Source organism: Streptomyces cavernae (assembly GCF_004023625.1).
GTDB classification, from domain to species: Bacteria; Actinomycetota; Actinomycetes; order Streptomycetales; family Streptomycetaceae; genus Streptomyces; species Streptomyces cavernae.
The window spans coordinates 57,672-275,254 of the sequence record NZ_RPDJ01000017.1 but is presented as its reverse complement, the minus strand read 5'-3'; the positions used below and the strand labels follow the sequence as shown (position 1 = coordinate 275,254).

Genomic DNA, 217,583 nt, shown 5'->3' with positions numbered 1-217,583 from the left:
GGTACCGAGTCCGCTTCGCCGGTACCGAGTCCGTCTTGCCGGTACCGAGTCCGCTTCGCCGGTACCGAGTCCGTCTTGCCGGTACCGAGTCCGCTTCGCCGGCACCGAGTCCGTCTTGCCGGTACCGAGTCCCCTCCCGGTAGCGAGCCCCCTGAGTACCGAATCTGAGTACCTGTACGGATGCCAGGCCCCGGCGGTGGTCGGCAGGCTGTGACGTATGACGACACACCGTGCCCCCAGGACCGCCGCCGACACCGCCCCGCCCGTCGAGCGCGCCGTCATGATCGGCCTCGTGCTCGGCGTGCTCGCCGGGTTCGCCTGGATAGGCGGGATGCTCTACACGGTCTTCGGGTGACGGTCTTTCGCCTGACCCTCAGGCCCCGGCCACGACCCGGAAGGTGATCCCCGCCCGGCGCAGCCGTTCGATCAGCGCGTCGCCCATGGCGACCGCCGTCGTGAGCTGACCGGCCCGTGCCGGAAGGTCGTCGAAGGCCAGGGACAACGCGGACTCGGCGAGCATCTTGGCCGTCTCGCCGTACCCGGGGTCGCCGCCCGTGACCTCCGTGAAGACCCTGCGGCCACCGCCCTCACCCACGAATCGCACCGTGAACCAGCTCTTGGCGCGCTTGGCCGCGTCCGGCCCCTCACCAGGCTTGAGCCGGTTGGAGAGCAGGCGCCGGGTTGCCGGCAACTGGGCCGCGGCGAAGACCGTACCCGCGAAGGCCACCCCGCCGAGGACGAACGGCAGCCGTTTGACGGCCGCGTAGTGGCGGTAGCGGAAGTCGGGCCCGTACCGGTCGAGAGCGCGGGCCGAGCGAGCCACGATCTGCGGGTCGATGGTGGGCAGCGGCACCACCCACGCACCCACCTCCTTGGCGAACCGCGGCACACCGGGTCCGGCGGAGGCACGCCGCCCCAGCAGTCGCGGCTCGTGCCTTCTGCGCTCCCGCCCCGCGGCCGCCATCTGCGGACCGCGCGAGAACTGGTTGAGCGCGGAGGCGAACGTCCCGCCGGAGAACATCCCCTGGACTCGCACGAATCCCTCCACGGTGAGGGGCACTCCCTCGGGGAGCTGCCGGACCGTGAAGTACGCCCCCAGGTCGTGCGGAACGGAGTCGAAGCCGCAGGCGTGCACCAGCCGTGCTCCGGTCTCACGCGCGCGTGCGTCGTACCGCACGTACATCAGGTCGACGAACTCCGGCTCTCCGGTCAGGTCCACGTAGTCGGTCCCCGCCTCCGCGCAGGCGGCGACCAGTTCCTCGCCGTGGTGCACGTACGGGCCGACGGTGGTGGCCACCACGCGCGCGTGCCCGGCCAGTTCGCGCATCGACTCCGCGTCGCCCGCGTCGGCGCGCAGCAGACCCAGGGTCGCGCACGCCGGGTCGATCTCCGCCAGCCGGTTCCTCAGCCGCTCCAGCTTGCCTGCGTCGCGCCCCGCGACCGCCCAGCGCAGCCCGTCCGGCGCATGCCGGGCGAGGTACTCCGCGGTGAGTTCGCCGACGAATCCCGTGGCTCCGAAGAGCACGATGTCGTACGTGCGCTCGGTGTCGTTCCGCCTGCCCATACCACCCCTTTGTCGTCTGCCAGGTCTGCGTCTTCCGGCCGCCTGCCGCCGACCTCCGCCAGTCTGCCGACCGTCCGTCCAACCGCCGGCTTCCGTCCGTCTGCCGGCCGTCGTCCGGCCGTCCGTCGACCGCCTTCGGTCCGTCTGCCGTCCACCGACCGCCGTCCGTCCCGCGCCGTTGTCGGTGGCTGAGGCTAGCGTGGGGAGCAGGCGATCAAGAAGGCACCCCGCACTTGACTGAGCGCTTGCTTGCTGAGAGCTTGTGAGGACTGGAAGGTGTTCTTGGCGTCGCCGGTGTCGCATCTGGTGTTCGACAGCGCTGGGGGCTGGATGACAGTGGCAGGGCACGGACCGCTCAGCGGGGTCCGCGTGGTCGAGCTGGCCGGCATCGGCCCCGGCCCGTTCGCGGCCATGCTCCTCGCCGACCTGGGCGCCGACGTGGTCCGCGTGGACCGGCCGGGTGTCCCGGGCCTGGTCGTCGACCCCGAGTACGACATCACCAACCGCAACAAGCGCTCGGTCCTGATCGACCTGAAGTCCGCGGACGGGCCGGACCGCGTACTCCGGCTGGCCGAACGGGCCGACGTCCTCATCGAGGGCTACCGGCCGGGCGTCGCCGAGCGTCTCGGGGTGGGCCCCGAGGTGTGTCTCGCCCGCAACCCGAAGCTGGTGTACGGGCGGATGACCGGCTGGGGCCAGGAGGGCCCGCTGGCCCACCGCGCCGGGCACGACATCGCGTACATCGCCCTCACCGGCACCCTCGGCATGATCGGCAGCCCGGACCAGCCACCCGCGGTCCCGGCGAACCTCGTCGGGGACTACGCAGGCGGCTCCCTCTACCTGGTCGTCGGCGTACTCGCCGCGCTGCACCACGCGCGCGCCACGGGCACCGGACAGGTGGTGGACGCCGCGATCGTCGACGGCACCGCGCACCTGTCCTCGATGATCCACGGCATGCTCGCGGCCGGCGGCTGGCAGGACCGGCGCGGGGCCAATCTCCTCGACGGCGGCTGCCCGTTCTACGGCACGTACGAGACCGCCGACGGCCGGTACATGGCGGTGGGCGCCCTCGAGCAGCAGTTCTACGAGGAGTTCGTGAGAATCTTCGGCATCGAGGAGGAGGCCCCGGCCCGCAAGGACAGGTCCCGCTGGGCGGAACTGCGTGAGACGGTCGCGGCCCGCTTCAAGACCCGCACCCGGGACGAGTGGGCGGCCGTCTTCGAGGGCTCCGACGCCTGCGTGGCGCCCGTGCTCTCACTGCGCGAGGCGCCCCACCACCCGCATCTGGCCGCCCGCGGCACCTTCACCGACCACGGCGGCATCACCCAGCCCGCTCCGGCCCCGCGCTTCTCGGTCACCCACACGTCCGTACGCGGCGGCCCCGCACAACCCGGCGCCGACGCGGCGGAGGTGGCCCGGGACTGGGACATACCGGACCTGACGGCCGAGCCGACGCTCCCTCGCGACGGGGCCGGTCCACCTGACAGGTCCGGGACGGCCGTCGATCCCACCGGCGGCACCGGCGGCACCGGCGGCTCCGGACGATGACCGGGCCTTCGGCGGCCGCCCGAGTCGCCCCGGTCCCTCCGCCCCTCCACCCCGCACGGCCCCGGCCGCGGCACAACGGAAAGGCTCTTCACCCGTGAGCACCGAAGCGTACGTGTACGACGCGATCCGCACCCCGCGCGGACGCGGCAAGGCGAACGGCGCCCTGCACGGCACCAAGCCCATCGACCTGGTCGTCGGGCTCATCCACGAGATGCGGGCCCGCTTCCCGGGCCTCGACCCGGCCGCGATCGACGACGTCGTGCTCGGTGTCGTCGGCCCGGTCGGCGACCAGGGCTCCGACATCGCCCGGATCGCCGCCATCGCCGCCGGCCTCCCCGACACGGTGGCCGGCGTCCAGGAGAACCGCTTCTGTGCCTCCGGCCTGGAAGCGGTCAACATGGCCGCCGTCAAGGTCCGTTCGGGCTGGGAGGACCTGGTGCTCGCGGGCGGCGTGGAGTCGATGTCCAGGGTGCCGATGGCCTCCGACGGCGGTGCCTGGTTCGCCGACCCGATGACCAACATCGCCACCAACTTCGTCCCCCAGGGCATCGGCGCCGACCTGATCGCCACGATCGAGGGATTCTCCCGGCGCGACGTCGACGAATACGCGGCGCTGTCCCAGGAGCGAGCCGCGACGGCCTGGAAGGAGGGCCGGTTCGATCGGTCCGTGGTCCCCGTGAAGGACCGCAGCGGGCTGGTGATCCTGGACCACGACGAGCACATGCGGCCGGGCACCACGGCCGATTCGCTGGCCAAGCTGAAGCCGTCGTTCGCGGACATCGGCGAACTCGGCGGGTTCGACGCGGTGGCGCTGCAGACGTACCACTGGGTGGAGAAGATCGACCACGTCCACCACGCGGGCAACTCCTCCGGCATCGTCGACGGCGCCTCCCTCGTCGCCATCGGCTCCAAGGAGGTCGGCGAGCGCCACGGCCTCAGGCCCCGCGCGCGGATCGTCTCCGCCGCGGTCTCCGGCTCCGAGCCCACCATCATGCTCACCGGCCCGGCACCCGCCACCCGCAAGGCGCTCGCCAAGGCCGGGCTGACCATCGACGACATCGACCTCGTCGAGATCAACGAGGCGTTCGCCGCGGTCGTGCTGCGCTTCGTGAAGGACATGGGCCTCACCCTGGACAAGGTCAACGTCAACGGCGGGGCGATCGCCCTCGGCCACCCGCTGGGCGCCACCGGCGCGATGATCCTGGGCTCGCTGATCGACGAACTCGAGCGGCAGGACAAGCGCTACGGACTCGCCACCCTCTGCGTCGGCGGCGGCATGGGCATCGCCACCGTCGTCGAACGCCTCTGAACGTCCCGTCCCCTACGGAGAAGCAGCCATGACCGAAAGCACGACCATCCGCTGGGAACAGGACGAGACCGGTGTCGTCACCCTCGTCCTCGACGACCCCGACCAGTCCGCCAACACCATGAACCAGGCCTTCCGGGCCTCCATCGCCGCGATCGCCGACCGCGCGGTGGCCGAGCGGGACTCCATCCGCGGCATCATCTACACCTCCGCCAAGAAGACGTTCTTCGCGGGCGGCGACCTCAAGGACATGATGAGGGTCGGCCCCGAGGACGCCCAGCTGGCCTTCGACACCTGCGCCGACATCAAGGACTCCCTGCGCCGCATCGAGACCCTCGGCAAGCCGGTCGTCGCCGCCATCAACGGCGCCGCGCTCGGCGGCGGTTACGAGATCTGCCTCGCCAGCCACCACCGCATCGCCCTCGACACCCCCGACTCCAAGATCGGCCTGCCCGAGGTCACCCTCGGTCTGCTCCCGGCCGGCGGCGGCGTCACCCGCACCGTACGCCTGATGGGCATCGCCGACGCGCTGCTGAAGGTGCTGCTCCAGGGCACCCAGTACAACCCGCGGCGCGCCCTCGAGAACGGCCTCGTGCACGACGTGGCCACCACCCGCGAGGAGATGCTCGCCAAGGCCCGCGCCTTCATCGACGCCACTCCCGAGTCCCACCAGCCCTGGGACAAGCCCGGCTACAAGATCCCCGGCGGCACACCCTCGAACCCCAGGTTCGCCGCCAACCTGCCCGCCTTCCCGGCCAATCTGCGCAAGCAGCTGAACGGCGCGCCCTATCCGGCCCCGCGCAACATCATGGCCGCGGCCGTCGAGGGCTCCCAGGTCGACTTCGAGACCGCGCTGACCATCGAGGGCCGGTACTTCACGGAGCTGGTCACCGGACAGACCGCCAAGAACATGATCCAGGCGTTCTTCTTCGACCTCCAGGCCGTCAACGCGGGCAGAAACCGCCCCCAGGGCATCGAGCCCCGCCAGGTCCGCAAGGTCGCCGTCCTCGGCGCCGGGATGATGGGCGCCGGCATCGCCTACTCCTGTGCCCGCGCCGGTATCGAGGTGATCCTCAAGGACGTCTCCTTCGAGGCCGCGGTCAAGGGCAAGGCCTACTCCGAGAAGCTCTGCGCCAAAGCCGTGGCCAGGGGACGCAGCACCCAGGAGAAGGCGGACGCGCTGCTGGCCCGCATCAAGCCCACCGCCGACCCGGCCGACGCCGCGGGCTGCGACGCCGTGATCGAGGCCGTGTTCGAGGACCCGGCGCTCAAGCACAAGGTGTTCCAGGAGATCGAGCAGGTCGTCGCGCCCGACGCGCTGCTGTGCTCCAACACCTCCACCCTGCCGATCACCGCGCTCGCCGAGGGCGTCGAGCGACAGGCAGACTTCGTCGGACTGCACTTCTTCTCGCCCGTCGACAAGATGCCGCTGGTCGAGATCATCAAGGGCGGACGAACCGGCGAGGAGGCCCTGGCCCGCGCCTTCGACCTGGTCCGCCAGATCAGGAAGACCCCGATCATCGTCAACGACTCGCGGGGGTTCTTCACCTCCCGCGTGATCGGGCACTTCATCAACGAGGGCGTGGCCATGGTCGGCGAGGGCATCGAGCCCGCCTCCGTGGAGCAGGCGGCGGCCCAGGCGGGCTACCCCGCGAAGGTCCTCTCCCTCATGGACGAACTGACCCTCACCCTGCCCCGCAAGATCCGTCAGGAGACGAAGCGGGCGGTCGAGGAGGCCGGCGGCACCTGGGCCGCCCACCCGGCCGAAGCGGTCATCGACCGCATGGTGGACGAGTTCGGCCGCACGGGGCGCAGTGCGGGCGCGGGCTTCTACGACTACGTGGACGGCAAGCGGGACAAGCTCTGGCCGGGCCTGCGCGAGCACTTCACCCGCCCGGGCACCGAGATCCCGTTCAAGGACATGCAGGAGCGCATGCTGTTCGCCGAGGCGCTGGACACCGTCCGGCTCCTCGAGGAGGGCGTGCTGACGTCCGTCGCGGACGCCAACATCGGCTCCATTTTCGGCATCGGTTTCCCCGGCTGGACCGGCGGCGTGCTGCAGTACATCAACGGCTACGAGGGCGGGTTGACCGGGTTCGTGACCCGCGCGCGCGAACTGGCCGACCGCTACGGCGATCGGTTCACGCCTCCGGCGCTGCTGGTCGCGAAGGCGGAGAAGGGGGAACGGTTCACGGACACGCCGTGAGGCGCAGACCCAAGGCGCAGACCTCGAGGAGCAGACCTCGAGGCGCTGAGCGGTACGCCTGACACATGCCGCTCCTGACGGGTTTTCGCCCCGCCGCCCCTACCCGATACGGTTTCCGGGCGCTCCGCCCCCGGGGACCGTATCGGCCTGCGGTCTCGTCCTCGAACTCGCTCAAGGCCTCAGCTCCGCTCCAGCAGGGCGTGAGCTTGTGTGAGCCAGGTCACATGGCAGGGGTGCATAGCAGGGCAGGGGCCAGTGTCTTATCTGAAGGTGTAGGGGCGTGCCGAGGTAAGGGACGACGCTGATGGGGCAGTTGCGGGCCGTTGAGTTCGACCGGTTCGTGGCGGCTCGGTGGGCCGCGTTGCTTCACCTGGCGCGGCTGCTCACCGGCGGAGACCGGCACCGGGCCGAGGATCTGCTGCAAGAGGCGCTCGTCAAGCTGTGGTTCGCCTGGCCGAAGGTGGCCGAGCAGGCGCCCGAGGCATACGTGCGCAGGGTCCTGGTCCGTGCCGCGGCTCGCTCGGCACGGCGTCGCTGGTGGGGCGAGCACCCTGTGGACCAGCTGCCCGAGCCGCCCGAGGCGGGAGACGAGACCGCCGCCGTGGATGAGCGGACCCGGTTGGAGGCCACGCTGGCGTTGCTGCCGGCGCGGCAACGGGCCGCGGTGGTGCTGCGCTACTACCAGGACCTGCCCGAGCGGCACGTCGCGGAAGTGCTGGGGTGTCCGGTGGGTACCGCCCGTTCACTCACGGCACGCGGCGTCGCGCGGTTACGGCTGCTTCTGGCTGAGGCAGTCGAGCCGGCCGAGTGAAGAAGGAGCCATGGATCACTTCGAGCAGGAGCTGGCACGGATGATGCGTGACAGCCGGGAGGACACGCCCTACGAGGACCGGCACCGGCACCGACTGCAAGCCGGTGTCCGCGCCCGACAGCGGGCCCGGACCGCCTGGATGGCCACCGGATCCGTGCTGACCGTCGCCGGACTCGGAGTCGGACTGATGGTCCTGCCGAACTCTTTCGCGCAGAGCGGGCCCACCGGCCCTCAGCCCCGCCCCGTCACCTCCGCCGAGTCGGCCCCGATGCCGTCGACGGCCCGCCCCGCCTCCACCGCGAAGGAGGCGCCGATGCCGACCTGCACGTCAACCACCGGGCCCGAGCCGATGCCGTCGACGGACGGCCCCGCCTCCCCTGTCAAGCCGATGTCGTCGACGGACGGCCCCGCCTCCCCTGCCGAGCGGATGCCGATGCAGGCCTGCACGACAGCAACCAGGCCGGTGCCGATGCCGTACCGCCCCTCGACCTCCGAGCCGGTCCCGATGCCGACACGGACCGCGACCACCAGGTAGCGCCTTGGCCGGGTTCAAGCGGCCCCGACGGGTGAGGGGAACCCGAACCGGCGTGACCACCACCACCCGCCGGGCAGCTGATCCCCGCTCGCCCTGCTCTCCACGAGTGAAAAGCAGACCACGTGATCCACGAGAACGCGCCCGCGTCGGTCGATGTACCGCGGAACGCGGCGAACAGCCGGCCGACCTCCTGGGAGCGGCGGCTGCGCCGCTTCGGGCACGTCGAGCGACCCCGTACGTCCACGCGCGACCGCCTGATGGCGCCGTTTCCCGAACCCGGGTCACGACTGTGGCGCACACTCGGGCTGTCCCCGGTAGCGGCCGACCGGCTGGTGCGCTGGTCGGGATGGGGCGGGCCGCTGCTGGTGGCGCTCCTTGCCGGGCTGACGCGCTTCTGGCGTCTGGGCAGCCCGCGAGCGGTCGTCTTCGACGAGACGTACTACGCGAAGGACGCCTGGTCCTTGCTGCGGCTCGGCTACGAGGGGACCTGGCCGGACCGCAAGGTCACCGACCCGCAGATCCTGGCCGACCCCCAGGTGATCCCGCTCTCCGACGCCGGGTCCTTCGTCGCGCACCCACCGGCGGGCAAGTGGGTGATCGCCCTCGGCGAGTGGTTGTTCGGCCTCACGCCCTTCGGCTGGCGCTTCATGACGGCGCTCCTGGGCACGCTGTCGGTGCTGATGCTGTGCCGAATCGGGCGCCGCCTGTTCCGTTCGACTGTGCTGGGCTGCACAGCCGGGGCACTGATGGCGGTGGACGGCCTGCATTACGTGATGAGCCGCACCGCTCTGCTCGACCTCGTCGTCATGTTCTTCGTCCTGGCGGCGTTCGGATGCCTGCTCATCGACCGGGACAGCGCGCGGGCCCGGCTCGCGGCAGCCTTACCCGCGGACGACGACGGCCACGTGCGACCGGACCAGGACACCGGGGCCCGCGCCGGGACGGGAGTTCGTCCGTGGCGGCTCGCGGCCGGCTTCTTCCTGGGCCTGGCGGCCTCGACCAAATGGAACGGCCTGTATTTCCTGGCCTCCTTCATCGTCCTGACCGTGCTGTGGGACGTCGGTGCCCGCCGCGTCGCGGGGGCACGCCACCCGTACCGTGCTGTGCTGCGCAGGGATGCCGGCTGGTCGGTGGTGTCCCTCGTTCCGGTTGCCGGGGTGACCTATCTGGCGACCTGGACCGGCTGGTTCCTCTCCGACAACGGTTACGGGCGGCACTGGGCGGACGGCCGCGGCGGCGCATGGTCGTGGATCCCGGCCCCGCTCCGCAGCCTGTGGCACTACGAGTACGGGGTCTACCAGTTCAATGTGGGCCTGGACGCGTTCCACAAGTACGAGTCCAACCCGTGGAGCTGGCTGGTCCTCGGCCGTCCCGTGCTGTTCTCCTACGAGTCGCCGGGGGCCGGCAAGGACGGCTGCCACGCGGCGTCCGGCTGCTCGCAGGCGGTCCTCGCACTGGGCACGCCGTTGTTGTGGTGGTCGGCATGCTGCGCGCTGGTGTATCTGCTCTATCGCTGGGCGCTGCGCCGCGACTGGCGCGCGGGAGCCGTCCTGTGCGCGGTGGGTGCCGGTTATCTTCCCTGGTTCCTGTACCAGGACCGAACGATCTTCTCCTTCTACGCCGTCGTCTTCGTGCCGTACCTGTGCCTGGCCGTGGCGATGACGCTGGGTGCGCTGCTGGGGCCGCCGGGGGCGGATGAAAAGCGCCGGATGCGGGGTGCGGTGGCGACGGGCGCGCTGGTGGTGCTCATCGCCTGGAACTTCATCTACTTCTTCCCGATCTACACGGGTCTGACGATTCCGTATCCCGGCTGGCGCACCCGCATGTGGCTCGATACCTGGATCTGAAAGCTCACACCGAGCCCGGACGGCGAGGACGTGGCGCACCGGCCCGGAAGGGCCACCCGGCCAGGGCCAGCCCCTGTCCGGGCCCCTCTCCCTTTCCGGGTCCCTCCCCGGTCAGTGCTCGTGGACGGAGTTCGTCGCAGCGATCTTCCGCCAGGACTTCGGCGGAGAGATCGCGCCACCCTTCGTGCCCAGGGCCCGCACCGCGATCGACGCCTCCCGCGCAGCCGGAGCCCCCGGCTTCGACGGCTGGTACAGCCAGGTGTCGAGCAGGGAGCCGAGCGGCTTCCCGGAGATCCGCTCCGCGTACTCCCGGAAGTCGCCGACCGTGGCGTTCCCGTGCGCGTACTCCTGCGGCCAGCCCTTCAGGACGGCGAAGAACGCCTCGTCGCCGATCTCGTTGCGCAGCGCCTGGAGGGCGAGCGCGCCCCGGTCGTAGACCGCGATGTCGAACTGGTGCTCAGGACCGGGGTCGCCGGGCTTGACGGTCCAGAAGGCGTCGTCGGCCGGGCGGGAGGCGTACACGTAGTCGGCGATCTCCTGTGCCGTGCCCTCGCCCTCGTGCTCGGACCACAGCCACTGCGCGTACCGCGCGAAGCCCTCGTTGATCCAGATGTCCTTCCAGCCGGCGACGGACACCAGGTCCCCGTACCACTGGTGGGCCAGCTCATGGACCACGACGGACACGTTGGACCCGCTCGCGAACTGCCGGGGGCTGTAGAACGGCCGCGTCTGGGTCTCCAGCGCGTACCCGGTGGTGGTGTTGGGGACGTACCCGCCGAGCGCGTTGAAGGGGTACGGCCCGAAGTGGCCGGCGAGCCAGTCGGCGACCTCCCCGGTCCGTTCGATGCTGGCCCGCGCCGCCCCGTAGTTGTCGCCCAGGTCCTTGCTGTAGGCGTTGAGGATCGGGATGCCGTCGTCGGAGGTGCTCCTGGTGATGTCGAACTTCCCGACCGCCAGCGTCGCGAGGTACGTGGCCTGCGGCTTGTTGGACCGCCAGGCGTAACGGGTCCAGCCGGTCCGTGAAGTAGTCGACTGGAGCGTGCCGTTGGAGATCGCCTGGGTGCCGTCCGGAACGGCGACCGACACGTCGTAGGTGGCCTTGTCCAGCGGGTGGTCGTTGCTGGGGAACCACCACCACGCGGCCTCGGGCTCGTTCGCGGCGACGCCGCCGTCCGGTGTGCGGTGCCAGCTCGTGAAGCCGTACGCCTTCTTCGACGAGGGCACACCGCTGTAGCGCACGACGACGGTGAGGGGCGTGCCCTTCGGCAGCGGGTTCCGCGGGGTGATCTCCAACTCGTGCTCGCCGGAGGCGGTGAAGGACGCCGCGGCGCCGTTGACCCGTACCTCGCTGACGTCCAGCAGAAAGTCCAGGTTGAAGCGGGAGAGGTCCTCGGTCGTGGTGGCCAGCAGCATCGCCGTGCCCGCCAGTTCGTCGGTCGTCGGCTGGTACTTCAGCCGCAGGTCGTAGTGGGAGACGTCGTATCCGCCGTTGCCGTACGCCGGGTAGTAGGGGTCGCCGATGCCCGGCGCCCCGGGTTCGTAGTCCGCCGCCGATGCCGGAACGGACAGCAGCAACGAGGTCGCGAGCGCGCCCGGGACGATGAGTCTGCGGTGCACGAGAATGCTCCAAGTCGTGGGGGACGGAGTTCCGTTCGGAGCCTATTCAGCCTCTCCGTTTCCGGTGATGTCCACGGCCCCGCGTGTCACACGATCGCCATTCGGCCGACATGAACCGCACCGGCACCGAACACCTCGGCAGCCACGAAAGGCCCTCTGTCGCACGGGAGTTGACCGGGGTACCTTCCGCGCATGCCGAAAGCCACGCGCTTCACGACCTGGAGAACGCTCGCGACGGCGGCCACCGCCGCCCTGCTGGCGACCGCGCTCACCCCGGCAGCCGCACAAGGCGCCCCGGCCGCCCCGGCGGCCCCCAGGGAGAGCAGACCCGTCTACTCCTACGACGACGCCGTCCGCGAATCCGTGTGGGTGGACATCGGACTCGACGGCGACTCCGACGGCCGCACCGACCGGGTCGCGGTCGACATCGTCCGCCCCCGCGAACCCGCACAACAGGGCCGCAGGATCCCGGTCATCATGGACGCCAGCCCGTACTACTCGTGCTGCGGACGCGGCAACGAGGGCCAGAAGAAGACGTACGACGCGAACGGCGACGTCGTCCAGATGCCGCTCTACTACGACAACTACTTCGTGCCGCGCGGCTACGCGTTCGTCGGCGTCGACCTGGCCGGAACCAATCGCTCCGACGGCTGTGTGGACGTCGGCGGGCGCTCCGACGTCCAGTCCGCGAAGGCCGTCGTCGACTGGCTGAACGGCCGCGCCAAGGGCTACACCACGCGTACCGGGACCGTACGGGCGAAAGCCGGCTGGACCAACGGCAAGACGGGCATGATCGGCAAGAGTTACGACGGCACCATCGCCAACGGCGTGGCCGCCACCGGCGTCGAGGGCCTGAAGACCATCGTGCCGATCGCCGCCATCTCCTCCTGGTACGACTACTACTTCGCCAAGGGCGCCCCGCTGTACGACTCCGGCCCCGACTGGCTGTCCAACTACGTCGAGAGCCCCGACGCCCGCGCCAAGTGCGCCGCCGTGCAGCGCAAGCTCGTCGACGGGGCACCGCGCAGCGGCGACTGGACCCCGCTGTGGACCGAACGCGACTACGTCAAGGACGCGCGCAAGATCAAGGCGAGCGTCTTCGCGATCCACGGCATGCAGGACCTCAACGTCCGTCCGAAGCACTTCGGCCAGTGGTGGGACGCCCTCGCGAAGAACGGTGTCGAGCGGAAGGTCTGGCTCTCCCAGACCGGCCACGTCGACCCGTTCGACTTCCGGCGCGCCACCTGGGCCGACACCCTGCACCGCTGGTTCGACCACGAACTCCTCGGCTACGACAACGGCATCGACGACGAACCGATGGCCGACATCGAGCGTGCACCGGACCAGTGGGTGACCTCCAGGCTCTGGCCGCCCCGGGGCACCGCCGCGACGACCCTGCGCCCGGGCAAGGGGGACCGGCCCGGAGTCGGCACCCTCGGTCTCCGCAAGGGCTCCGGCACCGCGACGTTCACGGACGATCCGGGGCTCGGCGAGACCGACTGGGCGGCGCGGATCGACACCTCCACGCCCGACAAGGCTGGCTTCGTCACCGGGCCGCTCACCCGCGACCTCGGGCTGTCCGGCTCCTCCGCGGTGACCGTCACCGCCACCCCGACCACCTCGACGGCCCACCTCTCCGCCGTCCTCGTCGACCTCGGCCCGGACACCATCCGCGACTACGCCGACGCCGCCGAGGGCATCACCACCCTCACCGACCGCACCTGCTGGGGCCCGAGCACCACCGGTGACAGCTCCTGCTTCAAGGAGACCAGGGCCAAGACCACCGCCGTCGACTACACCGTGGTCAGCCGAGGCTGGGCCGATCTGGGCAATCACGCCTCCGACGGGAAGGGTGCCCCGCTCACCCCGGGCAAGAAGTACACGATCACCCTCGACCTGCACGCCACCGACCACGTCGTCCCGGCCGGCCACCGGCTCGCCCTGATCGTCGCGGGCACCGACAAGGACCTCATCGACCCGCCGTCGAGCAAGCCCACGGTGACGCTGGACCTGTCGCGCACCTCGGCCCGCGTACCGCTGGTCGGCGGCGCCACCGCGTTCGCCCGCGCCACCTCGGGCTCCGCCGCGGCCAACCCCGGGGCCGCGACGCTCGACGGCGTCGCCCCGCCGCGCACCGCCGACCGTATCCCTGGAGGCAGCCTGTGATCCGCGCCCTGACCCTGACCGTGACGACGGGCGCGTTACTGGCGGGCGCGTTACTCACGGCACCGGCGCACGCGACCACCACGTCCGGCTCGGCAGCCGTGGCCGGACTGCCCCGTACCGGCTTCGAACGGTCGGGTGGCGCCCGCTGGACCGCACAGACCGAGGAGCAGGACTTCCTGGCCGCCGTCGACCGCGGCAGCGACCGGGTGTCCATCGCCCGGATCGGCACCACCAAGCAGGGCCGCCCCCTGCAACTCGTCCGGGTCGGAGGGCCGCGCCCCACCGCCAACACCGTGCTCCTCGTGTGCAGTCAGCACGGTGACGAGCCGTCCGGCCGGGAGGCATGCCTGACGACGGTCCGCGACCTGGCCCACGCCGAGGACCGGCGGACCAGGCGGTTCCTGAAGAGCACCACCGTGCTCGTCGTCCCGACCGCCAATCCCGACGGCCGGGCCGCCGACACCCGCGGCAACGGCGACGGCGTCGACATCAACCGCGACCACCTCGCCCTGGCGACCGCCGAGGCCCGCGCCATGGCCGCGGTGATCCGCGACCGAAAGCCCGACATCGTCTACGACCTCCACGAGTACGGCGCCACACCCCCGTACTACGACAAGGACCTGTTCGACCTCTGGCCGCGCAACCTCAACACCGTCGCGGCCGTGCACGACGAGGCCGAGACCCTGTCGGGCGCGTACGTAAGGCTCGCCGCCCGGGCGTCCGGGTACACGACGGGCACCTACGGCATCTGGACCGACCCCGTGACCGGCGACCCGATCAAGCAGACGGCCGGCGACGGACAGGAACGCATCCTGCGGAACATGTCCGGCGTCAAGCACTCCGTCGGACTGCTCATGGAAAGCCGCGTCGAGCCGCTGACCGCGGGCACCGACGAGGCGGCCAACAACCGGCGCCGGGTCGCCTCCCAGCGGTCGGCGCTGGGCGGCCTGTTCGACTTCGCGGCCGAACGCCGCACCCGGATCGAGACGGCCACCGGGTCCGCACGGCTCGCCGGCCTGCTCGACAGGGGCCCCGTCTATGTCGGCGGCGCGGACAACGATCCGGCCGAACCGTCCGAAATGATCCAGGACCCGCCCTGCGGCTACCGGCTGACGGACGACCAGTACGCGTCGCTGCGCGATGAACTGGCCCTGCACGGCGTCCGGGTGGAACGGGACGCCGAAGGGGTCCTCGTACCGCTGCGGCAGTCGCTGCGCGCACTGGTCCCGCTGCTGCTCGACGAGCGGGCGCCATATCACCTCGCGATCGGGGTACCGGAAACCAACTGCTGAGACGAATGAGCCGGTGGCGGCTGTGGAGGGCAGATCTGGGCAGCAGCCCCATGTGCCCTCCAGGAAAGGAGCTGCCATGACGGCTGCCATGACACATGGCGAACAACGGACGGACAGGGTGGTGTTCGGCGTATCCGCCGCACTCACCCTGGCGTTCGTGGTGTGGGGCTGGACCGCCACCGACTCACTCGAGAGCGTTTCCGACAGACTGCTCCAGGGACTGATCCACAACTTCGGCTGGGCGTTCATGCTCGCCGCGTCCGGTTTCGTGGTCTTCGCGCTGTGGCTCGCGAGCAGCCGCTACGGGAGGATCCGGCTCGGCGCGGAAGGCGAGGAACCGGAGTTCAAGACCGTGTCGTGGGTCGCGATGATGTTCAGCGCGGGCATGGGGATCGGTCTGATGTTCTACGGCGTCAGCGAGCCGCTGTCGCACTACACCTCGCCGCCGCCCGGCACCAGCCCCGCCGACTCCGCCGAGCGGATGGAGACGTCGATGGCCACCACGCTGTTCCACTGGACCCTGCATCCCTGGGCGATCTACGCGGTGGTCGGCCTGGCCATCGCCTACAGCACGTTCCGGCGCCGCAGGCCGCAGACCATCAGCGCCGTCTTCACCCCGCTGATCGGTGAGAAGCACGCGAACGGCGGACCGGGCCGGGTCATCGATATCCTCGCCATCTTCGCCACGCTGTTCGGCTCCGCCGCCTCGCTCGGCCTCGGCGCCCTGCAGATCGGGTCCGGGATCACCGTCCTGAACTGGATGGACTCGGTCGGCACCGGCCTCCTCGTCACCGTCATCGCCGTGCTGACCTTGGCGTTCGTCGCCTCGGCCGTCTCGGGAATCGAGCGGGGCATCCAGTGGCTGTCCAACATCAACATGGTGCTGGCGCTGGTCCTCGCCCTGTTCGTGTTCGTCGCAGGCCCCACGATCATCGTCCTGGACCTCCTGCCCACCTCGTTCTTCTCCTACCTGGGGGACCTGTCGCAGATGGCCGGGCGCACCGAGGCGACCGGCGGCGCCGACGTGGCGACCTGGCTGGGCGACTGGACCGTCTTCTACTGGGCGTGGTGGATCTCCTGGACGCCGTTCGTCGGCATGTTCATCGCGCGCATCAGCCGGGGTCGCACGATCCGTCAGTTCATCGGCGGGGTCATCCTGGTGCCCAGCACGGTCAGCCTGGTCTGGTTCGCCGTCTTCGGCGGCACGGCCATGAAGATGAAGCAGACCGGGCAGTTGGGCGACCTGCCGACACCGGAGGCCCAGCTCTTCGGCGTACTGCGGGAGTTCCCGATCGCCTCCGTCACCAGTCTGCTGGTCATGATCCTGGTCGGGATCTTCTTCGTGTCGGGTGCCGACGCCGCGTCCATCGTCATGGGTTCGATGTCGCAGCGTGGAACCCTCGAACCGGGCCGGTTCGTGGTGGTGTTCTGGGGCGTGGTGACCGGCGCCGTCGCGGCGGTGATGCTCCTCATCGGCAACGGCAAGGGCGACGCACTGGCCGGCCTGCAGAACCTCACCATTCTCGCCGCCGCACCCTTCGTGCTGGTGATGATCGGGATGTGCGTGGCCCTGGTACGGGACCTGCGGGCGGACCCCCTCATCGTGCGCGGCCGCATGGGTCACGAGGCGGTCGGCCAGGCGGTCATCGAGGGCCACAAGAAGTACGACGGCGAGTTCGCGATCCGCGTCGGGCCGGGCCCGGGAACGGAGACGGAGGGCGACCCGATAGGAGCCCACGCGATTGCCGCTCCTCCCGAGGAACCGGCTCCGGACGGTGAGTCGGCTCCAGACGGGGAGTCTGCGCAGCAACGCCGTCCGTCGGGCGTCTGACGCGGGCCGGGGGAGGGGCGGAGGGGCGGTGAACCACCCTCGGCCCCACCCCCGTCGGCGGGGGACCATGGAGGTAGTAGGGGTGGGGCACGGCGGAGACATCAGCGAATGTGCCAAGCCGTGGTAGCCATCACTCCCATTCAGGGAATACTCGGGGCATGTCTGCCGAGTACGCGACCTTCGGCCTGGCTCCGGCCATGCGTGCCGGTGGGGTCCTTGCCAACGGTGAGTACCAGGTGCACCGGGAATTCATGGACTTCATCGTCAACGGACGGCCGCTGCTGTTCCAGCTCTCCGACCTCGATGCCGTCTCCCCGCTCGCCTCCGACGTTCCGCCCGCCATCTTCACCGCGCAGGTGCGCAGCCTCCTTCTGGAAGCGGACGCACCCCTGGCGGGCGGCCGCTATGTGATCTACGGCTGTCCCGAGTGCGAGGGCCTCGAATGCGGGGCCGTCACCGCCGTCATCGAGAAGGCCACTACCGGTGGATCCGCCGGGGACGGCGACGGTGACGACTACGTGTGGCGCGACTTCGCCTGGCAGACGGATGAACACGCCGACCTCCAGATGAACGGCTACCACGGAATAGGCCCGTTCCGTTTCCGCGGCCGCGAGTACCGCGAAGCACTGCACGCGCTGCTGGACCAGGCGGCCGAACCACGCCGCAGGGTGCTGCTGATCGGCGCCCGGGTCGCCGTACTCGCCAAACTGGCCGCCGCGCTGCGCACCATCGGCATCGGTGCGGAGATCACCGCCGACGCCGCGGCCGTCCCGCCCGAGGAACTGCGCACCTATGGGGCCGTCGCCTTCGGACGCGCGGTCGCGGAGGACGAGCGCACCGCCGTACGGCAGGCCTTCGAACGCGCCGGAGTCGAGGTCGCCTACGTCGACGGGCTGGCGCCGATCATTCCGCTGCTCGTCGCGCAGATCGAGCACGCGCTTGACCGCAGTCCCCTGCAACAGCGCCGGCTGACCCGGCTGGTCGCCGTCGACGGGGAGGCGGGCGTGGAGGTCACCTCCACCTGCCGGGTCCGGCTCGTCGCCTATCGCCTCGACCGGCTCTACCGCACCCATACGCACGAACTCTTCGACGGGATCCTCGAGACCGGCAGCCATCGCATCCCCTTGGACGCCAAGGCGACGAAGGGCGAGTCGTTCATTGTGGCGCGGACGACGGACGGAGTGCTGGTGGAACCGATGGCGCACGGGTAGAGCGGGGACGGCACCACCCACGGGCGGTCGCTGGTGCCCCGACAGGCAACGTTTGCCCCGTCGCGACGCCCGGCACTCCGCCAAGCTCTTCGAGCAGGGGGTACCCCCACTCGCCGCACCGGCCGAAAGCCCAAGTACGTCCAGTACGAGGACTTCCGGCCGGCACTCCCCCAAGGTCTTCGAGCAGGGGGTACCCCCAGAGCACGCTCCCCCAAGCTCGCGGCTTCTCCCCCACTCTCGGCTGCGCTCGAAGCGGGGGGACCCCCATGAGCAGGGGGGACCCCCATGACGCCGCTCCTTGACGGGCAAACGTTGCCTGCCGGGGCACTAGGATCGGCGTCCTGATGACTGCCACCCTCGTCGCCAAGGACCTCGCCGCCGGCCACGGCGACCGCACGCTCTTCTCCGGGCTCGACCTCGTCGTCGCGCCCGGCGATGTCATCGGGCTCGTCGGTGCCAACGGCGCGGGCAAGTCCACCCTGCTGCGGCTGCTCGCCGGCCTGGACACCCCCGAAGAGGGCGACCTGCGGCTGTCCCCGCCCACCGCCACCGTCGGCCATCTGCCGCAGGAACCCGAGCGGCGACCGGGCGAGACCGTGGGTGAGTTCCTGGCGCGCCGCACGGGCGTGGCCGCCGCCCAGCGCGCCATGGACGAGGCCACGCAGGCGCTCGTCGACGGCGCGCCGGGAGCGGACGACGCGTACGCGGTGAGCCTGGACCGGTGGCTCGGCCTCGGCGGCGCGGACCTCGAGGACCGGGCCGGGGAGGTGGCCGACTCCCTCGGACTGGGCGTCGGCCTCGACCAGCCGATGACATCGCTCTCCGGCGGCCAGGCCGCCCGCGCCGGCCTCGCCTCCCTGCTCCTCGCCCGTTACGACGTGTTCCTCCTGGACGAGCCCACGAACGACCTCGACCTGGACGGGCTGGAACGGCTGGAGCGCTTCGTGGGCGGACTGCGCGCCGGCGTGGTGGTCGTCAGTCACGACCGGGAGTTCCTGACCCGGACGGCGACCAAGGTCCTCGAACTCGACCTGGCCCAGCGGCAGATCAATCTGTACGGCGGAGGCTACGCGGCCTATCTGGAGGAGCGGGAGGTGGCCCGGCGCCACGCCCGCGACGACTACGAGGAGTACGCCGACAAGAAGGCGGCCCTTCAGGAACGCGCCCAGATGCAGCGCTCCTGGATGGACAAAGGGGTCAAGAACGCCCGGCGCAAGGCGGGCAACGACAACGACAAGATCGGCCGCAAGTTCCGCAGCGAGGCGAGCGAGAAGCAGGCGGCGAAGGCACGGCAGACACAACGCATGATCGAACGCCTCGAAGTCGTCGAGGAGCCGCGCAAGGAGTGGGAGCTCCAGATGCGGATCGCCTCCGCGCCACGCTCCGGCGCGGTGGTCGCAACGCTCCGGGACGCCGAGGTGCGCCACGGCGACTTCGTCCTCGGACCCGTCTCGCTGCAGATCGACTGGGCGGACCGGGTCGCGGTCACCGGAGCGAACGGCGCGGGCAAGTCGACGTTGCTGGGTGCGCTGCTGGGACGGGTCCCGTTGTCCGCCGGGACCGCGGCGTTGGGCTCGGGTGTGCTGGTCGGCGAGGTCGACCAGGCCAGGGGGCTCTTCCACGGCTCCGAGTCGCTGCTGGACGCGTTCCGCGCTGCGGTTCCTCCGGAGACGGAACCGGTCGAAGTCCGCACACTCCTGGCCAAGTTCGGCCTGAAGTCCGACCACGTCCTGCGCTCGGCGACGAGCCTGTCACCGGGCGAACGCACCAGGGCCGCCCTGGCGTTGCTCCAGGGCAGAGGCGTCAACCTGCTGGTCCTGGACGAGCCGACCAACCACCTCGACCTCCCCGCGATCGAACAACTGGAGTCGGCGCTGGATGCGTATGAGGGGACGTTGTTGCTGGTCACACATGACCGCCGGATGCTGGACGCGGTACGGACGACCAGGATGCTCGAGGTGGCGTCGGGGAAGGTGACGGAGCGCACTTGAGTCTTTCGGTCCCGGCTCGGGGTGATGTCATGACGGCGCCGTGATCGGTCCGGTCCGGGCGGTGAGCGATGAACCCGTCGAGCAGTTCTTTCGGCCGGTAGTACGTTCGTTCGAGGCGAATGCGGGTCGGCCCCGGACGCGCCGCCGGAAGCGGACACCCACGCAGTCACCCGGCGCGCGGCGCGTGGTCGAGCGTGCCGTCTCGATGCCGGAGCGAGATGCCCGGCCTACCGGCCGGCTCATGCGCCGTGGGCCGCGAGTTCGCTCTCCGGTTCCGGGACGGCGGAGGTCCCGGACGGCACGAGCAGGAGCTCGTCCAGGGCGCTGCCCGCCAGGAGCAGGTCCTGGAGGCGGCGCAGGGCGGCTATCACCGTGTCCTGTCTGATCTCGACGTCCCGCGCAGACGTCGGATGCCTCGCCTTGCGAAAACGCCCCATGAGGGCACCGTGCGCGGACGGTGCCGGATCCGGTGCTGTGGCGCGTCAGCGCAGTTCGGCCACGAGTGCCTCGGCCAGTGCGGAGTCGCAGACGAGGGCGTCGAGGTAGTGACCGCGCAGGGCGCCCAGCACACCACGCGCCTTCTCCACTCCCGCGGCCAGCCCGACCACGGTCCTGATCCGGCGCAGGTCGTCGAGCGACACCGCGAGCACCCGGTCCTCGACGGCGCCGTGCACCGGGTTGCCGTCCTCGTCGAAGTAGCGGGCGCAGATGTCACCCACCGGCCTGGCCCGCTCGAACGCCGCTCGGTCGCGGCGACCGAGCCGCAGTGAGTCGATGAGTGCCGCGGAGGAGCCGACGCCCGCCGCTCCGACACCCACGAACGCCAGCGAGGCCTTGCGGCCCGCCCCCAGTACGGAGCTGATGGCGGGTTCGGTCAGCAGGGTGTCCCGGGAGGCCTTGGTCTCCAGCAGGGCGGGGGCGTGCAGCCGCCGGAACGTGGCGCCCAGCCGGTCCGCGAGGTCCCGTACCAGTTCCTCGCCCATGATCTCCGAGGCCACCGAGGACAGCCCGCCGACCAGCGGGAGCACCTCGGCGGGCAGTGGCCGCTCGGCGTGGACGGCCCGCACCATCGCCTGCAGGGTACGGCCCCAGGACAGCGCGATGCCGTCACCGGGACGTGCCATGTCCAGCAGCCAGTCCGCGGCCAGTTCACCGACCTTGGGCAGCACCTCGTCCTCCGAGCGGACGGCGGCCACCCGGCAGGCGGTGAGCCCGAAGGCGCGGCTCACCTCCTCCTCCAGATCCAGATCGCGTCCCGCGGGATCGTTGATCCGGATCTCGACGATGCCCTGCTCGCGGGCGGCGGCCAGGATGCGCGAGACGTTGGACCGGCTCACGCCGAGCGCGCTGGCGACCTCCTGCTGCGAGCAGTTGTCCTGGTAGTAGAGCCGTGCGGCCTTCACCAGCAGGTCGCGCTCACGGGACGCCGGCATTCGCCCACCCTCTCGCATCGCGGCTTCGTCACATCTGCCCAAATCCTTGCACAGCCGACCGATGAGCAGGGGTGGTCAGCCGGACGGCTTACGGGAGTTGCTCGAGCCCCGCCGTGACGAGCTCGGCAAGGCGGTCCAGGGCGGGCCCGGCGTCGTCGGCCGGCGAGGCGAGGACGATCTCCTCCCCGCCCTGCACTCCCAGGCTCAGCACGGCCAGCATGGAGGCCGCGTTGACGGGGGCGCCGCCGTCCTTGGCGACGGTGACCGGAACTCCCAGGGACGCCGTGGCGCGGACGAACAGGGAGGCCGGGCGGGCGTGCAGCCCCTCGGGCCAGCCGACGGTGACTCGGCGCTCAACCATGGTGGTGCCTTTCGACGATGTTTGTGACAACTCGTGCGACCGCTCGCCCCATCAGCTCGCACCCGCTCCTCGTGCGTCAAGCGTCTGGACAGAGCCGCGAGAAGCATGCAAGCATCATCACGTAGGTGAATAGGTGTGCACATTTGTGCAAAGGGATCGGAGGGGTTCGGGACATGCCGCTCGCTTTCCGACGCACGCACGGGGGCAGGGCCACCGCATCGCCAGGGGTGCTGTTCGACCGGGAACCGCTCGGCGCCGAACGGCTCACCGCTCCCGTCGTCCCTCCCCAGGTGGTGGTCACCATCGGTGAGATCGCCGCGCGGGCCGTCGTGTCCGGTGGCGGTGTCCACATCCGGACGGGCTGCACCGCCCGACTCACCGTCGATCACCGGATCGCCGATCACCGCGCGGCGGCCCGGCTGCGGCCCGGTGGCCGGGATCGCCGACGGCCCCGCTCTGCGACCACGAACGGCTGCTGCTCCGCTCGCCCCCGCCTCACGAGTCCCCGACCCCAAGGACCCGCCCATGATCGACAAGGAAACCGGGCAGGCCTTTCTGGACTGCTCGTGCGGCGGGGAGCAGCCCCATCGCCTGACCTATGTTCACGGCTGTCTGCTGACCATCACCTGTGAACACTGCGGCAGGACCACACACACCCGCGGGAACTGGTCCTCGGACAATACGCCCGGGACTTCCGGAGCCGGCTGGGGAACCTGCCCGCCAAGGTGTGCTCCGAAGTGACCGACCGGCCGGTGTGTTTTCTGCTCGGCCTGCCCGCGAAGGCGGTTCACAAGGTCGACCAGATACTGCGCGAGGTCAGGCTCATCGCCCGCTCCTGACCTCCTCGGCAGCCGACTCCTCGGCCCCTCCGGCCTTCGGGGACAAGGCCGTTCAGGCCGAAGCGGCAGGAGCGGTAGGAGCGGCGGGGCGGTGGGGGGTGAGGGCGAGAGAACCCACCCAAACCCCCCTGTCAGCCGGAACTCAACGCTGCTTCGGGTCCAGCAACCCCGCCTTCCGCAACGCATCCGCCATGGCACTGTTCGCCGGCGGGGGCGGCGCCTGCCGCGACCCGCCGCCCCCGCGGTTCTGCCGCTGCTGGGGAGGCCGCCCGCCGCCCCGCTGCTGCTGGCGCCCCCCGGCTGCCTGCCCCCGCGGTGCGGCCTCGTCGTCCAGCCGCAGCGTCAGCGAGATCCGCTTGCGCGGGATGTCGACGTCCAGCACCTTCACCTTCACGATGTCCCCGGGCTTGACCACGTCCCGCGGATCCTTGACGAACGTCTTCGACATGGCCGACACATGCACCAGCCCGTCCTGGTGCACCCCGACGTCCACGAACGCGCCGAACGCCGCGACGTTGGTGACGACGCCCTCCAGGACCATCCCTGACGCGAGGTCGGAGATCTTCTCGACGCCCTCCTTGAAGGTGGCCGTCTTGAAGGCCGGCCGCGGGTCACGACCCGGCTTCTCCAGCTCCTTCAGGATGTCCGACACGGTCGGCAGACCGAACGACTCGTCCACGAAGTCACCCGGCTTCAGCGACCGCAGCACCGAGGTGTTGCCGATGAGCGACGCCACCTCCTGGCCGGAGGTCTTCACCATCCGCCGCACCACCGGATATGCCTCCGGGTGCACACTGGACGCGTCCAGCGGGTCGTCCCCGCCACGGATCCGCAGGAAGCCCGCGCACTGCTCGTACGCCTTCGGCCCGAGCCGGGCCACCCCCTTCAACTCGGAGCGCGACCTGAACGGCCCGTTGGCGTCCCGGTGCGCCACGATGTTCTCCGCCAGGCCCGAGGTGATGCCGGAGACCCGGGCGAGCAGCGGCGCGGAGGCGGTGTTGACGTCGACCCCGACGCCGTTCACACAGTCCTCGACCACCGCGTCCAGCGACCGCGACAGCTTCACCTCGGACAGGTCGTGCTGGTACTGCCCGACGCCGATCGACTTCGGGTCGATCTTCACCAGTTCGGCCAGCGGATCCTGCAGTCGGCGCGCGATCGACACGGCGCCACGCAGCGAGACGTCCATGTCCGGCAGCTCCTGCGAGGCGAACGCCGACGCGGAGTACACCGAGGCGCCCGCCTCCGACACCATCACCTTGGTGAGCTTCAACTCGGGGTGCTTGGTGATGAGTTCACCGGCGAGCTTGTCCGTCTCCCGGGACGCCGTGCCGTTGCCGATGGCGATGAGCTCGACCGCGTGCTCCTTGGCGAGGCGTGCGAGCTTGGCGATCGCCTCGTCCCACCTGTTGGCCGGTACGTGCGGGTAGATCACGTCCGTGGCGACGACCTTGCCCGTCGCGTCGATCACGGCGACCTTCACACCCGTACGGAATCCGGGGTCGAGCCCGAGCGTCGCGCGCGTGCCCGCCGGGGCGGCGAGCAGCAGGTCACGAAGGTTCGCCGCGAAGACGTTCACCGCCTCGTCCTCGGCGGCCGTGCGCAGCCGCAGCCTGATGTCGATGCCGAGGTGCACCAGGATGCGGGTGCGCCAGGCCCAGCGGACCGTGTCCGTCAGCCACTTGTCGGCGGGGCGGCCGCGGTCGGCGATCCCGAAACGGTTCGCGACGATCCCCTCGTACGAGGACGGCCCCTCCGTGGGCTCCTCCGGCTCCAGGACGAGGTCCAGGACCTCCTCCTTCTCGCCGCGCAGCATGGCGAGGATGCGGTGCGAGGGCAACTCGGTGAAGGGCTCCGCGAAGTCGAAGTAGTCGGCGAACTTGGCGCCCGCCTCCTCCTTGCCCTCCCGCACCTTGGCCGCCAGCCGCCCGCGCACCCACATGCGTTCGCGCAGCTCACCGATCAGGTCGGCGTCCTCGGAGAACCGCTCGGTGAGGATCGCCCGCGCGCCGTCGAGGGCGGCCTGCGGGTCGGCCACGCCCCGGTCGGCGTCGACGAAGGCCGCGGCGGCCGCGAGCGGCTCCACCGACGGGTCGCCGAGCAGGCCCTCCGCCAGCGGCTCCAGGCCCGCCTCACGGGCGATCTGCGCCTTCGTGCGCCGCTTCGGTTTGTACGGCAGATAGATGTCCTCGAGGCGCGCCTTCGTCTCCGCGCCGCGGATCCGCGCCTCGAGCTCCTCGGTGAGCTTGCCCTGCTCGCGCACGGACTCCAGGATCGCCGTGCGCCGCTCCTCCAGCTCCCGCAGATAGCGCAGCCGCTCCTCGATCGTGCGCAGCTGCGCGTCGTCGAGCATCTCGGTCGCTTCCTTGCGGTAGCGGGCGATGAAGGGCACCGTCGAACCGCCGTCGAGCAGCTCCACCGCGGCCTTCACCTGCCGCTCCCGTACGCCGAGCTCCTCGGCGATCCTGCCTTCGATGGACCCTACTTCGATGGATCCGGGTGTCTTCACGATCCCGTACCGCCTTATCAGCTGAGGTTGCGCGGCAATTGTGGCAGGTGACACCGACAACCGTGGCCCAGGGCACCGACGTGTGGCGCGTTCGCCACCCATGGCAGAAAAGGTGGGGAGCTCGTCATTGCGGCCATCATGGGGGCGCCCAAGAATCGAAGCCATGCGAAACGTTCTGGTCGTCCTCTTCGACGGCGTGCAGAGCCTCGACGTCACCGGACCGGTCGAGGTCTTCGGGGGCGCCGAGCTCGGCCGACCCGGGACCTACGCCCTGCGCACCGCCTCGCTGGACGGCACCCCCGTGCGCACCTCCAGCGGCCTCACCCTGGTCCCCGACCACTCCCTCGCCGACGCGCCCGAACCGCACACCCTGCTCGTCCCTGGCGGCGCGGGCACCCGCCGCAGTGATCCCCGGCTGGTCGACTGGCTGCGGGTCCACGGCCCGCACGCCGAGCGGCTGGTGTCCGTGTGCACCGGCGCGATCCTGCTCGCCGAGGCGGGCCTGCTGGACGGCCGCCGGGCCACGACCCACTGGGCGTACTGCGACAAGCTCGCCCGCGACCACCCGGCGGTCGAGGTGGACCCCGACCCCATCTACATCCGCGACGGGCACGTGGCCACCTCCGCCGGCGTCACCTCCGGCATCGACCTCGCGCTCGCGATCGTGGAGGAGGACCTGGGCCGGGAGGTCGCACTGACCATCGCCCGCCACCTCGTCGTCTTCCTGCGACGGCCGGGCAACCAGGCCCAGTTCAGCGCGCAGCTCGCCGCCCAGACCGCACACCGCGAACCGCTGCGCGAGGTCCAGCAGTGGATCACCGAGCACCCCGACGGCGATCTGTCCGTCGAGTCGCTCGCCGCCCGCGCCCGCCTCTCACCCCGGCACTTCGCCCGCGCCTTCCACGCCGAGACCGGCATGACTCCCGGCCGGTACGTGGACCGCGTCCGCCTCGAACACGCCCGGCGCCTGCTGGAGGACACCACCGACGGCGTCGAGGAGATATCCCGCAGCAGCGGCTACGGCACTCCCGAGGCGATGCGCCGCGCCTTCGTCAGGGCGCTGGGCGCGGCCCCGGCCGAGTACCGCCGCCGTTTCCGTCCCGCATCCACCGCCTGAAGGGAAGACCGATGCAGATCGCGATCGTCCTCTACGACCGCTTCACCGCACTCGACGCCGTGGGACCCTACGAGACCCTCGGCCGTCTCCCGGACGCGGAGACCGTGTTCGTGGCCGAGTCGACCGGTCCCGTCCGCTCCGACACCGGAGCGCTCGCGCTGGTCGCCGACAAGACCCTCGCCGAGGTGCCGGACCCCGACATCGTGGTGGTGCCGGGCGGCCCCGGTCAGTTCGACCAGATGGACAACGAGACCCTCCTCGGCTGGCTGCGCACCGCCGACCGCACGAGCGCATGGACGACCTCCGTGTGCACCGGCTCCCTGCTCCTGGCCGCCGCCGGCCTCCTGGACGGCCGCCGCGCCACCTCGCACTGGCTGGCCCTCGACTTCCTGAAGCAGTACGGGGCCGAGCCGACGGGGGAACGGGTCGTGACCGACGGAAAGTACGTCACCGCGGCCGGGGTCTCCTCAGGGATCGACATGGGCCTCACCCTGCTCGGCAGGATCGCCGGCGACGAACACGCCCAGGCCGTCCAACTGCTCACCGAGTACGACCCGCAGCCGCCGTACGACGCGGGCTCCCCGCAGAAGGCGCCTCAGCACCTGGTCGACGAGTTCCGCACCGACAGCCGCTTCACTCTGGCGTAGGAACGCTCCACGAGAACCTCGGCGCCCTGCGTTCCAGGAAGGCGGCGACCCCCTCGGCGGTGTCGCCGCTGCCGCGCGCCTGCTCGGCCCAGTACCCGTCCCGGTCCGTACGCCCGTTCGCGAACTCCTTCGCGGCGGCCTGCGTGAGCTGGGAACGCGTGACCAGGATCCGGGTGAACTCCGCCACGCGCTTGCCGAGTTCGCCGTCGGGCAGCACCTCGTCGACCAGCCCGGTCCGCAGTGCCCGCGCGCTGTCGATCAACTCGCCGGAGAACAGCAGGTACTTGGTGGTGGCCGGACCCACCAGGGACACCAGCCGCCGGGTGGCGGACGCCGGGTAGACGATCCCCAGCTTCGCCGGAGTCACGCCGAACAGTGCCCCTTCCTCGGCGAACCGCAGATCGCACGCCACCGCGAGCTGGGCCCCGCCGCCGACGCAGTGCCCGCGCACCGCCGCCAGCGTCGGCTTGGGGAACGCCGCGAGCGCCTCCTCCGCGCGTACGGCGAGCTCTTGCGCCTCGGCCGCCGTCCTGCGCAGGGTGGAGATGTCGGCCCCCGCCGAGAAGGTGCCGCCCTCACCCGTGAGCACCAGCGCCCGTACGGCGGAGTCGGCGGCCAGGGCGTCCAGCAGCGCCGGCAGTGCCCGCCACATGCCGGCCGTCATGGCGTTGCGCTTGGCCGGATGGTGGATGACGACGGTGGCGACCCCGTCGGCGACGCCGTGCAGCAGCTCCATACGGCGGATGCTATCCGCACGCGCCGAACATACGATCAACCAGTCCACCGCGTACGCCCACCACGTACGCACCACCGGGGGGCTTCCGCGAGGAGGCGCTGATGACCAGGCTCAAGGAGAAGAGGCCGCACGACGAGCCGGCCAGGCTACGCCGGGGCTTCGGCGGGCTCGCGGTGCTGGGGGTGATCCTGGTGATCGCCGGGCTCGTCGGCCTGATCTACACCGCCGCCGCCACCCTGACCACGATGGTCCTGTTCGGCTGGCTGCTGCTGATCGGCGGTGTCGTGGGACTGCTGCACGCGGTCCTTTCCCGCGGCGACAACTTCTTCTGGCTCGCCGTCGTGGTGGCCGCCCTCAATATCGCCGCCGGAGTGGTGATCCTGCGTACCCCCGATGCCGCCGCCGAGGCGCTGACCATGTTCGCCGCGCTGCTCTTCCTGACCGGCGGGATCTTCCGGCTGGTGGGCAGCGTCGTGGTGCGCGGGCCGCAGTTCGGCTGGACGCTGGTGCAGGGCGCCTTCGGTCTGCTGCTCGGCGCACTGGTCCTGGCAACCTGGCCGAGCAGCAGCAAGTACGTGATCGGCTGCTTCGTCTCGCTCGCGCTGCTGTTCGACGGGCTCGGCCTGATCGCCACCGGCTACGGCGGGCGGCGCATCGTGCGCATGGTGTCGGAACAGCTCGCGGAGGAGGAATACCCACCGCCCGGTACCAAACCCGTACAACCCGAATAGTGTCCCGAGTCGGCACCAGAGAGGCAGGAGCTGTCGCACGGCCGACGTCGGAGTACGCCGTCGGTCAGAAGCTGTCGATAGTCGCTGACTTGTGTTCAGTCGTCCGGTATGGACCAGCTCGGAGCCAACACTCAATGTGTGGTGACAATCGAGCGCAGAGGTGGCGACCGGACGATGGACGACGAAGGGCGGGGGGCTGGCCCACGCCCTGAGAGCGGCGGAAGCGTGCCGCTCGACCCCGGACCGCCGGGTCCACTGCCGTACGAAGGGGTGTGGCGCTTCACCGCCCCCGCCGTCGACTCCTCGGTGCCGCAGGCGCGGCACACCGTTCGGGACCTGCTGGCCCGGCAGGGCGTGCCCGCCTGCGACGAGGTGGTCCACGCCCTCCTGCTGATCGTCTCGGAACTGGTCACCAACGCGGTCCGCCATGCGGCGCTGCTCTCACCGACGCTCGCCGTGGAGGTCGCCGTCGCCGCCGACTGGGTGCGCGTCTCCGTCGAGGACAACCACCCCTACCGCCCCACCGCCCTGCAGACGGACCACGGCCGGACCGGTGGCCGGGGCCTGCTGCTGGTGCACCAGGTCACTCAGGAGGCGAGCGGTGTCTGCGATGTCGAGCACACCGCGAGCGGGGGCAAGGTGATCTGGGCCGCCCTGCCGCTCAAGGGGGGCATCCCCCGGTTCCCCTGACACCGGACCCGCCCGGTCTCACCAGTCGGCCGACGGGCCCGTCAGCTCCCTGATCGCCGGCCGGGCCGCGTCCAGCACGGTCATGAACCAGGACGAGAAGCTGTCCCGTGCGTGCCGCTCCGCCAGCTCCCGCGCGGTCACGAAAACCGTATGCCCGACCTCCCCCGGGTCCGGGCTGAGCGACGCCTGCACCATCCCGACGAACAGGTGGTTGAACTCCTGCTCGACCAGACCCGAGTCCGGGTCCGGGTGGTTGTAGCGGACCGTGCCCGCCTCGGCGAGCAGCGAAGGGGAGACCCCGAGCTCCTCGTAGGTGCGCCGGGCGGCGGCGGCGAAGGGGGACTCGCCCGGGTAGGGATGACCACAGCAGGTGTTGGACCAGACACCGGGGGAGTGGTACTTGCCGAGGGCGCGCTGCTGCAGCAGCAGCCGGCCCCGCTCGTCGAAGAGGAACACCGAGAAGGCGCGGTGCAGCCGCCCGGGCGGCTGATGCGCCGAGAGCTTCTCCGCGGTGCCGATGGTGGTGCCGTCCTCGTCGACCAGTTCCAGCAGGATCGCTTCGGTGGTGCCGTTCGACGAACTGAGCGCCGAACCGTGCGTCGCGGTGGTAGGTGTGATCGGCATACCAGTCCTTCGCCTCGGTCCTCGAACCTCAAGTCTGCCGCACGAAACCGGCACTCCCGGCACTTCGCGGACCCGCATGTCCTACCCGGCCACGGGCTCGGCGCACGTTCCGAGCGCCGACGCGCCCCCCGGGTCTCAGTGACACAACCCCGCCTCGTGCACCGCGTGCCCGCTCGGCTCCAACTGGAAGGTGCAGTGCGCGACGTCGAAGTGGTCGTCCAGGCACTCCCGCAACTCGTGCAGCATCCGCTCGTACTCCGCGGTGTCCAGCGAGTCGGCGGCCACGACGACATGAGCGGAGAGGACCGGCATCCCGGAGGTGATCGTCCAGGCGTGCAGATCGTGGACGTCCTCAACGCCGGGCAGGGCCAGGATGTGCGCCCTCACCTCCGCCATGTCGACGCCCTTCGGTGCCGCCTCCAGCAGGACGTCCAGCGTCTCGCGCAGCAGCTTCCAGGCACGCGGGACGATCATGAGGCCGATGACCAGCGAGGCGATCGGGTCCGCGGCCTGCCAACCCGTGGTCAGCACGAGCAGGGCGGCCACGATCACCGCCACCGAGCCGAGCGCGTCCGCGAGCACCTCCAGAAATGCGCCGCGCACATTGAGGCTGTCCTGCTGACCGCGCGTCAGCAGGGCCAGAGAGATCACGTTCGCGAGCAGGGCCACGGCGCCGAAGGCGAGAGTGAGGCCACCCTCGGTCTCGGCGGGCGTGACGAAGCGCTGCACCGCCTCGTACAGGACGTACCCGCCGACACCGAACAGCAGCAGACAGTTGGCGAGTGCGGCGAGGATCTCGGCCCGCGCGTAACCGAAGGTGCGGTTGCCGCCGGCCGGGCGGCCCGCGAAGTGGATCGCCAGCAGCGCCATGCCCAGGCCCAGCGCGTCGGTCGCCATGTGCGCGGCGTCCGCCACCAGCGCGAGGGAGTCGGCGACGAGCGCGCCGACGATCTCGACGACCATGACCGTCACCGTGATCGTGAGCGCGATCCGCAGCCTGCCGCGATACGCGGCGGTCGCGGTGCCCCCACCCGTGGCCCCGTGCCCGTGCCCGCCGTGGTTGTGACCGGCACCCATGGAAGCCCCCTTCTGTTGCCCTCCGGCTCCGTGCCGGAGTCACAGTGAACTACGGGTGGGGGGTATGTGCAACGCGACGCTGAACACCGTTGTCATATCGCCTGACCTGCGGAAACGATGAGCAGGTCAGCCCTGGTGAAGCAGCCAGCCCTGCCACGCCGACGCGACCATGTCCCGCACCCCGCGCCGCGCCGTCCAGCCCAGTTCCCGGGCGGCCGGCTCGGCCGACGCGACCGCGCGGGGGGCGTCGCCGGGGCGGCGGGGTGCCACGACCGGCGGCCGGGTGTCGCCCGTCACCTTCGCGATGAGCGCGACGAGCTCTCGAACGGACACCCCCTCGCCCCGGCCGATGTTCACGGTCAGATCGCCCGCCGCGCCGGGCGCGCCCGACGACAGCCGGCGGGCCGCGGCGAGGTGCGCGTCCGCGAGGTCGGCGACGTGGATGTAATCACGGACACACGTCCCGTCCGGCGTCGGGTAGTCGTCGCCGAAGATGCGCGGCGCCTCGCCGCGGGTGAGGCGGTCGAAGACCATCGGGACGACGTTGAAGATCCCGGTGTCGGCGAGTTCGGCATCCGCCGCGCCGGCCACGTTGAAGTACCGCAGACAGACGGTGGAGATTCCGTGTGCCCGCCCCGCGGCCCGCACCAGCCATTCTCCGGCCAGCTTGGTCTCGCCGTAGGGGCTCATCGGGGCACAGGGGGTGTCCTCGGTGATGAGGTCGACATCCGGGTTGCCGTACACCGCCGCCGAGGAGGAGAACAGGAACCGGGTGATGCCCGCTCCGGCGACCGCGTCGAGCAGCGTCGCGAGTCCCCCGACGTTCTCCTGGTAGTAGCGCGTCGGCTGGGCCACCGACTCGCCGACCTGCTTGCGGGCGGCGAGATGCACCACACCGGTCACCCGGTGCTCGGCGAACGTGCGCTTGAGCAGTTCCCCGTCGAGTGAAGTGCCCTGGACGAGCGGGATGTGCGAGGGCAGCCGCGCGGGCACCCCGGCGGAGAGATCGTCGAGCGCGACCACGCTCTCACCCGCGGCGGACATCGCGCGCGCCACATGCGCACCGATGTATCCGGCCCCACCTGTTATCAGCCACGTCATGGACGTTCACCCTAAGCGGGGCCGTGACCGCGACGACCGGCCCGGGCGTGGCGACCGGGACCGCTGTCGTGAATGCCCCGGTCTGGGGTCGCGGTTTGTGGGGCGAAGCCCGATCCACGATGATGATCGCGTCGGTCGGACGCGGGCAGACCCCGTTGATCGGTGCGTGAACGGGCGGTGAACGTCCGCTTCTCTTCATCCGATAACCTCTGCCGACATGCCGCCCGGCCGCCCACGGACCGGTGCGCCCCCATCACGCACGTCCCCGGCGCAAGGATGCGCGCCGGTACCCAAGGAGTGAGTTCGTCTGCCGACCGCCATCCTCACCGGCCAGCCGGCCCCCGGATCGTCGATCGAGGACGATCTGCGGTCGCTGGGCTTCGACGTGCGGGTCGCCTCCGACGCCGACGAGGCCGAGACGCTCGTCGCCGCGGTGCCCTCCGAGGAGCGCGTCGCCATCGTCGACGCCCGCTTCGTGGGGCATCGGCACGCGCTCCGGCTCGGGCTCACCGACCCCCGCTTCCCGGTGGCGGCGCTGCCCGGAGCCGTCTCGGTCCAGCACGCCGCCCGCCAGGCCCTGACCCGTGCCATGGCACGCGAGGGCTCCGGACCGTTCGGCGACGGCGCGGTGCTCACGGACGGCCCCGTCGGGCTTCCGGGCGGGAACGCCGGGGCGGAGGGCTCCGCCCCGGCCGCCCGCGCGGAGACCGCCGCCCGCACGCACGACGATGGCCTGCCGGAGCGCCTGGCCACCGCCCTCGCCGCCGACGGCGTCCCGGTCCACCGCCCCGAACTCGGCACCCTGGTAGCCGCCGTCCCGGCCGACGCCCCGACCCGCGACGAGGCGCTGCGAGCCGTCGCCGCCGTGGACGACGAGGCCGTACGGCTGCGCACCGCGGTCAAGTCCCGCGACGGCTTCTTCACCACCCACTTCATCAGCCCCTACTCCCGCTACCTGGCCCGCTGGTGCGCCCGCCGCGGGCTGACCCCCAACCAGGTCACCACCGCCTCGCTCCTCACCGCCCTGATCGCCGCGGGCTGCGCGGCCACCGGCACCCGCGGCGGTTTCGTCGCGGCCGGCGTGCTGCTGCTGTTCTCCTTCGTCCTCGACTGCACCGACGGCCAGCTCGCCCGCTACTCCCTGCAGTACTCCACACTCGGCGCCTGGCTCGACGCCACCTTCGACCGGGCCAAGGAGTACGCCTACTACGCGGGCCTCGCGCTCGGAGCGGCCCGCGGCGGCGACGACGTGTGGGCGCTGGCGCTCGGCGCCATGGTGCTGCAGACCTGTCGGCACGTCGTCGACTTCGCCTTCAACGAGGCGAACGCCGGGGATCCCGCCGCGACCGCCAACACCAGCCCCACCGCGGCACTTTCGGACCGGCTCGACAGCGTCGGCTGGACGGTGTGGGTACGCCGCATGATCGTGCTGCCCATCGGCGAACGCTGGGCGATGATCGCCGTCCTGACGGCCGTCACCACGCCACGCATCACCTTCTACGCGTTGCTGATCGGCTGCGCGTTCGCGGCGACTTACACGACGGCGGGGCGGGTGCTGCGCTCGCTGAACCGCAAGGCGCCGCGCAGCGACCGCGGGGCGTGGGCGCTGCTCGCCCTCACGGACTCCGGGCCGCTCGCGGAGCTGGTGTCCAAGGCGCGCGACCCACGCGGGAGGGTCCGCCAGTACACCGCGCTCTTCCTCGCCGTTTACGGGGTGGCCTGCCTGGCCGTCGCGGTGTTGGCGTTCGGTGGGACGCGTGCGGTCGTCGGCGCCTCGCTCTACGTGGTGTTCGCCGGGTGCGTCCTGATGATGCCCTTGAAGGGCCCGTTGGACTGGCTGATTCCGCCGCTGTTCCGCTTCGCGGAGTACGGCACGGTCCTGCTGCTCGCCGCCAAATCCGATGTGAACGGAGCCCTTCCAGCGGCTTTCGGGCTGGTGGCCGCAGTCGCCTACCATCACTACGACACGGTGTACCGCATCCGCGGCGACGCCGGCGCGCCACCGCCGTGGCTGGTGCGGGCGATCGGGGGGCACGAAGGCCGGACGCTGTTGGTCACCGTGCTGGCCGCACTGTTCACCGGAACTGAGTTCAAGGTCGCGCTCACGGCTCTCGCCGTGACCGTGGCACTCGTGGTGCTCGTCGAGAGCATCCGCTTCTGGGTGACCGCCCACCGACGCGGCGCACCCGCCGTACACGATGAAGGAGAACCCGCATGATCGGCCTCGTGCTGGCGGCCGGCGCCGGACGGCGTCTGCGCCCCTACACCGACACCCTGCCGAAGGCATTGGTGCCGGTCGGCCCCGAAGGGAACGAGGAGAGCCTCACGGTCCTGGACCTCACCCTCGGCAACTTCGCCGAGATCGGTCTGACCGAGGTCGCGATCATCGTCGGGTACCGCAAGGAGGCCGTCTACGAGCGCCGCGAGGCCCTCGAGCGGAAGTACGGCCTGAAGATCACCCTCATCGACAACGACAAGGCCGAGGAGTGGAACAACGCCTACTCCCTGTGGTGCGGCCGTGACGCCATCAAGCACTCGGTGATCCTCGCCAACGGCGACACCGTGCACCCGGTCTCCGTGGAGAAGACCCTGCTCGCCGCCCGCGGCGACGGCAAGAAGATCATCCTCGCCCTCGACACGGTGAAGTCCCTCGCCGACGAGGAGATGAAGGTCGTCGTCGGCCCCGACGGCGGCATGACGAAGATCACCAAGCTGATGGACCCCGCCGAGGCCACCGGCGAGTACATCGGCGTCACCCTCATCGAGGGCGAGGCGGCGGACGAGCTCGCCGACGCGCTGAAGACCGTCTTCGAGACGGACCCGCAGCAGTTCTACGAGCACGGCTACCAGGAGCTCGTCAACCGGGGCTTCCGCATCGACGTCGCGCCGATCGGCGACGTGAAGTGGGTCGAGATCGACAACCACGACGACCTGGCCAAGGGGCGTGAGATCGCGTGCCAGTACTGACGAGGCTCATCCCGTCGCCCGTCGTCGTCGACATCAACGCCGGAGCACTGGACGATCTGGCGGGCCTGCTGGCCGACCAGCGGATCTCCAACTCCGGCAAGCTGGCCATCGCCATAAGCAGTGGTTCGGGCCAGGCACTGCGCGAGCGGCTCGCGCCGGTGCTGCCCGGCGCCGACTGGTACCCGGTCTCCGACGGCACCATCGACTCCGCGGTGAAGCTGGCCGACGACATCAAGGGCAAGCAGCGCTACGACGCGGTGGTCGGCCTCGGCGGCGGCAAGATCATCGACGTGGCGAAGTACGCCGCGGCGCGGGTCGGCCTGCCCATGGTCGCCGTGGCGACCAACCTCTCCCACGACGGACTGTGCTCGCCGGTGTCGATCCTGGACAACGACAACGGCCGCGGCTCCTACGGAGTGCCCACGCCGATCGCGATGGTCATCGACCTCGACGTGATCCGTGAGGCCCCGATCCGCTTCGTCCGCTCCGGCGTCGGCGACGCCATCTCCAACATCTCCGCCATCGCCGACTGGGAGCTGTCGCACAAGATCCACGGGGAGCCCGTGGACGGCCTCGCGGCGGCGATGGCGCGGACCGCGGGCGAGTCGGTGCTGCGGCACCCGGGCGGCGCGGGCGACGACGAGTTCCTCACGGTGCTCGCGGAGGCCCTGGTGCTCTCCGGTATCGCCATGTCGATCAGCGGCGACACCCGGCCCTCCTCCGGCGCCTGCCACGAGATCAGCCACGCCTTCGACCTGCTCTTCCCCAAGCGGGCCGCGAGCCACGGCGAGCAGGTCGGCCTCGGCGCTGCCTTCGCCATGTACCTGCGCGGTGCCCACGAGCAGTCCGGCTACTTCGCGGAGGTGCTGCGCAGGCACGGCCTGCCGGTGCTGCCGGAGGAGATCGGCTTCAGCGTGGACGAGTTCGTCAAGGCCGTCGACTACGCGCCGCAGACCCGGCCGGGCCGCTTCACGATCCTCGAGCACCTCGCCCTGTCCACCGACGAGATCAAGGACGCCTACTCCGACTATGCCAAGGCCATCGGTAGCTGAACTCCGCCCGGTCGTTCATCCTCCGGGTGTGAAGGACCGGCGGAGCGGCGAGCACTGGGGCGGCCGGCTCTACATGCGAGAGCTGTCGCTGCGCGTGGACCGGTACCTGGTGAACACGCGGGTCACGCCCAACCAGCTGACCTATCTGATGACCGTCTTCGGTGTCCTCGCCCTCCCGGCGCTGCTGGTGCCGGGGATCCCGGGTGCCGTGCTGGGTGTGCTGATGGTCCAGCTGTACCTGCTGCTGGACTGCGTCGACGGCGAGATCGCCCGCTGGAAGAAGCAGTTCTCGCTCAGTGGCGTCTACCTGGACCGGGTCGGCGCCTACCTCTGCGACGCCGCCGTGCTGGTCGGCTTCGGTCTGCGCGCCGCCGACCTGTGGGGCGAGGGACGGATCGACTGGCTGTGGGCGTTCCTCGGCACCCTCGCCGCCCTCGGCGCCGTCCTCATCAAGGCCGAGACCGACCTCGTCGGGGTCGCCCGGCACCAGGGCGGACTGCCGCCCGTGAAGGAGGCGGCGTCCGAGCCGCGCTCGTCCGGTATGGCGCTGGCCCGCAAGGCCGCCGGGGCGCTGAAGTTCCACCGGCTCATCCTGGGCATCGAGGCGTCCCTGCTGATCCTGGTCCTGGCGATCGTGGACGAGACCCGCGGCGACCTGTTCTTCGAGCGGCTCGGCGTCGCCGTGCTGGCCGGCATCGCGGTCCTGCAGACCCTGCTCCACCTCGTCTCGATCCTTGCCTCCAGCAGGCTCAAATGACCGGGACCGGCATGAAGGTCGGGGCGGTCATCATCACCATGGGCAACCGCCCCGCCGAGCTCCGCGCCCTCCTCGACTCGGTCGCCAAGCAGGACGGCGACCCGGTCGAGGTGGTCGTGGTCGGCAACGGCTCCCCGGTACCGGAGCTGCCCGAGGGCGTCCGCACCGTCGAGCTGCCCGAGAACCTCGGCATCCCCGGCGGCCGCAACATCGGCATCGAGGCCTTCGGCCCCGGCGGCCGCGACGTCGACATCCTGCTCTTCCTCGACGACGACGGTCTGCTCGCGAACAACGACACCGCGGAACTGTGCCGGCAGGCCTTCGAGGCCGACCCGCGGCTCGGCATCATCAGCTTCCGCATCGCCGATCCCGAGACCGGTGTCACCCAGCGCCGCCACGTCCCCCGGCTGAACGCCTCCGACCCGCTGCGCTCCTCCCGGGTCACCACCTTCCTGGGCGGCGCCAACGCCGTGCGCACCGAGGTCCTGGCCGAGGTCGGCGTACTGCCCGAGGCGTTCTTCTACGCCCATGAGGAGACGGATCTCGCCTGGCGGGCCCTGGACGCCGGCTGGATGATCGACTACCGCGCCGACATGGTGCTGTACCACCCCACCACCACTCCCTCGCGGCACGCGGTCTTCCACCGCATGGTGGCGCGCAACCGTGTCTGGCTCGCCCGCCGGAATCTGCCCGCGCTCCTGGTGCCCGTCTACCTCGGCGCCTGGATGCTGCTGACGCTGGTCAGACGGCCCTCGCGGCAGGCTCTGCGAGCCTGGTTCGGAGGCTTCCGCGAGGGCTGGACCACCTCCTGCGGACCACGCCGGCCCATGAAGTGGCGTACGGTGTGGCGGCTGACCCGGCTGGGCCGACCACCGGTCATCTGACAAGCTCGGTATCTGAGAGCATCGGGTCCGTACCCCGGTCCCTGGCTCGACGCCTACGCCCGACCAGGCTGCGCACTTTGAGGACGAAAGCTTTCCACTTGTGAGTGAGACAACGCACGATGGCCGAGTCGCGTTGAGCGACCGACCGTCCCCCGATGACGGGCTCTCCGCGGCGGAACTGGCCGCCAAGTACGGGCTCGCCGTGAGCGGTGCCCGGCCCGGACTCGTCGAGTACGTCCGTCAGCTCTGGGGACGGCGGCACTTCATCCTCGCCTTCTCCCAGGCCAAGCTCACCGCCCAGTACAGCCAGGCCAAGCTCGGCCAGCTGTGGCAGGTGGCGACTCCGCTGCTCAACGCGGCCGTGTACTTCCTGATCTTCGGCCTGATCCTGGAGGCGGACCGCGGGATGTCCCGCGAGGTGTACATCCCGTTCCTGGTGACGGGTGTGTTCGTCTTCACATTCACCCAGAGCTCGGTGATGGCCGGGGTCCGGGCGATCTCGAGCAATCTCGGCCTCGTCCGCGCCCTGCACTTCCCGCGTGCCTCGCTGCCGATCTCGTTCTCGTTGCAGCAGCTCCAGCAGCTGCTCTTCTCGATGATCGTGCTGTTCGCGGTGACGCTCGCCTTCGGCAGCTACCCGAAGCTGTCCTGGGTGCTGATCCTCCCGGTGCTGGTACTGCAGTTCCTCTTCAACACCGGCCTCGCGCTGATCATGGCCAGAATGGGCGCCAAGACGCCGGACCTCGCCCAGCTGATGCCGTTCGTGATGCGGACCTGGATGTACGCGTCCGGCGTGATGTTCTCGATCCCGGTGATGCTGGCGGATCACCCGAAGTGGATCGCCGACATCCTGCAGTGGAACCCGGCCGCGATCTACATGGACCTCATGCGCTTCGCACTCATCGACGGATACGGCTCGGAGAACCTGCCGCCGCACGTGTGGGCGGTGGCCGGCGGCTGGGCCGCGCTGCTGATGATCGGCGGCTTCGTCTACTTCTGGAAGGCGGAGGAGAGGTACGGCCGTGGCTGACCAGGACGACCGGCTCACCAAGCACGTGGAGGACACGGCGGACGCCGCGGACGGCGGCTCCCGCATCCCCACCGTCATCGCGGACGACCTGCACATCGTCTACCGCGTCAACGGCGCCAAGACCGGCAAGGGCAGCGCCACCGCCGCCCTCAGTCGCATCCTCAGGCGAGGCTCCGACGACTCGGCACGCGGGGTGCGCAAGGTGCACGCGGTGCGCGGTGTCTCCTTCGTCGCCTACCGCGGCGAGGCCATCGGCCTGATCGGCTCCAACGGCTCCGGCAAGTCCACCCTGCTGCGCGCCATCGCCGGACTGCTGCCCGCCGAGGAGGGCCACGTCTACACCGACGGCCAGCCCTCACTGCTCGGTGTGAACGCGGCCCTGATGAACGATCTGACGGGCGAACGCAACGTCATATTGGGCGGGCTCGCGATGGGCATGTCCCGGGAGCAGATCAGGGAGCGCTACCAGGAGATCGTCGACTTCTCCGGCATCAACGAGAAGGGCGACTTCATCACCCTGCCGATGCGGACCTACTCCTCCGGCATGGCGGCCCGGCTCCGCTTCTCCATCGCCGCCGCCAAGGACCACGACGTCCTGATGATCGACGAGGCGCTCGCCACCGGCGACCGCTCGTTCCAGCAGCGTTCCGAGGCCCGCATCCGCGAGCTGCGCAAGCACGCCGGCACGGTGTTCCTGGTCAGTCACAACAACAAGTCGATCCGGGACACCTGCGACCGGGTGCTGTGGCTGGAGCGCGGGGAACTGCGCATGGACGGCCCCACCGCGGAGGTACTCAAGGAGTACGAGAAGTTCACCGGCAGGTAGAGCACCGCGACGGGGCCCCGCCGGAACCGTTCGGCGGGGCTCCGCGTGTGCAAAGGGAAGACCAACTCTGGTCGGGCGCAGGAATCTTGTGACCAATCGGTGTGTTGTTGTGATGTCCAGGACACCTCGACGAACCCTCATGCGCTGTACAACGTAAGCTGTACCGGTGCCGATTCACGGCAAGTGGGGCGATAATCCGCGCATCGGCACACGGTGTACCAGGTCGCCGGGCCCTCCGACGGCGGCCGCGCGCCGCCGACGCCCGGGCGGCGTGTCCGAAATGGGATGTGTTGGGTCGGCAGTGTAGAACGGGAGACGTGACGGCAATGGCTACGGATACTCTCCAGCTCCCCGACGCTTCAGCCGTCCCCGCGCCGGGCAGCGAGCGGTGACGGGAGCCGGGACGCGCGCCGGCGACCCGGAGCGCGCCACGCTCGGCAAGGCCGCGGACGAGAACTTTCCGGTGGCGCCGTTCTTCCTGCCCAGGGCGTGGCGCGCCGACCTCATGGCCGTCTACGGCTTCGCCCGTCTCGTCGACGACATCGGTGACGGCGATCTCGCACCCGGTGGCGCCGACGCTCGTCTCCTCGGTGTCGCCCCCCACGAGGCCGAGGACCGGCTGGTCCTTCTGGACGCCTTCGAAACCGACCTCCGCAGGGTGTTCGAGCCGGCCGGTCCGACACCTCGTCACCCGCTGCTGCGCAGACTGGGATCCACCGTCCGCCGCGCCGGCCTCACCCCCGAGCCCTTCCTCGCCCTGATCGCGGCGAACCGTCAGGACCAGCTGGTGCGGCGGTACGAGACCTACGACGACCTGCTCGCCTACTGCGAACTGTCCGCCAACCCCGTCGGCCGGCTGGTCCTCGCCGTCACCGGCACCTCGACGCCCGAGCGTGTCCGCCGCTCCGACGCCGTCTGTACCGCGCTGCAGATCGTCGAACACCTCCAGGACGTCGCCGAGGACCTCGGCCGCGACCGCATCTATCTGCCCGCCGCGGACATGAAGCGCTTCCATGTCCAAGAGGCGGATCTCGCCACCTCCTCGGCAGGCGCATCGGTGCGCGCGCTGGTTGCATACGAAGCAGAACGCGCCCGTGACCTGCTGAATGAAGGCACCCCCCTGGTGGGTAGCGTCCACGGCAGGCTGAGGCTGCTTCTTGCGGGGTTCGTGGCGGGGGGAAGGGCGGCGATCCAGGCGATCGCCGCCGCCGAATACGACGTACTTCCCGGCCCGCCCAAGCCCGGCAAGCTCCGATTGCTGCGCGAGGCGGGCGTGACTCTGCGAGGAGAGGGGTGATCCGGACCGTGGACTCTCCATCACACGTGTCCGCACCGGTACTCGCCGCGTACAGCTATTGCGAGGCCGTCACCGGACAGCAGGCACGGAACTTCGCGTACGGCATCAGGCTGCTGCCGACGCCCAAGCGCCGCGCGATGTCGGCGCTCTACGCGTTCTCGCGGCGCGTCGACGACATCGGTGACGGCGCGCTCGACGCGGACGTCAAGGCGGCCAGGCTCGAGAGCACCCGGGCCCTGCTCGACCGGGTCCGCGCCCGTTCGGTCGACGAGGACGACACCGACCCGGTCGCGGTCGCCCTGACGCACGCCGCCGCGCACTTCCCCATCCCGCTCGACGGGCTCGACGAACTCATCGACGGCGTCCTGATGGACGTGCGCGGCGAGGCCTACGAGACCTGGGACGACCTGAAGGTGTACTGCCGGTGCGTGGCCGGCGCGATCGGCCGGCTCTCCCTCGGAGTGTTCGGTACCGAACCGGGCGCGCGCGGCGCGGAACGCGCCCCCGAGTACGCCGACACCCTGGGGATCGCCCTGCAACTCACCAACATCCTCAGAGACATCCGTGAGGACGCGCAGGGCGGGCGGACCTATCTCCCCGCCGACGACCTCGCAAAATTCGGCTGCTCGGCCGGTTTCGGAGGACCGGAACCACCCGAGGGCTCCGACTTCGCGGGCCTCGTGCACTTCGAAGTGCGACGGGCCCGCGCTCTTTTCGCCGAGGGCTACCGGCTGTTGCCCATGCTGGACCGGCGCAGCGGCGCCTGTGTCGCGGCCATGGCCGGCATCTACCGCCGGCTCCTCGACCGCATCGAACGCGAGCCCGAGGCGGTGTTGCGCGGCCGGGTCTCGCTCCCCGGACGCGAGAAGGCGTACGTCGCCGTGCGTGGCCTCTCCGGCGTCGACGCCCGGCATGTGTCCCGGCGGGTCGTCAGGAGGCGTGCCTGATGGAGGAATCGGTCAATCCGTTCCAAGGTGAACCCCTCGGTGGAAAGTGGCACGCAACCCTCCGCTCCCGGGCTGCGTCCCTGACTTCAACGGCCTGCCGCGCATCGATCACGCTCCTCGGCAAGGCCGCAGGGGAGGGCGTATGAACACCGACGCCACACAGCCGGACGGGGACGCACCGGGCGATCCGGGACGGGCCACCGCCGTGGTCGTCGGCGGGGGGCTCGCCGGTGTCACCGCCGCGCTGGCGCTCGCCGACGCCGGGGTGCGCGTCACCCTGCTCGAAGGCCGGCCCAGGCTCGGCGGGCTCGCCTTCTCCTTCCAGCGCGGCACGCTCACCGTCGACAACGGCCAGCATGTGTACCTGCGCTGCTGCACCGCCTACCGGTGGTTCCTCGACCGCATCGACGCGGCCGCGCTCGCCCCGCTGCAGGATCGTCTCGACGTGCCGGTCCTCGACGCCGCGGGCCGGCCCGGGCGCAGACTCGGCAGACTCCGGCGCGACCGACTGCCCGTGCCCCTGCATCTCGGGCGAAGCCTCGCCACCTATCCGCATCTCTCGCTCGTCGAGCGTGCCAAGGTGGGGCGTGCCGCACTGGCGCTCCAGGCCCTCGACCTCGACGATCCGGCTCTCGACACACAGGACTTCGGCAGCTGGCTGGCCGCACACGGTCAGTCGGCGCGTGCCGTCGAGGCACTGTGGGACCTCGTCGGGGTCGCCACCCTCAACGCGGTGGCCGGCGACGCCTCGCTCGGGCTCGCCGCGATGGTGTTCAAGACGGGGCTGCTCTCCGACCCGGGCGCGGCCGACATCGGGTGGGCCCGGGTACCCCTGGGCGAACTGCACGACCGGATGGCCCGCAAGGCGCTCGACTCCGCGGGTGTGCGCACCGAAGTCCGTACCCGCGTCACCTCCGTCTCCCTCCACGACAACGGGCGTTGGTCGGTCCAACTGCCCGGCGGGAGCGTCGACGCGGACGCGGTCGTCCTCGCCGTACCGCAGCGTGAGGCGTACGACCTGCTGCCCGCGGGCGCCCTCGACACCCCCGAGCGGCTCCTCGAGATCGGCACCGCACCGATCCTCAACGTCCATGTGGTCTACGACCGCACGGTGCTCAGGCGCCCGTTCTTCGCTGCGCTCGGCTCTCCCGTGCAGTGGGTCTTCGACCGCACCGAGGCCTCCGGGCTGAGCGACGGCCAGTACCTGGCCCTGTCCCAGTCGGCCGCGGGGGCCGAGATCGACAAGCCCGTCGCCGAACTGCGCGAGCGCTATCTGCCCGAGCTGGAAAGGCTGCTGCCCGCCACCCGCGGGGCGCGGGTGAAGGACTTCTTCGTGACCCGGGAGCGCACGGCGACGTTCGCTCCCGCCCCCGGCGTCGGGCGGCTGCGGCCCGGCGCGCGCACCAAGGCACCCGGCCTCTACCTGGCCGGATCGTGGACCGCCACCGGGTGGCCCGCGACCATGGAGAGTGCGGTCCGCAGCGGAGTCGGTGCGGCGGACGCCGCGCTGAGCACGCTCGGCCGGTCCCGCGACCACCTCCGCGGAGCCTTCGAGGGTTTCGCCGGTTCCGAGGCTCTCGAGGAGGCGGCATGAGGATCGATGCGCCCGGATCGGGCCCCCGCACTCCCGGTACCGCAACAAGAGGAGAGAAAGTGCCCACTGTGCCCCCGGCCTCGACGGCCGCTCGAGAGACCGCGGTGGACGTGACCGCGCTTCTGGAGCGCGGCCGGACCCTGGCCACCCCGGTGCTTAGGGCCGCCATCGACCGTCTGGCGCCGCCCATGGACACCGTCGCCGCCTATCACTTCGGCTGGATCGACGCCCAGGGCAACCCCGCGGAGGGCGACGGCGGCAAGGCCGTGCGGCCCGCGCTCGCCCTGCTGTCCGCCGAGGCCGCCGGCCGCGCCCCCGAGGTGGGCGTACCCGGCGCGGTCGCCGTGGAACTGGTGCACAACTTCTCGCTCCTGCACGACGACCTCATGGACGGCGACGAACAGCGCCGCCACCGCGACACCGTCTGGAAGGTGCACGGCCCCGCGCAGGCCATCCTCGTCGGCGACGCCCTCTTCGCGCTGGCCAACGAAATCCTGCTGGAGCTCGGCACCGTCGAGGCGGGCCGCGCCACCCGGCGCCTGACCACCGCCACCCGCGCCCTCATCGACGGCCAGGCGCAGGACATCTCCTACGAGCACCGCGACCGGGTCAGCGTCGAGGAGTGCCTGGAGATGGAGGGCAACAAGACGGGCGCCCTGCTCGCCTGCGCCTCCTCCATCGGCGCGGTGCTCGGCGGCGCCGAAGACCACACCGCGGACACCCTGGAGAAGTACGGCTACCACCTCGGCCTCGCCTTCCAGGCCGTGGACGACCTGCTGGGCATCTGGGGCGACCCGGTGGCCACCGGCAAGCAGACCTGGAGCGATCTGCGCCAGCGCAAGAAGTCGCTGCCGGTGGTGGCCGCGCTCGCGGCGGGCGGAACCGCCTCCGAGCGGCTCGGCGAACTGCTCGCCGCGGACGCCAAGGCCAGCGACTTCGAGAACTTCTCCGAAGCGGAGTTCGCCGCCCGGGCGGCGCTCATCGAGGAGGCGGGCGGCCGCGAGTGGACCGCTCAGGAGGCCCGTCGTCAGCACACGATCGCTCTCGGGGCACTGGACGCCGTTCCCATGCCGGCCCAGGTCAGAGAACGGTTCGTGGCACTCGCCGACTTCGTCGTCGTACGAAAGAGATGACCTTCATCGGGCGGACGAACCTCGCTTAGTCGCCGGCCGGTGCTTCCCCAGCTCTCGACTCCGTTCGAGCAGGGGCTACCCCCACGGTGGAACGGCACCGGCCGACGGCGGACCCACAGCAGATGACATGCCACTGCACGAAGGGGAAGCCATGACAGCGACGACCGACGGAAGCACCGGGGCACTGCCGCCCCGCGCTGCCTCGGCCAGCGAACCGAGTGAGAACACCGATCCGACTCCCCGGGCGGCGGGGACGGTCGAGACCCGAGACGCCGCCGCGCGCGCGATACAGCGCGCCACCGACTTCCTGCTCGCGCGGCAGGATGCCCAGGGCTGGTGGAAGGGCGACCTGGAGACCAACGTCACCATGGACGCCGAGGACCTGCTGCTCCGTCAGTTCCTGGGGATCCGCGACGAGAAGACCACCCGCGCCGCCGCCCTGTTCATCCGCGGCGAGCAGCGCGAGGACGGCACCTGGGTCACCTTCCACGGCGGACCCGGTGAACTCTCCACCACCGTCGAGGCGTACGTCGCCCTGCGGCTCGCCGGTGACGCGCCGGACGAGCCGCACATGGCGAAGGCGTCCGCGTGGATCCGCGAACAGGGCGGCATCGCCGCGGCGCGGGTCTTCACCCGGATCTGGCTCTCCCTGTTCGGCTGGTGGAAATGGGAGGACCTGCCCGAACTCCCGCCTGAGCTCATCTACTTCCCGCCGTGGGTGCCGCTCAACATCTACGACTTCGGATGCTGGGCCCGGCAGACCATCGTGCCGCTGACCATCGTCTCCGCGAAGCGCCCGGTGCGCCCCGCACCGTTCCCGCTCGACGAGCTGCACACCGACCCGGACGACCCGAACCCCGTGAAGCCCCTTGCCCCGGCCACGAGTTGGGACGGGGTCTTCCAGCGCCTGGACAAGGCGCTGCACCTGTACCGCAGGGTCGCGCCGCGTCGGCTGCGCAAGGCGGCGATGAACAGCGCCGCCCGCTGGATCATCGAGCGGCAGGAGAACGACGGCTGCTGGGGCGGCATCCAGCCGCCCGCGGTGTACTCGCTGATCGCGCTGCACCTGCTCGGCTACGACCTCGAGCACCCGGTGATGCGGGAGGGGCTGGCGTCGCTCGACCGGTACGCGGTGTGGCGTGCGGACGGCGCCCGGATGATCGAGGCCTGCCAGTCCCCGGTGTGGGACACCTGCCTCGCCACCATCGCGCTCGCCGACGCGGGCCTGCCCGCGGACCATCCGCAACTGGTGAAGGCCGCCGACTGGATGCTCGGCGAACAGATCGTGCGGCCCGGCGACTGGAGCGTGCGCAGACCACAACTGCCGCCGGGTGGCTGGGCGTTCGAGTTCCACAACGACAACTACCCCGACATCGACGACACCGCCGAGGTCGTCCTCGCGCTGCGCCGTGTCAAGCACCACGACCCACGGCGGGTGGACCACGCGGTCGGGCGCGGGGTGCGCTGGAACCTCGGCATGCAGTCGAAGAACGGCGCCTGGGGCGCCTTCGACGTCGACAACACCAGCCCGTTCCCCAACCGGCTGCCGTTCTGCGACTTCGGGGAGGTGATCGACCCGCCGTCCGCCGATGTCACCGCGCATGTCGTGGAGATGCTCGCCGTCGAGGGGCTGGCCCACGACCCGCGCACCCGGCGGGGCATCGAATGGCTGCTGGCCGAACAGGAGCCGGACGGCTGCTGGTTCGGCCGCTGGGGCGTCAACTACGTCTACGGAACCGGGTCGGTGGTCCCCGCACTGGTCGCCGCCGGACTCCCGGCCGCGCACCCCGCGATCCGCCGGGCGGTGGCCTGGCTGGAGCGTGTGCAGAACGACGACGGCGGCTGGGGCGAGGATCTGCGCTCCTACCGCTACGCCGGCGAGTGGAGCGGCCGGGGCGCCTCCACGGCCTCCCAGACGGCATGGGCGCTGCTCGCGCTCCTCGCGGCGGACGAGGGCGACGCCAAGTCCGTCGAGCGCGGTATCACCTGGCTGGCCCGCACCCAGCGGGAGGACGGTTCCTGGGACGAGCCGTACTTCACCGGTACGGGCTTCCCGTGGGACTTCTCGATCAACTACCACCTCTACCGACAGGTGTTCCCGCTCACCGCGCTGGGCCGGTACGTCAACGGCGAACCTGCCCTCTTCAAGAGGCATTGATGACCGCCCCGCCCGCCGCGGCCCCGCTGCTGATCGCCTGTGCGCTGGGCATCGAGCACCTCGCCCTGCGTACCGGTGGCCGCGCCGACGGGGCCGGCGGGCCGGTCACCCTGCTGCGGACCGGCATGGGGCCCAAGGCGGCCGAGCAAGCGGTCACCCGTGGGCTCGGCGTCCCGGAGCTGCGTCAGGCGGCCGTGATGGCCACCGGCTTCTGCGCCGGGCTCGCCCCCGGGATGCGCCCCGGTGACCTCGTCGTCGCGGAGGAGGCCCGGGACCCGCGCGGGAGCACGCCGTGCGACGGCACCGACGTCCTGGCCGAGGCACTGACCCGGGCGGTGCCCAGGCGCACCGTCCACGTCGGTCCGCTCATCGGCTCCGACCACATCGTGCGTGGGGCCGAACGCGCGGAACTGCTCGCGACCGGCGCGATCGCGACCGACATGGAGTCAGCCGCCACGCTCCACAGCGCCGTCCGGTCGGGTCCGCGCCCGGTTGCGGCCGTGCGGGTGATCGTGGACGCTCCAGAACATGAACTGGTCCGTATCGGCACGGTGCGCGGTGGAATATCTGCTTTCCGTGTCCTTCGTTCCGCCCTTCCCGCTTTCTTCGATTGGCACCGTTCTTTGCTGCTCCCCCGGAGGTGAGCCAGATGGCCATGCCGCTGCGCCAGTCCATCAAGGTGGCGACGTATCTCTTCGAACAGAAGCTGCGCCGGCGGGACAAGTTTCCGCTCATCGTTGAACTCGAACCGTTGTTCGCGTGCAATCTGAAGTGTGAGGGATGCGGCAAGATCCAGCACCCGGCGGGAGTGCTGAAGCAGCGCATGCCGGTGGCGCAGGCGGTGGGGGCGGTGCTGGAGTCCGGTGCGCCGATGGTCTCCATCGCGGGCGGCGAACCCCTGATGCACCCTCAGATCCACGAGATCGTGCGGCAGCTGGTGGCTCGGAAGAAGTACGTCTTCCTGTGCACCAACGCCATGCTGCTGCGCAAGAAGATGGATCAGTTCAGGCCCTCGCCGTATTTCGCGTTCGCGGTGCACATCGACGGGCTGCGCGAGCGGCACGACGAGTCCGTGGCCAAGGAGGGCGTGTTCGACGAGGCCGTGGAGGCCATCAAGGAGGCCAAGCGGCGCGGCTTCCGGGTCACCACCAACTCGACCTTCTTCAACACCGACACCCCGCAGACCGTCATCGAGGTCCTCAACTACCTCAATGACGACCTGAAGGTCGACGAGATGATGATCTCGCCCGCCTACGCCTACGAGAAGGCGCCCGACCAGGAGCACTTCCTCGGCGTCGAGCAGACCCGGGAACTGTTCAAGAAGGCCTTCTCGGGCGGCAACCGGCGCCGCTGGCGGCTCAACCACTCGCCGCTGTTCCTCGACTTCCTCGAGGGCAAGGTCGACTTCCCGTGCACCGCGTGGGCGATCCCCAACTACTCGCTCTTCGGCTGGCAGAAGCCGTGCTACCTGATGAGCGACGGGTACGTCCCGACATACCGGGAACTGATCGAGGACACCGACTGGGACGCCTACGGCCGCGGCAAGGACCCGCGCTGCGCCAACTGCATGGCGCACTGCGGTTACGAACCGACCGCCGTGCTGGCCACCATGGGCTCCCTCAAGGAGTCCCTGCGGGCGATGCGCGAGACCGTCTCCGGAAACAACGGGTGATGTCATGACCGCCGTATCCCTGGGCGTCCCCGAGGCGCCCGCGCGGCCGATCGCCGAGCGGCGCGTGTCGCGGCGGATCCAGGTCGGGCCGGTGCCCGTCGGGGGCGGGGCACCCGTATCGGTGCAGTCGATGACGACGACCCGTACCTCGGACATCGGCGCGACGCTGCAGCAGATCGCGGAACTCACCGCGTCCGGCTGCCAGATCGTCCGGGTCGCCTGCCCCACGCAGGACGACGCGGACGCGCTCGCCACGATCGCGCGCAAGTCACAGATCCCGGTCATCGCGGACATCCACTTCCAGCCCAAGTACGTCTTCGCGGCCATCGACGCGGGCTGCGCTGCCGTCCGGGTGAACCCCGGCAACATCAAGCAGTTCGACGACAAGGTCAAGGAGATCGCGCGCGCCGCCTCCGACGCGGGCACCCCGATCCGTATCGGGGTGAACGCCGGCTCGCTCGACAAGCGGCTGCTGAAGAAGTACGGGAAGGCGACGCCCGAGGCACTCGTCGAGTCGGCGCTGTGGGAGGCGTCCCTCTTCGAGGAACACGGCTTCCGGGACATCAAGATCTCGGTCAAGCACAACGACCCGGTGGTGATGATCGAGGCGTACCGGCAGCTGGCGGCGCAGTGCGACTACCCGCTGCACCTCGGTGTCACCGAGGCCGGACCGGCGTTCCAGGGCACCATCAAGTCCGCCGTCGCCTTCGGGGCGCTGCTCGCCGAGGGCATCGGCGACACCATCCGCGTCTCGCTGTCCGCGCCTCCAGTGGAGGAGGTCAAGGTCGGCATCCAGATCCTCCAGGCCCTCGGTCTGCGGCAGCGCCGACTGGAGATCGTCTCCTGTCCCTCCTGCGGACGGGCCCAGGTCGACGTCTACAAGCTGGCCGACGAGGTCACGGCCGGCCTCGAAGGCATGGAAGTGCCACTGCGCGTCGCGGTCATGGGCTGTGTCGTCAACGGGCCGGGGGAGGCGCGGGAGGCGGACCTGGGGGTCGCCTCCGGCAACGGCAAGGGGCAGATCTTCGTGAAGGGCGAGGTCATCAAGACCGTCGCTGAATCGAAGATCGTCGAGACCCTCATCGAAGAGGCCATGAAGATCGCCGAACAGATGCAGAACGACGGCGTCGGGCCGGGGGAGCCGGCCGTCACCGTGAGCTGAACAGCACGGAACGAGAGGGGGCCCGAGCGTGACGATTCTGGAGAGTATCCGGGGACCACGCGACCTGAAGGCGCTGTCCGAGGCGGAGCTCGGTGAACTGTCCGAGGAGATACGCGAGTTCCTGGTCCACGCGGTCGCCCGCACCGGCGGCCACCTGGGGCCCAACCTGGGGGTGGTGGAACTGACCGTCGCACTCCACCGGGTCTTCGAGTCACCCGTCGACCGCATCCTGTGGGACACCGGTCACCAGAGCTATGTGCACAAGCTCCTGACAGGCCGTCAGGATTTTTCCAAGCTGCGCGGCAAGGGCGGTCTGTCCGGGTACCCGTCGCGCGAGGAGTCCGAGCACGACGTCATCGAGAACAGTCACGCCTCCACCGCACTCGGCTGGGCGGACGGTCTCGCCAAGGCCCGGCAGGTGCAGGGCGAGAAGGGGCACGTCGTCGCGGTCATCGGCGACGGCGCGCTCACCGGCGGCATGGCGTGGGAGGCGCTCAACAACATCGCCGCGGCCAAGGGCCGCCCGCTGATCATCGTCGTCAACGACAACGAGCGCTCCTACGCACCTACCATCGGCGGCCTCGCCAACCACCTCGCCACCCTGCGCACGACCGACAGCTACGAGAAGGTCCTGGCCTGGGGCAAGGACGTCCTGCTGCGCACCCCGGTCGTCGGGACCACCCTGTACGAGTCCCTGCACGGCGCGAAGAAGGGCTTCAAGGACGCCTTCGCACCGCAGGGCATGTTCGAGGACCTGGGCCTCAAGTACGTCGGCCCGATCGACGGCCACGACGTGGGCGCGGTGGAGTCCGCGCTGCGGCGCGCCAAACGCTTCCACGGACCGGTGCTCGTCCACTGCCTGACGGAGAAGGGCCGCGGTTACGAACCCGCGCTCGCCCACGAGGAGGACCACTTCCACACCGTCGGCGTGATGGACCCGCTCACCTGCGAGCCGCTCGCGCCCGCCACCCGCCCCTCCTGGACCTCCGTGTTCGGCGACGAGATCGTCGCGATCGCCGAGGAGCGCGAGGACGTCGTGGCGATCACGGCCGCCATGCTGCACCCGGTCGGGCTCGGCAGGTTCGCCGAGCGGTTCCCCGACCGGGTGTGGGACGTGGGGATCGCCGAACAGCACGCGGCGGTGTCCGCAGCAGGCCTGGCCACCGGCGGCCTCCACCCCGTCGTCGCCGTGTACGCGACCTTCCTCAACCGGGCCTTCGACCAGCTGCTGATGGACGTCGCCCTGCACCGCTGCGGGGTCACGTTCGTACTGGACCGGGCCGGTGTCACCGGGGTGGACGGGCCCTCGCACAACGGCATGTGGGACATGTCGATACTCCAGGTCGTACCCGGCCTCAGGATCGCCGCACCGCGCGACGCCGACCAGCTGAAGGCGCAGCTGCGGGAGGCGGTCGCGGTCGACGACGCGCCCACCCTGATCCGCTTCCCGAAGGAGTCGGTGGGGGAGCCGGTTCCGGCGGTGGACCGTGTCGGCGGCCTGGACGTACTGCACCGCCACCCGCGCACCCCGCAGGCCCTGCTGGTGGCCGTCGGCGTCATGGCCCCGGTCTGCCTCCAAGCCGCCGAACTGCTCGAGGCGCGCGGCATCGGCTGCACGGTCGTCGACCCCCGCTGGGTCAAACCCGTCGACGCCGCGCTGCCCGGGCTCGCCGCCGAGCACCTGCTCGTCGCGGTGGTCGAGGACAACAGCCGGTCCGCAGGGGTCGGTTCGGCGGTCGAGCTGGCCCTCGGGGACGCCGACGTCGACGTGCCCGTGCGCCGGTTCGGTATTCCGGAGCAGTTCCTCCCGCACGCCAAACGCGGGGAGGTGCTCGCCGACATAGGCCTGACGCCCGTCGAGATCGCCGGGCGCGTCAGCGCGTGCCTGGCCGCCAAGGACGAGCGGTCCAAGGAACAGTCCGACGACCGGTCCAAGGCGAAACCCAAGGTGAAATCCAGGGAGAAAAAGGAATGACCACCGCGGAACCGTCGCCCCAGTCCGCTTCCTCGTCCCCCGCCGAGGGGTTCGACCTCCGCGCGCTGCTGGCCGAGCGCGGAGCCGAGCGCTATGAGCTGCACACCAAGTACCTCAACCACCAGCTCCCGCGGATGCTGCACACCATCGGCTTCGACAAGGTCTACGAGCGGGCCGAGGGCGCGCACTTCTGGGACGCGGACGGCAACGACCACCTGGACATGCTCGCCGGGTTCGGGGTGATGGGGCTGGGCCGCCACCACCCCGTCGTCCGCCAGGCACTGCACGACGTCCTCGACGCCTCGCTCGCCGACCTCACCCGTTTCGACTGCCAGCCGCTGCCCGGACTGCTGGCCGAGAAACTGCTGACCCACAGCCCGCACCTGGACCGGGTGTTCTTCGGCAACAGCGGTACCGAGGCGGTCGAGACGGCGCTGAAGTTCGCCCGGTACGCCACGGGCAGACCGCGGATCCTGTACTGCGCGCACGCCTTCCACGGCCTGACGACGGGCTCGCTCTCCGTGAACGGCGAGACCGGCTTCCGGGACGGCTTCGCGCCGCTGCTGCCCGACACCGCCGTTACGCTCGGTGATCTCGACGCTCTCGCACGGGAGGTGAGGAAGGGCGATGTGGCCGCCCTGATCGTGGAGCCCATCCAGGGCAAGGGCGTGCACGAGGCGCCGCCCGGATATCTGCGCGCGGCGCAGGAACTGCTGCACCGGCACAAGGCACTGCTGATCGCGGACGAGGTGCAGACCGGACTCGGCCGCACCGGCGACTTCTACGCCTACCAGCACGAGGACGGGGTGGAACCGGACCTGGTGTGCGTGGCGAAGGCGCTGTCGGGCGGCTATGTCCCGGTGGGCGCGACGCTCGGCAAGGAATGGATCTTCAAGAAGGTCTACTCGTCCATGGACCGGGTTCTGGTCCACTCGGCGAGCTTCGGCTCGAACGCCCAGGCGATGGCGGCCGGGCTCGCCGTGCTGTCGGTCATGGAGAACGAACAGATCGTCGCCGGCGTCCGGGCCACGGGCGAGCGGCTGAAGTCCGGGCTCTCGGCACTGATCGACAAGTACGAGCTGCTGAGTGACGTCCGCGGCCGGGGCCTGATGATCGGCATCGAGTTCGGCAAGCCGAAGTCGCTGAAGCTGCGGAGCCGCTGGACCATGCTGCAGGCGGCCCGCAAGGGCCTCTTCGCACAGATGGTCGTCGTACCGCTGCTGCAACGGCACCGGATCCTCACGCAGGTCTCCGGCGACCATCTCGAAGTGATCAAACTCATTCCGCCCCTGATCATCGACGATCAGGACGTGGACCGTTTCGTGGCGGCGTTCACCGCGGTGATGGACGACGCGCATGAGGGCGGGCTGATGTGGGACTTCGGCAAGACGCTGGTGAGGCAGGCGGTGGCGAATCGGTAGGCGTTTTGGCGTTTTGCCTCTGAGGCAAGGAATTTGCCTCTCAGGTAAGGCTCTGGCTGAATCGAGGCATGAGCCCCAGTGAGCCGGCGGCGGCCGGAGAGCCCTCCGCCGAGGTTTCCGCCGTTGCCCCTCGCCTGCGCGAACTGCGCCGCCGAGTCGGTCTCACCCTGGAGGCCGCGGCCCGAGCAGCCGCGCTCTCACCCGCACACCTCTCCCGGCTGGAGACGGGACAGCGCCAGCCCTCCCTGCCGATGCTGCTCGCGCTCGCTCGCACCTACGGTACGACGGTCTCGGAACTGCTCGGCGAGACGGTCGCCGACCGGGACGCGATCGTCCGTGCCGCGGACATGGAACCGACCCGGGCCGGCGGCTGGACCTACTGGCAGGCCGGAGCGCAGGGCCGCGGCATGCAGGCGCTGCGGGTGCACGTGCCGTACGGCGCCCAGGGCGACATCGTGCGCGTCCATCCCGGGGAGGAGTGGCTGCACGTCCTGAAGGGCCGGCTGCGGCTGCGCCTCGGCGACACCACGCACCTCCTCGCGCCGGGAGACAGCGCGCACTTCGACTCGCTGACCCCGCACCGCATCGCCGCCGCCGACCAGGACGGCGCCGATCTGCTGTTCGTCCACACCTTGCTGCAGAGCCCCGCCACCGCGCTCTGCCTGGGCCCGGTCACCGGGCACCCGACCACAGGAGAGCCGTCATGAGCGACATGGAAGAGAAGTTCCCGCGCGCCCTGTGGGTGCGGCTGATCATCTACATCGCGGTGGGCCACGTCTTCGCGGCCTTCATCTACTTCCTGTTCGAGGCGGGTGCCAAGTAGGCAAAGAGGGTGCAGCAGGACAAGTAGGGGAGTAGGGCAAGCAGGGCAAATAGGGGGAGTAGGGGGTCAGCCCTCGAGAAGCCGATCGCGCAGCGTCTCCCGTGCCTCCGGCGTGAGCCCCAGGCCCCGCTCCAGATAGGTGTCGACGCCGCCCCAGGTCTCCTCGATGGTGTCGAAGGCCGCCGAGAGGTACTCCGCGCGGGCGTCGAAGAGCGGGTCGAGGAGTTCCATCACCTCGGGGCTGTACGCCTTGGCCGCGCTGCCGTTGCGGCGGACCCGGTAGCGGCGGTGCAGGGCCGCCGACTCCAGGTAGTCGGCCAGAATCGCGTCGCGCTCCACGCCCACGGCGAGCAGCGTGATCGCTATCGACAGGCCCGCCCGGTCCTTGCCGGCCGCGCAGTGCATCAGTGCGGGCACACTGTCCTCGGTCAGCTCCCTGAGTACCTGCGCATGCTCCGCGGTGCGCTCCGTGATGATCTTGCGGTACGAGCCGATCATCCGGTTGGCCGCCTTGCCGTCGGCCAGCAGGCGGCGCAGTTGGTCCAGATCGCCGTCCCGGACCATCGTCCAGAACTCCGCGCCGTGCGCCGGGTCCGTCAGCGGAAGGTTCAGATTGCGCACGCCGGGCAGCTCGACGTCCGGCCCTTCGAGCTTGATGTCCGCCGCGTTGCGGAAATCGAAGATCGTGTGCAGGCCGAGCGAGGCGAGGAACTTCGCGTCGCTGTCCGTCGCATGGGCGAGATGGCCGCTGCGGAACAGCCGTCCGTGTCCGACCCGCCGGCCGTCCTCGGTCGGCAGACCGCCCACGTCACGGAAGTTTCGCACCCCGGACAGCTCGGGCTCGGTCGACGGGACCTGCTCCGTCACGGGCACTCCTCCCACTCGGCCGCGGACGCTGTTGTCGGCGGGCGCGAATCCGACGATACGACACGGCTTCACGGGCCAACGACTTGTCCACAGGCGGCCGGTAGCCGGGCCTCGAGGTTGTCCACAGACCGTCGGCGCTGCTTCGGCTTGTTGTCCACAGGCGTTGCGGAGGAGGCCTGTGGACCTTGATGATGTTGGGGCTTGGGCGTGGCTGTTCGACTCTGTGGGGGCGTGATGGTGGACATCGGCAAGGACGGTCGGACCTGGTTGCTGACCGGTCCCACCAGCGGTTACGCCCTGCGACTGACCGAGCGCGACGAGCTGCTCCAGCTGCACTGGGGTCCGCGCGTCACGCTCGCCGACGCCGAGGCGCTCGCCGCCCGGCCCGAGCCGCAGTACTGGCCCTTCGAGTCCGAGCTGGACGGACGCGAGGAGTACCCGGTCGAGGGCGGCCCCCGCTTCGTGCGGCCCGCGCTGTCGGTGCGTACTCAGGAGCGGCGCGGCACCGAGTGGCGGTTCGAGGAGTACGAGACGGACGGGGAGGAACTGCGGCTGCGGTTCACCGACGCCGGACTCGCCATCACCCTGCACTACCGGATGCGGCCCGCCACGGACGTCGTCGAGCGCTGGGTGACCCTCGGCAACCAGGGAGACCGGTCGCTGGAGCTGCTGCGCGCGGACTCCGCGACCTGGACGCTGCCCGAGCGCGACGGCTGGCGGCTGTCCCAGCTGCACGGCCGGTGGGCGGCCGAGTCCCAACTGGTGCGCACGGACCTGACCTACGGCGAGAAGATCATCGGCAGTCGGCGCGGCCACACCGGGCACCAGCATTTGCCCTGGGTCGCGCTGGACGCCGAAGGTGCCACCGAGGAGCGCGGGGAGGTGTACGGCTGCGCGCTCGGCTGGTCGGGCTCGTGGCGCATCAGCGTGGCCCAACTCCCCGACGGCCGGGTGCAGATCACCGGAGGCGCCGGGTACGACGACTCGGGCCTGCTGCGGCTGGAGCCCGGTGAGTCCTTCACCACACCGGTCTTCGCGGGACTGTGGAGCGACGGCGGCTTCGGCGGCGCCAGCCGGGCCTGGCACGCCTACCAGCGCGCGTATGTGATCCCCGGCGCGGAGCAGGACCGTCCCGTGCTCTTCAACTCCTGGGAAGCCACCACCTTTGACATCTCCGAGGATCAGCAGCGTGCGCTGGCGCGGCGGGCCGCGGCGATGGGCGTCGAACTCTTCGTGGTGGACGACGGCTGGTTCGGCACCCGCACCAGCGACCGTTCCGGGCTCGGCGACTGGACGCCCAACCCGGACCGCTTCCCGGCCGGGCTCAAGCCGCTGGCCGACGACGTGCACGCGCTGGGCATGCAGTTCGGGATCTGGGTCGAGCCGGAAATGGTCAATCCGGACAGTGAGTTGTATCGCGCCCATCCCGATTGGATTCAGTATCAACCGGGACGAAAGCGGACGGAATTCCGCAATCAGCTTGTGCTCAACCTGGCACGTGACGATGTCCAGCAGTATCTGTGGGAGCAACTCGACAATCTGCTCTCCAGCGCCCCGATCGACTATGTGAAGTGGGACTTCAACCGCTGCTTCACCGACGCCGGCTGGCCGGGGGAGGCGTATCCGCAACGCCTGTGGGTCGACCACGTCCATGCCCTGTACGCCCTGCTGGACCGGCTGCGGGCCGCCCATCCGCACGTCGCCTTCGAATCCTGCTCCGGCGGCGGGGGCCGGATCGACCTCGGGATCCTCGGCCGCACGGACCAGGTGTGGACCTCGGACAACACCGATCCGCTGGACCGGCTCTCCATCCAGCACGGCTTCAGTCAGCTCCATCCGGCGCGGGTCATGGCCGCGTGGGTCACCGACAGCCCCAACACCCAGCTCAACGGGCGGGTCAGTTCCCTCAGGTTCCGCTTTGTGAGCGCCATGGCCGGGGTGCTCGGAATCGGCGGCGACCTCACCGAGTGGACGGACGAGGAACTGGCCGAGGCGCACGAGTGGGTCACGCTCTACAAGGAGATACGCCCCGTCGTGCAGCGCGGGGACCTGTACCGCTTGCGGGCGCCGGAGGGCGGGCTGAGCGCGGTCCAGTACACCTACGGCGACGAGACCGTGGTCCTCGCGTGGCTCCAGGCCCAGCGGTTCGGTGAGCCGGTGGCGCCGGTGCGCCTGCGCGGCCTCGACCGGGGGGCGGCGTACCGGAACGTGGAGACGGGTGAAGTGCACCGGGGGGCGGTGCTGGAGCACCACGGGCTGCACACCGGACTGCGCGGCGACCTCGACGCGACCGTGCTGCGACTGCGCCGGATCTGATCGATCTGTCCTAATTCGTAGCACGGTAAGGCTTAAGGGTGTTTCGGTTTAATTCGCCCCAACTGGCCCTGGAGTAAAAGCTCATCGGCCGACCGCGCGTGAGCAGCGTCATATCCGTGACGGTCCGTCGCCGTCATGTTCATGTAATTCGGCCGTGTTTTAAGGGTGTTAAGGGGGATCTCATGTTCCGAGTTAACGGAGCGTAATCGGCATTCCTGGTATTGATCAAGAGAAAGTGACGAAAGCTCAGCCCTTGGCTTGTCGCGGCGCGTAACCGTCGCTTACGTTCCCCATCAATCCAGTCGGAACGCCGAATCCTGCCGCCGACCGGAGACCGCAACTCACCCGTGTTCGGCAGGAGCGGGGGACCCACAGGTAAAACGCCTGGTCCGGTCTCCGGAACAGGCTTGGGGTTAAGCCGTGCATTGCCGCGGCCGGGCATCTCCAGTCCGCACCCGACAGCTCACCTCGTAGGCGCCGGAGAGGAATTCGTCATGCCCGCGAAGGGTAAGCACCGTCGTGTCAAAACCCGTCGTTTCAGTCGCTCGATCGCCATTGCCGGCACCGGTGGTGCCGCGATCGCACTGCCTTTGACGGTCGCCGCGGGGGCGCATGCCGCGACCCCGTCGTCGGCAACTCAGAGTGTTTCGGAGAAGACCGTCCAGGCCGCTCCGGTCGCCGTGCAGAAGACCGCCGCGAAGACCTACACCGTTGAGCCCGGGGACTTTCTTGCGAAGATCGCCGACGAGCAGCACGTCTCCGGCGGCTGGAAGAAGCTCTACGAGGACAACCGCGCCGCCGTCGGCAGTGACCCGTCCCTGATCCACCCCGGTCTGAAGCTGACGATCGGCGCCAAGGCGGCGTCAGGCGGCGGCAAGTCGTCAGCGGCTCCCAAGCCTTCCACGGCGCCCAAGTCCTCCGCGGCGCCGAAGTCGTCGACGGCTTCCAAGTCCTCGTCGGCGCCCAAGTCCTCCGCGGCGAAGAAGGCCGACACGGGCACCGAGGCCGTCGCGAGCAACGTCGCCGGCTTCACCCTGCCGATCCAGGGTGCCTCGGTCGGTACCCCGTACCGCATGTCCGGCAGCATGTGGTCCAGCGGCTACCACACCGGTGTGGACTTCGCGGCCCCGACCGGCACCTCCCTCGAGGCGGTCGGCGCCGGCACCGTCGTCTCCGCCGGCTGGGGCGGCGCCTACGGCAACCAGGTCGTCATCCAGCTCGACGACGGCAAGTACGCGCAGTACGCCCACCTGTCCTCGCTCTCGGTCTCGGCCGGGCAGCGCGTGGCGGCGGGCCAGCAGGTCGGTCTCTCCGGCGCCACCGGTAATGTGACCGGACCGCACCTGCACTTCGAGATCCGCACGGGCCCCGACTACGGCTCGGACATCGACCCGCTGGCGTACCTGCGCTCGAAGGGCGTGTCCATCTGATCGAAGGGTGCCTCCCCTCGCCGGGTGACCCCCAACACCGAGGACCGGACTCCGCTGCGCGGATCCGGTCCTCCGCGTTGGGTGGCAGCGGGTCTCGACATGGGGCGGGGGTGACTGCAGAGTGATCCCCAGCAAGCGCTTTCCGTGGTGGATGGACGTGCGATGCGGCGTGACCATCACCGTCACTTCGGAGGGGAACTCTCATGGCGACGACCACCCGTAGAGCCTTCGGCGCCCTCGCCGCCGGTGCCGCGTCAGCCGCTCTCGCCCCGGCGGCCGTCGCGAAGGCCGACAGCGGGACGAACAGTGCAAGTGCCGCAAACCGCACGAAGGGTGCGGCCACCGTGGGCGGACGCCCGGGGCGCGGTCGTCGTCGGCTCCTCGCCGCCGACGACTTCCGTCTCGGTCTCGGCCAGTGGGCCACCGAACTCCAGGACGGCGGAAGCGTCACCGCATCACGCGGCGTGCTGGACATCGATGTGCCGAGCGGGGCCACCGTCTGGTTCCGGCGGCGGCTCGCCGGGCCGTACGTCATCGCGTACACGGCCACGCCCGTCTCCGCGGGTGGCGCCAACGACCGGGTCTCGGACCTGAACAACTTCTGGAACGCCACCGACGTGCGTTCCCCGGACGACATCTTCGCCACCCCGCGCGGTGGCGCGCTCGCCGAGTACGACCACCTCACGACGTACTACGCGGGCCACGGCGCCAACAGCAACACGACCATCCGGCTGCGCCGCCATGTGGGCCAGGCCGGGGTGCGCCCGCTGATCGTCGACCACACCGAGCCGCTCCTCGTGCCCAACGAGCCGAACCGGGTGCGGATCGTGTCGAACGGCTCGACCGTCCAGTGGTGGGACAACGGACGGCTCGTCTTCGACTGCACCGACCCCGAGCCGTACACAGGTGGGCACTTCGCCTTCCGTACGGTGTGGAGCCACTTCCACATCAGCGGCTTCCGGGTCTGGCGGCTCTGACCGGGGCAGTCCCGGGCCCCGAGGCGGCCGTCCCCGGAGGCCCCAGGGCGGTCGTTCGGCGGCCCGCCCGTCCGAGCCGTCAGGCGTGGTGCCGTCCCGTCAGGGAGGCGAACCCGTCTTCGAGGCCGCGGCGGAACGCGGACCGTCGCTCTGGAGGCATGTCGAGCATCAGCCGGTCCTCGAGCCTCTGCACCTCCGGTGCGCACGCCGCCAGCAGTTCCTCCCCGTCCCGGGTCAGCCGCGCCTCCATGATCCGCCGGTTGCCCGGGGCGTGGGCGCGTTCGATCAGCCCGCGCTCCTCCAGCGAGCGCACGATCTCGTGCATCGTCTGCGGCCTGACGAAGGAGCGGCGGGCCAGCTGGGCGGAGGAGAGAACTCCTCGGTGCTGAAGCACGGTCAGGGCCGTGTACTGGAACGTCGTGAGCCCGTACGGCCGGAGTGCCTCGTCCATGAAGGAGCGGATGGCCAGTTCGAGTTGTTTGATGAGGTAGATCGTCAGCGGACCTTTGCCGCCCTGCGGGTTCGGACCGGAATCCGGACCTGGAACTGGATCGGAATCCGGCCCCGGACAGGAATCCGGCCCCGGACAGGAATCCGGACCCGGATCCCATTCGGCTGCCTCCGCCATCGTGCGCACCTTTTTGCTCGGTCAGTCGGAGGTCGGGCGAGACCGTCAGCGAGTCAGGCGACGGGGTGTTCTCACTCGATAGCCGACAGGCAGTAGTTCCAGGTCACGTCGGCGTGCCACGGTGCCCCACAGTCCGAGGGGCATCCAGAGCGTCATCCCGATGGCCAGGGCGCCGAGCCCGATCAGATACCAGGTGCCTCCGTTGTCGCCGAACCAGTCCTGCACCAGGAAGAAGACGATCGCTCCGATGATCGGTCCCTCGAAGGTGCCGAGACCACCGATGACCACCATGAAGATCATGTACGCGGACCAGTGGACCCCGAAGATGGAATCCGGCTGCACCCGCAGAGTGTTCGCCAGGGTGAGGCCGCCGGCCGCCGCGCAGCCCACCGCCGCGAGGACGAAGACCAGCCGCTTAGCCGAGGTGACCCGTACCCCGACGGAGGCGGCGCCCACCGGGTCGTCGCGGATCGCCTCCAGCGAAGCACCGGTCCGGCTGCGCAGCAGGACGAACACGGCGAGCAGCAGCAGGCTCATCAGCGCCAGGGCGAGCCAGTACACCTGGGCCTGCCGCACCGCCGGATCGGTGCCCGACAGATCGGTCAGCGAGCGGCCGGAACCGCCTCCCAGCGAAGGGGTGTTCACCACGACCAGCCGGAAGAACTCGGCGATCGCCCACATGCCGATGGCGAACTGACCGCCAGTCAGCCGAAACGCGAGCAGTGAAGTGGGTACGGCGACGGCTCCGGCCAGCAGGGCCGCCAGGACGACCGCGGGAAAGGGGCTCATGCCCCGGTCGACGAGCAGGAAGACACCGTACGCGCCGAGGCCGATGAAGCCCTGCTGGCCGACGGAGACCAGCCCGGCGTAGCCCGCCAGCGCGTTCCACATGGCCGCGACGATGACGAGGACGAACAGTACCGTCAGCTTCGCGGTCACCTCGGGCGCGAAGACGAAGGGCGCGAACGCCAGGGCGAGCAGCAGGGCGGCCAGGGCACCCGACGCCGTACGGGAGACGGGAGTCCACCGGTGGATGGTGGCGGTGCTGGGGGCGGCCGGTGATGCGGTGGTCATGTACGGCTCCTTCTCATACCGAGCAGTCCCTGCGGGCGGAAGGCCAGGACCGCGAGGAAGACCGCGTGTCCGGCCACGATGGAGAAGCGCGGATCCACCTGCGCGCCCACCGTCTGGGCGACACCGAGGACCATGCCGCCGGCGAGCGTCCCCCACAGCGAACCGAGCCCCCCGATCACGACGACCTCGAAGGCGAACAGCAGTTGGGTCGGCCCCATGGACGGGCTGAACGACGACCGCATGGCGAAGAACGCGCCCGCCAGACCAGCGGTGGCGACGGCGATGGCGGCTGCCCAGGCGTACACCCTGCGGCTGTCGATCCCGACCAGCTCGGCGGTGTCCGCGTCGGCGGCGGTGGCGCGGATCGCCCGGCCGATACCCGTACGGGCGAGCAGCAACTGCAGGCCGCCGAGCAGCGCCACCGCCACTGCCACGGTCAGTGCGCCGAGGTACGGGATGCTCACCGACGGCCCGAGCTGGAAGCCGGCCGTGGCCAGCGAACCGACGTCCAGGGAGCGGCTGTCGGCGCTGAAGATCTCCAGCAGCACGTTCTGCAGCACGATGGCGAGACCGAAGGTGGCCAGCATCGACGACATCTCGCCGGTGCGCAGCGCGGTGCTGAGAATGCCCCGCTGCAACGCCACTCCGACCAGGCCCATCACCGGCAGGACCAGCAGCACTGCGAAGAAGGGGCTGATGCCCACGGCGGCGGCCAGCACCGCGACGAGGAACGCACCGAGAACCGCGAGATCGCCGTGGCTCAGGTTGACGGTCCGCATGACTCCGAACATCAGGGAGAGGCCGCAGGCGAAGAGCGCGTACACGCCGCCGAGCATGACGCCCTGCACGATGGCGTTGATCCAGTTCATGCCGGCTCCCTTTCGGATTCCTCTGGTACGGCCGTGGCCGGGTTCGCGGCTCCGCCGCCCTTGGCGCGGCTCAGTCCGAAGTACGCATCGACGACCTGTTCGCGGGTGACGGCGTCGGCGGACTCGTCGAGGACGACGCGGCCTTCGAGCATGCACAGCACGCGCCGGGAGACCCCCAGGGCGCGGCCGAGGTCCTGCTCCACCAGCAGCACCGTCGTGCCGCCGGACAGGATCGTGCCGAGCGATTGGTAGAGGGTGTCGACCACGATGGGCGCGAGGCCCAGCGACACCTCGTCGAGCAGCAGCAGCCGGGGGTTGGTCATCAGCGCCCTGCCGATGGCCACGGCCTGCTGCTCACCGCCCGAGAGGTTTCCGGCGCGCCGTTTCAGCAGTCCGTCCAGGAGGGGGAAGGCGGCCAGGACGGCGGCCAGATCCCATGGTCCCGATCGCTTCACGCGGGAGGCGACCAGCAGGTTCTCCTCCACGGTGAGATCGGCGAAGAGCCGTCGCCCCTCGGGGACCAGCGCGATCCCGGCGGCGACGCGGTCGTGGGCCCGTCGGGCCGTCACATCCACCCCGTCGAGCCGGATACGGCCGTCGGCCGGCCGGTGTGCTCCGGCGACGGCCCGCATGAGGGTGGACTTGCCGGCGCCGTTGGCTCCGACCATCGCCACGACCTCGCCCTCGTCCACGGTGAACGACACCTCGCGGACCGCGCGCAGCAGACCGTGTCTCACCTCGAGACTCTCTATCGACAGCAGACTCATGCCGCGCTCCCGAGATACGCCTCGACGACCCGGGGATCGGACATGACGGCGTCCGGTTCACCCTCCGCCAGGACCCGCCCCTGCGCCAGGCAGACCAGCCGGTCGATCACCCGCAGCAGCGCGTGGATGACGTGCTCGATCCAGACGATGGCGATGCCGTCGGCACGCAACTGCTCAATGGTGGCGATCAGTTCGTCCGTCTCGGCATCGGTGAGACCACCGGCGATCTCGTCCAGCAGCAGCACCTGCGGATCGGTCGCCAGCGCCCGCGCCATTTCCAGCCGTTTGCGCTCCAGCAGGGTGAGTGCGGCCGCGGGCCGGTTTGCCTGCGCGAGCATGCCGCAGCGCTCGAGTACGCCGAGAGCGTGACGCTCGGCCGCCCCGCGGCGGTGCGAGCCGCCCTGCACCGATGCGACCAGCACGTTCTCGTAGGTCGTCATGCCCGTGAAGGGACGCGGCACCTGATGGGAGCGCCCGATGCCCCTGCGACAACGACGGTCCGCCTTCCAGCGGGTCACGTCCTGGCCCTGGAACGTGACGCTGCCCTCGGAGGGCGCCTGGGCCCCGGAGAGGATGTCGAGCAGGGTCGTCTTTCCGGCGCCGTTCGGGCCGACGATGCCCAGGGCCTCACCGGGGGCGAGGGCGATGTCGATGCCTTCGAGGACGACCAGGCTGCCGAAGCGGCGGTGTACACCGCGCGCCGAGAGGACCGGTGGCGTGGCCGGGTCGGCCCTCCTCGCCCCGCCCGCCCGCGCGGTCAGCGGCTCAGTCGAGGGGCTCAAGGCTGCCTCCGAGCGGGATGTCGCGGAAGGAGTTCTTGTCGACGATGACGGGCTCGAGGGGGAAGCTGCTGCCCTTGGCGGCCTTGCGCCACTGCGCCATCACCAGCGGCTCCGTGGACACGTTCTTCACCGGCCCGGACGTCCAGTCCAGCGGCCCGACGACCGTGGTGAGCTTGGCTTTGCCCAGGGCGGCCGCGAGCTCCCCCCGGTCCTTCGGATCGGAGGTCTCCTTCAGCGCGTGCACCGCGACTTCGAAGAGCGCCATGTTGGACCCGAGGATCTGGGTCCACTGCCTGCCCGTCGACTTCTCGTACTCCTCGGCCAGTTCGAAGCCGTACTGGCGGGTGAGAGTTGACGTGAACGGGAACTTCGGCGTCCACCAGAAGCCGGCGCTGAGACCGTAGCCGAGTGGACCGAGCGCCTCGACCTGGGAGGGCAGCAGACCGGTCTTGGCGATGGACGCGATACGCGGCCGGTAACCCTGCTGCCGGGCCTGCTTCCAGAACGTGGCGAAGTCCGGCGGCAGGGGGAAGGTGTTGAAGATCTCCGCGTCCGCCTTCTTGAACGCCGCGATCTGCGCCGAGTAGTCGTTCGTCCCGTCCTCGTACGCGCCCGGGTCGACGATGGTGAACCCGCTCTTCTTCAGCTGCGGACCGAGTCCGTCCCGGATCGCCTTGCCGTCCGGGTCGTTGGGCCACATGACACCGACCCGCTTGTTGGTCTTCACCCCGCCCTCCGTCCACAGCGAGGTGTACGCGGCATGGATCTCCGCGACGCCGATGAAGAAGTGGTACGTGTACGTGAACGGCTTCTCCGGAGTGGCGCCCCGGCCGAAGTACCAGGCCTCCCAGGGCACGGCGGTCGACAGGCACGGGATCTTGGCCGCCTCGCACGCGTCGGCGACGGGGTTGACCGTCTCGGGCGTGGAGGTGACCAGCATCAGGTCGATCTTCTCGCCGTTGATCAGGTCGGTCGCCACCTGCGCGGCGTTCTGCGGATTGGACTGACTGTCACGGTCGATGATCTCGACGGAGTACTTCTTGCCGCCGATCTTCAACCCGCCCTTGAAGGCGGCGCGCATCTTCTTCATGAGATAGGCGTTCGGCTCGCCGAAGCCTGCGGCCGGGCCCGTGGTGGGCGAGACGTAACCGATCCGGAGCACCGCGTCGCTCTGCGCGGAGGACTCCTTGATGCCGCCGCAGGCGGTCAGCAGACCACCCGTGGAGAGCAGCCCAGCGGCTCCGGCCGTGCCGCGGAGAACGGATCTCCGGGACAAATTACCTGTCATGGGTGCACTCATGGATGCCTCCGGCACGTCAAGGGGGCGGAAGTGGGGGTGGTGACCTGCTGGGCAAGACGGACCGGCAGCAGGGAGCGGCGGACGGGTCCCGTTGCGCACCGGTGGGGCGGGGCGGCGTCCCAATATCAGGAACCCTGATGATGGCCACGATGATGCAGATGCCGGCGTCGGATGACAAGGGTGTTACCGAGACGTGTTCTGCATGCCGCCCGAGCGTCAACCCTCAGTGGAGAAGTTGCGGCGAAGGGCTTGACGTGACCCGCTCGACGGACGTAAATCTTCTCAGGATTCCTGACATTCGAGGCATGTGCCGCCCGGTCGACCACCGCGGCAAAGCCGAGGCACTCGGTGGGAAGTTCTAGTGCCGCGGCAGGCAACGTTTGCCCGTCAAGGAGCGGCGTCCGGTGCGTGCTCTGGGGGTACCCCCTGCACGAAGAGCTTGGGGGAGTGCCCGCCGGAAGTCCTCGTACTGGACATACTTGGGCTTCGGCCGGTGCGGCGAGTGGGGGCCCCTGCTCGAAGAGCTTGGGGGAGCGTGCCGGGCGTCGCGACGGGGCGAACGTTGCCTGTCGGGGCACCAGCGACCCTCGACGCCGATCGCGCCCTCGGTCGAAGCCCGTTGCGTGACGCCGCACGCACGGGGAATCGCCAACGACCGCCGAAACGCCGGACGTTCGCCCGCGAGCGCGGACCAACCGCGGAAATGTCCGACCGCCCGATGTGCGACGACACCTATTCCCGCTTTGGCCAAATCTTGATCGGTGGCTTATCTCACCTACCGTCAACCCTTTATTACGGTCGCGTAGGTCACATTCGAAGGTGAATCATGAGTCGCTGTGGCAGACGATTCGAAGAGTGACAACGCAGCAGTGATCGGGTCGTACGTTGCGGTGGGGGACAGCTTCACCGAGGGCGTGGGCGACCCCGGCCCGGACGGGGCCTTCGTCGGCTGGGCCGACCGGTTCGCCGTGCTGCTCGCCGACCGCAGGCCCGAGGGCGACTTCAACTACACCAATCTCGCCGTGCGCGGGAAACTGCTCGACCAGATCGTCGAGGACCAGCTGCCGAAAGCCCGGAAGCTGGCGCCGGACCTGGTCTCCTTCTGTGCGGGCGGCAACGACATCATCCGGCCCGGCACCGATCCCGACGAGGTCGCCGAGCGCTTCGAACTGGCCGTCGCGCAGCTCACGTCCGCGGTCGGCACCGTCATGGTCACCACCGGGTTCGACACCCGGGGAGTGCCCGTGCTGAAGCACTTGCGCGGCAAGATCGCCACCTACAACGGGCATGTACGGGCGATCGCCGACCGTTACGGCTGCCCGGTCCTGGACCTGTGGTCCCTCAAGACCGTCCAGGACCGCCGTGCCTGGGACGACGACCGTCTGCACCTCTCGCCCGAGGGGCACACCCGGGTCGCGCTCCGGGCAGGCCAGGTCCTCGGCCTCACGGTGCCGGCCGACCCCGACCAGCCCTGGCCGCCCCTGCCGCCACGCGGCACGTTCGAGGTACGCCGGGACGACATCCACTGGGCCCGCGAGTACCTGGTCCCGTGGATCGGCCGCCGGCTGCGCGGGGAGTCGTCGGGCGACCACGTGGCGGCGAAGGGCACCCTGTCCCCGGACGACATCAAGATGCGGATCGCGCAGGCGGTCTGACGGACGGGCGTTCGCGGACCGCTCGGGGCCGCCGAGGGTGCACGCGCACCGTCGGCAGTCGCCCGCGTTGACATCCTCGCCTGCGTGAACGCAGGCGATTCCGGGCAGCACCGCTACGCGGTGCTCCCTTGGGTTCCTGCTTCATCGGCCCCTGCCACCCGAGGGTGGTCTGACAAGGTCTCCACAGGCTTGACGTCCCGCCAGTCCGGCGGTAGGTCCGCCAACTACGTTGTCGGGCAAGGCGCATTCAGCAGTGTCGCTGCGGGCCCTCCAAGCCGCTGGGCTCAGGATGCCCTGCACCTCCACCCTGAAGGATGGAGCCCTGGGCAAGTGTTCGGTAGCACACCGCGCCATCCCGTCCAGGCCCGCGCACGAGGGCCCCGCTGCCGTCAGGAGCGGGGCCCAGCCCGGCGTGCGTCGGCCGGGGACCGTGAAAGAATGCCGAGCTCACGCTGGGGGAGTACGTCGGCCGAGCCGGGCGAGGTGACTTCCGCAGCCGCGTCGGCATGACTCCCTCGCCACACGACACGGCCGGACGACCGGCCCGGGGCGGGGCAGCGTCGGAATGTCCGTGTCGCGACCTCAGCGCACCGCCGCCGTCAAGGCCTCGCGGTCCAGCCCCAGTTCACACGCGAGCGCGTCGTCCATCCACTGCTGGGCGCGCGCACGCGAGACGCCGCCCGAGTACGCCGTCATCTGGACCGCCAAGCCGTCGAGCAGGGCCGTGAGGCGCAGCGCGGTGCCCGCCGGATCGGCGCACCGGAACTCGCCCGCGGCCACGCCCTCCGCTATCACCTCGGTGATGGCGGCCTTCCACTGCCGGTCGAGGTCACGCGTGACCTCCCGCAGCGCCGGCTCGCGCAGGGCCGCCGCCCAGCCCTCGATCCACAGCCGCCACCCCTTGGCCTGCCCGGTCGGCGCGTACCAGCGCACGGCCGCGCGCAGCCGACGCAACGCCGTCGTCCGACGGCCCAGCAGCTTGCGCAGACGCGTCAGGTCACCCTCGGCGGCATAGGCGAACGCTGCGGCGACCAACTTCTCCTTCGTCGAGAAGTGGTAGAGCACCAGCGCGTTGCTCACCCCGAGTGCGGCCGCCACATCGGCGATCCGCACGGCCACCACACCCCGCTCCTCGATCTGTCCCACGGCGGCCCGCAGCAACTCCTCCCGCCGCTCCGCCACACTCAACCGCACCCTGGTCACCCGGCAACACTACACAGCGACCGCACAGTGCCCCGGGGTTCCCCGCGGTCAGCGATACCAGCCGAATCGTTCCGTGATCAGCGGCAGGCGTTCGGCGGCCAGGGCGTGGGCCGCGGTGCGTGGGGTCGTCCCGTCGGAGTCGGCGCGTGCCAGCATCCGGTCGACCAGGGTGCGCATCGAGCGGCGCGTGTACGCGAAGGCCTCCTCCGGGTCCGGCCCGACGTCTCCGAACAGGGTCCACCACCACCAGGCGTTCGTACCGGAGTTGACGACGACGTCCGGCAGTACGGTCACCCCGCGGGCGGCGAGCAGGGTCTCCGCCTCGGGAAGCACGGGCATGTTGGCGGCCTCCACGATCCAGCGGGCCGTGATCCGGGCCTGGTTCTCGGCGTCGATCGCGTACGAGACCGCCGCCGGGACCAGTACGTCCGCGTCCACGAACAGCCAGGCGTCACCCGGCAGTTCACGGTCGCCGTCGCCGAGCGCAGAGCGGTCCACGGTGCCGTGGGCGTCCCGAGCGGTGAGCAGGGCTTCGATGTTCAGCCCAGCGGGGTTCAGCATCGTCCCCTTGACATCCGCGACCGCGACCACGCGGAGGCCGGCGCGGGTCAGGAACCGGGCCGTGGCGCCGCCCATGGTGCCCAGCCCCTGCACCGCGACGCGCGTGCCCGCGTGCGGCACGCGGGCCCTGTCCAGGGCGGCGAGGACGGACTCGGCGACCCCGCAGCCGCCGACGAGTTCGTCGAGCCCGATGCCGTCCACGTCGACCGCGAACGCGTCCGCGAGCCGCCGGCGGGCCGCCGCCTCGTCGTCGAGGAGCGGGTAGACGGCCTGTATGGAGGAGACGAGCCCGGCTTCGGCCGCGGCGCGGTCGACCAGGTCCTGGCTGAGGCCCAGATCCTCGCCGGTGGTCCAGAAACTCTCGATGTACGGCCGCATGGCGCGCAGATAGCGCACCAGGACGCCGTACGCCTCCGGCTCCCGGGGGTCGCAGTCGATGCCGCCCTTGGCCCCGCCCAGCGGGACGTAGCGGCCGTCCGGGTTGTAGTGCAGGGCCTCCTTCATCGTCATCCCACGGGCGAGAGAGGCCACTTCGTCGAGAGTGCAGCCCGCCCGCATCCGCAGCCCTCCGCTGGAGACGCCGCGCACGAGCCGGTCGACCACGAGGAAGCCGCGGCGGCCGGTGACGTGGTCGGTCCAGGTCAGGTTTATCAGCGGGGCGGGGGAGAGGGCGGTCTTGGAGGTGGTCATGCGGCTCCTCGGCCGGAGGCGTGGGTGCTGGACGAATACTGAATGGTAGGTCAGTAGTTCGCGCGGCGCAGGCGATCTGCCGGGTGACGGCCCCGAACTTCGGCGCAGCCGGCCGGTAATGATCGGGCCTTCCCGGACGTTGAGCCTCACAGACATCGAACCGTCACGGCTCGACCCGGCACTGTCAGAGGGGGCGCACACAATGGAATGGCTGACCGCAAACACCTGGAGGTCCCCGTGAGCGGCTTCCGCTCTCCCCAGTCCGGGCTGCGCGCCCTGCAACCCGCCGGCTTCGGCGCGGATCCGGCGGGTGAGCGCCTGGAACGCATCCGCAGATCACCGAACTTCGCAGACGGCGTCTTCGTGAACCCCGAAGGCACCCGCACCCGCCCCTCCGGCGGCGTCGCGCTCGAGCTGGCGAAGAGCTTCTTCCGCAAGGAGGCGCGCGCCCGCCGCACCCCGTCCGGCACCATACCCGTGCATCCCACGACCCTCGCCGACCTCGCCAAGCCCCCGTCCACCGGGCTGCGCCTGACGTGGATGGGCCACTCCAGCGTGCTCACGGAGATCGACGGTCACCGTGTGCTGTTCGACCCGGTGTGGGGCCGGCGCTGCTCCCCGTTCGACTTCGTGGGTCCCCAGCGGCTGCACCCCGTACCGCTCCCGCTCGCCGCGCTCGGCCAGGTCGACGTCGTGGTGATCTCGCACGACCACTACGACCACCTCGACCTCCCCACGATCAAGGCACTGGCCGACACGGACACGGTGTTCGCGGTACCGCTCGGCGTCGGCGCCCACCTGGAGCACTGGGGAGTCCCCGCCGACCGGCTGCGCGAGCTGGACTGGGGCGAGTCGACCAAGGTCGGCGGCCTCACCCTGACCGCCACCCCCGCCCGTCATTTCTGCGGCCGGGGCCTGCGGAACACACAGCACACCCTGTGGGCCTCCTGGGTGGTGGCCGGTGGGGAACACCGCGTCTACCACAGCGGCGACACCGGATACTTCCCCGGCTTCAGGGACATCGGCGCGGAGTACGGCCCGTTCGACGCCACGATGATCCAGATCGGTGCCTACAGCGAGTTCTGGCCCGACATCCACATGACTCCCGAAGAGGGCCTCCGGGCACATGTGGACCTGCAGGGCGGGGACGCGGCCGTGGGGGGCGTACTGCTGCCGATCCACTGGGGCACCTTCAACCTCGCCCCGCATCCGTGGGCCGAGCCCGGCGAGTGGACGAAGGACGCCGCCGAAGCGGCCGGCCGAGCGGTCGCGTTCCCGCGCCCCGGCGAACCCTTCGAACCGGGCGGGGAACTTCCGGCGGAGCCCTGGTGGCGGGCGGTGTCCGCGCCGATCCCGCGCCCGTGGCGCCGGACCGTGGTCCCGGACGCCGCACCCCCCGCCGCCGGCGATCTCGACCTCGCCGCCGAACGGTGACATGCGCGCTCTCCCGTCCCCGGTCAGCGCCCCTGGGGCGGTCCGGTGCGGTGTGCCGGTGTCCGTCGGGAACGGACACCGGCACCTCCCCCCGCACGGTGGTTCGCTGAGCCGCGGAAGACGGTTCACCAGGCGCAGTCGGGCACTCCCGCGATCTTCTCGCCGCCACGTATGTAGATGTTGTTGACCCAGCCGACCTTCCCGTCGGACAACTCGACCAGCGTCCACCAGCGGTTGGAGTAGCCGCCGTCGTGGATGGTCTCGCCCTCCCGCTGGCAGTGGGCGGACGCCGTCGTACGCGAGACCGTGGCGACGACGGTCGGGCAGGATCCGCGGGAGGGATAGAAGACACAGTCCGCGTCCTGACCGTCATGGCGGACGTTCACGTTGGCCGCCCAGATGTAGACCGACGGGAGCGCCGCCGGGGCAGCGGTCGAGGCCGACGGAGTGGCGCTCGCGCCATCCGCCTGAGCGACCGTGGAAGCGATCGCTGCGGTACCGGGCCGAGCGGACGATGCCGAGGCCGCCGGGGCCACGGCCAGGACTCCGGCCGACACGGCGACAGCGGTCACGGCCTTGATCAGACGTCGTGTGTTCACGGCTCCTCGGTTTTCCGCGCCCGGTCTCTGCGCCGGGGGCACTCGTGGGACGGTTGCGCGGACAGACGGTCGCCCTCGCGGGCGGGACGGCGGGTGCCGCGCTGTCCACCCTGGTGACGGGTGGCGGCCGCCCGCCGTATGAGTGCCGGGACGAGAAATTCTTCTCCGGGCATCGCGACCTCCGGATCGGGCCACCGTCGCCTCGGGCCACGAGGGCTCAGGGGCGGGCCCGCCGCGGTCGCTGCCGGCGGTCGGTGATGTCGGCGAGATAGCCGCGCAGCATGATCTTGGCCTCGTCGAGAAGGGCGCTGTCGCCGTCGGCGTCGCGACGGAAGGCCTCCTGGGCGAGCGCGTCCGCGGCGAGGACCGCGGCGTGGCAGGCCCGGCCGAGCCCCTCGTCGTCGTGACCGAAGCCGAGCGCGAGCAGCACGCGGCGCACTCCGTCGGCCATGCGGCGCTTGTGCTCGCGGTCCGCGGCGCGGGTCCGTTCGGTCAGGCCGCTGCCGAACCACAGGGCGCGAAAGCCGTGTTCGGTGCGGTAGATCCCCGCGTAGGCGTCGATGAGGAGGCCGACGGGATCCTCCCAGCGCTGTGTCGCCGCGTCCCGGGCCAAGTCGTCCATGACTGCCTCGAGCCGGGCGAAGTAGCCGGCGGCGAGGGCGTCGATGATCGCGCCGCGGTCGGGAAGGTACTGGTACAGCGAGCCCACCGACACCCGCGCCTCGGCCGCGACCCGCGTGGTGGTCAGTGCCTCGACCCCCTCGGCGATCAGGACGCGCTCCGCCGCCTGAAGGACGCGGGCCAACCTGGCTCTGCTGCGCGCCTGCTGGGGCGTTCGGCGCAGGGGAGCGCTTTCCGCTCCGGCTGGCCGGGACCCGCCCTCCGCTCCGGCGGGCTGCGGCCCGGTGTCCGCTCCGGCGGGCTGTGGCCCGCCTTCGGCTCCGGTGGGTTGTGGCACGGTGTCCGCTCTGCCGGGCTGCGGCCCGCCCTCCGCTCCGGCGAGCCGGGACCCGTTGTCCCTCTCGCCGGTCGGGCGAGCGTCTTCCGTCCCGCCGCTGTCCGCGGTCGGCTCGCCCAAGTAACAACTCCCAAACGTGAACGTGACTTTGTTTCACGTTTAGGTTACCGTCGCGTACATGACCGACTCAAGCTCCGTGCTGGGTCAGGATCGGGCCGCCGTGGCGGACGCCTGTCGCCGGCTGGGGGCCGCGGGCCTGCTCATCGGCACGGCCGGAAACGTCAGCGTGCGCGTGGGGGAGCGGGTTGCGATCACCGCGACCGGCGCGGTCCTCGCCGAACTGACCGCGGACCAGGTGACGGTGGTCGACCTCGACGGCGACATGGTGGCCGGGACCCTGCGGCCGACCTCGGAACTGGAGCTGCATCTCGGCGTCTACCAGCGCTACGACGCCGGCGCGGTCGTCCACACCCATGCGCCCATGGCCACCGCACTCTCCTGCGTCCTCGACGAACTGCCGTGTATCCATTACCAGTTGCTCGCCCTGGGTGGCACCGTGCGAGTGGCGCCGTACGCCACCTTCGGCACTCCGGCGCTCGCCGAGTCCGTACTGAACGCGCTCGAGGGCCGCAGCGCCGCACTGATGGCGAACCACGGTGCGCTCACCCACGCGCCGACCCTCGACAAGGCGGTCGAGCACGCCCTGCTGCTCGAGTGGGCGTGCGGTGTCTACCAGCGCGCGGCCGCCCTCGGTGAGCCCCGTGTCCTGGACGAACAACAGCAGCTCGCGGTGATCGAGGCCGCGATCGCGCGCAACTACGGCACCACCCAACCCGTGCCACCCGTGCAGGAGGAGAGCCGATGAAGGTCGTCACGATGGGCGTGCACGTGCTGGACGTGCTGGTGCGGCCGGTGGAGGCCATACCCGAGGGCCAGGGCGCGACGCTGGTGGAGGACATCAGGATGACCGCCGCCGGAACGGCCGGCGGGACCGCGCTCACCCTGGCCAAGCTGGGTGCCGAGGTGCGCAGCGCCGGGGCGATCGGTACCGACCCCACCGGCGACATGCTGGTCCAACTGCTGGGCAAGGCCGGCATCGACACCGGGTTCCTCGTCCGCCGCGCCGACACCCCCACCTCCGCGAGCGTGCTGCCCATCCGGCCCAACGGCGACCGGCCCTCACTGCACCTGCTCGGCGCCAACATCACCTACGGGCTCGACGACGTGCCCTGGGACGCCATCGCGGAAGCCACGCACCTCCACCTCGGCGGCCCGGAACTGATCGGAGTCGACGTCGCCGCGCGCATCCTGTCGTACGCCAAGGAACACGGCGTGGTCACCTCCGTGGACCTGCTCGCGCCCGGGGTGCTCGGCAGTTTCGAGCAGATCGCGGCCGCGCTGCCGTACGTCGACCACCTGCTGCCCAACGACGATCAGGTCCTCGGCTTCACCGGTGAGGACGACCTGGTGGCGGGCGCGAAGAAGCTGCTCGGTGCCGGGGCCGGTGTCGTGGCGGTCACATGCGGTGGTGACGGCGCGGTCGTGGTGACCGCGGAAGGCACCGAACCCGTGCCCGCCTTCGCGATCGACGTGGTGGACACCACAGGATGCGGCGACGCGTTCTCGGCCGGATTCCTGCGCGGCGTGGGGCTGGGCCGCAGTCCGCGCGAGGCCGCGGTACTCGGCTGTGCCGCGGCGGCACTGGTGGCGCAAGGCCTCGGCAGCGACCACGGCGACTTCGACCTCGAGGCCGCCGACGAGTTCGCCGCGACGCACAAGTCCCGCGCGTGAGCTGTGGCGGGAGGGGATGACACCCACGTCGGCGGTCCGACCCGCACCTCGACAGCCCCTCCGGACGGCACCTCGACAGCCCCCTCCGGACAGCACACCCAGATCACCTCTGCGCGGCCCCCGTCGATCCGGTGAACGGAACGGCGGGGGTCTTTGTATGACCACGGCTTGACCACCGCTTGTGTCCGAGCGTGTGCGGTACGGGACCGGTCCGGCGATCCGCTACCGGAGATGGCGGCAGCCCGACCTCCAGGTTTCCGTATCGTCACCAGTTCCGCTCCTTCTAGTGACAGGTCCCCTATAGGATCTGCACACGATCTGATCAGATGCAGTGATCGTTTGATCATTTCAACCTCATGACCATCTGTTTCCTCCCGAGGAGCTTCCGTGGCGTCTGCACGTCGTCGCCCTCCCCGACGTCGGGTATGGCCCAAGATCAAATTGTTGCTCGTCATCGGAGCGGTCGGCGCCGGCGGGACGGCGCTCTATCCGGTGTGGCGTGCGGCGAACCCGGACCCGGCGGAGCTCACGATCCGCTACCGGACGCAGACTTCCGCCAAGGCCACGGTGGCGAAGCCGGCGCTGGAGATCTTCAACGAGACGAAGAAGGCGCTGCCGCTCAGCGATGTGTCGCTGCGCTACTACTTCACCGCGGACGGTGCCGGCTCGTACGCCTTCAACTGTGTGCAGGCCGAGATCGGCTGCTCGAACATCGCCGGCACCGTCGTCGCCATGGACGACGCCACCGACACCGCGGACCACTATCTCGAGATCCGGTTCACCGACGACGCCGGCACCCTGAAGCCCAGCGCCAACAGCCGTGGTATCGATCTGCAGCTCTTCCGGACCGACCACAAGGAGATGAAGCAGTCCAACGACCGCTCCTTCGACGGCGAGATGACGAGCTTCAAACAGTCGAAGAAGGTGACCGCGTACAAGCGGGGACTGCTCGCCTGGGGCGAGGAACCGGATGGCACCACCAAGGACAGTGAGAAGAAGGCCCCGAAGGCCTCCACCGCGCCCACCGAGGTGCCGACCGCTCCGGCGGGAGTCGTCTTCGACAACTTCAACTACGTGGGTGCCAAGGACCCGGCCCTGTTCAAGCATGGCTGGCTGGTCCGCAGCAGCAAGGGCGGCCCGGGGATCGAGGACACCTGGACTCCCGACGGCGTGAGCTTCCCCGCCGAGGAGGACGCCGAGGGCGACGGCCAGGTGCTCCAGCTGCGCGCCAGCACGGACGGCACCGAGGCCGGTACGAAACAGGCCAGTCTGGGCAGTTCCTCGGACAAGTTCCGCGAAGGCACCTACGCCGCCCGGGTCCTGTTCAGCGACAAGCCGACGACGGGTGAGAAGGGCGACCACGTCAACCAGACCTTCTACACGATCGGCGGCAAGGGCAAGACCTACAGCGAGCTCGACAACGAGTACATGCCCAACGGCGGTTGGGGACGGCTCGGACCCAAGCTCGACACCGTCACCTGGTACGACCACGAGACCAACGACCGTGTCTACAACACGACGAACAAGAGTCTCGCCGGCTGGCACACCGTGATGATCACCGTCGAGGACGATGTCGTCACCTACTGGCTGGACGGAAAGAAACTGTTCAGCAGCAACGGCAAGTACGCTCCCCGAGCGGGAATGTCGATCAACTTCAATCACTGGTTCATAGACCTGCCCTTCAAGGGTGACCGAACCTGGGACATGAAAGTTGACTGGCTGTACTACAACGAGAACAAAGCCTTGTCGGAAAACGCAGTCGACACCGCAGTCAAGGGCTTCACCGACAACGGCATGAACTACTTCGACACGGTTCAGGAGTAAGGGTGAGCAAGAGGGGGACCCGCGCCCGCAGCCGCGCTGCTGCGGCGGAGCGCGAGAAAGCAGTGGTGAGCCGGCGTTCCGCGCTGTTCCTTGGCGGGGCCGGCGGCCTCGCCATGGCGGCCGGTGGCGCCTGGGCGGGCAATCTGGCCACAAAGGCCCAGGCCGCCCCCGCCGCCGCAGGGGGAATCGGAGGGCTCGCCACGCCTCCGCTGTACGCGCCGTCCGGGCGGCGCCCCAAGCAGCGCCGAGCCACCTGGAGCCAGCAGTTCCAGGCGGGGCACGGCTGGACCGCCGGAGGCGCCGGCACCGCCTCGTCCGAGGCGAACGACAAGACCGTCTTCGTCCGCGGTACGCAGGCGGTCCGGGTGACCACGAACGGTACGGGCAAGCAGTCGTACATACGCAAGACCGGTATGACGGCGATGAACCTGACCGGCAAGATGCTCAGGCTGATCTTCCGGGTCGATGACGTGGCCAACCTGTCGAAGCTGGTCTTCTACCTGGGCAGCGGTTCCCTCGCGAACAACTTCTCCTGGACGTTCCACGCCCACTCCGCGACGGCGGCCAACTACGTCCAGTCGGGAGAATGGGTGACGGTCCACCTGCAGTGGGCCGACGTCACCAGCGCCGCCGGCACGTACTCGATCTCGGCCGCCGGCAACCCCTCCACCAAGACCGGCTTCACCGACATGTCGTTCGCCGTGTACGACAACGCGGGCGGCGCGGTGACCTACCGGCTGCAGGCGGTCGAGGCGATACCCGACACCTCCTCCGTCTTCCCCAAGGGCGTCGTCTCGATCACCTTCGACGACTCCCACAAGTCCATCCACGACATCGGCCGGCCGGTGATGGACGCCTTCGGCTTCCCCGGTACGGTCTACAACATCGCCGACGCGATCGGGACCGGGAACTTCCTGACGATCGACCAGATGCGTTCGATGCAGGACTTCTCCGGCTGGGAGATGGCGGGGCACTCCTACGCGAACGCCACCCACACGGCCAGCTATCCCAAACTCACCGCGGAGCAGGCGGACACCGACTTCCGCAAGCTGCGCGAGTGGCTGGTGTCCAACGGCTTCAAGAGTGAGCACTTCGCCTATCCGCACGGTGCGTTCCAGAAGACCACCGACGGTGTCCCGGTGGACCTGATCGCGAGCCGCCACTTCACCACGGCCAGGTCGATCATCTCCGAGACGATCGAGTCCTTCGCCCCGGCGATGCCCTACCGCCTGAAGGCGCTGACCGGCATCAACGACGGTACGGGAATCGGCGGTACGGCGCTGTCGAAGGTGACGGGCGCGGGCGGCAGACTCGACCGCTGCGCCAACAGCGGTGACTGGCTCATCCTCTGTCTGCACAAGGTCGTCGACGGGACTCCCGCGACCAGCACGGAGATCGGCAAGGCCGGCCTGTCAACGCTGATGCAGGCGATCAAGGACCGGGACATGCCCGTCGTGACGGTCGAGGAAGCCATGGCCTACTACACCTGACAGGGCACGGCGGCCCGTACCCGTGTGCGGGCCGCAAGAATTCGTGAAGAGGCCGTCTGGAGAAGCCGGGAAGCCGGTGCAGACGGAGACCCGAACACGAAGGGGGCGGGCCGCACGGACATGATCCGTGCGGCCCGCCCCCTTCCGTCGTACCTGCGGCCGTCAATCCTGGCGGCCGTCGGGGCGGTCGCCGGCGGTCACTGCCGCCAGCCGCCTTGCCCGTTGCCCGGATGCAGGTGGGGATCCACGTACTCGGCCTGACGGGTGTCGACGCCCGTCTGGTACGGGTCGTGCTGGCCGGCCTGCCATTGCTGCTGCCCGGGTCCCTGCCAGCCGGGGTGCTGCCCTTGGCCCGGGTGCTGGCCCTGGCCGGGGTGCTGTCCCTGGCCCGGGTACTGCCCCTGGCCCTGGCCCTGGCCCTGGCCGGGGTGCTGGCCCTGGCCGGGGTGCTGGCCCTGGCCCGGGTACTGCCCCTGGCCCTGGCCAGGGTACTGGCCCTGGCCGGGATGCTGCCCCTGCCCCGGGTACTGTCCCTGGCCCGGGTACTGCCCCTGGCCCTGGCCGGGGTGCTGGCCCTGGCCCGGGTACTGCCCCTGGCCGGGGTACTGGCCCTGGCCGGGATGCTGCCCCTGCCCCGGGTACTGTCCCTGGCCCGCCGGGTACTGACCCTGCCCGGGGTATTGGCCCTGACCGGGCCCGGGGCCGGGCCCCTGCCCATGGCCGGGGCGAGGCGCTCCGCCCTGCTGCCACTGCCCGTTGGGGGGCTGTCCGGCGGCCGCCTGGGCCGGGGCTCCCCAAGTCACCGGCTGCTGAGGAGCCGTACGGCCGTACTCCCGCACATGGCCGACGGTCGCCATGCCGGGCGGGAGCGGCTGTTCGTTGATGACGGCCGACCGCGGAGGCGTCGTCCGCCGCAGCGCCAGGCCCTCGAGACGCATGAGCTGGAGCGTCTCGCCGACCTTCGGGTCGGAGTACGGGTCCTCTTCCTCCCAGACCGCGGATACTTCGTCCTCGTGCCCGGCGACGGACACCTCGACACCGCCCTGACGGGTGCCCCAACTGCCCTTGCTCAGGGTGACCAGGGCGTAGAAGCGGAGCGGCGTGAGCAGGGTCAGCTGGATCACGCCGTAGAGCGGGGCGAGCAGGAACATGCCGAAGCGCTTGATGAAGCCCATGCCCCGGCGGGGGAAGTCGAGGTACCGCACATTGCGGAGGTACCCCATGAGCACCATGAAGACGAGGTAGTCCCCGATGTGGTTGAGGAACCGGTCGGGGTGCATGATCGGCAGGATGACCATCGAGTAGAACATCGCCGAGCCGAAGACCAGCCACAGCGCCAGTTCCATGCAGGTCAGCCAGAAGGCCGGCCGCAGCTTCTTCTGGTTGCGGAAGGCCCACAGGGACTCGCGGAAGAACGACTTGTTCCAGCGGACCTGCTGGCGCAGGAAGTGCGGCAGCTTCTCCGGCACGGCCGTGTAGCCGACGGCGGTCTCCTGGAAGACGACCTGGCCCTCCATGAGGCAGTAGTTCGTCATCCGGCGGTCGTCGCCGAAGACGGCCGGCTTGCCCAGGAACTGCTGGTTGAGGAAGTCCGGGAGGTACTTGCGGACCAGCGATCCCCGGTAGGCGGAGAGCGCGCCGCAACAGCACAGCACCGACTTCAGACGCGAGTACGCGGCCCGCTCGAACAGGAACGAGTTCCCGTACCGCAGGTCCTGCAGACGCGTGAAGATGTTGCTGTCGTGGTTGAGCGCCAGCACCATGCCGGTGGAGGCCATGACGCGCTCGTCGGCCAGTGGCAGCAGCAGCTCACGGACCGTGTCCCGGGACAGGATCGTGTCGGAGTCGACACAGAGGAAGATGTCGGAGTACGGCGCCGCCTCGAAGCCCAGCGCGAGCGCCTCGCGCTTGCCCTTGTTCTCGGGCTGCACACTGACCGTGTACTTCACGCCCTTGGCCTCGAACTCGCGGCGCATCTTCTTCGCCGCCCGGATGCCCCCTGAGTCGGCGCTGGCGTCGTCGATGATGTGGATCTCGTTCGGCAGCCGGCTCTGCGCGAGGAGGCTGCGCAGGCCCTGCTCGAACATCACCGGGTCCTCGTTGTAGATCGGGATGACCGCGGTGACCCAGGACTGCTCGAGGTACTCCAGCTCCTCCCGCCCCGCCTTGGCCGGACGGTAGAAGAGGGCGCCGAACATCTTCAGGGTCAGCAGACCCATGGCACCGAAGGAGTACAGATGCAGGGAGCCCGCATCGAGCCGGGTGGCGATCAGTGCCGCGAGGGCCAGGAAGACGAAGTACGAGACCTTCAGCTGCCTGCGCCTGCGGTGCCCGCTGCGTCCGCCGTCGACGGCGCCGGGTATGTACTCATCCTCGGAACTCACAGCTTGACCACCCGCGGATGGTCGGCCGATTTTCCTCGGGTGTCGAACAGCAGCTGGGTCCGGTCGGCCAGCTGGGCCAGGTCGATCTCCCGGTGCGGCTGGAGCAGGATGGTCAGGTCCGCGGACTCGGCCGCCGCCAGGTAGTCGTCCACCCGCTCGACGGGCACTCCGCCGACCGTCCAGTTCTCGACCCGCGGGTCGAAGTAGACGAGTTCGGCGCCGCGTGCGCGAAGGTTCTCGGCCACCGTGAGGGCCGGGCTCTCCCGCTGGTCGGAGATGTCGGGCTTGTACGTCACGCCGAGCAGCAGGATCCGGGAGCCCCGGATCGCCTTGCTGTGGTCGTTCAGCAGGTCGGCGGCCCGGTTGACCACGTGCACGGGCATGCGCTGGTTGATCTCCTGCGCCAGCTCCACGAAGCGGAACGGAATGCCGAGCGAGCGGACCTTGTACGACAGGTAGTTGGGGTCGATGGGTATGCAGTGGCCGCCGACGCCCGGGCCGGGGTAGAACGGGGCGAAACCGAACGGCTTGGTGGAGGCGCAGCGGATCGCGTCCCACAGGTCGACACCGATCTCGCGGCAGAACATCGACATCTCGTTGACGAGGGCGATGTTCACATGCCGGTAGGTGTTCTCCAGGAGCTTGGCCATCTCGGCCTCGCGGGTGCCCTTCGCCTCGACGACGCGCCCCACGAAGCGCTCGTAGAGGGCGCGCGCGGCCTTGGTGCAGTCCGCCGTGACGCCGCCGACCACCTTGGGTGTGTTCTCCAGGCCGAACTCGGGGTTGCCCGGGTCGATGCGCTCGGGGGAGAAGGCGAGGTGGAAGTCCTCGCCGACCTTGAGGCCGCCGGCCTCCAGCCGGGGCCGGACGACTTCTTCGGTGGTGCCCGGGTACGTGGTCGACTCGAGGACGACGAGCGTTCCGGGAGTGAGGTGGGTGGCGATGTCCTCGACCGCGGAGTGCACCGCCCCGAGGTCGGGGGCGCCGTGCTCGGTCAGGGGCGTGGGTACACAGATGACGACCGCGGCGGCGCTGGAGATGACGTCGGCCCGGTCGACCGCCTTGAAGCCCTGCTCGAGCATCGTGCGGACCTCGGCGTCGGTGATGTCGTCCACGTGCGAGCGGCCGGCGTTCAGGCCGTCGACGACCCGACGGCTGCGGTCGAGACCGGCCACCTTGAGCCCGGCGGCAGCAGCGGAACGGGCCAAGGGCAGCCCCACGTAGCCGAGCCCGACAACGACAAGATCCACCGTGGTGGCTCTGTTCACGAGACCTTCCCCACCCCAGTCCGGACCCCGGCCCGACAGCCTCGGCCGCCTGCGGGTCCGAACTTGAGTTCTCAAAAACTGGACAAGAGTGAGGATGCTAACAAGAACTTCACAGGAGTGATACCAGTTCCGGGAAGTGCCTCTCGTCACCCACAAGGCGTACAACCATTGGTGGGCCTTCTGTGTCTCAATCAATCCCCCCTTCCCCGCGCCTCGGTGCTCTACGCATCGACTGCGAAACCGAAGGTGACGTCATCCGAAGAACGACGGAGAACCGGAGCGAAATGAGCCACGCTCACTCCCCTGTCGGCGGGCGCCGGGCCCGCAGGCAGCAGCGTCGGAAGGCCCCTTCCCGTGGGCGGCGGATGCGCCGGGGCATCCTGTTGGGGCTGGTGGCGGCGGTGCTGGCCGGTGGTGGGACGGCCTGGTGGCTGTACGAGGGCCTCGACTCCAACCTGGAGGACCGCGCGGTCGACCTGGACCGGGCGCTGGGCGACGAGAAGAACCGGCCAAAGCGGGAGGAGGCGGCCGGGGACGCCATGAACCTGCTCGTCCTCGGCTCGGACACCCGGGCCGGCGACAACGCGGCCCTCGACGGGGCCGCGGTGAGCGGCGCGCGTTCCGACACCACGTTGCTGGTGCACATAACCGGGGGGCGGACCGAGGCGGTCGCGGTGAGCATCCCGCGCGACACGCTCGTCACCCGCCCCGAGTGCACGCGGGACGACGGGACGGTGGCCCCCGGCCGGGAACGGACGATGTTCAACTCGGTCTACGCCGAGTTCGGGCCGGCCTGTACGGCGAAGACCGTCGAGCAGATGAGCGATGTCCGGGTCGACCATCTGATCGAGGTGGACTTCGCCGGTTTCAAGGACATCGTCGACGCGATCGGCGGAGTGACGGTCACCGTCGACGAGCCCGTCCGGGACTCGTCGGCCGGACTCGATCTCCAGGCGGGCCCCAACCGGCTGAACGGCACCGAGTCGCTCGCCTTCGTCCGGGCCCGCAAGGGCATCGGCGACGGAAGCGACCTCGGCCGCATCGGCCGCCAGCAGCAGTTCCTGGTCGCCCTGCTCTCCGAGATCAAGAAGCAGGACCTGCTCGGCAGCCCCACGAAGACCTACCGGATCGCCGACGAGCTCACCGAGGCGCTCACCACCGACTCCACTCTCGCCTCGCTCACGGCTCTGGCCGAGTTCGGGCAGAGCATGCAAGGCATCGACCCGTCGAGCATGGACACGATCATGCTCCCGGTCGAGTACGACAAGACCGACCCGAACCGGGTCGTGGCCGCCGAGCCGCAGGCGGCCGACTTGTGGGAGGCGATCCGCACCGACTCCGAGATCCCGGAATCGGTGCGCAAGCCCCCGGCGACCGGCTGATCCGGGGACGGGCTGATCCGGCGACCGGCCGACCAGGCCCGGCGGCACGCAGCCGGGGCGGACCGGTGGGTCCGCCCCGGTGGGTGGCTGAGCGGGTGGTTCAGCCGGTGGCGCGGAAGGAGCGCAGCCGCAGGGAGTTGCCGACGACGAAGACCGAGGAGAAGGCCATGGCCGCTCCCGCGATCATCGGGTTGAGCAGCCCGGCCGCGGCGAGCGGCAGGGCGGCCACGTTGTAGGCGAACGCCCAGAACAGGTTGGACCGGATGGTGCCGAGGGTCTTGCGGGCGAGGCGGATGGCGTCCGCCGCGGCCCTCAGGTCGCCCCGTACGAGCGTCAGGTCGCCGGCCTCGATGGCGGCGTCGGTGCCGGTGCCCATGGCGAGGCCGAGGTCGGCCTGGGCCAGGGCGGCGGCGTCGTTGACCCCGTCCCCGACCATGGCGACGGAACGCCCCTCGTCCTGGAGCCGCTTGACCACGTCGACCTTGTCCTGCGGGAGGACTTCGGCGATGACGTCCGAGGCGTCGATGCCGACCTCGCGGGCGACCGCCTCGGCCACCGCCTTGTTGTCGCCGGTCAGCAGGATCGGCGTCAGACCCAGCGCCCGCAGCCGGGTGATCGCCTCCGCGCTGGTGTCCTTCACCGCGTCGGCGACCTCGAGGACGGCCCGCGCCTCGCCGTCCCAGGCGACCGCGATGGCGGTACGGCCGGCGGTCTCGGCTTCGGCCTTGGCCCGCCGAAGGCCCTCCGGCAGATCCATGGCCCACTCGGCCAGCAGCCGCTCCCGGCCGACGAGCACGGCGTGACCGTCGACGATGCCCTGCACACCGAGGCCGGGAACGTTGGCGAAGTCCTCGGGCGTGGGCAGTGCCCCGAGCTTCCTGAGTGCCCCGTCGGCGACGGCGCGGGCGATGGGGTGCTCGGAGGAGTGCTCCAGCGCCCCCGCCAACCGGAGGACTTCGGGCTCGTCGGTGTTCTCGGCGGTGTGCACGGCCAGCAAGGTCATCCGGCCGGTCGTCACGGTGCCGGTCTTGTCGAGGACGATGGTGTCGACCTTGCGGGTGGACTCCAGGACCTCCGGGCCCTTGATGAGGATGCCGAGCTGGGCGCCGCGGCCGGTGCCGACCATCAGGGCGGTGGGGGTGGCCAGCCCGAGGGCGCAGGGGCAGGCGATGATCAGTACGGCGACGGCGGCGGTGAACGCGGCCGTCAGCCCGGAGCCGTTGCCGAGCCAGAAGCCCAGGGTGCCCAGCGCGAGGGCGATCACGACGGGTACGAAGACGGCGGAGATCCTGTCCGCGAGGCGTTGTGCGGCGGCCTTGCCGTTCTGCGCGTCCTCGACCAGCTTGGCCATCCGCGCGAGTTGGGTGTCGGCGCCGACCCGGGTCGCCTCGACGACCAGACGGCCGCCCGCGTTGATCGTCGCCCCGGTGACCGAGTCGCCGGCTGCCACCTCCACGGGGACGGACTCACCGGTCAGCATCGAGGCGTCCACGGCGGAGGTTCCCTCGACGACCGTCCCGTCCGTGGCGATCTTCTCGCCGGGACGTACGAGGAAGCGGTCGCCGACCTGCAACTCGGCTGTGGGGATGGTCTGTTCGCGCCCGTCGCCGCGCAGCACGGTGACGTCCTTGGCGCCCAGTTCCAGCAAAGCCTTGAGGGCCGCGCCCGCCTTGCGCTTGGAGCGGGCCTCGAAGTACCGGCCGGCCAGGATGAAGGCGGTGACACCGGCGGCGGCCTCCAGGTAGATGTTCCCGGCGCCGTCACTTCTGGCGATCGTGAGCTCGAACGGGTGGGTCATGCCGGGTGTGCCCGCGGTGCCGAAGAACAGCGCCCACAGCGACCACAGGAAGGCGGCCGAGGTGCCCACCGAGATGAGGGTGTCCATGGTGGCCGCGCCGTGCCGGGCGTTGGTGAACGCCGCCTTGTGGAAGGGCCAGGCGGCGTACGTCACGACGGGCGCCGCCAGCGTCAGCGACAGCCACTGCCAGTACTCGAACTGCCATGCCGGAACCATGGCCATGGCGATGACGGGCAGGGCCAGCGCCACGGCGGTGATCAACCGCTGCCGCAGCGGCCGCAGTTCGTCGTCGGCCTCCGCCGCCTTGGCGCCGCCCTCCGACTCGTCGCGCGGGGGCGCGGGTTCGTGCGCGGTGTACCCGGTCGCCTCGACGGTGGCGATCAGGTCCTGGACGGAGACGTCATCGGCGAAGCTGACCTTGGCCTTCTCGGTGGCGTAGTTGACGGTGGCGGTGACACCGTCCATGCGGTTGAGCTTCTTCTCGATGCGGGCCGCGCACGAGGCGCAGGTCATGCCGCCGATGGCGAGCTCTACCTCGGTGGCGGCGGTGCCGTTCGTGGTGGTGGTCATGGCTGCTCCTCGTACGAGGTGGGTGGCCGGGACCCGGGCGGCGGGGCCCGGGTCCCGGCGGTTCGGGGGGTGCGGGTCAGGCCCGTCCGGTCAGCTCGTAACCGGCCTCGTCGACGACGTGGGCGACCGTCGCGTCGTCCGGCTCGGTGGCGCTGGTGACGGTGACCCGGCCGGTGGCGAGGTCGACGTCGACCTCGGTCACGCCGTCCAGCTCGCCGATGACCTTGCTGAGCGTGCTCTTGCAGTGGCCGCAGGTCATGCCGGAGACGGCGTAGGTCGTGGTGACGCTCCCGGTGGCCGCGGCCTCGGCAGTGGTGGAGGCGGTGGTGCCGGACGAGCAGGTGCCGTCGGTGGAGCAGCAAGACGAAGACACGGGTTCCTCCTGGAGAGTCCGTCTGGACGGTCGTGGTAATCCGCCGGGTACCGAGTGGGGGTATCCGGCTCGGGTCCCATGTATACCCCCTGGGGGTACAAGATGCAAGCCGGTCGATGCCTTGACTCCATACCCCCTGGGGGTATGGTGAACAGCATTGAGGTCCTGAATCCAGACCTGAGGGCCCCGCGTCAAGGGAGAAGGCCATGAAAACCGCACTGAAGATCACCGCATTCGCCGCCACGCTCGCCGCGACGTTCGGTACCGCGTACGGCGTGGGGCAGGGCATCGACCCCGTCGTCGCGGACAGCGCGTCCCCGCGCCACACCGGTCACGGCGAGGCGTCCCGCACACCGGCGCCGGAGGGAGGAGGAGGCCACGCCGAGCACGAGTCGGCCGCCCCGGCCGCCGGCGGACTGCAGATCTCCGAGCAGGGCTACACCCTCGACCTCAGGACACCCCGTGTCACGGCCGGACAGCGCGCCGACCTCCGCTTCGCCATCCGGGACGCGGACGGCCGCGCCGTCACCGCGTACCAGCGCGAACACGACAAGGAACTCCACCTCATCCTCGCCTCACGCGATCTGACGACCTATCGCCATCTGCACCCCACCCGTGCCGCCGACGGCACCTGGAGCACCCCTGTCGACCTGCCCCGCGCCGGCGGCTACCGCGTCTTCGCCGACTTCACCCCGGCGCGGAAGGGGGCCGAGAACCTCACCCTCGGCGCCGACCTGGCGGTCTCCGGCGACTACGAGCCGAGGGACGTCCCCGCGCCGAACAGCACCGCCACCGTCGACGGCTATCAGGTCCGGCTGACCGGCGGCCTGCGCCCGGGCAGGGCCGGCGAACTGAAGCTCACCGTCTCCCGGGACGGCAAGCCCGTCACCGACCTCCAGCCCTACCTCGGCGCCTACGGCCACCTCGTCGCACTGCGCTCCGGCGACCTCGCCTACCTCCACGTCCACCCGGGCGGCGAACCCGGCGACGGGAAGACCGAGCCCGGCCCCGGCATCTCCTTCACCGCGACCGCGCCCAGCAGCGGCACGTACCGCCTGTTCCTCGACTTCAAGCACGAAGGGACCGTCCGCACCGCGGCCTTCACCGTCCGGTCCGGGGCCGGGGTCCGCACTCGGGTGAGAACACAGCAAACTGTCTGCGCCGGTGTCACCGGTGGGGCAGGTGTTATGCATCTGCCCTGTGTTCTTCAAACACCCTGTCTACGGGGGAAAGGTGTGCGGGTCGTATGAGACGTCGTTGGTGGGGAGCCGCCGCGGTGGTGGCCGCGGGGGTCTCCGGAGTCCTGGTCGTGCAGGGGGTGACCGGAGAGACCGCGACCGGAGCGCGGGCCGACGGAAAGCCCGGACCGGTCCGGAGCAAGGCCCGGACGGCCCCGTTGAAGACGGCCGGTGACGGCTCGTCAGCCCGGCTCGGCAAACGCGACACCCGGCGGTTCAGTCTGCTCGGTGTCACCTGGGCGGACCCGTCCGCCCAGGTGGCCGGCACGGTGGAGGTCCGCACCCGGGACGCCGGGACCGGCGAGTGGTCCGGCTGGCTGGAGTTGGACGGCGACAGCGGACGGGGCGAACAGGGCGCGGCGCGCGGCGGCACGGAACCCGCGTGGGTGGGCCCGTCCGACGGGGTGGAGGTCCGGGTGGACGGCAGGAAGTCCGCACGGCTGCCCGAGGGACTGCGGCTGGACATGATCGATCCGGGCGCCGGCGGGGGATCGGACATGGACCCCGCGGCGTACGCGTCCGACGCCCCGACCTCGACCCAGTCACCGGCCTCCTCCGCACCGGCGGCCTCCACGACCCCCTCGGCGCCTGTCGAGCCGTCCGACTCCGCGTCTGCCTCCCTGTCGTCGTCCGGGAGTGCCACGCCCAGCACGCCGCCCTCGTCCTCGGCTTCGCCGTCCTCCTCGGCGGGTGTGCCGTCGGCCCAGCGGTCCATGGCACCGCGGCCGCCGATCACCTCGCGGGCGGGCTGGGGCGCGGACGAGTCGATCAGCCCCGAGGAGCCCGGTTACCTGCCCGGCGGGAAGATCAAGGCGGCGTTCGTCCACCACACGGCGGCGTCCAACGACTACACCTGTGAGCAGGCACCGGCCGTCATCCGTGGCATTTACGCCTACCACGTGCAGCAGTTGGGCTGGAAGGACATCGGCTACAACTTCCTCGTCGACAAGTGCGGCACCGTCTACGAGGGACGCAAGGGCGGCGTGGACCTGCCGGTGATGGGCGCCCACACCTACGGCTTCAACGCCGAGTCCACCGGAATCTCCGTCCTGGGCAACTACACCACCACCGCCCCGTCGACACCGGCGATGACCTCGGTGGCCCGGATCGCCGCATGGAAACTGGGGCAGTACGGGGTCGACCCGGGGGGCTCCGCCACCCTCACCGCCGGCGCGGACGCGAAGAACTACTTCGGCAAGTCCTGGACCAAGGGCACGAAGCTGAGCTTCCAGGCCGTCTCGGGCCACCGCGACGGATTCAACACCCAGTGCCCGGGTGACGCCCTCTACGACCGGCTGCCAACGATCCGCAGCTGGGCGGGCGGCCCGGTCACCGGCCTCACCCTGAAGTCCGTCACCGGCGCGGGCCGGTCCGGTTCGACCTACTACACGAAGGCCGGCATCACCGTGAACTGGTCGGCCACGACCCCGGCCCCGCTCGTCGCGCGCTACGAGGTGCTGGTCGACGGGCAGCCGACGGCCACCGCCGCGGGCACCGCAACCTCCGCCAAGGCGACGCTCAAGCCGGGCACGCACCAGGTGGCCGTGCGGGCCGTGCACCAGTCCGGGAAGACCGTGACCTCGTCCGCCGCCACCGTCGTGGCCGACACCACCGCGCCCACCTTCACCACCAGGCCGAACCTCGCCCTGCGCACCGGCACGGTGAACACCACGGCCGTCCCGCTCACCCTGAAGTGGAAGGCGTCGGACAACGCCGCGCTCAAGGAGGTACGGCTCACCGCGCCCACCGCCGCGGCGTACGGACCCACCGTCACCAGCGCCAACCACACAGCCAAGCCCGGCGCCGCGACGACCTGGGCGATGACCGCCCACGACCTGGCGGGCAACACCGGCACGGCCTCCGTCGCGGGCACTCCGGTGATCCTCCAGGAGACCTCCGCCACCAGGTCGGGCACCTGGACCGCCAAGTCCTCCAGCAGCTACCTGGGCGGCAAGTCGTACACCAGCACCACCAGGAACGCCGCGCTCACCTGGACGTTCACCGGCCGCTCGGCCGCATTGGTGGTCTCGCGCGCCACGACGTCCGGCCAGGCGCACATCTACGTGGACGGCACGAAGGTCACCACCGTGGACCTGAAGTCGACCACGACCAAGTACCGCGACGCGATCTGGACCAGGACCTGGACCGGCAGCGCGAAGCACACCGTCAAGATCGTGGTCGTGGGCACCAGCGGCCGCCCCACGGTCACCGCCGACGGCCTGGTCTACCTGAGGTAGGCCGCGTTCGCGACGGGCGGGCGCGGAATCGAGTCTTCCGTGGTGCAGTCGTGGTGTGGACCGGCCGACGGGAATGCGTGAGGGCGATGGTGGGCGCCACGGCGATGAGGGCTCGTCCGGGGACGAGCCCTCATCCGTGGACGAAGCCTTGTCCGCCGATGAGTCCTTGTCCGTGGACGAGGCCCTGTCCGTGGATGAGTCCTTGTCCGTGGACGAAGCCCTGTCCGCGGATGAGTCCTTACAAGCGGAGGCGGACGAGGCCGACTCCGCGGACCGGAGGCCCTCCCGCCTGGCCGACGTGGCGCTCGCGTTGCTGCTCGCCGTGGCCGATGCGCTCGCCCTGGCGGGCGTGGCCCTGGTGATGTTCCTGATTGGGATGTCACGCTCGGAGCCGCCCGGGTCGTCGCCCCTGCGGGAAGGCGACGCCTCCGCCTTCCTGTTGCAGGCGCTCGTCTGGCTCGTTCCCCTGGCGCTGGGGGTGTCGGCGTTCGTGCACGCGCGCCTGCGCATGCCGGTCACCGCGGTCGTGCAGGGGCTGTTCTTCGTCGCCGGCACGGTGCTGGCCGTCGGACAGGCGCGCATGCTGTTGTCCCTCGGGTGAACCGAGCGCCGCACGCGTGACCGGATCGGACAAGCGGACACGCGCATGCCGGACAGACCTCGGACCGCGTCGCCCTTCCGTGCACCGGCCAGCCCTTCGAACTCACGACTGATATCTCCCCGGCGGAGTCGCGCCGCACGGTACCCGTTCTCGCCACGCCGCGTGACGTTGCGGAGGGGTCTGGGGAGTCCTGGGGCCGTACTGCTCATGTGATCAAAAGCAGGCAAAAGGGTGAGTCCTTGAGGGCCGTGATGGCCCGCTTCCCGGCCGCCTGGATGTCGTCGCCTGCCCGATTGTGACCGCCTCTGATCAGTTCGGATGGTCACGGGAACATGCGCCCGAAGGGTTTATCGGTCTGTCGTACGAGTGCTCATACCAGAGCGGGACGCCGTCGGCCCGAGTTTGGCAACTGCCCATCGCACATGATGCTCTGGCGACTACGGTGAGTGGCCGACGGACTACCCAGGACCGAGTGCTTCGGTCCGCCGTCCGGCGACGCGCTGCCGCACGCCCAGCCGCGCCAAGGCGCGCGCACGGCGGGCGCCCCCACGCCTACGACGCACACCCGTATCCGAGGACCCGATGTCTCACCTTCGCGCACCGGCCGCCCGAGCAGACCGCCGGGAGGGCGGCCGCCACGGTCGACCGGTCGTCCGCACCACCTCCGCGCTCCCCGAGACGCACATACGTCCGCAACTGCTGCGCATCGCTGTCCTGCCGCCCGTCGCGGTCGCCCTCAGCGCCTGCGCCGCCGTCCTCTTCATCGTGCGCTCGACCACGCCGGACCGGCCGAGCCCGACCCTGTGGGCCGTCCTCTCCGGAGCGCTCGGCGTCACCCTCGCGGGCATCCTCATCGCCGCGTTCGCCGCCGACCGGGCCGCGAGGTCCGTACGCGACCGCGTCGGCGAGCTGCGCCGCACCACCAGCCGCGGTCAGGCCGACCTGCTGGCCCTGGTGGAGGCGCTGCGCCACGGCGAGGGACCCCCGGTACGCGCACCGCGCGCCGCACCCGGTCCCCATGCCGACGAGTTCGACCTGCTCGCCGACGACCTGGCGCGCGCCCACGACACCGCCGTCAGCGCCGTCGTCCAGGCCGCGCAGCTGTCCAGCCGGGTGGGCAACGAACAGAAGGTCGAGGTCTTCGTCAATCTCGCCCGGCGACTGCAGTCGCTCGTGCACCGCGAGATCCTGATCCTCGACGAGCTGGAGAACGGGATCGAGGACCCCGATCTGCTCAAGGGCCTCTTCCACGTGGACCACCTGGCCACCCGCACCCGGCGCCACGCCGAGAACCTCGCCGTGCTCGGCGGCGCCGTCTCACGTCGGCAGTGGAGCAACCCGGTCTCCATGACGGAGGTCCTGCGTGCGGCCACCGCCGAGGTCGAGCAGTACTCGCGCGTCAAACTCGTACCACCGATCGAGGGCACCCTGCGCGGGCACGCGGTCGCCGACGTCATCCACCTGCTCGCCGAACTCGTCGAGAACGCCACGGTGTTCTCCGCCCCGCACACGCACGTCCTGCTGCGCACCAACCTGGTCACCTCGGGGCTGGCCGTCGAGGTCGAGGACCGCGGGCTCGGCATGCCGGTCGACGAGCAGCACCGGATGAACGCCTTGCTCGCCGACCCCGACCAGGTCAACGTCGCCAGTCTGCTGCAGGACGGACGGATCGGGCTTTTCGTGGTGTCGCAACTGGCACGCCGGCACGGGATCGCGGTGCGGCTGCAGTCCAACATCTACGGCGGCATCCAGGCCGTCCTGGTCCTGCCCCAGGAACTCCTCGGCGCCGCGTCGTGGGAGGGCCCGGAGCCGGGGAATCATCCGGAGCCACAGCAGCGGCCCGATCCACAGCAGCGGCCCGAGGCCCGGCAGCGGCCCGAGCCCGGGAAACGGCCCGAGGCGGAGCGGCGGCTCGAATCCGGGCAGCGGGCCGAGCCCCGGAAACGTGCCGAAGCCGGGCAGTGGGCGGAAGCCGGGCAGCGAACCGAAGCCGGGCAGAGGGCCGAGGCAGGGCATCGTGCCGAGCCCGGGCAGCGGCCCCAGGCCGAGACGCGTACCCGCACCGTCAGGGCCGCCCCCCTCACTGGTCAAGCTCACAAGCCCCTGGCGGGGCGCGTCGTGACGCGGGATACCCACGGCGACGCACCCGGTCCCCGGCGGGCCGTACCGTCGCAGGCGGACGGGTCCCGCCCCGCACCGCTGCCCCGACGCGGAGCGGGGCAGCCGCGGCCCAATCCGGCGGCGGCCACCCCCGGCGTCCGCCCCGAGGACCGGCGGGTCGCGGCCGAGAACGCGGGCATGCTCCTGCTGCCGCGCAACACAGCGGTGCACGACGCCACGGACAAGCCCCCGCTGCCGAGGCGGCGCGCCCAGGAACACCTGGCGCCCCAGTTGCGCAGCGGCCCCCTGTCGCGCCCGGAGGACGACGCCCTCGTCGTCCACGACCCGGGCCTGATGGCGGCGTTCCAGCGCGGCATCGGCCTCGCCGAGGCACAGCCGGCAGCCTCCCCGCACGACCTCACGGGCCGGCACGACCACGACCTGACGGGCAGGCACGACCTCACGGGCCCGCACGACCTCACGGGCCGGCACGACCACGACCCGACGGGCCCGCACGACCTCACAGGCCGGCACGACCACGACCTGACGGGCAGGCACGACCTCACGCCAGGGCACGGCCTCACCGCCCCGCACGACGAAACCGGCCCGGCCCGATGACCCTCCACTCCGCCCCCGCAGACCCCGCAGACCACGCGGACCTTCGTATCCCAAGGAGTCGATCCACCATGGCGAGCGATGCGCCGACCGCTCAGGTATCAGATCTCGACTGGCTGATGAGCGGCCTCGTCCAGCGGGTGCCGCACACCCACAGTGCCGTCCTGCTCTCCTGCGACGGGCTGGTGAAGTCGGTGCACGGCCTCGACCCCGACAGCGCCGACCACATGGCGGCCCTCGCCTCCGGGCTCTACTCCCTCGGCCGCAGCGCCGGCATCCGCTTCGGTGACGGGGGAGAGGTGCGCCAGGTCGTGGTCGAACTGGACTCCACCCTGCTGTTCGTCACCACCGCGGGCTCCGGTACCTGCCTCGCCGTGCTCGCCGGCCGCGAGGCCGACGCCGCGGTGCTCGGCTATGAGATGGCCATGCTGGTCAAGAGCGTCCGGCCGTATCTGACGACCGCACCCCGGCAGCCCACCGAATCCTCGGCGACCAGGCCTTGAGCGCGACCGCGACCGGCGACGAGCCCTGGCTCGACGCCGCCGCCGGCCGGCTGGTACGCCCCTACACGGTCAGCAACGGCCGCACCCGGCCGACGAGCGCCCTCGACCTCATGTCGCAGGTGATGTCGACCGGCGCGGCACCCATGGACTACCTCGGCCCCGAACACGCGCATGCCCTCGATCTGTGCCATGTGCCCGTCTCGGTGGCCGAGGTCGCCGCCCAGCTGAGGCTGCCCGCCGCGGTCACCAAGGTGTTGCTGTCCGACCTGCTCGACTGCGGCGCCCTCAGCACCAAGCCGCCCGCCTATCACGACATCCCCACTGACCGGTCTCTGCTGGAGGCAGTGCTCGATGGACTACGACGACAGCTCTGACCCCTTCCCCACGGCGCTCAAGATCCTGGTGGCGGGAGGGTTCGGGGTCGGCAAGACGACCTTCGTCGGAGCGGTGAGCGAGATCGCGCCGCTGAGCACGGAGGAGTTGCTCACCACGGCGAGCGCCGCCACCGACAGCCTGGACGGGGTCGAGAACAAGGTCGAGACGACCGTCGCCATGGACTTCGGCCGAATCACCCTCGATCAGCGACACGTCCTGTATCTGTTCGGGACGCCCGGCCAGCAGCGGTTCTGGTTCATGTGGGACGAACTGTCCGAGGGGGCCCTCGGCGCGGTGGTCCTCGTCGACACCCGCCGTCTCGAGGACTGTTTCGCGGCCGTCGACTTCTTCGAACAACGCGGTCTCGGCTTCATCGTCGCGATCAACGAGTTCGACGGCTCCTTCCGCTACGACCCGGAGGAGGTGCGTGCGGCCATCGACCTGGACCCCGCGATCCCCATCGTGCGCTGCGACGCCCGGATCTCCAGCTCCGGCGTACAGACCCTGCTGACCCTGGTACGACACCTCATCGCCTACGCGCCCGCCCCCGCCCCGAGCCATGGAGCCCACACATGAGCTACGGCCCGCCGCGCCCGGCAGGTCGTCTGCTGCTGACCCCGGAAGACACCCAGGCGCCCGCCCGGGTAAGGAGACTGCGCGTGCTGGGGCTGGGGGAGCGGCCCGAACCCGTCCTCGACGCCTTCGCCGACCGGCTCGCCGAGGTCTCCGCCACCCCGTACGCGATGGTCAACTTCCTCGACGAGGAGGGGCAGTTCTTCGCCGGCCTGCACACCCCCGCCACGGACGGCGCCCGCACGGCACCGGGCCGCCGGCTCGCCCGCGACCACGGCTTCTGCCCCCATGTGGTGGTCCGCGGCAAGGCCCTGGTCCTGGAGGACGTCCGTGACTACCCGCGGTTCGCCGGAAACCCGATTGTCGACGGCCTCGGCGTCCGCTCCTATCTGGGCGCCCCGCTCATCGACCGCACCGGAGTCGTACTCGGCACGGTCTGCGCCCTGGACGTCGAACCGCGTCCCTGGGGCCTGGCGGGTCTGGAGACCATCAAGGCGATGGCGGCGGAGCTGATGGAGCGGATCCAACGGCGGGAGGAAGAGGGGCTTTTCTAGTAGGACTCCGTGAGGTTCGGGGCTGTTGCCGTCGGCCTTGCCGACCGGCAGCCCGGCCCGCGGCACCGAGCTGCGGGAACTGGTCCGGCGGGGCACTGGGCCACCTGCCGCGAGATCACTATCGTCGCAGGTCAGTGCGACCTCACGGAGTCCTACTAGTGCCCCGACAGGCAACGTTCGCCCCGTCGCGACGCCCGGCACGCTCCCCCAAGCTCTTCGAGCAGGGGGTACCCCCACTCGCCGCACCGGCCGAAAGCCCAAGTACGTCCAGTACGAGGACTTCCGCCCGGCACTCCCCCCAGCCTCCGGCCGGGGGTACCCCCAGAGCACGCTCCCCCAAGCTCTCGACTTCTCCCCCATTCTCGGCTGCGCTCGAGCGGGGGGACCCCCATGAGCAGGGGGACCCCATGACGTCGCTCCTTACCGGGCAAACGTTGCCTGCCGGGCCACTAGGGCGCGCCGGCTGCCGGCCGGTTCCGGTGCGTCCACCGTACGAAGCCACCGTTTCCGCCGTCCCCGTCGGTCCCGCGATCCGCTCGTACGGTGACCGACTCGCCGTCCGGGAAGGCGATGTGGACGTCGTCGCCCACCGTCGAGCAGACCACGGACTCACGCAGCGCCCGCGGATTGACGGCGTCCCGGGTCAGGGCGACCAGCGACACGTACACCCCGGCGGGGTGACCGGCGGCGCACCGCAGATACGGTGTGGCCGAGTGCGCGCCGAAGGCGCTGGCGTCGGTCTCGTGGGCCATGCCCGTCTCCTCGTCCCAGCCGTGCAGCCCTACGACCACGCTCGTCAGCCCGTCGCCCGTGCGGACCAGTGCCCAGCCGGGGCCCTGGCCGGCCGCGACCGGACGGTCGTCGGCGACCGCGTAACCACCCTCGCGCAGACCCACTCCCGCGGGGACGCACACCCGGTGCACCCGGATCTCCCACGGCCCGTGCAGCACGCTCGTCGTGAGGACCGGTAACTCCTCGCCCGTCTCCATGAGTTGAGCGTCATGACGGGAGGTCGCCGTGCGGCCGGAGCACGCCAGCGGACGGATCCCCGTCCGGCGCGAGGCGGTGCCGTCCCACGAGAGCAGCGCCAGATGGCCGTCGATCCCGGGCGCCCGGCCATGGCCCGCGGCATCGGGCGCGGTCGCCGTGGAATAGCCGAACTTGGCGTAGTGCGGGTCGTCGAGGAAGGGCATGGCCCCGGCCGTGGCCTCGGCCGGATCACCCTGGCCGCCGCCGGTGCCGCCGCTCCCGCGTTCGCTGCCGTGGTTGACCAGGCGCACGATGCCGTCGTCCCGCGTGCCGTGCAGCAGCCAGCCGGGCGCCGGCAGGGCCATGTACTGGTCCGACTCCTCGACGGGGAGCGGCAGTTCACGCTCGGTCCACACCGGATGCTCCGCCGGAAGTAACAGGCCGAGGAACGCCTTGCCCGCCGTGTACGGCGCGGCCGGGCCCATCTCCGGCCGGATCGTCGGCAGGAACGTGCCGTACCAGCCGAGCGGTAGCAGCCCCCGCTCGTCCGGCACCCCGCGCTCCACGAAGTGCCGGGCCGTCCCGGAGGCGAGCCGCCGGGTGAGCCCCGGCGCGAGCGGTGTGCAGTCCATCAGCGCGCCCAGCCAGACCGGTGCCACCACGGCCATCCGGTACGTCAGGCCGTGCCCGAAGTGCACGGGTGCCCCGTCGGAGCCGAAGAACCGCGCGTACGAGCCGAGGAACCGGGCCAGCCGCTCGCGGTAGCGGGCGGACCGCGCGCCGGCCGCGGCGGCACCCGCCATCCGGGACCACAGCAACGGGTAGAGGTGGAAGGCCCAGGCGTTGGTGTGGTCGAAGGCACGGGTGTCGCCGTCGCGGTACCAGCCGTCGCCGGCGTACCAGTCCTCGATACGGTCGAGCCCGCCGTCGATGTCCTCCTGGCGGTGGGGGCCGCCCACGGAGGCGAGGAACTGCTCCGCCACCACCTGGCACAGCCGGGTGCCGTCGTCGTGGGCGCGGCGGCCCACGAAGCCCCACAGCCAGTCCACGACCCGTTCCCGGACCTCGCCGTCCAGCGCGTTCCAGATCCACGGCCGGGTTTCGTGCAGCGCGAGCGCGATCGAGGCGGCGTGCTCCATCTGCGGGGACCGGTCGGTGAGTTGGGGCCACGCCTCCCCGCTGTCCCGGTCGGTGCCGGCCGCCAGGCCCCGCGCGTAACGCTCCACCAGACGGGGATCGACGTCCCCGCCCGCCCCGGCGATCCGGAAGGCGGCCAGCAGGAAGGAATGGGCGTAGCCCTCCAGCCCGTCCGTCGCCACTCCCGCGAGGGAGCCGCGGCCGGGAAGCCGGTACTGCGCCAGGCCTGGCGTCGCATAAGGCTCCAACGCGTCGAGCAGTCGGTCGGCGAGTACCTCCCAGTGGGCGCGGGTCCAGCCGGTGCGCGGTGACAGGACCCGGTCGGTGGCGGGCAGGTCCAGGTGGGGGGTGGGCATGAGGCAGTTCTTCCGTTTCCGTTCGTTCGCTGTACGTGGCCGCGGCATGTGTACGTCGAACACGGCTCGATCGCTCACTCACCCGTCCGCGGAGGACCCGGCGTGAAGGAAAGCTGCGGGTCCGCTTAAGAAATCCTCGATGGCGGACGGCGTCGTCGTAGGGCAGATTTCTGTCCGCCGCACGGCATTTCTCCGTACGGCATCTCACCCCTCCCCACGGCACGGGTAACTTCGGCGTGCCCGGACGCAATTGGAGCCGTAGCGTTGAAGGCACTTCTCAAGCGGCAGGCGGAGCCGGGACTCTGGCTCGCGGACGTCCCGGAGCCGGCCGTCGGCCCCGGCGATGTACTGATCAAGGTCTTGAGAACCGGCATCTGCGGAACCGATCTGCACATCCGGTCCTGGGACGGCTGGGCGCGGCAGACGATCAGCACCCCGCTGGTGCTCGGGCACGAGTTCGTCGGCGAGGTCGTGGAGACCGGCCGTGACGTCACGGACATCGGCGTCGGCGACCGGGTCAGCGGCGAGGGCCATCTGGTCTGCGGCAAGTGCCGCAACTGTCTGGCAGGCCGCCGCCACCTGTGCCGCGCGACGGTCGGGCTGGGCGTGGGCCGCGACGGGGCGTTCGCCGAGTACGTCGCGCTGCCCGCGTCCAACGTGTGGGTGCACCGCGTCCCCGTCGACCTGGACGTGGCCGCGATCTTCGACCCGTTCGGCAACGCGGTGCACACCGCACTGTCGTTCCCGCTGGTCGGCGAGGACGTACTGATCACCGGAGCCGGCCCGATCGGCCTCATGGCGGCGGCGGTGGCCCGGCACGCGGGTGCGCGCAACGTCGTGATCACCGATGTGAGCGAGGAACGGCTCGCGCTGGCCCGCAAGGTCGGGGTGAGCCTGGCCCTCAACGTCTCGGAGGGCGCGATCGCCGAAGGCCAACGGGAGTTGGGGCTCCGGGAGGGCTTCGACATCGGACTGGAGATGTCCGGCCGCCCCGAGGCACTGCGCGAGATGATCGCCAACATGACGCACGGCGGCCGGATCGCCATGCTCGGCCTGCCCGCCGAGGAGTTCCCGGTCGACTGGGCCCGGATCGTCACCTCGATGATCACCGTCAAGGGCATCTACGGCCGGGAGATGTTCGAGACCTGGTACGCGATGTCGGTCCTGCTCGAAGGCGGACTCGACCTCTCACCGGTGATCACCGCACGCTACGACCACCGCGACTTCGAGGCGGCGTTCGAGGACGCCGCGAGCGGACGCGGCGGCAAGGTCATCCTCGACTGGACCGCGTGACTCCCTCACCGCCCAAGCCCACCGCTCACCGCCCAAGCCTTCCTGGAGACCTCACATGTTCGACTCCGTGCGCGACGACCTCCGCGTCACCCTCGACGAGATCCGCGCCGCCGGACTGCACAAGCCCGAACGCGTCATCGGCACCCCGCAGTCCGCGACCGTGAACGTCACCGCGGGCGGCCGGCCCGGCGAGGTCCTCAACTTCTGCGCCAACAACTACCTCGGCCTCGCCGACCACCCCGAGGTGATCGCCGCCGCTCACACTGCGCTCGACCGCTGGGGCTACGGCATGGCGTCCGTGCGCTTCATCTGCGGCACGCAGGAGGTGCACAAGGACCTGGAGCGGCGGCTGTCCTCGTTCCTCGGCCAGGAGGACACGATCCTGTACTCCTCCTGCTTCGACGCCAACGGCGGTGTCTTCGAGACCCTGCTCGGCGCCGAGGACGCGGTCATCTCCGACGCCCTGAACCACGCCTCGATCATCGACGGCATCCGGCTGTCGAAGGCCCGCCGCTTCCGATACGACAACCGTGATCTCGCCGACCTGGAGCGGCAGTTGAAGGAGGCTTCGGGCGCCCGGCGCAAGCTGGTCGTCACCGACGGCGTCTTCTCCATGGACGGCTATGTGGCGCCGCTGCGCGAGATCTGCGACCTCGCCGACCGCTACGACGCCATGGTCATGGTCGACGACTCGCACGCCGTCGGCTTCGTCGGCCCCGGCGGCCGCGGCACCCCCGAACTGCACGGCGTCATGGACCGTGTGGACATCGTCACCGGCACGCTGGGCAAGGCGCTCGGCGGCGCATCCGGAGGCTACGTCGCCGCCCGCGCGGAGATCGTCGCCCTGCTGCGCCAGCGCTCGCGCCCCTACCTCTTCTCCAACACGCTCGCCCCGGTGATCGCCGCGGCCTCCCTGAAGGTCCTCGACCTGCTGGAAGAGGCGGACGGCCTGCGCGTCCGGCTCGCCGGGAACACCGCCCTGTTCCGCTCCCGGATGGCCGAGGAGGGCTTCGACGTCCTGCCCGGCGACCACCCCATCGCGCCCGTGATGATCGGCGACGCGGCCGTGGCCGGACGCATGGCCGAACTGTTGCTGGAACGCGGGGTGTACGTGATCGGCTTCTCGTACCCCGTGGTGCCGCAGGGGCAGGCACGCATCCGGGTGCAACTCTCCGCGGCCCACACCACGGACGACGTACACCGGGCGGTCGACGCCTTCGTGGCGGCCCGGGCGGAACTGGGCGGCTGAGTTCCGGGTTCGGGGGAGGGGGCACGGTCGCACCGCGGAGGGGCACGGTCACTTCGGTTGCCGGAGAGGGTGCGGCTTCCCGGTGAGGCCGCCGGTTTGTCCGACCTGAGAGAATCGGCCACATGATCGAAGCACGGCGGCTGCACATTCTCCGTGCCGTGGCCGACCACCGTACGGTGACGGCGGCTGCCGCCGCCCTCTACCTCACCCCCTCCGCCGTCTCCCAGCAGCTGACCGCACTGGAACAGGAGACCGGCCACCGGCTGGTGGAGCGCGGCGCCCGCGGGGTACGGCTCACCGCCGCGGGCGAGATCCTGCTGAGCCACGCCAACGCCGTCCTGGCACAGCTGGAGCGGGCCGAGGCGGAACTCGCCGCGTACGGTGCGGGCGCGGCCGGCACGGTCACGGTGGCCTCCTTCGCGACCGGTATCACGCTGGTGGTGGCGCCCGCGCTGGCCCGCCTCGCCGAGCGGGCACCCGGCATCCGGCTCCACGTCCAGGACGCCGAGGGCGACGCCAGTCTGCCGATGGTGCTGGACCGCCAGGTCGACATCGCGGTGGCCGTCGAGTACCGGGGCGCACCGGACCCCGACGACCCGCGCCTCGCCCATGTCCCGCTCTACGCCGAGCCGTTCGACGCCGTCGTGCCGGTCGCACACCGCCTCGCGGACGTCGGCGAGGTACCGCTGGCCGAGCTGGCCAAGGACTCCTGGATCGGCCCCTACCCCGGCAATCCCTGCCATGACGTGGTGGTTCTGGCCTGCGAACACGCCGGGTTCCAGCCCCGGCTCGAACACTCCTCCGACGACTTCCGTGCGGTGGTGGCCCTGGCCTCGGCCGGCGCGGGCGTGGCGCTGGTACCGCGCTCCGCGCTGCGCGGGATGGACCTCACGGGTGTCGTCGTACGCCCCGTGGACGGGGCCGCGCCCACACGCCGAGTGTTCGCGGCCGTGCGCCGGGGCGCTGAGAAGCATCCGCTGATCCGGCCGGTGCTGGACGCGCTGCGGGAGTCGGCGACAGCGATCTAGTCAGGGCCAAGGCCGTCCACATGGGAGCGATCCGGGGCCGGGGCGGTCCAGAGCCCCGGGAGGCTGAGGAGGCTCCCGATTTCCCGTATCCGGGATAGCATCCCTGATATGGGAAATGATGTACTGGGTCCGGTGGACACCCGGCTTGCCGCCCGCCTGGCCGAACTGCGTGCCGAGCACGGCTGGTCGCTCGGCGAGCTGGCGGAACGGAGCCGTATCAGCCGTTCCACGCTTTCTCGGGCCGAGCGCGCCGAGATCAGCCCCACCGCCTCGCTGCTGAACCGGCTGTGCGGTGTCTACGGCCGGACGATGTCCCAACTGCTCAGCGAGGTCGAGGCGGAACCGGTGGACCTGGTCCGCGCCGCCGACCAGGCCGAATGGCACGACCAGGCCTCGGGCTTCCACCGCAGGTCGGTGTCGCCGCCGCAGACCGGTATGCGCGGGGAACTGGTGGAGGGACGGCTGACGGCGGGCGCGGACATCGCCTACGACAGGCCGTCCGTGCCCGGCCTGGAACAGCACATCTGGGTCCTCGACGGCCGACTGGAGGTAACCGCGCAGGGGACCCACCACGTCCTGGACGCCGGGGACTGCCTGCGGCTGCGGGTGTGGGGGCCGACGCGCTTCCGCTGCCCCGGACCGCAGGACGTGCGCTACGCGCTGGTGGTGGTGCTGCCATGACCGCCGTCGCCGTCGCCAGGCTGAACGGGGCGGAAGTGCTCGCCCGCGCCGATGAGTTGGCCGACCTGCTGACCGACACCGTGGCGGGCGGGGCGTCCGTCGGATTCCTCGCGTCGCTCGACCGGGCGGAGGCGGCCGCCTGGTGGAAGGAGCGGGCGGGCGGCGGCCGTCGAAGCGGGCGGCCTCGCCGTGTGGGCGGCGCGCACGACGGACGGCAGGGTGATCGGCACGGTCAGCCTGGCCTTCTCCGACAAGCCCAACAGCCGCCACCGCGCCGAGCTGGTCAAGCTGATGGTGCACCGCGACGGACGCGGCCGAGTGGGCCTGGGCCGTACGCTTCTCACCACCGCGGGGCGGGTCAGGAAGCGTCGCATCGCCGCCAGGGCGATTCGACGCCCCCGCACGCAAGCGATTAGGTCGCTGCGGAGCCGGGCGACAACCAAGCGGGCGCCGAGCTGAACACTGTTCATGTCGCGGCGGGACACGCCGGAGGGGTGACAACCCGTGAGGGTTCGAGTGCCCGTCGGCCGCCCGGCCGGAGGGCGATTGTCAGTGGCATTGGCTACGGTGCGTGTCATGCCGGACGCCGAAGACGTACGCCGTATCGCCCTGTCTCTCCCCGACACCACGGAGAAGATCGCCTGGGGCATGCCCACGTTCCGGGTGGCGGGGAAGATGTTCGCCACGCTGCCCGAGGACGAGACCTCCACCGCCGTGCGCTGCCCCAAGGTCGAGCGCGACGAACTGGTCCTCGCGGAGCCCGGGAAGTTCTGGATCGCGGAACACGAGGCGGGCTTCGCCTGGGTCCGCGTCCGCTTGGCGGCCCTGGAGGACGAGGCCGAACTCAGTGACATCCTCGCCGACTCCTGGCGCCAGGCCGCGCCCACCCGGCTGCTGGAGTCGCATCCGGGCCTGGGCATACCGGCGGTCGAGTGAGGGTAAGCGGGACGGGCGCCGAGGACGGACCGGGCGAGCGGGGACGGGCCGAGGTCCGGTCCGTCTCACCGTCACGGAAGCCGCCCCCCGACAAACGGGTGCGCGGCCACCGCCCCGAGTGCGGTATGGTTTCCATGCGCGTTCGGCCAGGGGAAACCCCAGGTCACACGGGCAACGGGACGTGGCGCAGCTTGGTAGCGCACTTGACTGGGGGTCAAGGGGTCGCAGGTTCAAATCCTGTCGTCCCGACAGCGAGTCGGACATTTGTGCAAGTGAGGGGCGCTCTTCGGGGCGCCCCTCACGCATGAATGGGAGCACGGGGAGCCCTCTGCCGCTCCCCGTGCTCGCATCGCTCCGGCCGTGGCGGTCTTCGCCGACACCATGCGATCACGGCGGCCCAGGTCGTTCGCCGGCATCCCGGCAGCAGGCGTCGTGGTGCGCCGCCCCGCCCCGCACGCCGTCATGCGCCGGGGCCTACGGACCACGGCCGCCCAACCGCACACGGCCGGTTCCGTCCGCGGGCTCCCGCTGCCTTCATGTCTGCGGATCCCGGCAGGTCGTCACCTGATCGCGTCGAGTGCTTCGAGCAGCCCGGGGCTGGCGGGCGAGCCCTCGTCAGGCGCGCCCGCTGTGCGATGGAGTTCGCCGTCGATGATCTCGTAGTGACCGATGGCCCGCAGTGGCGGCGAGTAGACGTGAATGGTCACGGCACCGGCGTCGTGGTCCATCCGGTGCACGCCCGATCCGGGGAACGAGAACGACTCGCCGGGGCCGTACCGGCGGGCGCGGCGCGGACCGCCCACCGGCAATCCCTCCTGCGAGGCGGTGCCTTCGAGGACGTGCACGCCGACACAGGAGCCCTGGTGGTCGTGGTAGCCGGTGTCGCGCGCCTCCCACCAGGTGTTCAGCCAGGCCTCGGAATGCTCGTTCCGCCACAGCAGCAGGTACGAGCCGGGGCCGGAGCGGTCGAGCGCGGTGGTGTCGACGAATGCCGCCGCCCGCCGGGCCCGCTCCGCGCATTCCTCGGGCGAGAACGGGCGGTCGGACATGCCGAGAGCGGTGAGGGCGGTGGTGTCGACCGGAGTCGGGTTCTCGGAATTCACGATCATCCCCTGTGCGGTGTCGTTGGATGTCACATCGTGGTGTGCGGGTGCGTGGCGGACTTCCCGGTCGGCGCTAGGGGAGGCCGTCGCCTGCGAGCCACTCCTCCAGCGCGTCGAGGTCGCCGTCCGGTGCCTCGCCCACGCCGACGAAGGGGACTGACCGCCGAGTCGCCGCGTAGGCGCGTCGCGTCCCTTGGCCCAGGTCGTCGGCGTGTCCGCGCAGGTCGACGGCCTGAGCGCCGCAGGTGAGCTCGACAGCGGCCAGCCGCAGCGCCAGGCCCGCCATCTCGTGGAGGCGGCGGGCTGCGGTGGGTGCCATCGTGATCCGGTCCTCGATACCGGCCGCGATCGCGCTGGTGGGCTGTTCAAGAGTGACGGGTTGCGCGATCAGGCGCGCTTCGCCGGCGATGCTCGCCGCGCCGTTGGCGACGATCGCCAGGCCGTCATCGGGCGCGGAGGGATCGGCGCGGAGCCCGGTCGTCAGCCCGGTGAAGGCCGAGTCCAGCAGCTTCTGTACCCGCTCGCCCGCGATCGTGACCGCCTGTGCGAGGCCGAGCCGCGCGTAGTCGAGCGCGATGGCGACGGGGGCGATGTCGTGGTTTCCGGTGGAGATCGCCCGGTCTTCCGCGACGAGCATGATCGGGCTGTCGCCGGAGGAGGCGAGCTCGACTTCGAGAGCGTCATGGCAGTGCGCCAGCGCCTGGCGTGCCGCACCGTGTGTCTGCGGCACCACCTTGAACGCCAGCGGATCCTGCAGAGCGCGGGCCGGCCGCGCGCCGGTCAGCAATGCGCCGCCGGACAGCAGCGCACGCAGCCGGTCGATCGTCTCCCGGGCGCCGGCGTACGGGCGTACTTCGGCGACGGCCGGATGGATGGCGTCGACGTTCCCCGTCAGAGCCTCCAGCGACAGCGCCGCCGACACGTCCAGTGCCCGGACGGCCCGGTTCGCCCGCTCCAGGGCGAGACAGGCGCTCCCGACCGAGAATGCGTTGCTGTTGACGATGGCGTGCGCCTCGCGCGGGCCGAGTTCGATCGGGGTGAGGCCGCGCGCCGCCAGTGCGGCGCCGTCGTCTCCGTGGCCGATGAGGGCCAGCCCGATCTCGGCCAGTTGACTCAGGTCGGCCTGCCCGATGGAGCCGAGCAGGTGGACGCGAGGCGTCACGTCGGCGTTGAGGGCCCGGCAGAACGCGTCGGCGAGTTCGGCCCGTACGCCGGCGACGCCGACGGCGAGGCCGGCCGCCCGTACGACCATCGCCGCCCGGACGAATTCCGGGGGCGCGGGCCGTCCGTGCCCCACCCGGTGCGCGCGCAGCAACAAGGGCTGGAAGGCGGCCTGCCGGTCAGCCTCGATCGCCGCGGTCTTGTTCGCGCCGACCCCGGTGGTGAGTCCGTACACGACATCGCCACGGGCCAGCGCGCCCTCGAGCGCGGCGCGCGAGGCGCGCATCCGCTCGCGGGCCGCGTCGCCCACAACGACGCGGCGGCCCCGCGCCACCGCCACCACGTCGGCCGGTCGCAGGGGCTCATCGCCCAGGACGAGTGCGCCGCCGGTGGGCTCGGCTCCGGCCGCCACGAGGTCCGTGAGGGACGTCATGCCCCGGCCCCCCGCCCGGCTCCGGCCAGCAGGGCGAGCAGCGCGTCCCTTCGCGCGGCGACCTCCTGCGCGGCGCCGGGCGGGTAGTCGCCCAGCAGGCCACGACCGCCCTTCATCCCCGTCGCACCGCTGCGGCGGACCCGACGAAGCAGCGCCGGCACCTCGGTCGAGCGGGAGAGCTGAGGGAACAGCTGCTCGGCGACGGCTTCATGGACATCGAGTCCCGCCGCGTCCATGGCCGCGAACGGACCGATCGCGGCCCAGCGCGCGCCGAGACCACTGACGACGGCCCGGTCGACGTCCTCCACGCCGCAGACGCCCTCCTCGACCAGCGCGTAGGCCTCGCGCAGCAGCGCGTACTGCAGCCGGTTGGCCACGAAGCCCGTGTGGTCGCGACGGAGCGTGATCGGCTGCTTGCCGATAGCCCGCGAGAGCGAGGCAAGCCGCTCCAGGGTGTCCGGCGCCGTGAGCGGCCCGCCTGTCACCTCGACGAGCGGCACGAGTTCGGCCGGGTTGAACCAGTGCCAGCCGGCGAAGCGTTCAGGACGCGCCAGGCCGTCGGCGAGATCCGCGAGCCGGAGTGACGATGTGTTGGTCGCCACGATTCCGTCGTCGGCGACCAGCGCCTCGGCCCATGCCAGGGCGACGCGCTTCGCCTCCACGTCCTCGGCTATCGACTCCACGGCCAGCGCGAACGGCCCCGGTGCCTCACCGACCAGAACCGTCGCGCATATCCCCGACCGTTCTGCGGGTGAGGGTGAGGGTGAGGGTGAGGGTGCCGATGTCGGTGCCGGTCCTGGTGCCGATGTCGGTGCCGGTCCCGGGGATGCCTCGCCGATTGCGACGAGCCTTCCGACCCGCCGGGCGATCTCGTCCCGGGTCGCCGCGGCCGCCTCCGCGCGCCGGACGAGCACGACGGTCTCGATCCCCGCGGCGGCGAGGCGGGCGGCGATGCCGGTGGCCATGGCGCCGCCGCCGACGACCAGCACCCGGCCGGTGGGGGCGCTCATCCCCAGAACTTCTGGTCGTCGAGGTGAGCGAGCAGGATCTCACCGGCGGCGCGGACGTGGTCGCGCATCGCCGTACGCGCGGCGTCCGGTGTGCGGGCGCGGAGTGCGGCGGCGATGGCCTGGTGCTCCCGCACGTTCATGGTCGTCAGAGCCGTCTCGTCGTGCGCGATGACCCGCCAGACCGAGTCGCGGGGGAAGACATGCTGCAGAGCTTCGATGGACTCGGCCAGGCGCCTGTTGCACGCGGCCTCGTGGATCAGACCGTGGAAGGCGTTGTTCGCGTCCGTCACGGCCGCGTCGAGCTCCGCGTCTTCCATTCGCCCGGCCGTGGCGACGGCTTCGGTGAGCCGTTCCTGCGTCCGCTCCAATTCGTCCAGATCCTCGGCGGAGGCGCGGTCGCACGCGAGCGCGCACGCGAAGCCCTCGAGTTCGGCGCGGAGTTCGTAGACCTCGACGAGTTCCGCCCGGGACGGGGCGCGCACCGTCGCGCCACGGTTGGGTGTCAGCTCGACGAGGTTGAGGGCCTGCAACTTGCGCAGCGCCTCGCGGATGGGCGTCCGGCTGACCCCGAAGCGAGCCGCCAGCTCCTCGTGCTGGAGGCGGGCGCCGAACGGCAGCCGCCCGTCGAGGATGTCGGCGCGCAGCCGGTAGGCGATCTCGTCGGCGAGGCTCGCGACCGCGAGCGTCTCACCCCGGGCGGATGGTGGTGACGGGCACATGCTCGGATACTAGATTGGATACATGGATCCAATCAACGCCTCAACCGAGGAAAGACTCGGCGCCCCGGCGCCGACCGGTACCGAGCTGCGCTGCCGCGGGTGGGAGCAGGAGGGGGTGCTGCGCTGCTTCCTCAACACGCTCGATCCAGCCGTCGCCGAGGACTCCGCCCGGCTCGTCGTCTACGGCGGTCGCGGACGGGCTGCCCGCTCCTGGGCGGCGTACGACGCGATCGTCGCCGCCCTCGAACGGCTCGGCACCGCCGAGACCTTGCTCGTGCAGTCCGGCAAGCCCGTGGCGGTGCTGCCGACGCACCCGGACGCGCCGCGGGTGCTGATCTCGACCGCGATGGTCGTGCCCGCCTGGTCGGGCGAGGCGGAGTTCCGTCGGCTGGAGGACGCAGGGCTCACCATGTACGGCCAGATGACGGCCGCGTCCTGGTTCTACATCGGGACTCAGGGCATCCTCGGGTTCACCCATGAGACGTTCGCGGCCATCGCCCGCCGTCACTTCGGCGGCACGCTCGCCGGCCGGCGGGTGGTCACGGCCGGGCTGGGCGGAATGGGCGGTGCGCAGGGTCTGGCCATCGCCAATCTGGGCGGCCGGGGCCTGATCGTCGAGGTCGACCCCGAGCGCGCGCAGCGCCGACTCGACGCGGGCTGGGTCGACCGCATCGCGCCCGACTACGGCGCGGCCGTCGCCGACCTCACCGGATCGTCCGACCCCGCCGCCATCGCGCTCGTCGGCAACGTCTCCGAGATCCTGCCGAGGCTGGTGGCGGACGGCGTCGCCGTCGACATCGCGACCGATCAGACGGCCGCGCACGACCTCGACCACGGCTATGTGCCTGTCGGGTACACGCCGGACGAGGCGCGCTCCGAGGGCCTGGACCGGGCCGCCTATCGCAGCGCCGTACAGGCGTCGTTGCGCGCGCACGCGAACGCCTTGCTGGCGCTGCGCGAGCGTGGGTCGGTCGTCTTCGAGTACGGCAACAACCTGCGGGCGCAGGCGGTGGCGGCCGGAGCCGGCCGCGCCGGCGAACTGCCCGGATTCGTGGCCGAGTACGTGCGCCCGATCTTCGCGCGCGGGGTCGGTCCGTACCGCTGGGTGTGCCTCAGCGGTGACCCTGCGGATCTGCGCCGCAGCGAAGACGCCGTGCTCGAGGTGGTCGGTACGGCGTCGCTGGAGCGCTGGTTCACGCTGGCCCGCGCCCGGGTCGCCCGGCAGGGACTGCCTGCCCGCATCTGCTGGCTCGGACTCGGCGAACGGCATGCGGTGGGCCTGCGGCTCAACGAACTCGTCCGGCGCGGCGAGATCGGCCCGCTGGCCCTCGGCCGGGACCACATGGACCCCGCTGCCGTCGCCTCGCCGTCCCGGGAGACCGAGGGAATGCTCGACGGCAGCGACGCCATCGCCGACTGGCCCGTCCTGGCCGCGCTGCTCAACGCCGCCCAGGGCGCCTCCTGGGTCTCCGTCGGCAACGGCGGCGGCGTCGGGGTGGGCCGGAGCATCCACACGGGCCTCACGGTGGTCGCCGACGGCAGCGAACTCGCGGAACGCAAGATCCGCCGGGTGTTCTGGACCGACCCGGCGCTGGGTGTGGCCCGCTACGCGGACGCCGGATACGACGAGGCCACCCGCAAGGCCCGGGAGTGTGGCGTCGATCTGGGATGAGACCGTCGCCTATGCCACCTCGTCGAGGGGGCGCAGCTCGTCGGCGTAGCTGACCGAGAGCCGGCGCAGCACACCGTCGTCGATGGAGTACTGGCCGAGCCGCCACAGCGGTGGCGAGTAGGCATGGATGGAGACGCTCCGGTCGGTGGCGCCGACGAGCCGGTGGATGTGCTCGGGGCCGAAGCAGAAGGACACGCCCTCTGACACGACGGTCTCCAGGTGGGCGCCGCCGATGCGCGGGTTGCACTCCTTCAGGGCGCCCTCGACGACTCGTACGGCGCCGGAGGAGACGTCGTGGTCGTGCCAGCCGGTGTCGCTCTGCGGGGTCCAGCACAGCAGCCACACGTCGACGAACTCGTCCCGGTGCAGCGACGCGTAGTGCCGTTTCCCGGTGGACCAGGCGACGTGGTGACGCCACATCTCCGGTTGGTCTGCCAGTGCGTCGACGAGATCCCGCAGTTCCTGCTTGCCAAGGCACTGCGCGGGCAGGGCTTCGAGAGGCATGGGTGATCATTCCGTTCCGGTGAGGAGACGACGCGGATTGGCGACGCGGAAGGCGTGCTCCGCGGCTTCGCCCAGGCCGAAGGCGGGGCACCGCGGCGGCTCGGCGTAGGGCCGGTCTGTGCCCTGGACGATGACATCGACACCGAGGGCGCGGACGACCGCGTCGACGGCGCGCGGCCCGTACGAGGACGTCTCGACGAACACGTCCGGATCCACCTCCCCCCTGCCGCCGCCACGGGCGGCGAGGCGCTCCCCGTGCAGCGGGGCGAGACCGGCCAGCAGCGCGAAGCACACCCGCAGGCGGGGATGGCGCGTCCGGCCGAAGGCCCGGAAGGCGAACCAGGCGGCGTGCATCTGCTGGACGTAGGGGACCAGCGCCGGCCACCAGCCGGGCTCCGCGGGCCCGCCGGTCGCGGGGCCCGGGTGGACGAACAGTGGAAGGCCGCGCGACTCGAGCACATCGAGCAGCGGCGCGCAGCGCGCGTAACCGGTCGCGTCGCCCAGAGCGTTCGCCGGGAGCTGCAGGCCGGCGAATCCCAGGTCGAGTGCGGCGGCCGTCGCGTCGGCGTCGATGTCCCGGACGCAGGCGGCGGCCCAGGCCCCGAAGGGCTCGGGCAGTGCAACCGCGCCCTCGTGGTAGGCGTCGAGCAGCGGCTGTGCCTCATCGGAGGGCAGCCACTCCAGTCCGAGCGGGGAGGACAGCGAGACGAGCGCCCGGCCGAGGCCGTCGGCGGCGGCGAGCTCGGCACGACGGGCGATGTCGTGGTCGGCGGGAGAGACCTCATAGGGCGGCTCACCGTCGGTGTGGAGGGTCCAACCGTCCAGGAAGGGGTGTTCGCGCCGTGCTCGCAGGGCCGCCACAAGGGAGGGACTCCACAGGTGTTGGTGCACGTCGACGTTGGTCACGACACTCCTCCCCGGAAGGTCCCGCCGGAGTCACTTCACTGAACCCAGCCACTGACCTTCTCACTGACGGTCAACTGAACCGCAATCAGTGGACCGGTTCAGCAGATTCTTGCGAGGAACTTCAGAGTGGAATCGCATCCTCGTGGTCGCGGCGTGGAGCGCCGCGGTATCGCTTGTGCATGCTCGGCCGCGAAGCGGCCGAGCATCGTGTCCGGCTGAGCCGGTGCTGTGCCACACGGTGGCGGGTTCACCCGGTCGGGTGACGTGGGGTGAACATACGGTGGGCAGTCGTACGCGCGTGTAGGTTTCGTGAATCGTGAAGCTGGTGATGCAGGTCAGACTGCTGCCGACGCCCGTGCAGGCGGCGGCGCTGGAGGCGACCCTGCGCGCCTGCAACGAAGCGGCCACCTGGGCCAGCGGCGTGGCGTTCGAGAAGGACGTGAAGAGCAACTTCGCGCTGCGCGAGCACACCTACCGTCAGATCAAGGCCCGCTGGGGGCTGGGGGCGCAGGCCGCCCAGCACGTCATCAAGAAGACCTGCGACGCGTACGCGACGCTGAAGGCCAACCTGAGGGCCGGGAACCTGGGCAGGCCGGGCTCGAAGCGCTACCGCAGGGCGGTGGAGAAGCCGGTCACCTTCCGCCCGGAGGGTGCGCAGCCCTACGACGACCGGATGCTGTCCTGGCAGATCGACCAGCGCCGGGTCTCGATCTGGACGACTGCCGGGCGGATCAAGGACGTGGCGTTCACCTCGTCACCGGAGCAGATGGCCACCCTGGCCCTGTACCGCAAGGGCGAGTCCGACCTGGTGCACCGGGAGGGCATGTGGTTTCTGCTGGCCACCTGTGAGGTGCCCGAAGCACCGCTGAACACCGACCTTGTGGACTTCCTCGGCATCGACTTGGGCATCGTGAACATTGCCACCACGTCCGACGGCGAGATCATGGCCGGGCGTGAACTGAACCGAGTCCGGGTCCGGGAACGGAAGCTGCGCACCAAGCTGCAGAAGAAGAACACCCCGTCCGCCAAGCGCCGACTGAAGAAGCGGCGCTGCAAGGAGGCGCGGCGGGCCAAGGACATCAACCACAAGATCGCGAAACATGTGGTGGCCGAGGCTGAACGCACCGGTCGCGGAATCGCCCTGGAGGACCTGACGGGCATCCGCGAACGGGTACGGCTTCGCAAGCCCCAACGGGCCACCCTGCACAGCTGGGCCTTCGCCCAGCTGGGGCAGTTCATCGCGTACAAGGCCCGCAAGGCAGGGGTGCCGGTGGTGTACGTCGATCCGGCGTACACCTCCCGGACCTGCGCCGAATGCGGGCACATCGACAAGGCGAACCGGGTTTCACAGGCCTGGTTCGCGTGCCGGTCCTGCGGATTCGTTGATCACGCAGACCGGAACAGCTCCCGCAACATTCGCGCGAGAGCGTGGCAGTTGTGGCGAAGCGGGGCGCAGTCAACCGCCCCAGACCCACCTCCCGAACGAGGGCGTGGGACAGGACGCAAACGCAGCACCACAGCCAGTGGCGCCCGTTGTGCAAGCCCGGGACTTTAGTCCCGGGTCGCTGACTAAACGAACGGCCCGGCACATAGCTCGCAGATGGCTCACATCCCGACATTTTCTGGGCTTCGCTCGGCGAACGTAACGTGCCCTTTACGCCAAAGCATTGACGGCCATTCATTCACCCACGACTCTGAATGACAATATGCAGCCGGTTAAGGGGCAGCCTTGATCAGATTCGATGCGGTGAGCAAGAAGTACCCGAACGGCACAAACGCCGTGGACGACTTGTCCCTCGAGTTTCCCGAGGGCGGCATCACGGTCCTGGTGGGTCCCTCGGGCTGTGGCAAGACCACGACCCTGCGCATGGCCAACCGCATGGTGGAGCCGACGACCGGGACGGTGAGCCTGCGCGGCCGGGACATCAGGGAGGTCGACGCCCCCGAGCTCCGCCGTGGCATCGGCTATGTGATCCAGCACGCCGGGCTGTTCCCGCACCGGACGGTCCTGGACAACATCGCGACCGTGCCGCTGCTGCTCGGCTGGGGCCGGAAGAAGGCGCGGGCGCGGGCGGCGGAACTGCTGGAACTGGTGGGGCTGCCGGGCGAGATGGCCAAGCGCTATCCGTACCAGCTCTCCGGCGGGCAGCAGCAGCGGGTCGGGGTGGCCAGGGCGTTGGGAGCCGATCCGCCGGTGCTGCTGATGGACGAGCCGTTCAGCGCCGTCGATCCCATCGTCCGGGGGGAGTTGCAGGCGGAGTTCATCCGGCTGCAGAAGGAGCTGCACAAGACGATCGTGTTCGTCACCCACGACATCGACGAAGCGATCAAGCTCGGCGACAACATCGCGGTGTTCCAAACCGGCGGCATACTCGCGCAGTTCGACACTCCGGAGAGGCTGCTCGCCCGGCCCGCCGACGAGTTCGTGGCCGATTTCGTCGGACGGGACCGCGGTATTCGCCGGCTGTCGTTCGTCAACGCGGCCGATGTGCCGCTGCGCGACGGTCCGGTGCTGCCCGACACCACTTCCGTCCCCGAAGTGCGGGCCGGGTCGGCGGACAAGCCCTGGGTGCTCGTCGTCGACACGGACCGGCGGCCGCTCGGCTGGGCCGCCGTCGCCGAACTGCCCGACAGCGGCACGCTCGCGGACGCGACGCTGATACCGCTCGGCCACACGTTCAGCCTCGTCGGCGACTCGGGGCGAGCCGCCCTCGACGCGGCGCTCCTGTCGCCGTCCGGGCTTGCGGTGGCGGTGGACGGCGCGGGCGCGGTCGTCGGTGTCACGGACGCGCAGGAGCTGGCCGCCGCGATGGCCAGGGATGACGCGGCCAGGGACGAGACCGTAACCGACGAGGCGGTCACGGGCGAGGCGGCCGCGAGCGCGGTGGTCACAGGCGACGGGGGCACGGCGACACGGGCGGTGATGAGCGATGAGTGACGGGGAGCCGCTGGTCCGGTGGGACTGGATCGGCGACCATGTCGGCGAGTTGGCCCATTACACCGGTGTCCACCTCCAACTGGGTCTGCTACCGGTGCTGTTCGGGTTGATCATCTCGGTGCCGCTGGGCATGCTCTGCCACCGCTGGAGATGGCTCTACCCGCCGACTCTGACCGTGGCCAACGTGCTGTACTCGATCCCGTCACTGGCCCTGTTCATGATCTTCGTGCGGTATACGGGGCTGACCGAGCAGACGGTGATGATCCCGCTGACGCTGTACACCCTGTCGGTCCTGGTGCCCAATGTCGTGGACGGGCTGGCGTCCGTCCCCGAGCCCGTACGGCAGGCGGCCACGGCCATGGGATTCACCGCTGTACGCCGTGTCGTCCAGGTCGAACTGCCCATCGCCGTGCCCGTCGTCGTCGCCGGTGTGCGCGTCGCCGCCGTCTCCTCCATCAGTCTGGTCGCGGTGGGGCAGCTGATCGGCCAGGGCGGTCTCGGGTACTACATCACCCGTGGCCTGCAGCTGGACTTTCCGACCCCGATCGTCACGGCCACCGTACTGATCATGCTGCTCGCGCTTGTCACCGACGCGGTGCTGGTGCTGGCTCAGCGGCTGCTCACCCCGTGGGCCCAAGACAGGGGGAAGACGGCGTGAACGACTTTCTGAGCCAAGTCCGCCTGGTCGCCGACTGGTTGACGTCCTCTCAGCAGTGGCAGGGTGCGGAGGGCATCCCGCAGCGGCTGCTGGAGCATCTGACCTACAGCGGTCTGTCGCTGCTGTTCGCCGCCTTGATCGGGCTGTCGCTGGGGCTGCTGGTGGGGCACACCGGCCGCGGCGCGTTCGCCGTCGCCAGCGTGGCGAACCTCGCGCGGTCGATCCCCACCTTCGGCCTGGTGGTCCTGGTCGTCACGGTCGTCGGGCTCAGCACCACACCTGTGCTGATCGCCCTGATCGCGCTGGCGGTGCCGCCCATCCTCATCAACACCTTCGAGGGGGTCAGGGGCGTGGACCCGGATGCGAGGGATGCCGCCCGCGGGATGGGCATGACCGGGTGGGAGGTCCTGCTGCGGGTCGAGGTGCCGATGGCGCTGCCGCTGATCCTGCTGGGGTTGCGGGTCGCCGCGATCCAGGTCGTGGCCACCGCGACAGTGGCGGCCTATCCCGGTCTCGGCGGTCTGGGCCGCTTCATCGTCGATGGACTGGCCCGCAACGACTACGAACTGGTCATCGGCGGATCCGCCGTTGTGGTTGTGCTCGCGCTGGTCGTCCAGGTCGTCTTCACCGCGCTGCGGCGCGTCATCGTCTCGCCGGGCCTGCGGGCTTCGGCGGCCAGATCCTGAACTTCCTCGAGCCCCCGGCTCGCGGGCTGTTGAGACTTAAGAAAGGAAGCACCCATGAGAGGCATGTACCGCGCCGCTGCCTTCGGCCTGATCGTCACGCTCTCGCTGACCGCCTGCGGGGGCGGGGGCGGTGACAGCGAAGACAATCCGCTGACGGGCAGCAGCGGCGAGGGCGGCGGCAAGAACATCGTCGTCGGCTCGGCGAACTTCCCCGAGAACCAGCTGCTCGGCGAGATCTATGCGCAGGCCCTGGAGGCCAAGGGCTTCAAGGTGACCCGCAAGTTCGACATCGGAGCGCGAGAGGTCTACTACGACCAGGTGGTCAAGGGCGGCATCAGCGTGATGCCCGAGTACAACGGCGCGTTGCTCGCGGTGGCGGTCGACCCGAAGAGCACCGCGACGAACACCGAGGACATCAACGCCGAACTGAAGCAGAAGCTGCCCTCGTCCGTGGAAATGCTCAACTCCTCCACCGCCGAGGACAAGGACTCGGTCACCGTCACCCCTGAGATCGCGGCCAAGTACAACCTCAAGTCGCTGGCCGATCTCAAGGCCGTCGCGGGCAAGATGACGATCGGGGGCAGCTCGGAGTTCAAGACCCGCACCCAGGGCCTGGTCGGTCTGAAATCGGTCTACGGCGTGGAGTTCAAGAAGTTCCAGCCGCTGGACGCGGGCGCCCAGAGCACCCTGCTGGAACTGCTGAAGAAGGACACGGTCCAGGCCGCCAACCTCTACACCACCGATCCCGCCATCGTCGAGGACAAGCTGGTGGTGCTGGAGGACCCGAAGAACCTGTTCTCCTCGCAGAACGTGACCCCCCTGATCTACAAGGAGGCCTTCGACGACAAGTCCAAGGCGGCGCTCAACGCGATCTCGGCGAAGCTCACCACCGAGGACCTGCTGGAGATGATGAAGAAGCTCGTCAACGACAAGGAGGACGCCGACACGGTCGCGAAGGACTGGCTGACCCAGGCCGGCCTCCTGAGCTGACGAGTCAGGGGCGGGCGGGTCACCGTCCGCCCCTCGGCGCCCACCGTCCGCGTTCCGTCCCCGCGCGGCCCACCACCCCCTACGTAGCCGGAACGAGTGCAGGAAGTGCACGAAGTGCAGCAGTGCAGGAGTGCAGGAAGTGGAGAAAGAGGAGTCGCACATGCCGGCGTCCCGTACCGCGGCCGTAACCGGTGAACGTCCCGCCGACCGCGCCGATGCCGTCGTCCTGGACGGCCGGAGCCTCACCGTCACCGATCTCGTCCGGCTCGCCGACCGCTCCCTGCCTGCCGCGGTGGATCCCGGGGCGCTGCAGGCGGCCGAGCACTCCTGGCACACTGCCTGCGAACTCGTCCTCGGCGGCCGTGTCTACGGCCGCACCACCGGTGTCGGTGGCAACCGGCACCTGGCGGTGCCCGCCGACGACGCCGACCACGGCCTGCGGCTGCTGCGCAGCCACGCCGGGGCGATCGGCGAACCGCTTCCCGCCCGTCAGGCGCGGGCCATGCTCGCCATCCGCGCCAACCAGCTCCTGCGGGGCGGCGCCGGGCTGAACCCCGCCGTCATCACCGCGCTGGTCGCGGCCCTGCGATCCGGCGCCCACCCGGTCGTCAACGAGTACGGGGCCGTCGGCACCGGGGATCTGGCCGCACTCGCCCAGACGGGACTGGCCCTGGCCGGCGAGCATCCCTGGGCCGGCGGACCGCCGCCCGAACCCATCACCCTGGACAACAATGACGCGCTCGCCCTGATCAGCAGCAACGCCCTCACTCTCGGCCAGTCCGCGCTGGCCCTGGAAGAGCTGCGCGGGCTGCTCGCGAGCACGACCGTCGTCGCCGCTCTCTCACTGCTCGCGGTGGACGGCTCGTACGAGGCCTACGCCGCGCCCGTGCACAACGCCCGCCCGCACTCCGGCGCGCTCTCCGTCGCCGCCCGGATGCGCCACACCCTCGGCGCGCCCGACCGGCCGGCGCCCCCGCTCGGCCGGATACAGGACCCGTACGGCTTCCGCTGCCTGCCCCAGATCCACGGCCCGGCGGTGGACGCCGCCGACGCGCTGGAGCGGGTGCTCGAGGTCGAGATCAACGCCGCCGCCGAGAACCCGCTGATCTGCTCAGGGGACCGGGCCGCCTACCATCACGGGAACTTCTACCTCGCCCAGGTCGCGCTGGCCCTCGACCACTTCCGGCTGTCCCTGCTGCAGACGGCTCGGCTGTCCACCGCCCGGCTCTCCGCGCTCTCCGAACCCGACTACACCGGGCTGCACCCCTTCCTCGCCGACGGACTGCCCGCCAGCTCAGGTGTGATGATCCTGGAGTACGCGGCCGGCGCGGCGCTCGGCGATCTCCGCGCCGCCTCGGCGCCCGCCTCGCTCGGCCACGCCGTGCTCTCCCGGGGCGTCGAGGAACAGGCCAGCTTCGCCTCACTGGCCGCCCGCCTGACCCTCAGGATCGCCGCCAACTACCGGCTCGTGCTCGGCTGCGAGCTGGTGGCGGCGGTTCGGGCACTGCGCCAGCGCGAACTGCGGCCCGCGCTGGAACTGCCCGTCGGACGGGCCTTCGCACTGGCGGAACAGTTCCTCGACCCGGGCATGAGGGACCGCCCGCTGTCGGACGACGTGATGACGGCGGCCGGGATGCTCCATCGGTTCGCCGAGCTGTGAGTCCCGCCCGGCACGAGCGGGGTCACTCAAGTCCAGCGGCTGGGGAGAACGGATGACTGAGACGGACGCAGCGGGCGTCGGCACGCCTCGCCAGCCCGGCGCTTCGGCGCGGCTGCACAGGCTCTTCGAGGGGCGTCGGCTGACGCCGACGCAGCGCCGCATCGCCCACTGCATGGTCCGGCAGGCTGAGGCCGCGCCCTTCCTGTCGAGCGTGGAGCTGGCCGAGCTGGCCGGGGTGAGCCAGCCGTCGGTGACCCGTTTCGCGGTCGCCCTCGGCTTCGACGGCTATCCGGCGCTGCGAAGACATCTGCGGGACGTCGCACCGGCCGATACCGCCACGGACGGGCTGTCGAACAACCAGTACCAGCAGGCCGTGCAGGCCGAGATCGACAACCTGCGGGATCTGGTGTCCCTGCTCGCGGACTCCGGTCCCGTGGAACGCGCGGGCAGGCTGCTCGCCGCCTCGCGGCCGCTGCCGGTCCTCGGGCTGCGCGCCTCAGCCGCCCAAGCCCGCGGCTTCGTCTACTTCGCCGCCAAGGTGCACCCCGACGTACGGCTGCTCGACGAAGGCGGCTCGCTGCTCGCCGACCGTATCGACGCGGCCCGGTACGCCGGGGCGACGACGCTCCTGTGTTTCGCGCTGCCGCGCCACCCGCGCGAGGTCATCGACGCGCTCGAGCACGCCGGCGCCGTCGGGCTGACCGTGGTGACGATCGCGGATGCCGCGTTCTCCCCGGTGGCCGCCCACAGCGATCTGCTCCTCCCGGCCGCCGTGGGCACCGGCCTGGTCTTCGACACGGCGTGCGCCCCCATGTTGCTCGGGCAGGTTCTGCTGGAGGCGATGTGCGACGGCCTGCCGGACGCCCAGGCCCGCCTGGAGGAGTTCGACGCGCGAGCGGCGGGGCAGGGGCTGTTCGCGGAGTGAGCCTCGGCGCATCGCTCCGGAGAACCGCGCTCCCCTCGGATCCGGGACCGACGCCGCGGGCGGCTCGTCGCGCGCGGTCAGCCACAGGGCCGGCCGGTGCGGAGAACCTGCCGCCGGGGGCACGTCGCAGCCAGGGGGCACGTCAGAGACGGCCGGTGAGCAGTTGCAGCGCGAGTCCGGTCGCACCGACGGCGATCCAGAGGATCGCACCCAGCAGCAGCGGCCGCAGCCCCGCGGCACGGACGAGCGACCAGTCCAGCGACAGGCCGATCCCGGACAAGGACGTGGTGATCAGGAATGTGCCGGCCGCTGACAGCGCCGGGTGCCAGGAAACGGGGACGCCACCGAGTGTGGCGACCGCCGACGCGGCGAGGAACCCGACGATGAACAGCGGGAACGCGCGCCAGGCAGGGATGCCGGTGCTGCCCGGGACCTGTCCGGCGCGTCGGCGCCGGGACTGCCGTATCTGCAGGACCGCGCAGATCGGCACGATCATGAGGCTGCGGGTCAGCTTGACCACTACCGCGTATGCTCCTGCGGCGGTTCCATAGCCGTAGGCGGTCGCGACGACCGACGATGTGTCGTTGATCGCTGTGCCGCTCCACAGCCCGAATGCCTGTTGCGACAGCCCGAGCCAGTGCCCGAGCAGGGGGTACAGCAGTACGGCGGCGATGTTGAAGGTGAAGATGGTGCCCAGGGCGTACGCGACGCGGGCCTCCGCCGCGCCGATCACGGCGGTGACCGCGGCGATGGCCGAGGCGCCGCAGATGCCCGTACCCACCCCGATCAGCAGGCGGGTCTCGGCGTGGATGCGCAGCAGCCGGCCCACGAGCCAGGCACCGCTCAGCGCGACGGCCAGCGTGCCGAGCATGACCGGGAGCGAGTCACTCCCCACCCGCAGAACGTCCCGCAGGGACAGTCCCGTTCCCAGTACGACGATCGACGCCTGCAGCACCTGTCTGCCCGCGACCGCGAACCCGGGGCGAAGACGCGCGGCCCGTGCGGGCGACAGGACCCGTCCGAGCAGGGGACCGATGACAGCACCGGCCGCGATGCCGAACACCGGGCCGCCAACCGTCGGCACCAGACCGCCCAGCCACGTGGACGCCGAGGCGACGACCAGGGTGACAGCGAGCCCCGGGAGGGCGGCGCCGGGCACCCGGTACCCGCGCCCGGCACGGCCGGGTATGCGCCGAGCGGGTGTCTTGACCGCTACGACGTGGGGCGATTCCATGGCGTCTCCTTCACTGGACCCGCTTCCTCACGATCGCCGCGCTCGGCGGCCTTCGGTAGAGACCGATTCCGCAGGGGGTCATAAGTGGAGCTGATGGGCCTGCCTCCGGGGACTCCGGAGCTGAAGGTGCTGGATCTGCTGGTGTCGGTCGCCGAGACCGGGAGCCTCGGGCAGGCCGCGGTACGGCACGGAATCAGCCAGCCGGCGGCGAGCATGCGGATCAGCGCCCTGGAACGGCAACTGAGGCTGGTCCTGCTGGAACGCGGTCCCACCGGATCCCGGCTGACCCCCGCCGGGGCCACGGTCGTGGACTGGGCACGGCCGGTGCTCGACGCGGCCCGCGCGCTGGTCAGCGGCGTCGTCGCCCTCCACGCCGACCAGCAGGGCCGGTTGCGTATCGCCGCGTCGATGACGATCGCCGACCATCGGATCCCCGGATGGCTGATCGCCCTGGGTGCCAAGGCTCCGCAGGTGAAGGTCGGCCTGCGGGTCGGCAACTCCGAGCAGGTCGCCGACATGGTCCGCCGCCGCGAGGCCGACCTGGGATTCGTCGAGGGGCCCCGCGCGCCGCTCGGTCTGCGCAGCCGGGCGGTCGGCGGTGACGAACTGGTCGTCGTGGTCTCACCGGACCACGGGTGGGCGAGGCGCCGGCGCCCGCTGCCCCTGCGCACACTCGCCGCGACCCCGTTGATCCTGCGCGAACAGGGGTCCGGTACCCGCGACGCGTTGTGGGAACTTCTCCGCAAGGCCGGCGAGCCCGCGTCGCCTGCCGCCGAGCTCGGTTCCACCGCCGCGATCAAGGCCGCCGTGACGGCCGGCGGCGCGCCCGCCGCACTGAGCCGCCTCGCCGTCTCCGCGGAACTGGGCGACCGGAGGCTGATCCACGTGCCACTGGACATGCCCGGCATGCTGCGCCGTACGTTCCGCGCCGTCTGGCTTCCCGATACGCCGCCGACGGGCCCGGCGGCCACTCTGCTCGGCATCGCCACCCGCCGGTAGGCTCGGGGCCGGCCCGGTACGTCGCCTGCCTCGCTCCGGCCGGAGATCCCTGCCTCGCTCCGGCTGGAATTCTTCGCGGAGGCCGGCGTCCTCGCGGGCTCACGCACGTCGGCGTCGTGCGAAGCCGAGATCGACGGCGTCCTCTGACATCGGATCTGTCCGAGTCCATCTCAAGGCTTGATGTGTGCACGTCATTGCGCTATCTCTGGATTCTGCGAACAGAAACTGCCTGCCGGGGTCTACTTCCTTGCCTGGCCGGCGCGGGAATGGTCGGTTGAGGAACCTCCGCCCTCACTTTTGGCTGATTACCCCTCTGGTAACGCGAAACAATCGGTTACCTTATGGCTGCACTGTGGTTCACGTCTCAACCAGGCGTAGAACAGCGCCAGTTCTCTGCTTTGGGCATGTCGGTCGTTTCGTCATGTCCGTCTCCATCCTGTCCTCACGAAGAGCGGAGTTTGCGTGACCGGACACCGCGCCATGACCTCGACCAAGCAGGACCGGCGCCCCCAACCGCGCTCAGGCTGACCCCCAGCCCCTACACTCCCCTGACAAACCATCAGTCTGTCTCCCCCCTGGGCAGAACCGGCCGGGCACCCCCGAAACGCCCTCCTCCAAGGCCGAGTTGTGCCGCCGCTCATCGCTGACCGAAAGCACCCATCCTCCGTGACCATCTCCGTGTACGAGGGCCGACCGGCGGGCCGGCACGCAGCCATTCCCCAGGGCAGCCTGCTCCGCCGGGTCTACGCGCCGCGTGCCTTCGACGCACTGGCCTTCTCCATGGCGACCTACGCCATGCCCCTGCTCGTGCTGGCCACCACCAACTCCGCCTCCCTGACCGGGCTGGCCTTCGCCCTGGAATGGATCCCGCGCGTCGCGGCGTTCGGTCTGGCCGGCGATCTGGTCGACCGGCGCGGCGCCGCCGTCGTGTGCTTCGTCGCCTCGCTGACCCGGGGGCTGCTGGTCGCCGCGGGGACCGCCGTGCTGATCGTCCTCCCGCAGGGAACGGCGGAGACGGTTACCGTGATGGCGCTGGCCGCCGCCACCGGTGCCCTGACCCAGTTCAGCTTCATCGCCAACGAGGCCGTGGGCGCCATCGTCAGCCGCCGGGCGGAGACCAAGGCCCACAGGGTGCAGTCCGTGCTGATCGGCATCGACCAGACCGCGACCCTCACCGGGCCCGTGCTGGGCGGCGTACTCCTGCTGGCCGGACCGAGCCGGATGCTGGCGGTCCTCAGCGCGCTCTCCTTCCTGGCGGCCGCGCTCGCCCTGCAGACCCCGCCGACCCCGCTCCGCTCCGCGCAGGGCGGGGCTTCGCAGCGGGGCGACGGCCTGAAGGTCGGGTGGCTGACGCTGCGTGCGCTGCCGGTGCTGAGCTGGCTGGTGGCCGGACTGGCCATCTCCAACCTCGCGCTCGCGCTGCTCCAGTCGGCCAGCCCGATCATCGTGGTGGAACGCTTCGGCCTGTCCACCGCCGCCGTCGGCACCCTCTGGTCGGCCGCCGCGGCGTCCACCCTGCTCGCGGTCGCCGCCTGCCGGATCGCACTCAACCGGCTCGGCCTGTGGGGAGTCGGCGTCGTGTGTTCCACCGTCGCGGCCGCAGCGTGTCTGGCCCTGTCCCAGGCGCCCACCTACACCACGTACGCGGTGCTCATGGCACTGTTCATGGCGGGCGACGGCGGCCTGACCGTCGTACTGCGCACCCTGCGCTCCCTCCTCATCCCGCCCGCCGTCTTCGGCAGCACCCTCTCCCTGACCATCCTTCTGCTGCTGCTGCCGTTCCCGATCGCGGGGATCATGGTCGCGCTGACCCCGCCGTCCGCACTCGACCACGTCATCGCCGTGTGTGGCGCGCTGCAGGCCGTCGCCCTCGCCCTCGCCTTCCTGCGGCTGCGCGCGGACCCGGTGCTGCGCACCGCGGACAGCCAGGCCCAGGCCACCGTCTGACGACGGCACGTCGGACAACAGCGGCACCGGGACCGGGACCGGCCGCAAACGTCACGCCACCCTCTTCCGTTACCACGGGCGGCCTGAGGTATGGTCTCCAACCGGTCAGTAGCCACCGATCGGTTACGCATTGGAACGGGGAGTGTCGGAGGGCTGCTCGATATGGAAACCCACCTTGGTGACGGCGCGTCCATGGACCTTGACGACGCGCGGCTGGAGGAGATGACTCCGGAGCCGCTCTTGACGCGCGACTACGAGACGCGTCCGGCACTCGTCTACGAGCGCCTGCGCCAACAGCACGGCCCGGTCGCCCCGGTGGATCTGCTGGGCGTGCCCGCGTGGCTGGTACTGGGGTACCGCGAGGCGCTCGAAGTGCTCCAGGACGACAACAACTGGCCCAAGGGGCTGGAGAACTGGCGGGCCCGGTCGGAGGGCAGAGTGCCCGCCGACTGGCCGCTCGGGCCCTCCCTCGAGGTCAACCACGTGCTGATCCAGGGCGGTCCGGGCTACCGGGCGTTGCGGATGGCGTGGGACACCGCGCTCAGACCGTTCCAGGACCCCCGCCAGCCCGAGGCGAAGCGGCTGAAGGCGGCCGCCACCGCCGACGCCGACGCGCTCATCACCCTGATAGGACAGGGCGGCCGCACAGGAGTCGCGGACCTGTCCGCGCAGTTCTCCCGGCCGCTGCCGCTGATGGTCGCGAGTCATCTGCTGGGCTTCCCCGGCTCGCAGGGCGACGACGCGCTGATGGACATGTGGCGGGTGCTGGACGCGGGCCCGGACGCGGAACCCGCCCTGGGACGGCTGCTGGAGACCCTGGCGGATCTGGCGGCAGTGAAGATCAAGCAGCCGGGGAACGACTTCCCCTCGTACCTGCTGGCCGCGCACCCGGGGCTCACCGTCGACGAACTCGCCCGTGAGCTGTTCATGTTGCTCGGCATGACCTCCGACCACGTCGGGATCCTCATCTCCAACACCGTCGTCGAGGTCATCTCCGGCGAGGGCGGGGTACGCGCCAGCCTCTCCGCCGGGATGGTCCGGGAGACCATGAACCGGGTGGTCATGCGCAAGCCACCGCTGGTGAACTTCGTACCGAGGTTCGCGGCCCGGGACACCCCGCTCGGCAACTACATGATCCACGCGGGCGACCCGGTCTGGGTCTCCTCCGCGGCCGCGCACGCCGACCCGCTCTTCGCCGGACAGATGGCGTCCGGCTCCACCATCAGCAGCCGGGCGCACCTGGCATGGGGCGCGGGCCGCCGCCAGTGCCCCGCACGCGAACTCGCCTCGATGGTGGCGGCGGCCGGCGTGAGCCGCCTGTTCGAGCGCTTCTCCGACCTGACCCTGGCCCTTCCGGCCGACCAACTCCCGTGGCGCTCCTCCCCGTTCATGCGCGGCCTGCGCTCGCTGCCCGTGCGCTACGAACTGACCGAGGACCCCCCGCCCCGGCCGACGCCCGCCTCTGACCCGGAGGAAACGGCACCCCCGGCCCTCCCGGACCAGGAGACCCAGCAGCGGTCGTCGCTGTGGCGGTATCTGACAGGGTTGATCCGCGGGGGGCGCTGACAGCCGGGAGGGGAAACCGTGGTTTGCGGTTACCCCTCCGGGGCGGATCACTGCTCCAGGGCCAGCCCGTCGAACAGGGCGTCGAGTACCGGCTGCCAGCCCCTCGGGCCCGCCCTGCTCGGTGCAGTAGGGGACGGTCGCAGAGGGCCCGCCCGGGGCTTTCAGGGCCTGTGGCGAACCCCTGCCGGGGATCGCCACAGGGCTTTCAGCTCTCCTGACCGTCCGGCTGCGCAACACGGTCGAGCAGCGCGTCGAGCCCGGCGGCGAGTCCCTCCGGACCTCCCTGTTCGGCCAGGGCGGGGGCAGCACCGCGGAGCCTGGGCAGTTCCTGGGGCGGCATGCGGTGCAGCCCCAGGCGGAACGCGGGATCCGATTCCTCCGGATTGTCGACCATGGCCCGCAGTTCCACGGACACATACCCGAGGACCCAGGCGGTGAAGGCCCGGAAGACGGCGGCGACGCCCTCCTCGTCGAGGCCCGACTCCTCCAGCAGGGCCAGGACGCGCTCGTGGTCCTTGAGCACCGCCATGGGGCGCCGGGCGAGCGGAACCGCCAGCATGCGGGTGGCGAGCAGCGGCACCACCTGCGGATGCGCGATGCAGACCTCGTAGGTCGCCCGCGCGATCCGGTGCAGCCCGGAGCGCCAGCCGTCGCCCCCGGGCCCGGCGTCCGCACCCTGCGCGGCGGTGCCGTCGGCGTCGGCGGCGAGCCGTTCCTCCAACTCGAGGTACAGGGCCTCGACCAGGCCGTCCAGCAGGGCATCCTTGCCGGCGGCGTACCGGTAGAGCGCCATGGCTTCCACACCGAGTTCGGCGCCCAGCCGGCGCATGCTCAGTGCGGACAGACCCTCCCGGTCGACCAGCTCCAGCGCACTGGCCAGTACCCGTTCCCGGCTCAGTCGGCCGTACCGGCCCCGGTCACTGGCCCGGCGCGCCGGGCCTGCTCCTGGGTCACGTGCCATTCCCTGCCTCCGACCTCATGCACCGTTCCCTGCGCCATCACCGCCTGACCCTACGCAGGCACGGGCCGATTTGGTGTCGGCGCGTGGTCCAGGCGAGTCGCCGTCGAAGGACCGTACGGGTCACCGCTGCCCCTCCGTCCGGGTATAGCGGTCGAGCAGTCCATTCAGCCCGCTGGCCAGTCCCTGCGGACCGCCCGGGTGGGAGAGGGCAGGCGCGGCCTCGCGGAGTCTGGCCAGGTCCTGCGGCGGCATGCGGTGCAGTCCGAGGCGGAAGGAGGGGTCGGGTTCGTCCGGGTTGTCGACCATGGCGCACAGTTCCATGGAGATGTAGCCGAGGACCCAGGCGGTGAAGGCGCGGAAGACGGCGGCGGCACCGACTTCGTCGAAGCCGGCCTGCCGTAGCAGGGCCAGTACTCGCTCGTGGTCCTTCAGGACGGCGAGCGGACGTCGGGCCAACGGAACCTCCATCATGCGGGTGAACAGCAGTGGCACCACCTGCGGGTGGGCGAGGAGGACCTCGTAGTTCGCCCGGGCGATCCGGTGCAGTCCGGTGCGCCAGGGGACTTCCCCCGGCGTGGTCGCCGTGCCGACGACGAGGTCCAGCCGCTCCTCCACCTCGAGGTAGACCGCCTCGACGAGGCCGTCCAGGAGGGCGTCCTTGCCGGCCGCGTACCGGTACAGAGCCATCGCCTCCACGCCGAGCTCGGCGCCCAGCCGGCGCATGCTCAGCGTGGACAGGCCCTCCCGGTCAACGAGTTCCAGGGCGCCGGCCAGCACCCGTTCCCGGGTCAGCCGACCATTGCGGCTCCGCTCACCCGCGCTGTTGCCCACGCCCGCGCTCTGCTCGGCGTGGCTGTGCGGCCTTGCCATGGACATCCTCCGAAGGCTGCTACGAACCCGTCGGTATCTCTTGACGGTAGGCGCAAATCGGGCGAAAGTGTAGATATACGCCGTAAATATATGCCGTAGGTGCTGGGAGACGCTTGATCATGTACAGCGACCCGATCATGAACGAGGGAAATGGCCGACCGCGGTCGAAGGTGAGCCTGGTCGTGCCGGCGCGGAACGAGGCCCGCAACATCTCATGGGTGTTGGAGCAGATCCCGGAATGCGTCGACGAGGTGATCCTCGTCGACGGAGACTCCAGTGACGCGACGGTGCCCATGGCCGTGCACTGCCTGCCGTCCGTGGTCTACGTGCCGCAGAGCGGTCTCGGGAAGGGGAACGCGCTGCGTACCGGCTTCGACAAGGCAAGCGGGGACTACGTCGTGATGATCGACGCCGACGGCAGCATGTCACCCACCGAGATCCCTCACCTTTTGCACTTCCTCGACAACGGCTTCGACTTCGTCAAGGGGTCGCGTTTCGTCGAGGGTGGTGGCTCGCTGGACATCACCCGCATCCGGAGGCTCGGGAACCACGTGCTCGTGGCGACCGCCAACCGGCTCTACCACGCGTCCCTGACTGATCTGTGCTACGGCTTCTGCGCCTTCCGGCGGAGCTTCCTGGATCAGCTGGACCTGCACGCGGACGGTTTCGAGATCGAGACCGAGATGGTCGTGCACGCCCTGCGCTCGGGACTGCGTATCGCCGAGGTCCCCAGCCTCGAACTGCCGCGGCGCAGCGGTCGGTCGAATCTCCACGCCGTATCCGACGGACGCCGGGTGATGCGGACCCTGCTCTCGGAACGGCCCGGTGCTCGGTCCGCCATCCTGAAGGCGCGGAGCGCGTCGTGAAGGCCGTCACCCTGCGCCCCGACCTCGTCCGGGCCCCGGCCCGAGTGGCCGATGTCGACTTGTCGCGTCCCGGGGAGTTCCGGCGTCCGGGCGGCCGTGAGCTGTTTCTGCCGGAGGGGCAGGTATGGGCCCTCGTGCGACTGCACGGTCTTCCGGTGGGCATGGTCAGTGCCGCAGACGGTTCCGGACCCGACGGCCTTTGGCGGTCCGTCGTCAACGCCGCACAGGGTGAGCTGGCAAGCCAGGTCGCCCGGCACCTCGCAGCGGACGAGGCAAGGGCCCCGGACGCCGGCCGCCCGACGCCGCCCTGCCAGCTGCCCCGGCTTCACGCCCTCCGTGAAGCACCCGCCATCAGTGTGATCGTGGCCAGCCGGGACCGGCCGGAGCTGCTGCGCCGGTGCCTGTGCTCGCTGCTCAGGTCGGACTATCCGGATTTCGAAGTCATCGTCGTGGACAACGCACCGGCAGACGATGCGACCGAATCGCTGGTGCGCCGAGCCTTCCGCGGCCGCGTCCGCTATGTGCGCGAACCCGTCGCCGGCCTGGCCCGCGCCCACAACACGGGGCTGGCCCGTGCGCGGGGCAGTTTGGTCGCCTTCACCGACGACGACACCCTCGTCGATCCCGGATGGCTGTCCGCCCTGGCCACTGCGTTCGTACGGGACCCGCAGATCGGGTGTGTCACCGGACTGATCCTGCCCACCGAGCTCGAGACCGCGACCCAGGTCGTGCTGGAGTGCCTCGGCGACTACGCGAAGGGATACACACCGTGCACCTGGTCGCTCAGCGAACCGCCGGACGAGCCGCTGTTCCCCTTCACGGCCGGGCGCTTCGGCTCCGGAGCGAACATGGCCTTCCGGACGGACGTGATCCGTTCCCTGGGCGGTTTCGACCCGGCGACTGGCGCCGGCACCCCGGCGCGGAGCGGCGACGACCTGTTGTCGTTCTTCGAGGTCCTGCACGCCGGGCACAAGCTCGCGTACCAGCCGGATGCGATCGTCTGGCACCGCCACCGTCGCACGCCGGACGCCGTGGCGGCACAGGTCTTCGGCTACGGCGTCGGGTTCGGCGCCTATCTCACCGGCGCCCTGGCACGTGATCCCCGCAGGCTGTACGCCCTGTTGCGCAGACTTCCCGGCGGTATCCGGTTCGTGATGAGCAGATCCCGAGCCCGCAGCAACGATCCGGTGGCTGGTTGGTCCCGGAACCTCACTCTCCTGGAACTGCGGGGAATGGCCTACGGACCGTACGGCTATCTGCGCGGACGTCTCACCAGCGGCCGCGCCTGAGCCCGAGGGACAGACATGAACACCACACCGGCGACCGGCTCGGCCAAGGGGACCACGGCCCGTGCGGGGGGCCGCTCCTTCACCGGCGCGTTGCGGGCCGGGATGGCTGCGGCGCTGCCCCGGGAGCCCTTGCTGCGCACGGGGCACCTGCTCGCCGTCAGCTCCATCATCAACGCGGGCCTGGGGTCGGTCTTCTGGCTGTGCGCGACGCGCTGGTACGACGCCGAGGTGGTGGGCCTGAGCTACTCCGCGATCTCCGCGACCCTGCTGCTGGCCGGCATCGGGCAGCTCAACCTGTCCGACTTCCTGGTCCGGTTCGTCCCGTCCGCCGGGCGCCGCACCCGCAGACTGGTGCTGATCTGCTACACGGTTAGCGCGTCGTTCAGTTTGCTGGCGGCCCTGGTCTTCCTGGCGCTGGTGCCGGTGGCCGCGCCCGGGTTGGACTTCCTGCTGGTTCCGGTGACCGGCGGCTGCTTCGTGGCGGCCACGGCCGGATACGCGGTCTTCGTCATCCAGGACGGTGCGCTCACCGCGGTCGGCCGCCCCGGGTGGGTGGTGACCGAGAACATGATCTTCGCCTGCGCGAAGATACTCCTGCTCGCCATGGGAGCCGCGTTGGCGCTTTTCACCGGAATACTGCTCTCCTGGGTCGGAGCTCTCGTGGTCTCCCTCGTCGTGGCCAATGCCGTGCTGCTCTACCGGGCCGTCCCGCAGCACGAGAGGAAAGCCCCGGCGACGGCAGCGCCGCCCCGCATGCTGGGGTACGCGGCGGTCGACTGGTTCGGCTCGCTGTTCCGGCTGGCTGCGTACACCCTGGTCCCGCTGATGGTGCTGAACCACCTGGGCGCGGAGCAGAGCGCCTACTTCTCGCTGGCGTGGAGCATCGGCTATGTGCCGTATCTCCTTGCCCGGAACATGGGGACGTCCCTGGTGGTGGAGTCGGTGCGCAGGCCGGAGCGGCTCGTCGAACAAGGTCTGCGGGTACTGCGCCACTCGGGTCTGCTGATGCTCGGCCTCTCCGTCGTCCTGGTCGCCGCGGCGCCTCAGATCCTGGCTTTGTTCGGCGCTGCGTACTCGGAGGAAGGCAGCACCCTGCTGCGGTTGCTGGCCCTGTCAGCGCTGCCGAATCTGCTGGTAAGCGTTGCCATCGACGTTGCGCGGGCCCGCCGACGGCTCCGCTGGGCGGTCGGGCTGCAACTGACGCTTTGCGTTCTGGTGTTGGTGCTCACTCATCTGCTGCTGCCGAGGCTGGGCGTCACAGGAGCCGGTGTCGCCTGGCTCGTCGCTGAGTGTGTGATCGCCCTCCCCCTGCTGGCGTGGCCCTCACGCTGGCTGGTTCCGGCCATCGAGAGGTCATCATGAAGACAACGGGCTCCGTTCTGTCCGCCGCATCCACCGTGTCCACCGCATCCCGAACGCCCACTGTGTCGGTCGTCGTCTGCGCCTACACCCTCGACCGGTGGGAATATCTGCAGGCCGCGATCGGTTCGCTGCTGGCTCAGAACCATCCTGCCGACGAGATCATTCTGGTCGTGGACCACTGCCAGGCCCTCTACGAACGCGCCTCGGCCGCGATGCCCGAGGTCAGGGTGGTGCCCAGCACCGGGAGCTGTGGCCTGTCCGGGGCCCGCAACACAGGCGTGGCGCTCGCACACGGTGACGTGGTGGCCTTCCTGGACGACGACGCAGCCGCCGAACCAGACTGGACATGCCGTCTCCTCGCTCCCTACGACGATCCACAGGTGATAGGCGTGGGCGGACGGGTCCTACCGCAGTGGTCCACCAGGCGACCGCTCTGGTTCCCACCGGAATTCGACTGGGTGGTTGGCTGCTCCTACTCGGGACTGCCTGAGCGGACTGCCCCGGTGCGCAACTTCATCGGCGCCAACATGTCGTTCCGCAGGACGGAGCTGCTGGCGGTGGGCGGTTTCCTGGACGCTCTGAGCCGGGTGGGCATCCGCGGCACATTCGGGAAGTGCGACGACACGGAGCTGTGCCTGCGCCTTGCGGCCGGTCGCCCGGGTGTCGTCCTCCTGTACGAGCCCGGGGCGCAAGTGCGGCACCGGGTCCCGGAGTCCCGGACCAGCTGGTCCTACTTTCGATCCCGCTGCTATGTGGAGGGGCTGTGCAAGGCGGTGGTGGCCTGGTACAGGGGCAGCGGGCCCGCACTGGCCAGCGAGCGGGCCTATCTGCTGTCGGCCGTACCCCAAGCACTCGCCCGGAGTCTGCGCCGACCCGGGCAACCCGGCGCGCTGCGAAGCGCCGCGGCACTGTCCGCCGGGGTGAGCGCCGCCGGCATCGGCTACCTCGCCGGGCGTGTCCGGCCGCTCGGAGCGCGCACTTTCTTCCGCCGTGAGCAGGCCGCTGAGGAATGGTTGGGGGAGATCCGATCATGAGTTCCGTCCCCGTGTTCCTCTACCACGCTGTGTCGGACGACCCGCCGCCATGGCTTGCGGCGGTCACGGTGAGCCCACGTACTTTCGTCGATCACCTGGACATGATCGCCGGCAGCGGACTGCGCGTGGTTCCCCTGAGACAGCTGGTCGAGGCCATGCTCGGCGGGCCCGCCCTGCCACCCCGGTCCGCAGTACTGACCTTCGACGACGGATACGCGGACTTCTGGTCGACGGTGGCGCCGCTGCTCGCCGCGCGGCGGCTGCCGGCCACCCTGTTCGTCACCACGGACGCCCTGGGCACCGGCCGTACGCGGTCGGCAGTCGGGCCGTTCCCGTCCATCGCCACGCTGAGTTGGGCTCAGGTCGTGGAACTGGACCGGTCCGGAGTGGAGATCGGCGGACACAGCACGACCCATCCCCAACTCGACACATTGCCCTGGAAGTCGGTGAAGGAGGAGGTGGAAGGCTGCAAGCAGCGGCTTGAGGACGCCCTGGGCCATTCCGTCACCTCGTTCGCCTACCCGTTCGGCTATTCGAGCCGCCAGGTGCGCCAAGTGGTGCGGGAGGCGGGCTGGACCTCGGCCGCCGCCATTCGCTCGGCTTTCAGTTCACAGCAGGACGATCCGATGCGAATCGCCCGGTTCATGGTGCAGGCCGACACCGACCGTGAACACTTCGGGCTCTGGACGCAAGGACGGGGAGCTCCCGTCACGCCGTTCGGTGAAGCATGGCGGACCAGGGGGTGGCGGTCCTACCGTCGGCTGAGGGCAGGAGCGGGACGGCCGTACCGGATCATCCCGCCTGAAGACGGCGGACGGCCCTGAGAACGCCCGCGGGTCAGCGCTGCCAGACACGGACCCAGTCCACGCGCATCTGCGCCGTATCGACCGAGGAGGGCGGGGGCTGTTTGATGCCGACGGCCAGGTTGATGAGGATCTCCATGGGAACACGCGGAATCCGCTCCCGGTCGGTCACCCGGAACCGCTCGATTCCGTCCACGTACCAGATGAGTTCGTCGGCTTGCCAGAGCACTGCGAAGACGTGATAGCGGTCGGCGAACCCGCTTGACGTGTAACTCCCCTTCTGCTGACGCTCTTCGCCCTGACGGTTCCGCCAGTGGACGTACATCGAAACCTCACGCGTGCTGGTGAGGGATTCCATGATGTCGAGCTCGGGTGGCGTGTAGCGGCTCGCCGGCATCAGCCAGAACTGCGGGGCCATACCTCTCTGCGGGGGGATGCGGATCGCGGCCTCCACATAGCCGTATGTGAAAGTCCGCCGGGGACGGGCGTACCAGTGGTCACGGCCGGTGGAAATCATGCCGGACGTCCATGGATGGACCTGCCCGTCAGTGCCCGGGGTGGTTCGCCGCTCGGCTGTCAGGCTCAGGTGCCCCCCCTCCACCGATACCTGACCGGGCAGATACCACTCAAGCTCGTTGCTGCTGGAGTTGGTGCAGCCGCCTCGGTTCCAGTCGTAGCAGGTGGTCCAATCGTCACGGTTGAGCCGCGAGCCGCTGAACTCGTCGTGGAAGACGAGCCGCCAGTTCCCAGGACGGGACGCCAAGGCCGGAGGTACTGGTATGTGCGCGGTGCCGTCAGCGCCGCAGGCAACCACCAAGAGCGTGAACAGTGCCAGCGCGGCCATGAGCCTGGTGCTCCATGGCATCAAGGCCCGTCCTGCGACCCAGCCGCGACGGACGCGGCGACTCTGCGTGCGGCGAATGCCGTGCCCGCCACGAACCGCATGACGGGACCGAAGGTGGGAGCCGCGGCAAGCCCGGTGAAATAAAGGCCGGGCACGGATGACTCGAATCCGGCCGAGAGGCGCGGTGCACCGCCGGAAGTGCGTATCTCCCGGCGGAGTTCGGGCGACAACAGCTCAAGCCGGTGGACATCCACCCGGTAGCCCGTGGCCAGCAGCAGGTGGTCGGCCGACAGCACCTCGGATCGGCCGTCGGATCGCGCCAACTCCAGACGGACCGACCCGTCTTCCGGCCGCGCGGAGCGCACGGTACGACCGCACAGCACGGGGAAGCGGCCGTCGACACGGTCCCGCAGCCACCAGGCACCGGCCGGCCCCAACACGGTGTGGAGCAGCTGGGTCCGCACCCGCCGAGGCAGATGCCGGTAGGCCGGACCGCCGCGGCTGCAAGCCAAGAGTGACCACCCAGGGCCGAGCAGTGAGCCCGGTTTGACGATCCGGACCGGGAGGGGGCGGTCGGCCGGCCGGTCGGCGTCCGGCGGAGCTCCGAACCTGAGGGACGCGGCACGGGCGATCACGATGGGTTGGGCACCCGCCTCATGCAGCAGCGCGGCGCTCTCCAAGGCCGACTGCCCGGCACCGAGAACGGCCACCCGCCGTCCTACGAACGGGGCCAGGTCACGGTGCTGACTGGTGTGGGAGACCATGCCGTCGGGAAGGGAGCCGCGCAGCTGCGCTGGTTCGTGGGTGAACGGAACCTGCCCGGTGGCCACGACGACGCTGCCGGCGAGGAATTGCTCACCGGAGGTGAGGGTGACGCCGAACAGACCGTCCACCGACTCGACGCTGCGCACCTTCTGCCGCTCCAGCTCGGGCACCCGGCGCTCCTGGAACCACCGCCCATAGGCGATGAGTTCCTCGACGGGTATCGGATACGTGTCGCCCACCGGACCCAGCCCTTGGGCGGCACGGAAGTCCGCGAGACTATATCCGGGTTCTGGCGCCGAGATCGACGAGGCGGCGGGAACCGACTTGAGGAGCATGCCCTGCGGCATATGGGTGTGCCAGCCCTCCATGGGGTCGCCGAACACTCGCCGAGGTACCCCTGCGGCGCTCAGCCAGGCAGCTGTGGCGAGCCCGTACGGACCGGCACCGATGACCGCGATCGGTGCCCGGTCTCCGGAGGCACTGCTCGTTGTTTGTTGACGGGCGGTGATACCGGCATTCACGGGCATGTCTCCGTCCCCTCTCCGATCACAGAGGCCGCTTCTCTCACCAGAGTGCACCCGCAGGACGCAACCAGCCACACGAGCGAATTCACCCCCTTCCGGCCTTTCGCGGGAGCAAGGCCAAGACGGAGGTGACGGCGGCGAGCACCAGCACGGCCCGCTCCGTGGTGAAGGCGCCGCCGAGGAAGAGTGCCTCAGCCACGAGCATGGACAGGGCCAGGCTGAGCACCACCGTGAGGACGACGGTCTTGAGGAGCGCGTACGGGTCTGGTCGCAGGGCCGCCCACCCTCCCGTGCTCAGCGCCGTGAGTCTCAGACCGCTCACGGCCGCGAGTCCCGGACACAGGACCAGGAAGACGGTCATGCAGGCGACCCGCAATGGATGGCCAGCCTGCAGGGCGGTGGCCGCGAGCGCGACCCATCCGGACGCGGCGAGTCCCCAGCGCAGTGACCTCATCGTCCGCCTGCCTCAGGGGGTGCGTACCGGAAGACCACCGCGTCCCGGTTGTGGTAGACGACGGTGAACTCCGGTGATTCGGACAGCACCTTCTCCACTCGGCTCTGGGTGTCGGCGGGCAGCACTCCGGTGAGGTAGGTCAGCGCGTGCTGGGCACGGGTGAGGACGATGTAAGCGGGCCGTTTCGCCGTGGCCTCGGCGACGAAGGCTTCCACCGTTGCCAGCGGGTCTCCCACCAGATGCTTCCTGTCCCTGATGTGCTGATAAGCCAACGAGACCCGGCTATGGCGGTCGTACGACATGTCGATACCGGCGACGTCCGTGGTGAGGGTGAGGATCCGAGCGCCCCTCGGCGCGTGGTCGGTCACGTAGCGCGCGGCCGCCACCTCCTCCCGAGTGAAACTGTTCACCGACTCCTTGCCGTAGTAGCCGAAGGCCAGTCCGCCCAGCATGCACAGCAGCAGCGGGTAGACGACGAGCGGAGCTCGGAGTCGCCGGGTGTCACGCTCGAACAGCAGGGCGGAGATCAGGAACGCGGCTGCCGGCAGTGCGAAGAGGTAAACGCGGAAGATCATCTCTCCGCCGTAGTTGTTCGCCACGAGGACGGCCAGCGGAGCGATCAGGAGCAGCGGCATGCCGGTGCGGCGTGTCGAGGGGCGGCGCCAGAGGGCCATCACGGCCAGCAGGACGACCCCCGCCGTCAGGCCTCGGTCGATCCAAGCCAGCAGGACTTGGCCGGGGGCGGCGGTGCCCAGGGCCGCCAGCCCCCCGGACGCGACATTGGAACTGGGATTCAGCAGCGACTCCATGAGGCTGTTCAGGTGGATTTCGAGATACGGCCGCGCCACGGTGGCGTCCCACGCCGCGGTCGCCGCCACCGCCCCGGCCAGAACCGGCAGCGTCACCCTCCGGTTGCGGCGCGGGATCGAGAGCGCCAGCAATGCGCTGATCAGCATCAGCGGGGTGAGGGGGTGCGAGCACGCGATCGCGATCTCCATGATCAGCACAGCGAGCAGTGGGCCTCGCCGCCAGGCTCCCCAGCGCGGGCGCGCCGACGGGGGGAACACCGACGACGGCAACTGCCTCAGCACGAGTGCGATGACAGTCACGAACAGCAGGAAGGCGAAGGTCTGGGGTGCGAAGTAGTCCTGGCCGATCCAGGCACAGGAGAAATAGATCCAGACCGCGCCCCAGACCAGTCGTCGGTCGCGCACTACGGACCGGTACAGCAGCAGCAGCGGGAGCACCAGCAGGGCGTTGCTGACCGGCGGGGCCCACGCCGCATAGCCGAGGACCGAATCCATGCCGGTGGCTCGCAGGAACAACGCGTTGAGTTCGAAGAACCCGGGCCAGGCGTCGTAGACGGCAAACCTGCCTGTGGTCTCGGGGACGCCGTCGTGGCGGAGGACCGCGTCGACCACGGCCACGTGTTTCCAGGCCCAGGCGTACCGCAGCGTGGCATACAGCAGTGTGGGTGTGGCATGGAGGACGGCGATCAGTCCGAGCACATGGGCGGCGAGCCAGACATTCTTGGTTCGTCGGTCGTACAGAGCCATGCAGAAGCTCAGGGTGAGCAGGGCGAGTGCGATCCAGAAGGAGACCGGGAGGACCTGAAGCAAGCCGAGGTCGCGCATACGACGGAGATCCACGTCACGCAGCGACACCAGCCACAGGGCCAGGGCGGTCGGCAGCATCGCCCGGACCGCCCATCGGCGCGCGGTATCACGCCGGGAGTGGGGCAACGAGGCCTGGGGCGTGCGGGCACTGGCCTGGGTCTGCACGGCGGGCGGCGGGGTGCCGCCCGTCAGCTCCGAGCGCCGGCCCATCGGAGGGACTCCCTGAGGACGGGTGTGACGGTATCCGCCACCCACCAGCGGCTGTACATGAAGCGCCATGATTTACGGAGATTGTCCGCCACGAGCCACAACCAGGTCAGCAAGGGCAGGGCCACTGGGTCGACGACGCCTTCATCCGGATTCACCGCGGCGAGGGCCAGAAGCGCGCGATCTGCTTCCGACAGGTGGCCGGCACGCAGAATGTCGGCCACCTGGTGACCCGGCGAGCGGCCAGTGAGCGTGGCGCGGAGAGCAAGGACAAAGTTGTAGGCATCGATCTCGCAGGGACCGTCCGGGTGCGCGTTTCCCCAGTCGAAGACGCCCGTGACCCGAAGTGGCTCCCCGTCCAGCAGCACATTGCCAGGATGGTAATCACCGTGGGTCCAGCCCTCAGTGAGTACAGCACCGGCGAGTGCCGCGTCCAGGCGGTGGCGGAGCGCCTCGAGTGCCGTCGCTTCACGCCCCGCGCCGTAGCGGCGGAGCTCCGTGGACAGGATCGCCAGGTGCGGCTCGATCCAGGGGGTGACGCGGCCGGCGACCGGCCTACGGTGGCCGACGGCATCCCGCAGCTCCGCCAACATGCGGAGGGCGGGGGCTGCGATGCGGTGCGGATCCTGTCGGTTCCGCTGGAGGAGCAGTTCGGCGTCGACGCCGGGGAGCCGATTCTGGACGAGCGTCCCAGAGGTGCTGTCCGGATACGGTCCGATCGCTCTGGGCAGCAGCGGGCGCCACGGCTCGAGCCGGTCGTCGTCGGCGAGCCGTCGGAGGATCTCCCACTCCCGGCAGACGGTGGTCGCCCCCCGCTCGTTCCGTGAATGCTTGACCACGACGCTCCCCGTGTCCCGCCGCAGCTCGAACACCAGGAGACTGCTCAAAAGTTGGGTGGGGCGCCGTACCACGGCGATGTCGCAGGGGCCGGTGCCGCGCACCAGCCAGCGGGCCCGGAGGTGATCGTCCAGTCCGCCCAGCGCACGGGGCAGGCGTAGCGGCAGCAGCCCTAGGAGCGGGTGCAGTTGCGCCGCAAGTTTCATGATCACCTCCATGGGTGGGCCCTCCGGCGGGCAAGGCCCGTGCGCAACCCTGATAATCAGTACATCTGAAGAGATTCTACGACTTTAAGAGTATTTGTCTCTTTTCGGAGGGAAGGGGTTGGCGATCTTCGTGCTCGATCACGAGGTACCCGTGCTCCTCGCCAGGATCGGCAACTATCCACAGCATCACGGCAGTCTGGGCGTGGCGCGCACGCTCGGTCGGCTGGGCGTGTCCGTCCACGCGATCGTCGAGGACTCGTTCACCCCTCTCGCCCTCTCACGCCATGTGACCCGCAGGTTCGTCTGGCCGACGACCGGCAGGGAGGACCCGGAATGGCTCACCGGCAATCTGCTGTCGATCGGTCGGGCCATCGGTGCGCCCTGTATTGCGGTGCCCACAGACGATGAGGCGGCAGTCCTGCTGGCCGAGCACGCGGACCGGTTGACGGAATGTTTTCTGCTCCCGCCGGTGCCGACCGGTCTGCCGCGTCTGCTCGCGGGCAAGGCGAGCCTCCACCGGATCTGCGCCGACGCCGGGGTGCCCTCGCCTCGTTCGCGGGAGCCGGCTGACCGCGATCACCTGGTCGATGCCGGCCGCGAGATCGGCTATCCGCTGGTGCTCAAGAATCTGGAGCCTTTCAGCCGACTGCGGTCGCCGGCCGTGCGATGCACCACGAGGGTTCGGGACGAGCGGGAGTTGCTGGCCCGTTTCCCGGACGGTGCGTTGCCACCCGTCCTTGTGCAGGAGTACATCCCCCAGCAGCAGGCGGAGGACTGGATCACTCACCTCTACTGTGGTCCAGGAGGCGTACCGCGGGTCCTGTTCACCGGGCTGAAGCTGCGCTCCTGGCCACCGTACGCAGGGATGACCGCCCGGGCCGTGGCGCTGCGCAACCCGGAACTGGCACGGCTGGCCGAGCGACTGTGCCGCCGAACCGGCTACAGCGGAGTGGCGGACCTCGACTGGCGTTACGACCGCCGGGACGGGCTGTACAAGCTGGTGGACTTCAACCCACGGACGGGAGCCCAATTCCGTCTCTTCGAGACGGTCCACGGCGTCGACGTCGTGCGCGCGATGCATCTGGACCTGACCGGCCGTGAGGTACCGGTTGGCCCTCAGGCCGAGGGGCGGGTCTTTGCGGCCGGTCAGCTGGACTTTCCGTCGGTGGTGGCGTGGCTGCGCACGGAGCGTCGGCTGCCGCCCGGTCTGCTGTACGAACGAGCCACGGAACGGGCCTGGCTCTGCCGGGACGATCCGCTGCCGGCCGTGATCGAGGGAATCCGGTTCACGGGACTCGTGACGCGCCGTCTGGTGTCTCTCGCGCGAGGCCGCTTCGGTCACTGACCGACCCGTCCTCCGGGCCGCTTCCTGTCGCGTCTCGATGGCTTTCCGTCATGACGGGTTCTTGCAGGCGATCCCGAACAGACCTTCGCCGTCGTCGGTCGGGCAGATCAACGTGCGGGCTCGGGGGGTCTTCCGCGTCCAGTCGGCGAAGCCCTGATGGGTGCTGATGTCGTCGACGAGCATCACGCCGCGGGGGCCCAGCACTCGTCCGATGCGTTCCATTTCGAACCGCGTGTTCCTGGCGGTGTGCAGGCTGTCGTGCACGAAGACGTCCACCTGGTCGAGTTGGCGCAGCAGTCTGGGCAGGCGCCGTCTACTGGATCCCTCGATGTACGACCATCTCGACCGGTGGGTCTCGGGTACCGCGACCCCTGTCTGGTTTCTGAGGGCACGCTCAAAGGGATGCGGAAGGTCCACGCTCCAGAGGTGTCCCTCGCCGTTGCGTGTCAGCGCCTCCAGTACAAAACGGCTGGTGACACCGCGCGCGACGCCCGTCTCGACCACAACGGCCGGACGGAGGTGGAGCACCGTGCACCACACGGCTCGTGCCAGAGCAGCGTCGGCGTCACTGTACTGACCGTATGTGTGGCGCCCGAACGCGAGTCCGCGTTCCTCGAGTTCCGCGATCACGGTCTCCCATAGCTCCCGGCTGCGGTCGCGCTCAGGGCAGGGCCAGGGCGCGCCGAGCCACTGATGCAGTCTGGGTTCCCAGGCGCTGTCGACGTCGTATTCGACCGGGTGCTCGAAGTAGCTGGCGATCCCCTCAGGGACGAGACGCACTCCCTCCAGCGGGTCGGTGACCAGGGCTCCAGCCAGGCGACGGACGCGGTCGACTTGTTCGTTCCGAAATACGCTCCCCATGATTGCCCGCTCCATCCGGTGTCAGTCCGGGCGTCAGACGAACACCTTTGCTGCGCAGTAATGCTGGGCGACGGTCCGACCGGGGCGCTCTGCGTTCGCCCGAAAAGAGCTTCCTCCAGTATCGGGGTCGTGCGTGGGGGCGGCATCTGGCGGCAGCCTGCAACGAGTGGTGGCCGATTCCCGGCCGGGGGCCGTTCCTTTCGCCTGCGAGTACTCCACTTGACCTGGGGCAAATCGTACCTAATCTGTATGTATACGCTGTAAATGTACAGATAGGTGATGGCGATGGCCAACGTGACCGTCGTCGGCGCTGGCGCCCGATTCGCCAGCGGGCTGACGCAATACACCAACCGGCTCGCGGATGCCCTCGCCGGCTCTCCGGGCCTGCGTACATCCGCTGTTCTGATGCGGCAACTGCTGCCCACTCGGCTGTATCCGGGGCGGCGGCGGGTCGGCAAGCCGGTCACGCGCGTGAGGTACCGACCGGACGTGCCCGTGTTCGATGGCGTGGACTGGTACTGGCTTCCCAGCATGCTGCGGGCCGCCCGCTTCCTGCGTAGGCAGAGACCGCGCTTCGTGGTCCTGCAGTGGTGGACCGGGACGGTGCTGCACTCCTACGTGCTGCTCGCACTGATCGCGCGGCGGTTGGGGGCGCGGGTCATTGTGGAGTTCCACGAGGTGCTCGACCCGGGTGAGGCACGCCTGCGGTTCGCTCGAGTCTACGTGCGCCGGTTCATGGGGCTCCTGTTGTCCCGGGCCTCCGGGTTCGTGGTCCATTCGCAGTACGACGCGGACCGGTTGCGCAATGCGTACCCGATCGGCGGCCGTCCCCTGGTGAAGGTCCCGCACGGCCCTTACGACCATCTGCAGCAAACTTCGCAGGCGTCTTCCGGGCCCATCGCAGCCTCACCGGGGGTGTGCAACCTGCTGTACTTCGGAGTGCTGCGCCCCTACAAGGGGGTGGAAGATCTCGTTCGGGCTTTCGACGCGCTGAGCCCAGAGGAGATTGAGGGTTACCGGCTCACCATCGTCGGGGAACCATGGGAGGGCTACGCCCTGCCCGCCGAAGCGGTGGCCGCCTCCCGATACCGGGACCGGATCACATTCGTCGACCGATACGTCACGGACAGCGAGGTTGCCGCCTATTTCGCGGCAGCCGACGCCCTCGTTCTCCCGTACCGTCGATGCTCCTCCTCAGGCCCGCTGCACATTGCGATGAGCCATGGGCTGCCCGTAGCGGTGCCCGCCGTGGGCGGGCTGGTGGAGGCCGCGACGGGCTACACCGGCGCGCTGCTGTTGCCGCCGGGAGACGTCGCGGCGCTGACAGACGCCCTGCGCAGGCTGCCGGGGCTGGCCGGCAGGCATCACCAGGACGTCCGCTCTTGGGATGAAACGGTTGCGGCCTACCTGCGTCTGTTCTCGGAGATCGACGGCCGGGCAGCTGCGCCGTCTGTCGCGTCACCTACCGACCTCACCCTCGCTTCCGGCCCGGCAGCGGCCGCCGCGCGGAAGGGAGCCCCGTGAGTCTGCCGACAAAGCTCGGCAGGAACGGCCACTTCGGCTGGCCGTGCCTGCGCCGCTTCGACTCACCCGCCTGTACTGCCACCGGAGGACAGCGGAAACCGGCGGATCGCTCCGCTCACCCACGGATTCCTGTACGCGGCCGCGCGAGCGGCGAGCGGCGAGCGGCGAGCTGCGCCTCCCCACTTCGTCGGCCAAGGCGGCGTCGTTCTGCGGCCCACCTCTCGACCCCGTCGGAACTCCCGAGCGCTCGTGCTCGGGCGCCGCGGACCTCAGGCGCGTCGGGGCAGCTGTGGACGGCCTGCCATCGCACCTGGAGACCCTTGGACTCTTGGACCCCAAGATCTGGCATGCCACGGGATGGACCCTGCGGGCGCCGGGCTGTCCGGGGCTCGGCTGACCGGAAGGAGTGACCCATGCATGTCGTGATGTCCGGCGGAAGCGGCTTCCTGGGGTCACACCTGTGCGAAGTCCTGCTCCGCAGAGGTGACAGCGTCTGCTGCCTGGACAATTTCTCCTCGGGTAGATCGGTCAACATCGCCCATCTCATGTCTGTGCCCGGATTCCGCTGTCTACCGTGCGATGTCACAGAGGCGTTCAAGGTTTCCGGAAAACCCGACGCCGTCGTGCATCTCGCGAGTCCTGCTTCGCCCATCGATTACGACCGTCATCCGCTGGAGACACTCGCTGTGGGCAGCCGGGGAACGGAGAACATGCTGCGGCTGGCGGTGAGCCATGGGGCACGCTTCGTCCTGGCGTCCACCAGCGAGGTATACGGCGATCCCACAGTGCACCCTCAGCATGAGGGCTACTGGGGACACGTCAATCCCATCGGACCCCGCAGTGCCTACGACGAGGCCAAGCGCTTCGCCGAGGCCATCTCTATGGCCTACTGCCGCAGCGAGGGGGCCGATGTGGGGATCGTCCGCATCTTCAACACGTACGGCCCTCGCATGCGGGCGGATGACGGTCGGGTCGTCTCCAGCTTCATCAGTCAGGCCCTCAGGGGGGAAGCGCTGACCATCTTCGGGGACGGCAGCCAGACAAGGAGTTTCTGCTACGTCGACGACTTGGTCCGCGGTCTGGCCGCCATGATCGACTCGACTGAGCCGGGCCCGTTCAATCTCGGAAATCCTCAGGAGCGGACGGTCCGGGACCTTGCGGAACTAGTGCTGCTTATCACCGCCTCGGACAGCGAGCTGAGCTTCGTCGAGCGGCCGGTCGACGATCCGGGTCGTCGACGCCCTGTCATCACCCGTGCGCGTGACGTGCTCGGCTGGCAGCCGCAAGTGCCCTTGGAGGAGGGATTGCAACACACCATCGACTGGTTCGTCTCGCAGCACGACGCAAGGAGCGAACCGCCGGTCCGGTCCGCGACGTGGCAGGTCTCCTGAGCGCCGTCCTCCCAGCGGGGTGGCGAAACGAGTTCGCGGGCTCCCGGCGCACCGCCTAGGCAAGGAGCCGCGAGCCGACGTCTCGGGCTGTTGGTGTCGTCCAGTCAGGACAAACAGCCCACATGGGCCAGAGCCTGCTTGAGGAGGGTGCCGTGGCCGCCTGGCATCTCGTTCTGGACCAGGGGTGAGGACGCCTCCTGAGGGCTGAACCAGACCAGGTCCAGGGCGTCCTGGCGGGGGCGGCAGTCGCCGGTCACCGGGACGATGTAGGCGAGTGAGACCGCGTGCTGGCGGGAGTCGTGGTAAGGCGTGATGCCCTGGGTCGGGAAGTACTCGGCGACGGTGAAGGGCTGGAGTGAGGCCGGGACGCGGGGCAGGGCGACCGGGCCGAGGTCCTTCTCCAGGTGGCGCAACAGGGCGTCCCGGACCCGTTCGTGGTGCAGCACCCGGCCGGAGACGAGGGTGCGGCTGACCGTCCCGTCGGGCCCGATGCGCAGCAGCAGTCCGATGCTGGTGACTTCGCCGCTGTCGTCGACCCGTACGGGTACGGCCTCGACGTACAGGATCGGCATGCGGGCGCGCGCCATCTCGAGTTCGTCCGGAGACAGCCAGCCTGGCGTGGTTTCGGTCAAGTCAGACATTGGTTGATCGTACTTTCAACCCTTGCCGTTTCGCGCCCGCCGTCGCATGTCACACGTGACCCGCGCCACTGGGGAGTGGGCCGGCCGCCCGTGTTGTAGTCCGATTTTGCATAAGCTCGTTGTTCAAAATTGGAGCATGGGTTAGCGTGGCCTCATCCAATTTTGGACGATGTGTTTCTCCCCGGCAATCGGCCTCCATGTCTTCGTCCTCCTCGTCCGCCTGTAGCCCCTCCCTTTGTTTGGAGCACCCATGACCGTCGCCGTCGAAACTGGCCTGTGGCAGCTCGACCGGACCGCCTCCACCGTCTCCGTCAGCCAGAAGACCATGTGGGGCATGGTCACTGTGAAGGGTTCCTTCGCTTCTGTCAGTGGTGAGGGTGAGGTCCGGTCCGACGGCACCGCCCTCGGCTCCATCACCCTGGACGCCGCTTCCCTGGACACCAAGAACGCCAAGCGTGACAAGCATCTGCGTTCCGCCGACTTCTTCGACGTCGACAACCACCCCGAGATCACCTTCGTCGTGGAAGGCGCCGAGGCCGGCCCCGACGACACCGTTCAGGTCGTAGGCCGGCTCACCGTCCGTGGCAGCAGCCGTCCCTTGTCGTTCACAGCGCGTGCTGTCGGGGCGAGCGCCGACGGAGTGACGCTGGAAGCGGAGTTCACCGTGGACCGAAGCGAGTTCGGTATCGCCTGGAACCAGATGGGCATGATGCGCGGGCTGACCACGGTCACCGCTGCCCTTCGCTTCGTACGCGCGGCGGGCTGAGCTTTTCGCGGCGCGACGGCGGCTTCCGGCTTCCGGCCCCCGCACCGCCTGTCTGTCCGCGGCCCGCCTCCCGGCCAGGTCGGAATGTTCCCGCCTACTGGAACACTCTGGCCTGGCCATCGAAGGATTGAGGATTCGCGGTCAGGTCGGTTCGTTCTCCGTCGTCTGCGGCAGCAGTCCCCGCAGGGCCTCGCACTGGCGGTGGTCCATCGTGTTCCTGACCGCCTGGGTCATGGCGGCCGTCAGGGCGGGGGAGACGTCGCGCAGGAGCCGGCGGGCCTTGTCGGTGAGCGAGACCTCGACTCCGCGCTTGTCGCCGCACACCGAGCGGCGGCTGACCAGGTCGGCGTGCTGCAGACAGGCGACCTGGTAGGTGAGGCGGGTCTTGGGGCGACCCAGCAACTCGGCGATCTGTGTCATGCGCAGTGCGGCGCCGGGCTGGTCGGCGAGCAGGCACAGCACCAGGAACTCGTCGTGCGAGACCCCCATGTTCTGTTTGACGACGGCCCGCAACTGCTGCTCGATCGAACCGGCGGCGGCCAGCAGTTGCATCCAGGCCCGCAGCTCGGGGGGCAGCAGCCCGGCCTCGCCCGTCCGCTCGGGTACGGGCAGGTCGGCGGGGGTGGGGGAGTCGGCCATGATCCCCCAGTCTACCGGTCGTCCACATTTGGATCAGCTCTGCCCGAGCCCGGCCCAAGCTCTTACCCGAGCCCGGCCCAGGTCCTGCCCGGCAGGTCGCCCGTTCGTTGCCCGAGCCCGGCCAAGCCGTGACCCGAACCCCGCCCGGATCAGTTCATCGCCTCCATGATGCCGTCCCACAGCCGGACCCTGGCCTCCAGGGCGAGCTTCGTCGTCTCGACCGCCTGCTCCCAGTGCGCGTTGTCCGTGCAGAGGTCCGCGACCATCTGCATGGCCATCGGGGTGTGTTCCTCGCCGTCCACCTCGATGTGGCGGGCCAGGTAGTCGCAGAAGACCGGGAACCTCTCGGTGCCCTCCTTCTTGATGACCTGGTCGAACATCTCCGGGATGAGGTCCTCCCGGGAGAAGGCGAATGCCGCGGCCTGGCAGTGCAATGGCCGGTCGGCGATGATGCCGAACGTCGTGTAGACGAACTCGGCGGCGGGAGCCGGAACTTGGGCACCGCGCAGTGCCGAGGGCACGTCGTGCCCCTCGCGCAGCAGATCGATGAACGTGTCGATCCGGCTGGTGTCCGCGTCCGCCTCGGCCATGCCGTTGCGGTAGAGCTCGAAGTGGCTGGTGAATCCGCCGTTCAGCTCGTCGCTCTCCTCGACCAGCACGATGTCGTTGATCAGCCGGCGGCTCACCTGAGACCCGTGGGGCACCCAGGGAACGTCCACGCAAGTCAGCTGCCGTTGCAGGGACTTGAGCAGGGACATGAAGTCCCAGACCGCGAAGACATGGTGTTCCATGAACGTCGCCATATCGGCCCGGTCGTTGATCCGCTGGTAAATCGGATGGGCGGTGACTTCCTTGCGGGCCGGTTCGAGTGCGGCACGCATCCGCTCGATTCCCTCGTGGGTCACACTCCAGTCGTACCTGGACATGCATCTCCTTCTTGCTGTTCCCGATACCGTCGGTGCTCCAAACGGCAGGGAAATTCATGGGACCGCTGTGGGGGATGTTGCAACTTTGGGGGAGTGGTCGGCAAGCGGTTTCCCAAATTCGGGAAAAGTTACCCCGCGTATCCCGCGACAAAAGATGTGAAGACCAGTGAAAATCCGGCAAAGACTAACTTTACGGACACCCGAAAAATTCCTGTTGCGTTTTGAACATGCTGTGTCCCGACTCCGTATTCAGCGTCGTGAGCAGGAGTCCCGTTACCGTCACCGTCGCGTACCAGGTGGTGCCGGGCCGCGAGGCCGACTTCCACTCCTGGGGGTGGGCCGGTCTGCGTGCGTGCGCGCAGGCACCGGGTTTTCTGGGTGGTGGCGTGCTGGTCGACGGCGAGGCCGAGTGGCACGTGGTCTACCGGTTCGACAGCGATGGTTCGTACCGGACGTGGGACAACTCGGTCACCGCCGTCCAGTGGGCGACCCGGGCGGAAGGGCTCGCCATGGAGACCGGACGGCAGGTCGTGCACGGCTCGAAAGCCTGGTTCGAGGCGCAGTCCACACGTCCCGCGGCGCCCGCCGCACCCCGTCCGCCACCAAAATGGAAACTTTGGTTCGTCAATATGAGCGCGGTTTTCCCGCCGGTACTCTTATTCAATCTCCTCATACTTCCTTATCTCAGTAGTCTCAATGCTTTCTTTCGTACCCTGCTGCTGTGCCTGGCTGTGACGGCCATTGTCACGTGGTTCCTCATGCCCCGGCTGCAGCAATTCTTCAAGAAATGGCTGTACCCACCGCTGCAGGCATTGCGTGGACGGCACAAGCGGCGGCCCGCGTAAGACTGAGAACGACCAGAGGGAGGTGGGCGGGTGAAGACCCTGCTCATCGACAATTACGACTCTTACACGTACAACCTGTTCCAGCTGATTGCCGAGGTGAACGGCGAGGAGCCGCTGGTCGTACTCAATGACGCTCCGCCCGACGAGATTCCCGATCTCCGGACGTTCGACAACGTCGTGGTGTCGCCGGGGCCCGGCCACCCGGCGAAGCCGCGTGACTTCGGCATCGGCGCGAACGTGCTCGCCGCGGCCACCGTCCCGGTGCTGGGCGTCTGCCTCGGCCACCAGGGCATCGCCGCGAGCGAGCACGCCTGGGTGGCCGCCGCGCCGGAGCCCCGGCACGGTCATCTCTCGACCATCCGGCACAACGGTCAGGACCTGTTCGAGGGGCTGCCGCAGAACTTCACCGCGGTCCGCTACCACTCCCTCTCCGTCCGCGAGCCGCTGCCCCTGAGCCTTGAGCCCACCGCCTGGGCCGAGGACGGTGTGCTCATGGGGCTGCGCCACCGCAGCAGGCCGCTGTGGGGCGTGCAGTTCCACCCGGAGTCCATACTCACCGAGTACGGCCACCGCATGTTCGTCAACTTCCGTGAGATGACGAGGGCGTCGGCCGGCCGGAGCGGTGCGGCCGCATCCGGCGCGGCGACCTTCCCCGCGGCCCCCGTGCCGACGACCCCCGCGGCCGACTCCCCGGCAGCGGACGCCCGCACGGACGACGCCGCGGCCGGCGCGCCCCCCGCCGCCATCCCCCGTCCCCGCCGCGCCGCCCCGGTCTTCCGGCTCCACACCCGCCGCATCACCGGCGCCGTCGACGCCGAGCGGGCCTTCGGCCGGATGTGCGCCGACGCGCCCCGCGCGTTCTGGCTGGACAGCTCACGGGTCGAGGAAGGCCAGTCACGCTTCTCGTTCTTCGGGGACGGCCGCGGCCCGCTCGCCGAGTTCGTCCGCTACGACGTGGTGAACGGCCTCTGCGAGATCGAGCGCGCGGGGCGTCCCGTGCGCAAGGTCCGTGCGAGTGTCTTCGACTACCTCAAGCGGCAACTGGCTACTCGTCAGGTGGACGCCGCCGGGCTGCCCTTCGATTTCACCACCGGCTACGTCGGTTACTTCGGCTACGAGTTGAAGTCCGACTGCGGCTCCACCAACCGTCACACGGCCGAAACCCCGGACGCCTGCTGGCTGTTCGCCGACCGGCTGATCGCGGTGGACCACCAGGAGGGCCACACCTACGCCCTGTGCCTGGCCGAGAACACCTCGCAGGGTGCCCGCGAGGCCGCCGACTGGCTCGATGCGGCCGTGGCCCAGCTCAGCTTCGTCTCGGACGGGCCCACCGACCCGGCGACGCCCGCGGCCCCCGACCTCGCCGCCGCCGAACCATGGCTGGTCCGGGACCGCGCGACCTACCTCGCCGACATCGAGGCCTGCAAGCGCGAACTCAGGTCCGGCACCACCTACGAGGTCTGCCTCACCAACGCCGCGCGGTTACCCGCCCCGCACGACCCCTACGAGTACTACCGGGTGCTGCGCCGCCTCAACCCGGCCCCGTACGCGGCGTTCCTGAAGTTCGGCGAGCTCGACGTGGCGAGTTCCTCCCCCGAGCGGTTCCTGCGGATCACCCGCGACGGCGTCGCCGAGGCCAAACCGATCAAGGGCACCGCGCCCCGCGGCGGCAGCCCGGAGGAGGACGCCGGGCTGCGCGACGAACTCGCCGCGGACGCCAAGACCCGCGCCGAGAACCTGATGATCGTCGATCTGCTCCGCAACGACCTGGGCCGGGTCTGCGCGACCGGCACCGTACGGGTACCGAAGCTGATGGCCACCGAGACGTACGCCACCGTCCACCAACTGGTCTCCACCGTCGAGGGCCGGCTGCGCGAGGGCACCGGCGCCGTGGACTGCGTACGCGCCTGCTTCCCCGGCGGCTCGATGACCGGCGCGCCCAAGCTGCGCACGCTGGAGATCATCGACAACCTGGAGACCGAGGCCCGCGGGGTGTACTCCGGCGCCATCGGCTACCTCGGTTGCAGCGGCGGAGCAGACCTCAACATCGTCATCCGCACCGCCGTGTTCGCCGGCGGAGAGATGCAGCTCGGTACGGGCGGTGCGATCGTCCTCGATTCCGATCCGGAGGCCGAGTACGCCGAGATCCTGCTGAAGGCGGCCGCGCCGATGAGCGCGTACCAGGAGCACACCGGCCGCGGCGCCCGCCGTGAACCCGCCACCCTTTCGGTCCCCGTGGAGGAGCCGGCCCGATGACCATGCCCATGCTCACCCTGACTCCCGCCGAAGCGGCGGGCCCCGGCAATGTCGCGGCCGTGCTCGCCACCCGCGCCGAGCACCGAGGCTGGAACGGCCGGCCCGCCTTCCATCAGGGCCACCAGGTCTGGACCCATGGTGAGGTGCACGACCTCGCGGCCCGTGCCGCCACCGTGCTCGCCGACCACGGGGTGGGTCCCGGAGACCGGGTGGTGCTGGCGCTTCCCGACTCCCTCGCCTGGGTCACCGCGTTCCTCGGTGTCGCCCGGCTCGGCGCGGTCGCCGTCCTCGTCAATCCCGAACTCACCGCGGGCGAGCACCAGTTCATGGCGGAGGACACCGAGGCCGTGCTCTGCCTGACCGGGCCCGGGCTCGAGGACCGCTTCGAGGGACACCGGCGGCTGGGCGCCGATCAGTTGGTGGCCCTCACCGCAACCAGCGCGCCCGCGACGCACGTTCACGACGCCGGGGCGCGCACCCCCCTGTACATCCAGTACACCTCGGGGACCACCGGCAACCCCAAGGGCGTCGTGCACTGCCACGGTGACCTGGAGACGTACCACGAGCTCATCGGCAAGCGACTGCTGAAGATCACCGAGAACGACGTCACCCTCTCGGTGTCCAAGCTGTTCTTCGCCTACGGCTTCGGCAACGCTTTCGTCTTTCCGCTCTTCTCCGGCTCCTCGGCCGTCCTCGTGGACCGCCGGCCGAGCCCCGCCGCCGTCGACGAACTCGTCGCCCGGCACCGGGTGACCCTGTTGTACTCCGTGCCGTCGCAGTACGCGGCGCTGGTCACGGACCGGGGCCATGGCCACGAGGCATGCTTCGCCTCCGTCCGCGCCGCCGTCTCGGCCGGCGAGGGCATGCCCGCGGGGCTGGGCGAGCAGGTCACCGAACTGCTCGGCGCCCCCGTACTGGAGCAGATCGGCTCCACCGAGGCCGGGCACGCGTTCTGCGCCAACAGCTACGACCACAACCACCCGGGCACCGTCGGCCGTCCCGTGCCCGGTTTCGAGGTGGAACTGCGGGACCGTGCCGGACGCCCCGTCCAGGACGGCGAAGAAGGCGAACTGTGGGTGCGCGGGCCGTCGTTGACGCCCGGCTACCTCAACCTGCCCGAAGAGACTGCCCGCACGCTCGTCGGCGGCTGGCTGAACACCCGCGACCGGGCCCGCCGTGAACCCGACGGCACCTTCCGGCACCTCGGCCGTGCCGACGACATGGAGATGGTCGGCGGTATCACCGTCTCCCCGCTGGAGGTGGAGGCCGTGCTGCGCACCCACCCCGCGGTCAAGGAGGTCGCGGTCGCCGCCGTCACCGACGAACGCGGCGCCAGCAAGCTGCGCGCCTTCGTCGTCACCACCCCGCCGATCGGGGCCGGCCTCGAGGCCGAACTCATCTGCCTCGCCCGCGACACCCTCGCGGCCTTCAAGGTCCCGCGCAGCGTCAGCTTCGTGCCCACACTGCCCCGCACGTCCACCGGCAAGCTCCGCCGCCACCTCGTCCGCCAGGGCGCGTGGTGACCGTGGCAGCACCCGCACCCGCACCCTCATCCACGTCAGAAAGGAACGGCCCCATGTCACAGCCACAGCCTCTGCTTGCCGACCGCGGGTTCTACCTGGGGCCGATGTTCCGGCAGGCCGCGGACCGCCACGGCGCCGTCTTCGTCACCCTGGACCGGCCCCTGGACGTCGCCCCCGACCTCGGCGTCGACCTCAGCTACACCGTGCTGGCCACCTTGGTCGAGGAGCTCTCCAGCCGGCTCTGGGAGGCCGGTGTCCGGCCCTCCGAACAGGTCGCCATCCACAAGACGGACAACGTCGACATCGTCCTGCTGACCTGCGCCGTCTCCCGGATCGGTGCCGTTCCCGCGCTGCTCTCCCCAGGTCTCGCGGGCCCGGTCGCCGGTCAGCTCCTCGAGCGGCTGCACAAGCCCTGGCTCATCACCGACCGAGCCAAGCTGGAGGGAACACTGCGGGAGGTCCCGGTCTCCGACCTGGTACGGCAGACCCTGTCGGTGGACGACGCGCCCGGGGCGGTCCCGCTGGAGAAGTACGCCGGAGCCGCGCCCCACGCCGCGGTACGGCTCCACCCGCGCGAACCCTCGCTGATCACCCACAGCTCCGGCACCACCGGTGTGCCCAAGCTCGCGGTGCACTGCGCGGGCACCATGTGGAACCGGCTCGTACCGCAGAAGGCCATGGGCTGGCCCACCCGCGGGGAGAGTGCCGCGCTGCACATGTCGTTCGTGCACTCGCGCTTCTACCACCTGCTCGGCGTGCTGCTGCACTACGGCAGCCCGCTGCTGCTGATCACGGACCCGGAGCCCGCCTCGGTCGGTCCGCTGCTGGCCCGCCACCGGCCCGGCATCGTGGAGACCCACCCCAACACCTTCGTCCTGTGGGAGGAGTTGGCGGACGCCCCCGGCGCGCCGCTGTCCCGTGTCCGCTCCTACGGCTCCACCTTCGACGCCATCCACCCGCGCACCGTACAGAGGCTGCTCGACGCCTCCAAGCGCCGCTCGCCCTGGCTCATCCAGCTCTACGGGCAGAGCGAGACCGGTCCGGTCGCCTTCCAGTGGTTCACCCGGCGCAGTGCCGCCCGCGCGGACGGCCGCCGGGTCGGCATCGGCATCCCCGGCTTCACCCGGGTCCGCATCGCCGACGAGCAAGGCAGGCGCGTGGCACCCGGCACCGCGGGCCGGATCGAGGCCCGCACCCGCGGCCGTATCCTCACCTACCTCGGCATGCAGGACCGCTACGACCGCCAACTCAACGACGGCTGGTGGGAGATGGGCGACATGGGGCACCAAAGCCGATGGGGTGCCCTCTACCTGATGGACCGTGAGATAGACCAGATCGACTCGGTGCACAGCAACCTGGAGGTCGAGGACACACTGATGTCCCGGCTGGAGGAGCTGCGCGAGGTGGTCATCGTGCCCGGCGTCGACCGTGAACCGGTCCCGGTGGTCTGCGTCCGCGGCGAGGCGCCCCTGGACCTGGGCCGCTGGCGGGACGCCACCGCCGACCTGCCCAAGATGGCCGAACCGCGGCAGTGGCGGTTCGAGGAGCTGCCCATGACCTCCACCTGGAAGGTCAAGCGGGTGGAGATCACCCGCATGATCAGCGAGGCCACACCGGCCGGGAGCACCGCCGCATGAGTGCGGTCGTCGTGGTGGGCGCGGGACCCGTGGGCCTGTCGGCCGCCCTCGGGCTCCGGGCCCACGGCCTGGACGTCGTCCTGCTGGAAGCCGACCCCGAGGGCCGCAAGCGCCCCGGCAGCCGGGCCCTGTTCGTGCACCGCGAGACCCTGCACCTCCTGGAGGGAATGCGCCCCGGCCTCGCCGCCGAGATCACCGGGTACGGGCAGACCTGGCACACCAAGCGCACCCTGTACCGGGGCCGCGAGGTGTACTCCCGTACCTTCCCGCCGCCCTCCGGAACACCGCCCTTCACCAGCCTGCGCCAGGTCGACACCGAACGCTTCCTGCTCGCCGCCTGCAAGGACGCCGGGGTGGAGTTCGTGTGGGGAGCCAAGGTCGAGGGCGTGCGGGTCACCGACGAACAGGTGGTGCTGACCGGCGGGGACGGCCGCATCTGGCGGGCCCCGTACGTCGTCGCCGCCGACGGGGCCCGCTCCGCGGTACGGCGCGAGATCGGCGTCCCGCTGGAGGGCAACCACTCCAGCGGCTTCCACGTCGTGGTCGACGTCGCCGACATCCCGGGCGAGGAACTACCGCTGGAGCGGGTGTTCCACTACGAACACCCCGGCGTCGGCGGACGCAGTGTGATGCGGGTGCCGTTCACCGGTGGCTTCCAGGTCGATCTCCAGTGCCGCGACGACGACCGGCAGGAGGACTTCGGCACCGAGGAGTCGGTACGGCGGTGGCTGCCGGCCGTGGCCGGCGACGGATACGCCGAGCGCATCCTGTGGGTGTCGACCTACCGCTTCCTGCGCAAGGTGGCTGCCAGCTACACCGATCCATTGCACCGGGTGCTGCTCGTCGGCGAGGCGGCCCACCTCTTCCCGCCGTTCGGCGCCCGGGGCATGAACAGCGGCATCGCGGACGCCGCGGCAGCGGCCGACGCCGTCGCCGCGGGCACGCGGGAGGCGGTCGCCGACTTCGACGCCAAACGGCGGGCCGCCGGGCTGTTCAACAGTGACGCCGCGGGCACCGCCCTGGCCCATCTGCGGCCCCGGCGCCGGATCGTACGGGCCAAACAGCGCGCGGCGGCGGCCCTCGCCCCCGTCCTGCCGCGCTGCGGGGCCTGGCTGGAACACGCCCCGTACGGGCCGCGCAACGGCTCACCGGCGAGCGCCGGACGAAAGTACTGAACCACCCGAGAGACGACTGTGCCGAGAGCTTTGCGAACCGGACCGAGAGGAGCCTAGGTGACATCACCCGCGATCGCAGAGGGCCTGTTGGCCTGGAACCCGGGCAGCGGGCTGACCCGGGGCCTGGCGGCCGACACCCGACTGCTCGCCGCGGACTCGTGGCTGCTGCGCGACGGACTGGTGCGCGGGTTCGACCGCCACCGGGAGCGTTTCTTCCGTGCCTGCGCCGACTGCGGTGCCCCGCCGTTCGACCGGCTCACCGAGTTCTGGCGGGACATGACGATGGCACTGCCGCGCACCGGAACGTGGTTCCCACGCGTCGAACTGGCCCGCGGTTCCCTGCAGCTGCGGCTACTGCTGCGGCACGCCCCGGAACTCGCCCCTGCGGTGCGGGTGTGGGCGGCGGGCCAGCCCGACCCACGGACCGTGCCCCGCCGCAAGGGCCCCGACCTGGACGCCCTCGGCCGGGTACGGCAGAGGGCCGCCGGACAGGGGGCCGACGAGGCGGTGCTGATCGCGCCCTCCGGCATCGTGCTGGAGGGGGCCGGCTCCAGCGTGCTGTGGTGGGAGGACGACACCCTGTGCATGCCCTCGCCACGACTGCCCCTGCTGCCCGGTGTCACCAGCGCGCTCATCCAGGAACAGGCCCGGCGCATCGGCGTCCGGGTCGCCCACCGCGAGCGCACCCTGCAGGAACTGGAGGGCCGTGAAGTGTGGTTGGTGAACGCGCTGCACGGCATCCGGCCCGTCTCGGAATGGACGGGACGACCGCTTCAGGCGGGGCCCGCGCTGCAGGCCCCGGAATGGCGGAAATGGCTGGACTCCGTCATGGAGCCGCTGCCCGACTGACCGTCGGCATTTAACCTGGTGAAGCGGAAGCGCCGGGCCGAAGGAATTCGACCCGGCGCGGAATTGCGTGTTCGTTTCTTTCGAGTGCTCTTGGTTCTTGCTTCAGCTCTCTTGCTGCAGCTCTTCGTTTCTGCTTCAGCTCTTCTTGGCCGGCTGATAACCGCCCGGCACCATGCGCTGCGCAATAGCGATGCGGTTGTAGGCGTTGATGACCGTGGCCGCCCAGATCAGGGCCGCGACCTGCGCCTCGTCGAAGACCTCCGCGGCCTGCGCGTACACCTCCTCCGGCACGTGCCCGTCGTGGACCAGCGTCACGGCCTCGGTCAACGCCAGTGCGGCGCGCTCCCGTTCGTTGAAGAACGGCGTCTCCCGCCAGGCGTTCAGCGCGTAGATCCGCTGCTCGGTCTCGCCCGCGGCGCGCGCGTCCTTGGTGTGCATGTCGAGGCAGAACGCGCATCCGTTGATCTGCGAGGCGCGAATCCTGATCAGTTCCAGGAGTTCCGACTCCACCTTGGCGTCCTGCGCCGCGGAAACGGCCGCGCCGTGCAGCGCGCCCATCGCGGCGGATGCCTCGGGAGTAATCTTCTTCAGAACTACGCGGGTTATGGGGTCGCTCTTGCTCATACGGTCGACTCTATAGGTGAATTGCGGATGGTGAACCGTGAACTGTCGGAATATCGCTCTCGGCTGAGGGGATATTCGGGCCATGTCGGCACCTCATGGAGTTCTGTACGGGACGTGCGACCGTGCTGTTCAATGACACTGCACGCAACCCGTTCGGGAGAGGAGCCGCCGTGAGGCCCGCAGCCGTACCTCCCGTCGGCGACCGCATCCGGCAGGCGCGCCTGGCGCGGGGAATGAGCCTGCGCGGCCTGGCCCGCGAGATCGGTGTGTCCGCGAGTCTCATCTCGCAGATAGAGACCGGCAAGAGCCAGCCCTCGGTGAGCACCCTGTACGCGATCACGACCGCGCTCGCGCTCCCGGTCGAGGAACTCTTCGAGCCGCACCGCGCACCGGCCGCCGCGTCCGCCGCGGCCGACCTCGTGCCCGGCACCGTACCGCACGCCCTCGCCGGCCTCGCCGCCCAATCCGCCCGCCGCATCGGCCCGTTGACCGCGCCGGACCAGCGCGAAGTCCTGGAGCTCGATTCGGGCGTGGTGTGGGAGCGGCTCGGGCACGTGCCGGGCACCGAGGTGGACTTCCTGCGCGTGACCTACCGCCCCGGAGGGTCCTCCTCCAGTTCCGGTGGTCTGATGCGCCATCCCGGAACCGAGTACGGCTACCTCACCTCCGGCGAACTGGTACTGACACTCGGCTTCGAGGAGCACGTCCTGCGTCCCGGCGACGCCGTCTGCTTCGAATCGAGCACCCCGCACCGCTACCGCAACGACGGTCCCGAACCCGCCGTCGGTGTCTGGTTCGTGTTCAGTATCCCTTGACACCCCCGGACGGCGGTCGTTCACTTCCCCTGAGCGAACTCCGCGATGGAGGGGAGGGTCGCCATGGCGATCCGCACGTTCGGACCCAACGCCGTCGACTGGGAAGAGCGCGTCGATCTCGACCGGTTGCGCGGTGAGCGACTCGACCGCCTGCGGACCGCACTCGACCGCTCCGACCTCGGCGCCGTCCTCAGCTTCGACTTCGCCAACATCCGCTACATGACGTCGACCCACATCGGCACCTGGGCGATGGACAAGCTGATCCGCTTCGCCCTGCTGGTCCGCGGCGGCGAACCCGTCATCTGGGACTTCGGCTCCGCCGCCCGCCACCACCAGCTCTACAACCCCTGGCTCGACCACGACACCAAGGACGGCGCCCCCGCCGGCGCCCGCGCCGGTATCTCCACCCTGCGCGGGGCCTTCCACCCGGACGCCGGGATCGCCGGCGACGTCGCCGTCAAGGTCGCCGAGGAACTGCGCGAACACGGACTGATCAACGAGCCGTTGGGCGTGGACCTCGTGGAGATGCCGGTCCTGGCCGCACTGCGCGCCCAGGGCGTGGACGTCGTCGACGGCCAGCAGGTCTTCCTCGACGCCCGCCGCACCAAGACCCGCGACGAGATCTCCCTGCTCGCCCAGGCCTGCGCGATGGTCGACGCGGCGTACGAGGAGCTGTACGGGTATCTGCGCCCGGGCGTCCGGGAGAACGAATGTGTAGGGCTGGTCAGCAAGGTCCTCTACGACCTCGGCAGCGAGTACGTCGAAGGCGTCAACGCCATCTCCGGAGAACGCTGTTCACCGCACCCGCACGTCTACAGCGACCGGCTGATCCGCCCCGGCGACCCCGCCTTCTTCGACATCCTGCACAGCCACCTCGGCTACCGCACCTGCTACTACCGCACCTTCGCGGTCGGCAGCGCCTCCGCCGCGCAGCGCGACGCCTACGTCCGCTGCCGCGAGTACATGGACCGGGCGATCGCCCTGGTCCGGCCCGGCGCCACCACCGCCGACATCGTCCAGGTGTGGCCGCGCGCCGAGGAGTTCGGCTTCCCGGACGAGATGGCCGCCTTCGCCCTCCAGTACGGGCACGGGGTGGGCCTGTCGATCTGGGAGAAGCCCATCTTCAGCCGGCTGGTCTCCATCGACCACCCCGAAGTCCTCGAGGAAGGCATGGTGTTCGCCCTGGAGACGTACTGGCCGGCCGCGGACGGCTGGTCGGCGGCCCGGATCGAGGAGGAACTGGTCGTCACCGCGGACGGCTGCGAGGTGATCACCAAGTTCCCGGCGGAGGAACTGCTGGTGGCCGGGCGCAAGTACTGGACGGTCGGAGGGCAGCTCAACACCCGCCGGGAGGCGCAGTCCCACCTCAACACCGGCAACGGCTCCCGCAACATCGGCAACGGCTCCCGCGACGCCGGCACCGACGGATCGCCGCGATGAAAGCGGACGAACTCCTCGCGGCGTACGAGCAGATGGCGCTGGTCCGCCGCACCGAGAGGGCCGCCCACGACCTGTTCATGTCCGGCCTGGTGAAGGGCACCACGCATCTGGCCGCCGGACACGAGGCCATCGCCGTCGGCGCGAGCGCCGCCCTGCGCCCCGACGACTACGTCTTCGCCACCTACCGCGGCCACCACCACGCCCTCGCCCGCGGGGCCACCCCCGAGGAGTGCCTCGCCGAACTCATGAGCAGGGCAACGGGTTTGTGCGGAGCCAAGGGCGGATCCATGCACCTCACCAAGGCGGCGAGCGGCATGCTCGGCTCGTACGCCATCGTGGGCGCGCATCTGCCGATGGCGGCCGGGGCCGCCTGGTCGGCCCGGCTGCGGGGGACCGACCAGATCGCGGTGGCCTTCTTCGGTGACGGCGCCACCAACATCGGTGCCTTCCACGAGGCGCTCAACCTCGCCGCCGTGTGGAAACTCCCGGTGCTCTTCGTCTGCGAGAACAACCTCTACATGGAATACACGCCCATCGCGGACGTCACAGCCGTGCCGCGGCCCGCCGCGGACCGGGCCGCGGCGTACGGGGTCGAGGGCCAGGTCGTGGACGGCAACGACGTGGTCCTCGTGAGGGAGGCGGTGGCCCGCCTCGCGGACCGGGCCCGGGCGGGGTACGGGCCCGGTCTGCTGGAGGCGGAGACGTACCGGCACTTCGGGCACAGTCGCGCCGACCCGGCCACCTACCGCCCGGCGGAGGAGGTCGAGCGCTGGCTGAAGCACGATCCGCTGGACCTCGCACGCGGACGGCTGCGGGCACTCGGCGTACCAGCGGAGGCGGTGGACGAGGCGGACGCCCGGGTCGCCGAGGCGGTGGCCGCGGCGGTCGAAGCGGCCCGGAACGCGCCCGCACCGGATCCGCGTGAGGCGCTGACCGACGTATGGGCCGACGGAGGTGCGGCATGGCGGACATGACGACTGCGACGCCGGGTGCACCGGCCGGCGCGGCCGCCGCGCGGGTCATCACCTACCGGGAGGCGGTGGCGGAGGGCATCGCACGCGAGATGCGCCGCGACCCCACGGTGGTCTGCCTCGGCGAGGACATCGGTGCCGCGGGCGGGGTCTTCAAGACCACGGTCGGACTGCTGAAGGAGTTCGGTCCGGAGCGGGTGTGGGACACGCCCATCTCCGAACAGGCCATCGTCGGCGCCGCGATGGGCGCCGCCATGACCGGGATGCGCCCGGTCGCGGAGATCATGTTCTCCGACTTCCTGGCCTGTTGCTGGGACTACCTCGCCAACGAGATACCCAAAGTACGGTATATGACTGGTGGTCAGGTGACGGTTCCGCTCGTCGTGCGGACCGCGAACGGCGGTGGTCTCGGTTTCGGCGCACAGCACTCGCAGGCCACCGAGAACTGGGCGTTCACCGTCCCCGGACTGAAGATCGCCGCCCCCGCCACCCCCGCGGACGTGATCGGCATGATGGCGGCCGCGATCCGCAGCGACGACCCCGTGGTCTTCTACGAACACAAGGGCCTGTTCGCCGCCAAGGGCCCGCCGGCGCCCCCCGGTCACGTGGTGGAACTGGGCCGCGCGGCCGTCCTGAGGGAAGGCGCCGACGTGACGCTGGTGGCGCTCGCGTCGATGGTGCCCGTCGCGCTCGCCGCCGCGGAGCGGCTCGCGGCGGAGGACATCGACGCGGAAGTGATCGACCTGCGCTGTCTGGTGCCGTTGGACACCACCACCGTGCTCGCCTCACTCGCCAGGACCTCGCGGCTCGTCACCGTCGAGGAGAACCCCTACCAGGGCGGATGGGGCGCGACGCTCGTGTCGGTCGTCGCCGATGAGGGATTCGGCCTGCTGGACGCGCCGCTGCGGCGGGTGGCGGGGGAGTGCGTCCCGCTGCCGTTCGCCGACGCGCTCGAAGAGCGGGTGATCCCCACGGTCGACAAGGTCGTGGCGAAGGTCAGGGACCTCGCGACGTATTGAACACCCCCTGAAAACACCCTGGGAGGAACGGCGATGACCCACCGGATGCTGCTGCGCTCTGGCCATGTCCTGTCGATGGACCCCGGCATCGGGGACCTGCCCCGAGGTGACGTCCTGATCGAGGACGGGAACATCGTCGCGGTAGAACGCGAGATCACCGCGGACGTGGACGCCGAAGTGCTCGACATGACGGGGCGGATCGTGATCCCCGGCTTCGTCGACACCCACCGGCACACCTGGGAGGCCCCGATCCGCGGCTGCGCCCCGAACGCCACGCTCGACGACTACTTCGTGGACGTCCTCGACACCTTCGCACCCGTCTACACCCCCGAGGACGTGTACGCGGGCAATCTCGCGGGCGCCCTGGAGTGCCTCAACGCCGGCATCACCACGCTCGTCGACTGGTCGCACATCAACAACACTCCCGAGCACCCGGACGCGGCGATCAAAGCCCTGACCGAGACCGGCATCCGCGCCCAGTACGCGTACGGCAGCGCCAACACCTCCCTCGCGGACTACTGGTTCGAGAGCAAGATCGCCATTCCCGGCGACGACGTACGGCGGATCAAGGCGAAGTACTTCTCCTCCGACGACGGCCTGCTGACCATGGCCCTGGCCACCCGCGGCCCGGGCTTCTGCCTGAACGACGTGGTCGAGGCGGAGTGGCGGCTCGCGCGCGAACTCGCCGTCCCGATCACCGTGCATGTCGCCATGGGACGGCTGGCCGGCCGCTTCGGCATGGTCAAACAGCTCCACGGCCTCGGCCTGCTCGGCCCCGACACCACCTACATCCACTGCTGCTACCTCAGCGAGGAGGAGTGGCGGATGGTCGCCGACAGCGGTGGCACGGTCTCCATCGCCGCCCAGGTGGAAACGCAGATGGGGCACGGCTGGCCGCCCGTGATGCAGGCCGTCGAGCACGGGCTGCGGCCCAGCCTGAGCATCGACGTCGTCACCACCGTGCCCGGCGACATGTTCACCCAGATCCGCTCCGCCTTCGGCGCCGAACGAGCCCGGGTCAACGCCGACTGCTGGCAGGCCAACCTGCCTGTTCCGGATACCATGTTGACGGCACGTCAGATGCTGGAGATGGCCACCGTCAACGGTGCGCACGTCGCGGGACTCGAACACCGCACCGGTTCACTGACCCCCGGCAAGCGCGCCGACATCGTCGCCCTCGACGCCACCGCGCTCAACATGGCACCCGTCCACGACGCCACCGCGGCCGTGACGCTGTGCGCCGACGTCTCCAACGTGGAGACCGTCATCGTGGACGGCGTGGTGCACAAGCGGGACGGCAGGCTGGTGGCCGACGTCGACCGGGCACGGCGGCTGGTGGAGGAGTCCCGGGACCGGTTGCTGGCGGCGACCGAGGCGAAGGCCCCGGCATGAGCGACTTCGTGGTGCGCCGGGCGGCGGACGCGGAGTTCGCCGTCCCGCCGCAACTCCCCCACGCGGTACGCGGGTTCCGGCGCCGCACGATCGTCGGAGAGGAGGACGGCTCCGTCCACACCGGCTTCGGCGTCTGCGAACTCGACCCGGACGGCGCGATCGGCGCCCATGTGCACTCGTACGAGGAGACCTTCCATGTACTGACCGGCACGGTGATCCTGGACGCGCCGGAGGGGTCGTACCTTCTCGAGGAAGGCGACTATGGACTCCTGCCCACCGGCGTGCCGCACGCCTGGCGCGGGGCCGGGGACACCGTCGCGCGCTGGGCGGAGATGCTGGCGCCGGTGCCCCGGGCCCGGTACGGGTACGACACCCAGTCCGTGCCCGCCCTGCTGCCCGGCGAGGCGGTCCCCATCGACGTCCGTGATCCGCGCACCCGCTCCTTCGGCCACTTCGAGCCCGCGCAGATGAACCCCGGCAAGCAGTCGCAGGACCTGCTCGCGGTGTCGGCGAGCATGCGGACCGCGTTGCTCGTCTACAGCGGGATCGGCGTGAAGATGATGATCGACGGTGACCTGGGCGCCGTTGCCTCCACCATGTTCATGGTCCAGTACGCGCCCGACGGTGTCGCCGGCGCCCACGACCACCCCTTCGAGGAGACGTATCTGATTCTCGAAGGCGTGGTGGACGCGGTCTTCGACGGCACACGCCACCGGCTCGGACCCGGCGACGCTGCCTGGGCCGGGGCGGGTTGCGTGCACGAGTTCGCCAACGCGGGCGCGGGGCCGGTGCGTTGGCTGGAGACCCAGGCCCCGCAGCCGCCGTCCCGGCACTCCTACCGGTTCGCCCGGGACTGGGACTACCTGCGCGACGCACTGAAGGAGCGATCATGAAACTGGTGGGCTCATGAACGTGGTGGTGATAGGCGGCACCGCCGGCATCGGCCGCGCAATCGCCCGCTTCTACTCCGAACGCGGCGAGGACGTCGTCCTCAGCGGACGCGACGCCCACCGGGCCGACACCGTGGGCAAGGAACTCGGCGCCCGCGGTATCGCCCTCGACCTGTCCCGGCCCCGGGAGATCGCGGGCGCGCTGGCGGACCTCGGACACGTCGACCGGCTGGTCCTCGCGGGCATCTCCCGCGACGACAACCGCGTCACCGACTATGACATCGACGCCGCCGTGCACCTGGTCACGCTCAAACTGGTCGGCTACACCGAGGTCGTGCACACACTGCACGGCCGGATGGCACCCGACAGCTCGATCGTGCTGTTCGGCGGGCAGGCCAAGGAGCGGCCGTACCCGGGGGCGACGACCGTGGCGACCGTCAACGCGGGCGTCACGGGCCTGGTGCACACGCTCGCCACCGAGCTCGCCCCGATCCGGGTCAACGCCGTACACCCCGGCATCGTCGGCGACAGCCCCTTCTGGGCGGGCAAGCCCCTCGACGGGCCGCGCTCACGAACCCCAACGGGGCGGCTGGCGACGATGGCGGATGTCGTGGACGCCGTCGACTTCCTGCTGCGCAACGGGTCCGTCAACGGTGTGAACCTGAGTGTGGACGGGGGGTGGCTGCTGCGGTGACCCAGCGGGGCCCGGGCGGGGCTGGGGCCGGGGCCTGCCCCCAGCCCCAACGGCTCCCATGGCCCCTACGACCCCTACGGCTTGAGCGGATCGTGACCGAGGGTCATCAGCTGGTGACGGCGGTGGTCGTCCTCGGCTTCGGGCTCGTCGTAGACGTCCAGCTGTTCCGTGATCGTGTCCACCACGTCGAGCATGAACTCGATGTCGTCGTCCGTGAGGTCCGTGCGGCGCTTCTGCAGGATCGCGAGGACGTGCCGCCCGGTCTCCGGGCCCGCCTGGTCCGGCAGCGGCTCGGTGTTCTCCTCCGCGTCGAGGACCCTGAGCCAGGCGGCGAGCTCCGCGGAGGTCATGTTCACCACGCGGTGGAAGTCCTCCCACAGCGTGTTGAGTTCCAGGGCGTCGGTCATACGGCACTCTCCTTGTGACTCTTGCCGGGGCCGTACGGAGCGCCCACTCGACGAGGGCCCTCCGCACCCTGCTCCCGCGGCGGGTGCCCAGGCCATCGGGACGGAAACGTGCGGACGGACGGGGCGGAAGTGGGTGGGACCGACGGGGTGGAAGCAGGTGGGACCGACGGGGCCGAACCGGGCGGGAAACGAATCGGCGGGGGCGCGCCGCATGGGGTCGCCGTAATGGCTCTCACCCGGGGTGGGCCTTACGCGGCAGCATGTATGGACATAGCATCGGTCTCCGCATGGACACTATGACGCTCTGGGGCGTGTCCCCGTGGGGCTTCGCCGCGCTCGCCGTCGCGGCATTGCTCGTCGGCTTCTCCAAAACGGCTGTGAGCGGAGCCAACACGGTCAGCCTCGCGATCTTCGCGGCGGTACTGCCCGCCCGGGCGTCGACCGGCATCCTGTTGCCGCTGCTGATCGTCGGGGACGTCCTCGCCGTGCTCACCTACCGCCGGCACGCCCACTGGCCGACCCTTTGGCGACTGTTCCCGGCGGTGGCCGCGGGGGTGGTGTTCGGCACGATCTTCCTGTTCTGGGCCGACGACGGGATCGTCCGCACGTCGATCGGCGCGATCCTGCTGCTGATGGCCGGGGTCACGCTGTGGCGTCGGCGGAGCGGGGCGCAGGACGACGACCCCGACGCGGTCACCTCCCGGGCGGGCCGGATCAAGGCGCGCTCCTACGGTGTCCTGGGCGGTTTCACCACGATGGTCGCCAACGCGGGCGGCCCGGTGATGTCGATGTACCTGCTCTCGGCGGGCTTCCGGAAGCTCGGTTTCCTGGGCACCTCGGCGTTCTTCTTCCTCATCGTGAACGTCTCCAAGGTGCCGTTCAGCGCCGGTCTCGGCCTGATCGACGGCCGCTCGCTCCTGCTGGACGCGGCACTCGCGCTGTTCGTCGTGCCGGGCGCGTTCCTCGGCAAATGGGCTGTGAACCGTATCAACCAGCAGCTCTTCGAGCGGCTGGTGATCGCGGCGACGATTCTGGGCGCGGTGCAGCTACTCGTGCGCTAGCAGCTACTCGGCGCCAGCAGCTTCTCTGCGCCAGGGGAGCCCCCTGGCCCTCAGGAGTCCCCGTCCGCCCGCGGTCGCCTGCGCAGCAGATAGGTGTCCATGATCCACCCCTTGCGCTCCCTGGCTTCGGCACGCATCCGCTCGATGCGGGGGCCCGCCTCGGCGATGGGACCGGAGGCCAGGATCTCGTCCGGGGTGCCGATGTACGCGCCCCAGTAGATGTCGATGTCCTGGTCGGCGTACTCCCGGAACGCCTGGTGCGCGTCGAGCATCACGACCACGTCGTCCACGCCTTCGGGGAAGCCCTCGGCGAGCCGTCGGCCCGTGGTGATCTGCACCGGGCGGGCCACGCGGTTGAGCCCCGTGCGGTGCCTGGCGACGAGCGCGGAAACACTGCTGATGCCGGGCACCACGTCGTACGAGAAGTCGGCCTTCCCTCGCTCCAGGACCTCCTGAAGGATCCCGAGCGTGCTGTCGTACAGCGCCGGGTCGCCCCAGACGAGGAACGCCCCGCTCTCGTCCTCGCCGAGCTCCTCGCAGATCAGTCGCTCGTAGATGTCGGCGCGCGCGGAGCGCCAGTCGCCGACCGCGGGGGAGTAAGCGGCGGTGCCGGCGGAACGGTCCCGCTCGGGGTCGCGTGCCTCGACGAGCCGGTACGTCCCCTCCTCAAGATGTGTCTCGAGCATGTCCCGGCGGAGCCGGACCAGGTCCGACTTCACCTCGCCCTTGTCCAGGATGAAGAACACGTCGGTGTCCTTGATCGCCTTGACCGCCTGCAGGGTCAGCTGGTCGGGGTCGCCCGCCCCGATGCCGATGACATGTATCTTTCGCACGCGGTCGAGTCTGCCGTACGGCGACGACCGCCGGGGCATCGCGTCGGCCGAAGCCGAACACCGGAGGCGTTTTCGACCCTTTCGCCGCCAGAGGGTGTTTCCCTCGTCCGTTCCGGGGCGGCCGCAAGGGCCCGGGCGGTGGCGCGCCCGCCCCCCGGCGTCACCCGGGGACGTCCCGAAGCAACCGCGGCACCCAGTCCTTCGCCTCGACCGCGGCCGCCTCGCGCTCCAGCACGTGGGCCGTGTCCTGGGCCCACGCCACCAGTTCCGCGAGCGCCATCCCGTACGGGCGCTCCCGCCCGGTCCCGGCCGTCCAGGCCTCGATCGCCCCCGCACCACGGCGCAGCAGCCGGGCCCCGCCGGCCGTGTTGCCCCGGGCGCCGTGCGTCAGCCCCACGGCGAGCTGCGCCAGCCCCCGCCAGAGCTCGCGCTCCTCCTCGGGGCCCGATTTCCAGGCGTCCTCGAAAACCTCGTGTGCGTGGAACGGCCGCCCGGCGTCCAGCAGGGCCTGCGCCTCGGCGACGGTGTCATGTGGCGTCCGCACCACCCCCTCGGGCTGCCGGGCCACGCCCTCCGCCCCGTACTCCAGCGGTCGCCCCAGCCCGTCCCGCGGCCGGGCGTTGCGCGCCCGCCCCTCGGCATCCCGATCCCGTCGGCCGTCCTGCCGTGCACCACTCATCCCCCCATTGTGGCCCCGTGGGGCCGTCCCCTCCGGTGAGGTAAAGTGCTGTCCTGCGCGATCACACAGGTCGCGCACCGGGACGTGGCGCAGCTTGGTAGCGCACTTGACTGGGGGTCAAGGGGTCGCAGGTTCAAATCCTGTCGTCCCGACGGTGCGATGTCTCAGGACATCGGAAACCCTCGAACCTGCGGGTTCGGGGGTTTCGTCGTGTTGGTGGGGTGCTGGGGCTCGTAGGCGCGGGTGGGGTCGATGATCGGCTCGCGCGGGTGACCAGGTCGGACCGGTCGTTCGCCGGCAGGTGTCGAGGTCGATCGGGCCGGTCCTTCGCGGTCGGCAGGCCACGTGCTGGGCGTAACTGCGGAAACGAGTCCTCCAGCCGGTAACATCGGATCTTTTCTTCACGTACTCGGTGTGGACACGTCATGCAGCCGCTGGGTTAATGGGAAAGGTTCAGACCTGACCGAGGCTCCCTAGGAGGATTGATCGGATGTTGAGCGGGCGGATCCAGAAGAGAATCCACGTGTTCTGCCTCACTGGCGCGCTGATCACCGGCCTGGCCCTGACCGGCGGCTCCGCACAGGCCGACGCCCGGCACGACGCGGGCGTCCAGGCCTTACCGGCCGGGGTCTACTTCCAGAACGAGGGCACCGTGCAAGGGTGGTCCAACTACCCGCAGAAGCCCCAGAAGCAAGGCGTCCTACGCAACGTCGGCACCCCCGCCTACAAGGGCGGCAACGCCATCGAGGCCAGGCAGACCTACATCAACGAGGGCGGCGGCTACCACTCCGAGACCGTGCAGGCATCCACCCAGTCCGTCGGCCAGGACCGCTACTACGGTCAGGCCATCTACATCGCCCCCAACTGGCAGTTCCACAACCAGAACGTCACCTTCCAGCAGTGGTCGCCCGAAGACCCCGAAGGACCGTGGGAGTTGATGTTCATCCAGAACGACGACCTGCGCATCGGCGGATCCGGCGGCTTCAGCGCGAACGTCGCCAAGGTGACCGGTCTGCGCGGCACTTGGATCCGGATCGTCACACGCCTGAAGTTCCACGCGACCGACGGCGCCTTCGAGATCTGGGTCAACGGCGTGAAGAAGTACAGCAGGACCGGAGTCCCCGTGCTGCCCAAGACGTCGAAGACGGTCCGCTGGTCGTCCGGCATCTACTGCACGGGCTGGCGCGAGAACCAGCCCGCCGGCCCTCGGGAGCTCTCCGTCTTCCACGACCAGGCACGCATCGCGAACTCCTACAGCCTGGCCGAACCCGCGAACTGGTGACGCTGGAACGGCCCGAACCGCGCGGACGGCCCCAACCATGGGAAGGCGGCCTCGGTGCTGTCCGCGGACGACGATCGCCGCCGCGCGGACCTGGGTCCGCACGGCGGCGATGTCCTGTCGGCCCCTGGGACCGTACTGGGCCGACATGCTGTTGGCGGCCCGAAGGGTCGCGGTGGGGTCCGTGACGGTCAAGGGCCTGTGACGGTCAAGGGCCTGTGAGGGTCAAGAACCTGTGATGGTGAAGGATCAGTGACGGTCAAGGACCTCACGGACACCGCAGGCGTACGCCCGACGTGTCAGGGCGGGCTGTCAGGGCCGGCTGGTCAGATAGCCGCCCATGGAGGTGAAGTACTCCGTCGCGGGCAGCTCCCGACCGTCCTCGGTCCTTACGCGCGTGATGGCCAGGCCGTGGTTGCGGCCGGTGCGGGCGTCGGCTCCGGCGACGATCACCACACCGTCGCGCTCGCGGTAGAAGATGCGGCCGGGAGTGCCGCCGTAGCGGCCCTCGGACACGACCGCCGCCAGGACTTCGAGGCGCTCGCCCTTGTGGAAGGTGTAGGTGCTGGGGTAGGGCTCCGACTGGGCGCGGACCAGGCGTTCCAGGTCCTCCGCCGGCCAGGTCCAGTCGATGCGGCTGTCCTCGATGGACCGCTTGTGGAAAAAGCTCGCTTGGGAGCGGTCCTGCTTGGTGAACTCCGTCTGCCCGGAGGCGATTAGGTCGAGCGCGCCGATGGTGACCGGGGCGATGAGGTCGACGGTCTTGTGGAAGAGGTCGGTGGCGGTGTCCGTCGGGCCGACCGCGACCGCCTCCTGCCGGACGATGTCACCGGCGTCGAGTTCGTCGTTCATCATGTGCGCGGTGACGCCCACTTCGGGCTCGCCGTTGATCAGGGCCCAGATCAGCGGAGAGAAGCCGGCGTACTTCGGCAGCAGCGAGTCGTGGACGTTGAGCGTGCCGTGGCGCGGCAGGCCGAAGATGCGCGGAGGGATCCACGTCCGCCAGTTGTTCGCCACGATGATGTCCGGGTCGGCCTCCTTGAGGCGCCCGAACAACTCGTCGTCGTCAGGGCGGTTGCGGAGCAGCACCGGGACGCCGTGCTCCTCGGCGAGGTCGGCGACGGAGTCGCTCCAGATCTTCTCGTACGCGTGCTCGCTCTTGGGGTGGGTCACGACCAGCACCACGTCGTGTTCGGAGTCCAGGAGGGCTTGCAGGGTGCGGTGCCCCCAGGTCTGGTAGCCGAACATGACGACCCGCATGGGGTTCCTCCTCAGGGCAGGGAATGACCAGGGGCAAGTAAAGCAAGGCTTACCTTAGTTTGCAACGGGCGCACCTGCCGCCCCAGTTGGCTGGCTTCGAGCCTCGACTGCCCGGAATTCGCCCTATCGACAGCCTCACGGGTTTAGCTTAGGCTCACCTAAGTTGTCGGTGTGCCGCTCGGTCGGCGTGCCCATCTTCCGTACTTCCCCCACGCCTGACAGGCGACTGCACCCGCACGATAGGAGTGACATGTCACAGGTTCTTCCTGCTGACGCATCACCGGTCCACGACCTCATCGGCATCGGCTTCGGACCGTCCAATGTGGCCATGGCGATCGCACTCAGCGAGCACAACGCACGCGCCGGCAGGCAGGAGGCGATCACGGCTCACTTCTTCGAGCAGCAACCGCGCTTCGGCTGGCACCGTGGCATGCTGATCGACGACGCGACCATGCAGGTGTCCTTCCTCAAGGACCTGGTGACCCTCCGCAACCCGGCCAGTGAGTTCAGCTTCCTCTGCTACCTGAAGGACAAGGGGAGGCTGATCGACTTCATCAACCACAAGAACTTCTTCCCGCTGCGGGTCGAGTTCCACGACTACTTCGAGTGGGCCGCGGCCCAGGTCGAGGACATGGTCTCCTACGGCCACGAGGTCGTCGGTGTCGCTCCCGTCGTCCGTGGCCGAGACGTGGAGTACCTGGAGGTGACGGTCCGTTCGGAGGAGGGCCTCGCGGTCCACCGGGCCCGCAACCTCGTCATCGGTACCGGGCTGCGTCCGCTCATGCCGGAGGGCGTGGAGCGCGGCGACCGCATCTGGCACAACTCCGAACTGCTGGCCAGGGTCGACGGATTGGAGGGCACCTCGCCCTCCCGGTTCATCGTCGTGGGCGCCGGACAGAGCGCCGCCGAGAACGTCGCCTACCTGCACCGCCGCTTCCCCCGGGCCGAGGTCTGCGCGGTCTTCTCCCGCTACGGCTACAGCCCCGCCGACGACAGCAGCTTCGCCAACCGCATCTTCGACCCCGCGGCGGTCGACGAGTACTTCGCCGCGCCCGAGAACGTCAAGCGCCGGCTGATGGACTACCACGGGAACACCAACTACTCCGTGGTGGACATCGACCTGATCGAGGACCTGTACCGGCAGATGTACCAGGAGAAGGTCCTCGGCACCGAGCGGCTGCGCTTCCTCAACGTCTCCCGGCTCACCGACGTCCAGGAGACGGGGGACTCGGTCCGCGCCAGCGTGAAGTCCCTCGTCACCGGCGAGGAGACCCAACTGGACGCCGATGTCGTGGTGTTCGCCACCGGCTACAGCCCCGCCGACCCCCTCGGCCTCCTCGGCGAGGTCGCGGACCGCTGCCTCCGCGACGACGAGGGCCGCGTCCGCGTCGAGCGTGACTACCGCATCGCGACGGACCCCGGCCTGCGTTGCGGGATCTACCTTCAGGGCGGCACCGAGCACACGCACGGCATCACGTCGTCCCTGCTGTCCAACACCGCCGTCAGGGTCGGCGACATCCTGGACTCGCTCCTCGACAGAGGCGCCAAGTCCGGTGCCGGCGAGGCCCGTACGGTCGCCGACGGAATCGGCAGCGCCGCGCGCTAACCCGCCCACCGATCCCGCCCCAGCACTGGATAACGTACTTCGACATGGGCACGACTGCAGTTGAGCGCCCCGCGGTCAGGGGCACAACACAGGCCCGCCGACGGCGGGTTGTGGGTTTGAGCACGCTCGTGGTGATCCTCGTGACCGCCGGGGCGGTGTCGTTGGCCGTCGGTGCGCGCGCGTTGAGTCCCGCCGAGGTGTGGCACGGGCTGTTCGCGGCGCCCGACTCCGACCAGCGGCTCACCGAGATCAGGCTCATCGTGCAGACCGTGCGCGTGCCCCGGACGGTGCTCGCGATCGTGGCGGGCATCGCCCTGGGCGTCGGCGGAGCGCTGATCCAGGGCTACACGCGCAACCCGATCGCCGACACGGGTCTGCTGGGGGTGAACTCCGGCGCCTCGTTCGCCGTGGTGACGGTGGTCGCCCTGTTCGGGTTCTCCAACCCGTTCCAGTACGTCTGGTTCGCCTTCCTGGGCGCGGCGGTCGCCGGTGTCGTCGTGTTCGGGCTGTCGAGCATCGGCGGGGGAGCCGGCAACCCGTTGACGCTAGCACTGGCCGGGCAAGGAGTCACCGTGTTCCTCGCGGCGATGACCACGGCGGTCGCGCTGACGGACAAGGCGTCGCTCAACGCGCTGCGGTTCTGGAACGCCGGCTCCGTGGCCGGAGTCGAATTCGACGTGATCTGGCCGGTGTCCGCGTTCATCGCGGGCGGGCTGGTGCTCGCGGCGACGACGCTGCCCGCCATCAACCTGCTCAACCTGGGCGACGACGTGGCGCGGGGGCTGGGCGTGAACATCGCGCTGAGCCGGACCGTCGGCATCGTCGCCATCACCCTGCTGGCGGGCGCGGCGACGGCGGCGTGCGGCCCCATCGCCTTCGTCGGGCTCATGGTGGCCCACGTGGCCCGGTATCTGACCGGGCCGGACTACCGCTGGCTGGTGCCGTACGCGGGTCTGCTGGGCGCGATCGTCCTCCTCGTCTGTGACATGGTGGGGCGCTTGGTGGTGCGGCCGGGTGAACTGGACGCGGGCGTTGTCGTCGCTCTCCTGGGCGCTCCGTTCTTCGCGGTCATGGTGTGGCGCGGGAAGTTCAAGAACGCATGAACGGGACAGAGTTGAAGCCATCGGTGGCGCCGGGCGTGCGGCTCGGCCACGTGTCGTTCGTATGGCGGCCCTGGATGGTGTGCGTCACGCTGCTGCTGGCGGCGGCGACCTTCCTGGTGTTCTGTCTGTCCATCGGCGTCGGGGACTTCCCCATCGGCCTGTCCCGGGTGATCGCCACGATGCTCGGCCGGGGCGAGCAGGTCGACGAGTTCGTGATCATGGACCTGCGGATGCCGCGTGCCCTGGCCGGTCTCGTCGTGGGGATCGCGCTCGGGGTGTCCGGCGCGATCACGCAGTCCATCGCACGCAATCCGCTGGCCAGTCCGGACATTCTGGGAATCACCACGGGCGCCAGCGCGGTCGCGGTGTTCGGGGTGACGGTGTCGGGCGGGACCGCCGCCGCGATCGTCAGCTCCGTTGGCCTGTCCGCGGCGGCGCTCGCGGGCGGTCTCGGCACGGGTCTGCTCGTCTACTTCCTGGCGTGGCGGCGCGGGATCGACGGCTTCCGGCTCATCCTCATCGGCATCTCGGTGAGCGCCGTGATGGAGGCGATCACCACCTGGCTGATGCTCACGGCCGACATCAGGGACGTGGCCCGGGCCCAGGCGTGGCTGATCGGCTCCCTGGACAACCGGTCGTGGAACGAGGTCTGGGTGGCGCTGTGGGGCTCGCTCGTCCTCCTGGTCGTCGTGTCCTGTGTGGCGTTCCAGTTCAAGCCGCTGCACTTCGGCGACGAGGTCGCCGCGGGTCTGGGCGTCCGGTACTCGACGGTGCGGGCGGTCATGCTGCTGTGCGCGGTCCTGCTGGCCGGTGTGGCGGTGAGCGCGGCGGGCCCGGTCCCGTTCGTCGCGCTGGTGGCGCCGCAGGTGGCGATGCGTCTGGTGAGGTGCCCGACGCCGCCGATGGTGGCCTCCGCCCTGGTGGGAGCGCTGCTGCTGATCGGCTCGGACCTTCTCGCGCGCACGGCACTGCCGATCAGTCTCCCGGTCGGCCTCGTCACCGCCACGATCGGCGGCCCCTTCCTCGTCTATCTGCTGGTGCGGGCGAACCTCAGATAGCTGATACAAAGTTAGGCGACGCTAAGTTGAGGGGGCCTGGTGGCTGCTCAGGACATCACCGAGATCGAGTCCGGGGTCAATGACGTCTCACGGCTGGCTGCCAGGGGCATCACGGTCGGGTACGGCGCCCGGACCGTCATCGACGATCTCGACGTGGCGATCCCGCCAGGGGTGATCACCACGATCATCGGCCCCAACGGCTGTGGCAAATCAACCCTGTTGCGGACCCTGTCGCGGCTGCTCAAGCCGGCCCGGGGGACGGTCGTGCTGGACGGCGAGGACATCGCCAGGCTAAGGACCAGGGACGTGGCGAAGAAACTCGGCCTGCTGCCGCAGACACCGGTCGCGCCGGAGGGCCTGACGGTGGCCGACCTGGTCGCCAGGGGCCGCCATCCGCACCAGAGTTGGCTGCGGCAGTGGTCGTCGGACGACGCCGCCGTCGTGGAGCGCGCACTGGCCATGACCGGAGTGGCCGACCTGGCGGACCGTCCGGTCGACGCGCTGTCCGGCGGCCAACGTCAGCGCGTCTGGATATCGATGACCCTGGCGCAGGGCACCGACCTGCTGCTGCTGGACGAGCCGACCACCTATCTCGACCTGGCACACGCGATCGACGTGCTCGACCTGGTGGACGACCTGCACGAGTCGGGGTGCACCGTGATGATGGTGCTGCACGACCTCAATCTGGCCACGCGCTACAGCGACAACCTCATCGTCATGAGGGAGGGGTCGATCCTGGCGCAGGGGCACCCGCGTGACGTCATAACCGCCGAACTGCTGCGCGAGGCCTTCGGGTTGCGTGCCAAGGTGATCGACGACCCGGTGGGCGACCGGCCGCTCATCGTGCCGATCGGCCGCACCCACGTCGAGATCGATTAAGTACCGATAAAGATGATAAGTAAGGGTAGGCTAACCTCACTTCGGCAAGGTAAGGTTTGCCTGCCCTTAGAAGGGGTGGCAGCGGACAGCGCGAAAGCAAGGGATTTCGGATGCTTCTCCATCGAACGACGCTCATGAGGCCGTGGCGGCGGCTGGCGGCGATACTGTCCGCCGCGACCCTCGGCGTCGGACTCCTCGCGGGATGTGGTTCCGACTCGGCTGACACCTCGTCGGACAAGCCGAGCGACAGCAACTCGTCCTCCGCCTCCGGCGTCTTTCCGGTCACCGTGGAGCACGCGTTCGGATCCACGAAGGTCACCAAGGCTCCCGAGCGGGTCGTCTCCGTCGGCTACACGGACGACCAGACGATCCTGGCGTTCGGCATCAAGCCGGTCGGCATGGTCGACCAGTACCCGAACCCCGAGGGCCAGAGCCCGGACATCAACACCCAGTGGCCCTGGGTGAAGGACAAGTGGGGCGACACCAAGCCCGAGGTCATCATGAAGAACGGTGACAACGGCCCCAACTTCGAGAAGATCGCGGCCCTTCGGCCGGACCTGATCATCGCGGTCTACTCCGAGATCGACCAGGCCGCCTACGACAAGCTCTCCAAGATCGCTCCGACCGTGGGCCGCACCAAGGGCGAGAAGGAGCCGTTCAGCGCGCCGTGGCAGGAAAACGCCCTGCACATCGCCAAGGCACTCGGCAAGGCCGAGGAGGGCGAGAAGATGGTGGCCGACATCCAGGGCCAGCTCGACGAGGCCAAGAAGGCCCACCCCGCGTTCGCGAACGAGACCGCCGTCGCGCTGTCCTGGTACGAGGACAAGGTGGCGCCGTTCACCTCCACCGACGTGCGCGGCCGGCTGGTGTCGGGCATCGGCTTCAAGTACCAGACCGAGATCGACAAGGTCGCGGGCGGCAGCTTCTACACCCAGCTGTCCCCCGAGCGCATCGACCTGGTCGACGTCGACCGCATCTTCGTCATCAACGACAAGGCGGACACGGAAGCCCTGAAGAAGTTCAAGCTGTTCGCCAACCTCGACGCCGTGAAGAAGGGCAAGGTGTCGTACCTGCTGGACAGTGAGGGCCCGGCGGTCGGCGCGGCCATCTCCCAGGGCACCCTGCTGTCCATGCCGTACGCGATCGACGAGCTCGTCAAGTCGGCCGAGTAGGTGTGAGTACCGCTGACACGCGCGTCGCCCCGGCGACCCTGCACACGGCGACCGGACGCGAGGCCGGCCGATGGGTCGCGGCGCACTGCCGCGAGGTGCCATGGCTGACGGTCGCAACCGTGCTCACCACGGTGGCGGGGGCGGCGCTCCAGGTGCTCCCTGTCATCCTGCTCGGCCGGGTGGTCGACGGGGTGGTCGAGGGCGAATCCCAGTCGATCCTGGTCACGATCGGGGCCCTGATGGCGGCCGCCGCGCTGTTCGGCGCGGCGGCCACCGCGGTGTCGACCTACCTCATCGGGCGGCTGGGCGCGGATCTGCTCGCACGGCTGCGGGAAGGCGCCGTACGGGCCGTGCTGGGGATGCCCAGCGCACGGATCGAACAGGTCGGCCGGGGAGATGTGCTGTCCCGGGTCGGTGACGATGTCGCCGTCATCTCCAAGGGCATACGCACGGCCATCCCCACGGTGTTCTCGGCGGGCGTGCTGGTCGTCATCGCCACGGTCGGCATGTTCGGCCTCGACTGGCGACTCGGGCTGGCGGGCGCGGGCGCGCTGCCCGCGTACGCGCTGGCCCTGCGCTGGTACCTCCCCCGGTCCGCCCCCCTCTACCGGAAGCAGCGGGCTGCCCAGGCCGACCGTGCGCAGGCCTTGATCAGCGGGCTGAACGGGATCGACACGGTCCGGGCGTACCGCCTTGAGGGCGCCTTCCGCGAGAAGGTCACAGTTGAGTCGTGGCGGGTGCGCGATCTCGGCATCGAGGTGTTCAGGTTCTTCGGCCGGTTCGTCGGCAGGGAGAACCGCGCCGAGTTCATCGGGCTGGTCCTGATCCTCGTGGTGGGGTACGCCCTGCTGGAGGCCGATGCGGCCAGTCTGGGCGAGGTGTCGGCGGCCCCGCTGCTGTTCCACCGGCTGTTCACCCCGCTGGGCGCCATCATGTTCACCTTCGACGAGGCGCAGAAGTCGGGTGCGAGCCTGACCCGGCTGGTCGGGGTGCTGGGGGAGGCCGCGGAGGAACGGCTGGTGGGCGACACGGCCGTCGCGTCGCCGGACGCCGCGCCGTACCCGGTGACGGTGGAGGGACTGACGTTCCGTTACCCCGGTGCCGACGAGCCGGTCCTGCGGGACGTCAACCTGACGATCCCGGCCGGGCGTTCGCTCGCACTGGTGGGGGCGACGGGCGCGGGAAAGACGACCCTGGCCGCGCTGATCGCGGGCATCGGAACCCCGCAGGCCGGGTCGGTACGCGTCGGGTCGACCGACCTCGCCGGTCTGGACGAGGCCGGGGCGCGGGCGTTGGTGAGCATCCTGACGCAGGAGACGCACGTGTTCTCCGGTCCGCTCGCCGACGACCTGAGGCTGGCCGCGCCGGAGGCGACCGACGCCGAGCTGATGGACGCGTTGCGCACGGTCGGCGCCGAGGAGTGGGTCGACGCGCTGCCCGAGGGGCTGAAGACCACGGTCGGTGAGGGCGGTGAGCGCCTGGACGTCACCAAGGTCGCCCAGATCGCCCTCGCCCGGCTGGTGCTCGCCCGGTCACCGGTGGTGGTACTCGACGAGTCGACCGCGGAGGCGGGCAGTGAAGGCGCCGCCGAGCTGGAGCGGGCCGTGCTGGCCGCGTGTGCGGGCCGGACCACGTTGTTCGTGGCGCACCGGCTGACCCAGGCGATGGCGGCGGACCGGATCGCCGTGCTGGACGCGGGACGCGTCGTCGAGCAGGGAACCCACGAGGAGTTGGTGGCTCTGGGCGGCCGGTACGCACGACTGTGGCGGGCTTGGCGAGAGGGCAGCTAGTGCCCCGACAGGCAACGTTCGCCCCGTCGCGACGTCCGGCACTCCGCCAAGCTCTTCGAGCAGGGGACCCCCGCTCGCCGCACCGGCCGAAAGCCCAAGTACGCCAGTACGAAAGCTTCCGGCCGGCACCCCCCAGCTCTTCGAGCAGGGGGTACCCCCAGAGCACGCTCCCCCAAGCTCTCGACTTCTCCCCCACTCTCGGCTGCGCTCGAGCGAGGAGACCCCCATGAGCAGGGGGGACCCCCACGACGCCGCTCCTTGACAGGCAAACGTTGCCTGCCGGGGCACTAGCGCGCTCTGGTTAGGTAACCCTTATTTAGGTTAGGCTAACTTTCATAACCTGGAAGGGACGCTGTGTCTTCGATGATGGAACCGAGCACTCGCCTCGTACTGCTTTCTCCCGACCGCCTGGCCGACGTACGGCGGCGAACCGGTGACTACTCCGACAGGACCATCGCCGAAGCGTGCGCCATCGGGCTGTCGTACTGGGCGACGGGCCGGAGCCCCGACGGCATCGACCTGACCCCCTCCACCCTGTTCGCCGACGTCCTCGGTTGGGTCGACAACGGCGGGGCGGCGCCCGGCGGTTGGGAGGTCGGCGCGGACGGCCGTAGCATCTCCGTCCCGGACGGCGTGGAGCCGGCCGAGGCACAGCTCGCGGTGGACGACCTGGCCGACTTCCCTGACCGGCCCATCGGCACCATCGGCCCCACCAGCGTGGACGCCAGGCTCGAGGCCCTGGCCGAGTGGAACGACACCCGGGCCGACCGGGTCCGCCCGACCATCGTGGACATGTTTCGCGAGCAGGCGCGGGCCAGGCCGGACGCCATCGCCGTCGTCGACGAGCACCGCCCCCTGACTTACCGTCAGGCCGCTGAGCTTTCCAGTCAGTTGGCCCACCACCTGATCGAACGCGGGCTCACCGCCGAACAGGTCGTCGGCATCTCACTGGGCCGCTCCGCGGACATGGTGATCGGGCTGCTCGCCGTACTCCAGGCCGGGTGCGCCTTCGTGCCGCTCGATCCGCAGTGGCCCGCCGCGCGCCGGGCCGTCGTCATCGAGGACGCCCGGGTCGTACTCCAACTCAACGACTCGGGCGAGCACGACCCGGCCGAACCGGAAGCCGTGCCCGTGGACCTCGGCGACTGGAGGTTCGGTGCCTACCCCACCGAGGGGACCGGCGCCAGCGTCCACGGCAACTCCCTCGCCTACGTGATCTTCACGTCCGGCTCGACCGGCCGGCCCAAGGGCGCGATGATCCGGCACGAGGCGATCAGCGAGCGCCTGCTGTGGCAGGTGAACGAGATCCTGGGCTTCGGCCACGACGACGCGTCGCTGTTCAAGGCGCCGCTGTCCTTCGACATCTCCATCAACGAGATCTTCCTGCCGCTGGTGTCCGGCGCCAGGCTGGTCGTGCTGCGGCCCGGTGGCGAACGCGATCCGCACCACCTGCTGAGCGTCATCGCCGAACAGCGCGTCACCTTCACCTACCTGGTGTCGTCCATGCTGGACGTGCTGCTGGAGATCGCGGGCGACTCCGACCGTCTGGACAGCCTGCGGCACGTGTGGTGCGGCGGCGAGGTACTGACCCCGGAGCTGTACGAGCGGTTCCGCACCAAGCTCGACATCCCCATGTACCACGGCTACGGCCCGGCCGAGACGACGATCGGCGTCTCGCACGTCATCTACCGGGGCGCGGCGGAACGCCTGTCGACGTCGATCGGCAGGGCCAACCCCAACACCCAGCTGTACGTGCTGGACGAGGAGCTGCGCCCGGTGCCCGTCGGCGTCGGCGGCGAACTGTACGTGGGAGGGTTCCTCCTGGGCCGTGGGTACGTGGGCGCGCCCGGCCTGACGGCGTCCCGGTTCGTCGCGAACCCCTTCGCCGACGACGGGTCCCGGCTCTACCGGACCGGTGACCTCGCGCGGTTCGCCCCGGACGGGTCGCTGGACTTCCTCGGCCGGGCCGACAACCAGATCAAGATCCGCGGTATGCGGCTGGAAATAGAGGACGTCGAGGCCGGCCTCGCGGAACACCCCGGCGTACGGCACACCTGCGTCGTCGCGAAGAAGAACGCGGCGGGCGGCACCTACCTGGTGGGGTATGTGATCCCGGCCGCCGGGAGTGAGCACCTGCGGGCGGACGACGTCAAGGCGTGGGCCGCCGAGCACATGGTGGAGTACATGGTGCCCGCCCACATCGTCGTGATGACCGAGTTCCCGCTCACCGCGAACGGCAAGCTCGACCGCCGCGCGTTGCCCGAACCCACGATCACGACGGGCTCGCTCGTACAGCCCACCACCGACAACGAGCGCGCGGTGTGCGCGGCGGTCGCGGCGGTACTGCGGCTCGAAGAGGTCGGTGTGGACCAGGACTTCTTCCAGCTGGGCGGGGACAGCATCCTGGCGATCTCGCTGCTGAGCGCGCTGCGCGACGCGGGGCTCTACGTCACCGCACGGCAGATCTTCGCCCACAGCACCGTGGGGGCGCTGGCGGCGGTGGCGAGCCGTGAGGACGTCTCCACCGTGGACCACGGCGATGTCCCGACCGGTTCCGTCGTGGGATCGCCCATCGTGCAGTGGCTCGGCGAGACCACCGACGCGATCGACGGCTTCGTACAGTCGGTCGTCCTCAACACCCCGGCGGACCTTACCGCCGAGGCCCTCGAGCAGATACTCGCCGCCGTGGCCGAGCGGCACGACATGCTGCGCGCCAGGCTGGTGCGCGGCGACCGCTGGAGCTTCGGCATCCCGGAGGCGGACGGGGCCACCGTGGCATGGGAGGAGAGCGACCGGCCGCTCGACGAGTGCGTCGCGCTCGCCACCGACAAGCTGGACCCGGTGGCCGGCGTGATGCTGCGCGCCGTCTGGCGCCGCGAGGCACGGCAACTGGTCCTGGTCGCCCACCATGTGGTGATCGACGGCGTGTCCTGGCGGGTCCTGATGGAGGACCTGGCCGCCGCCTGGCGGCAGTCGGCCTCGGGGGCACCGATCGAACTGCCGCCGGTGGGCACGTCGTTCCGGCGCTGGACGCAACTGCTGGAGCGCGCCGCGTTCGACGCGGACAGCAGCTACTTCCGGCGTCCCCTGCCGGGAGAGGACCAACCGCTGGGCAGGCGAGCGCTGTCCGCAGCCGACACCGTCGCGAAGGAGCGACTGCGGACCGTCTCGGTCGGCCCAAAGGTCACGGCCGCGCTGCTGGGCGAGATCCCCGCGAAGTTCCACGCGGGTGTCAACGACGTACTGCTGACCGGACTCGCCGTCGCCCTCGCCCGGTGGCGACGCGACCTCGGGCAGGACCAGACGTTCGCGCACATCGAACTCGAGGGCCACGGCCGCGAAGGACGGTTCGTGGCCGGCTCCGCCGGCTTCGAGCCCGAACTGTCGCGGACCGTGGGCTGGTTCACCACCCTCTTCCCGGTGACCGTGGACCCCGGCGCGGCGGCCGACCTCACCGCGCCCGGGTATCTGGCCGCCGCGCTCAAGGCGGTCAAGGAAGACCTCGCCCGGGTGCCGGACAACGGCGTCTCCTACGGTGCGCTGCGGTATCTGACCCACACCCAGTTCGACGCGCCCGCACCGCAGGTGCTGTTCAACTACCTCGGCCGATTCGACGCCGGCGCGTCCGGAGACTGGCAACTGGCAAGCAGCACCGGTCAGTTGGGCGAGAAGCGCGATCCGAGGATGCGCCTGCCACGCCCCCTGGAGTTCAACGCGATCGCCGAACCCGCCTCGACCGGCGAGTACGAACTGGTCACCACCATCTCCTGGCCGGAGGGGATGTTCACCGACGACGACATCGCGACGCTCGGCGACTACTTCCGGGTGGCTCTGGCCGGACTGGCCGCGCTCGAGGAAGGCGGCCACTCTCCCAGTGACTTCGGCCTGGTTCCGCTCACGCAGGCCGACGTCGACGTCCTCGACGGTCCGGCACTGCGGGACATCCTGCCGCTCACCCCGCTGCAGGAGGGCCTGTACTTCCACTCCGTCTTCGACGACGACTCGGCGGGCGCCTACGTCGAGCAGCAACTGCTCACGCTGGACGGCGAGGTGGACGCCGACCGGCTCGCGTCGGCCGCCACCCGGCTGCTCACGCTGTACCCGAACCTGGCCGCGCGCTTCGTGGCCCTCGCCGACGGCCGTGTGGTCTCCGTCCTGGAGAGCGGCGTGGAGGCGCCCTTCACCACGCTGGACCGTCCCGGCATCACCGACGACGAGATACGCGACCTGGCCGAGCGGGACCGCCGCGCCGGGTTCGACCTCGCCACCGGCCCCCTGATGCGGTACACGCTCGTCCGCGCGGGCTCCGGCCGGAACGTCCTGGTGCAGACCGTGCACCACATCATCGCCGACGGCTGGTCCGTGCCGCCGATGCTCCGCGCGCTGCTGGCCGAGTACCACGCGCCGGGAACGGTGTACCCGCTCGGCGGTTTCCCCGATTACGTGCGCTGGCTCGACGGACGCGACGGCGACGAGAGCGACCGCGTGTGGCGCGAACAGCTCGCCGAACTGCCCGGCCCCTCCCTGGTCGCAGAGGGACACACCCCCTCCGACCGGTTCGCCGACACCGCCGTGGAACCGGAGCACGACATCGACGCGGCCGCCCGCTCCGCCGGCGTGCCGTTGAGCGTGGCCGTGCACAGCGCCTGGGCGGTGACGCTCGGCGGCATCCTGCACGGCAACGACGTGGTGTTCGGTTCCACCGTGTCCGGGCGCGACGCGGACGTGCCCGGTATCGAGGACATGGTGGGTCTGTTCATCAACACGATCCCCGTGCGCGCTCGTTGGGCCGGTACCACCACGGCGCGCGATCTGCTCGCCTCGGTGCGGGAACACCAGAGCGCGGTGCTGCCGCACCAGCATGTCTCGCTGGCGAGGATCGGCCGCCAGGCCGGCGCCGGCTCGTTGTTCGACACCCTGGTGGTGTTCGACGTCGCGACCGACGTCGACGGTCTGCGGCGGCCCGGCGACACCCTGGTCATCACCGACATCGTCAACGAGGGCGCTCCGCACTACCCGTTGACGCTGGTGGTGGAGCGCGCGCCCGACGGCCGTCCGCGCTTCAACCTGATCTACGACGGCGAACTGCTGCGGGAGCCGAGCGCCCGCGAGATCCTGCGCACGTTCACCTCGACCCTCACCGGCCTGCTCACCCGGCCGGACGCCTCGGTCGACGACCTGGCGCGCGAGGACACCGGCGGCACCCGCCGTCCCGCGCGGATCGCCCCGACGACCCTGGGCGGACTGTTCGATGCCGCCGCACACCGCGACCCGGCCGCCACCGCCGTCACCCAGTGCGCCCTGGACGGTGGTACCCGGTCACTGACGTACGGCGAACTGGCGGATGCCAAGAACCAGTTGGCCTCTGCTCTGCGCGCTGCCGGTGTCGGGCCGGGCCGGCGGGTCGCCGTCGCCGTCCCGCGCTCCCTGGAGCAGGTCGTCGCCCTGGTGGCGATCGTCAGCGCGGGCGGCGCGTACGTACCGCTGGACCTGGCGTACCCGGACGAACGACTGGAGTACATCCTCGCCGACGCCGCTCCCCAGGTCGTCCTCGTCGAGCGTGAACAGCGGGACCGCTTCACGCGACTGCTCGCCAGGGCGGGCGTGTCGGCCCGCGTGCTCGTCCAGGGAGACGAGCCCACGCCGGCTGTTGCCGCCCCGGAGCCCGAGGCCGACTGGCACAACCCCGCGTACGTCATCTACACATCCGGATCGACCGGCCGGCCCAAGGGCGTAGTCGTCCCGCACTCCAGCGTGGTGACGCTGCTCGCCAACACTCAGCCCGACATGGACTTCGGCCCGCGCGACGTATGGGTCCAGTTCCACTCCTTCTCCTTCGACTTCGCGGTGTGGGAGCTGTGGGGAGCGCTGGCGTACGGCGGTGAGCTGCTGGTGCCGGAGTACGCGCTGACCCGCTCCCCGGTCGACTTCCACCGGCTGGTCCGCGAGCGCGGAGTGACCGTGCTCAACCAGACCCCGTCGGCGTTCTACCAGTTCATCGAGGCCGACCGGCATGCCGGCGAGCCGCTGCCCGCACTGCGCCGGATCATCTTCGGGGGTGAGGCGCTGGATCTCGGTCGGCTGCGCGGCTGGGTCGAGCGGCACGGCACCGGTTCGCCACAGCTGGTCAACATGTACGGCATCACCGAGACCACCGTGCACGTCACCCACCGCGTGCTGACCGACGAGGACTTCCGGCTCGGCGACGACGTCAGCCCCATCGGCGGTCCGATCCCCGGCCTGGTCACCTATCTGCTCGACGACCGGCTCCGGCCGGTGCCGCCGGGCCGGGTGGGCGCCATCTACGTCGCCGGCGACCAGGTGTCGCTCGGCTACCTGGGCAGGCCGGGGCTCACCGCGGGCCGGTTCGTGGCGAACCCGTTCGCGGGCGACGGCTCCCGCATGTACCACACGGGCGACCTCGCCCGCCGCACCCTCGACGGCGAGCTGGAGTTCACCGGCCGCGCCGACGGCCAAATCCAACTCAGGGGGTTCCGGATCGAGTTGGGGGAGGTGGAGTCCGCGGTCAGGGAACTCGACGGCGTGGTCGACGTGGCCGTCACCGTGGCGGACAGCGGCGACCACCTCGTCGCGCACGTCGTGGGCCGGGTGCCCGGCGACTTCGCCGCCCTGCTGTCCACGAAGCTGCCCGTGCACATGGTGCCGGGCCGGGTGCTGCCGGTCCACGCGCTGCCGTTGACGGTCAACGGCAAGCTGGACCGCAAGGCCCTGATCGAGCGCGCCGCACAGGACGACACCCCGGTAGGCACGAGTGAATCGGTGAGTGACTCCGCGCTCGCCGCGTTGGTCGGCATCTTCGCCGAGACGCTGCCCGGCTCGGCCGTTGATGCCGACACGGACTTCTTCCGGGCCGGCGGCGACAGCATCGTCGCCATCACCGTCATCAACCGCGCCAGGGCGCTCGGCCTGCCGATCGCACCACGCGACGTGTTCCTGTTCCGGACCCCCCGCGCGCTCGCCGAGCACCTGGGGACCCGTACACCGCGCGCCGCGGCGGCGTCCGCGCCCGCCCGCCGCGAGGACGGCCCGCTGACACCGACGCCGATCATCCTGCGCCAACGCGAACTGGGCGGATCGCTCGCCCGGTTCGCCCAGGCGAGGACGCTGACGGCACCCGAGGGCACCGGGTTCGCGGACGTCGAGCGCGCCGCGAACGCCGTCGTGGCCGCACACCCGGCCCTCCGGCTGCGGCTGCGCGTCGAGCACGGCGTGTGGGCGCTGCGCACCGAACCCGCCCGCCCGATCACTGTCGTACGGGCGGACACGACCGACGCGACGACCGCGGCGAACGAGGCCGCCGGACGGCTCGACCCCGAGTCCGGGGACGTCATCGCGTTCTCGTGGCTGGAGGTGAGCCGGACCCTGGTGGTCACCGTGCACCACCTCGCCGTCGACTCGGTGTCCTGGCTCGTCCTGCTGGACGACCTCGCCACTGCCCTGCGCGGGGAGACCCTGCCGGCGCCGACCACCTCCTACGCCGATTACGCCGAAGCACTGACGCTCCAGTCCGGCGAGGCGATCGACGACCTCGGGCACTGGGTCACCACGCTCCAGGCACCCGCGCTGCTGCCCGCGGCCGCGGGGCTGCCTTCGGCCCAGGGGCTGCGCGAGACGACGGTCGTGCTCGCGCCCGAGGTGAGCGACCGCGTGACGCGTACCGCGCCCGCCGCACTCGGTGTCGGTCTCACCGAGTTGCTGTGCGGCGCGCTGCGCGCCGCGCTGACCCGCATCCAGCCGTCGCCCACCGATCTGGCGATCGAACTGGAGCGGCACGGCCGGGTACCGGTCCTCGAACACCACGACTACACCCGTACGGTCGGCTGGTTCACCTCCATCGCGCCCGTACGGCTCACGGCGCACACCGACCCGGTGGCCGCGGCGCGCGAGATCGCCGAGCGCCAGCCGGACGAACGCGCACACGTCGCCTACGGCCAACTCCGGTACCTCAACCCGCAGACGGCACCGCTGCTGCACGCCCGACCGCAGGTGCTGTTCAACTACCTCGGCCGGGGCAGCGAGGCCCAGGCGGTGCACATCAGCGGCGGCGACCAGGGCAGCCCGTACGCCGTCGAGGTCAACGCGTGGCTCGACGAGGCCACCGGAAGCCTGCACACGGCCTTCATCCTCGCCGAGGGCATACCCGACGAGATCACCGAGTACTGGCACAGCGCACTGGAACGGATCGCGGACGCCTCCGCGACCGCCGAGCGCACGGCACCCGTCACCCCGCTCCAGCGGGGACTGTTCTTCCAGGCCCAGATGGCGGATTCGGCCGGACACTACGTCGCCCAGAACTGGTTCACCTTCGACCGGCGCCTGGACACCGACGCGCTCGCCGAGGCGATGGCGTACGTCATCGCACGGCACCCTGTCGTCGGGGCCGGCTTCACCACCGACGACGACGGAAACCCGGTCCAGGTCCTCAAGGCGGGCCGGCGGGTCGACGTCCACACGGTCCGCCTGTCGACGGACGTGGAGGTCGACGCCCTGCGCGCCCGGGACCGCGACACCGGATTCGACCCCGGCGAGCCGCCGCTGATCCGGATGACCGTGGTGCGTCTGCCCGGTGACCGCGACGGCCTGCTGCTCAGCTACCACCTGCTGCTGTGGGACGGCTGGTCCCGCGAGATCATGCTGCGGGACCTGTTCGACGCCTACCGGGCCGCCGTCGCGGGCGAGCCGCTCGACGCGGTCCCGGCGACACCGAGCTTCGAGGACTACGCCCGGGCGCTCGACGCCAGGGACCCCGCCGTGTCGGAACGTTTCTGGGCGGAGCACCTGGCCGGTCTCCCCGGCCCGACGCTGCTCGCCGGACCGGCACCGTCCTTCTCGGACGACCTGCCACGCGCGCTCGTGCACACGCTGTCCGCCGAGCAGTCCGACCTGCTGCGGGACGCGGCCAGGGCGCACGGCGTCACGCTCAACTCGGTGCTGACGGGCGCGTTCGGCCTCCTCCTCGGCGCCCGCACGGGTCGCAGTGACGCGGTGTTCGGCGTGACGGTCTCCGGCCGTGAGGGCGAGGGGCTGTCCGACATCGTCGGCGTGCTGCTCAACACGGTGCCCATGTGGACGCGGGCACGGCCGGACGACACGGTTCGTGACTACCTGTCGGCCGTGCAGACGGCCAGGGTCGAGGCGATGGAGCACGAGCACCTCGGCCTCGGCGAGATCCAGCGGGCCAGTGGACACGACACTCTGTTCGACAACCTGTTCGTGCTGCAGAACTTCCTGGACATGGACGCCTTCGCCGAGATGAACACCCGGCACGGCATCACCTCGGTGCAGGCCGACGACTCCACCCACTATCCGTTCACGTGGGTCGTCACGCCCGGTGACCGGCTCACGATCAAGCTGGAGCACCGCGACGGCGACACCGCGGGCGCCCGTCGTCTCCTCGACGACTACCTGCGCGTGCTCGAGGACCTCGCCCGGTCGACCGGCCCGGTGGGCGCGCTGCGCGGTCTGGGGCCGGAGCCCGAGCCCGCCGAACGCACGCACGTCGGCACGGACACCGTCGTCGACCGGTTCGACCGGGCGGCGGACCGCGACCCGCAGGGGGTGGCGCTCGTCGCCCACGGCGCGACCATGACCTTCGCGGAGCTCCGGGACCGCAGCCGCGCGGTGGCGGGTGTGCTCGCCGGGCGCGGCATCGGCCCCGAGACGAACGTGGGCCTCGCGATCCCGCGCTCCCTCGACTCGATCGTGGCGCTGTTCGCCGTGCTGCGCGTCGGCGCCGCGTATGTGCCGCTGGAGCTGGACCACCCGGACGAACGGATCGCCGCGATCGTCGAGGACGCCCGCCCGCAGGTGATCCTCACCGTGAGCGCCGTGTCGCCCCGGCTGACCGGCGACCTGTACGACCCGATCGACCTGATCGAGCTGGACCGCCCGCTGCCCGGGGCCGAGCCGTACACGACGTTCGCGCCGGACGACCCGGACCGTCTGCGGCACCCCGCGTACACCATCTACACCTCCGGATCGACCGGGAAGCCCAAGGGTGTGGTGACCGAGTACGCCGGGCTCACCAACATGCTGATCAACCATCAGCGCCGGATCTTCGAGCCGGTCCTGGCGGAGCACGGCCACCGGGTCTTCCGCATCGCGCACACCGTGTCGTTCGCGTTCGACATGTCGTGGGAGGAGCTGCTGTGGCTCGCCGACGGGCATGAAGTGCACATCTGCGACGAGGAGTTGCGGCGTGACGCGCCCCGTCTGGTCGAGTACTGCCTCGAGCACGGGATCGACGTCATCAACGTGACCCCGACCTATGCACAGCAGCTGGTGGCCGAGGGACTGCTCGACAACCCGGAACGGCGGCCGGCGCTGGTGCTGCTGGGCGGCGAGGCCGTCACCCCGACACTGTGGCAGCGGCTCGCCGAGACCGACGGGACGGTCGGCTACAACCTGTACGGACCCACCGAGTACACCATCAACACCCTCGGCGTCGGCACCTTCGAGTGCGAGGACCCGGTGGTGGGCGTGGCGATCGACAACACCGACGTGTATGTGCTGGACCCGTGGCTGCGGCCGCTGCCGGACGGCGTTCCCGGTGAGCTGTACGTGTCGGGCATCGGCATCGCGCGCGGCTATCTCGGACAGCCCGCCCAGACCGCGCACCGCTTCGTCGCGTGCCCGTTCGGCGCACCCGGCGAGCGCATGTACCGCACCGGGGACCTGGTGGTCCGGCGGCCCGACGGCAACCTGATGTACCTGGGCCGCACCGACCAGCAGGTCAAGATCCGGGGCCACCGGGTAGAACTCGGCGAGGTCGAGGCGGTGTTCGCGGCGCACCCGGCGGTGCGGTTCGTGGCCGCGGTCGCCCAGCCCGACCCTCAGGTCGACGGCGCCTACCGGCTGGCCGCCTATCTGGTGCTGGACGGGGCGGAGTTGGCGACGGTGGCCGCCGAAGTGGGCGCCGGACTGCCGGACTTCCTGCGCCCGACGCACTACGCCCAGGTCGACAGCATCCCGCTGACGGTGAACGGGAAGGCTGACACGAAGGCGCTGCCGGAGGCCAAGCCGCTGGGCGCGCTGACCACGGCGGCGGAGCGGGGACCCGAGACCGAGACCGAGACGGTGGTGTGCGAGTTCTTCGCCGAGGCACTGGACCTGGACGACGACGAGGTGAGCGCGGTGAGCGACTTCGTGTCCCTCGGGGGGCACTCCATGCTGGCGGTGCGGCTGATCGGGCTGCTCCGCCGGGAGTACGGTCCCGTGATCACGATCCGAGATCTGTTCACCCTGCGAACCCCGGAAGCGATTGCCCGCCACCTCGATGACAACTCCTGACAGGCGATGACAACTCCTGACAAGCAGCGGCCCCGCCCGGGGTCCGACATCCTGCGGACCGCATTGCGCCGCAACATCGGCGCCATGGCCTGGGGCACCGTCCTCATGGGCCTGTACCAGGCGGGCGAGACCGCCTTCCCCATCGCGCTCGGCCTGATCGTCGAGCACACCATGCGGGAGAGGAGCCTCGGCTCGCTCGGCCTGTCGATCGCGGCGCTGGCCGTGATCATCACGACCGTGTCGCTGTCGTGGCGGTTCGGGATGCGCATCCTGCAGAAGGCCAACACGACCGAGGCACACCGCTGGAGGGTGAAGGTCGCGGCCTGCGGTCTCCAGCCGGTCGCCAGGGAGGCCGACCTCAAGTCCGGCGAGGTGCTGACCATCGCCACCGAGGACGCCGACCAGACCGCCGACATCATCGAGGTGGTGCCCCTGTTGATCAGCTCGCTGGTCGCGGTGCTCGTCGCGGCGGTCGCGCTGGGCCTGGCCGACGTCCGGCTCGGCCTGCTGGTGATCGTGGGAACCGTCGCGATCCTGTCGATCCTGAGCGTGATGTCCAAGCGGATCGGCTCCAGCACCCAGGAACAGCAGGCCCGGGTGGCGCGGGCCGGCGCGAAGGTCGCCGACCTGATCACCGGCCTGCGTCCGCTGCACGGCTTCGGCGGCAACCACGCGGCGTTCCGGTCCTACCGGAAGGTCAGCACGGAGGCGAAGCACCAGGCCATCACCGTCGCCAAGGTGAACGGCGCGTACGCGGGCGTCGCGCTGGCCCTCAACGGCGTCCTCGCCGCCGCCGTGACCCTGACGGCGGGCTGGCTGGCGTTCCACGGACGGATCAACATCGGGGAACTCGTCATGGCCGTGGGCCTCGCGCAGTTCATCATGGAACCGCTCAGACTGTTCTCGGAGATGCCGAAGTACGTGATGATCGCGCGCGCCTCGGCCGAGCGGATGGCGCTGGTGCTGTCCGCGCCGCCGGTGACGACCCCGGGGCTCCGAAGCCCGGCGCCGGGCGGGGACCTGGAGATCGACGGCGTCCGATACGGGACCCTGCGCAAGGTGAAGTTCCAGGTTGCCGCCGGAGGGTTCGTGGCGATCGCCGCCTACCAGCCGCGCGCGGCGGCCGACCTCGCGGCGGTCCTGGCCGTGAACGTCCCGCCCGACGCGTACGAGGGAGTGGTGCGGGTCGGCGGACAGGACCTCGCGGACCTGTCGATCGAGGCGGTCCGTGAGCACATGCTGGTGAACCCGAACGACGGGGAGATCTTCGCGGGCACCCTCCGCACCAACATCGACCCCTCGGGCACCAGCCGGACGGTCGCCGAGGCCGTCGAGGCGTCCATGCTGACCGACGTCGTCGCCCTCCACCGCGAGGGCCTCGACTACGGCGTCCGCGACCGCGGCGCGAATCTCTCCGGCGGGCAGCGTCAACGGCTGTCCCTGGCCCGCGCCCTGGCCGCCGACACCGACGTCCTCGTCCTGCACGACCCGACGACGGCCGTCGACGCCGTCACGGAACAGCTCATCGCACGCAACGTCGCGAAGCTGCGCCGGGGCCGTACGACCCTCGTGATCACCAGCAGCCCGGCCCTCCTGGACGCCGCCGACCGTGTTCTCGTCCTGGACGACGGCGTCATCACCGCCGAGGACACCCACCGGAACCTGCTCGCCACGGACGAGGACTACTGCCTGGCGGTGGCCCGGTGACCCGCTGAGCGGCTCGAACGAAGGGGGAGCCCGATCCGGGCTCCCCCCTGTCGAAGTGCTCTGTCGAAGTGCTCTGGCGGAGTTCTCAGGCGGAGTCCTCTGGTGGAGTCCTCATGCGGAGTCCTCCGACCGAGTTCTCAGGCGAGGGCCCAGGCGACATCCCTGAGCAGGGCGTGCCGCCAGCCCGCCCGGTCGTGGTCCGACGCCGACCGCGAGACCCGTACGGTCGCGCCGGCCTGTTCGGCCAGGGTCTCGGTGAGTTGGCAGTGGGGGAGCATCCGCGTCTCGTGTTCCCCCACGTCGAACGCGATACGCAGACCCGAGAGGTCGGGGCGCTCCCGCAGGCGCGCGGCGATCGTGCCGCCGACCGGGCCGCCCAAGGGGTCGGGGCGTTCCATGGCGTCGGGTGTCCACCAGAACGACCCGGACTGGCAGGCGACGCGGGACACCAGGTCCGGGAACTGAAGCGCCGCGTACATCGCGCTCAGCCCGCCGAGGCTCTGCCCGGCGACCACCAGCCGGTCCGGATCGGCGGGCACGCCGGATTCCGCCACCAGCGGCAGCAGTTCGTCCCGGACCGACTCCCACAGCTCGGGCCTGCACGCGAACTCCGCCCCCCTGTCCTTGGCCGGGAGGAAGACGAGTGTGACGGGAGGCATCTCGCCGCCGGAGACGGCCGAGTCGAACGCGGTCATGGCCGGGTGCAGATACAGCCAGTCGTCCCCGTCGAGCAGCAGGACCACCGGTCCGCCGCCGCCCGCGGGGTGGACCCGCACGGTGCGGCGCCCGCCGAGCCGTGCGCCGGCCCAGCGGATCCGGGTGCGGGGGAGGGGCAGTACGACGTCGGTGCCGGCGCCGACGACGGGCCAGTGCGGCTGGACCGGGGCGTCCGGGGTCGCGGCGATGGACCGCTCACCGCCCGCGCCGACCGGGTTGAACGGGTCGGCGTACGCTTCGCCGCCCGCGAGGAACTGGTAGGTCACCCGCAGCCGCGCGGGCATGCTCACCTTGGCGTACCAGCAGTCCGTGTCGCCCCACCGGCGCAGTGGCACCGGCTCCGACCAACTCTCGAAGGCGATGCTCGCCGGAGAGCCGCGCCACAGGAACAGGGTCGTCCAACCGCCGTCGTCGGCGGGTACCGACGCGGGTGCCCCCGCCGCCGCCCAGAACTCGGCGGTGCCCACCTCGCCGGGCAGTCCGAACTCGACGAAGGCGTTCTCCAGGTCGGCCGCGAGGCCGGTGGCGTGATCGGTCAAGGCCGGACCCGTTCGATCACCAGGCGCATGAACGTCTCCTTGATGGGGGGAAGGGGAGGAGCTAAGCTCAATTCTGATTAGGTGAGCCTAACCTAATAGTGGCGTTCCCTTCCATCCCCGCTCGGAGGCACTGAGACATGAGCACCAACCCCTTCGACGACACCGAAGGCCGTTTCCTGGTCCTCGTGAACGATGAGGGCCAGCACTCGCTCTGGCCGTCTTTCGCCGAGGTGCCCGGAGGGTGGACGATCGTCTTCGAGGAGAACACCCGGGAGGCGTGCCTGGACTACATCGAGACCCACTGGACGGATCTGCGTCCCCGGTCCCTCGCCGCGTCCATGGACGTCGTCTGACCCCGCCCGGCTGACCGACCGTCAAGTGCGGTGAGGCCGCGCCCGATTCGCCCGCGACCGTGCCGGCCGTCGGGTCACCCCGGAAAGACACCGCTGATGCTCTGCACCAGACTGACGAACGCCCGCTTCCTCACCATGGATCCGGACCGCCCCGTCGCCTACGACCTGGGCATCTGGCGGGGCCGGATCGTCGGCCTGGACGAGGCCGTCACCTCCCTGCCCGCACGGGAGGTGATCGACCTGCAGGGCGCCACCGTGCTGCCCGGGTTCATCGACGCCCATGTGCACCTGGCCTGGACCGGGTTCAAGGAGAACACCCCGAGCATCGCGGGCCGCACGAGGATCGACGACGTGCTCGCGGTCGTGGAGGAAACAGTCATCCGGAAGGGTTCGCCCGGCGCCTGGGTGAGCATCGCCGGCTACGACCAGCGGGCCCTGGGCCGTCATCTGACCGCCGCGGAACTGGACCGGGTCAGCCACGGGCACAAGCTGTACGTGCTGCATGACTCCGGGCACGGCTGTGTGGTCAACTCCGCCGTCCTCGACCTGCTTCCGGCCGGCATCCCGCACGACAGCGGCTTCCTCGCCGAGGGGGCCATGGGCGCCGCCCGCGCGCTCAGACTTCCCCACTCCCAGCAGGAGTTGGCCGAGGTCATCGGTCGCGCTGCCCGCACCTGCCTGGCCGAGGGTGTCACCGCCTGCGCCGAGGCGGGCATCGGTGGCACCCTCTTCGGCCACAGCCCCGTCGAGCTGGGCGCCTACCAACTCGCCCGCGAGCAGGGGCTGTTGCCGCTGCGTGTGCAGCTCATGGTGTCCGCCGACCGGCTGCGCCCGGTCGCCGCGCACGAGGCCGACGGCATTCCCCGCGCCCTCGACCTCGGCCTGCGCACCGGTTTCGGTGACGACCGGCTCTCCGTTGGCGCGCTGAAGATCTACACGGACGGCGGCATGATGGCCCGGACCGCCGCGCTCAGCGGTCCGTACGAGGGGCTGGAGCACACGGGCCAGTTGCAGGACGACCCGGAGGTGCTCGCGGACACGATCGTGGACGGCCACCTCGCCGGGTGGCAGCTCGCCGTCCACGCGATCGGCGACCGCGCGGCCGACATCGCCCTGGAGGCGCTGGAACGGGCCCAGCGCCTCCGGCCGCGCCCCGGGGTCCGGCACCGTATCGAGCACGCCGGCCTGATCCGCCCCGACCAGCTGCCGCGCTTGGCGCGGCTCGGCGTCAGCGCGGTCGTCCAGCCGAACTTCCTGCGCTGCTTCGGCGACGACTACGCGGCGATCATGGGCGAGGAACGTGCCCCGTGGCTCTACCGCGGCAGGGCGTTCCTGGACCATGGCATCCCGCTCGTCGGCAGCTCCGACCGCCCCGTCACCGACGGATCCCCGCTGCGGGCCATCCAGTTCATGGTCGAGCGCGCCTCCGCATCCGGACAGGTGATCGGTCCGGACGAGGGCATCGGCGTCGACGAGGCCCTGCGCGCCTACACCGTCGCCGGCGCGTTCGCCTGCCACTGGGAGGACAGCCTGGGAAGCCTCGCCCCCGGCAAGCGCGCCGACCTGGTCGTGCTCGGCGACGACCCCCACCGTGTCGGCGCGTCCCGCATCGGAGACATCGAGGTGGTGGCGACATACGTCGGGGGCCGCGAGACGGGGAAGTCGGCGCCGGGAGGGGCATTCTGAGGCACCGTCAGCTGGACTTGTAAATTAGGTAAGGCTAGCCTTACTTCGAGTTCGTTGGGTGACACGGCGACGCGCCGTTCTCCGACCGTGGAACCGAGGAAGGGAAGCCTTGATCACGGCTACGCCGCGCCCCGCCCCGCCGGCGCACACACTCCTCGCGTCGGCTTCCGCCGTGCGCACCGCCCGTCAGGAGGACGCCGCCGCACTCGCGGCCCTGTCCCGGCCCTTCGTGCGCTCGGGGGCGCTGAGGGAGCGGTCGCTCTCCCTCTACGCAACCCGCGCGACCGACTTCCTCGTGACGGAGGCTCCCGACGGCACCCTCGAAGGCTGCGTGGGTCTGAGCGTGCATCAGGCCGAACCGGGCGACGGCCGTGGACCGGCGGGTGTTGTGTACAACTTCTGCGTGGCCGGGCACCGGCAGGGAAGCGGGATGGGGGCCACGCTCCTGCGTGCCGTGCTGGCCAGGGCGCGCGCCCGGTCGCTCGGTGCCCTGTTCACGGCGACGACCGGCGGCGGGGGGCTGTTCCTCCGGTACGGGTTCGCACCCACGGCCGCGCGCCTGGCGCCGCCGTCCTGGGCCGAGTCCCTGGATCCCCGGCGCAAGGCACGGATCCTCACCCGGATCCTGTGACCGTCGGCCGGTGTGTCACGCGTTCTTCGGCTCCCTGCGCAGGAGAAGGCCGCGCAGTATCCCGTCCGTCATGCACACCACGCCGCTGCGTGCGGCCCACCGAAGCGCCAGGGTGTGCTCCTCGGCGGAGAAGTCGGCCACCGCGTCGGCGACGACGAACGGCTGGATGTCGTTCATGAAGGCGTCCGCCGCCGTCAGCAGGACGCCGAGGTGTGCGTACACCCCGCAGATGATCAGCTGGTCGCGCCCCTTCGAACGCAGCAGTCTGCCGAGATGGCTGCGCAGAAACGCGTTGTGGCGCACGTTCGCCAGCAGATGCTCGCCGGGGCGAGGCGTGAGGGGTGCGACGATCGAGGCGGCGTCCGGCTCGTCCCCGATTCCCGGACCCCACATGTCGGCGACGAGTCCGCGCTGCCCCGGTGGCTGGCCGGCCGGCTCCGCGCTGAAGACGACCGGCATGTGCAGCGTCCCCGCGAGTTCCCGGAGCGCCGCTATGTTGTCGACGAGTTCGGCCACGGGGGAACGCCCCTCCGGGAAGGCGCCGACGAAATGGTTCTGCATGTCGTGCACCAGCAGTGCGGCGCGTACCGGATCGATCCGCCACGAGACGTGCGACCGGGGGAGGGCGGAGCGGTCCGGCATCGGGTAGGAGTCGATGGCGGGCAAGCTCATGGGTGAATCCCTCCCTTGATGACGACGCATCACCGGGTTCGGGCTGCCAAGATTTTCTTAGCTTAGCCTAACCTAAATAAGGAAGTGTCTGGTCTGGAATCGGCTTGTTTCCCGGACCTACCGCGAATGCCAACTGGGCGCGCATGAAAGGCAGTTGCCGCGTCCCGGAACTGCGGCCACGCCTCTCGCGGCGCCACTTGCGCGTATTTCCACCCGCGTATCAGGCGAGCGAAAAACACTTGGACTCAGCGGGCACCGCCGCGGGACACTGCGACGCCACTCACTCGACAACACAGGGTTTGGGATGGGATCACCTGAATCGCGTGAGGTTCCGCAACGCAGGGGCTCCGTGCTCCTCGCGCTTCGTCACTACGGACGTGAATTGGCCCGGCTGCGATGGCTGACAGCGCCCGCGATGCTGCTGCCGGCGCTGGGCAACATCGGCATCGCCTACATCGCGCCGCTGATCGTCGCCAAGCTCGTCGGCAAGATCGCCGATGACGTCGACAGAACGATCGGCTCGACGCTGCCGTACGTCGCCGGCTTCGCCGGCGTCCTGCTGCTCGCCGAGGTGCTGTGGCGCATCGGCATGCACTGCCTGAACCGCCTCGACGCCCTCGGTATCGAGCACCTGTACGTGATCGGCATGGACGAACTGTTCGCCAAGGACGCCGCGTTCTTCCACGACAACTTCGCCGGGTCACTGACCAAACGGGTCCTGAGCTTCGCCTCCCGCTTCGAGGAGTTCGTCGACACGCTGACGTTCCAGGTCGTGGGCAGCTTCGTGCCACTGCTGTTCGGCTCGGTGGTGCTGTGGCGCTACGAACCGCTGCTCGTCGTCGGCCTCTTGACGATGATCGCACTGACGGGGCTGTGCGTGGTGCCCCTCATCCGCCGCCGGCAGGCGCTGGTCGACCAGCGCGAGGAGGCGATCGCCCGGGTGTCGGGCCATGTCGCCGACAGCCTGATGAACATGGACACGGTCCGCGCGTTCGCGGCCGAGGAACGCGAGGCCGCCGAGCACCGGTCCCGCGTCGCGCAGTCGCGGCGGCTCACCCTGCGGTCGTGGGACTACGGCAACCTGCGCATCGACACACTGGTCGCGCCGATGTCCGTGCTGACCAACGCCGTCGGCCTGCTGCTCGCGGTCACCCTCGGCGGCGGCGCGCACGGCGTGGAGGCGGTCGTGGTCGCCTTCACGTACTACAGCAACGCGACGCGGATCATGTTCGAGTTCAACCAGATCTACCGCCGCCTGGAGAGCTCGATGACGGAGGCCGCGCAGTTCACCGAACTGCTGATGTCACCGCCGACCGTGCTCGACCCGGCGTCGCCCGAGCCGCTGCTGTCCGGGGCCGCCGACGTCCGCTTCGAGCAGGTGACCTTCGCCCACGGGGGTGCGGATCCGCTCTTCGAGGGCCTCGACCTGGCCGTGCCCAGCGGGGCGAAGATCGGTCTCGTCGGCCGCTCCGGCGGCGGCAAGACCACGCTCAGCCGGCTGCTGCTGCGGATGACGGACATCGACGGCGGCCGCATCCTGATCGGTGGTCAGGACATCAGCAGGATCCGCCAGGCCGACCTGCGCAGCCTGATCGCCTATGTGCCGCAGGACCCGGCGATGTTCCACCGCACGCTGCGGGACAACATCGCCTTCGCCCGGCCCGACGCCACCGACGCGGAGATCCGCCGCGCCGCCGAGGCCGCGCACGTCACGGAGTTCGCCGACGCGCTGCCGGACGGCTTCGACACCATGGTGGGCGAGCGCGGCGTCAAACTGTCCGGCGGACAGCGCCAGCGGGTCGCCCTCGCGAGGGCGATCCTGCGCGACGCGCCGATCCTGCTGCTCGACGAGGCGACCAGTGCCCTGGACTCCGAGAGCGAGCTCCTCATCCAGGAGGCGCTGTGGCGGCTCATGGAGGGGCGGACGGCGCTCGTGGTGGCGCACCGGCTGAGCACCGTCGCCACCATGGACCGGCTCGTGGTCCTCGACCGTGGACGGATCGTCGAGCAGGGCACGCACCAGGAACTGCTCGCCTCGGACGGCGCCTACGCCAAGCTGTGGCGGCACCAGTCGGGCGGCTTCCTCGACGACAGCCCCGCGCGCGCCGACCTGCACTGAACGAGCCGGGCGGCCACGTGCCGCCCGGCTCACCGCCGGGCGACGACCGCGCCCGGCTCACCGCCGGGCGACGACCGCGCGCGGCTCACCGCCGGGCGACGACCGCGCGCGGCTCACCGCCCCGGCGACGGCCGCGCCGGGCTCACGATCTTCGTGTCATCCTGGTGGTGCCGGAACTCGCCGATGCCCAGCCCTCTTCCGGCCGCCTGCTCCCCGGCCGGCAACTGCGCCGGAGGATCTCCAGTACGGCTCCGGACACGGCGGCGCTCCGGGGCACGGTCAGTACGGCCAGCCCGGGTTCCGCGCCGTTGTGCCGGCGAGTTGCCGCCCCCGGGCCCGGGCGTCGCCCTCCCCGTCAGTCCGCCGGAGCCGGCCCCCGCTCCGGCGGACTGACGGGGAGCGGCGAACAGTGACCCACGGGTGACGCGCCGCCCGGGCGGGCCTTGGTTTCGACGAGTCGCGCCGGCCCCGGCCGGGCTTTGGCTTGGATGTGTCGCGCCGCCCCTGGAGGGCCTTGGCCTGGATATGCCGCGCCGCCCCTGTCGGGCCTTGGCCTGGATGTGCCGCGCCGCCCCGTGCCGGGCCCCGCTTCGACCTGTCGCGCCGCCCCGGACGGGACCTGGCTTCGACGTGTCGCGCCAACCGGGCCGGGCCCCGCTACGACGTGCCGCGCCGCCCCCGGCCCGGTCGGCCGGAGGCGGCGGCGAGCCGTACGGGTGGGCGTCGACGGTTGGACGGCCCCGTACGGTGTGGCACGGCGTCGGCCCGACTTGTGGTCGGGCGACATGACGCCGCGCCAGGCTATCTGACGCAAAGTCAGTTTTGGTCGAGCACCGCCCCCAGCACCTCCGTCAGCGTCGCCTCCGCGTCCGTCGCCGCACCGGGGGAGCGCCACGCCACGAAACCGTCCGGGCGTACCAGGACCGCGCCCTCTGAGGTCGTGCCGTGCACCTGGGCCCAGTCGGCGCCGTCCTCGGGGGCGAGCTCGGCGTCCGGACCGGCTCCGACGCGGTACGACTTCAGGCGGACGGCCAGCCGGTCGGCGACGCGTCCGGCCGCGGCGTGCCAGTCGGACGTCGCACGGGCGTCGCTGAGCAGGACCATGGAACGCTCGTACAGATCCAGCGTGGAGATCCGCTCACCGGACCGGCGCAGCCACATGTGCGGTGCGCGGCTGCCCGGTTCACCCGTCAGCCGCATCCCCTCGGGCACCACGGGCTGGTCGGGATCGGCGCCCAGCACGGCACCGCTCGGGTAGCGGTAGCCCAGGGCCACGTTCAGGATCCCGCCCTGCCTGCCGCCGCCCGCGCCCGGAGCCGGCACATAGCCGGGGTGGCTGTGCTCCACCGAACGGGCGGAGGCGCGGGCACTGGTCGCCTGCGCCACGGGGCGGCGTTCGGCGTCGTAGGTGTCGAGCAGTCCCGGACCGGCCCAGCCGCCCAGCACGGCCGCCAGCTTCCACGCCAGGTTGTGCGCGTCCTGGATTCCCGTGTTCGAGCCGAACGCCCCCGTCGGGGACATCTCGTGCGCCGAGTCGCCGGCCAGGAACACCCGACCGGACGCATAGCACTCGGCGACCCGCTCGGCCGCGTGCCACGGGGCCTTGCCGGTGATCTCCACATCGATGCCCAGGTCGCCGACGGCCTGCCGGATGTGCCGGGCGCAGCGCTCGTCGGTGAAGTCCTCCAGCGTCTCGCCCCGCTCCGGGTGCCAGGGCGCGTGGAACACCCAGTGCTCCCGGTTGTCCACCGGCAGCAGCGCACCGTCTCCGTCCGGGTGGGTCAGGTAGCAGACGATGAAGCGCCGGTCGCCCACCACGTCCGCGAGCCGCTCCGACCGGAAGGTGATGCTCACGTTGTGGAACAGCTCGCCGGGCCCCGTCTGGCCGATGCCCAACTGCTCGCGCACCGGGCTGCGCGGCCCGTCCGCCGCGACAAGGTAGTCCGCGCGCAGTGTGCGGTGCTCACCCGTGCTCCGGTCCTTCACCCGGGCGGTCACCCCGTCCCGGCCCTGGTCGAAGGACATCAGCTCCGTGGAGAACCGCAGATCGCCGCCGAGCTCGCGGGCGTACCGCAGCAGCACCGGCTCCAGGTCGTTCTGGCTGCACAGACACCATGAGCTGGGGCTGAACCGGGCCAGCCCGCCACCCGCGTCGATCTCCTTGAACAGCCACTCACCGGCGTCACCGACGAGCGTCGGCGTCTGCAGGATGCCGTGGTTGTCCGCCAGCACCGACGCCGCCTCACGGATCAGCGGCTCCACACCCGCGACCCGGAACACCTCCATCGTGCGTACGTTGTTGCCCCGTCCGCGGGGATGGATCGAGGTCGCCGCGTGGCGCTCGACCAGGGTGTGCCGCACGCCCAGGCGGCCGAGGAACAGCGACGTGGACAGCCCCACCAGGGAACCGCCCACGACGAGGACCGGGACGTGCTCGTCGATTTCCTGTTCGGCGCCGAGGTCGCCGTCGACGCCGCCGTTGAGTTCTTCGTTCATCAAAGGCCTCCAGCCGATTGCCTCCACCGGCGGACCCGGGTCCCGGCCCGGGGCCGTGCCGGTTCCCGGTGCCGTGTCCCTGCCCGATGCCCCACACGGGTGAGCCCGGTGCCGAGTCCGATCCCGGGTCGGTGGCTGAGCCCGGGCTGGAAATCCATGCCCTGACAAAGATCGTTTCGAGCACGGGATCGTCCATATGGGCGCCAACGCTCGCGGCGCGCGTGGTGCCGACACATGATCGGGATTCAGCGACTGACGTCGTGTCGAGGGACGCGGCGGTCGCTTCTGCTCTCGCGAAGGAGAGGTGTGGCAGATGACGATCTCGCAGCGCGTATCCCAATCGGCACTGGACGGCTCGAGGCTTCGGGTCGTACTGCTGCTGGATCTGTACGAAGGGGCTCAGCAGCGGTTCCTCGAGGCCTACGAGAAGATGCGCAACCAAATCGCATCCGTGCCCGGACACATCAGCGACCAGCTGTGCCAGTCCATCGAGAACCCCTCGCAGTGGCTCATCACCAGCGAATGGGAGAGCGCCCCGCCCTTCCTCGCCTGGGTCAACAGCGAGGAACACGTCGAGATGGTCCGGCCCCTGCACAGCTGTGTCCGGGACACCCGCTCGTTGCGCTTCAGCATCCTGCGCGAGACCGGCCGCGGGGTTCCCCGCGCCACCAAGTCCGCCAGGGGCGCCAGCGGAGGGCTCCAGACCTCCCCCCGGGTGGGTGACGGCGTGGTCCGCCACGCGCTGACCTTCACCGTCAAGCCGGGCACCGAGTCCAAGGTCGCCGAGATCCTCGCCGGCTACACGTCGCCCGAACCGCGCGTCAACGAGCACACCCGGCTGCGCCGGACCTCGCTGTTCATGCACGGCAACCGCGTCGTACGGGCCATCGAGGTGCAGGGCGACCTGCTCGCCGCGCTGCGCCACGTCGCACGCCAGCCCGAGATCCGCGCGGTCGAGGAGGCCATCGACCCGTACCTGGAGCAGGACCGCGACCTCAGCGACTCGGAGTCCGCGCGGCTGTTCTTCACCCGGGCGGCCCTGCAGGCCGTGCACCATGTGACCTCCGGCCGGGAAACCCCGGACGTACGCCGGCACGCGCTGTACTACCCGGCCAAGTCGGGCTGCGGCATGACGCTGGCCCGCTTCCTCGCCCAGCAGGACGAGACCGCCGCGGACGACCCCAACAGCCCGGTCTGCGCCAGCACGGTCTTCCAGCGCGACGACGTCGTGGTCCGGCTCATCGACATGCCGGGCAACATCGACGCCCACCCCGCCGCCGCCCTCGGGCTGGAGGGCCCCCGCAAGGCCGCCGTCCTGTCACGGCTGCTCGACGGCGCCGCCCTCGGCGTGGACGGCCCGCTGAAGTCGCAGCGGGACGTCGTCCGGCTCCTCGCCCACGCCGACATGACCCCCATCACCGACCGGCGGGCGCCGGACGCCTGACGGGCCGTGCGGCCCACCGGGGCCGCAGCCCGCGGCAGCGACTCCCACATCTGGAGGAAGAAGACCATGCTCAAGCCGCGCCCACGCATCGTGGACCTGTCAGAGATCGAACCCAACATCAGACGCGGCGGCGATCTGCGCGCCCTGCTCACCCCCACCACGGTGGGCTCCACCAGCGGTTTCATGGGCCTGGCCATCGTGCAGCCCGGTGAGCGCATCGGGGAGCACTACCACCCCTACTCCGAGGAGTTCGTCTACGTCGTCAGCGGCGCCCTCGAGGTCGACCTGGACGGTGAGCCGCAGCCGCTGAGGCCCGACCAGGGACTGATGATCCCGCCTCATGTACGGCACCGCTTCCGCAACGTCGGCAGCGAGGAGGCCCGGCTCGTGTTCCACCTGAGCCCCCTCGCCCCGAGCCCGCCCCTCGGACACGTCGACACGGAGGGAACCAGCGCCACGGGCGCCCCCGCCGCGCACCAGGAGGGGCCGCCCGAGCACAGCGAGGCGAGCCGGTGAAGCGGCGGGTGGCGGTCACCGGAATCGGTGTCGTGGCGCCCGGCGGCATAGGCGTGCCGGCCTTCTGGGACCTCCTCGCCCAGGGCCGCACCGCGACACGCGGCATCACCCTGTTCGACCCGGCGGGGCTGCGCTCACGCATCGCCGCCGAGTGCGACTTCGACCCGGCCGAGCACGGCCTGGACCCGGAGCTGACCGAACGCACCGACCGCTACATCCAGTTCGCGATGGTCGCCGCCAGGGAGGCCGTGGGCGACGCCGGACTGGACCTCGCCCACGAGAACCCCTGGCGGGTCGGTGTCTGCCTGGGCAGCGCGGTCGGCGGCACCACCCGCCTGGAGCACGACTACGTCCTCGTCAGCGAGCGGGGACAGCACTGGGACGTGGACCACCGTCAGGCGGAGCCGCATCTGCAACGGGCGTTCTCGCCCAGCACGCTCGCCTCGGCGGTCGCCGAGGAGTTCGGGGTGGGCGGCCCGGTGCAGACCGTCTCCACCGGCTGCACCTCCGGACTCGACGCGGTCGGATACGCCTTCCACTGCATCGAGGAGGGCCGGGCCGACCTCTGCATAGCCGGCGCCTCGGACTCGCCGATCTCACCGATCACCATGGCCTGCTTCGACGCCATCAAGGCGACGTCCCCCAACAACGACGACCCCGAGCACGCCTCCCGGCCGTTCGACCTGCACCGTGACGGGTTCGTCATGGGCGAGGGCGGCGCGGTGCTCGTCCTGGAGGAACTCGAGCACGCCCGGGCCCGGGGCGCGGAGGTCTACTGCGAACTCGGCGGCTACGCCACCTTCGGCAACGCCTACCACATGACCGGTCTGACCAGCGAGGGCCTGGAGATGGCCCGGGCGATCGACACCGCGCTCGACCACGCCCGCGTCGACCGCAAGCTGATCGACTACGTCAACGCCCACGGGTCGGGCACCCGGCAGAACGACCGCCACGAAACCGCGGCGGTGAAACGATCCCTGGGCACCCACGCCTACGAGATCCCGATGAGTTCCATCAAGTCCATGGTGGGCCACTCGCTGGGCGCGATCGGCGCGATCGAGGTCGTCGCCTGCGTCCTGGCCCTGGCCCACCAGGTGGTACCGCCGACGGCGAACTACGAGACCCCGGACCCCGAGTGCGACCTGGACTACGTCCCGCGCGTCGCCCGCCCGCGGAAACTGCGCAACGTGCTGTCCGTCGGCAGCGGCTTCGGCGGTTTCCAGTCCGCGGTGGTCCTGACCCGACCGGGTGGGAGGAGACCATGAGCCCTTCGAACCCCCGGCGCGCGGCCGTCACCGGCATCGGTGTCGTCGCGCCCAACGGAACCAGCGCCGAGACCTTCTGGAAGTCCACGGTCGAAGGCGTCGGCGTACTCGACGCGGTCACCCGCGAGGGATGCCGGCACCTGCCGCTGAAGGTGGCCGGTGAGGTCCGCGGATTCGACCCGTCGGCCTTGATCGAGGAGAACTACCTGGTCCAGACCGACCGGTTCACCCACTTCGCCATGGCCGCGGCGACGCTCGCCCTGACCGACGCCCGGCTCGATCCCGACGGCATCGGCTCGCCCTACTCGGTGGGCGTCGTCACCGCCGCGGGGTCCGGCGGCGGTGAGTTCGGCCAGCGCGAACTGCAGCAACTGTGGGGACAGGGGTCCCGGTTCGTGGGCCCGTACCAGTCCATCGCCTGGTTCTACGCCGCCAGCACCGGACAGATCTCCATCCGCTCGGGCCTCAAGGGCCCCTGCGGGGTCGTCGCCAGTGACGAGGCCGGCGGGCTGAACGCGCTCGCCCACGCCGCGCAGGTCATACGCCGCGGCACCGACGCCGTGGTGGTCGGTGCCACCGAGGCGCCGCTGGCGCCGTACTCGGTGGTCTGCCAGCTCGGCTACCCCGAGCTCAGCACGGTCGCCGACCCCGCCCGCGCCTATGTGCCGTTCACCGACGGCGCCTGCGGGTTCGTGCCCGCCGAGGGCGGCGCGATGCTCGTCCTGGAGGAACTCGACACGGCACTGCACCGGGGTGCCGACATACGGGCCACCGTGGCCGGCCACGCCACCACGTTCACCGGCGCCTCCCGCTGGGACCGCTCACGGGACGGACTCGCGCAGGCGATACGCGGCGCCCTGGACGAGGCCGGCTGCGCCCCCCAGGACGTCGACGTCGTCTTCGCGGACGCCCTCGGCGTTCCGGAGGCGGACCGGGCCGAGGCGCTGGCCATAGCCGACGCGCTGGGCCCGCACGGGCGACGGGTCCCCGTCACCGCACCGAAGACGGGCACCGGGCGGTCCTACTGCGGGGCTCCGGTGCTGGACGTGGCGGCCGCCGTGCTCGCCATGGAGCACGGGCAGATACCCCCGACCCCGTACGTCCACGCCATCAGTCACGACCTCGACCTGGTGACCTCGCGGGCACGCCCCGCGGAGCTGCGCACGGCCCTGGTGCTCAGCCGGGGCCTGATGGGCTCGAACGCGGCGCTCGTGCTGCGAGGCCGTACCGGTTCCGCCCGGTAGCAAAAGGAGAAACGAGCATGACCACACAGCAGAACACGCCCCCGACCGCCCAGGTGACGGTGGAGGAACTGGCCGCGCTGATGAAGAAGGCGGCCGGGGTCACCGTCGACCCCGCCGAGCTGGCGGACCGGCTGGACGCCGGCTTCGACACCTTCGGCCTGGACTCGCTCGGCCTGCTCGGCATCGTGGGCCAGCTGGAGAACCGCTACGGCCGCCCGCTGCCCCCCGACGCGGAGCGCTGCAAGACCCCCGGGGACTTCCTCGAACTCGTCAACAGCACTCTTCTGGCGGGAGCCTGACATGGCCGGACACACCGAGAACGAGATCACCATCGCCGCACCGCTCGACCTGGTCTGGGAGATGACCAACGACATCGAGAACTGGCCGCGGCTGTTCAGCGAGTACGCCTCCGTCGAGATCCTCGACCGCGACGCCGACACCACGAAGTTCCGGCTCACCATGCACCCCGACGACAACGGGAAGGTGTGGAGCTGGGTATCGGAGCGGACCTGCGACCGGGAGCAGCTCACCGTCCGGGCCCGCCGGGTCGAGCCCGGGCCCTTCGAGTACATGAACATCCGCTGGGAGTACGCCGAGACGGCGGACGGGACGCGGATGCACTGGACGCAGGACTTCGCGATGCGGCCCGACGCCCCCGTCGACGACGCCGGGATGACGGACATGATCAACCGCAACTCGAAGGTACAGCTGGACCTCATCAGGGACCGGATCGAGCAGGCCGCCCGCGGCCGGCGCACCGCGTCCGTGGTGTCCGAATGACCGCTGCCCCGCTGACCCCCTGGCTCACTGACCTCCTGGCTCACTGACCACTGACCGAAGGACGACCGACCCATGCACCACGCCCTGATCGTCGCCCGCATGGCCCCGCAGTCGGCTCCGGACATCGCCAAGGTGTTCGAGGCCTCCGACAGTGGCGAACTGCCCCACCTCGTCGGTGTCACCCAGCGCAGCCTCTTCCAGTTCGGTGATGTGTACCTGCACTTCATCGAGGCGGAACGGGAGCCCGGACCCGCCATCGCCAAGGTGACCGAGCACCCCGCGTTCCGTGACATCAGCGACCGGCTGTCGGCGTACGTCAGCCCGTACGACCCGCAGACCTGGCGCGGGCCGAAGGACGCGATGGCACGCTGCTTCTACCGCTGGAGCAGGGACGCGTAAGCGTCCGTCCCGACCGGATGTGCAGGATGTGCGAAGCCGCCGGCTCCCGCGATAAGCGGGCGCCGGCGGCTTCGGGCCTTTTTCGGGTGGTCTTTCGGCGGGTCTCGCTCAGCCCGGGACGGTGCATTCGAACGCGTGCAGATACGCGTTGACCGGACGGATCCGGGCGATGACCAGGCCGGCGTCGGTCAGCCGCTTGACCATGCTCTCGGTGGTGTGTTTCGCGCCCCCCACGTTGAGGAGCAGCAGCAGGTCCATCGAGGTGGTGAACTTCATGGAGGGCGTGTCGTCGACCAGGTTCTCGATGACCACGACCCGGGCGCCGGGCTTGGCCACCGCCATGATGTTCCCCAGCGCGCGGCGGGTGCTGTCGTCGTCCCACTCGAGGATGTTCTTGATGATGTACATATCGGCCTGGACCGGGATGTCCGCACGGCAGTCGCCGGGCAGGATGCGGGCCCGGTCCGCCATGGCGCCGCCCTTGCGCAGCCGCGGATCGGCGTGCTCGACGACACGCGGCAGATCGAGCAGGACGCCTGCCAGCGCCGGGTGCCGCTCCAGCAGGCTCGCCAGCACATGGCCCTGGCCGCCGCCGATGTCCACGACCGACGACACCCCCGTGAGATCGAGGAGTTCGGCGACCTCGCGGGCCGACTGCTCGCTGGAGGTGGTCATGGCCCGGTTGAACACGTCCGCCGATTCCGGCGCGTCCTCGTGCAGGTAGCTGAAGAACTCCTTGCCGTACACGTCCTCGAAGACGCTCCGGCCGGAACGCACGGCCTCGTCGAGCCGGGGCCAGGCGCCCCACGTCCAGGGCTCGGTGCACCACAGCGCGATGTACTTCAGGCTGTGCGGATCGTCCTCGCGCAGCAGCCTGGACATCTCGGTGTGGGCGAAGGTGCCGTCCGGTCGTTCCTCGAAGATCCCGTAACAGCACAGGGCCTTGAGCAACCGCCCCAGTGCCCGGGGCTGGGCCCGGACCGCGGACGCCAGCTCCTCCGCCTTCATCGGCGTCTCATCCAGGGCGTCGGCCACACCCAGCCGAGCGGCCGCGCGTACCGCAGCGGCGCAGGCCGCGCCGAATACGAGCTCCCTGAGCCGCATGGGCGGCGGGGGAGCCTGACTCACGGTCGTCATGCACTGCCTCGATTCTCTTGCGGGAGGAAGGTGACCGGCACGGGCCTGCTCAGCACAGTCCGGCGGGCTGGGAGCCCGTGCAGAGGTTGGCCTGGAACGTGTTGCCGGCTCCGGTGTCGCCGTTGACCAGATCGGCCGGGGCGTTGCCCTGGGCGACGTTGTACTTGACCGTGTTGCGTTCGTTGAGGGCGCCCACGAAGCTCTTGAAGAGCACGATGCCGCCCGACAGCGGCGAGGCGCCCCGGTTGTCCTCGACCCAGTTCGCGGTGATCAGGGTCTCCTCGGCACCGGTGAGTACGATGCCGGAGCCCTGCAGGTAGGGCAGCCGTGGGGTCTTGGGGCAGTACCGGTTGTTCTCGTGGACGTAGTTGCCCCGAACCGTGAGCGCCCCGGCACGCGGCTTGGACTCGTCGCCGACGACGAACACGCCCGCGCAGTTGGCGGTGACGTCGTTGTGCTGGACGACGAGGTTGCGCAGTCGCCGGACGGTGACGCCGATCCGGTTGCCCGTCATGCGGTTGCCCTCGATCACCGTGCCCCGGGCGTCGATGGCGCCCTGTTCGGTGTCGGTCGTGTTGGACACGAACAGCCCTGCGTCGGCGTTGTTCCGGGCGGTGTTGTCCCGCAGCACGCTGCGCACCGACCGCTCCGTGGCGATTCCCCACTGCCCGTTCTTCTCGGCGGTCACGCCGCGGACGGTCAGGCGGTCGGTCCGGGACGCCCACAGACCGTGCTTCTTGAAACCGGAGAGGGTGAGCGAGCGGACGGCGGTTCCGGTGACGGGGGCGGCGTCGGTCCCGGCCACGCAGATGCCGTGACCGGCGGTGGCGCACGCGTTGCCCGCGGGGTCGGCAGCCGGCATGAGGACGGTCGTGCGGCCGGCGCCGCGCAGGGTGATCCCCGAGGTGGTGATCCGGACACTTTCGCGGTAGGTGCCCGGGGTCAGGAAGACGGTGTCCCCGGGGCGGGCCGCGTCCACCGCACTCTGGATCGACTGCCCGGGGCGCACCAGGTGCATGGTGTGGGCAGTGGCGGAGGGGGCGGCGCCCAGCATCGACGCCACCACGATCGCTGTGCCCGCGAGACAAGAAAACTGTCGCTTCGTCATGTGGCAGAAGTTATGGGGCGTTGGTCCGTTTTGCCACATGTGTTAACCCGTGCTGGACGGGTCACTGCCGCCGAGTGGGTGGTGGGCCGGGGGTCGGCGGCGGCAAGATCACTCGTGTGACGCAAACCCGTCGTGTCACCGTCGTTTCTGCATCACGTCCCGGCCGGGCGACCTGGACGGTTTTTCGCCCCCTCCGCCCCTACCCGCCCCTTGTCCCGGGGGCTGCCGCCCCCGGACCCCCGCATCGGCCTGAACGGCCTCGTCCTCAAACTCCCCCAAGATCTCGGCTTCGCTCGAGCAGGAGGGACCCCCATGACCGGCTGACATGGCTCCGGCTCCGGCGAGGGGTGTGTGTACGGCGGGCGAACGGATGCGGGCGCTGACGGCCTGGTCGGCGAGCGTGTCGTGAGCCGACGCCGCGGGAGTCGACTGGGGCTCCCGGGAGTTGCCGGAAGTCACCGGACGCCTCGGAGTCGCCGGGTGCCGCGGGGGGCCGCCGGGTGTCGGGCGCCGTGGGTGTCCGGGTGCCGCGGGGAGTGCCCGGGCGCCGCGGGTGTCCGGGTGCCGCGGGTGTCCGGAGTCGCCGGGAGTCGCCGAGTGTGGGAGTCGCAGGGAGCCCTCCGGGCCGCCGAGCGCCGCGGGTGTCCGGAGCGGCCGGGTACCGGGAGCCGCCGGTGTCCCCCGGGGCGCTCAGTGGGTGCGTGGAGGGCCGGCCGAACGCTCCCGTTCCCCGGGTCGCCAACGGCTCCGCAGCGCCAAGAATGTTCCTCCGGTGGTACCGATCACCAACACCAGCATCCGGTATTTCGTACACAGTTCGAAGTTTCGGTGCTGAAGATAGGGTCGCTTCACAGGTGCGTCAACCCCTTTTGGCCGGGGGTTTTGTGTCGGGGGAGGCGCGATGCCGCGGCCGGCCGTCGTCCCGAGTCGCGTCTTCGGGCGCGTTATTCAAACGTGACGACTTCCCGGCGCAGCCCTCTTGACCGCCATGAATTGTTAGCGCTCACAATGGCGTCCGCATTCATCAGTCGGCAGCCAGCGACATCCCGAGGAGGTGTGACCGTCGTGCCCACTGGACCCGAACTCGCCTCCCCCGTCTGTGTCGTGGGGGACCGGACGCCCGAACGGTTAGCGGACCGTCAGGCGCCCCGGCCGCCCCGGGAGTTGGCATGAACCCGGCTACGCGGAGGCATCCGCACGCGTCACAGGTCTTGTCCGTAGACGACCGCCAAGGAGGTGCGGCCGTGGCACCATCGCAGCTCCGGCCGCCCACCATGGCCGACGTGGCACGACAGGCGGGCGTCTCGCACCAGACCGTGTCCCGGGTGCTGGGCGACCACCCCAACGTTCGGGACGAGACCCGGGCCAAAGTGCTGCGCGTGATCGAGGAGATGGGCTACCGTCGCAACTCCTCCGCACGGGCTCTGGCCACCCGGCGCACCCGGACCCTGGGTGTGGTCGCGTCCGACACCACGCTCTACGGTCCGGCCAGCACCCTCTTCGCCCTCGAGGAGGCGGCCCGGGCCCGGGGGTACCTGGTCTCCACGGTCAGTCTGCGCAAACTGACCGTGCAGACGCTGTCCGAGGCGCTGGACCACCTCAGCGACGGCGGGGTCGAGGGAGTGGTCGCCGTCGCCCCGCAGCGGTCGGCGGTCGACGCCCTCGCCGGACTGCGCCGTCCGTTCCCGGTGGTCACGGTGGGCAGCGGGCCCGGCGTGGACATCCCCTGCGTCACGGTGGACCATCACCAGGGCGCACGGCTGGCCACGAGCCATCTGCTGGCGGCCGGCCACCGCACGGTCTGGCACCTCGCCGGACCCGAGGACTGGCAGGAGACCGCCGACCGGGCGGCCGGCTGGCGGGCCACCCTCGAAGCGGCGGGCGTACAACCGCCGTTGGTGCTGCACGGGGACTGGAGTCCGCTGTCCGGCTACCGCGCCGGCCAGGAACTGGCCGGCTGGGTGGGCCGGGGACTGACGGCGGTCTTCGTCGCCAACGACCAGATGGCGCTGGGGGTGTTGCGGGCCCTGAGGGAGGCGGGCGTGCGAACTCCCCAGGACGTGGCGGTGGTCGGCTTCGACGACATCCCCGAGTCGGAGTTCTTCGCCCCGCCGCTCACCACGGTCCGACAGGACTTCGCGGCCGTGGGCAAACGCAGTATCGCCCTGCTCCTGGACCTGATCGAGGGCCGGGCACCGTCCGGGACACCCCGGATCTCGATCGAACCGCAACTTGTCGTCCGCGCCAGTACGTTCCCGTACGCACCCGGAACGGGGGCCGCTCCAGGCTGACGCGGCACGCACGGCACCACACGGCTGTTTCCGCCCAGCGGTGCGGCCGACATCTCGAACAATGATCGACAGGCTGGACGTAGTGCGGCCGGTCCCATCGAGTAACCAGCACGGGTACCACCCCGGGCCGGCTCTTCAAAGGAGAAGAACATGCTCAACAGAAGGAACTTCCTCACTGCGGCCATCGGCGTGGCGGCTGCGGGCGGCCTCGCGGCCTGCGCCAAGAAGGAGGAGTCCGGCTCCACCTCGACCTCCGGGGACGGCGGCAGCAAGGCGATCACCCTCGGCTTCTCCCAGGTCGGTTCGGAGAGCGGCTGGCGCAGCGCCAACACCGACTCGGTGAAGTCGGCGGCCAAGGAGGCGGGCTACAGGCTCCAGTTCTCCGACGCCCAGCAGAAGCAGGAGAACCAGATCTCCGCGATCCGCAGCTTCATCTCGCAGAAGGTGGACGTCATAGCCTTCTCGCCGGTGGTCGTCACCGGCTGGGACGCGGTGCTCAAGGAGGCGAAGGCCGCGAAGATCCCGGTGGTCCTCACCGACCGCTCCGTCGAGACCTCCGACGAGTCCCTGTACGTGACCCTGGTCGGCTCCGACTTCACCGACGAGGGCCGCCGCGCCGCCAAGATCCTGGAGAAGGTCCTGGAGAAGGCCGGCCACAAGGGCCCCGTGAAGATCGCCCAGCTCGAGGGCACCACCGGTGCCGCCCCCGCGATCGAGCGCGCCAAGGGCTTCAAGGAGGTCATGGAAGCCGACCACAAGGACGACTGGAAGGTCGTCGTCAGCCAGACCGGTGACTTCACCCGCGCCGGCGGCAAGCAGGTCATGGCGGCCTTCCTGCAGTCCAACCCGGACATCAACGTGCTCTACGCGCACAACGACGACATGGCCATCGGCGCCATCCAGTCCATCGAGGCGGCCGGCAAGAAGCCCGGCAAGGACATCCTCATCGTCTCGGTCGACGGTGTGAAGGACGGCTTCGTCGCCATGTCCGAAGGCAAGATCAACGCCATCGTCGAGTGCAACCCGCTGCTCGGCCCCCAGCTGATGGAGGTCGTGCAGAAGGTCAAGAACGGTGAGACGGTCGAGCGCTGGATCAAGACCAAGGAGAGCGACTTCATGCAGGACCAGGCCAAGGACGCGCTCCCCACCCGCAAGTACTGACCGAACGCACCCACCGGCAGGGAGCCCGGCCGGCCGAAGACCTCGGCCGACGGCGCTCCCTGCGGGCCTGAACCCATTTCAGAGGAGCGCTGCCATGGCAGAGCCGCAGCCCGTCCTTCAGATGACGGGCATAGTCAAAGAGTTTCCTGGGGTACGGGCTCTGTCGGGCGTCGACTTCCGGCTCTTCCCCGGCGAGATCCACGCCCTGCTCGGCGAGAACGGCGCCGGGAAGTCCACCCTCATCAAGGTGCTGACGGGAGTTCATTCCCTGGACGGCGGCACCATCACCCTCGATGGCGAGTCCGTGCGCTTCGCCAGCCCGCTGCAGGCGCAGCAGGCCGGCATCAGCACGGTCTACCAGGAGGTCAACCTCTGCCCCAACCTGTCGGTGGCGGAGAACATCTTCATCGGGCGCGAACCCACCCGGGCCGGCCGCATCCAGTGGAAGCGCATGCGCCGCGAGGCGGCGGAACTGGTCGACCGGCTCGGCCTCGACATCGACGTGACCGCGCCGCTGTCCTCGTACCCGCTGGCCGTGCAGCAACTGGTCGCGATCGTACGGTCGGTGGGCACCGGCGACAGTGTCAGCGGCGGATCGGGCACCAAGGTGCTGATCCTGGACGAGCCGACGTCCAGCCTCGACCGCGGCGAGGTGCTCGAACTCTTCAGCCTGATGCGGCGGTTGAAGGAACAGGGCGTGGCGATCCTGTTCGTGTCGCACTTCCTCGACCAGATCTACGAGGTCTGCGACCGCATGACCGTCCTGCGCAACGGCACCCTGGTCGGCGAGCACATGGTCCGCGACCTCGACCAGGTGGGACTCGTCCAGCTGATGATCGGCAAGGCACTCGACCAGCTGGAGGAACTCCACGACCACCAGCTGCACTCGGACGTCGGCGAGACGCTGCTGAAGGCCGAGGCCCTCGGCAGGGCAGGCGGAATCGCCCCCTTCGACCTGGAGGTCAAGAAGGGCGAGGTGATCGGACTCGCCGGACTGCTCGGCTCGGGCCGCACCGAACTGGCCCGGCTGCTGTTCGGCGCCGACCAGCCCGACAGCGGCACGGTGTCCATCGGCGGCAAGCAGGTCTCGATGAACGCCCCCAACGACGCCATCGGCGCCGGGGTCGCGTTCTGCTCCGAGAACCGCAAGACCGAGGGATTGGTACCGGACCTGACGGTCCGTGAGAACATCATCCTCGCGCTCCAGGCCGCACGCGGCTGGACCCGGCCCATCCCGGCCTCCCAGCGCGACGAACTCGTCGCCAAGTACATCAAGGCGCTGGACATCCGCCCCGCCAACCCGGAGGCCCGCGTCGGCCAGCTAAGCGGCGGCAACCAGCAGAAGGTGCTGCTCGCCCGCTGGCTGATCACCCAGCCCAAGCTGCTGATCCTGGACGAGCCGACGCGCGGCATCGACATCGGCGCCAAGGCGGAGATCCAGAAACTCGTGGTCTCGCTCTCCGAGGACGGCATGTCCGTGCTGTACATCGCGGCCGAGCTCGAGGAGGTCCTCCGGCTCAGTCACACCATCGGAGTGCTGCGCGACCGCCGGCTGGTGGCGCAGCTCACCAACGGGCCGGAGATCACCACCAGCCGGATCCTGGAGACCATCGCGAGCGGAGAGCACCAGTGACCACCACTTCCCGATGGCGAGCGCTGACGCACCACCACCTGTTCTGGCCGGTCGCGGTCCTGGTCGTCCTCCTGCTCGTCAACGTGCCTTTCACCCCCGACTTCTTCTCGATCAAGATGACGGACGGCCACCTCTACGGCAGCCTCGTCTCGATCGTGCTGTTCGGCTCGCCGCTGATCCTGGTGGCGGTCGGCATGACCCTGGTCATCGCAACCGGCGGCATCGACCTCTCCGTCGGTGCCGTGGTCGCCATCACCGGGGCCCTCGCCTGTTCCTACATCAGCGACCAGGCCGACCAGAGCGCCCTTGCCGGGGTGCTGCTCGCCATGGGTCTCGGACTGCTCGCCGCGGTCGTCTGCGGCCTCTGGAACGGCTTCCTGGTCGCCAGGATGGGCATCCAGCCCATCATCGCGACCCTCATCATCATGGTCGCCGGCCGCGGTGTCGCCCAGCTCATCACCGACGGCCAGATCATCACCATCAACAGCGAGCCGTACAAGCTGATCGGCGGCGGCTACTGGCTGACGCTGCCGTTCTCCATCTTCGTGGTCGCCGTTGTCGTCGCCGTCACCGTGGTGCTCACCCGCCGCACCGCGCTCGGCCTGCTGGTGGAGTCCGTCGGCGGGAACGCCGAGGCCAGCCGCCTGGTCGGCATCCGGTCCCGGCGCATCAAGATCATGGTGTACGTGTTCTGCGCCCTGTGCGCGGGCATCGCGGGCCTGATGATCAGCTCCAACACCTCGGCCGCGGACGGCAACAACGCCGGTCTGTGGATCGAACTCGACGCGATCCTCGCCGTGGTGATCGGCGGCACCTCGCTGCTCGGCGGCCGGTTCTCCATCGGCGGCACGGTGGTGGGCGCCCTCGTCATCCAGACCCTGACCACCACGATCTACACCATCGGCGTGCCCACCCAGACCAACCTGGTCTTCAAGGCCGTCGTCGTCATCATCGTCTGCCTGCTGCAGTCCCCGAAGTTCCGCGCCAAGGTCTTCAGCGCCAGGCTCGGAGCCAAGTCCGGCGCGCAGGGCGGCGGTTCGCCGTCGGCCCCGGCTCCGGCGGGAACGACCGCCGCGGCGACCGAGGCCGCTCCCAAGATGGAGGTGTCGTGATGAGCGCGACGACCCAGACTCCCACGACGCCGGCAAGCTCAACGGCGTCCAAGGCCGCGCGCCTGCTCGGCGACCGGCGGCTGCCCGTCCTGGCCACCGCCGCGCTGTTCCTCGCGATGTACATCGGCGGTCTCAGCCGGTACCAGAACTACGGGTTCGCCGAACCGCAGGTGTTCCTCAACCTGTTCATCGACAACGGCTATCTGCTGGTCGCGGCGGTCGGCGCCACCTTCGTCATCCTCTCCGGCGGCATCGACCTGTCCGTGGGATCGGTGATCGGCTTCACCACGATGTTCACCGCGTGGCTGGTGGAGCGTCAGGGCGTGCCGCTGGTGATCGCCGTCGTCCTCGCCCTCGGCGTCGGCTCGTTCGGCGGCTTCCTCATGGGCTATGTGATCCACAACTTCGAGATCCAGCCGTTCATCGTGACCCTCGCCGGGCTCTTCCTCTTCCGGGGCCTCTGCCTGGTCATCAGCAAGGAGTCGATCTCCATCGGCGACGCCTCGGTGAGCAGCCTCGCCCAGACGCGGGTGTCGCTGGGCCTGGGAGAACTGTCGATCGGTGCCCTGCTGGCCCTGGTCGTCCTCGGCATCGCGTTCTACGTACTGCACTACACCCGCTTCGGGCGCCGTGTGTACGCCATCGGCGGCAACGAGCAGTCCGCGATGCTGATGGGCCTGCCGCAGGGCGGCACGAAGATCGCCGTGTACACCGTGAGCGGTTTCTGCTCGGCTCTCGCCGGGCTGTTGTTCACCCTGTACATCCAGTCCGGTGACCCGCTGCACGCCACCGGCATGGAGCTCGACGCGATCGCCGCGGTCGTCATCGGCGGCACCCTGCTGACGGGCGGCTCCGGCTATGTGATCGGCACCCTCTTCGGTGTCCTCGTGCTGGGCCTGATCAAGAGCCTCATCCAGTTCGAGGGAACGCTCAGCTCCTGGTGGACGAAGATCGCCACGGGTGTGCTGCTGTGCGCGTTCATCCTGATCCAGCGGGCCATGACGGCACGCAAGAAGACCTGACCGGCCGGATCACGTTCAGGAGGCCTTGCACTACGCCCGCCCGGGTCGCTCATAGTGCAAGGCCCCTCAGACCGCCGCGGCCCGCCCTTGTAGATCCACGGGGCGGGCCGTTGGCATGAGGGCGGGAGCCCGTCACTTCTGCAGGACCGCCTGCATGACGCTGCGTGCCAGGGGAGCGCCGAGCCGGCCGCCGGAGATGTCCGCCCGGGAGATGTCCATGTCGGTCGGGTCGATGAAGACCGCCACCGCGACGGAGGCCCCGTCGGAGTTCTTGCCGTAGGAGACGAACCAGCCGTAGGGCACCTCGTCGGCGACGTCGACGCCGCGCTGCGCGGTGCCGGTCTTGCCGCCCACGGTGATGCCGTCGATCTGTGCCCGTTGCGCGCTGCCCTCCTTGGCGGTGAACTCCATCATCTCCTGCACCTTCTTGGCTGTCTCGGGGGAGACGGCCTGGCTCATCTCCCGCGGTTCGGTCTTCTTCAGGGTGCTGAGGTCGGGACCACGGACCTCGTCGACGATGTAGGGCTGCATCAGCTTGCCGTCGTTGGCCAGCGCCGCGGTGATCATGGCCATCTGCATGGGGGTGGTGGTGAGGCTGCCCTGGCCCATGCCGGTGAGGGCGGTCCCGGGCTTGTCCAGGTCCTCGGGGTACAGGCTCTGGACGGCGCGCAGGTCACCGTTGTCCTCGGAGTAGACGTCCTCGTTGAAGCCGAACTTCTCCGCCGTCTCACGCATCTTTTCCTGGCCGAGCTTGTTCGCCACGTCGAGGAAGACGTTGTTGCACGAGTACTGCATCGCCGTCTTGAGCGAGGCGTTGCCGCACACCGCGTCGCCCGCCTGGCTGCCGATCTTGTTGGTGGACAGGGGCAGCTGGTAGGGGGAGGGAGCGCCGCTCGAGGCGTCGACGTCCGTGACGACGCCGTGCTCCACGGCCGCCGCCGCGGTGAGGATCTTGAAGGTGGAGCCGGGCGGGAAGGTCTCGCGCAGGGGCCGGTTCGCCAGCGGCTTGCTCTTCTTCTTGTCGAGCGCCACGAACCGGTCGGACTCCTTGAAGGTGTTGCCCGCGAACACCGACGGGTCGTACGAGGGTGCCGACGCCAGGGCCAGTACCTTGCCCGTGGCGGGCTCCAGGGCGACGACCGCCCCCCGGGCCCCCTCGAGGTCCGTCAGGCCCTCGTAGGCGGCCTTCTGCGCCTTCGGGTCGATCGTGGTGACCACCGAGCCGGTGCGGGGTCCCTTGCCGGAGACCATGTCCGTGAACCGCTGGAAGGCGAGGGAGTCGTCCTGTCCGCTGAGGATGCCGTCGTAGGTCTTCTCCAGCAGCGACATCCCCTGTGCCTGCGAGGCGTAGCCCGTCACGGGCGCGTACATGGGGCCGTCCACATACGTGCGCTTGTACTTGAGGTCCGAGCCGTCCGCCTCCGTCGAACCGGTGACGGCCTTGCCGCCGACGACGATGTCACCGCGGGGCGCGGAGAACTGCTCGATCTGCACGCGCTTGTTTCTCTCGTCCGTGGCGAGCTTCTCGGCCTGCATGAACTGCAGCCAGTTCGCGCGCAGCAGCAGGGCCAGGGTCAGGAGCCCGCAGAAGATGGCGACTTTCCTCAGCGTCGGGTTCATCGGCGGCCCTCACCGGTGATCCGACGCCCGGCGTCCGCGCCGACCTGGGGCCGGTGGTGTCGGGAAGGTATGGAGGTGCGTAAGTACATGGTGGCAGTTTAGTGATCCCGATCCGAGCGGCCGGTGCGACCCTCAACGCGCCGAGCGGCACCCGGGGTCGGACCGGGTGCCGCTCGGTGGTGTGTGCGGTGTCGGGGGAAGGGTGTGCTACGGCCGGCCGATGGTGATGCCGGCCGTCCTGCTTCCCGGATCGTTGTCGTAGACGACCTCGCCGGTGGACTTCTTCCAGATCTTGATCCGGTAGGTGTCCGGGCTGTTGGTGGCGGTGACGCGGAATCCGTAGCCGCTGGTGCCGTTCAGGGTTCCGGAGCCCTGGTAGCGGATGGTGGAACCGGTGACGACGAGCCAGTCGGAACCCGTGGCGCGGAACTTCAGCCTGGCCGCCAGGAAGTCGAAGGTGGCGTGGCCGGACGGGACGGTGGCTCCCTTCTTGTAGCGGGCGTCGAAGGAGTAGGCCGCGGGTCCGGTCACCTGCGGCTTCGCCGGGTAGGCGCCGGCGGGCGAGGAGAAGAAGCCCACCCCGACGGCCCAGGCCGCCCGGTCGTAGACGACCAGTTCGGGGAGCTTGGCGCTGCCCGAGCCGCCGTCGTCGTCGGTGACGGTGATCTCCGGACGGTGGATGCCCGCCTTGGTGTAGGTGTGGGTGGCCGTGCAACGGGAGCCGGTGACGGTGCCCTCGGCCGGGCCGCTGCCGTCCTTGAAGTCGATGCGGCAGGTCTGGGTGTCAGCGGTGCCCAGGTCGGTGAAGTCGGCGGTGACGACGGTGCTCCTGCCGACCGCGACCGGGTCCTTCGGGCCCGCCGCCGCGGTGATCACCGGGGCCGCGTTGGCCACCGTGACGGTGAGCGTGTCGCTGCCGCGGCCACCGGTCAGGGTGACCTTGTAGGTGCCGTCGTCGGCGCAGGTGATGGTGGTGAGGATGGCGCCGGCGTCGGCGAAGGTGCAGGGGGCGCCGTCCTCCACCGTCCACTTGGGGTCGCCCGCGCCGGAGATGGTTCCGGTGACCGGGATCGCGGTGCCCTCGGTGCCGGCGGCGTTCGGCCCGGCGCGGACGACGGTGACGGGGTCGATGCTCGTCAGGGTCGGGACGACCTTCTTCATCAGGCCGTCGGCGTCGAACTCCAGCTTGTCGATGGTGGTTTCGCGGTTGGTGCCGTCACCGCCGGGGATGGCGAAGCGGTGGTAGGCGATGTACCAGTCGTCGGTGTTCGGGACATGGACGACCGAGTGGTGGCCGGGGCCCTTGATGCCCAGGGAGAGGTCCTTCTCCAGGATCACGCCCCGCTTGGTCCAGGGTCCCGTGGGGGAGGAGCCGGTCGCGTAGGCGACCCGGTAGTTCTCGTCCCGGGTGTCGTTCTCCGACCACATGAAGTAGTAGGTGCCCTTGCGCTTGATGACGAAGGTGCCCTCATTGTAGCCGCTGGGGGTGATGTCCTTCACCTTCGACGCGTCGAAGGAGACCATGTCCTCGTTCAGCGGCACGACGTACGCCCGGCCGTTGCCCCAGTACAGATACGGCTGCCCGTCGTCGTCGGTGAACACCGCCGGGTCGATCATCTGGCCCGGGTACTGGCCCGCCTTGAGCAGCGGCTTGCCCAGCGCGTCCTTGAACGGTCCGGTCGGCGAGTCGGCCACCGCGACACCGATGTTCGCGTCGGCGCAGAAGTAGAAGTAGTACTTGCCGTCCCTCTCCTCGATCGCGGGCGCCCAGGCCCGGCTGTCGGCCCAGCTGACGTCCGGCCCCAGGTCCAGGATGACGCCGTGGTCCTTCCAGTGGACGAGGTCCTTGGAGGAGTACGCCTTGAACTGCGTGCCGCTCCAGCCCGGGAAGCCGTCGGTGGTGGGGTAGATGTAGAAGGTGTCACCGAACCGGACGATGTTCGGGTCGGCGTTGAGTCCCGGCAGGACCGGGCTCTTCATCTCCAGGGCCGTGACCGTCCAGGTGCGCTTCTTCCCGTCGGAACCGGTGACCTCGTACGTGACCGGCTCGGTGAAGTCGCGCAGCGTGCCGGAGGCGGGGCTGATGGACGCGCCGTGGGCGAGGGTGAACTCCGGTGCCAGCGCGGTGAGATCGCTGCCTTCCGCAAGCGGGAGAGTGATCCTCGAGTCCTTGTCGTCGATGATCGCGTCGACCTTCAGCGCGGGGTGGGTCGCCGCGGCGATGCCCGTGGTGTTGCCGCTGAGCTCCAGGACCTCGGTGGGGGTGAGGGCGCGGTTGTAGATCCGGAAGTCGTCGACCTCGCCGCCGAAGTACGGGTCGGCGGAGTACAGGGAGCGGCCGATGTAGCCGGAGTAGCCCTTGGCCGCGTCGTAGAGCTCGGACGGCTTGGTGGTGACCCCGGTCGCGCGGGTGGCCTCTACCCCGTCGACGTACAGGACCGCCGTCTCGGTGGCGCCGTTCAGGGTGACGGCGACGTGCTGCCACTCACCGGGGGTGAGCGCGGAGCCCGCCGTCATCTTCGACTCCGCCGACCAACTGGCCTTCGTGATGGCCGAGTAGAGCTTGGAACCGCCGTTGGAGGGGCTGGCGAAGAGGTACTTGTCGCTGTCGGGGCCGAGCCCGAAGAGCCACTGCCAGTTCTCCCCGCCCTTCCACTTCGCGTACGTGGAGACCGTGACGCTGCCGGCGTCCTTCAGCACGCCGTTCGGGATCCGGACGTACGGCGAGGTGGTCGAGGTGCTGGAACCGCCGGACATCTTGAACGAGCCCTCGTGCACACCGGTCCCGAAGTCCGGGGTGCGGACATAGGTTCCGTGGTTGCCGTGGCCGCTGGCGTCCCGGGCGATGCTGCCGGCCATTTCGTCGAACTTGTAGTCCAGGACGAGATCGGCCGGCACGTCCGGGCCCTCCGCCGAGACCGTGACCTCGGCCTTGGCCTTGAGCGCGGCGCCGTCCGGCAGGCTGCCGGTCACCGTGAAGGTGCCGGCCTGCGCGTACGCCGACGCGGGGACGTCGTCCCAGGTGACGGAGACGGGCCGCTTGACGCCGTCCGAGTACTCGGCGATCACGGTGGCCGGCAGGACCGGCGCGTCACCGATGCGCGTCTCCACCGAGGCGTCCTCGACGCTCTGTACGAGCTGGTCGGACTGGTAGGTGCTCAGCAGCCGGTCGTACTCGGCCTGGGTGACCGGAAGCACCGTGCCGTGCCGCGGCCTTGACGGCAGGTCATAGCCGGTGGACGGGGTCCAGGCGCCGGAGGCGAGGTCGGTCGTCTCGAACGGGATGTAACCACGGCCGCCGAACTCGTCGAGGAACGCGTACCACTTGTCCTCGGTGTTGGACTTGAACACCAGCGGTCCCTCGGCGGCGCTCATCGCGCCCTTGCCGATGCCCTCGGCGACGGCGTCCCAGGACAGGTCGAGGAGCGAGTCGCTCTTCTCCTCGAAGATGAACTTGCTGTTGGGGGTGGAGGAGGTGTTGTTCCGCTCGTCCTTCGACAGCCTGAAGTACGTTCCGTCGTGCTGGATCACCGTGGAGTCGATGACCGAGTAGCCGCGGTCGATCCACACCTTGGGCTCGCTGAAGGTGTGGAAGTCGCGGGTGGTGGCGTACATCATACGGTTGTACGTGTCGCCGGTGTGCGCCTCGTTGTCGTAAAGCTTCGACGCCCAGAAGACCACGTACTCGCCGCGCTGCTCGTCGTAGAACGCCTCGGGTGCCCAGGTGTTGCCCGCGCTGTCGGGGGAGACCTTCACCAGACGCTGGTTGGTCCAGTTCACCAGGTCGGTGGACTCCCAGACCATGATGGACTTGCTGCCGGTGCGCTGTGCCGCGTCCCAGTTGCCGTTGCCGTAGATCCTCAGGTCGGTGGCGATCTGGTAGAACTTGTCGCCCTCGGGGGAGCGGATGATGAACGGGTCGCGCAGACCCTTCTCACCGAGCGTGGAGGTCAGGACCGGCTTGCCGTCGTTCAACTCCCGCCACTTCAGCGGGTCGTTGCCCTTGCTGAGCGCGAAGTACAGCTGTTCGCCGTCCGAGGTGCCCTCGCCGGTGAAGTAGCTGAACATATAGCCCTTCAGGGCTTCCTTGGCGGGGAGTTCGGGCACCTTCGCGGTGAAGACCCTGCTCGCCTCGGCGTCGCCCTTGGTGACCTTGGCGGTCAGCTCCACGGTGGTGCCGCCGTCGCTGTGCGCGGGGCGGTGCACCACACCGTCGGCGTCGATGACGTCCGGCTTCGCGGAGGACCAGGAGACCTTCGTCGCGTAGTCGCCGGTAGCAGGGAGGGTGAGGTTGCCGCGTACGTCGTCGAGGTTGTGGACGGTCAGCGCCTCGGCGGCCCGCTCGGTGGCGGTGGCGTCGTCGAAGGCGGCGGGGACCGTGATGTCGAAGGACTTGGTGTCGGTCACGGTGCCCTTCTTCAGGGTCGCCGTGAGCGTGGCCTGGCCGTCGGGCTCACCGGAGGCGGGACGCGTGACCTTGCCGGTCGCGGACACCACGGAGGTGTTGTCGCTGGCCCAGGTGATGGTCGAGCCGCCCGCCGTGCCCTTGGCAGGCAGGGTCAGGTCCGAGACGACGGCGCTGGTGTCGCCGAGCGTGAGGGCGGCCTTGTCGTCGGCGACGCCCTGGGTGGCCACGGGGAGGGAGAGCTGCTCGACCTCCGCACCGGCCAGCGCGCGGTTGTACACGCGGAAGTCCCGGATGCTGCCCTTGAAGAGCTTGTCGCCCGGATACACCGACTTGCCGACGTAGTTGGCGGTGGTGGTGCCGGCGCCGATCGAGCCCGGGGTGATGGTGACCGCCGTGTTGCGGGCGACCTCGACCCCGTCCTCGTACAGCACGCCGGTGTTTCCGGTCTGGGTGTAGGTGACCTGCTTCCAGACGCCGCGGGTCAGGTTGGGGGAGCCTGACGGCCTGGTGGTCTGCTCGGTCGACCAGTTGCCGGTGGCGATGGAGGTGCGGAAGCTGTCGCCGGTGGTGAAGAGGTAGCCGTTGCCGGCCGAGCCGCTGGTGTTGCCGAAGCCGTGGATGAAGTACGGGGTGGGCTGCGTGGAGTCGACCTTGACGTCCATGGAGACGCTGATCGAGTTCATGCCGCTCATGATGTTGTCCGGCACCTTGATGTAGGTGTCGGAGCCGTTGAAGGCGAGCCCCTCGCCGCTGCCGGACCAGGCGGCGGTGCCGTTCACCGTGCCGTCCCGGCCGTTTCCGGAGGCGTCGGCGGCCACGGCGCCCGAGGCGGCGTCGAGCTTGTACCAGAGGGCCAGACCGTCGGTGATGTCCGCCGCCCGTGCGGGGGCGACCGGTCCTGCCAGCCCCATGAGCAACGAGGCCGCGGTCAGTCCGGCGAACCGGCCCGCCCTCCGTCTCGCGCGGCTGGGGGGCCGTGGGATGAGCAGCATGTACAGGTCTCCTCGTCGAGACATGACGGAAGGAACGACGGAGGGGCGGAATGGCGGGCCTCGAGCCCTGCTCACCCCTCCGGTTTCGTCTGTGTGACGTCGTGTTGCGAGAGTGTCAATCTCTGCCTACTGGCGAGTCAAGAGGTTTCGAACGATGTCCGACCAGCCGAACGGTCAATGCCCGTCGGCAGTTGTGCGCGCACGGGAAAAGGGCCGGGGTCACGGATGTCCGTGACCCCGGCCCGGGTTCTGCGGTGACCTCAGGAGGCCGGCTCGGTCACCTTCGCCACGGTGTCGCCGTCAACGGCCGCCGCCCGCTGCGGGACCAGCCGCTCAGCATGTACGACAGGGCCGGCACCGACGCCTCGTCCTCCACGCCGACGCGGCGGCGAGCCGGGTGCCTCTCGGTGAGCCGGGCATCAGTGGCCCTTCGTGTCGAGTCGGGCTACTGGGCGGCCGAACCGGCCGTCGTGGGCAGGGCGTTGTCGCTCGCACGACGGTCCAACAGCGAGTCGAGGATCTCCCCGGAACGCACCGCGGTGGTGGACAGCAGGGTGGACGTGAGGCCGTGCGTGTGCTCGGTCGCTCCCTGCAGATAGATGCCGGCGCTGACCTCCGGCACGACCTCGATGCGATGGTCGCGGCCCATCCGTACGGCGTCCTTGTCGTCCCGCAGGCAGACCTTGGCGGCCCTGCCCAGCAGCGCGTCGAGGTCCCGGGGGCGGTAGCCGGTCGCATGGACCAGCAGGTCCGCCGAGAGCAACTCCCGTTCGCCGGTGGGGAGGTACTCAACGGTGACATCCAGGCGGTCGTCCGACTCCCGCACGTCCCGGATACGGGAGACGTTGCGCAGGAGCAGCCGCTCCTGGCCCTGCACCTTCTCGCGGTACATGGTCGCGTACAGCGACTCGATCAGATCCATGTCCACCACCGAGTAGTTGGTGCTGCGGTGGTAGTCGTGCAGGGACTGCTTCACCTCCGGCGTCGCCCGGAAGTAGACGTCCACCGCCTCCGGGTCGAAGATCCGGTTGGCGAAGGGGCTGTCGTCGGCGGGTGTGTACCCGTACTTGGCGAAGACCGCGCAGATCTCCGCCTCGGGGAAGGAGCGGTGGAGGTAGTCCACCGCCTCGGCCGCGCTCTGCCCGGCGCCGAGCACCAGCACCCTGCTCACCGAGGTGCCCGACGCACTCAACTCGGCC

176 protein-coding genes, 2 tRNA genes, 1 pseudogene and 1 riboswitch (1 of these 180 only partly in view) are annotated in these 217,583 nt (G+C 70.3%); of the genes and pseudogenes, 121 read left to right on the top strand and 58 right to left on the bottom strand.

The genetic code is table 11. From position 1 onward, the window contains the following. The first annotated feature begins 217 nt into the window (after nt 1-217). Nucleotides 218-355 (top strand): morphogenic membrane protein MmpA, encoded by a 138-nt coding sequence (gene mmpA / locus EF387_RS47575; RefSeq protein WP_202918389.1) that lies wholly within the window; start codon nt 218-220, stop codon nt 353-355. Between the two features lie 18 nt (nt 356-373). On the opposite strand, the gene EF387_RS28540 is transcribed toward mmpA, so the two are convergent. Continuing rightward, nucleotides 374-1,564: a saccharopine dehydrogenase family protein gene (locus EF387_RS28540; protein ID WP_128379475.1), complete on the bottom strand. Its 1,191-nt coding sequence runs from the start codon at nt 1,562-1,564 to the stop codon at nt 374-376. A gap of 330 nt (nt 1,565-1,894) precedes the next feature. On the opposite strand from EF387_RS28540, the gene EF387_RS28535 reads away from it, so the two are divergent. From EF387_RS28535 to EF387_RS28520, 4 genes are all read left to right on the top strand, one after another. Beyond that, complete coding sequence (locus EF387_RS28535) at nt 1,895-3,112, top strand: CaiB/BaiF CoA transferase family protein (RefSeq protein WP_128379502.1); 1,218 nt, start codon at nt 1,895-1,897, stop codon at nt 3,110-3,112. Nucleotides 3,113-3,206: 94 nt separating this feature from the next. Beyond that, the gene (locus tag EF387_RS28530; RefSeq protein WP_128379474.1) at nt 3,207-4,421 is read left to right on the top strand and encodes an acetyl-CoA C-acetyltransferase; all 1,215 of its coding nucleotides are present in this window, start codon (nt 3,207-3,209) and stop codon (nt 4,419-4,421) included. A 28-nt stretch (nt 4,422-4,449) separates the two neighbouring features. Beyond that, nucleotides 4,450-6,624, top strand: coding sequence for a 3-hydroxyacyl-CoA dehydrogenase NAD-binding domain-containing protein (locus tag EF387_RS28525; RefSeq protein WP_128379473.1), 2,175 nt, complete (start codon nt 4,450-4,452; stop codon nt 6,622-6,624). A gap of 304 nt (nt 6,625-6,928) precedes the next feature. Continuing rightward, the gene (locus tag EF387_RS28520; protein WP_128379472.1) at nt 6,929-7,435 is read left to right on the top strand and encodes a SigE family RNA polymerase sigma factor; all 507 of its coding nucleotides are present in this window, start codon (nt 6,929-6,931) and stop codon (nt 7,433-7,435) included. Nucleotides 7,436-7,666: 231 nt separating this feature from the next. On the opposite strand, the gene EF387_RS28515 is transcribed toward EF387_RS28520, so the two are convergent. Beyond that, the gene (locus EF387_RS28515; protein ID WP_128379471.1) at nt 7,667-7,963 is read right to left on the bottom strand and encodes a hypothetical protein; all 297 of its coding nucleotides are present in this window, start codon (nt 7,961-7,963) and stop codon (nt 7,667-7,669) included. A 129-nt stretch (nt 7,964-8,092) separates the two neighbouring features. Here EF387_RS28515 and EF387_RS28510 point away from each other — a divergent pair, with 129 nt between their 5' ends. Next, entirely contained in the window at nt 8,093-9,817 is a 1,725-nt protein-coding gene (locus tag EF387_RS28510) for a dolichyl-phosphate-mannose--protein mannosyltransferase (RefSeq protein WP_162467226.1), read from the top strand. A gap of 111 nt (nt 9,818-9,928) precedes the next feature. On the opposite strand, the gene EF387_RS28505 is transcribed toward EF387_RS28510, so the two are convergent. Continuing rightward, nucleotides 9,929-11,434 carry a M1 family metallopeptidase gene (locus tag EF387_RS28505; protein ID WP_128379470.1) on the bottom strand — a complete coding sequence of 502 codons (1,506 nt, stop codon included), beginning with the start codon at nt 11,432-11,434 and terminating at the stop codon, nt 9,929-9,931. A gap of 192 nt (nt 11,435-11,626) precedes the next feature. Between EF387_RS28505 and EF387_RS28500 the strand changes: the two genes are divergently transcribed. From EF387_RS28500 to EF387_RS28475, 5 genes are all read left to right on the top strand, one after another. Beyond that, on the top strand, nt 11,627-13,600 hold the full coding sequence (locus tag EF387_RS28500; protein WP_128379469.1) for a Xaa-Pro dipeptidyl-peptidase: 1,974 nt from the start codon (nt 11,627-11,629) through the stop codon (nt 13,598-13,600). Next, nucleotides 13,597-14,892 carry a M14 family zinc carboxypeptidase gene (locus tag EF387_RS28495; RefSeq protein WP_128379468.1) on the top strand — a complete coding sequence of 432 codons (1,296 nt, stop codon included), beginning with the start codon at nt 13,597-13,599 and terminating at the stop codon, nt 14,890-14,892. The genes EF387_RS28500 and EF387_RS28495 overlap by 4 nt, the downstream gene beginning before the upstream one ends. Before the next feature lie 76 nt (nt 14,893-14,968). Next, nucleotides 14,969-16,723 (top strand): BCCT family transporter, encoded by a 1,755-nt coding sequence (locus tag EF387_RS28490; protein WP_128379467.1) that lies wholly within the window; start codon nt 14,969-14,971, stop codon nt 16,721-16,723. A 158-nt stretch (nt 16,724-16,881) separates the two neighbouring features. Then, on the top strand, nt 16,882-17,934 hold the full coding sequence (locus EF387_RS28485; protein WP_128379466.1) for an oxidoreductase: 1,053 nt from the start codon (nt 16,882-16,884) through the stop codon (nt 17,932-17,934). Nucleotides 17,935-18,278: 344 nt separating this feature from the next. Beyond that, nucleotides 18,279-19,925, top strand: a complete 1,647-nt coding sequence (locus EF387_RS28475) for an ABC-F family ATP-binding cassette domain-containing protein (RefSeq protein WP_128379464.1) — start codon at nt 18,279-18,281, stop codon at nt 19,923-19,925. Nucleotides 19,926-20,164: 239 nt separating this feature from the next. Here the strand turns inward: EF387_RS28475 and EF387_RS28470 are convergent, their stop codons facing one another. The 3 genes from EF387_RS28470 to EF387_RS28460 form a co-directional block, all read right to left on the bottom strand. Beyond that, nucleotides 20,165-20,362 carry a hypothetical protein gene (locus EF387_RS28470; protein ID WP_128379463.1) on the bottom strand — a complete coding sequence of 66 codons (198 nt, stop codon included), beginning with the start codon at nt 20,360-20,362 and terminating at the stop codon, nt 20,165-20,167. A 45-nt stretch (nt 20,363-20,407) separates the two neighbouring features. Further along, nucleotides 20,408-21,358, bottom strand: a complete 951-nt coding sequence (locus tag EF387_RS28465; RefSeq protein ID WP_128379462.1) for a sugar-binding transcriptional regulator — start codon at nt 21,356-21,358, stop codon at nt 20,408-20,410. Nucleotides 21,359-21,446: 88 nt separating this feature from the next. Next, nucleotides 21,447-21,719 carry an HPr family phosphocarrier protein gene (locus EF387_RS28460; protein WP_128379461.1) on the bottom strand — a complete coding sequence of 91 codons (273 nt, stop codon included), beginning with the start codon at nt 21,717-21,719 and terminating at the stop codon, nt 21,447-21,449. A 173-nt stretch (nt 21,720-21,892) separates the two neighbouring features. On the opposite strand from EF387_RS28460, the gene EF387_RS50140 reads away from it, so the two are divergent. Beyond that, entirely contained in the window at nt 21,893-22,351 is a 459-nt protein-coding gene (locus EF387_RS50140) for a 2-oxo acid dehydrogenase subunit E2 (RefSeq protein WP_128379460.1), read from the top strand. A gap of 349 nt (nt 22,352-22,700) precedes the next feature. Here the strand turns inward: EF387_RS50140 and EF387_RS28450 are convergent, their stop codons facing one another. After that, nucleotides 22,701-25,067, bottom strand: a complete 2,367-nt coding sequence (locus EF387_RS28450; RefSeq protein WP_128379459.1) for a Tex family protein — start codon at nt 25,065-25,067, stop codon at nt 22,701-22,703. Nucleotides 25,068-25,230: 163 nt separating this feature from the next. Between EF387_RS28450 and EF387_RS28445 the strand changes: the two genes are divergently transcribed. Both EF387_RS28445 and EF387_RS28440 read left to right on the top strand, forming a co-directional pair. Continuing rightward, on the top strand, nt 25,231-26,184 hold the full coding sequence (locus EF387_RS28445; RefSeq protein WP_128379458.1) for a GlxA family transcriptional regulator: 954 nt from the start codon (nt 25,231-25,233) through the stop codon (nt 26,182-26,184). 11 nt (nt 26,185-26,195) lie between these two features. Continuing rightward, nucleotides 26,196-26,831 (top strand): DJ-1/PfpI family protein, encoded by a 636-nt coding sequence (locus tag EF387_RS28440; RefSeq protein ID WP_128379457.1) that lies wholly within the window; start codon nt 26,196-26,198, stop codon nt 26,829-26,831. On the opposite strand, the gene EF387_RS28435 is transcribed toward EF387_RS28440, so the two are convergent. Next, complete coding sequence (locus EF387_RS28435; protein WP_128379456.1) at nt 26,818-27,567, bottom strand: enoyl-CoA hydratase/isomerase family protein; 750 nt, start codon at nt 27,565-27,567, stop codon at nt 26,818-26,820. The two genes, EF387_RS28440 and EF387_RS28435, sit on opposite strands and share 14 nt — an antisense overlap. 101 nt (nt 27,568-27,668) lie before the next feature. Here EF387_RS28435 and EF387_RS28430 point away from each other — a divergent pair, with 101 nt between their 5' ends. Both EF387_RS28430 and EF387_RS28425 read left to right on the top strand, forming a co-directional pair. Beyond that, on the top strand, nt 27,669-28,298 hold the full coding sequence (locus tag EF387_RS28430; RefSeq protein WP_128379455.1) for an HdeD family acid-resistance protein: 630 nt from the start codon (nt 27,669-27,671) through the stop codon (nt 28,296-28,298). Nucleotides 28,299-28,472: 174 nt separating this feature from the next. Continuing rightward, nucleotides 28,473-28,988 carry an ATP-binding protein gene (locus EF387_RS28425; protein ID WP_128379500.1) on the top strand — a complete coding sequence of 172 codons (516 nt, stop codon included), beginning with the start codon at nt 28,473-28,475 and terminating at the stop codon, nt 28,986-28,988. An 18-nt stretch (nt 28,989-29,006) separates the two neighbouring features. On the opposite strand, the gene idi is transcribed toward EF387_RS28425, so the two are convergent. The 3 genes from idi to galE all read right to left on the bottom strand — a co-directional run bounded on the left by idi (nt 29,007) and on the right by galE (nt 31,790). Continuing rightward, nucleotides 29,007-29,612: an isopentenyl-diphosphate Delta-isomerase gene (idi, locus tag EF387_RS28420; RefSeq protein ID WP_128379454.1), complete on the bottom strand. Its 606-nt coding sequence runs from the start codon at nt 29,610-29,612 to the stop codon at nt 29,007-29,009. 135 nt (nt 29,613-29,747) lie between these two features. Continuing rightward, the gene (locus EF387_RS28415; RefSeq protein WP_128379453.1) at nt 29,748-30,689 is read right to left on the bottom strand and encodes a cation diffusion facilitator family transporter; all 942 of its coding nucleotides are present in this window, start codon (nt 30,687-30,689) and stop codon (nt 29,748-29,750) included. Nucleotides 30,690-30,815: 126 nt separating this feature from the next. Then, entirely contained in the window at nt 30,816-31,790 is a 975-nt protein-coding gene (galE, locus tag EF387_RS28410; RefSeq protein ID WP_128379452.1) for a UDP-glucose 4-epimerase GalE, read from the bottom strand. A gap of 307 nt (nt 31,791-32,097) precedes the next feature. Between galE and EF387_RS28405 the strand changes: the two genes are divergently transcribed. The 20 genes from EF387_RS28405 (at nt 32,098) to EF387_RS28315 (ending at nt 53,488) form a co-directional block, all read left to right on the top strand. Further along, the gene (locus tag EF387_RS28405) at nt 32,098-34,008 is read left to right on the top strand and encodes a DUF5941 domain-containing protein (protein ID WP_128379451.1); all 1,911 of its coding nucleotides are present in this window, start codon (nt 32,098-32,100) and stop codon (nt 34,006-34,008) included. Next, complete coding sequence (locus EF387_RS28400) at nt 34,005-34,757, top strand: phosphocholine cytidylyltransferase family protein (protein ID WP_128379450.1); 753 nt, start codon at nt 34,005-34,007, stop codon at nt 34,755-34,757. Before EF387_RS28405 ends, EF387_RS28400 begins: the two co-directional genes overlap by 4 nt. Continuing rightward, complete coding sequence (locus tag EF387_RS28395) at nt 34,745-35,809, top strand: iron-containing alcohol dehydrogenase family protein (RefSeq protein ID WP_128379449.1); 1,065 nt, start codon at nt 34,745-34,747, stop codon at nt 35,807-35,809. Before EF387_RS28400 ends, EF387_RS28395 begins: the two co-directional genes overlap by 13 nt. Then, entirely contained in the window at nt 35,787-36,566 is a 780-nt protein-coding gene (locus EF387_RS28390) for a CDP-alcohol phosphatidyltransferase family protein (RefSeq protein ID WP_128379448.1), read from the top strand. The genes EF387_RS28395 and EF387_RS28390 overlap by 23 nt, the downstream gene beginning before the upstream one ends. Before the next feature lie 11 nt (nt 36,567-36,577). After that, a complete protein-coding gene (locus EF387_RS28385) occupies nt 36,578-37,450 on the top strand; it encodes a glycosyltransferase family 2 protein (RefSeq protein ID WP_128379499.1) in 873 nt (290 codons plus the stop codon). Nucleotides 37,451-37,550: 100 nt separating this feature from the next. Beyond that, entirely contained in the window at nt 37,551-38,480 is a 930-nt protein-coding gene (locus EF387_RS28380; protein ID WP_128379447.1) for an ABC transporter permease, read from the top strand. Nucleotides 38,481-38,505: 25 nt separating this feature from the next. Further along, on the top strand, nt 38,506-39,306 hold the full coding sequence (locus tag EF387_RS28375) for an ABC transporter ATP-binding protein (RefSeq protein WP_162467228.1): 801 nt from the start codon (nt 38,506-38,508) through the stop codon (nt 39,304-39,306). A gap of 388 nt (nt 39,307-39,694) precedes the next feature. Beyond that, nucleotides 39,695-40,603, top strand: coding sequence for a squalene synthase HpnC (hpnC, locus tag EF387_RS28370; RefSeq protein ID WP_128379446.1), 909 nt, complete (start codon nt 39,695-39,697; stop codon nt 40,601-40,603). Further along, the gene (hpnD, locus tag EF387_RS28365; protein ID WP_128379445.1) at nt 40,600-41,550 is read left to right on the top strand and encodes a presqualene diphosphate synthase HpnD; all 951 of its coding nucleotides are present in this window, start codon (nt 40,600-40,602) and stop codon (nt 41,548-41,550) included. Before hpnC ends, hpnD begins: the two co-directional genes overlap by 4 nt. Continuing rightward, nucleotides 41,550-41,696, top strand: a complete 147-nt coding sequence (locus EF387_RS50135) for a DUF6380 family protein (protein WP_420802633.1) — start codon at nt 41,550-41,552, stop codon at nt 41,694-41,696. Before hpnD ends, EF387_RS50135 begins: the two co-directional genes overlap by 1 nt. Further along, nucleotides 41,693-43,144: a hydroxysqualene dehydroxylase HpnE gene (gene hpnE, locus EF387_RS28360; protein WP_128379444.1), complete on the top strand. Its 1,452-nt coding sequence runs from the start codon at nt 41,693-41,695 to the stop codon at nt 43,142-43,144. The genes EF387_RS50135 and hpnE overlap by 4 nt, the downstream gene beginning before the upstream one ends. Continuing rightward, nucleotides 43,141-44,277, top strand: a complete 1,137-nt coding sequence (locus tag EF387_RS28355) for a polyprenyl synthetase family protein (protein ID WP_128379443.1) — start codon at nt 43,141-43,143, stop codon at nt 44,275-44,277. The genes hpnE and EF387_RS28355 overlap by 4 nt, the downstream gene beginning before the upstream one ends. Nucleotides 44,278-44,428: 151 nt before the next feature. Further along, a complete protein-coding gene (gene shc, locus EF387_RS28350; protein WP_128379442.1) occupies nt 44,429-46,435 on the top strand; it encodes a squalene--hopene cyclase in 2,007 nt (668 codons plus the stop codon). Continuing rightward, a complete protein-coding gene (locus tag EF387_RS28345; protein ID WP_128379441.1) occupies nt 46,435-47,079 on the top strand; it encodes a phosphorylase family protein in 645 nt (214 codons plus the stop codon). The genes shc and EF387_RS28345 overlap by 1 nt, the downstream gene beginning before the upstream one ends. Nucleotides 47,080-47,084: 5 nt before the next feature. After that, nucleotides 47,085-48,107: an adenosyl-hopene transferase HpnH gene (gene hpnH / locus EF387_RS28340; RefSeq protein ID WP_128379440.1), complete on the top strand. Its 1,023-nt coding sequence runs from the start codon at nt 47,085-47,087 to the stop codon at nt 48,105-48,107. Nucleotides 48,108-48,111: 4 nt separating this feature from the next. Continuing rightward, a complete protein-coding gene (ispG, locus tag EF387_RS28335; protein ID WP_128379439.1) occupies nt 48,112-49,269 on the top strand; it encodes a flavodoxin-dependent (E)-4-hydroxy-3-methylbut-2-enyl-diphosphate synthase in 1,158 nt (385 codons plus the stop codon). A 28-nt stretch (nt 49,270-49,297) separates the two neighbouring features. Next, nucleotides 49,298-51,244 (top strand): 1-deoxy-D-xylulose-5-phosphate synthase, encoded by a 1,947-nt coding sequence (gene dxs / locus EF387_RS28330; RefSeq protein ID WP_128379438.1) that lies wholly within the window; start codon nt 49,298-49,300, stop codon nt 51,242-51,244. Then, nucleotides 51,241-52,665 carry an aspartate aminotransferase family protein gene (locus tag EF387_RS28325; protein ID WP_128379437.1) on the top strand — a complete coding sequence of 475 codons (1,425 nt, stop codon included), beginning with the start codon at nt 51,241-51,243 and terminating at the stop codon, nt 52,663-52,665. Before dxs ends, EF387_RS28325 begins: the two co-directional genes overlap by 4 nt. A 68-nt stretch (nt 52,666-52,733) precedes the next feature. Next, complete coding sequence (locus EF387_RS28320) at nt 52,734-53,372, top strand: helix-turn-helix domain-containing protein (protein ID WP_128379436.1); 639 nt, start codon at nt 52,734-52,736, stop codon at nt 53,370-53,372. Then, nucleotides 53,369-53,488, top strand: coding sequence for a DUF6126 family protein (locus EF387_RS28315; RefSeq protein ID WP_128379435.1), 120 nt, complete (start codon nt 53,369-53,371; stop codon nt 53,486-53,488). The genes EF387_RS28320 and EF387_RS28315 overlap by 4 nt, the downstream gene beginning before the upstream one ends. 66 nt (nt 53,489-53,554) lie before the next feature. Here the strand turns inward: EF387_RS28315 and EF387_RS28310 are convergent, their stop codons facing one another. Then, on the bottom strand, nt 53,555-54,355 hold the full coding sequence (locus EF387_RS28310) for a tyrosine-protein phosphatase (RefSeq protein ID WP_128379434.1): 801 nt from the start codon (nt 54,353-54,355) through the stop codon (nt 53,555-53,557). A 234-nt stretch (nt 54,356-54,589) separates the two neighbouring features. Here EF387_RS28310 and EF387_RS28305 point away from each other — a divergent pair, with 234 nt between their 5' ends. The 3 genes from EF387_RS28305 (at nt 54,590) to EF387_RS28295 (ending at nt 59,078) form a co-directional block, all read left to right on the top strand. Beyond that, nucleotides 54,590-56,671, top strand: coding sequence for an alpha-galactosidase (locus EF387_RS28305; RefSeq protein WP_128379497.1), 2,082 nt, complete (start codon nt 54,590-54,592; stop codon nt 56,669-56,671). A 298-nt stretch (nt 56,672-56,969) separates the two neighbouring features. Then, a riboswitch (cyclic di-AMP (ydaO/yuaA leader) is annotated at nt 56,970-57,161 on the top strand. Nucleotides 57,162-57,165: 4 nt separating this feature from the next. Beyond that, entirely contained in the window at nt 57,166-58,101 is a 936-nt protein-coding gene (locus EF387_RS28300; protein ID WP_128379433.1) for a M23 family metallopeptidase, read from the top strand. A gap of 203 nt (nt 58,102-58,304) precedes the next feature. Then, nucleotides 58,305-59,078, top strand: coding sequence for a DUF6250 domain-containing protein (locus EF387_RS28295; RefSeq protein ID WP_128379432.1), 774 nt, complete (start codon nt 58,305-58,307; stop codon nt 59,076-59,078). Between the two features lie 79 nt (nt 59,079-59,157). Here EF387_RS28295 and EF387_RS28290 read toward each other — a convergent pair whose 3' ends face one another. From EF387_RS28290 to EF387_RS28265, 6 genes are all read right to left on the bottom strand, one after another. Continuing rightward, complete coding sequence (locus EF387_RS28290) at nt 59,158-59,529, bottom strand: MarR family winged helix-turn-helix transcriptional regulator (RefSeq protein ID WP_238431752.1); 372 nt, start codon at nt 59,527-59,529, stop codon at nt 59,158-59,160. A 222-nt stretch (nt 59,530-59,751) separates the two neighbouring features. Beyond that, entirely contained in the window at nt 59,752-60,780 is a 1,029-nt protein-coding gene (locus tag EF387_RS28285; protein ID WP_128379430.1) for a branched-chain amino acid ABC transporter permease, read from the bottom strand. Then, complete coding sequence (locus EF387_RS28280) at nt 60,777-61,649, bottom strand: branched-chain amino acid ABC transporter permease (RefSeq protein WP_128379429.1); 873 nt, start codon at nt 61,647-61,649, stop codon at nt 60,777-60,779. Before EF387_RS28280 ends, EF387_RS28285 begins: the two co-directional genes overlap by 4 nt. After that, complete coding sequence (locus EF387_RS28275) at nt 61,646-62,416, bottom strand: ABC transporter ATP-binding protein (RefSeq protein ID WP_128379428.1); 771 nt, start codon at nt 62,414-62,416, stop codon at nt 61,646-61,648. Before EF387_RS28275 ends, EF387_RS28280 begins: the two co-directional genes overlap by 4 nt. Next, nucleotides 62,413-63,198 (bottom strand): ABC transporter ATP-binding protein, encoded by a 786-nt coding sequence (locus EF387_RS28270; RefSeq protein ID WP_202918392.1) that lies wholly within the window; start codon nt 63,196-63,198, stop codon nt 62,413-62,415. Before EF387_RS28270 ends, EF387_RS28275 begins: the two co-directional genes overlap by 4 nt. Continuing rightward, nucleotides 63,182-64,486 (bottom strand): ABC transporter substrate-binding protein, encoded by a 1,305-nt coding sequence (locus EF387_RS28265; protein ID WP_128379427.1) that lies wholly within the window; start codon nt 64,484-64,486, stop codon nt 63,182-63,184. Before EF387_RS28265 ends, EF387_RS28270 begins: the two co-directional genes overlap by 17 nt. 881 nt (nt 64,487-65,367) lie before the next feature. Between EF387_RS28265 and EF387_RS28255 the strand changes: the two genes are divergently transcribed. Further along, nucleotides 65,368-66,153 (top strand): SGNH/GDSL hydrolase family protein, encoded by a 786-nt coding sequence (locus EF387_RS28255; RefSeq protein ID WP_128379495.1) that lies wholly within the window; start codon nt 65,368-65,370, stop codon nt 66,151-66,153. Between the two features lie 582 nt (nt 66,154-66,735). Here the strand turns inward: EF387_RS28255 and EF387_RS28250 are convergent. Both EF387_RS28250 and EF387_RS28245 read right to left on the bottom strand, forming a co-directional pair. After that, nucleotides 66,736-67,356 carry a TetR/AcrR family transcriptional regulator gene (locus EF387_RS28250; RefSeq protein ID WP_238431751.1) on the bottom strand — a complete coding sequence of 207 codons (621 nt, stop codon included), beginning with the start codon at nt 67,354-67,356 and terminating at the stop codon, nt 66,736-66,738. A gap of 48 nt (nt 67,357-67,404) precedes the next feature. Further along, on the bottom strand, nt 67,405-68,607 hold the full coding sequence (locus tag EF387_RS28245) for a glutamate dehydrogenase (RefSeq protein ID WP_128379425.1): 1,203 nt from the start codon (nt 68,605-68,607) through the stop codon (nt 67,405-67,407). 237 nt (nt 68,608-68,844) lie between these two features. Between EF387_RS28245 and EF387_RS28240 the strand changes: the two genes are divergently transcribed. Then, nucleotides 68,845-70,041, top strand: coding sequence for an MBL fold metallo-hydrolase (locus EF387_RS28240; protein ID WP_128379493.1), 1,197 nt, complete (start codon nt 68,845-68,847; stop codon nt 70,039-70,041). A gap of 125 nt (nt 70,042-70,166) precedes the next feature. Here the strand turns inward: EF387_RS28240 and EF387_RS28235 are convergent, their stop codons facing one another. Further along, nucleotides 70,167-70,640 carry a peptidase M23 gene (locus tag EF387_RS28235; RefSeq protein WP_128379424.1) on the bottom strand — a complete coding sequence of 158 codons (474 nt, stop codon included), beginning with the start codon at nt 70,638-70,640 and terminating at the stop codon, nt 70,167-70,169. 217 nt (nt 70,641-70,857) lie between these two features. Continuing rightward, nucleotides 70,858-71,445, bottom strand: coding sequence for a TetR/AcrR family transcriptional regulator (locus EF387_RS28230; RefSeq protein WP_238431750.1), 588 nt, complete (start codon nt 71,443-71,445; stop codon nt 70,858-70,860). A gap of 331 nt (nt 71,446-71,776) precedes the next feature. Between EF387_RS28230 and EF387_RS28225 the strand changes: the two genes are divergently transcribed. The 4 genes from EF387_RS28225 (at nt 71,777) to EF387_RS28210 (ending at nt 76,703) form a co-directional block, all read left to right on the top strand. Beyond that, complete coding sequence (locus EF387_RS28225) at nt 71,777-72,463, top strand: class II aldolase/adducin family protein (RefSeq protein ID WP_128379423.1); 687 nt, start codon at nt 71,777-71,779, stop codon at nt 72,461-72,463. Beyond that, nucleotides 72,460-73,389, top strand: coding sequence for a carbohydrate kinase family protein (locus tag EF387_RS28220; protein WP_128379422.1), 930 nt, complete (start codon nt 72,460-72,462; stop codon nt 73,387-73,389). Before EF387_RS28225 ends, EF387_RS28220 begins: the two co-directional genes overlap by 4 nt. A 444-nt stretch (nt 73,390-73,833) precedes the next feature. Next, the gene (locus EF387_RS28215; protein WP_238431749.1) at nt 73,834-75,213 is read left to right on the top strand and encodes a cellulose binding domain-containing protein; all 1,380 of its coding nucleotides are present in this window, start codon (nt 73,834-73,836) and stop codon (nt 75,211-75,213) included. A 2-nt stretch (nt 75,214-75,215) separates the two neighbouring features. Further along, the gene (locus EF387_RS28210; protein WP_238431748.1) at nt 75,216-76,703 is read left to right on the top strand and encodes a polysaccharide deacetylase family protein; all 1,488 of its coding nucleotides are present in this window, start codon (nt 75,216-75,218) and stop codon (nt 76,701-76,703) included. 197 nt (nt 76,704-76,900) lie between these two features. On the opposite strand, the gene EF387_RS28205 is transcribed toward EF387_RS28210, so the two are convergent. Then, nucleotides 76,901-79,087 (bottom strand): glycosyltransferase, encoded by a 2,187-nt coding sequence (locus tag EF387_RS28205; protein ID WP_238431747.1) that lies wholly within the window; start codon nt 79,085-79,087, stop codon nt 76,901-76,903. After that, nucleotides 79,084-80,355 (bottom strand): nucleotide sugar dehydrogenase, encoded by a 1,272-nt coding sequence (locus EF387_RS28200; protein WP_128379420.1) that lies wholly within the window; start codon nt 80,353-80,355, stop codon nt 79,084-79,086. The genes EF387_RS28205 and EF387_RS28200 overlap by 4 nt, the downstream gene beginning before the upstream one ends. Nucleotides 80,356-80,639: 284 nt before the next feature. On the opposite strand from EF387_RS28200, the gene EF387_RS28195 reads away from it, so the two are divergent. After that, nucleotides 80,640-81,737, top strand: coding sequence for an LCP family protein (locus EF387_RS28195; RefSeq protein WP_128379419.1), 1,098 nt, complete (start codon nt 80,640-80,642; stop codon nt 81,735-81,737). Nucleotides 81,738-81,837: 100 nt separating this feature from the next. On the opposite strand, the gene EF387_RS28190 is transcribed toward EF387_RS28195, so the two are convergent. Both EF387_RS28190 and EF387_RS28185 read right to left on the bottom strand, forming a co-directional pair. Next, nucleotides 81,838-84,105 (bottom strand): heavy metal translocating P-type ATPase, encoded by a 2,268-nt coding sequence (locus EF387_RS28190; protein WP_128379418.1) that lies wholly within the window; start codon nt 84,103-84,105, stop codon nt 81,838-81,840. A gap of 76 nt (nt 84,106-84,181) precedes the next feature. Further along, a complete protein-coding gene (locus tag EF387_RS28185) occupies nt 84,182-84,478 on the bottom strand; it encodes a heavy-metal-associated domain-containing protein (RefSeq protein ID WP_128379417.1) in 297 nt (98 codons plus the stop codon). A 206-nt stretch (nt 84,479-84,684) separates the two neighbouring features. On the opposite strand from EF387_RS28185, the gene EF387_RS28180 reads away from it, so the two are divergent. The 8 genes from EF387_RS28180 to EF387_RS28145 all read left to right on the top strand — a co-directional run bounded on the left by EF387_RS28180 (nt 84,685) and on the right by EF387_RS28145 (nt 93,274). After that, the gene (locus EF387_RS28180) at nt 84,685-85,728 is read left to right on the top strand and encodes a hypothetical protein (RefSeq protein WP_238431746.1); all 1,044 of its coding nucleotides are present in this window, start codon (nt 84,685-84,687) and stop codon (nt 85,726-85,728) included. Then, nucleotides 85,725-87,953: a peptidoglycan recognition protein family protein gene (locus EF387_RS28175; protein WP_128379416.1), complete on the top strand. Its 2,229-nt coding sequence runs from the start codon at nt 85,725-85,727 to the stop codon at nt 87,951-87,953. Before EF387_RS28180 ends, EF387_RS28175 begins: the two co-directional genes overlap by 4 nt. A gap of 172 nt (nt 87,954-88,125) precedes the next feature. After that, entirely contained in the window at nt 88,126-88,554 is a 429-nt protein-coding gene (locus EF387_RS28170; protein WP_128379415.1) for a hypothetical protein, read from the top strand. Nucleotides 88,555-89,136: 582 nt separating this feature from the next. After that, nucleotides 89,137-91,272 (top strand): sensor histidine kinase, encoded by a 2,136-nt coding sequence (locus tag EF387_RS28165; protein ID WP_202918388.1) that lies wholly within the window; start codon nt 89,137-89,139, stop codon nt 91,270-91,272. 68 nt (nt 91,273-91,340) lie between these two features. Further along, entirely contained in the window at nt 91,341-91,772 is a 432-nt protein-coding gene (locus EF387_RS28160; protein ID WP_128379414.1) for a roadblock/LC7 domain-containing protein, read from the top strand. After that, nucleotides 91,769-92,146, top strand: a complete 378-nt coding sequence (locus EF387_RS28155) for a DUF742 domain-containing protein (RefSeq protein ID WP_128379413.1) — start codon at nt 91,769-91,771, stop codon at nt 92,144-92,146. The genes EF387_RS28160 and EF387_RS28155 overlap by 4 nt, the downstream gene beginning before the upstream one ends. After that, nucleotides 92,124-92,723, top strand: coding sequence for a GTP-binding protein (locus EF387_RS28150; RefSeq protein ID WP_128379412.1), 600 nt, complete (start codon nt 92,124-92,126; stop codon nt 92,721-92,723). Before EF387_RS28155 ends, EF387_RS28150 begins: the two co-directional genes overlap by 23 nt. Then, a complete protein-coding gene (locus EF387_RS28145; protein ID WP_128379411.1) occupies nt 92,720-93,274 on the top strand; it encodes a GAF domain-containing protein in 555 nt (184 codons plus the stop codon). The genes EF387_RS28150 and EF387_RS28145 overlap by 4 nt, the downstream gene beginning before the upstream one ends. A 449-nt stretch (nt 93,275-93,723) precedes the next feature. On the opposite strand, the gene EF387_RS28140 is transcribed toward EF387_RS28145, so the two are convergent. Then, entirely contained in the window at nt 93,724-95,736 is a 2,013-nt protein-coding gene (locus EF387_RS28140; RefSeq protein ID WP_128379410.1) for a DUF2264 domain-containing protein, read from the bottom strand. A 264-nt stretch (nt 95,737-96,000) separates the two neighbouring features. On the opposite strand from EF387_RS28140, the gene tdh reads away from it, so the two are divergent. From tdh to EF387_RS28105, 7 genes and pseudogenes are all read left to right on the top strand, one after another. Further along, nucleotides 96,001-97,029 carry an L-threonine 3-dehydrogenase gene (tdh, locus tag EF387_RS28135; protein ID WP_128379409.1) on the top strand — a complete coding sequence of 343 codons (1,029 nt, stop codon included), beginning with the start codon at nt 96,001-96,003 and terminating at the stop codon, nt 97,027-97,029. Nucleotides 97,030-97,084: 55 nt separating this feature from the next. After that, nucleotides 97,085-98,278, top strand: a complete 1,194-nt coding sequence (locus tag EF387_RS28130; protein WP_128379408.1) for a glycine C-acetyltransferase — start codon at nt 97,085-97,087, stop codon at nt 98,276-98,278. 122 nt (nt 98,279-98,400) lie between these two features. Beyond that, the gene (locus EF387_RS28125; protein WP_128379407.1) at nt 98,401-99,306 is read left to right on the top strand and encodes a LysR family transcriptional regulator; all 906 of its coding nucleotides are present in this window, start codon (nt 98,401-98,403) and stop codon (nt 99,304-99,306) included. 108 nt (nt 99,307-99,414) lie between these two features. Next, on the top strand, nt 99,415-99,987 hold the full coding sequence (locus tag EF387_RS28120; RefSeq protein WP_128379406.1) for a helix-turn-helix domain-containing protein: 573 nt from the start codon (nt 99,415-99,417) through the stop codon (nt 99,985-99,987). Continuing rightward, nucleotides 99,984-100,338, top strand: a pseudogene (locus EF387_RS28115) (GNAT family N-acetyltransferase); the annotation flags it as partial. The gene EF387_RS28120 and the pseudogene EF387_RS28115, both read left to right, overlap by 4 nt. Before the next feature lie 225 nt (nt 100,339-100,563). Then, nucleotides 100,564-100,923 (top strand): MmcQ/YjbR family DNA-binding protein, encoded by a 360-nt coding sequence (locus tag EF387_RS28110; protein ID WP_162467225.1) that lies wholly within the window; start codon nt 100,564-100,566, stop codon nt 100,921-100,923. A gap of 175 nt (nt 100,924-101,098) precedes the next feature. Continuing rightward, nucleotides 101,099-101,172: transfer RNA gene (locus EF387_RS28105), tRNA-Pro, on the top strand. Nucleotides 101,173-101,483: 311 nt separating this feature from the next. Here the strand turns inward: EF387_RS28105 and EF387_RS28100 are convergent. The 4 genes from EF387_RS28100 to EF387_RS28085 all read right to left on the bottom strand — a co-directional run bounded on the left by EF387_RS28100 (nt 101,484) and on the right by EF387_RS28085 (nt 105,349). Continuing rightward, on the bottom strand, nt 101,484-102,032 hold the full coding sequence (locus EF387_RS28100; protein ID WP_128379404.1) for a cupin domain-containing protein: 549 nt from the start codon (nt 102,030-102,032) through the stop codon (nt 101,484-101,486). 67 nt (nt 102,033-102,099) lie between these two features. Beyond that, a complete protein-coding gene (locus EF387_RS28095) occupies nt 102,100-103,620 on the bottom strand; it encodes an HAL/PAL/TAL family ammonia-lyase (protein WP_128379403.1) in 1,521 nt (506 codons plus the stop codon). Next, nucleotides 103,617-104,630 carry a 3-hydroxyacyl-CoA dehydrogenase family protein gene (locus EF387_RS28090; RefSeq protein ID WP_128379402.1) on the bottom strand — a complete coding sequence of 338 codons (1,014 nt, stop codon included), beginning with the start codon at nt 104,628-104,630 and terminating at the stop codon, nt 103,617-103,619. The genes EF387_RS28095 and EF387_RS28090 overlap by 4 nt, the downstream gene beginning before the upstream one ends. Further along, on the bottom strand, nt 104,627-105,349 hold the full coding sequence (locus tag EF387_RS28085) for a GntR family transcriptional regulator (protein WP_128379401.1): 723 nt from the start codon (nt 105,347-105,349) through the stop codon (nt 104,627-104,629). Before EF387_RS28085 ends, EF387_RS28090 begins: the two co-directional genes overlap by 4 nt. Before the next feature lie 22 nt (nt 105,350-105,371). On the opposite strand from EF387_RS28085, the gene hutU reads away from it, so the two are divergent. Further along, nucleotides 105,372-107,021, top strand: a complete 1,650-nt coding sequence (gene hutU, locus EF387_RS28080) for a urocanate hydratase (protein WP_128379400.1) — start codon at nt 105,372-105,374, stop codon at nt 107,019-107,021. Nucleotides 107,022-107,030: 9 nt separating this feature from the next. On the opposite strand, the gene EF387_RS28075 is transcribed toward hutU, so the two are convergent. Beyond that, nucleotides 107,031-107,525: a cysteine dioxygenase gene (locus tag EF387_RS28075; protein WP_128379399.1), complete on the bottom strand. Its 495-nt coding sequence runs from the start codon at nt 107,523-107,525 to the stop codon at nt 107,031-107,033. Nucleotides 107,526-107,531: 6 nt separating this feature from the next. Then, nucleotides 107,532-108,431, bottom strand: a complete 900-nt coding sequence (locus EF387_RS28070; RefSeq protein WP_128379398.1) for an amidohydrolase family protein — start codon at nt 108,429-108,431, stop codon at nt 107,532-107,534. A gap of 316 nt (nt 108,432-108,747) precedes the next feature. Here EF387_RS28070 and EF387_RS28065 point away from each other — a divergent pair, with 316 nt between their 5' ends. The 7 genes from EF387_RS28065 (at nt 108,748) to EF387_RS28035 (ending at nt 116,288) form a co-directional block, all read left to right on the top strand. Further along, nucleotides 108,748-109,986, top strand: a complete 1,239-nt coding sequence (locus EF387_RS28065) for an RNA-guided endonuclease InsQ/TnpB family protein (protein WP_128379397.1) — start codon at nt 108,748-108,750, stop codon at nt 109,984-109,986. A gap of 174 nt (nt 109,987-110,160) precedes the next feature. Beyond that, nucleotides 110,161-111,369 carry an ABC transporter ATP-binding protein gene (locus tag EF387_RS28060; protein ID WP_128379396.1) on the top strand — a complete coding sequence of 403 codons (1,209 nt, stop codon included), beginning with the start codon at nt 110,161-110,163 and terminating at the stop codon, nt 111,367-111,369. Next, complete coding sequence (locus tag EF387_RS28055; RefSeq protein WP_128379395.1) at nt 111,362-112,027, top strand: ABC transporter permease; 666 nt, start codon at nt 111,362-111,364, stop codon at nt 112,025-112,027. The genes EF387_RS28060 and EF387_RS28055 overlap by 8 nt, the downstream gene beginning before the upstream one ends. Next, the gene (locus EF387_RS28050) at nt 112,024-112,713 is read left to right on the top strand and encodes an ABC transporter permease (protein ID WP_128379394.1); all 690 of its coding nucleotides are present in this window, start codon (nt 112,024-112,026) and stop codon (nt 112,711-112,713) included. The genes EF387_RS28055 and EF387_RS28050 overlap by 4 nt, the downstream gene beginning before the upstream one ends. A gap of 63 nt (nt 112,714-112,776) precedes the next feature. After that, on the top strand, nt 112,777-113,703 hold the full coding sequence (locus EF387_RS28045; RefSeq protein WP_128379489.1) for an ABC transporter substrate-binding protein: 927 nt from the start codon (nt 112,777-112,779) through the stop codon (nt 113,701-113,703). 160 nt (nt 113,704-113,863) lie between these two features. Beyond that, the gene (locus EF387_RS28040) at nt 113,864-115,363 is read left to right on the top strand and encodes an aromatic amino acid ammonia-lyase (protein ID WP_128379393.1); all 1,500 of its coding nucleotides are present in this window, start codon (nt 113,864-113,866) and stop codon (nt 115,361-115,363) included. Nucleotides 115,364-115,415: 52 nt separating this feature from the next. Further along, nucleotides 115,416-116,288, top strand: a complete 873-nt coding sequence (locus EF387_RS28035) for a MurR/RpiR family transcriptional regulator (protein WP_128379392.1) — start codon at nt 115,416-115,418, stop codon at nt 116,286-116,288. 142 nt (nt 116,289-116,430) lie between these two features. Here the strand turns inward: EF387_RS28035 and EF387_RS28030 are convergent, their stop codons facing one another. Then, the gene (locus EF387_RS28030; protein ID WP_128379391.1) at nt 116,431-117,522 is read right to left on the bottom strand and encodes a YeiH family protein; all 1,092 of its coding nucleotides are present in this window, start codon (nt 117,520-117,522) and stop codon (nt 116,431-116,433) included. Between the two features lie 93 nt (nt 117,523-117,615). Here EF387_RS28030 and EF387_RS28025 point away from each other — a divergent pair, with 93 nt between their 5' ends. The 3 genes from EF387_RS28025 to EF387_RS28015 all read left to right on the top strand — a co-directional run bounded on the left by EF387_RS28025 (nt 117,616) and on the right by EF387_RS28015 (nt 122,034). Beyond that, nucleotides 117,616-118,521 carry a LysR family transcriptional regulator gene (locus EF387_RS28025; RefSeq protein WP_128379488.1) on the top strand — a complete coding sequence of 302 codons (906 nt, stop codon included), beginning with the start codon at nt 117,616-117,618 and terminating at the stop codon, nt 118,519-118,521. A gap of 666 nt (nt 118,522-119,187) precedes the next feature. Further along, the gene (locus EF387_RS28020; RefSeq protein ID WP_128379390.1) at nt 119,188-120,468 is read left to right on the top strand and encodes an MFS transporter; all 1,281 of its coding nucleotides are present in this window, start codon (nt 119,188-119,190) and stop codon (nt 120,466-120,468) included. Between the two features lie 162 nt (nt 120,469-120,630). Then, nucleotides 120,631-122,034, top strand: a complete 1,404-nt coding sequence (locus EF387_RS28015; RefSeq protein ID WP_128379389.1) for a cytochrome P450 family protein — start codon at nt 120,631-120,633, stop codon at nt 122,032-122,034. 205 nt (nt 122,035-122,239) lie between these two features. Here EF387_RS28015 and EF387_RS28010 read toward each other — a convergent pair whose 3' ends face one another. Together EF387_RS28010 and EF387_RS28005 are read right to left on the bottom strand one after the other, a co-directional pair. Further along, a complete protein-coding gene (locus EF387_RS28010) occupies nt 122,240-122,995 on the bottom strand; it encodes a TetR/AcrR family transcriptional regulator (RefSeq protein ID WP_128379388.1) in 756 nt (251 codons plus the stop codon). Between the two features lie 120 nt (nt 122,996-123,115). Beyond that, nucleotides 123,116-123,871 (bottom strand): TetR/AcrR family transcriptional regulator, encoded by a 756-nt coding sequence (locus tag EF387_RS28005; RefSeq protein WP_420802631.1) that lies wholly within the window; start codon nt 123,869-123,871, stop codon nt 123,116-123,118. A 113-nt stretch (nt 123,872-123,984) separates the two neighbouring features. Between EF387_RS28005 and EF387_RS28000 the strand changes: the two genes are divergently transcribed. The 5 genes from EF387_RS28000 to EF387_RS27980 are packed head-to-tail and all read left to right on the top strand — an operon-like array spanning nt 123,985 to nt 129,240. After that, on the top strand, nt 123,985-124,731 hold the full coding sequence (locus tag EF387_RS28000; protein WP_128379387.1) for a glycosyltransferase family 2 protein: 747 nt from the start codon (nt 123,985-123,987) through the stop codon (nt 124,729-124,731). After that, nucleotides 124,728-126,020, top strand: a complete 1,293-nt coding sequence (locus EF387_RS27995; protein WP_238431745.1) for a glycosyltransferase family 2 protein — start codon at nt 124,728-124,730, stop codon at nt 126,018-126,020. Before EF387_RS28000 ends, EF387_RS27995 begins: the two co-directional genes overlap by 4 nt. 15 nt (nt 126,021-126,035) lie before the next feature. Next, entirely contained in the window at nt 126,036-127,382 is a 1,347-nt protein-coding gene (locus EF387_RS27990) for a lipopolysaccharide biosynthesis protein (protein ID WP_128379386.1), read from the top strand. Next, entirely contained in the window at nt 127,379-128,416 is a 1,038-nt protein-coding gene (locus EF387_RS27985) for a glycosyltransferase family 2 protein (RefSeq protein WP_128379385.1), read from the top strand. Before EF387_RS27990 ends, EF387_RS27985 begins: the two co-directional genes overlap by 4 nt. Then, complete coding sequence (locus EF387_RS27980) at nt 128,413-129,240, top strand: polysaccharide deacetylase family protein (RefSeq protein ID WP_162467224.1); 828 nt, start codon at nt 128,413-128,415, stop codon at nt 129,238-129,240. The genes EF387_RS27985 and EF387_RS27980 overlap by 4 nt, the downstream gene beginning before the upstream one ends. A 13-nt stretch (nt 129,241-129,253) precedes the next feature. On the opposite strand, the gene EF387_RS27975 is transcribed toward EF387_RS27980, so the two are convergent. The 5 genes from EF387_RS27975 to EF387_RS27955 form a co-directional block, all read right to left on the bottom strand. Continuing rightward, nucleotides 129,254-130,063, bottom strand: a complete 810-nt coding sequence (locus EF387_RS27975; RefSeq protein WP_162467223.1) for a glycoside hydrolase family 16 protein — start codon at nt 130,061-130,063, stop codon at nt 129,254-129,256. 20 nt (nt 130,064-130,083) lie between these two features. Beyond that, complete coding sequence (locus EF387_RS27970) at nt 130,084-131,355, bottom strand: NAD(P)-binding domain-containing protein (RefSeq protein ID WP_128379382.1); 1,272 nt, start codon at nt 131,353-131,355, stop codon at nt 130,084-130,086. A gap of 82 nt (nt 131,356-131,437) precedes the next feature. Further along, a complete protein-coding gene (locus EF387_RS27965; RefSeq protein ID WP_128379381.1) occupies nt 131,438-131,806 on the bottom strand; it encodes a hypothetical protein in 369 nt (122 codons plus the stop codon). Next, nucleotides 131,803-133,632 (bottom strand): glycosyltransferase, encoded by a 1,830-nt coding sequence (locus EF387_RS27960; protein WP_128379380.1) that lies wholly within the window; start codon nt 133,630-133,632, stop codon nt 131,803-131,805. The genes EF387_RS27965 and EF387_RS27960 overlap by 4 nt, the downstream gene beginning before the upstream one ends. Next, nucleotides 133,611-134,672: a phosphotransferase family protein gene (locus EF387_RS27955; RefSeq protein WP_162467222.1), complete on the bottom strand. Its 1,062-nt coding sequence runs from the start codon at nt 134,670-134,672 to the stop codon at nt 133,611-133,613. Before EF387_RS27955 ends, EF387_RS27960 begins: the two co-directional genes overlap by 22 nt. A gap of 130 nt (nt 134,673-134,802) precedes the next feature. Between EF387_RS27955 and EF387_RS27950 the strand changes: the two genes are divergently transcribed. Next, nucleotides 134,803-136,017: a carboxylate--amine ligase gene (locus EF387_RS27950; RefSeq protein ID WP_238431744.1), complete on the top strand. Its 1,215-nt coding sequence runs from the start codon at nt 134,803-134,805 to the stop codon at nt 136,015-136,017. Between the two features lie 48 nt (nt 136,018-136,065). On the opposite strand, the gene EF387_RS27945 is transcribed toward EF387_RS27950, so the two are convergent. Further along, nucleotides 136,066-136,878, bottom strand: coding sequence for a class I SAM-dependent methyltransferase (locus EF387_RS27945; RefSeq protein ID WP_162467221.1), 813 nt, complete (start codon nt 136,876-136,878; stop codon nt 136,066-136,068). A 285-nt stretch (nt 136,879-137,163) separates the two neighbouring features. On the opposite strand from EF387_RS27945, the gene EF387_RS27940 reads away from it, so the two are divergent. Further along, nucleotides 137,164-138,402 carry a glycosyltransferase gene (locus EF387_RS27940; RefSeq protein WP_128379376.1) on the top strand — a complete coding sequence of 413 codons (1,239 nt, stop codon included), beginning with the start codon at nt 137,164-137,166 and terminating at the stop codon, nt 138,400-138,402. 413 nt (nt 138,403-138,815) lie between these two features. Continuing rightward, nucleotides 138,816-139,793, top strand: coding sequence for a UDP-glucuronic acid decarboxylase family protein (locus tag EF387_RS27930; protein WP_128379374.1), 978 nt, complete (start codon nt 138,816-138,818; stop codon nt 139,791-139,793). A 104-nt stretch (nt 139,794-139,897) separates the two neighbouring features. On the opposite strand, the gene EF387_RS27925 is transcribed toward EF387_RS27930, so the two are convergent. Next, nucleotides 139,898-140,434, bottom strand: a complete 537-nt coding sequence (locus tag EF387_RS27925) for an NUDIX hydrolase family protein (RefSeq protein ID WP_128379373.1) — start codon at nt 140,432-140,434, stop codon at nt 139,898-139,900. Between the two features lie 250 nt (nt 140,435-140,684). Here EF387_RS27925 and EF387_RS27920 point away from each other — a divergent pair, with 250 nt between their 5' ends. Beyond that, a complete protein-coding gene (locus EF387_RS27920) occupies nt 140,685-141,200 on the top strand; it encodes a YceI family protein (protein WP_128379372.1) in 516 nt (171 codons plus the stop codon). Nucleotides 141,201-141,341: 141 nt separating this feature from the next. Here the strand turns inward: EF387_RS27920 and EF387_RS27915 are convergent, their stop codons facing one another. Both EF387_RS27915 and EF387_RS27910 read right to left on the bottom strand, forming a co-directional pair. Then, nucleotides 141,342-141,839: a MarR family winged helix-turn-helix transcriptional regulator gene (locus EF387_RS27915; RefSeq protein ID WP_128379371.1), complete on the bottom strand. Its 498-nt coding sequence runs from the start codon at nt 141,837-141,839 to the stop codon at nt 141,342-141,344. A gap of 149 nt (nt 141,840-141,988) precedes the next feature. Further along, nucleotides 141,989-142,765: a DUF3050 domain-containing protein gene (locus tag EF387_RS27910; protein ID WP_202918387.1), complete on the bottom strand. Its 777-nt coding sequence runs from the start codon at nt 142,763-142,765 to the stop codon at nt 141,989-141,991. A 227-nt stretch (nt 142,766-142,992) separates the two neighbouring features. Here EF387_RS27910 and EF387_RS27905 point away from each other — a divergent pair, with 227 nt between their 5' ends. From EF387_RS27905 to EF387_RS27880, 6 genes are read left to right on the top strand one after another with little or no spacing between them, the layout of a single operon-like run. Beyond that, nucleotides 142,993-143,610 (top strand): putative antibiotic biosynthesis monooxygenase, encoded by a 618-nt coding sequence (locus EF387_RS27905; RefSeq protein ID WP_128379370.1) that lies wholly within the window; start codon nt 142,993-142,995, stop codon nt 143,608-143,610. A 30-nt stretch (nt 143,611-143,640) separates the two neighbouring features. After that, nucleotides 143,641-145,866: an aminodeoxychorismate synthase component I gene (pabB, locus tag EF387_RS27900; RefSeq protein ID WP_128379369.1), complete on the top strand. Its 2,226-nt coding sequence runs from the start codon at nt 143,641-143,643 to the stop codon at nt 145,864-145,866. Then, nucleotides 145,863-147,389, top strand: coding sequence for a benzoate-CoA ligase family protein (locus EF387_RS27895; RefSeq protein WP_128379368.1), 1,527 nt, complete (start codon nt 145,863-145,865; stop codon nt 147,387-147,389). Before pabB ends, EF387_RS27895 begins: the two co-directional genes overlap by 4 nt. A gap of 53 nt (nt 147,390-147,442) precedes the next feature. Beyond that, entirely contained in the window at nt 147,443-149,026 is a 1,584-nt protein-coding gene (locus EF387_RS27890) for a class I adenylate-forming enzyme family protein (protein WP_128379367.1), read from the top strand. Beyond that, nucleotides 149,023-150,201 (top strand): FAD-dependent oxidoreductase, encoded by a 1,179-nt coding sequence (locus EF387_RS27885; protein WP_128379366.1) that lies wholly within the window; start codon nt 149,023-149,025, stop codon nt 150,199-150,201. Before EF387_RS27890 ends, EF387_RS27885 begins: the two co-directional genes overlap by 4 nt. 57 nt (nt 150,202-150,258) lie before the next feature. After that, nucleotides 150,259-151,050, top strand: a complete 792-nt coding sequence (locus EF387_RS27880; RefSeq protein ID WP_128379365.1) for an aminotransferase class IV — start codon at nt 150,259-150,261, stop codon at nt 151,048-151,050. A gap of 135 nt (nt 151,051-151,185) precedes the next feature. Here EF387_RS27880 and EF387_RS27875 read toward each other — a convergent pair whose 3' ends face one another. Continuing rightward, nucleotides 151,186-151,674, bottom strand: a complete 489-nt coding sequence (locus tag EF387_RS27875; RefSeq protein WP_128379364.1) for a carboxymuconolactone decarboxylase family protein — start codon at nt 151,672-151,674, stop codon at nt 151,186-151,188. 170 nt (nt 151,675-151,844) lie between these two features. On the opposite strand from EF387_RS27875, the gene EF387_RS27870 reads away from it, so the two are divergent. The 7 genes from EF387_RS27870 (at nt 151,845) to EF387_RS27840 (ending at nt 158,895) form a co-directional block, all read left to right on the top strand. Continuing rightward, nucleotides 151,845-152,489, top strand: a complete 645-nt coding sequence (locus EF387_RS27870) for a helix-turn-helix domain-containing protein (RefSeq protein WP_238431743.1) — start codon at nt 151,845-151,847, stop codon at nt 152,487-152,489. 63 nt (nt 152,490-152,552) lie between these two features. Further along, complete coding sequence (locus EF387_RS27865) at nt 152,553-153,929, top strand: M24 family metallopeptidase (RefSeq protein ID WP_128379362.1); 1,377 nt, start codon at nt 152,553-152,555, stop codon at nt 153,927-153,929. Continuing rightward, entirely contained in the window at nt 153,926-154,903 is a 978-nt protein-coding gene (locus EF387_RS27860; RefSeq protein WP_128379361.1) for a thiamine pyrophosphate-dependent dehydrogenase E1 component subunit alpha, read from the top strand. The genes EF387_RS27865 and EF387_RS27860 overlap by 4 nt, the downstream gene beginning before the upstream one ends. After that, on the top strand, nt 154,891-155,919 hold the full coding sequence (locus tag EF387_RS27855; protein ID WP_238431742.1) for an alpha-ketoacid dehydrogenase subunit beta: 1,029 nt from the start codon (nt 154,891-154,893) through the stop codon (nt 155,917-155,919). Before EF387_RS27860 ends, EF387_RS27855 begins: the two co-directional genes overlap by 13 nt. 33 nt (nt 155,920-155,952) lie before the next feature. Then, nucleotides 155,953-157,311: an amidohydrolase family protein gene (locus EF387_RS27850; protein ID WP_128379360.1), complete on the top strand. Its 1,359-nt coding sequence runs from the start codon at nt 155,953-155,955 to the stop codon at nt 157,309-157,311. Then, nucleotides 157,308-158,204 carry a cupin domain-containing protein gene (locus EF387_RS27845; RefSeq protein WP_128379359.1) on the top strand — a complete coding sequence of 299 codons (897 nt, stop codon included), beginning with the start codon at nt 157,308-157,310 and terminating at the stop codon, nt 158,202-158,204. Before EF387_RS27850 ends, EF387_RS27845 begins: the two co-directional genes overlap by 4 nt. A 13-nt stretch (nt 158,205-158,217) precedes the next feature. Further along, nucleotides 158,218-158,895 carry an SDR family NAD(P)-dependent oxidoreductase gene (locus EF387_RS27840; RefSeq protein ID WP_128379358.1) on the top strand — a complete coding sequence of 226 codons (678 nt, stop codon included), beginning with the start codon at nt 158,218-158,220 and terminating at the stop codon, nt 158,893-158,895. Nucleotides 158,896-158,969: 74 nt separating this feature from the next. Here EF387_RS27840 and EF387_RS27835 read toward each other — a convergent pair whose 3' ends face one another. After that, nucleotides 158,970-159,302 (bottom strand): DUF3140 domain-containing protein, encoded by a 333-nt coding sequence (locus tag EF387_RS27835; RefSeq protein WP_128379357.1) that lies wholly within the window; start codon nt 159,300-159,302, stop codon nt 158,970-158,972. 287 nt (nt 159,303-159,589) lie between these two features. On the opposite strand from EF387_RS27835, the gene EF387_RS27830 reads away from it, so the two are divergent. Further along, the gene (locus EF387_RS27830; RefSeq protein WP_128379356.1) at nt 159,590-160,363 is read left to right on the top strand and encodes a sulfite exporter TauE/SafE family protein; all 774 of its coding nucleotides are present in this window, start codon (nt 159,590-159,592) and stop codon (nt 160,361-160,363) included. A 50-nt stretch (nt 160,364-160,413) separates the two neighbouring features. Here the strand turns inward: EF387_RS27830 and cobF are convergent, their stop codons facing one another. Together cobF and EF387_RS27820 are read right to left on the bottom strand one after the other, a co-directional pair. Then, nucleotides 160,414-161,196, bottom strand: coding sequence for a precorrin-6A synthase (deacetylating) (cobF, locus tag EF387_RS27825; RefSeq protein WP_202918386.1), 783 nt, complete (start codon nt 161,194-161,196; stop codon nt 160,414-160,416). A gap of 160 nt (nt 161,197-161,356) precedes the next feature. Then, on the bottom strand, nt 161,357-161,875 hold the full coding sequence (locus tag EF387_RS27820; protein WP_128379354.1) for a DUF309 domain-containing protein: 519 nt from the start codon (nt 161,873-161,875) through the stop codon (nt 161,357-161,359). A 78-nt stretch (nt 161,876-161,953) separates the two neighbouring features. Between EF387_RS27820 and EF387_RS27815 the strand changes: the two genes are divergently transcribed. Together EF387_RS27815 and EF387_RS27810 are read left to right on the top strand one after the other, a co-directional pair. Then, nucleotides 161,954-162,027, top strand: a tRNA-Pro gene (locus EF387_RS27815). Nucleotides 162,028-162,398: 371 nt separating this feature from the next. Further along, nucleotides 162,399-163,157 (top strand): heparin lyase I family protein, encoded by a 759-nt coding sequence (locus EF387_RS27810; protein ID WP_238431741.1) that lies wholly within the window; start codon nt 162,399-162,401, stop codon nt 163,155-163,157. Between the two features lie 309 nt (nt 163,158-163,466). Here the strand turns inward: EF387_RS27810 and EF387_RS27805 are convergent, their stop codons facing one another. Beyond that, nucleotides 163,467-164,414, bottom strand: a complete 948-nt coding sequence (locus EF387_RS27805; RefSeq protein WP_128379352.1) for a methionyl-tRNA formyltransferase — start codon at nt 164,412-164,414, stop codon at nt 163,467-163,469. A gap of 250 nt (nt 164,415-164,664) precedes the next feature. Here EF387_RS27805 and EF387_RS27800 point away from each other — a divergent pair, with 250 nt between their 5' ends. From EF387_RS27800 to EF387_RS27765, 8 genes are all read left to right on the top strand, one after another. Next, nucleotides 164,665-166,020 carry a lysine N(6)-hydroxylase/L-ornithine N(5)-oxygenase family protein gene (locus EF387_RS27800; RefSeq protein WP_128379351.1) on the top strand — a complete coding sequence of 452 codons (1,356 nt, stop codon included), beginning with the start codon at nt 164,665-164,667 and terminating at the stop codon, nt 166,018-166,020. A 44-nt stretch (nt 166,021-166,064) separates the two neighbouring features. After that, entirely contained in the window at nt 166,065-167,123 is a 1,059-nt protein-coding gene (locus EF387_RS27795; RefSeq protein WP_128379350.1) for a FecCD family ABC transporter permease, read from the top strand. After that, nucleotides 167,120-168,181, top strand: a complete 1,062-nt coding sequence (locus tag EF387_RS27790) for a FecCD family ABC transporter permease (RefSeq protein WP_128379349.1) — start codon at nt 167,120-167,122, stop codon at nt 168,179-168,181. Before EF387_RS27795 ends, EF387_RS27790 begins: the two co-directional genes overlap by 4 nt. Before the next feature lie 39 nt (nt 168,182-168,220). Then, on the top strand, nt 168,221-169,060 hold the full coding sequence (locus EF387_RS27785; RefSeq protein WP_128379348.1) for an ABC transporter ATP-binding protein: 840 nt from the start codon (nt 168,221-168,223) through the stop codon (nt 169,058-169,060). Nucleotides 169,061-169,170: 110 nt separating this feature from the next. Continuing rightward, nucleotides 169,171-170,232 carry an iron-siderophore ABC transporter substrate-binding protein gene (locus EF387_RS27780; RefSeq protein WP_128379347.1) on the top strand — a complete coding sequence of 354 codons (1,062 nt, stop codon included), beginning with the start codon at nt 169,171-169,173 and terminating at the stop codon, nt 170,230-170,232. A gap of 2 nt (nt 170,233-170,234) precedes the next feature. Further along, nucleotides 170,235-172,022 carry an ABC transporter ATP-binding protein gene (locus EF387_RS27775; protein ID WP_128379346.1) on the top strand — a complete coding sequence of 596 codons (1,788 nt, stop codon included), beginning with the start codon at nt 170,235-170,237 and terminating at the stop codon, nt 172,020-172,022. Between the two features lie 363 nt (nt 172,023-172,385). Next, complete coding sequence (locus EF387_RS27770; protein WP_128379345.1) at nt 172,386-183,332, top strand: non-ribosomal peptide synthetase; 10,947 nt, start codon at nt 172,386-172,388, stop codon at nt 183,330-183,332. Nucleotides 183,333-183,338: 6 nt separating this feature from the next. After that, nucleotides 183,339-185,039: an ABC transporter ATP-binding protein gene (locus EF387_RS27765; RefSeq protein ID WP_128379344.1), complete on the top strand. Its 1,701-nt coding sequence runs from the start codon at nt 183,339-183,341 to the stop codon at nt 185,037-185,039. A 137-nt stretch (nt 185,040-185,176) separates the two neighbouring features. On the opposite strand, the gene EF387_RS27760 is transcribed toward EF387_RS27765, so the two are convergent. Continuing rightward, nucleotides 185,177-186,295 (bottom strand): alpha/beta hydrolase-fold protein, encoded by a 1,119-nt coding sequence (locus EF387_RS27760; RefSeq protein WP_128379343.1) that lies wholly within the window; start codon nt 186,293-186,295, stop codon nt 185,177-185,179. Between the two features lie 137 nt (nt 186,296-186,432). Between EF387_RS27760 and EF387_RS27755 the strand changes: the two genes are divergently transcribed. The 3 genes from EF387_RS27755 to EF387_RS27745 all read left to right on the top strand — a co-directional run bounded on the left by EF387_RS27755 (nt 186,433) and on the right by EF387_RS27745 (nt 188,965). Further along, nucleotides 186,433-186,648, top strand: coding sequence for an MbtH family protein (locus EF387_RS27755; RefSeq protein WP_128379342.1), 216 nt, complete (start codon nt 186,433-186,435; stop codon nt 186,646-186,648). 96 nt (nt 186,649-186,744) lie between these two features. Continuing rightward, nucleotides 186,745-188,334 carry an amidohydrolase gene (locus EF387_RS27750; protein ID WP_128379341.1) on the top strand — a complete coding sequence of 530 codons (1,590 nt, stop codon included), beginning with the start codon at nt 186,745-186,747 and terminating at the stop codon, nt 188,332-188,334. A gap of 109 nt (nt 188,335-188,443) precedes the next feature. Beyond that, a complete protein-coding gene (locus tag EF387_RS27745) occupies nt 188,444-188,965 on the top strand; it encodes a GNAT family N-acetyltransferase (protein WP_128379340.1) in 522 nt (173 codons plus the stop codon). A gap of 15 nt (nt 188,966-188,980) precedes the next feature. Here EF387_RS27745 and EF387_RS27740 read toward each other — a convergent pair whose 3' ends face one another. Next, nucleotides 188,981-189,637 (bottom strand): isochorismatase family protein, encoded by a 657-nt coding sequence (locus EF387_RS27740; protein WP_128379339.1) that lies wholly within the window; start codon nt 189,635-189,637, stop codon nt 188,981-188,983. 304 nt (nt 189,638-189,941) lie between these two features. On the opposite strand from EF387_RS27740, the gene EF387_RS27735 reads away from it, so the two are divergent. Next, complete coding sequence (locus tag EF387_RS27735; protein WP_202918385.1) at nt 189,942-191,756, top strand: ABC transporter ATP-binding protein; 1,815 nt, start codon at nt 189,942-189,944, stop codon at nt 191,754-191,756. A gap of 816 nt (nt 191,757-192,572) precedes the next feature. Here EF387_RS27735 and EF387_RS27730 read toward each other — a convergent pair. After that, nucleotides 192,573-194,252 (bottom strand): FAD-dependent oxidoreductase, encoded by a 1,680-nt coding sequence (locus EF387_RS27730; RefSeq protein ID WP_128379337.1) that lies wholly within the window; start codon nt 194,250-194,252, stop codon nt 192,573-192,575. Nucleotides 194,253-194,565: 313 nt separating this feature from the next. On the opposite strand from EF387_RS27730, the gene EF387_RS27725 reads away from it, so the two are divergent. The 7 genes from EF387_RS27725 (at nt 194,566) to EF387_RS27695 (ending at nt 199,900) form a co-directional block, all read left to right on the top strand. Continuing rightward, nucleotides 194,566-195,696: a SchA/CurD-like domain-containing protein gene (locus EF387_RS27725; protein WP_128379336.1), complete on the top strand. Its 1,131-nt coding sequence runs from the start codon at nt 194,566-194,568 to the stop codon at nt 195,694-195,696. A gap of 66 nt (nt 195,697-195,762) precedes the next feature. Further along, nucleotides 195,763-196,212, top strand: a complete 450-nt coding sequence (locus tag EF387_RS27720) for a cupin domain-containing protein (protein WP_128379335.1) — start codon at nt 195,763-195,765, stop codon at nt 196,210-196,212. Further along, the gene (locus EF387_RS27715; RefSeq protein ID WP_128379334.1) at nt 196,209-197,477 is read left to right on the top strand and encodes a beta-ketoacyl-[acyl-carrier-protein] synthase family protein; all 1,269 of its coding nucleotides are present in this window, start codon (nt 196,209-196,211) and stop codon (nt 197,475-197,477) included. Before EF387_RS27720 ends, EF387_RS27715 begins: the two co-directional genes overlap by 4 nt. Continuing rightward, nucleotides 197,474-198,721 (top strand): ketosynthase chain-length factor, encoded by a 1,248-nt coding sequence (locus EF387_RS27710; RefSeq protein WP_128379333.1) that lies wholly within the window; start codon nt 197,474-197,476, stop codon nt 198,719-198,721. Before EF387_RS27715 ends, EF387_RS27710 begins: the two co-directional genes overlap by 4 nt. A 17-nt stretch (nt 198,722-198,738) precedes the next feature. Beyond that, nucleotides 198,739-199,020 (top strand): acyl carrier protein, encoded by a 282-nt coding sequence (locus EF387_RS27705; RefSeq protein WP_128379332.1) that lies wholly within the window; start codon nt 198,739-198,741, stop codon nt 199,018-199,020. 1 nt (nt 199,021) lies between these two features. Next, the gene (locus EF387_RS27700) at nt 199,022-199,501 is read left to right on the top strand and encodes an SRPBCC family protein (protein ID WP_128379331.1); all 480 of its coding nucleotides are present in this window, start codon (nt 199,022-199,024) and stop codon (nt 199,499-199,501) included. A gap of 72 nt (nt 199,502-199,573) precedes the next feature. After that, nucleotides 199,574-199,900: a TcmI family type II polyketide cyclase gene (locus EF387_RS27695; protein WP_128379330.1), complete on the top strand. Its 327-nt coding sequence runs from the start codon at nt 199,574-199,576 to the stop codon at nt 199,898-199,900. A gap of 108 nt (nt 199,901-200,008) precedes the next feature. On the opposite strand, the gene EF387_RS27690 is transcribed toward EF387_RS27695, so the two are convergent. Next, complete coding sequence (locus tag EF387_RS27690; RefSeq protein ID WP_128379329.1) at nt 200,009-201,037, bottom strand: methyltransferase; 1,029 nt, start codon at nt 201,035-201,037, stop codon at nt 200,009-200,011. A 49-nt stretch (nt 201,038-201,086) separates the two neighbouring features. After that, the gene (locus EF387_RS27685; protein ID WP_128379328.1) at nt 201,087-202,145 is read right to left on the bottom strand and encodes a right-handed parallel beta-helix repeat-containing protein; all 1,059 of its coding nucleotides are present in this window, start codon (nt 202,143-202,145) and stop codon (nt 201,087-201,089) included. A gap of 1,244 nt (nt 202,146-203,389) precedes the next feature. Here EF387_RS27685 and EF387_RS27680 point away from each other — a divergent pair. From EF387_RS27680 to yjfF, 5 genes are all read left to right on the top strand, one after another. Then, complete coding sequence (locus EF387_RS27680; RefSeq protein ID WP_128379327.1) at nt 203,390-204,436, top strand: LacI family DNA-binding transcriptional regulator; 1,047 nt, start codon at nt 203,390-203,392, stop codon at nt 204,434-204,436. A 150-nt stretch (nt 204,437-204,586) separates the two neighbouring features. After that, complete coding sequence (locus EF387_RS27675; protein ID WP_128379326.1) at nt 204,587-205,597, top strand: ABC transporter substrate-binding protein; 1,011 nt, start codon at nt 204,587-204,589, stop codon at nt 205,595-205,597. A 94-nt stretch (nt 205,598-205,691) separates the two neighbouring features. Continuing rightward, entirely contained in the window at nt 205,692-207,230 is a 1,539-nt protein-coding gene (locus EF387_RS27670; RefSeq protein WP_128379325.1) for a sugar ABC transporter ATP-binding protein, read from the top strand. Further along, nucleotides 207,227-208,342 carry an ABC transporter permease gene (locus EF387_RS27665; protein WP_128379324.1) on the top strand — a complete coding sequence of 372 codons (1,116 nt, stop codon included), beginning with the start codon at nt 207,227-207,229 and terminating at the stop codon, nt 208,340-208,342. Before EF387_RS27670 ends, EF387_RS27665 begins: the two co-directional genes overlap by 4 nt. Continuing rightward, the gene (gene yjfF, locus EF387_RS27660) at nt 208,342-209,364 is read left to right on the top strand and encodes a galactofuranose ABC transporter, permease protein YjfF (protein WP_128379323.1); all 1,023 of its coding nucleotides are present in this window, start codon (nt 208,342-208,344) and stop codon (nt 209,362-209,364) included. The genes EF387_RS27665 and yjfF overlap by 1 nt, the downstream gene beginning before the upstream one ends. 132 nt (nt 209,365-209,496) lie before the next feature. Here yjfF and EF387_RS27655 read toward each other — a convergent pair whose 3' ends face one another. The 3 genes from EF387_RS27655 to EF387_RS27645 all read right to left on the bottom strand — a co-directional run. Beyond that, on the bottom strand, nt 209,497-210,984 hold the full coding sequence (locus EF387_RS27655; protein WP_128379322.1) for a peptidoglycan D,D-transpeptidase FtsI family protein: 1,488 nt from the start codon (nt 210,982-210,984) through the stop codon (nt 209,497-209,499). 207 nt (nt 210,985-211,191) lie between these two features. Continuing rightward, complete coding sequence (locus tag EF387_RS27650) at nt 211,192-216,384, bottom strand: family 43 glycosylhydrolase (protein WP_128379321.1); 5,193 nt, start codon at nt 216,382-216,384, stop codon at nt 211,192-211,194. A 445-nt stretch (nt 216,385-216,829) separates the two neighbouring features. Continuing rightward, on the bottom strand, nt 216,830-217,583 hold the 3' portion of the coding sequence (locus tag EF387_RS27645) for a lysine N(6)-hydroxylase/L-ornithine N(5)-oxygenase family protein (RefSeq protein WP_128379320.1). Its footprint extends 602 nt past the window's final position; the window shows 754 of its 1,356 coding nt (coding positions 603-1,356); its start codon lies beyond the right edge, outside the window; the stop codon is at nt 216,830-216,832.

What these genes read in the sequence shown, in the direction of transcription:
- EF387_RS27925 (WP_128379373.1), bottom strand. Translation starts at nt 140,434, where the DNA reads ATGTCTGACTTGACCGAAACCACGCCAGGCTGGCTGTCTCCGGACGAA.
- EF387_RS28180 (WP_238431746.1), top strand. Translation starts at nt 84,685, where the DNA reads ATGAAAACCGCACTGAAGATCACCGCATTCGCCGCCACGCTCGCCGCG.
- EF387_RS27750 (WP_128379341.1), top strand. Translation starts at nt 186,745, where the DNA reads ATGCTCTGCACCAGACTGACGAACGCCCGCTTCCTCACCATGGATCCG.
- EF387_RS28000 (WP_128379387.1), top strand. Translation starts at nt 123,985, where the DNA reads ATGTACAGCGACCCGATCATGAACGAGGGAAATGGCCGACCGCGGTCG.
- mmpA (WP_202918389.1), top strand. Translation starts at nt 218, where the DNA reads ATGACGACACACCGTGCCCCCAGGACCGCCGCCGACACCGCCCCGCCC.
- EF387_RS28430 (WP_128379455.1), top strand. Translation starts at nt 27,669, where the DNA reads ATGACCAGGCTCAAGGAGAAGAGGCCGCACGACGAGCCGGCCAGGCTA.
- EF387_RS28015 (WP_128379389.1), top strand. Translation starts at nt 120,631, where the DNA reads ATGGAAACCCACCTTGGTGACGGCGCGTCCATGGACCTTGACGACGCG.
- EF387_RS28140 (WP_128379410.1), bottom strand. Translation starts at nt 95,736, where the DNA reads ATGCCCACCCCCCACCTGGACCTGCCCGCCACCGACCGGGTCCTGTCA.
- EF387_RS27855 (WP_238431742.1), top strand. Translation starts at nt 154,891, where the DNA reads ATGGCGGACATGACGACTGCGACGCCGGGTGCACCGGCCGGCGCGGCC.
- EF387_RS28535 (WP_128379502.1), top strand. Translation starts at nt 1,895, where the DNA reads ATGACAGTGGCAGGGCACGGACCGCTCAGCGGGGTCCGCGTGGTCGAG.
- EF387_RS28520 (WP_128379472.1), top strand. Translation starts at nt 6,929, where the DNA reads ATGGGGCAGTTGCGGGCCGTTGAGTTCGACCGGTTCGTGGCGGCTCGG.
- EF387_RS27690 (WP_128379329.1), bottom strand. Translation starts at nt 201,037, where the DNA reads ATGACGACCGTGAGTCAGGCTCCCCCGCCGCCCATGCGGCTCAGGGAG.
- EF387_RS27840 (WP_128379358.1), top strand. Translation starts at nt 158,218, where the DNA reads ATGAACGTGGTGGTGATAGGCGGCACCGCCGGCATCGGCCGCGCAATC.
- EF387_RS28040 (WP_128379393.1), top strand. Translation starts at nt 113,864, where the DNA reads ATGCCGGCGTCCCGTACCGCGGCCGTAACCGGTGAACGTCCCGCCGAC.
- EF387_RS28005 (WP_420802631.1), bottom strand. Translation starts at nt 123,871, where the DNA reads ATGTCCATGGCAAGGCCGCACAGCCACGCCGAGCAGAGCGCGGGCGTG.
- EF387_RS28110 (WP_162467225.1), top strand. Translation starts at nt 100,564, where the DNA reads ATGCCGGACGCCGAAGACGTACGCCGTATCGCCCTGTCTCTCCCCGAC.
- EF387_RS28470 (WP_128379463.1), bottom strand. Translation starts at nt 20,362, where the DNA reads ATGGGGCGTTTTCGCAAGGCGAGGCATCCGACGTCTGCGCGGGACGTC.
- EF387_RS28075 (WP_128379399.1), bottom strand. Translation starts at nt 107,525, where the DNA reads ATGCCTCTCGAAGCCCTGCCCGCGCAGTGCCTTGGCAAGCAGGAACTG.
- EF387_RS27915 (WP_128379371.1), bottom strand. Translation starts at nt 141,839, where the DNA reads ATGGCCGACTCCCCCACCCCCGCCGACCTGCCCGTACCCGAGCGGACG.
- EF387_RS28290 (WP_238431752.1), bottom strand. Translation starts at nt 59,529, where the DNA reads ATGGACGAGGCACTCCGGCCGTACGGGCTCACGACGTTCCAGTACACG.
- EF387_RS28540 (WP_128379475.1), bottom strand. Translation starts at nt 1,564, where the DNA reads ATGGGCAGGCGGAACGACACCGAGCGCACGTACGACATCGTGCTCTTC.
- EF387_RS28285 (WP_128379430.1), bottom strand. Translation starts at nt 60,780, where the DNA reads ATGACCACCGCATCACCGGCCGCCCCCAGCACCGCCACCATCCACCGG.
- EF387_RS28265 (WP_128379427.1), bottom strand. Translation starts at nt 64,486, where the DNA reads ATGACAGGTAATTTGTCCCGGAGATCCGTTCTCCGCGGCACGGCCGGA.
- EF387_RS27650 (WP_128379321.1), bottom strand. Translation starts at nt 216,384, where the DNA reads ATGCTGCTCATCCCACGGCCCCCCAGCCGCGCGAGACGGAGGGCGGGC.
- EF387_RS27755 (WP_128379342.1), top strand. Translation starts at nt 186,433, where the DNA reads ATGAGCACCAACCCCTTCGACGACACCGAAGGCCGTTTCCTGGTCCTC.
- EF387_RS28385 (WP_128379499.1), top strand. Translation starts at nt 36,578, where the DNA reads ATGAAGGTCGGGGCGGTCATCATCACCATGGGCAACCGCCCCGCCGAG.
- EF387_RS28445 (WP_128379458.1), top strand. Translation starts at nt 25,231, where the DNA reads ATGCGAAACGTTCTGGTCGTCCTCTTCGACGGCGTGCAGAGCCTCGAC.
- EF387_RS28295 (WP_128379432.1), top strand. Translation starts at nt 58,305, where the DNA reads ATGGCGACGACCACCCGTAGAGCCTTCGGCGCCCTCGCCGCCGGTGCC.
- EF387_RS27765 (WP_128379344.1), top strand. Translation starts at nt 183,339, where the DNA reads ATGACAACTCCTGACAAGCAGCGGCCCCGCCCGGGGTCCGACATCCTG.
- EF387_RS28225 (WP_128379423.1), top strand. Translation starts at nt 71,777, where the DNA reads ATGACCGACTCAAGCTCCGTGCTGGGTCAGGATCGGGCCGCCGTGGCG.
- ispG (WP_128379439.1), top strand. Translation starts at nt 48,112, where the DNA reads ATGACCGCCGTATCCCTGGGCGTCCCCGAGGCGCCCGCGCGGCCGATC.
- EF387_RS27910 (WP_202918387.1), bottom strand. Translation starts at nt 142,765, where the DNA reads ATGTCCAGGTACGACTGGAGTGTGACCCACGAGGGAATCGAGCGGATG.
- EF387_RS27820 (WP_128379354.1), bottom strand. Translation starts at nt 161,875, where the DNA reads ATGAGTGGTGCACGGCAGGACGGCCGACGGGATCGGGATGCCGAGGGG.
- EF387_RS28315 (WP_128379435.1), top strand. Translation starts at nt 53,369, where the DNA reads ATGAGCGACATGGAAGAGAAGTTCCCGCGCGCCCTGTGGGTGCGGCTG.
- EF387_RS27655 (WP_128379322.1), bottom strand. Translation starts at nt 210,984, where the DNA reads ATGAACCCGACGCTGAGGAAAGTCGCCATCTTCTGCGGGCTCCTGACC.
- EF387_RS28025 (WP_128379488.1), top strand. Translation starts at nt 117,616, where the DNA reads ATGGGCCTGCCTCCGGGGACTCCGGAGCTGAAGGTGCTGGATCTGCTG.
- EF387_RS27860 (WP_128379361.1), top strand. Translation starts at nt 153,926, where the DNA reads ATGAAAGCGGACGAACTCCTCGCGGCGTACGAGCAGATGGCGCTGGTC.
- EF387_RS28300 (WP_128379433.1), top strand. Translation starts at nt 57,166, where the DNA reads ATGCCCGCGAAGGGTAAGCACCGTCGTGTCAAAACCCGTCGTTTCAGT.
- EF387_RS27965 (WP_128379381.1), bottom strand. Translation starts at nt 131,806, where the DNA reads ATGAGGTCACTGCGCTGGGGACTCGCCGCGTCCGGATGGGTCGCGCTC.
- EF387_RS27695 (WP_128379330.1), top strand. Translation starts at nt 199,574, where the DNA reads ATGCACCACGCCCTGATCGTCGCCCGCATGGCCCCGCAGTCGGCTCCG.
- EF387_RS28400 (WP_128379450.1), top strand. Translation starts at nt 34,005, where the DNA reads ATGATCGGCCTCGTGCTGGCGGCCGGCGCCGGACGGCGTCTGCGCCCC.
- EF387_RS28035 (WP_128379392.1), top strand. Translation starts at nt 115,416, where the DNA reads ATGACTGAGACGGACGCAGCGGGCGTCGGCACGCCTCGCCAGCCCGGC.
- EF387_RS28125 (WP_128379407.1), top strand. Translation starts at nt 98,401, where the DNA reads ATGATCGAAGCACGGCGGCTGCACATTCTCCGTGCCGTGGCCGACCAC.
- EF387_RS27945 (WP_162467221.1), bottom strand. Translation starts at nt 136,878, where the DNA reads ATGGGGAGCGTATTTCGGAACGAACAAGTCGACCGCGTCCGTCGCCTG.
- yjfF (WP_128379323.1), top strand. Translation starts at nt 208,342, where the DNA reads ATGAGCGCGACGACCCAGACTCCCACGACGCCGGCAAGCTCAACGGCG.
- EF387_RS28525 (WP_128379473.1), top strand. Translation starts at nt 4,450, where the DNA reads ATGACCGAAAGCACGACCATCCGCTGGGAACAGGACGAGACCGGTGTC.
- hpnH (WP_128379440.1), top strand. Translation starts at nt 47,085, where the DNA reads ATGGCCATGCCGCTGCGCCAGTCCATCAAGGTGGCGACGTATCTCTTC.
- EF387_RS28160 (WP_128379414.1), top strand. Translation starts at nt 91,341, where the DNA reads ATGGCGAGCGATGCGCCGACCGCTCAGGTATCAGATCTCGACTGGCTG.
- EF387_RS28475 (WP_128379464.1), top strand. Translation starts at nt 18,279, where the DNA reads ATGACTGCCACCCTCGTCGCCAAGGACCTCGCCGCCGGCCACGGCGAC.
- EF387_RS27890 (WP_128379367.1), top strand. Translation starts at nt 147,443, where the DNA reads ATGTCACAGCCACAGCCTCTGCTTGCCGACCGCGGGTTCTACCTGGGG.
- hpnE (WP_128379444.1), top strand. Translation starts at nt 41,693, where the DNA reads ATGAACACCGACGCCACACAGCCGGACGGGGACGCACCGGGCGATCCG.
- EF387_RS28345 (WP_128379441.1), top strand. Translation starts at nt 46,435, where the DNA reads ATGACCGCCCCGCCCGCCGCGGCCCCGCTGCTGATCGCCTGTGCGCTG.
- EF387_RS27920 (WP_128379372.1), top strand. Translation starts at nt 140,685, where the DNA reads ATGACCGTCGCCGTCGAAACTGGCCTGTGGCAGCTCGACCGGACCGCC.
- EF387_RS28055 (WP_128379395.1), top strand. Translation starts at nt 111,362, where the DNA reads ATGAGTGACGGGGAGCCGCTGGTCCGGTGGGACTGGATCGGCGACCAT.
- EF387_RS27985 (WP_128379385.1), top strand. Translation starts at nt 127,379, where the DNA reads ATGAAGACAACGGGCTCCGTTCTGTCCGCCGCATCCACCGTGTCCACC.
- EF387_RS27710 (WP_128379333.1), top strand. Translation starts at nt 197,474, where the DNA reads ATGAGCCCTTCGAACCCCCGGCGCGCGGCCGTCACCGGCATCGGTGTC.
- EF387_RS27790 (WP_128379349.1), top strand. Translation starts at nt 167,120, where the DNA reads ATGAACGGGACAGAGTTGAAGCCATCGGTGGCGCCGGGCGTGCGGCTC.
- shc (WP_128379442.1), top strand. Translation starts at nt 44,429, where the DNA reads ATGACAGCGACGACCGACGGAAGCACCGGGGCACTGCCGCCCCGCGCT.
- EF387_RS28275 (WP_128379428.1), bottom strand. Translation starts at nt 62,416, where the DNA reads ATGAGTCTGCTGTCGATAGAGAGTCTCGAGGTGAGACACGGTCTGCTG.
- EF387_RS27875 (WP_128379364.1), bottom strand. Translation starts at nt 151,674, where the DNA reads ATGAGCAAGAGCGACCCCATAACCCGCGTAGTTCTGAAGAAGATTACT.
- EF387_RS28465 (WP_128379462.1), bottom strand. Translation starts at nt 21,358, where the DNA reads ATGCCGGCGTCCCGTGAGCGCGACCTGCTGGTGAAGGCCGCACGGCTC.
- EF387_RS28325 (WP_128379437.1), top strand. Translation starts at nt 51,241, where the DNA reads ATGACCACCGCGGAACCGTCGCCCCAGTCCGCTTCCTCGTCCCCCGCC.
- EF387_RS28280 (WP_128379429.1), bottom strand. Translation starts at nt 61,649, where the DNA reads ATGAACTGGATCAACGCCATCGTGCAGGGCGTCATGCTCGGCGGCGTG.
- EF387_RS27705 (WP_128379332.1), top strand. Translation starts at nt 198,739, where the DNA reads ATGACCACACAGCAGAACACGCCCCCGACCGCCCAGGTGACGGTGGAG.
- EF387_RS27865 (WP_128379362.1), top strand. Translation starts at nt 152,553, where the DNA reads ATGGCGATCCGCACGTTCGGACCCAACGCCGTCGACTGGGAAGAGCGC.
- EF387_RS27780 (WP_128379347.1), top strand. Translation starts at nt 169,171, where the DNA reads ATGCTTCTCCATCGAACGACGCTCATGAGGCCGTGGCGGCGGCTGGCG.
- idi (WP_128379454.1), bottom strand. Translation starts at nt 29,612, where the DNA reads ATGCCGATCACACCTACCACCGCGACGCACGGTTCGGCGCTCAGTTCG.
- EF387_RS27800 (WP_128379351.1), top strand. Translation starts at nt 164,665, where the DNA reads ATGTCACAGGTTCTTCCTGCTGACGCATCACCGGTCCACGACCTCATC.
- EF387_RS28195 (WP_128379419.1), top strand. Translation starts at nt 80,640, where the DNA reads ATGAGCCACGCTCACTCCCCTGTCGGCGGGCGCCGGGCCCGCAGGCAG.
- EF387_RS27835 (WP_128379357.1), bottom strand. Translation starts at nt 159,302, where the DNA reads ATGACCGACGCCCTGGAACTCAACACGCTGTGGGAGGACTTCCACCGC.
- EF387_RS28175 (WP_128379416.1), top strand. Translation starts at nt 85,725, where the DNA reads ATGAGACGTCGTTGGTGGGGAGCCGCCGCGGTGGTGGCCGCGGGGGTC.
- EF387_RS28120 (WP_128379406.1), top strand. Translation starts at nt 99,415, where the DNA reads ATGGGAAATGATGTACTGGGTCCGGTGGACACCCGGCTTGCCGCCCGC.
- EF387_RS27975 (WP_162467223.1), bottom strand. Translation starts at nt 130,063, where the DNA reads ATGGCCGCGCTGGCACTGTTCACGCTCTTGGTGGTTGCCTGCGGCGCT.
- EF387_RS28305 (WP_128379497.1), top strand. Translation starts at nt 54,590, where the DNA reads ATGGTGGACATCGGCAAGGACGGTCGGACCTGGTTGCTGACCGGTCCC.
- EF387_RS27895 (WP_128379368.1), top strand. Translation starts at nt 145,863, where the DNA reads ATGACCATGCCCATGCTCACCCTGACTCCCGCCGAAGCGGCGGGCCCC.
- EF387_RS28440 (WP_128379457.1), top strand. Translation starts at nt 26,196, where the DNA reads ATGCAGATCGCGATCGTCCTCTACGACCGCTTCACCGCACTCGACGCC.
- EF387_RS27740 (WP_128379339.1), bottom strand. Translation starts at nt 189,637, where the DNA reads ATGAGCTTGCCCGCCATCGACTCCTACCCGATGCCGGACCGCTCCGCC.
- EF387_RS28435 (WP_128379456.1), bottom strand. Translation starts at nt 27,567, where the DNA reads ATGGAGCTGCTGCACGGCGTCGCCGACGGGGTCGCCACCGTCGTCATC.
- EF387_RS28245 (WP_128379425.1), bottom strand. Translation starts at nt 68,607, where the DNA reads ATGACCACCTCCAAGACCGCCCTCTCCCCCGCCCCGCTGATAAACCTG.
- EF387_RS27725 (WP_128379336.1), top strand. Translation starts at nt 194,566, where the DNA reads ATGACGATCTCGCAGCGCGTATCCCAATCGGCACTGGACGGCTCGAGG.
- EF387_RS27735 (WP_202918385.1), top strand. Translation starts at nt 189,942, where the DNA reads ATGGGATCACCTGAATCGCGTGAGGTTCCGCAACGCAGGGGCTCCGTG.
- EF387_RS27830 (WP_128379356.1), top strand. Translation starts at nt 159,590, where the DNA reads ATGGACACTATGACGCTCTGGGGCGTGTCCCCGTGGGGCTTCGCCGCG.
- EF387_RS28425 (WP_128379500.1), top strand. Translation starts at nt 28,473, where the DNA reads ATGGACGACGAAGGGCGGGGGGCTGGCCCACGCCCTGAGAGCGGCGGA.
- EF387_RS27955 (WP_162467222.1), bottom strand. Translation starts at nt 134,672, where the DNA reads ATGAAACTTGCGGCGCAACTGCACCCGCTCCTAGGGCTGCTGCCGCTA.
- EF387_RS28220 (WP_128379422.1), top strand. Translation starts at nt 72,460, where the DNA reads ATGAAGGTCGTCACGATGGGCGTGCACGTGCTGGACGTGCTGGTGCGG.
- EF387_RS27845 (WP_128379359.1), top strand. Translation starts at nt 157,308, where the DNA reads ATGAGCGACTTCGTGGTGCGCCGGGCGGCGGACGCGGAGTTCGCCGTC.
- EF387_RS27885 (WP_128379366.1), top strand. Translation starts at nt 149,023, where the DNA reads ATGAGTGCGGTCGTCGTGGTGGGCGCGGGACCCGTGGGCCTGTCGGCC.
- EF387_RS27770 (WP_128379345.1), top strand. Translation starts at nt 172,386, where the DNA reads ATGATGGAACCGAGCACTCGCCTCGTACTGCTTTCTCCCGACCGCCTG.
- EF387_RS28145 (WP_128379411.1), top strand. Translation starts at nt 92,720, where the DNA reads ATGAGCTACGGCCCGCCGCGCCCGGCAGGTCGTCTGCTGCTGACCCCG.
- EF387_RS28390 (WP_128379448.1), top strand. Translation starts at nt 35,787, where the DNA reads ATGCCAAGGCCATCGGTAGCTGAACTCCGCCCGGTCGTTCATCCTCCG.
- EF387_RS27675 (WP_128379326.1), top strand. Translation starts at nt 204,587, where the DNA reads ATGCTCAACAGAAGGAACTTCCTCACTGCGGCCATCGGCGTGGCGGCT.
- galE (WP_128379452.1), bottom strand. Translation starts at nt 31,790, where the DNA reads ATGACGTGGCTGATAACAGGTGGGGCCGGATACATCGGTGCGCATGTG.
- EF387_RS27700 (WP_128379331.1), top strand. Translation starts at nt 199,022, where the DNA reads ATGGCCGGACACACCGAGAACGAGATCACCATCGCCGCACCGCTCGAC.
- EF387_RS28415 (WP_128379453.1), bottom strand. Translation starts at nt 30,689, where the DNA reads ATGGGTGCCGGTCACAACCACGGCGGGCACGGGCACGGGGCCACGGGT.
- EF387_RS28485 (WP_128379466.1), top strand. Translation starts at nt 16,882, where the DNA reads ATGTCTGCCGAGTACGCGACCTTCGGCCTGGCTCCGGCCATGCGTGCC.
- EF387_RS28095 (WP_128379403.1), bottom strand. Translation starts at nt 103,620, where the DNA reads ATGACGTCCCTCACGGACCTCGTGGCGGCCGGAGCCGAGCCCACCGGC.
- EF387_RS27795 (WP_128379350.1), top strand. Translation starts at nt 166,065, where the DNA reads ATGGGCACGACTGCAGTTGAGCGCCCCGCGGTCAGGGGCACAACACAG.
- EF387_RS27940 (WP_128379376.1), top strand. Translation starts at nt 137,164, where the DNA reads ATGGCCAACGTGACCGTCGTCGGCGCTGGCGCCCGATTCGCCAGCGGG.
- EF387_RS28320 (WP_128379436.1), top strand. Translation starts at nt 52,734, where the DNA reads ATGAGCCCCAGTGAGCCGGCGGCGGCCGGAGAGCCCTCCGCCGAGGTT.
- EF387_RS27930 (WP_128379374.1), top strand. Translation starts at nt 138,816, where the DNA reads ATGCATGTCGTGATGTCCGGCGGAAGCGGCTTCCTGGGGTCACACCTG.
- hutU (WP_128379400.1), top strand. Translation starts at nt 105,372, where the DNA reads ATGGATCCAATCAACGCCTCAACCGAGGAAAGACTCGGCGCCCCGGCG.
- EF387_RS28045 (WP_128379489.1), top strand. Translation starts at nt 112,777, where the DNA reads ATGTACCGCGCCGCTGCCTTCGGCCTGATCGTCACGCTCTCGCTGACC.
- EF387_RS27670 (WP_128379325.1), top strand. Translation starts at nt 205,692, where the DNA reads ATGGCAGAGCCGCAGCCCGTCCTTCAGATGACGGGCATAGTCAAAGAG.
- EF387_RS27905 (WP_128379370.1), top strand. Translation starts at nt 142,993, where the DNA reads ATGCTGTGTCCCGACTCCGTATTCAGCGTCGTGAGCAGGAGTCCCGTT.
- EF387_RS28165 (WP_202918388.1), top strand. Translation starts at nt 89,137, where the DNA reads ATGTCTCACCTTCGCGCACCGGCCGCCCGAGCAGACCGCCGGGAGGGC.
- EF387_RS27960 (WP_128379380.1), bottom strand. Translation starts at nt 133,632, where the DNA reads ATGGGCCGGCGCTCGGAGCTGACGGGCGGCACCCCGCCGCCCGCCGTG.
- EF387_RS28460 (WP_128379461.1), bottom strand. Translation starts at nt 21,719, where the DNA reads ATGGTTGAGCGCCGAGTCACCGTCGGCTGGCCCGAGGGGCTGCACGCC.
- EF387_RS27730 (WP_128379337.1), bottom strand. Translation starts at nt 194,252, where the DNA reads ATGAACGAAGAACTCAACGGCGGCGTCGACGGCGACCTCGGCGCCGAA.
- EF387_RS27850 (WP_128379360.1), top strand. Translation starts at nt 155,953, where the DNA reads ATGACCCACCGGATGCTGCTGCGCTCTGGCCATGTCCTGTCGATGGAC.
- EF387_RS50135 (WP_420802633.1), top strand. Translation starts at nt 41,550, where the DNA reads ATGGAGGAATCGGTCAATCCGTTCCAAGGTGAACCCCTCGGTGGAAAG.
- EF387_RS28090 (WP_128379402.1), bottom strand. Translation starts at nt 104,630, where the DNA reads ATGAGCGCCCCCACCGGCCGGGTGCTGGTCGTCGGCGGCGGCGCCATG.
- EF387_RS28150 (WP_128379412.1), top strand. Translation starts at nt 92,124, where the DNA reads ATGGACTACGACGACAGCTCTGACCCCTTCCCCACGGCGCTCAAGATC.
- EF387_RS28085 (WP_128379401.1), bottom strand. Translation starts at nt 105,349, where the DNA reads ATGTGCCCGTCACCACCATCCGCCCGGGGTGAGACGCTCGCGGTCGCG.
- EF387_RS28100 (WP_128379404.1), bottom strand. Translation starts at nt 102,032, where the DNA reads ATGATCGTGAATTCCGAGAACCCGACTCCGGTCGACACCACCGCCCTC.
- EF387_RS27980 (WP_162467224.1), top strand. Translation starts at nt 128,413, where the DNA reads ATGAGTTCCGTCCCCGTGTTCCTCTACCACGCTGTGTCGGACGACCCG.
- EF387_RS27685 (WP_128379328.1), bottom strand. Translation starts at nt 202,145, where the DNA reads ATGACGAAGCGACAGTTTTCTTGTCTCGCGGGCACAGCGATCGTGGTG.
- EF387_RS27805 (WP_128379352.1), bottom strand. Translation starts at nt 164,414, where the DNA reads ATGCGGGTCGTCATGTTCGGCTACCAGACCTGGGGGCACCGCACCCTG.
- EF387_RS27990 (WP_128379386.1), top strand. Translation starts at nt 126,036, where the DNA reads ATGAACACCACACCGGCGACCGGCTCGGCCAAGGGGACCACGGCCCGT.
- EF387_RS27970 (WP_128379382.1), bottom strand. Translation starts at nt 131,355, where the DNA reads ATGCCCGTGAATGCCGGTATCACCGCCCGTCAACAAACAACGAGCAGT.
- EF387_RS28010 (WP_128379388.1), bottom strand. Translation starts at nt 122,995, where the DNA reads ATGGCACGTGACCCAGGAGCAGGCCCGGCGCGCCGGGCCAGTGACCGG.
- EF387_RS28490 (WP_128379467.1), top strand. Translation starts at nt 14,969, where the DNA reads ATGACGGCTGCCATGACACATGGCGAACAACGGACGGACAGGGTGGTG.
- EF387_RS28130 (WP_128379408.1), top strand. Translation starts at nt 97,085, where the DNA reads ATGTTCGACTCCGTGCGCGACGACCTCCGCGTCACCCTCGACGAGATC.
- EF387_RS28500 (WP_128379469.1), top strand. Translation starts at nt 11,627, where the DNA reads ATGCCGAAAGCCACGCGCTTCACGACCTGGAGAACGCTCGCGACGGCG.
- EF387_RS50140 (WP_128379460.1), top strand. Translation starts at nt 21,893, where the DNA reads ATGCCGCTCGCTTTCCGACGCACGCACGGGGGCAGGGCCACCGCATCG.
- EF387_RS28355 (WP_128379443.1), top strand. Translation starts at nt 43,141, where the DNA reads ATGAGGATCGATGCGCCCGGATCGGGCCCCCGCACTCCCGGTACCGCA.
- EF387_RS28190 (WP_128379418.1), bottom strand. Translation starts at nt 84,105, where the DNA reads ATGACCACCACCACGAACGGCACCGCCGCCACCGAGGTAGAGCTCGCC.
- EF387_RS28030 (WP_128379391.1), bottom strand. Translation starts at nt 117,522, where the DNA reads ATGGAATCGCCCCACGTCGTAGCGGTCAAGACACCCGCTCGGCGCATA.
- EF387_RS27720 (WP_128379335.1), top strand. Translation starts at nt 195,763, where the DNA reads ATGCTCAAGCCGCGCCCACGCATCGTGGACCTGTCAGAGATCGAACCC.